175 protein-coding genes, 1 tRNA gene and 2 pseudogenes (1 of these 178 running past the window's edge) are annotated in these 230,686 nt (G+C 63.4%); 66 read left to right on the top strand and 112 right to left on the bottom strand.

All coding sequences use genetic code 11. The features are described 5' to 3' along the window. Positions 1-10 precede the first annotated feature (10 nt). From art_RS19605 to art_RS21355, 6 genes are all read right to left on the bottom strand, one after another. Entirely contained in the window at positions 11-1,654 is a 1,644-nt protein-coding gene (locus art_RS19605) for an ABC transporter ATP-binding protein (protein WP_162182079.1), read from the bottom strand. A 398-nt stretch (positions 1,655-2,052) separates the two neighbouring features. After that, the gene (locus art_RS19600) at positions 2,053-2,889 is read right to left on the bottom strand and encodes an esterase family protein (protein ID WP_038467606.1); all 837 of its coding nucleotides are present in this window, start codon (positions 2,887-2,889) and stop codon (positions 2,053-2,055) included. Between the two features lie 63 nt (positions 2,890-2,952). Further along, positions 2,953-3,513, bottom strand: coding sequence for a GNAT family N-acetyltransferase (locus art_RS19595; protein WP_157875380.1), 561 nt, complete (start codon positions 3,511-3,513; stop codon positions 2,953-2,955). 68 nt (positions 3,514-3,581) lie between these two features. After that, a complete protein-coding gene (locus art_RS19590; RefSeq protein WP_038467603.1) occupies positions 3,582-4,073 on the bottom strand; it encodes an NUDIX domain-containing protein in 492 nt (163 codons plus the stop codon). A gap of 74 nt (positions 4,074-4,147) precedes the next feature. Then, positions 4,148-4,609 carry an NUDIX domain-containing protein gene (locus art_RS19585; protein ID WP_038467600.1) on the bottom strand — a complete coding sequence of 154 codons (462 nt, stop codon included), beginning with the start codon at positions 4,607-4,609 and terminating at the stop codon, positions 4,148-4,150. A 117-nt stretch (positions 4,610-4,726) separates the two neighbouring features. Further along, complete coding sequence (locus art_RS21355) at positions 4,727-5,833, bottom strand: bifunctional GrpB family protein/GNAT family N-acetyltransferase (protein WP_082000461.1); 1,107 nt, start codon at positions 5,831-5,833, stop codon at positions 4,727-4,729. Positions 5,834-6,053: 220 nt separating this feature from the next. Here art_RS21355 and art_RS19575 point away from each other — a divergent pair, with 220 nt between their 5' ends. Further along, a complete protein-coding gene (locus art_RS19575) occupies positions 6,054-7,421 on the top strand; it encodes an aminopeptidase C (RefSeq protein ID WP_052136816.1) in 1,368 nt (455 codons plus the stop codon). An 82-nt stretch (positions 7,422-7,503) separates the two neighbouring features. Here art_RS19575 and art_RS19570 read toward each other — a convergent pair whose 3' ends face one another. The 9 genes from art_RS19570 to art_RS19530 all read right to left on the bottom strand — a co-directional run bounded on the left by art_RS19570 (position 7,504) and on the right by art_RS19530 (position 20,639). Continuing rightward, the gene (locus art_RS19570; protein ID WP_038467597.1) at positions 7,504-8,991 is read right to left on the bottom strand and encodes an arylsulfatase; all 1,488 of its coding nucleotides are present in this window, start codon (positions 8,989-8,991) and stop codon (positions 7,504-7,506) included. A 65-nt stretch (positions 8,992-9,056) separates the two neighbouring features. After that, positions 9,057-11,057, bottom strand: coding sequence for a DUF2264 domain-containing protein (locus tag art_RS19565; protein ID WP_082000460.1), 2,001 nt, complete (start codon positions 11,055-11,057; stop codon positions 9,057-9,059). A gap of 57 nt (positions 11,058-11,114) precedes the next feature. Beyond that, on the bottom strand, positions 11,115-12,122 hold the full coding sequence (locus art_RS19560; RefSeq protein ID WP_038467594.1) for a hydroxyacid dehydrogenase: 1,008 nt from the start codon (positions 12,120-12,122) through the stop codon (positions 11,115-11,117). Between the two features lie 4 nt (positions 12,123-12,126). Continuing rightward, a complete protein-coding gene (locus tag art_RS19555; protein ID WP_157875379.1) occupies positions 12,127-14,442 on the bottom strand; it encodes a hypothetical protein in 2,316 nt (771 codons plus the stop codon). Between the two features lie 122 nt (positions 14,443-14,564). After that, positions 14,565-15,734 carry a Gfo/Idh/MocA family protein gene (locus tag art_RS19550; RefSeq protein ID WP_082000605.1) on the bottom strand — a complete coding sequence of 390 codons (1,170 nt, stop codon included), beginning with the start codon at positions 15,732-15,734 and terminating at the stop codon, positions 14,565-14,567. Between the two features lie 100 nt (positions 15,735-15,834). Further along, positions 15,835-16,851: a LacI family DNA-binding transcriptional regulator gene (locus art_RS19545; RefSeq protein WP_038467591.1), complete on the bottom strand. Its 1,017-nt coding sequence runs from the start codon at positions 16,849-16,851 to the stop codon at positions 15,835-15,837. A gap of 179 nt (positions 16,852-17,030) precedes the next feature. Next, positions 17,031-18,722 (bottom strand): sugar ABC transporter substrate-binding protein, encoded by a 1,692-nt coding sequence (locus tag art_RS19540; RefSeq protein ID WP_038467588.1) that lies wholly within the window; start codon positions 18,720-18,722, stop codon positions 17,031-17,033. 60 nt (positions 18,723-18,782) lie between these two features. Beyond that, a complete protein-coding gene (locus art_RS19535) occupies positions 18,783-19,721 on the bottom strand; it encodes a carbohydrate ABC transporter permease (RefSeq protein WP_038467585.1) in 939 nt (312 codons plus the stop codon). A gap of 39 nt (positions 19,722-19,760) precedes the next feature. Then, positions 19,761-20,639: an ABC transporter permease subunit gene (locus art_RS19530; RefSeq protein ID WP_325169868.1), complete on the bottom strand. Its 879-nt coding sequence runs from the start codon at positions 20,637-20,639 to the stop codon at positions 19,761-19,763. 344 nt (positions 20,640-20,983) lie between these two features. On the opposite strand from art_RS19530, the gene art_RS19525 reads away from it, so the two are divergent. Then, positions 20,984-23,443: a glycosyl hydrolase family 28-related protein gene (locus art_RS19525; RefSeq protein WP_052136814.1), complete on the top strand. Its 2,460-nt coding sequence runs from the start codon at positions 20,984-20,986 to the stop codon at positions 23,441-23,443. Positions 23,444-23,526: 83 nt separating this feature from the next. Here the strand turns inward: art_RS19525 and art_RS19520 are convergent, their stop codons facing one another. From art_RS19520 to art_RS19485, 8 genes are all read right to left on the bottom strand, one after another. After that, complete coding sequence (locus art_RS19520; RefSeq protein ID WP_253901415.1) at positions 23,527-26,526, bottom strand: glycoside hydrolase domain-containing protein; 3,000 nt, start codon at positions 26,524-26,526, stop codon at positions 23,527-23,529. 378 nt (positions 26,527-26,904) lie between these two features. Next, on the bottom strand, positions 26,905-28,413 hold the full coding sequence (gene gatB / locus art_RS19515) for an Asp-tRNA(Asn)/Glu-tRNA(Gln) amidotransferase subunit GatB (RefSeq protein ID WP_038467576.1): 1,509 nt from the start codon (positions 28,411-28,413) through the stop codon (positions 26,905-26,907). After that, positions 28,413-29,963 (bottom strand): Asp-tRNA(Asn)/Glu-tRNA(Gln) amidotransferase subunit GatA, encoded by a 1,551-nt coding sequence (gatA, locus tag art_RS19510; protein ID WP_038467573.1) that lies wholly within the window; start codon positions 29,961-29,963, stop codon positions 28,413-28,415. Before gatA ends, gatB begins: the two co-directional genes overlap by 1 nt. A gap of 3 nt (positions 29,964-29,966) precedes the next feature. Then, positions 29,967-30,263, bottom strand: coding sequence for an Asp-tRNA(Asn)/Glu-tRNA(Gln) amidotransferase subunit GatC (gene gatC / locus art_RS19505; RefSeq protein WP_038467570.1), 297 nt, complete (start codon positions 30,261-30,263; stop codon positions 29,967-29,969). Positions 30,264-30,356: 93 nt separating this feature from the next. Next, entirely contained in the window at positions 30,357-31,679 is a 1,323-nt protein-coding gene (locus tag art_RS19500) for an LssY C-terminal domain-containing protein (RefSeq protein ID WP_038467567.1), read from the bottom strand. A 163-nt stretch (positions 31,680-31,842) separates the two neighbouring features. After that, positions 31,843-32,340, bottom strand: a complete 498-nt coding sequence (locus art_RS19495; protein WP_038467564.1) for a GNAT family N-acetyltransferase — start codon at positions 32,338-32,340, stop codon at positions 31,843-31,845. Positions 32,341-33,383: 1,043 nt separating this feature from the next. Next, positions 33,384-34,733 carry a CoA transferase gene (locus art_RS19490; protein WP_052136813.1) on the bottom strand — a complete coding sequence of 450 codons (1,350 nt, stop codon included), beginning with the start codon at positions 34,731-34,733 and terminating at the stop codon, positions 33,384-33,386. A gap of 38 nt (positions 34,734-34,771) precedes the next feature. After that, on the bottom strand, positions 34,772-35,977 hold the full coding sequence (locus art_RS19485; RefSeq protein ID WP_038467561.1) for an ROK family transcriptional regulator: 1,206 nt from the start codon (positions 35,975-35,977) through the stop codon (positions 34,772-34,774). Positions 35,978-36,162: 185 nt separating this feature from the next. Between art_RS19485 and art_RS19480 the strand changes: the two genes are divergently transcribed. The 5 genes and pseudogenes from art_RS19480 to ppgK all read left to right on the top strand — a co-directional run bounded on the left by art_RS19480 (position 36,163) and on the right by ppgK (position 41,975). Beyond that, a complete protein-coding gene (locus tag art_RS19480; protein WP_038467559.1) occupies positions 36,163-37,434 on the top strand; it encodes an ABC transporter substrate-binding protein in 1,272 nt (423 codons plus the stop codon). Positions 37,435-37,453: 19 nt separating this feature from the next. Further along, positions 37,454-38,416, top strand: coding sequence for a carbohydrate ABC transporter permease (locus tag art_RS19475; protein ID WP_082000459.1), 963 nt, complete (start codon positions 37,454-37,456; stop codon positions 38,414-38,416). Further along, complete coding sequence (locus art_RS19470) at positions 38,416-39,330, top strand: carbohydrate ABC transporter permease (protein WP_082000458.1); 915 nt, start codon at positions 38,416-38,418, stop codon at positions 39,328-39,330. The genes art_RS19475 and art_RS19470 overlap by 1 nt, the downstream gene beginning before the upstream one ends. Positions 39,331-39,436: 106 nt before the next feature. Next, complete coding sequence (locus tag art_RS19465; RefSeq protein WP_038467556.1) at positions 39,437-41,110, top strand: glycoside hydrolase family 13 protein; 1,674 nt, start codon at positions 39,437-39,439, stop codon at positions 41,108-41,110. Between the two features lie 98 nt (positions 41,111-41,208). After that, positions 41,209-41,975, top strand: a pseudogene (gene ppgK, locus art_RS19460) (polyphosphate--glucose phosphotransferase). A gap of 55 nt (positions 41,976-42,030) precedes the next feature. Here the strand turns inward: ppgK and art_RS19455 are convergent. The 17 genes from art_RS19455 to art_RS19375 form a co-directional block, all read right to left on the bottom strand. Beyond that, on the bottom strand, positions 42,031-42,624 hold the full coding sequence (locus art_RS19455; RefSeq protein WP_052136811.1) for a response regulator transcription factor: 594 nt from the start codon (positions 42,622-42,624) through the stop codon (positions 42,031-42,033). Positions 42,625-42,647: 23 nt separating this feature from the next. Then, entirely contained in the window at positions 42,648-43,886 is a 1,239-nt protein-coding gene (locus art_RS19450) for a sensor histidine kinase (protein WP_052136810.1), read from the bottom strand. Beyond that, on the bottom strand, positions 43,883-44,497 hold the full coding sequence (locus art_RS22735) for a DUF6069 family protein (protein WP_052136809.1): 615 nt from the start codon (positions 44,495-44,497) through the stop codon (positions 43,883-43,885). Before art_RS22735 ends, art_RS19450 begins: the two co-directional genes overlap by 4 nt. A 314-nt stretch (positions 44,498-44,811) precedes the next feature. Further along, on the bottom strand, positions 44,812-45,300 hold the full coding sequence (locus art_RS21345; protein WP_052136808.1) for a VOC family protein: 489 nt from the start codon (positions 45,298-45,300) through the stop codon (positions 44,812-44,814). Positions 45,301-45,341: 41 nt separating this feature from the next. After that, on the bottom strand, positions 45,342-46,184 hold the full coding sequence (locus tag art_RS19435) for an inositol monophosphatase family protein (protein WP_038467551.1): 843 nt from the start codon (positions 46,182-46,184) through the stop codon (positions 45,342-45,344). 19 nt (positions 46,185-46,203) lie between these two features. Continuing rightward, the gene (gene ligA, locus art_RS19430) at positions 46,204-48,573 is read right to left on the bottom strand and encodes an NAD-dependent DNA ligase LigA (protein WP_225437387.1); all 2,370 of its coding nucleotides are present in this window, start codon (positions 48,571-48,573) and stop codon (positions 46,204-46,206) included. Positions 48,574-48,720: 147 nt separating this feature from the next. Next, positions 48,721-48,993: a hypothetical protein gene (locus art_RS19425; RefSeq protein WP_157875377.1), complete on the bottom strand. Its 273-nt coding sequence runs from the start codon at positions 48,991-48,993 to the stop codon at positions 48,721-48,723. Positions 48,994-49,177: 184 nt separating this feature from the next. Further along, entirely contained in the window at positions 49,178-53,614 is a 4,437-nt protein-coding gene (locus art_RS19420) for an FtsK/SpoIIIE domain-containing protein (protein ID WP_038467546.1), read from the bottom strand. Then, a complete protein-coding gene (locus art_RS19415) occupies positions 53,611-54,315 on the bottom strand; it encodes a hypothetical protein (RefSeq protein WP_038467543.1) in 705 nt (234 codons plus the stop codon). The genes art_RS19420 and art_RS19415 overlap by 4 nt, the downstream gene beginning before the upstream one ends. Positions 54,316-54,351: 36 nt before the next feature. After that, positions 54,352-56,118, bottom strand: a complete 1,767-nt coding sequence (locus art_RS19410; protein WP_038467540.1) for a serine/threonine-protein kinase — start codon at positions 56,116-56,118, stop codon at positions 54,352-54,354. Further along, positions 56,115-58,085: an FHA domain-containing protein gene (locus art_RS19405; RefSeq protein WP_038467536.1), complete on the bottom strand. Its 1,971-nt coding sequence runs from the start codon at positions 58,083-58,085 to the stop codon at positions 56,115-56,117. The genes art_RS19410 and art_RS19405 overlap by 4 nt, the downstream gene beginning before the upstream one ends. Then, positions 58,078-59,079, bottom strand: coding sequence for a PP2C family serine/threonine-protein phosphatase (locus art_RS19400; protein WP_082000454.1), 1,002 nt, complete (start codon positions 59,077-59,079; stop codon positions 58,078-58,080). Before art_RS19400 ends, art_RS19405 begins: the two co-directional genes overlap by 8 nt. Further along, complete coding sequence (locus tag art_RS19395; RefSeq protein ID WP_038467534.1) at positions 59,076-60,827, bottom strand: RDD family protein; 1,752 nt, start codon at positions 60,825-60,827, stop codon at positions 59,076-59,078. Before art_RS19395 ends, art_RS19400 begins: the two co-directional genes overlap by 4 nt. 105 nt (positions 60,828-60,932) lie before the next feature. Further along, a complete protein-coding gene (locus tag art_RS19390) occupies positions 60,933-63,386 on the bottom strand; it encodes a transglutaminase domain-containing protein (protein ID WP_052136807.1) in 2,454 nt (817 codons plus the stop codon). Beyond that, a complete protein-coding gene (locus art_RS19385) occupies positions 63,383-64,714 on the bottom strand; it encodes a DUF58 domain-containing protein (RefSeq protein WP_038467531.1) in 1,332 nt (443 codons plus the stop codon). Before art_RS19385 ends, art_RS19390 begins: the two co-directional genes overlap by 4 nt. A 109-nt stretch (positions 64,715-64,823) precedes the next feature. After that, on the bottom strand, positions 64,824-65,795 hold the full coding sequence (locus art_RS19380; RefSeq protein ID WP_038467528.1) for a MoxR family ATPase: 972 nt from the start codon (positions 65,793-65,795) through the stop codon (positions 64,824-64,826). Positions 65,796-65,938: 143 nt separating this feature from the next. After that, positions 65,939-72,160 (bottom strand): Ig-like domain-containing protein, encoded by a 6,222-nt coding sequence (locus art_RS19375; protein ID WP_052136806.1) that lies wholly within the window; start codon positions 72,158-72,160, stop codon positions 65,939-65,941. Between the two features lie 703 nt (positions 72,161-72,863). Here art_RS19375 and art_RS23200 point away from each other — a divergent pair. Continuing rightward, positions 72,864-75,824, top strand: coding sequence for an AAA family ATPase (locus tag art_RS23200; protein WP_038467522.1), 2,961 nt, complete (start codon positions 72,864-72,866; stop codon positions 75,822-75,824). 75 nt (positions 75,825-75,899) lie between these two features. On the opposite strand, the gene art_RS19360 is transcribed toward art_RS23200, so the two are convergent. Continuing rightward, a complete protein-coding gene (locus art_RS19360; RefSeq protein ID WP_052136805.1) occupies positions 75,900-77,330 on the bottom strand; it encodes an aminotransferase class V-fold PLP-dependent enzyme in 1,431 nt (476 codons plus the stop codon). Between the two features lie 366 nt (positions 77,331-77,696). Here art_RS19360 and art_RS23195 point away from each other — a divergent pair, with 366 nt between their 5' ends. Further along, on the top strand, positions 77,697-77,822 hold the full coding sequence (locus tag art_RS23195; RefSeq protein WP_301537944.1) for a hypothetical protein: 126 nt from the start codon (positions 77,697-77,699) through the stop codon (positions 77,820-77,822). A gap of 124 nt (positions 77,823-77,946) precedes the next feature. Here the strand turns inward: art_RS23195 and art_RS19355 are convergent, their stop codons facing one another. The 3 genes from art_RS19355 to art_RS19345 are packed head-to-tail and all read right to left on the bottom strand — an operon-like array spanning position 77,947 to position 80,714. Continuing rightward, entirely contained in the window at positions 77,947-78,996 is a 1,050-nt protein-coding gene (locus tag art_RS19355; RefSeq protein WP_253901618.1) for an adenylate/guanylate cyclase domain-containing protein, read from the bottom strand. 13 nt (positions 78,997-79,009) lie between these two features. Then, positions 79,010-79,618 carry a PH domain-containing protein gene (locus tag art_RS19350; protein WP_038467519.1) on the bottom strand — a complete coding sequence of 203 codons (609 nt, stop codon included), beginning with the start codon at positions 79,616-79,618 and terminating at the stop codon, positions 79,010-79,012. Further along, a complete protein-coding gene (locus art_RS19345) occupies positions 79,611-80,714 on the bottom strand; it encodes a biotin--[acetyl-CoA-carboxylase] ligase (protein WP_157875376.1) in 1,104 nt (367 codons plus the stop codon). The genes art_RS19350 and art_RS19345 overlap by 8 nt, the downstream gene beginning before the upstream one ends. Before the next feature lie 157 nt (positions 80,715-80,871). On the opposite strand from art_RS19345, the gene art_RS19340 reads away from it, so the two are divergent. From art_RS19340 to art_RS19305, 8 genes are all read left to right on the top strand, one after another. Beyond that, positions 80,872-83,505 (top strand): HNH endonuclease signature motif containing protein, encoded by a 2,634-nt coding sequence (locus art_RS19340; protein WP_038467515.1) that lies wholly within the window; start codon positions 80,872-80,874, stop codon positions 83,503-83,505. 168 nt (positions 83,506-83,673) lie between these two features. Next, complete coding sequence (locus tag art_RS19335) at positions 83,674-85,257, top strand: acyl-CoA carboxylase subunit beta (RefSeq protein ID WP_038467512.1); 1,584 nt, start codon at positions 83,674-83,676, stop codon at positions 85,255-85,257. After that, a complete protein-coding gene (locus tag art_RS19330) occupies positions 85,254-85,514 on the top strand; it encodes an acyl-CoA carboxylase subunit epsilon (protein WP_367643749.1) in 261 nt (86 codons plus the stop codon). Before art_RS19335 ends, art_RS19330 begins: the two co-directional genes overlap by 4 nt. 18 nt (positions 85,515-85,532) lie before the next feature. After that, entirely contained in the window at positions 85,533-87,242 is a 1,710-nt protein-coding gene (locus tag art_RS19325; RefSeq protein ID WP_038467510.1) for a DUF885 domain-containing protein, read from the top strand. Between the two features lie 236 nt (positions 87,243-87,478). Next, positions 87,479-88,906, top strand: coding sequence for a dicarboxylate/amino acid:cation symporter (locus tag art_RS19320; RefSeq protein WP_038467507.1), 1,428 nt, complete (start codon positions 87,479-87,481; stop codon positions 88,904-88,906). Positions 88,907-89,229: 323 nt separating this feature from the next. Then, the gene (locus art_RS19315) at positions 89,230-89,952 is read left to right on the top strand and encodes a TetR/AcrR family transcriptional regulator (protein WP_253901414.1); all 723 of its coding nucleotides are present in this window, start codon (positions 89,230-89,232) and stop codon (positions 89,950-89,952) included. Between the two features lie 83 nt (positions 89,953-90,035). Beyond that, the gene (locus art_RS19310; RefSeq protein WP_038467502.1) at positions 90,036-92,702 is read left to right on the top strand and encodes an MMPL family transporter; all 2,667 of its coding nucleotides are present in this window, start codon (positions 90,036-90,038) and stop codon (positions 92,700-92,702) included. Between the two features lie 231 nt (positions 92,703-92,933). After that, positions 92,934-94,199: a GAF domain-containing protein gene (locus art_RS19305; RefSeq protein WP_052136802.1), complete on the top strand. Its 1,266-nt coding sequence runs from the start codon at positions 92,934-92,936 to the stop codon at positions 94,197-94,199. Positions 94,200-94,223: 24 nt separating this feature from the next. Here art_RS19305 and art_RS22445 read toward each other — a convergent pair whose 3' ends face one another. Both art_RS22445 and art_RS19300 read right to left on the bottom strand, forming a co-directional pair. Beyond that, complete coding sequence (locus art_RS22445) at positions 94,224-94,385, bottom strand: hypothetical protein (protein ID WP_157875375.1); 162 nt, start codon at positions 94,383-94,385, stop codon at positions 94,224-94,226. 83 nt (positions 94,386-94,468) lie between these two features. Continuing rightward, on the bottom strand, positions 94,469-94,831 hold the full coding sequence (locus tag art_RS19300) for a hypothetical protein (RefSeq protein WP_038467498.1): 363 nt from the start codon (positions 94,829-94,831) through the stop codon (positions 94,469-94,471). A 130-nt stretch (positions 94,832-94,961) separates the two neighbouring features. Between art_RS19300 and art_RS19295 the strand changes: the two genes are divergently transcribed. From art_RS19295 to art_RS19285, 3 genes are all read left to right on the top strand, one after another. Beyond that, a complete protein-coding gene (locus art_RS19295) occupies positions 94,962-96,485 on the top strand; it encodes an aldehyde dehydrogenase family protein (RefSeq protein WP_038467495.1) in 1,524 nt (507 codons plus the stop codon). A 148-nt stretch (positions 96,486-96,633) separates the two neighbouring features. Beyond that, positions 96,634-97,644, top strand: a complete 1,011-nt coding sequence (adhP, locus tag art_RS19290) for an alcohol dehydrogenase AdhP (protein ID WP_038471090.1) — start codon at positions 96,634-96,636, stop codon at positions 97,642-97,644. A gap of 73 nt (positions 97,645-97,717) precedes the next feature. Continuing rightward, a complete protein-coding gene (locus art_RS19285; RefSeq protein ID WP_038467492.1) occupies positions 97,718-98,134 on the top strand; it encodes a DUF779 domain-containing protein in 417 nt (138 codons plus the stop codon). A 46-nt stretch (positions 98,135-98,180) separates the two neighbouring features. Here the strand turns inward: art_RS19285 and art_RS22440 are convergent, their stop codons facing one another. Further along, positions 98,181-98,444 (bottom strand): type II toxin-antitoxin system RelE/ParE family toxin, encoded by a 264-nt coding sequence (locus tag art_RS22440; RefSeq protein WP_038467489.1) that lies wholly within the window; start codon positions 98,442-98,444, stop codon positions 98,181-98,183. Beyond that, on the bottom strand, positions 98,437-98,703 hold the full coding sequence (locus art_RS19275) for a type II toxin-antitoxin system prevent-host-death family antitoxin (RefSeq protein WP_038467486.1): 267 nt from the start codon (positions 98,701-98,703) through the stop codon (positions 98,437-98,439). The genes art_RS22440 and art_RS19275 overlap by 8 nt, the downstream gene beginning before the upstream one ends. A 261-nt stretch (positions 98,704-98,964) precedes the next feature. Between art_RS19275 and art_RS19270 the strand changes: the two genes are divergently transcribed. The 4 genes from art_RS19270 (at position 98,965) to art_RS19255 (ending at position 102,558) form a co-directional block, all read left to right on the top strand. After that, positions 98,965-99,588: a nucleoside triphosphate pyrophosphatase gene (locus tag art_RS19270; protein ID WP_038467483.1), complete on the top strand. Its 624-nt coding sequence runs from the start codon at positions 98,965-98,967 to the stop codon at positions 99,586-99,588. A gap of 213 nt (positions 99,589-99,801) precedes the next feature. Next, on the top strand, positions 99,802-100,245 hold the full coding sequence (locus art_RS19265) for a hypothetical protein (RefSeq protein WP_038467480.1): 444 nt from the start codon (positions 99,802-99,804) through the stop codon (positions 100,243-100,245). Then, positions 100,242-100,622, top strand: coding sequence for a transcriptional regulator (locus tag art_RS19260; protein WP_082000451.1), 381 nt, complete (start codon positions 100,242-100,244; stop codon positions 100,620-100,622). The genes art_RS19265 and art_RS19260 overlap by 4 nt, the downstream gene beginning before the upstream one ends. Before the next feature lie 133 nt (positions 100,623-100,755). Next, positions 100,756-102,558 (top strand): biotin carboxylase N-terminal domain-containing protein, encoded by a 1,803-nt coding sequence (locus tag art_RS19255; protein ID WP_038467477.1) that lies wholly within the window; start codon positions 100,756-100,758, stop codon positions 102,556-102,558. Positions 102,559-102,733: 175 nt separating this feature from the next. Here art_RS19255 and art_RS19250 read toward each other — a convergent pair whose 3' ends face one another. The 4 genes from art_RS19250 to art_RS19240 all read right to left on the bottom strand — a co-directional run bounded on the left by art_RS19250 (position 102,734) and on the right by art_RS19240 (position 108,299). Continuing rightward, positions 102,734-104,143 carry an MFS transporter gene (locus art_RS19250; protein ID WP_038471086.1) on the bottom strand — a complete coding sequence of 470 codons (1,410 nt, stop codon included), beginning with the start codon at positions 104,141-104,143 and terminating at the stop codon, positions 102,734-102,736. A 396-nt stretch (positions 104,144-104,539) separates the two neighbouring features. Then, a complete protein-coding gene (locus tag art_RS21915; RefSeq protein ID WP_082000450.1) occupies positions 104,540-104,683 on the bottom strand; it encodes a methionine/alanine import family NSS transporter small subunit in 144 nt (47 codons plus the stop codon). Continuing rightward, positions 104,680-106,284: a sodium-dependent transporter gene (locus art_RS19245; RefSeq protein WP_052136801.1), complete on the bottom strand. Its 1,605-nt coding sequence runs from the start codon at positions 106,282-106,284 to the stop codon at positions 104,680-104,682. Before art_RS19245 ends, art_RS21915 begins: the two co-directional genes overlap by 4 nt. 587 nt (positions 106,285-106,871) lie before the next feature. Next, the gene (locus tag art_RS19240; RefSeq protein ID WP_038467474.1) at positions 106,872-108,299 is read right to left on the bottom strand and encodes an NAD(P)H-quinone dehydrogenase; all 1,428 of its coding nucleotides are present in this window, start codon (positions 108,297-108,299) and stop codon (positions 106,872-106,874) included. Between the two features lie 210 nt (positions 108,300-108,509). On the opposite strand from art_RS19240, the gene art_RS19235 reads away from it, so the two are divergent. From art_RS19235 to art_RS19225, 3 genes are all read left to right on the top strand, one after another. Further along, complete coding sequence (locus art_RS19235; RefSeq protein ID WP_052136800.1) at positions 108,510-109,331, top strand: purine-nucleoside phosphorylase; 822 nt, start codon at positions 108,510-108,512, stop codon at positions 109,329-109,331. Positions 109,332-109,363: 32 nt separating this feature from the next. Beyond that, positions 109,364-111,238 (top strand): phospho-sugar mutase, encoded by a 1,875-nt coding sequence (locus art_RS19230; protein ID WP_082000449.1) that lies wholly within the window; start codon positions 109,364-109,366, stop codon positions 111,236-111,238. A 113-nt stretch (positions 111,239-111,351) separates the two neighbouring features. Then, positions 111,352-112,026, top strand: a complete 675-nt coding sequence (locus art_RS19225) for a DUF1992 domain-containing protein (protein ID WP_038471078.1) — start codon at positions 111,352-111,354, stop codon at positions 112,024-112,026. Positions 112,027-112,076: 50 nt separating this feature from the next. On the opposite strand, the gene art_RS19220 is transcribed toward art_RS19225, so the two are convergent. Beyond that, positions 112,077-112,283, bottom strand: coding sequence for a hypothetical protein (locus tag art_RS19220; protein WP_038467470.1), 207 nt, complete (start codon positions 112,281-112,283; stop codon positions 112,077-112,079). A gap of 254 nt (positions 112,284-112,537) precedes the next feature. Between art_RS19220 and art_RS21340 the strand changes: the two are divergent. The 5 genes and pseudogenes from art_RS21340 to art_RS19195 all read left to right on the top strand — a co-directional run bounded on the left by art_RS21340 (position 112,538) and on the right by art_RS19195 (position 117,357). Further along, positions 112,538-113,549: pseudogene (locus art_RS21340) on the top strand (SAM-dependent methyltransferase). 8 nt (positions 113,550-113,557) lie between these two features. Continuing rightward, complete coding sequence (locus tag art_RS19210) at positions 113,558-114,697, top strand: uroporphyrinogen-III synthase (RefSeq protein ID WP_038467467.1); 1,140 nt, start codon at positions 113,558-113,560, stop codon at positions 114,695-114,697. Between the two features lie 42 nt (positions 114,698-114,739). Next, entirely contained in the window at positions 114,740-115,444 is a 705-nt protein-coding gene (deoC, locus tag art_RS19205) for a deoxyribose-phosphate aldolase (protein WP_038467464.1), read from the top strand. Positions 115,445-115,528: 84 nt separating this feature from the next. Further along, the gene (locus art_RS19200) at positions 115,529-115,753 is read left to right on the top strand and encodes a hypothetical protein (protein ID WP_038467461.1); all 225 of its coding nucleotides are present in this window, start codon (positions 115,529-115,531) and stop codon (positions 115,751-115,753) included. A 296-nt stretch (positions 115,754-116,049) separates the two neighbouring features. Then, on the top strand, positions 116,050-117,357 hold the full coding sequence (locus art_RS19195) for a hypothetical protein (RefSeq protein WP_157875373.1): 1,308 nt from the start codon (positions 116,050-116,052) through the stop codon (positions 117,355-117,357). A 98-nt stretch (positions 117,358-117,455) separates the two neighbouring features. On the opposite strand, the gene mfd is transcribed toward art_RS19195, so the two are convergent. After that, positions 117,456-121,109, bottom strand: coding sequence for a transcription-repair coupling factor (gene mfd, locus art_RS19190; protein ID WP_038467454.1), 3,654 nt, complete (start codon positions 121,107-121,109; stop codon positions 117,456-117,458). 173 nt (positions 121,110-121,282) lie between these two features. On the opposite strand from mfd, the gene art_RS19185 reads away from it, so the two are divergent. Continuing rightward, positions 121,283-121,783 carry a DUF2505 domain-containing protein gene (locus art_RS19185; protein ID WP_038467451.1) on the top strand — a complete coding sequence of 167 codons (501 nt, stop codon included), beginning with the start codon at positions 121,283-121,285 and terminating at the stop codon, positions 121,781-121,783. 91 nt (positions 121,784-121,874) lie between these two features. Here art_RS19185 and art_RS19180 read toward each other — a convergent pair whose 3' ends face one another. After that, the gene (locus art_RS19180; protein ID WP_038467448.1) at positions 121,875-122,813 is read right to left on the bottom strand and encodes a hypothetical protein; all 939 of its coding nucleotides are present in this window, start codon (positions 122,811-122,813) and stop codon (positions 121,875-121,877) included. Positions 122,814-123,138: 325 nt separating this feature from the next. On the opposite strand from art_RS19180, the gene art_RS19175 reads away from it, so the two are divergent. Continuing rightward, positions 123,139-123,543: a DUF2505 domain-containing protein gene (locus art_RS19175; protein ID WP_082000448.1), complete on the top strand. Its 405-nt coding sequence runs from the start codon at positions 123,139-123,141 to the stop codon at positions 123,541-123,543. Positions 123,544-123,757: 214 nt separating this feature from the next. Further along, positions 123,758-124,306, top strand: a complete 549-nt coding sequence (locus art_RS19170; RefSeq protein WP_038467445.1) for a hypothetical protein — start codon at positions 123,758-123,760, stop codon at positions 124,304-124,306. 64 nt (positions 124,307-124,370) lie between these two features. Here art_RS19170 and art_RS22730 read toward each other — a convergent pair whose 3' ends face one another. The 6 genes from art_RS22730 to art_RS21320 all read right to left on the bottom strand — a co-directional run bounded on the left by art_RS22730 (position 124,371) and on the right by art_RS21320 (position 128,429). After that, positions 124,371-125,396 (bottom strand): hypothetical protein, encoded by a 1,026-nt coding sequence (locus art_RS22730; RefSeq protein WP_216699566.1) that lies wholly within the window; start codon positions 125,394-125,396, stop codon positions 124,371-124,373. Between the two features lie 112 nt (positions 125,397-125,508). Beyond that, entirely contained in the window at positions 125,509-126,111 is a 603-nt protein-coding gene (locus art_RS19160; RefSeq protein WP_157875372.1) for a hypothetical protein, read from the bottom strand. Continuing rightward, positions 126,111-126,728: a hypothetical protein gene (locus tag art_RS19155; RefSeq protein ID WP_157875371.1), complete on the bottom strand. Its 618-nt coding sequence runs from the start codon at positions 126,726-126,728 to the stop codon at positions 126,111-126,113. The genes art_RS19160 and art_RS19155 overlap by 1 nt, the downstream gene beginning before the upstream one ends. After that, positions 126,725-127,321, bottom strand: coding sequence for a signal peptidase I (locus art_RS19150; protein ID WP_038467436.1), 597 nt, complete (start codon positions 127,319-127,321; stop codon positions 126,725-126,727). Before art_RS19150 ends, art_RS19155 begins: the two co-directional genes overlap by 4 nt. Further along, positions 127,318-127,893 carry a hypothetical protein gene (locus art_RS21325; RefSeq protein ID WP_052136796.1) on the bottom strand — a complete coding sequence of 192 codons (576 nt, stop codon included), beginning with the start codon at positions 127,891-127,893 and terminating at the stop codon, positions 127,318-127,320. The genes art_RS19150 and art_RS21325 overlap by 4 nt, the downstream gene beginning before the upstream one ends. A 20-nt stretch (positions 127,894-127,913) precedes the next feature. Then, the gene (locus tag art_RS21320) at positions 127,914-128,429 is read right to left on the bottom strand and encodes an alternate-type signal peptide domain-containing protein (protein ID WP_052136795.1); all 516 of its coding nucleotides are present in this window, start codon (positions 128,427-128,429) and stop codon (positions 127,914-127,916) included. A 304-nt stretch (positions 128,430-128,733) separates the two neighbouring features. Between art_RS21320 and nhaA the strand changes: the two genes are divergently transcribed. From nhaA to art_RS21905, 5 genes are all read left to right on the top strand, one after another. Next, positions 128,734-130,035, top strand: coding sequence for a Na+/H+ antiporter NhaA (nhaA, locus tag art_RS19135; protein ID WP_038467433.1), 1,302 nt, complete (start codon positions 128,734-128,736; stop codon positions 130,033-130,035). 6 nt (positions 130,036-130,041) lie between these two features. Next, a complete protein-coding gene (locus tag art_RS19130) occupies positions 130,042-130,536 on the top strand; it encodes a VanZ family protein (protein WP_052136794.1) in 495 nt (164 codons plus the stop codon). 303 nt (positions 130,537-130,839) lie between these two features. After that, positions 130,840-132,243, top strand: coding sequence for a sugar transferase (locus art_RS19125; RefSeq protein WP_038467431.1), 1,404 nt, complete (start codon positions 130,840-130,842; stop codon positions 132,241-132,243). Between the two features lie 122 nt (positions 132,244-132,365). Beyond that, complete coding sequence (locus art_RS19120) at positions 132,366-133,421, top strand: glycosyltransferase family 4 protein (protein WP_162182078.1); 1,056 nt, start codon at positions 132,366-132,368, stop codon at positions 133,419-133,421. 110 nt (positions 133,422-133,531) lie between these two features. Continuing rightward, complete coding sequence (locus art_RS21905; RefSeq protein WP_038467428.1) at positions 133,532-134,566, top strand: glycosyltransferase family 1 protein; 1,035 nt, start codon at positions 133,532-133,534, stop codon at positions 134,564-134,566. Between the two features lie 116 nt (positions 134,567-134,682). Here art_RS21905 and art_RS22430 read toward each other — a convergent pair whose 3' ends face one another. Next, the gene (locus tag art_RS22430; protein WP_157875369.1) at positions 134,683-135,801 is read right to left on the bottom strand and encodes a hypothetical protein; all 1,119 of its coding nucleotides are present in this window, start codon (positions 135,799-135,801) and stop codon (positions 134,683-134,685) included. Positions 135,802-135,895: 94 nt separating this feature from the next. Further along, the gene (locus art_RS19110; protein ID WP_157875368.1) at positions 135,896-136,792 is read right to left on the bottom strand and encodes a glycosyltransferase family 2 protein; all 897 of its coding nucleotides are present in this window, start codon (positions 136,790-136,792) and stop codon (positions 135,896-135,898) included. 75 nt (positions 136,793-136,867) lie between these two features. Here art_RS19110 and art_RS19105 point away from each other — a divergent pair, with 75 nt between their 5' ends. The 3 genes from art_RS19105 (at position 136,868) to art_RS19095 (ending at position 140,638) form a co-directional block, all read left to right on the top strand. After that, complete coding sequence (locus art_RS19105; RefSeq protein WP_038467425.1) at positions 136,868-137,833, top strand: polysaccharide pyruvyl transferase family protein; 966 nt, start codon at positions 136,868-136,870, stop codon at positions 137,831-137,833. A 430-nt stretch (positions 137,834-138,263) separates the two neighbouring features. After that, the gene (locus tag art_RS19100) at positions 138,264-139,154 is read left to right on the top strand and encodes an O-antigen ligase (protein ID WP_038467422.1); all 891 of its coding nucleotides are present in this window, start codon (positions 138,264-138,266) and stop codon (positions 139,152-139,154) included. After that, a complete protein-coding gene (locus art_RS19095) occupies positions 139,151-140,638 on the top strand; it encodes a lipopolysaccharide biosynthesis protein (RefSeq protein WP_038467419.1) in 1,488 nt (495 codons plus the stop codon). Before art_RS19100 ends, art_RS19095 begins: the two co-directional genes overlap by 4 nt. 293 nt (positions 140,639-140,931) lie before the next feature. Here the strand turns inward: art_RS19095 and art_RS19090 are convergent, their stop codons facing one another. From art_RS19090 to art_RS19080, 3 genes are all read right to left on the bottom strand, one after another. Then, positions 140,932-141,924 (bottom strand): MauE/DoxX family redox-associated membrane protein, encoded by a 993-nt coding sequence (locus art_RS19090; RefSeq protein ID WP_038467416.1) that lies wholly within the window; start codon positions 141,922-141,924, stop codon positions 140,932-140,934. Positions 141,925-142,195: 271 nt separating this feature from the next. Then, on the bottom strand, positions 142,196-142,708 hold the full coding sequence (locus tag art_RS21310) for a hypothetical protein (protein WP_052136790.1): 513 nt from the start codon (positions 142,706-142,708) through the stop codon (positions 142,196-142,198). Between the two features lie 138 nt (positions 142,709-142,846). Continuing rightward, positions 142,847-143,743, bottom strand: coding sequence for a helix-turn-helix domain-containing protein (locus art_RS19080; protein ID WP_162182077.1), 897 nt, complete (start codon positions 143,741-143,743; stop codon positions 142,847-142,849). Between the two features lie 234 nt (positions 143,744-143,977). On the opposite strand from art_RS19080, the gene art_RS19075 reads away from it, so the two are divergent. From art_RS19075 to art_RS19050, 5 genes are all read left to right on the top strand, one after another. Next, positions 143,978-144,439: a VanZ family protein gene (locus tag art_RS19075; protein ID WP_038467410.1), complete on the top strand. Its 462-nt coding sequence runs from the start codon at positions 143,978-143,980 to the stop codon at positions 144,437-144,439. Positions 144,440-144,764: 325 nt separating this feature from the next. Next, positions 144,765-145,217 carry a VanZ family protein gene (locus tag art_RS19070; protein ID WP_157875367.1) on the top strand — a complete coding sequence of 151 codons (453 nt, stop codon included), beginning with the start codon at positions 144,765-144,767 and terminating at the stop codon, positions 145,215-145,217. A gap of 192 nt (positions 145,218-145,409) precedes the next feature. Then, the gene (locus art_RS22425) at positions 145,410-146,186 is read left to right on the top strand and encodes a hypothetical protein (protein ID WP_157875366.1); all 777 of its coding nucleotides are present in this window, start codon (positions 145,410-145,412) and stop codon (positions 146,184-146,186) included. A gap of 13 nt (positions 146,187-146,199) precedes the next feature. Next, positions 146,200-147,495: an MFS transporter gene (locus tag art_RS19055; protein WP_082000443.1), complete on the top strand. Its 1,296-nt coding sequence runs from the start codon at positions 146,200-146,202 to the stop codon at positions 147,493-147,495. Further along, positions 147,492-148,505 (top strand): hypothetical protein, encoded by a 1,014-nt coding sequence (locus art_RS19050; RefSeq protein ID WP_038467401.1) that lies wholly within the window; start codon positions 147,492-147,494, stop codon positions 148,503-148,505. Before art_RS19055 ends, art_RS19050 begins: the two co-directional genes overlap by 4 nt. Here the strand turns inward: art_RS19050 and art_RS19045 are convergent. The 3 genes from art_RS19045 to art_RS19035 all read right to left on the bottom strand — a co-directional run bounded on the left by art_RS19045 (position 148,502) and on the right by art_RS19035 (position 154,464). Beyond that, the gene (locus art_RS19045) at positions 148,502-152,503 is read right to left on the bottom strand and encodes a DUF4082 domain-containing protein (protein ID WP_038471058.1); all 4,002 of its coding nucleotides are present in this window, start codon (positions 152,501-152,503) and stop codon (positions 148,502-148,504) included. The genes art_RS19050 and art_RS19045 overlap by 4 nt on opposite strands. A gap of 186 nt (positions 152,504-152,689) precedes the next feature. After that, on the bottom strand, positions 152,690-153,151 hold the full coding sequence (gene sufU / locus art_RS19040; protein ID WP_038467399.1) for a Fe-S cluster assembly sulfur transfer protein SufU: 462 nt from the start codon (positions 153,149-153,151) through the stop codon (positions 152,690-152,692). Next, positions 153,148-154,464 (bottom strand): cysteine desulfurase, encoded by a 1,317-nt coding sequence (locus art_RS19035; protein WP_253901412.1) that lies wholly within the window; start codon positions 154,462-154,464, stop codon positions 153,148-153,150. Before art_RS19035 ends, sufU begins: the two co-directional genes overlap by 4 nt. Before the next feature lie 253 nt (positions 154,465-154,717). Between art_RS19035 and lhgO the strand changes: the two genes are divergently transcribed. The 3 genes from lhgO (at position 154,718) to art_RS22420 (ending at position 160,991) form a co-directional block, all read left to right on the top strand. Then, complete coding sequence (gene lhgO, locus art_RS19030; protein ID WP_038467396.1) at positions 154,718-155,914, top strand: L-2-hydroxyglutarate oxidase; 1,197 nt, start codon at positions 154,718-154,720, stop codon at positions 155,912-155,914. 250 nt (positions 155,915-156,164) lie between these two features. Beyond that, positions 156,165-158,885 carry a WecB/TagA/CpsF family glycosyltransferase gene (locus art_RS21900; RefSeq protein ID WP_082000441.1) on the top strand — a complete coding sequence of 907 codons (2,721 nt, stop codon included), beginning with the start codon at positions 156,165-156,167 and terminating at the stop codon, positions 158,883-158,885. A 111-nt stretch (positions 158,886-158,996) separates the two neighbouring features. Then, positions 158,997-160,991 carry a DUF4082 domain-containing protein gene (locus art_RS22420; RefSeq protein WP_157875365.1) on the top strand — a complete coding sequence of 665 codons (1,995 nt, stop codon included), beginning with the start codon at positions 158,997-158,999 and terminating at the stop codon, positions 160,989-160,991. Positions 160,992-161,072: 81 nt separating this feature from the next. On the opposite strand, the gene art_RS19010 is transcribed toward art_RS22420, so the two are convergent. The 14 genes from art_RS19010 to art_RS18945 form a co-directional block, all read right to left on the bottom strand. Further along, positions 161,073-161,909, bottom strand: a complete 837-nt coding sequence (locus art_RS19010; protein ID WP_052136787.1) for a hypothetical protein — start codon at positions 161,907-161,909, stop codon at positions 161,073-161,075. 1 nt (position 161,910) lies between these two features. Continuing rightward, a complete protein-coding gene (locus tag art_RS19005; protein ID WP_157875364.1) occupies positions 161,911-163,311 on the bottom strand; it encodes an O-antigen ligase in 1,401 nt (466 codons plus the stop codon). A gap of 223 nt (positions 163,312-163,534) precedes the next feature. Further along, entirely contained in the window at positions 163,535-164,428 is an 894-nt protein-coding gene (locus tag art_RS19000; protein WP_157875363.1) for a DUF6492 family protein, read from the bottom strand. A gap of 14 nt (positions 164,429-164,442) precedes the next feature. Further along, positions 164,443-165,246 (bottom strand): glycosyltransferase, encoded by an 804-nt coding sequence (locus art_RS18995; RefSeq protein WP_162182076.1) that lies wholly within the window; start codon positions 165,244-165,246, stop codon positions 164,443-164,445. A gap of 338 nt (positions 165,247-165,584) precedes the next feature. Continuing rightward, a complete protein-coding gene (locus tag art_RS18990; RefSeq protein WP_052136785.1) occupies positions 165,585-166,856 on the bottom strand; it encodes a glycosyltransferase in 1,272 nt (423 codons plus the stop codon). Next, a complete protein-coding gene (locus tag art_RS18985; RefSeq protein WP_052136784.1) occupies positions 166,853-168,316 on the bottom strand; it encodes an oligosaccharide flippase family protein in 1,464 nt (487 codons plus the stop codon). The genes art_RS18990 and art_RS18985 overlap by 4 nt, the downstream gene beginning before the upstream one ends. Before the next feature lie 6 nt (positions 168,317-168,322). Further along, complete coding sequence (locus art_RS18980) at positions 168,323-169,435, bottom strand: DegT/DnrJ/EryC1/StrS aminotransferase family protein (protein WP_038467393.1); 1,113 nt, start codon at positions 169,433-169,435, stop codon at positions 168,323-168,325. 1 nt (position 169,436) lies between these two features. After that, complete coding sequence (locus tag art_RS18975) at positions 169,437-170,111, bottom strand: acetyltransferase (protein ID WP_052136783.1); 675 nt, start codon at positions 170,109-170,111, stop codon at positions 169,437-169,439. Further along, the gene (locus tag art_RS18970) at positions 170,108-171,235 is read right to left on the bottom strand and encodes a DegT/DnrJ/EryC1/StrS aminotransferase family protein (RefSeq protein WP_052137023.1); all 1,128 of its coding nucleotides are present in this window, start codon (positions 171,233-171,235) and stop codon (positions 170,108-170,110) included. Before art_RS18970 ends, art_RS18975 begins: the two co-directional genes overlap by 4 nt. A gap of 68 nt (positions 171,236-171,303) precedes the next feature. After that, a complete protein-coding gene (locus tag art_RS18965) occupies positions 171,304-172,314 on the bottom strand; it encodes an NAD-dependent epimerase/dehydratase family protein (RefSeq protein WP_038467390.1) in 1,011 nt (336 codons plus the stop codon). After that, positions 172,311-173,420 (bottom strand): Gfo/Idh/MocA family protein, encoded by a 1,110-nt coding sequence (locus tag art_RS18960; protein ID WP_052136782.1) that lies wholly within the window; start codon positions 173,418-173,420, stop codon positions 172,311-172,313. Before art_RS18960 ends, art_RS18965 begins: the two co-directional genes overlap by 4 nt. A 51-nt stretch (positions 173,421-173,471) precedes the next feature. After that, on the bottom strand, positions 173,472-175,034 hold the full coding sequence (locus tag art_RS18955) for a sugar transferase (RefSeq protein WP_082000438.1): 1,563 nt from the start codon (positions 175,032-175,034) through the stop codon (positions 173,472-173,474). 519 nt (positions 175,035-175,553) lie between these two features. Then, positions 175,554-178,241: a LuxR family transcriptional regulator gene (locus art_RS18950; RefSeq protein WP_157875361.1), complete on the bottom strand. Its 2,688-nt coding sequence runs from the start codon at positions 178,239-178,241 to the stop codon at positions 175,554-175,556. Positions 178,242-178,249: 8 nt separating this feature from the next. Beyond that, positions 178,250-180,781 carry a LuxR family transcriptional regulator gene (locus art_RS18945; protein ID WP_162182075.1) on the bottom strand — a complete coding sequence of 844 codons (2,532 nt, stop codon included), beginning with the start codon at positions 180,779-180,781 and terminating at the stop codon, positions 178,250-178,252. On the opposite strand from art_RS18945, the gene art_RS22570 reads away from it, so the two are divergent. Beyond that, complete coding sequence (locus tag art_RS22570; protein ID WP_162182012.1) at positions 180,725-180,871, top strand: hypothetical protein; 147 nt, start codon at positions 180,725-180,727, stop codon at positions 180,869-180,871. The genes art_RS18945 and art_RS22570 overlap by 57 nt on opposite strands. Before the next feature lie 226 nt (positions 180,872-181,097). On the opposite strand, the gene pth is transcribed toward art_RS22570, so the two are convergent. The 6 genes from pth to art_RS22415 all read right to left on the bottom strand — a co-directional run bounded on the left by pth (position 181,098) and on the right by art_RS22415 (position 185,726). Then, complete coding sequence (pth, locus tag art_RS18940; RefSeq protein WP_038467381.1) at positions 181,098-181,670, bottom strand: aminoacyl-tRNA hydrolase; 573 nt, start codon at positions 181,668-181,670, stop codon at positions 181,098-181,100. A gap of 8 nt (positions 181,671-181,678) precedes the next feature. After that, a complete protein-coding gene (locus art_RS18935) occupies positions 181,679-182,251 on the bottom strand; it encodes a 50S ribosomal protein L25/general stress protein Ctc (protein ID WP_052136781.1) in 573 nt (190 codons plus the stop codon). Between the two features lie 397 nt (positions 182,252-182,648). Beyond that, positions 182,649-183,629: a ribose-phosphate diphosphokinase gene (locus tag art_RS18930; RefSeq protein ID WP_038467378.1), complete on the bottom strand. Its 981-nt coding sequence runs from the start codon at positions 183,627-183,629 to the stop codon at positions 182,649-182,651. 39 nt (positions 183,630-183,668) lie between these two features. Then, complete coding sequence (gene glmU, locus art_RS18925; protein WP_082000436.1) at positions 183,669-185,129, bottom strand: bifunctional UDP-N-acetylglucosamine diphosphorylase/glucosamine-1-phosphate N-acetyltransferase GlmU; 1,461 nt, start codon at positions 185,127-185,129, stop codon at positions 183,669-183,671. Positions 185,130-185,231: 102 nt separating this feature from the next. After that, positions 185,232-185,306 (bottom strand) — tRNA-Gln (locus art_RS18920). A gap of 261 nt (positions 185,307-185,567) precedes the next feature. Further along, positions 185,568-185,726, bottom strand: a complete 159-nt coding sequence (locus tag art_RS22415) for a hypothetical protein (protein ID WP_157875360.1) — start codon at positions 185,724-185,726, stop codon at positions 185,568-185,570. A gap of 20 nt (positions 185,727-185,746) precedes the next feature. Here art_RS22415 and art_RS22565 point away from each other — a divergent pair, with 20 nt between their 5' ends. Beyond that, a complete protein-coding gene (locus art_RS22565) occupies positions 185,747-185,953 on the top strand; it encodes a hypothetical protein (protein WP_162182074.1) in 207 nt (68 codons plus the stop codon). Positions 185,954-186,865: 912 nt separating this feature from the next. Then, the gene (locus art_RS18910) at positions 186,866-187,228 is read left to right on the top strand and encodes a hypothetical protein (protein WP_038467373.1); all 363 of its coding nucleotides are present in this window, start codon (positions 186,866-186,868) and stop codon (positions 187,226-187,228) included. A gap of 128 nt (positions 187,229-187,356) precedes the next feature. Here art_RS18910 and art_RS18905 read toward each other — a convergent pair whose 3' ends face one another. From art_RS18905 to art_RS18885, 5 genes are all read right to left on the bottom strand, one after another. After that, positions 187,357-189,147 carry an ABC-F family ATP-binding cassette domain-containing protein gene (locus art_RS18905; protein WP_038467371.1) on the bottom strand — a complete coding sequence of 597 codons (1,791 nt, stop codon included), beginning with the start codon at positions 189,145-189,147 and terminating at the stop codon, positions 187,357-187,359. Positions 189,148-189,181: 34 nt separating this feature from the next. Further along, positions 189,182-190,159, bottom strand: a complete 978-nt coding sequence (locus art_RS18900) for a 4-(cytidine 5'-diphospho)-2-C-methyl-D-erythritol kinase (protein WP_052137021.1) — start codon at positions 190,157-190,159, stop codon at positions 189,182-189,184. Between the two features lie 31 nt (positions 190,160-190,190). Next, positions 190,191-191,069 (bottom strand): 16S rRNA (adenine(1518)-N(6)/adenine(1519)-N(6))-dimethyltransferase RsmA, encoded by an 879-nt coding sequence (gene rsmA / locus art_RS18895; protein ID WP_038467369.1) that lies wholly within the window; start codon positions 191,067-191,069, stop codon positions 190,191-190,193. Positions 191,070-191,557: 488 nt separating this feature from the next. Next, a complete protein-coding gene (locus tag art_RS18890; protein ID WP_367643748.1) occupies positions 191,558-192,676 on the bottom strand; it encodes a transglycosylase family protein in 1,119 nt (372 codons plus the stop codon). Positions 192,677-192,975: 299 nt separating this feature from the next. Then, positions 192,976-193,869 carry a TatD family hydrolase gene (locus art_RS18885; RefSeq protein WP_038467365.1) on the bottom strand — a complete coding sequence of 298 codons (894 nt, stop codon included), beginning with the start codon at positions 193,867-193,869 and terminating at the stop codon, positions 192,976-192,978. 125 nt (positions 193,870-193,994) lie between these two features. On the opposite strand from art_RS18885, the gene art_RS18880 reads away from it, so the two are divergent. The 3 genes from art_RS18880 to art_RS18870 are packed head-to-tail and all read left to right on the top strand — an operon-like array spanning position 193,995 to position 198,965. Further along, on the top strand, positions 193,995-195,080 hold the full coding sequence (locus art_RS18880; protein ID WP_082000435.1) for a MoxR family ATPase: 1,086 nt from the start codon (positions 193,995-193,997) through the stop codon (positions 195,078-195,080). A 7-nt stretch (positions 195,081-195,087) separates the two neighbouring features. Continuing rightward, a complete protein-coding gene (locus tag art_RS18875) occupies positions 195,088-196,428 on the top strand; it encodes a DUF58 domain-containing protein (protein ID WP_038467363.1) in 1,341 nt (446 codons plus the stop codon). Then, complete coding sequence (locus tag art_RS18870) at positions 196,425-198,965, top strand: DUF3488 and transglutaminase-like domain-containing protein (protein ID WP_157875359.1); 2,541 nt, start codon at positions 196,425-196,427, stop codon at positions 198,963-198,965. Before art_RS18875 ends, art_RS18870 begins: the two co-directional genes overlap by 4 nt. A 231-nt stretch (positions 198,966-199,196) precedes the next feature. Here the strand turns inward: art_RS18870 and art_RS18865 are convergent, their stop codons facing one another. Both art_RS18865 and rsmI read right to left on the bottom strand, forming a co-directional pair. Next, on the bottom strand, positions 199,197-200,684 hold the full coding sequence (locus art_RS18865; RefSeq protein ID WP_038467361.1) for an NAD-dependent succinate-semialdehyde dehydrogenase: 1,488 nt from the start codon (positions 200,682-200,684) through the stop codon (positions 199,197-199,199). Positions 200,685-201,037: 353 nt separating this feature from the next. After that, positions 201,038-201,973: a 16S rRNA (cytidine(1402)-2'-O)-methyltransferase gene (rsmI, locus tag art_RS18860; RefSeq protein ID WP_082000598.1), complete on the bottom strand. Its 936-nt coding sequence runs from the start codon at positions 201,971-201,973 to the stop codon at positions 201,038-201,040. Positions 201,974-202,027: 54 nt separating this feature from the next. Between rsmI and art_RS18855 the strand changes: the two genes are divergently transcribed. Beyond that, positions 202,028-203,779: a dolichyl-phosphate-mannose--protein mannosyltransferase gene (locus art_RS18855; RefSeq protein ID WP_253901411.1), complete on the top strand. Its 1,752-nt coding sequence runs from the start codon at positions 202,028-202,030 to the stop codon at positions 203,777-203,779. Between the two features lie 72 nt (positions 203,780-203,851). After that, on the top strand, positions 203,852-204,949 hold the full coding sequence (locus art_RS18850; protein ID WP_052136779.1) for an ATP-binding protein: 1,098 nt from the start codon (positions 203,852-203,854) through the stop codon (positions 204,947-204,949). Positions 204,950-205,001: 52 nt separating this feature from the next. On the opposite strand, the gene lepB is transcribed toward art_RS18850, so the two are convergent. Further along, entirely contained in the window at positions 205,002-205,745 is a 744-nt protein-coding gene (gene lepB / locus art_RS18845; RefSeq protein ID WP_038467359.1) for a signal peptidase I, read from the bottom strand. 143 nt (positions 205,746-205,888) lie between these two features. Here lepB and art_RS18840 point away from each other — a divergent pair, with 143 nt between their 5' ends. Continuing rightward, positions 205,889-206,485: a hypothetical protein gene (locus art_RS18840; protein ID WP_038467357.1), complete on the top strand. Its 597-nt coding sequence runs from the start codon at positions 205,889-205,891 to the stop codon at positions 206,483-206,485. 100 nt (positions 206,486-206,585) lie between these two features. On the opposite strand, the gene art_RS18835 is transcribed toward art_RS18840, so the two are convergent. The 5 genes from art_RS18835 to art_RS18815 all read right to left on the bottom strand — a co-directional run bounded on the left by art_RS18835 (position 206,586) and on the right by art_RS18815 (position 213,103). Next, on the bottom strand, positions 206,586-208,211 hold the full coding sequence (locus art_RS18835; RefSeq protein ID WP_052136777.1) for a polysaccharide biosynthesis tyrosine autokinase: 1,626 nt from the start codon (positions 208,209-208,211) through the stop codon (positions 206,586-206,588). Positions 208,212-208,329: 118 nt separating this feature from the next. After that, the gene (locus tag art_RS18830; RefSeq protein WP_253901410.1) at positions 208,330-209,583 is read right to left on the bottom strand and encodes a TIGR01906 family membrane protein; all 1,254 of its coding nucleotides are present in this window, start codon (positions 209,581-209,583) and stop codon (positions 208,330-208,332) included. An 87-nt stretch (positions 209,584-209,670) separates the two neighbouring features. After that, complete coding sequence (locus tag art_RS18825; protein ID WP_082000433.1) at positions 209,671-210,576, bottom strand: SGNH/GDSL hydrolase family protein; 906 nt, start codon at positions 210,574-210,576, stop codon at positions 209,671-209,673. Positions 210,577-210,719: 143 nt separating this feature from the next. Continuing rightward, the gene (locus tag art_RS18820; RefSeq protein ID WP_052136776.1) at positions 210,720-211,406 is read right to left on the bottom strand and encodes a hypothetical protein; all 687 of its coding nucleotides are present in this window, start codon (positions 211,404-211,406) and stop codon (positions 210,720-210,722) included. Between the two features lie 704 nt (positions 211,407-212,110). Next, a complete protein-coding gene (locus tag art_RS18815) occupies positions 212,111-213,103 on the bottom strand; it encodes a stage II sporulation protein M (protein ID WP_173425248.1) in 993 nt (330 codons plus the stop codon). A 50-nt stretch (positions 213,104-213,153) separates the two neighbouring features. Here art_RS18815 and art_RS18810 point away from each other — a divergent pair, with 50 nt between their 5' ends. After that, positions 213,154-213,957: an RDD family protein gene (locus art_RS18810; RefSeq protein ID WP_038467355.1), complete on the top strand. Its 804-nt coding sequence runs from the start codon at positions 213,154-213,156 to the stop codon at positions 213,955-213,957. Between the two features lie 206 nt (positions 213,958-214,163). Here art_RS18810 and art_RS18805 read toward each other — a convergent pair whose 3' ends face one another. The 6 genes from art_RS18805 to art_RS18780 all read right to left on the bottom strand — a co-directional run bounded on the left by art_RS18805 (position 214,164) and on the right by art_RS18780 (position 220,062). Then, complete coding sequence (locus art_RS18805) at positions 214,164-215,399, bottom strand: Ig-like domain-containing protein (RefSeq protein WP_038467353.1); 1,236 nt, start codon at positions 215,397-215,399, stop codon at positions 214,164-214,166. A 154-nt stretch (positions 215,400-215,553) separates the two neighbouring features. Continuing rightward, positions 215,554-216,765, bottom strand: a complete 1,212-nt coding sequence (locus art_RS18800; RefSeq protein WP_253901409.1) for an Ig-like domain-containing protein — start codon at positions 216,763-216,765, stop codon at positions 215,554-215,556. Between the two features lie 277 nt (positions 216,766-217,042). Continuing rightward, the gene (locus tag art_RS18795) at positions 217,043-217,855 is read right to left on the bottom strand and encodes an MBL fold metallo-hydrolase (RefSeq protein ID WP_253901408.1); all 813 of its coding nucleotides are present in this window, start codon (positions 217,853-217,855) and stop codon (positions 217,043-217,045) included. A gap of 21 nt (positions 217,856-217,876) precedes the next feature. Further along, positions 217,877-219,370, bottom strand: a complete 1,494-nt coding sequence (gene ahcY, locus art_RS18790; RefSeq protein WP_052136774.1) for an adenosylhomocysteinase — start codon at positions 219,368-219,370, stop codon at positions 217,877-217,879. A 36-nt stretch (positions 219,371-219,406) separates the two neighbouring features. Next, positions 219,407-219,586: a hypothetical protein gene (locus art_RS18785; RefSeq protein ID WP_038467349.1), complete on the bottom strand. Its 180-nt coding sequence runs from the start codon at positions 219,584-219,586 to the stop codon at positions 219,407-219,409. Positions 219,587-219,660: 74 nt separating this feature from the next. Next, positions 219,661-220,062, bottom strand: coding sequence for a DUF3499 domain-containing protein (locus tag art_RS18780; RefSeq protein WP_038470995.1), 402 nt, complete (start codon positions 220,060-220,062; stop codon positions 219,661-219,663). Positions 220,063-220,169: 107 nt separating this feature from the next. Between art_RS18780 and art_RS18775 the strand changes: the two genes are divergently transcribed. Further along, positions 220,170-220,754 (top strand): metallopeptidase family protein, encoded by a 585-nt coding sequence (locus art_RS18775; RefSeq protein ID WP_052136773.1) that lies wholly within the window; start codon positions 220,170-220,172, stop codon positions 220,752-220,754. A gap of 11 nt (positions 220,755-220,765) precedes the next feature. On the opposite strand, the gene art_RS23190 is transcribed toward art_RS18775, so the two are convergent. The 3 genes from art_RS23190 to art_RS22725 are packed head-to-tail and all read right to left on the bottom strand — an operon-like array spanning position 220,766 to position 226,666. Then, positions 220,766-222,748 (bottom strand): DUF5719 family protein, encoded by a 1,983-nt coding sequence (locus art_RS23190; protein WP_052136772.1) that lies wholly within the window; start codon positions 222,746-222,748, stop codon positions 220,766-220,768. A gap of 1 nt (position 222,749) precedes the next feature. Beyond that, positions 222,750-226,103, bottom strand: coding sequence for a glycosyltransferase family 2 protein (locus art_RS18765; RefSeq protein ID WP_038467348.1), 3,354 nt, complete (start codon positions 226,101-226,103; stop codon positions 222,750-222,752). A 29-nt stretch (positions 226,104-226,132) separates the two neighbouring features. Continuing rightward, entirely contained in the window at positions 226,133-226,666 is a 534-nt protein-coding gene (locus tag art_RS22725; RefSeq protein WP_082000432.1) for a WhiB family transcriptional regulator, read from the bottom strand. 387 nt (positions 226,667-227,053) lie between these two features. Between art_RS22725 and art_RS18755 the strand changes: the two genes are divergently transcribed. Next, positions 227,054-227,797, top strand: a complete 744-nt coding sequence (locus tag art_RS18755) for a TIGR03089 family protein (RefSeq protein WP_038470987.1) — start codon at positions 227,054-227,056, stop codon at positions 227,795-227,797. Between the two features lie 61 nt (positions 227,798-227,858). Here art_RS18755 and art_RS18750 read toward each other — a convergent pair whose 3' ends face one another. Then, complete coding sequence (locus tag art_RS18750) at positions 227,859-228,383, bottom strand: GtrA family protein (protein WP_052136769.1); 525 nt, start codon at positions 228,381-228,383, stop codon at positions 227,859-227,861. A gap of 214 nt (positions 228,384-228,597) precedes the next feature. Here art_RS18750 and art_RS18745 point away from each other — a divergent pair, with 214 nt between their 5' ends. The 3 genes in view from art_RS18745 to art_RS18735 are tightly spaced (at most 10 nt apart) and all read left to right on the top strand, a layout consistent with a single transcriptional unit that may run on beyond the window. Further along, a complete protein-coding gene (locus tag art_RS18745) occupies positions 228,598-229,752 on the top strand; it encodes a 5-(carboxyamino)imidazole ribonucleotide synthase (RefSeq protein WP_038467346.1) in 1,155 nt (384 codons plus the stop codon). 4 nt (positions 229,753-229,756) lie between these two features. Then, positions 229,757-230,329, top strand: coding sequence for a 5-(carboxyamino)imidazole ribonucleotide mutase (purE, locus tag art_RS18740; RefSeq protein ID WP_082000431.1), 573 nt, complete (start codon positions 229,757-229,759; stop codon positions 230,327-230,329). A 10-nt stretch (positions 230,330-230,339) separates the two neighbouring features. Next, positions 230,340-230,686, top strand: the beginning of a protein-coding gene (locus art_RS18735) for an LCP family protein (RefSeq protein WP_038467344.1). 1,240 nt of this gene lie beyond the right edge of the window; the window shows 347 of its 1,587 coding nt (coding positions 1-347); its start codon is at positions 230,340-230,342; its stop codon lies beyond the right edge, outside the window.

Genomic DNA, 230,686 nt, shown 5'->3' with positions numbered 1-230,686 from the left:
AACTCATGGATTATTGGACCGCCACCTCCGTGTGAGGCACGGCACAACCGACAATATCAAGACTCGAATCAGATTCACGCATCGGGGCTTCCGGATCATGCGTCGACACAATCACGATCCTTTTCTGTGATTCCTGTTCCAGCAACTGCCAGACAATGGCGCGGGACTCGCGGTCGAGGCAGGTGGTTGGCTCGTCACAAATCAAAATATCTGGATCATTCAGCAGCACCCTTGCCAATAGCATTCGCCTTTCCTGCCCACCGGACAGCCGTGATCCGTCGCCACGGGGGAATATTTGGTGCGCCGTGGACTTCGTGTCACATGCAGCCAATAATTCGAGATTCTTCAATGACTCCAACGCCGCGTTACCTCGGTCGCGGCCCAGTTCCACATTTTCCATTAGGTCAGCGGCCAGAACTGGAGCTGATTGCCTTAAATATCCGACTGAAGCTTTACACCTGCTCCGGCCCGACCACTCGATCGTGCCATTTCTGACGGGCGCCAGACCGGCAAGACCGTCGAGAAAAACGGTCTTTCCCGAACCACTGGGGCCGAGGACCCAAGTGATTTGGCCAATTGGAGCTTTAAAAGAAGTGACTCTCAGAGCATGTCCTCCACCGAATGACTCACAATGAAAGTTTTGCACAGAAAGGATGGCGGGCTCGGCTGAGAATACGCTTGAAATGGTTGCAGGCAGGTACCCGTCCGATCCCGCCTGCTTGAGTACAGATTCCGACTGTCTAATCTGGGCGACGCCGCTGCTCAAGGAAGAAACGCCAAAACCCAGAGATTGAAGTGGGACCAAGGTAGCTACTGATATACCAATGATCGCCACGATGTCGGCCGCCTTGAGGACACCAACGTGCTGGATGGCATACGCATAAACCATCCCAAAGATTCCAGCCGCGATGACCGAGATCTGGAAAATTTGGAGCAGGCCAGTCGTCATATAGCTGGCATGGGCTCTCTGCTCAAATTTCCTGCGATCAGCCCGGTAACGTTCGCGAAGGTAATCGCCAACACCGAGGATTCTCGATTCCCGCCAAAATTCCAACGTATTTTGGAGGACGCCAAATGAGCTCATGGCTTCTTCCATGGACGAATGTTGCCTCGCCTGATGCCGCCGAATAATTGGCCTGCTTCCAAAAATCAGGACACAGACGGCAACAACAAATACCGCCGCTGGAGCGTATCCGTAGAGCGTCATGAACATGACCAGACCGACAACCGCGTTCAAAACTGCCGGCACGATACTCGAGACAACAGCCCACGTGGAGTTCCTAATGCCTTCCGCCCCGCTGTCGATCGCGAAGCTGAGTTCAGCATCACCTATCGCAGCGCGGTCAAGAGGGCTGGCGGACTCCTGCCGCTGAATCGCATCAACAATGAACCTAGTCTGAAGCCGCTGTTCCACGCGTCCGTACAATTGGGTCAGTCCCGGTGAAATCATCCGGGATGCAGCCCATACGGCACTGTAAATGAATGCTGCAAACACTGTTTGACTCATGGCGTCGCCCCCAGCCTCGAAGGCGCCCACCAGCCATGCCAGTACCAGTGAAGGCAGAACAGCAAAGAGACTCTCCACACCTTTTAGTGTCCAAATGCCTGTGGACAGCAACCGGCCTTGACTCCAGATGTCGCGCAAAATACGCATGATTGTAGGAAATATTCCGTGCTGCATATCTAAACCTGACTTCCATCAAAGGCAGCCGGGTCATTCGCAACCGGTGATTCAGCACGCGACAATCAAATGCGAAATCAAAAATGGTGCGACGACCACTTGCGCCAATAAATTGCGGGGACAAAAACGTCCAGGGGAACATGGCGACGGGAGCATTTGCCGGCGGCCGACATGAGGGCTCGCGGGCATTGAGGCACGCCATTGACCGGTTCATGAACCGGTTTGGCTGAGCAATTCACTGCTCCAACCGATCAAGTACTTGAGGGTGTCATTTGTTCGCTTCGTGTCAGGCGGCGTGCGGTTTCACGCGTGATACTGCCAACATATCGCAGGTGTTCGCAGCTTTCGTGAATATGACGTTGGCGTGGACATTATCTCCACAGCCAGCGGAGGGCGTCCGGGAGCAGGACACCGCCGTGGTTGGGGCTGTGTCCGCCATCGCCGAGAACAAGACGGAAGTCGTACCCGGCCTCGGCAAGGGCCGCCGCAACCCTGAGGTTGCTGGAGAGCCAGTTTCGTTCCGGCTGGTTCCAGCGCAGGTCCCGGTGGCCGGCCTGCAGGAAGGTCCGCAACGGTTTGGCCGGGGTGGCCGGGATGAGTTCGGGGTAGGGATTTCCGCCAGGCATCTGAACGAAGCTGGACAGGTACCCGATGACCTTGCGGAACTTGTCCGGGCGCAGCCACGCCGCAGTGAATGCACAATTGCCGCCGCTGCTGCCGCCACAGAGCCCCCACTTTTCGGGATCGTCGGAGATCGTGAACCGGGAAGTGACTTCCGGGATGATCTCCGTGAGCAGGAACTCTGCGTACCTGTCATCAAACGCGTCGTATTCTGCGTTGCGGTTCTTTGGGATCTCAGCGCCCGGGAAGATCCCCGGGTCGACGAACACCCCGATGGCGACCGGGATGTCCCCGTTGTGGACGAGGTTGTCCAGAACAATCCCGCCACGCACCTCACCCTCGGGATCGAGGTACCACCAACCGTCTTGGAACACCATTAATGAAGCGGGTTCACCCGGACGGTACTGCTGAGGCACATGGACCCAGAATTTGCGGGACGTGCCAGGGTAGACCGTGCTGCGGTTCCACTCAAATTCGATGGTGCGCCCGGCCGGAACTCCCTGCTGCGGAGTTGAGTCGGGCCCATGGGTGTAGCGCACGGCGGACTGGTCAAGGGGAAGCGGCTGGTACGGCAGTTCAGTAGGCACAGTCGAAAAGTCTAGCGTGTGGCCCAGGCCACCTTTGCACGGTGGAAGTTGGCCCCTGAATTCTCAGGCTATTGTGTGCACAAGAACCAGACCCGGCCGCCCGTCCGGGGCCTCTGGGCCGTGGCCCAGTTTTCGGTATCCCTGGCGCCGGTACAGCCGCTGGGCAGGGGAATCAGCATCCGTGGTTTGCAGCCAATGGGTTCGGGCGCCTGAGTGTGCCATGAGCATTTCGAGCAGTTCGGTGCCAACTCCACGCTGCCCGGAGCTGGGATGGACGGCAAGCAGCAACACTGAAAATGACCCCTCGATGAGCGCGGCAGCCTCCTCACCCAGGCAAGCCTGAAGTTGCTGTGACCATGGATCCGTTTCTTTGTCCCATTCCCAGGGATGGCCATAGGCGAAACCAACAAGTTCGCCATCGAGATGGGCAGTCACGGCCGCCACATCGGCTCGTGCACTGTTGTAGCCATACAGTCTTGCAAAGAGTGCCGCGACCTCTGCCTTTTCAGACAGTGGCGGCGGCTGGGAAGCAGCCGCATACAACCGTTCGATGGCATGAAGGGATGGCAATTCCACGGAGATGCAGGGCCGAATCAAGGGTATTGCAGTGGCGTTTCGATGCATGAAGCCATCCAACCACATGCGAGGGCGGGCCCACCCGTCAATCAACCGGCCCGGAACAAGGTGGTGCGCTAATGCCCGATGCGCACAGGTCCGCTGGCGTGGTTGCCCTGCGCAATGGACGAAAAGAGGGCGGCAAGATTGCGGGGGCCAAACACCTCGGTGGGGCCTGCGGCCTGAATTTCTTCGAGCGACCACCAGGCGAGGCCGTCCAGACCTTCATCGAGGAGCACCTCGTGAGGCCAGAGCCCGGCGGGGGCAAACCTCTTGGTCTTGATCAGGAAATAGTCATTGATGGCGCCGTCAAAGCCCTCGGTGATTGAACTGTCGTGGATTTCCTGGTGCCAGAGGTGCTCCGGCCGCGCCGATACGTCGAGGAGCAGTCCGGTTTCCTCCCGGAGCTCTCGCCGCAATGCCTCGTGCGGGGATTCTCCAGCTTCAATTCCTCCGCCGGGAGCCGCCCAAACAAAGCCCTTGCCGACCCGGTGGCGGCCAAGAAGCAGTTGTCGTTCGGGAGTAAGCAGGAGGGCACGCACCGAGTGACGCCAACGGAAACCAGTCATCTGCCCAGCCTAAGGGCACCTTGCTGGTGATGCTGGCAGGATCGTGCCAACGGACCATTCCATGAATGACGGGGCTATGGCTGAGCGAGCCGCCACAGCTGGGAGCCCAGCCCGGCCGCCAGCACGTGGGCTTGTTCCAGCGGCAGCCACCAGCACTCCCATTCCTCCGCGGCACCACCGTGCGACGGGTCCGATTCCCGCGCGATCCAGCGGCGGGACACATCCTGCGGTGGGACTGTCAGGTCCAGAAAATGCCGGTTGGCGATCTCATCGCGCATGGGCCGTACATCGTAGGACGCCGTGCCCAGCTCGCGGCTGACGATCCCTGTCATCCCGGTTTCCTCGAGAAGTTCGCGCTCGGCCGCCTCAATGGGAGACTCGCCCTCGGCGATAGTGCCGGCCGGCACCTGGACACCGGTGATGTGCATGGGGTGCCGCAGGCCGGTGATGTGCATGGGGTGCCGCAGGTGGGTGAAGACCAGCAGATGGCCGTCCTGGACCACGTAGCACACTGCTTTCTCTGTCACCTTTGGCATCGTTCGAGGATAGCAGCCGCCCTGTCCCCTGATGGACGACGCCGGATGGCCGGATCCCGCGACCGCGGCGGTTTGGGTGCGGCCCACCTCGCCGGACGAGAGCCCCGGCACCCAGGGTCAACGGCCGCTCACCTGTGCCGGGACCTGCCTGGGGCCGTCACGTTCCACCTCCCTTTGGTGCCAGGCGTGCCCGTCCGGAGAATCGCCCGCAGCACAGACAAGGGTAAATCCTGCACGCAGGGCGACCGTGGCGGAACGCGGGTTGCCGGGCAGGGCCCGGATCAGGGCGGAGGTGGCGTCCGTGTGGCGCCTCAAGAATTCCATGGCAAGGTCCACAGCGCGCGTGGCCAGACCATGCCCGCGGGCAGCCGGGTAAAGTCCGTAAGCCAGGTTGGCCTGGCCGGGTGCGAAGCCGGGTTGTTCGAGCTGGACGTCTAGGGTGCCGAGCGGTGTATTGCTTCCTTCATGGCAGATGGCAAAGGCAAAAATTGGCCCGCCGTCCCGCCACAGGACCTGCGAGCGCTCCATGTGCCTGCGGACGGTTTCCTCGGTGCTGACGCCGCCGCTTAGCCAGGTGGAAAACTCGCTGTCCTCGCCAGCCAGGTGGGCTGCGGCGTCGTCCATGGTGAGCGGGCGCAGGACCACGGTGCCGTCGCCGAGGGAGAACGTCTCGTGGTTGGCAAAGGTGCCGCGGTTGGGAACCCGCAGGGCCGGGATGGATGCACCCCGGGCAAGCGCCAGCAGTTCCTCCACGATCGCGTTCTTGCCTTCCGTGTATGACTGGCGGTCCGTGTCCAGGAGCGGGGACAGCTCCCGTTTGACGGCCGCATACCGTTGGGCTTCGGCGGGATGGGAGCGCAGGAAGTCGCGAAAGTCCACATGGTTGCGGTGAGGCTGCGAACCCTCCACGACAAGGTAGAGGTGGTGCAGCGGCAGCCCCGGGAGCATTTCAAAGGCCTCCCTGCCTGCAATCCCCAGGTTGCCTTCGTGTACCCATCCTGCGTCGGCCAATGCGGCAATCGCCGGAGCCACGTGACTGGCGGCCGGAACCACCACATCCAGGTCGATGACCGGCTTGGCATCGAGACCCGGCACGCTGGTGCTTCCCACGTGCTCGATGTGGTGCGGAACTCTCGGCAGACATGGCCGAAGGTGGCCGCAAATTTGCTCGAAGTCCTCATGCCAGGTCGGCTGGTGCGGGACAACGCTGTCGGGAGAACTCATGGTGCAATCCTAGGCGGGCAGCCGCCCAACGGGCCCCAAACTTGTTGTTACTGACTTTTTGGAACGAATTTCAATCATGATCTCGCAGCGACAGCATTTCTGCGATAGTGTCGGAATGTGCGCTGGGGCATACCTGTTGAGCGGTTCTGAGACGGCATGCCGGCGCGAACAAGGCGGCAGTTCGCTGCCCAACCATAAATCCCACACAGGAGCCTTTTCCATGAGCACCGTCACAGCTGTGACCACTTCTCCCCTGACAAACAAATCCCTGCTGACAGCCGAATCCCTGGCAACCATGCGTGATTCATTCGCCGCCGATCCAGTCCTGAAGCGCACCCAAAACGCCATCGCGAGGGTCAGTGTCGACGACCTCGCCATTGACCACCAGCTTGCCACCGCCCTGACCACCACCGTCTCCCACCGCATTGACGACTGGAAGGTCACCAACCAAAAGAAGTCCGGGCGCTGCTGGCTCTTTGCCGCACTAAACCTGCTGCGCGTCGGCGCCAAAGAAACGCTGGGCGTCAAGGAGTTTGAGTTCTCCCAAAACCACGCCATGTACTTCGACAAGCTGGAGCGCGCGAACTATTTTCTAGCCTCCGTCCTGGAAACCGCGGACCGTCCAGAAGATGACCGGCTCGTGGCCCACCTGCTCCGCGACGTCATGGGCGATGGCGGCCAATGGGACATGGCCGTGAACATCTTCAGCAAGTACGGCGCCGTGCCCAAATCCGTCATGCCGGAAACCGAGTCCTCCTCCAACACCGGGCGTATGAACGCCGTCCTGTGCACCTTGCTGCGCCGCGGCGCCGGCGAGCTGCGCGCGCTCACCAACAGCGGCGACACGGCCGGTGTGCAGGCCGCCTCGGAACGCATCCTTTCCGACGCGCACCGCATCCTGACCCTGCACCTGGGCACCCCGCCAACATCGTTCGAGTGGGAGTACACCGACGATGACAAGGTCTTCCACCACGAGGGCACCCTGACACCGCAGGAATTCCTGGCCAAGTACACCACCATCAACCTCGAGGACTATGTGTGCTTGGTGGACGACCCCCGGGCCGAGCATCCCAAGGGCGGCACCCTGACGGTGGAGCACCTGGGCAATGTAGTGGGCGCGGCCCCCGTGCTCTACCTGAACGTGGACATCGACCTGGCCAAGCGCCTGGCCAAGGAGGCCATCCTGGATGGCGAACCCGTATGGTTCGGCTGCGACGTTGGCCCGCAGATGGTCCGCCAGGAAGGCATCTGGGACGCCGAGCTCTACGACTACGCCGGGCTGTACGGCGCAGAGCTGGCCATGGACAAGGAAACCCGGGTCCGCTTTGGCGCCTCCGCCATGACCCACGCCATGCTGCTGACCGGTGTAGACGTGTTCGAGGGTCGCACCCGGCGCTGGCGTGTGGAGAACAGCTGGGGTGATGAGAGCGGCGACAAGGGCTACTACACCATGGCCGACAACTGGTTCGACGAGTACGTCTTCGAGGTGGTGGTGGACAAGAAGCGTCTCTCCCCCGAACTGCAGCAGGCTCTGGGCGCCGAGGCCACCGTCCTGCCGGCCTGGGATCCCATGGGGGCCCTGGCCTAATCAATCCAGTCGAAAAGTCCGACGGCGGGGGGGAACCTTTCCTCCGAAAGGTTCCCCCCCGCCGTCGTCCTTGGGTGGGGAGTCAGTGGCTGGCAGCGGCAGCGATCCGCTCTCGCGTGTGCGCCAGGATGGTGACAACGGGCCGGCCCGCGACCAGCTTCCCGTCCTGCACGAAGCCCTCTTCACGGCCGTCAAGGGCCTCCACCATTCTTGCCCGCCAGAGATCCAGCAGCGGCGTCGAGGCCGCATCATGGGCCAGGTTGCGGCACTCATCGGGATCCGTGGCCAGGTCAAAGAGCTGCTCCACACCCTTGGCGGAACCCCACACGTACTTGATCTTGCCGTCCGTCAGCCACTGGATGTTCTGGTTGAAATAGACGTGCTCGCCGTGCAGGTAGTCCCGGACCGGTCCGGCATCCGCTTCGCCGCGAACGTGCGGTGCCAGTGACTTGCCGTCCACCGAATCGGGAATCTCCACGCCCGCCAAGTCCAGCAGGGTGGGCATGAGGTCCCGCAGCTCGACGACGTCGTCCATGACTGCGCCCCGGGCAGAGTTCTTGGCGGAGGGCGCATCGGCGACGATGAAGGGTACGCGCGCCGAGCCCTCATAAGGCAGACCCTTGCGGAACATGTGGTGGTCTCCCATCATCTCCCCATGGTCCGAGGTGAAGGCAATGATGGTGTCCTCGGCCAGGCCAAAGTCCACGAGGGACTCCTTGATCCGGTTGATCTGCAGGTCAATCTGCGCCATCAGGCCGTAGTATCCGGCCCGGGCGCGGTGCACGGTCCGGTCGGCCAGGCCGCCAAAGGCAGCCTGGTAGTCGCCGTCCTTGCGGAACTCGTCCCAATCCTGTTCCCAGTCGCCTTCCACCGGCTTGTAGGGGTCGATGTCCAGGTATTGGTCATAGGCCCACTGTGGCGGATCATATGGCGGGTGCGGCCGGTGCCACGACAGGTACAGGAAGAACGGCTTGGACGGGTCGCGCCGATACATCCAGTCGATGGCCTGGGTGCCGATCCAGTGGCTGGGGTGCAGGTGTTCGGCCTTGTCCCAGGGACGGGCCACCACGGAGTTGCAGTTCACCCCGTTGTCGAAGTATTCCGCCTCGGGGGTGCTGCCGGGCTGGCGGCGCAGCCACGGCACATAGTCGTCGAAGAAGGCAAAGTTCTGCTTGAAGTTCTTCCGGGAGAAATGCATAAAGCCGTCGTGCAGGATGACATCGTCAAAACCTATGCGGGCCCGTTCCGGATACACATGCATTTTTCCAATGGCCTGGGTATGGTAGCCAGCCTTCTTGAATTCTCCCTGGATGGTCACCGGGTGTGCCACGTCAAAGGGGACGCCGTCGTTGTAGCCAACTCGGCCATGCTTTTCCTGCGACTGGCCGGTAAAGAGGGCAACGCGTGCGGGCACACAGGTGGGCGTGGCCGAATAGCCCTTGGAAAAACGGACACCCCTGCGGGCCAGCTCGTCCAGGTGGGGTGTTTCCACGAAGGGGTGCCCCTCCGATGACAGTGCGTCACCGCGCCATTCATCAACACAGATTAAAATTACGTTTGGCTTGGTCATCGTTGGACAGCTTCTCCTTCATTGAGTTCTGGGGATCGAGACTTGCAGTACCGGTGGTGCACCGTTCAAAACGCACACCCACTGGATGAGGCGTTGAGGCGGACATTCAGGGCGGTTCCGCCCGGGGCGGTGACGGAAACCGTGATGGTGCCGCCCTGGTCGTTGATGATCACATCCGTGGGACCGATCTCCACGGCACTGCCGCCCAGGCGCACGAGCGAGGCGAAGATGCTGCGAGGTCCCTTGAAGCCGCCTTCCAGATAGGGCACGGACGTGTGTTCACCCAGCGGGGACAGTCCGGTGGCAGAGGTCTTACCCGCCGAGGAATAACCCAGCAACGGCCAGATCATGCTATGCAGCCCGGACGTGAACACGGTGGAGCCGTCCACCGCAGCCGCACCCCCTTCACCGTCCACGCCGCCCGTCAATGCTGAGGACGCCACCGGAGCATCCGCGGCAATCCCATATCCGCCCTCACGAATGGTTCGGGGCACGCCGTCGATGGTGCCAGCGTCCTGGCTTTCAGCGGCGAGTGAGACCGCGTGGACCCGGAGCTCATATCCCCCGGCTGTGGTCGCCGCCGTCGCAATTTTCCAAGGCGAGTCTGCTTCGTCCTCGCGTCCCCACACCGGCTGGTAGTAGCTGGCCACGCTGTTCTCATCCGCATCGAGCCGGTGGATGCGCATCCGCACCGAGCTTTGGCCGTCGGCGTTCAGGACACCGATGTGGTTGTCCACAGGGTTTTGCGGGTCATACACCGGGGCCGTGTGACTTGAGTAGGCCAATCTGCTGTACTCCACATTTTCAAGTCCGGGCCCGTAGTACTTGTCGCTGCCGTGGTTGAGCAACCGGGCAATCCCATCGGCTGCCGTGGAGGCCAGAATGAAGTTCGGGCCGGGTGCCACGCGGGTCCGGTCGCGTTCTTCAACCGGTGACGCTTCTTCCACTGCCGTCCACACCGGGTGGTCGGCGGGCAGGAGCAGGCCCACGAATGCCTTGCTCGTCCAGAAGGGCGACGCCGGACCCGAGTAGGACTGCACCATGGGCAGGAATTCGCGCTGCCAGCCAAGCGACGGCAAGCCCAGTTCGCCGTCGCCCGCAGACGTCTCGCCAGCAGGTGCGGCACCTTCCGGCGCGTAGGATCCTCCGTCGGCAAAGAACTTCGCGGCACCGCTGGCAACCCGGCGCAGCGCTCCCGGCGACAGCGGTGATGTAGCCCCCGCAATCTCGGCCATGAACAGCGGAGCCACCGCGGCGTAGCGGTAAATCAGCGAGCGACCCTGGTACACCGGGGAACCGGAACCGCCAAAGAAGCCTACGTGGTCCGGCAAGAACTCCTCGAGCCGCCGGACAAATCGCGGCCGCAGCTCGGCCGCACGCTCCGGATCGCGGCGTTCCAGCAGGCCCAGCCACAGCAGCGGGTACAGGTGCATGGCCCAGCCGCAGTAGTAGTCAAAGAAGTCACCGTCACCGTCGCGGTACCAGCCATCGCCTACGTACCAGCCTTCCATAAGGTTCAGGCCATGCTCAATGTGGTTTTGGTTATGGGGGTAGCCCGCGCTGGCCAGGAATTCGGCGATCATCAAGGAAAACAGCACCCAGTTGTTGGCGTTTGCGGCGCTGGTCGATGAGCCTGCCAGCCACGCGGCGACCTGGTCCTGTTCGCTGATGGTGAGGGCATCCCACAGCCATTCGCGGGTCAGCTGCAGGCCCAAAGCAATGGAGGCTGCCTCCACCAGGGGCTGGGAGCGGGTCTTGATGGGCGGCCATTGGCCCGCCGTTCCGGCCAACAGTCCGCGGCGGTACAGCTCAAGGTGCCCGTGCGGATCGTCGCCCTTTTCCCCGGCCACCCGAAACGCCACCAGCAGGAAGGTGCGGGCGTATCCTTCGAGTCCGTCCGAGAGTTCCCCGGAAGATGCTGGCCTGCCGGGCAGCTGGATACGGGAGAAGTCCTCTGTTGCCCAGGGCCGGACAGCACACAGCTGCGCGTCGGCAAAATGCAGCCAGTGGTCTCGTGTCCATCCGGTGAGGGGGCTGAGCTCAGGGTCGAGCGGGGGAAACGTCATTGTTTTGCAGTCTCTTTCTTGGCGGATGGTTTCGTTGCGGGCAGGGTTTGGGGTTCCTCAGGCGATGCGGTCCCAGTCTGCCCGGGTCACGGGGAAGGCGAGAGGTTCATCTCTCGCCGCACGGCCTGCCTCGGCCAGTGCCGAGGTACCCAGCCGGGCAAGTTCGACGCCGAGTGCGCCGGCTATATGCGGGGTCAAGGTCACGTTGGGTTCGCTGTAGAAGGGGTGCCCGGCTTCCAGCACCTCGGGTGTGGTGACGTCCAGGACCGCATAAAGCGTTCCGGTCTGGACACGTTGGAGCAGCGCCACTTGGTCAATCAGGGCTCCGCGCGAGGTGTTGATGAAGGTGGCACCTGGCCGGATCAGGGCCAGGCGTTCCTTATTAATAAGGTGGCGGGTTTCGGGCAGGCTTGGCGCATGCATCGAAACCACGTCACTGGCCGCCAACAGCCCGTCGAGTTCCATCAGGGTGACACCCAGCTGTGCCGCTTCCTCTTGGGTCAGAAAGGGATCGGACACAAGGACGTTGAACTTGAAGGGGCGCAGCAGCTTGATGAGTGCCCGGCCCACCTGTGAGGCACCCACCAGACCAATGTTTTTGCTGTAGTTGCCCAGGCCCGGAAACAGCGAGGTGGGGCTGACGCGGGTGCCCTCGCTCCGGTACAGGGCTGCGGATGATTCCAGCACCTTTTTGTTGGCCAGCAGGATCATGGCCAGGGTGTACTCGGCCACGGGTATTGCATTTGCCGAGGCGGCCGTGCTGACCTGGATGCCGCGATCCCATACCGCCTCAGTGATGTGGTGCTTGACAGACCCGGCCGCATGCAGCGCAAAGCGGAGCTTCGGAGCCCGTTCCAGCACATCTGCGCTCAGCAAGGGGCACCCCCAACCTGTAATCAAGGCATCGAGCTGTGGCAGGATCTCCTGCGCTTCCGGACAGTCGAAACGTGTCAGCGGCACCTTCGTGACAAGCTCGAGACTCTCGTCCAGAAGCGACAGGCTCGCCGTGGGGAAGATTTGTTCAGCAACGCCTGCCGACATGGCCAACGCAATTTTGAAAGTCATGCCATTACAGCCTCTCCCTCGCCGCCTTGTGCGCTGCTTGCCCACTAGTGCGGTCGAAAGTTGCCGTAAGCACATCACCCCGACGAACTTCCAAGACAAAGTCTGCCCCATCCCGGACAACTCCGGGGACGGACCACTGCGGGTCCCGGCCGGAAAAGTTGTCCCGGATGCTCACGGGTCCGGTGGCCCCTGCCACAAGTTCAAACCAGGTGGTTTCCCCGCCTTCGCGCCGTGCAGAAACCCGGTGGCCGCCCTCAGCACGGAGATCGTGGAAAGATGCGGTGTCCCAGCTTTCCGGCACTGCCGGGAATATCCGCACCACCTCGGTGCCTGATACACCGGGGGTGGGGCTCCAGCTTTGCAGCAGCATTTCGTGAGTGCCCTGCATGGCGGAGAAGTTCCCTTCCAAGGTGAAGGGCCGGTAGGTGAATTTTGAGTGCCCCTCCCCCGTCTGGTCTCCGTTGATGTGGAAGCCGTTCCGGGAGGTGAAGGCGCGGGCAAAGATTTCCAGGTGCCGGGCGGCTGTTTCTCCGTCACCGGTCCGGGCCCGCAGGCAACCCATCCAGGACCAGGAATAGCCCGTCCACCAATCCGTGCCCAACTCGTCCCAGGCCTCCAGCGATGCCTTGATGCGCCGCCGGTCCTCTTCCCCGCCTTCGATGGAGATGAGGTTGAAGGGGTGGATGCCGATCAGGTTGGACAGATGACGGTGGCTTTCCTCAAGCCGGGTGCTGGCATCGAGCAACAATTCACCGTCCGGAGCCGTGTGGTAATCACCGAGCTTGGCGGCAAGCCCGGCCCATCGTGCAGCTTCTTCACTCAGGCCCAGGGCATCAGCCATTTCCGTCAGGGAATGGAAGAGCATTTTCAAGCACATGAGGTCATAATTGCTGTTGGGCACCAACCAGGCGTCACCTGAGTTGTCAAAAACTTCCGGTGACGAGGAGCGCGGAAGGACCAGTACGCCGTCGTTGGTGGTTGTGAGAAGTTCCGCCAGGCACGTGCCGACGCCACCCGCCCACGGGTAGGCCCGTTCGGCCAGGAATGTTTCATCGGCCGTGTAGCGCCAGTGCAGGTAGAACAGGTGTGCGTTCCATGCGCTCATGGTGGGAGACATGGAGTATTGGCTCCAGCCGCCCAACGGTTGTCCGCTCAGGGACATGATGCCTGGGGAGGCCAGCCCGCCCGTGCCGTAAAAATCGCGGGCGAACTGTGAGAATTCCGGCACGAGCTGCCAGAGGAAGTCCAGATATGATTCGCCGGATTCAAAGTCTCCGGACTGTTGGTAGGCGCCGTACGTCAGCTGGGTGTTGAGGTCATTGTGGTAGTCGCCCTTCCATGGCGGCAGCCCTCCATTGTCCGCGGTCCAGACACCTTGCAGGGGCATGGGCGGGGCACCCTTGCGCGAGCCGGCACCGTAGAGGTAGCGGGTGAATTGGTAGTTGCGCTGCAGCAGGGGGCTGGGCAGGGAAACACTGGATTGTGCCCAGAATTCGCGCCACCAGGCCCTGTGGGCGAGCTCGAGTTCCTGCGGGTCGGCGGCGAGGGCTTCCCGGCACCGCTCCCGTGCCAGGGCCAGCAGGTCCTGGTCGGGTGCACAGTCCCCGGACGTTGCCACCACTACGGCCAAGCGGGTTTGCGTACCGGAACTTTCAACGCCCACGCAGGCACAATAGGAGAAACCATCGGCCGCTTCCTGGATGTACCAATGGAATTCTTCGGCAGCGCCGCGCACGGGTGCCGGGTAGCCGAGTGCGGCAACGGCACCGCCGCTGTGGGTGTTGGCAAACTGTTCATCACCACCCGGAGCGGTACCGGCCGGCACGAGATCCACGCGTTCCACTGCCGCGCCCTGGACGGTCATGATGAGCACCGGGGAGGTGGCGCTGGCAAAGGCACGCGCGCTGGCACCACCGCTAATGGTGGCAACACCTTCGGCTTCAGCCAGGCGCAGTTCGAAGGATTCCACGGTGGCACCTGCGGCGAGAGTCAGCTCCACCCGGCCGGATGGCAGCTTGGTGGGTGTGGCACCCTGGTAGTAGCCGCCCCAGGGGTCAGGGTTGTCTTCCGTGATGGCAGACCACGGGTTTTTGCGCCACCAGTCGGGGTCGCCGTGGGTGCGTTCGTCCCACAGGTCGCCCCGGTCCAGGGACAGCCGGAGCGTGTTTGCCTCGCCCCAGAACAATCCGCCCAGCAGCCCGTTGCCCAGCGGCACGGCGTCGTCCCATGATGTGACAGGCGCTTCGATCACCATGTTGTCGGCCGCTGCCGGCCCACCGTGCTCCGGTGCCGCCCCTGCGGACGCCTGTGACAAATTCAATGGTTTCTCCCCACATGTACTTTCCCCCAAAAGATTCCGGCACCTGCTGCTGCGGTGGACGCGAAAAAGCCGGGCAGGCAAGTTTCTTCCCTGCCCGGCGCCCGCCACACACCAGCTGCTTGCTAGCCGCGGTGTGGCTGTCCTGCGTTGAAGTACTCCACGAGTTCTGCCGGGAGAGCCGGAACTTCTATTGCCCCGCCGCCGGAACGCAGCGACTGCGCAGCCAAAACACCAGCAGCAACGGCTTCGCGCGCGGCGATCGGCGAGGTCTCCGTGGCACCGCCGTCACGGGCAAAGCGCAGGAACTCGGCGATCAACAGGGGATCTGCTCCGCCATGACCGCCCTCTCCGTCGCGGATTTCCACTTTGAGGTCCGGCTCCACAAAGCCGCCCTGGGACCGGGTGTTCCAGACATGGATGAAATCACCAGGACCGTCACCAAAGTTTTCAATCCGGCCCTTGGTACCGATGACAGTGTAGTTACGCCAGTAATCTGGCGTGAAATGGCACTGCTGGTAGGAAGCCAAGGCCCCGTTGTCCAGCACCATCTGCATCATGGAGATGTCCTCAACATCGATGACAGGGTTCAAATCGGTCTGCTCGGTGGGTGGCCAGTTCTCCAGTGAAAACCAGTCCCACATGCGCCGGTCCGAGTTGTCACGGCGGCTGGCAACATCACCATAGACAGCCAAGTCACCAATGGCTGAGACCTTCCGTGAATAGCCATCGGCCAGCCAGTGGATGACATCAATGTCGTGCGCACCCTTTTGCAGCAGCAGGCTCGTGGTGTTGGCACGTTCGGCATGCCAGTCCTTGAAGTAGTAGTCTCCGCCATTGCCCACGAAGTGTCGGCACCAGACGGCCTTGACCTCGCCGATCGCACCGGACTGGATGAGCTCACGCATCTGCACCACCACCGGCATGTGGCGCATGTTGTGGCCAACGTATAGGCGCGTGCCCGTCACAAACGCAGTGGTGAGGATGGCATCGGCCGCCTCAAGGGTGACATCGAGAGGCTTCTCGCAGAAGGTCGGGATGCCGGCCTTCAACGTCTCCACAGCAATTTCCGCGTGGCGGTTGTCCGGGGTCAGCACCAATACGGCATCCAACCCGGCACCCAGCAGCTCTTCCAGGCTCGAGGTGACCTGCACCGTCGGAATTTTCTCGCCAGCATCAGCACGGCCACGCTCAGAGGTGTCGCACACCATGACTACTTCGGAACCCTGTCCCGGCTTGTGCACGTGGCGCCACAATGACGCACGGAGGCCAAAACCAACCAGGCCAACCCGCATATCCCGCACGGGTGCCGCCGGACCGGCCGCGGACTCAAGCAATTCAGTCACTTCTTCACTTCTCTCTTTGGATGTTACAAAATTTAGGGGTGTTGCAGATTTAGGGGGTGTTGCGCACACCGGAATGCGCCGGCGCCGAGTCACGCAGCAGCAGCTGCCACGGGAACTCAAGCACACGGGGTGGGGCACCGGGGTCGTGTGCCCGCTCCACCAGGAAGTCGGCGAGTCCGGAAAAGAATCCCAAGGGACCGGCGCTGGACAGTGAAGGCACCATGGTCTCCCCCTGGACCGTGTTGCCCACGCCGATCACAGTCAGGTCATCCGGCACCCCCAGGCGCAGTCGCTGGGCTGCGTGGATGGCGGCAATGGCCGCATAGTCGGAGATCGCGAAGATGGCCGTGGGCGGTTCCGGGCTGCTGAGCAGTTCGACGGCGGCCGCGTACGCGTTCTGTTCATCGCCGTCAAAAGTGGCAATGAGTTCCGGGCGCAGGGGCTGGCCGGCCCGGGCAAGTCCGTCCAAATACGCTTTGTAACGGGCCGGGGCAGGTGTCCGCACGCTGCTGGCAGCCGCCAAGAATGCAACTCTGGCGTGGCGGGCCGTCAGGTGGTCCATGGCTGCGGCCAGGGATGAGCCCGACATGGAGCGGATCACGTCAAATCCGTTGGGATCCAGGGTTTCGCTGAACACCACCAGGGAATTGGTGCGGGCCAGTTCGGCCAGCAGTTCAGCATCACCTGGCCGGCCGGCGTCGTCAATGAAGATGACGTCGGCGCCCTGGCGGGGAATGGCAACACGCCAGTCGGTGTCTGCCAGGATCATGGGAGTGATTCCGGCGTCGGCCACGGCAGCACCCACGGCCCGGGAAACGGACAGCGACCATGGATCCGAAAGCATGGTCAGCGACAACAGCATGAGATTGGATTTGCCGGTCCGGATGGCCCTGGCAGCCTGGTTGGCCCGGTAGCCGAGCCGGTGCGCGGCTTCATGGACGCGGCGGCTGGTCTCGCTGGAAATGCCTGAGCCCTGGCCGTTGGTTCGCCCTGCGAGGACATAGGACACGGTGGCAGTCGATACGCCGGCTGCGGCTGCCACGGTTTTTATGGTCGGTCGGGTCATCTCCGGCAACGTCCTCTCTTATGCCTGGTGTTGCTTGGCTGGTGCTGAATGTCGGGTCCCGCTTCGGTGATGCCTGCTGCTGGCGCCCTTCAGGTGGATCGGGGCCGCCCTGCCGTTGCCAGCAGGACAGCCCTAATGTGGGCGGGCTGGCACTGGAACGTGCCAGCCCGCCCCAACGACTACGCCTTGGGCGCAGGCTGCAGCTTGAACACGGGTGCTTCCGGGTTCAAGTCTGCCTCGTATTCGGCGCGGATCTTGTCGCCACCCTCGGACTTCCAGCGTTTGAGCACCTCGGCGTGATCGGAGACCTTGGCGCGGCCCGTGATGATGTCGATGGTCTTGTCGCGGACGATCTTGGTGATCTTCGGGCCGACCTTGGCGTTGGTGTCGGAGTAGCTGCCATTGGTGGGGTTGCGCCAGGCGAACTCGAGCAGCTTCTTCTCTGTTTCGTGGATGTACTTGACGTCATCCGGGAAGCCGGGGCTGTAGAGCACGGATTCGGGGCTGGACATGATGTTCAGTGCACTGGCAACACCTGGAATGTTCTTCTGGCCGGCTTCGGTCATGATGGGGTTGCCTTGAGAATCAAAGGTGAAGTCTTCGCCCTCGGAACCGAAGTTCTTCTGCAGGTACTCCGTCGTGCCAAACGGTGCCGACAGCCAGTTGATGAGGGCCAGCTGTTCCTTGATCCGCTTCTCGTCAGTCTTCTTGAACGCTGTGTAGCCAACCGTGCCGTAGCCCATGTCGTAGGTGGGGGTGATCGTGCTGTCGAAGCCGAACGGGACCAGGATCTCCGTATTGATGTCCTTGTCCATGGTGCGGTAGCCGCGGATGTCGCGGGGCCCAGCCGTAACAACGGCGCCCAAGGTGCCGTTGATGATCAAGGCCTTGGTGTTGGTGACATTGACATCCGGGTAGAACGCGCCGGCTGCGAAGAGCTTTGCTGCGTATTCCAGGCCTGCGACGTAGGCGTCGGTTTCGTAGAGGTGGGTCAGGGAACGGTCGTCGTTGACTGCCCAGGAGTTGGGCGCACCGAGCCATTCGGTGATCATGTGCAGGACGTTGATGTAAGCCGGCTCCAACGCGTACTGCTTCGCCCCTGGATTGCTCAGCTCCTTGGCCTTCTCGAAGAACTCGTCGGCGTCCTTCGCGTTCAGGCCACCCACCTTGTCCCAGGTCTTTGACGTTCCGACCATGACCTGGCCAAACGGGGTGCTGGGGATGGGTGCACCCCAGATTTTCCCGTTGACGACGGCGGTGCGCCAGGAGTCAGGCTTGAGTGCAGCCAGGTTCGGGTAGTCAAGAACTGCGTCACCGGAGAGGTACGGGCTCAGGTCCTGGAATTTCGCTTCCAGCATGGGACCGACGTTGGGGATGCCCTGGTTCGGCGGGATCCACATGAGGTCAGGAAGATCACCACCGGCGAGGATCGTGGCGAACTTGGCCGGGTAACCATCTCCAATGTCTTCGACGATCTGCATCTTAAACTCCCCACCGAGGGCGGTGTTCAAGCGCTGCCAGAAGGGGTTGTCCGGCATGGCTGGCGCCATGACCTCGAAGGTTTCCGACAGCACGCTGATCGGGCCTGTGAGCGGCTTTGCCGTAGTGGAGGGCACTGACTTGGGCATGGTCAGGAAGCCTGCTTCGAGGCCTTCGGCATTGCCTGGCAGGTCAGGAGTCACACCCGTGAACTCCTTGTAGGTGGGCAGGACAACCTTCTTGGATGCCTCAGCACCGCCTTCGCTCTTGGCATTGTCACCGCCACCACAGGCTGACAGTGTTCCTGTTAGGGCGATGGCGGCGACGGAGACGCCCGCCAGGCCCAGGAAGTTCCGGCGTGAAACTCCGGCTTCGTTGACAGCTCGTTTCATTTTTTGCAACTTTCTTATGGGTAGTGCTGATGGCTTGATAAATACGTCCTGCAGGCTGGGTCAGCCCTTGACGGCACCGGTGATGACGCCCTTGTTGAAATGCTTTTGCAGGAAGGGGTAGACAATAAGAATGGGGACCAGTGCAACCACCACGATGGCCATCTGCATGGACTGCGGCGGCGGCGTGGTGGTGACGCCAATGGCTTCCGCCATCGAGCCTCCCTGCACCACATAGTTACGCAGAACCAGCTGGACGGGGTACAGCGTCTGGTCATTGATGTAGAGCATGGCGTTGAAGAAGGCGTTCCAGAAGCCCACGGCATAGAACAGGCCCACGACGGCGATGACGGCCTTGGACAGCGGCAGGACGACCTTGCGCAGAATCATGAAGTCGCTGGCACCGTCAATGCGTGCGGCCTCGATCAGTTCGGTGGGGATGTTCATGAAGAAGGAACGCATCACCACAAAGTTGAAGGCAGCAAAGACGCTGGGCAGAATCAATGACCAAAGCGTGTTCAGCAGCCCCAGCTGCTTGACCATCAAGAACATGGGGATGAGTCCCGGGGCAAAGAGCAAGGTGAACAGGACCAGCAGGAGTACGGGCCGGCCAAACAGGACCGGACGCGACGTGGCGTAGGCCATGGTGATGGTGACAAACAGCGCCAGGAAAGTTCCCACCGCGGTGATCACGGTACTGACCCCCAGTGCCCGGTACATGAACTCGCCGCTGAATATTGCTTCGTAGGCGGCGAAGGTCGGGTTGCTCGGCCACAGGACGTAGCCTCCGGCAGCGATCAACTGCTTGTCATCGGCAAGGGAGGTTGAGACGACCAGAAGGATGGGGATGATGATGCTCAGCGTGATGCCGCCGATGATGATGCCCTTGATGGAGTTGTACAGCGGTGAAGCCGGTTCCTTCCATGCCGGACGACCCGAGTCGAAGCTGAGCCCTGCGGCGCGGCGTGTAGCCTTGCGCGTTTTGGTAAGTGTTGTAGCCATGATTCTCTCCTTGATTCAGCCAGGGTCCGGCGGGCCGGGCTAGCTGACCTTCTTCTGGAAGATGCCGGGTTCGCCGAAGCGGTGAGCCAGTGTGTTTGCGCCCCAGATAAGCAGTGCAGCAACCACGCCCTTGGCCAGGCCTGCGGCAGCACCAACGCTCCAGCCACCACCAACAACACCGGTGAAGTAGGTGAAGGTGTCAAGGACTTCCGCGGCGCCTGCACCCACTGCGTCGTGCTGCAGCAGGAACTGCTCGAAACCGACGGAGAGGATGTCGCCAATGCGCAAGATCAGCAGCAACACGATGATGGAGCGCAGCCCCGGCATCGTGATGTGCCACATGCGGCGCCAGCGGCCGGCACCGTCGGCTGCAGCGGCCTCATAGAGTGAGCCGTCGATGGCGGCGAGCGACGCCAGGAAGATGATCATGGCCCAGCCACATTCCTTCCAGATGAGCTGGATCGTTGCCAGCAGCGGGAAGGTGTCAGGGTTGGTCATGAACGGGATGGTGTCCAGTCCAAAGTCGCGCAGCATGTTGTTCACCAGGCCTGCCCCGCCCAAAACCTGCTGGAACAAGGCGATGACCAGCACCCAGGACAGGAAGTGCGGCAGGTAGACGAGGGACTGGAACCAGCGGCGGATCTTGGTGCTGACGAGCGAGTCGACCACAAGGGCCAGCGCCAACGGCACCGGGAAGAAGAACAGCAGCTGCCAGACTGCCAGCACCATGGTGTTCTTGAAGGCTACCCAGAAATCCGGGTTGAAATACAGGTCAATGAAGTTCGACATCCCCACCCAGTCGCTGGCGGAGATCCCCAGGTACGGCTGGTAGTCCTGAAAGGCAATGACGTTGCCCAAAATCGGGATGTAAAAGAACAGTGCCAGAAACAATACGCCAGGAATCATCATGAGGAGCATTTGCTTGTCGCGGACCACGCGGGCCTTGAAGGTCAGCTCCCGGACTGGAATCCCGTCATGGAATTTCTGCCGTTCTCCGCGTTTGGTTTTGCTGCGGCTCTTGCGGCCTTTGGGGGCCGGTGGCATCTCAACCACGGGAGCTAGCCGCTCCGCCGACTCCTGCTGCGTTTGACTCATGGACTCTCCTTGTTTCTGACGGGACGTGTTGTCACTGGTGCGGCACTTCGGCGCTGCTGTGACCCTCGCCATGTTAACCGTTTAACAAATCGTAAGTGATGTGGGCCATATGTGCAAGAAGGTGATCATTGATTACGCACAAAGGTCTGTATCTATCATTTTCAGTTGTGCTGACGCTGCCTTTTCATGGCACGCTTGAAGCGTGGGAGATCGTATTTGACCGTTCCGCAGTCACCAGCACCATGAACTATCGAGCCGTGGAGGCAAGCATGGGGACCAACACGTCCACCCAGTCCAGCATCATCCCGTGGTCACGCCACAAACCCCTGCCAGCCTCACAGCTGGGCACGGACACGGTGGGCTTCCACGCCGCTGCGGCAACAAGCCAGGATCCAGCGACGCTCCCCGTTCACGCTGCTGATCGGCTCCTCGTCAATGTCACGGATTTCGGCGCCGACCCGTCCGGCGTGCAGGATTCTGCCGCAGCCGTTTGGGACGCCATCTGCCACGCCAAGGCGCTGGGTTCGCCAGTCACGGTTGTTTTTCCCACGGGCCGCTACACGATCTACTCACATGACGCACCCAAGCGTGAGCTGTACGTCTCCAACACTGTGGGCAGGTTCGGAGAATTCAAGGTCAAGAATATTGCGATCCTGATCGAGGACATGCATGACGTCATCGTCGACGGCATGGGCTCGGAGGTGTCCTTCCATGGGCGCCAAACACAATTTGCGGTCATTCGTTCCACGGATGTGAGCATCAAGAACTTCAGCACTGATTGGCATGCCCCGCTGGTTGTTGACTTGACGGTGATGGCCAGTGGTGTGGAGGGTGGATTTGGTTTCCGCGACATCAGGGTTCCTGCCGGTGTCACGGTGGACATCCACGGGGCCACCGCCACTTTTTCCGGGGAAACCAGTCCGTCCACAGGTCTGCCGTACTGGTCCCACAGCCCCGAAGTGGCCACCGAATGGCAGAACCAGATTCGAGACCTGGCCAGCGGACTGACCCTGCGTTCACCGCTTCCCCTCTGGGAAGATTCCCGCTCCGTGACGGCAATGGGCACCGACATGCTGCGCATCAGCTACAACTCCGCTGAAGACCCGGGCGATTCCGGCAAGGTCTACGAGCTGCGCCAGCGCCCGCGCGACACACCCGGCGGATTTGTCTGGGAGTCCACCCGCGTAGAGCTGAAAAACCTGGCACTGCACTACCTTCACGGCTTCGGCATTGTGGGCCAGTTCAGCCGTGACGTGTCCCTTGACGGATTGGTCTTGCGCACCAAACCTGGCACGTGGCGCCAGACTGCCGGATTGGCGGACTTCATCCAGCTCTCAGGCATCGCCGGCAAGGCACAGATCACGAACTGCCTCTTCGACAACCCGCACGATGACCCCATCAACATCCACGGCACCTACGTCCAGGTGGAGAGCATAGACCGCGGCAGCCGCACCGTGACCTTGCAGTATATGGAACGTGATTCCGCCGGATTCCCGCAGTTCTACCCGGGTGACGAGCTCCGGTTCGTCAAGCGTGCCACCATGCTCTCCGACGGGGCCGATGACTACAAGGTTGTGGCCGTGACCGGGCCTACGGGCACGGACACCTCCCATGATTTGGAACGGATGACCATCACGGTGGATAAGGACCTGCCGGCGAATCTGGCAGTTGGCAGCCATGTGGCAGAGAACATGACATACACGCCCGAGGTCTACATTGCCGGCAACACTTTCAAGTCGGCACCCACCCGGGGCATCCTCGTCACAACCCCCAAGGCGGTGCTTATTGAGCGCAACCATTTTGACCAGATGGGTATGGCCAGCATCTACATCTCCGCCGATGCGGATTATTGGTACGAATCCAGCGGCGTCACCAACGCAACCATCCGCAACAACGTCTTTGACCGGCCTGCTGCCGGTTGGGCCGCCATTTGGTTCGACCCCACCAACGTTGCGTCCGAGCCTGTGCGAACAGTTCACAGCAACGTCAGTATTGACGCCAACCGTTTTATGATCCTGCCCGGCGGGTCCTTGGTGAAGGGCAAGTCGGTGGCGGGGCTGTCGTTCACCAACAACGTGGTGGGCCACTACGCACCCAGGACGGATGCGCCCGGGGCCTGCGCGGAGGCACTCTTCGACTTCGCAGCCAGCAGCGGTCTGGCCTTCGCCGGCAACGACTACGCACCAGGCTTTAACGTCATCGCCACGATCAGGGCGATGCCTGCCGAGGAAGTGGACGGTGACGCAGACGGCGTCGCAATCAATACCTCCAACACGCCGCAGCGTCGCGACTGCGCAGATATAGCCGGCGTTGTCCCCGGGGCTGGCGAGCTGCTGGCCCCGCTCGCCGAGCCAGTCTGGTCGGGCGTTACCTTCGGTGCTCCTGCATCGGAACTGGCATGGCTTACGCACGCCCCCGCCGGAACAACGCATGCAGACGTCGTCCTGGTGGCGGCAGCGACCGGCACCTCGGTGCACGCCAACTACAACGACAGCAAGCTCACCGTTCCGCACGGCGGAAGCTGCCGACTCGAACTGGTGCCGGGCCCCAATATCCTTGAGGTGCGGACCTTGTCTGCCGACGGGCGTTCGGGCCAGACGTACCGTTGGGTCATCATCGCCGAATAGTCGCAGGCCTGGTGGAAGCCCACCGACATGGCGGCAACGTTAAGGGCGGGCAGGGATTTCCATGCCCGCCCTTGGTCCTCGTGTCAGCTGTCCTTGATCACCAGGATCGTGCCCTGACGCGGCCCCACGGTGATGGCGCCGCCGGCGCCAAACGCCGCCGCGTCCTGGAAGCCGGCCACAGCCGGGGCCTCAATGGCGGATCCGGCCAGGTGCGTAAAATCCGGGGCAAAGTCCAGTGTCACGGACACGGCTTCCGGCGCCCAGCTGGCCAGGGCCGTGACCAGTCCGGTGGGCGTGATCCATGAGGTGGCGAGCACCTCGGGGTGGCTGGTGCGCACGGGAATTTCCCGGGCCCAGTGCCCCACCATGGGAGCATCGGCCAGACCATGGGCCGCCCACAATTCCCACAGGGCCCGGTTGTCCACGCGCGGTGCACGGCCGGTCATACCGTAGACCATTCCGCGCCAGGGGTTTCCGCCGCCTTCCAGCATCTCCCCCATGAGCCCGAACGGGATGCCGGAAACCTCCACCAACCAGTACGCGGGGTCGGTGTTGTCATAGTCAAAGTACTCGCCAAGCCACAGCCTGTCCGTGTACGGCAGCAGGTCCATGTACATGTTGGCGGAGGAGGCAAAGCCGTCACGTTCGTTGTACTGGTTAGCGGAGTGGATGTCGATTTCCGGCTCGTCGCAGCGGGCAGCCAGCACCTTGCGGACCCGCTTCATGGCGTGCCGGTCAAAGGCGATGTCATCAAGGTAAATGCCGTCCAGCCCGGTCCGGCGCACCAGCTCATCCAACCCCTGGATGTACCAGTTCTGCAGGCGAGATTCCCCCGCCGTCACCACGGCAATGTCATCTACATTGGGCGCATACCAGGCTGAGACATAGTTTGCGCCAGCGTGTTCCTGCGGCCAAATATGCCCTTCACCCGGGCCGTCATTGAAGATCTCGTGACCGAGGGACATCATGGGCAGCAGGTCCGGGCTGTGCCCCGTCAGCTCCCGCACCGTGTCGTAAACCTTGACCTTCAGCCCGGCCGCGTGTGCCTCTGCCGTGTAGGCGGCCAGCGCATCTGCATGCAGCAGCGGGTCGTTGATGAAGGGTGCCAGTTCGGTGGCGTGGTGGATGTTGATGACGCTCGCGCCGGTTGCCGCAATGTCGGCCACGGAGCCCTGGTCGTGGAAGTACCGGTTGCGCAGCTGGCGGGCCGGGTCTATCGGCTTGAACGGCGTCAGCAGCAGGCGGAAACCGTAATTCAGGCTGTCCCCCGGCGCCATGGTACGTGCCCCGCTGAAGGCGTTAAGCACGACGGCGTCACGTCCCGTTGCGCCGCCAACCTCCTTGAGTGTGACCCCGGCACCCTGGCCCTCCAGTTCCGGCTTTGCCCATGATTTTGGCGCGATGAGCGGCTTCTCGCGGTAGAAGTTGGTGTTCAGCGGGCGTTCATAGTTGTCGTCCCGCAGGGCCACCTGGACACCGATGTTGCTGTCACCGAGCCACAGAGAGTCCTGGTTCTTGCTGGCGACGTCCCAGCTCCAGTCGATGGCGGCTGGCCGGGTCCCGCCGGGAACGCCCAGCCCCATCGAGAACGGAACGGACTCAGCATCAAGCACCATGGTCAGGGAAACATCCTCCAGCTCCACGGGGCCAGCCCCTTGCGGGACGGCCAGTCGGACGGCGAAGGAGGCAGCGCCGTCGGACTCCAGCTGCCCTTCCACCGTGACCCGCAGGGGCGTGTCGGGGCTGGTCCAGGTACAGCCCCAACCCACCCTGGCCGGACCGAACGCGGTGAAGGACAGCGGGGAGAACTCCCATGCCGCACCGGCACCGGCCAGTTCAGGCAGCACCGACAGCGGTTCCAGCAGCAGCGAGCGGGCCGGTCCATCCACGGCGGTCACTGCGGACGTGAAGGTCGACTGCAGTTGCGCCGGCAGTCCGTTGGGGGCGAGTTCCATGCTCCTGCCGAGGATGTGCAGCGTGCGCTTGCGTTCATCGAGCCGAACGGCGGTAAACGGTGCCACGAGTTCGTCGTCCTGCGCCAACGTGGAGTCCAGCCAAGCCAGGCGCCGCAGTTCGCGGGGGTCGCCGTATCCGCCGGCGGCGATGTCTGCTTCGGCTTCCAGGGCGACGTCGAGCATGACAAGCAACTCGGCGCTGCCTGCGCTCGTGGTTACCGTAATGACGGCCTCCAGGGAGGACCCGGCAGCTGATTCAGGAACCGGAACCACAATGAACAGTGCCTGGACGGCCCCCTCCTCCACCTCCAGTTGCTGAACGAAGGGCTGGCCCAGCCTGTCCACCCCGGAGGTGTTCAGACAGCGGGCAGCCACCGGCTCGCCGTCGGAATTGGCGGCAACCTCCACCGTCACCCGTGACAGTCCGGCGCGCGCGTAGAGCCCCAACTGAATAATGTGGTCCTCCCCCGGCTGGGCCGGCAGGCTGAGTGTCTCAGCGGCCCGGCCGTCCCCGGCCACGGCAGTGGGGCCCTGTATTGCCCAGTGGGCGGGGACAGCCGACTTCATGGAAATGGGGTGGCGGCGGTCCTGTGCGAACAGCATGAAGGCGGCACCAGGATGCCCATCGTGCAGGGCTGCAAGTTCCTCGTCCGTGGCAGTGAAGTTCATGGGGGCAAAATTGTCCCATTCGCTGGCGGACTCGTAACGCAATGCCGTGGCAGCAGGGGCCAGGCTGCCGCGCAAGCCCTGCTCGGCCGACCACACGCTTGTGGACACGCCATTCACCCAGGCGGGGTCCGCCGTCGGACGGGCGGGCAGGTAGTGTGCCTGCGGATAATGCGACCTGCCAGCCATGGCGTAAGGCAGATAGTAGAAGTAATAGATCCCTGCGCCGTCGACGGGTTCAAAGATGAACGTCCCGCTGGCCTGGCTCCGCTCGACGGCAACGACGTTGCGCACCCGTGCCCCTGATGCACCGGACATCACGATGACATCAATGTCTGCGGGGTCAGCGTCCTGGCGGCGCCACGGCAGATCAACGGTGACTGCGCGGCGTCCTGCCGGCACGTCTTCCACCGCCACAACTATCCGATGGTTGCCATAAAGGAGTTTGTCCCAGTCCCCCAATCCACATTCCAATTCGGGATGCAAGCGGTGCGGGCTGGTTGGCGCAGAAGGTGTTGACGTGGCAGATGCTGGCGTGCGCATGTGAAGCAGCTCCAAGAGTATCGACAGTGATACTCCATCCTTGCTTGAACTTTTGTGAATGCAAAGTCCTATTACGATTCATAATCACTCATATTGCGGCCGAGCGCCGGTTCCCGGTCCAAGCGTCGAAAAGCGATCCTTAAACACCAGTCCCGGGTCTCAACAGGCTCAACCAGCACCCATTTTCGCCGAGATATGAGTTCGCGCCCCCTCCGAGGGGGCGCGAACTCATATCTCGGCGATAGAGGGTGGTTGAGCCCGTGGAAACCCGGGACTGGTTTGCGTGTCTGGTGGGGATTAGCCTTCCACGCCCAGGGTCTTCAGGATCAGCTCACGCACGCGGGCCGCGTCGGCCTGTCCGCGGGTGACCTTCATGACGCCGCCAACAATGGCGCCAACAGCCTGGACCTTGCCGCCGCGGATCTTCTCCGCAACATCGGGCTGGGCCGCCAGGGCTTCGTCGATCGCGGTCTGCAGCGCACCGTCGTCGGAGACCACGGCCAGGCCACGCTTGGCCACAACCTCGGTGGGCGTACCCTCTCCCTCAAGGACGCCGTCGAGCACCTTGCGGGCCAGCTTGTCATTGATGGCGCCCGAGGCGATGAGCTTCTCAATCTCCACCACGACGGCGGGTGTGACACCCAATGCTGCGGGGTCGACGTCGGCCAGCTTGGCACGGCGTGCGATCTCGCCCATCCACCACTTGCGGGCAGCTGCGGCGGTGGCACCGGCTGCAACGGTCTCCTCGATTTCGTCCATGAGCCCGGCGTTGACCACGTCGCGGAACTCGAGATCCGTGTAGCCCCAGTCAGCCTGCAGGCGCTTGCGGCGCTCGGCGGGCGGCTCAGGCAAGGTGGCGCGGAGTTCCTCAACCCAGGCGGCGCTGGTGACGATGGGCACCAGATCCGGTTCCGGGAAGTAGCGGTAATCGTCAGCATCAGACTTGGGACGGCCCGAGGTGGTGGACTTGGTGTCCTCGTGCCAGTGGCGTGTTTCCTGCGTGATCGGCACACCGGAGTCCAGGACGGCAGCGTGACGCTGAATCTCGAACTTCACGGCGTTTTCGACGGCGCGCAGCGAGTTCACGTTCTTCGTCTCGGTACGCGTGCCGAGCTTCTCCTGGCCGTGCGGGCGCAGGGAAACGTTGGCGTCGCAACGGACGTTGCCGTGCTCCATCTTGGCCTCGGAAACGCCCAGGTTCTTCACGATTTCACGGATGGCCGCAACATACGCCTTGGCCAGCTCGGGGGCCCGTGAACCGGCGCCCTCAATGGTCTTCGTGACGATTTCCACCAGCGGCACACCTGAACGGTTGTAGTCCACCAATGAGTAGTCGGCACCTTGGATGCGGCCCGTGGAGCCACCCATGTGGGTCAGCTTTCCGGCGTCCTCCTCCATGTGGGCGCGTTCGATCTCGACATGGAAAACGGTGCCGTCCTCAAGCTCAATGTCGATCCAGCCGTCGTAGCAGATGGGGGCATCGTACTGGGAGGTCTGGAAGTTCTTCGGAGTGTCCGGGTAGAAGTACTGCTTGCGCGCAAAGGTGCTGTGCGGGGCGATCTTGCAGTTCAGTGCCAAACCGATCAAGATCGAGGACTCAACAGCCTTTTTGTTCACCACCGGCAGTACTCCGGGCAGGCCCAGGCACACTTCGTTGACGTTCGTGTTGGGCTCGTCGCCAAACACGTTCGGGGCGGAGGAGAACATCTTGGTCTTGGTGTTCAGCTCAACGTGAACCTCGAACCCGAGAACGGGTTCGTACTTTTCCATGGCTTCTTCGAAGCTCAAAGTGGTGTCAACGCTCATTAGTTAGCCTCCTCGGCTGCAACGGTTTCGGCGGTGGCGGCCAGCGCCGGGGCCTGGTTCAGCAGTGGCCCGCCCCACTTGGCCTCAAGCAAGGCTTCCAGCACGGCGCCGACACGGTAGACGCGGGCGTCCTCACGGGCCGGGGCCAGCAGCTGGATGCCAACGGGCAGGCCGTCTTCCTCGGCCAGGCCGCCCGGCAGGGTCAGACCCGGAATGCCGGCAAGGTTGGCCGGGATGGTGGCAACGTCCTGCAGGTACATGGACAGCGGGTCATCCAACTTCTCACCCAGCTTGAACGCCGTGGTGGGCGTGGTCGGGGAGATCAGCACATCAACCTGCGCAAACGCGGCCTCAAAGTCGCGCTGCACCAGGGTGCGGACCTTTTGGGCCGAGCCGTAGTAGGCGTCGTAGTAGCCGGCGCTCAGGGCATAGGTGCCCAGGATGATGCGGCGCTTGACCTCGGGGCCGAACCCGGCGGCGCGGGTGGCACCCATGACGCGCTCAATGGTGAGCGGGCCCTCGGTGGGCAGGGTGCGCATGCCGAACCGGACGCCGTCGAACTTGGCAAGGTTCGAGGAAGCCTCACTCGGCATGATCAGGTAGTAGGCGCCGAGGGCGGAGCCGAAGTTGGGGCAGGAGACCTCAACGATTTCCGCACCGGCGTTGCGCAGTAATTCCACGGACTCGTTGAAGCGCTGCTCCACACCGGCCTGGAAGCCTTCGCCGTGCAGTTCCTTGATGATGCCGATCTTCATGCCCGCAACGTTGCCCATGCGGGCGGCGTCGGCCAGCCCGGTGGAGGGGTCCGTCAGGGAGGTGGAGTCCTTGGCGTCGTAGCCGCCGATGACTTCCTGCAGCAGGGCCGAGTCAAGCACGGTGCGTGAGACCGGGCCGATCTGATCCAGCGAGGAGGCCATGGCGATGGCGCCGTAGCGCGAAACAGCACCATAGGTGGGCTTGACGCCGACGGTTCCGGTGACGGAGCCGGGCTGGCGGATGGAGCCGCCGGTGTCGGTGCCCAATGCGAGGGGGGCTTCAAAGGCCGCAACAGCTGCAGCCGAGCCGCCGCCGGAACCGCCGGGGATCCGGTCAAGATCCCACGGGTTGCGGGTGGGGCCGTAGGCAGAGTGCTCCGTGGAGGAGCCCATGGCGAATTCGTCAAGGTTCGTCTTGCCCAGCATCGGCATGCGGGCGGCGCGGATCTTCTCGATGACGGTGGCGTCGTAGGGGCTCATCCAGCCCTCGAGGATCTTGGAGGCCGCCGTGGTGGGCTGGCCCTTCGTGACGATCAGGTCCTTGATGGCGATCGGCACGCCGGCGAGCTCGTGCAGCTCCTCGCCGGCGGCGCGGCGGGCGTCAACGTCGGCAGCGACTGCGAGCGCCTCGTCGCCGTTGACGTGCAGGAACGCGTGGATGCCGCGCTCTCCGCCGTCGACCTCGGCAATGCGGTCCAGGTGGGCCTGGACCAGCTCAACGGAGGTGATCTCGCCTGAGGCAAGCTTTGCGGCCATTTGGGCAGCGCTGGATCGGATCAATGCAGAAACACTCATGGATTAGCTTTCCTCCAGAATCGCGGGAACCTTAAAACGGCCGTCGGCGGAATCCGGGGCGCCGGACAGTGCCTGGTCCACGGTGAGCACGTGGCCCACGACGTCTTCGCGCATGACATTCGTCAGCGGAATCGGGTGCGAGGTGGCGGGCACATCGGCCCCTGCAGCCTCGCTGACGCTCTTGACTGCATCCACAATCACTGCCAGCTCTGTGGCCATGCGGTCCAGTTCCGTATCGTTCATCTCGATGTGAGCGAGTTGCGCCAGATGCGCCACGTCGTCACGGTTGATCGCAGCCATGGATCTCCCCTGCAAAAAAAGAAAAAGTTGTCGGTACTAGCTTAGTCGCCTTAAACGGGAGCCTTCTCCCGCCGTGGGATGAGCTCTGTCATGTCATGACATGCCGCTGGCAGGATGGCGGCGCGCCCACAGCCGTGAGTTGCGGGCCGACAGGGCCAACACCACCAGGATGTCCAGTGGCAGCCCGAAGAGGTTGCCGGCCAAGGTGGTGGATTCACCGCTGACAAAGGCAATGCCGGACACGACAACCAGCACGCCGCTGAACCCCATGGTGGCGATTCTGGCCCAATTGCTTCCCCTGAAGACGAGAATGGCCAGCAGCAGGTAGCAGGCCATGCCAATGGCGGACGCGGCAACAACCACCCCGAGAAATGTGTTTAGGACAGCTTGGTCTGCGTCCTGCAGGACCGGGTCGATTTCAGCCGCGATGCGCCCCCAGTCCGACATGATCAAGGCCACCGAGACGCCTCCCACCACAACACGGATGAGCATCAGAACCACGCCCAAGGACGTGGAAACCGGGCGGCTACTCGCCCTGGCGGCACGCCTGGCAGCAAGGTCGGGACCAAGCGGGTTTCCGTTGGCAGGAATGGTGACGCCCCTGACATCGACCACCGGCAGGTCGCCGTCGGTCTCTATCGAGTCCCCGCCACCGTTGCGGGAGTGGTAGCCGCTGGAGAAGTCCTCGATCACCCGAACCTTGATATCGGACTGGCCGCCCTTCAAGGTAGACACAATGTGGTCACGTTCGGTATCTGTGTCGGGGGCGATCTTGTGCGTGATTTGGAGCGTGAAGAGTGAGAATCCCACGGCCCGGTCGAAGGTTCCGGCCGCCAACCAATCGGTCTTGTGCCCTCCCGGCAGCAGCCAACCGTCCGGGCAGCGCCAGAACCGGACGTGGTGCCGTTTGGCCGGGTTGCCTGCGACTTCCTGTTGGTAGGCCAGGTCCTGCTGGTGGCCGAACAGCATCAGCGGGCTCACCGGCGCCTCGTCGTAGCTTCGCCTAAAGATCGTGGAGGTGATGATTCTTCGACTGGATGCCAGGGTGATGGGGTCTGCCCGAATCCAGCCGGAGCGCGTCATCGCCTCATGCAGCTGGGCTTCGGTACCCACGATGGCAAGGTTGATGGGATCTCCCAGCAGCCCGTCGCTGGTCCGGGCCCGGCCAATGAAATAGTCGGGGACGTAGATGGAGGTCAGGATCCGGTGGAGTCGTGGCAGCACCAAATACGCCAGAACCAGCCAGAACAAGACGAAGAACGGAATGAGGTACCAGCCCCGGAAGAAGCCCTCCGACAGCACCAGCCACGCCAGCCAAACAGCCGCCGCCCCGCTGAAGGCAAAAGCCAGATTGTCCACCAAGGCGTTGACGGACCGGCGCCGCGCCCGCCAGCGACTCCCCGGCGCCGGCGTCATTGCCGGGTTCCTTGCTGTGGCGCTCTCCATGATTCGCAACCCATGGGGCCATCATAGTGCCGGTTGCACTGGAACGGTCCGGCGCGGCTGGCCGCTTTGGCCGCCACCCACGGCAGGCCGGGCCAACTCCGCCGCCGCGGCTGCCTGGCCGCCCCGGCTTCGCCTACAGCACCATGCGGTACACGCGCAGCATCTTGCCGTTTTCCGGGATGGGCCAGTCCCTCTCCGGCGCGCGGGTGAACCCAAGCTTGCGGTAGAGCGCGTGGGCGCCGTGCCAATCGTCGCCCGTGGTGAGGCTGACGGCGTTGATGCCCTCGAGCGACCGGGCATGCGCCAGGATCCACTCCACCATTTTTCGCCCCGCACCGCTGCGCTGCACCGCCGGGTCAACCACCAGAAGCCGAAATTCCAGCTCGTCGGGCAGGGCAATGTCAGCCCACTCGTCGCCGAACACCGCCAGAGTCGCCGAACCAATGACCACCCCGTCCCGTTCGGCCACAATCACCGGTGCCACCGCAGCCCGCTCCCCCACGCGCATGATCTTCTGCATGTACGGGTATTCGGCGCTATCAAAGTACCCCGCGCCGAGGTAGGCGTCGGCGGTAATCCGGGACACGGCATCATAATCTGCTGCGGTGATGGTGCGAACGGCAATGCTCATGCGGTGGCGGCTTCCTTGCGTGGTGTGTGGCTCTTGCTTGGTCTGCAGAACTGGTGTGGTTTTGTAGCAAAAGCACGACGGCGGCCCTTGCCTCCCCAGTCTTCCGCACCGAGGTGCCACGAAGGAAATTCCCTGGCGGGTTTTGGCAGCTGGCGGTCTTCTGGCCAACCGCACCGGGTGCAAATGGAACTTCTGACGTTGAAACAGCAGCTGATGCGTTTTCTTCTTACGGGTTCCGGCGTCCGGCACATTGAGACAGCAGATCTGGCGGTTTCTTGGCCTCGCAGAGTTCGAAACTGCAGATCTGGCGACGATTCCACCGAATTTATCGCCTGATCTGCAGTTTGGATCCCGGGAATCATCGGCGCATCGCCTGATCTGCAGTTTCGAATCACCGATGCACCTGGTGGCAGCTTCGGGCCTGTGGATAACTCCGAACGCTTCGCGCAAGATTGAGTCAGACTTGATTCATGGTCACCCGCCCACGCACGTTCAAGGTTCTGGCCCGGCGGTCCTTTACTTTGGTGGAAGGACGCGCAGCCGGTGCCACGCGCAGTCATCTGCGTGGTTCGAGCTTAACCACGCCCAGCAGGGAGGTTCGGGTGCCACGCGGACAACAGCAAAGTTTGCTCGATCGGGTCCGTCCCTACACCGTGTTATGCAGTGAAAGTTGTGCCTCGCACGTTACCGCGGCCCAACTCCATGGGATGCCGCTGCCGTGGTTTGACGATGACATCAAGACCATCCATCTGACCCGGCCAGCAGGCGCTGCACAACCGCGGCGCAAAAACGTGGTCGGCCACGCCACGACCCTGCGAGGACTACAAGACCAGCGGCCAGTACGAAGGCGAAATCCACAAGACCACACAGAAACAGTTGTATGACCGGAACCGGGACAACCGAAGCGCGGCCCGCGGCTGGCTGCAGATCAAGGTGTACAGCGCCGACATGCGCCGAGGCGACACCCACGTGGCTGAAATGTTCAAGCAGGCACTACGCCAACACAGCTGGCCGGGATAGCGGCCCAGCTGTGGCAATCCGGTTCAAGCCCACACCGGAGGAGCCGAACCGATTCCCAGTGCTGGAACATCGGTGGCAGCATCAAGGCCGGAAATCTGCACCGCCGGCGGCAGTCGCAGCCCCGGACCCCAGAGGGTCGACTCGGGAACCAACAAGGCCGGGGAAAGCGAAGGGGCCGGTGCTCCAGGGTCGGACGGCCCCGTCCGTAGCAACTCCACCGCGGTCCGGGCCAGCGACAGCCGGGCATTTCGAACCGATCCATGCAGGCGCTCGCACCACGCCTCGATCGCGGCGGCAGCACACAGGTACCCCGTGGCGTGATCCAGGGCCTGCACCGGCAACGGATGCGGGCGGTCCGAGCCAAAGTGGACCATCCCGGCGTGCGCTATGCCGCAGCTCATCTGCACGAGCGAATCAAAGCCGCGCCGGTTGGCCCACGGCCCGCTCCAGCCGTAGGCGTCCAGCGCCACATTGACCAGCTGCGGATGATGCTCCGCCAGCCATGCCTCGGACAGCCCCAGCCAGTCAAGTGCATCCGGACGATAGCCGTGAATGAAGATGTCGGCCCCAGCCAGCAGTTCGTGCAGCGCGGCCAGGCCCTCCGACGTTTTCAGATCCAGTCGGGCGCAGCGCTTACCGACAGTCATTTCAGCCTCCAGTGCCGGCTCCTCCCAATCGGGAGGGTCGATCCGCAGCACCTCCGCACCGTACATCGCCAGAAAGCGTGTGGCCACGGGTCCGGCAATCACCCTGGTCAAATCCAGCACCCGCACCCCTTCCAACGGACGCTGCGCACTGGCGGGCCGGGAATTTCGGTGAGTGCCGCCGTCGTCCATCAGGCGCCGGGCACCCCACGCAACCAGCGGTTCCGCGGCCACGGCCCGGCCCTGCGGATGCGCCCACCACTCCTCCTGCGAGCGCATCAGTGCAGCACATCCGTTGGCCGCAACCACCGCGGCTTCCAGTTCTTCCCCGGCCCAAAGTTCGACGGCGGAGGCAACAGTTTCGCGGTTGGCGCCGGCTCCCAGCCCGAGCACGTTGAGGGCCGCCGCGCGGTGGTGCGGGGCATTGGTGTGGAGGCGGATCCAGCCGTCGGCGCTGCGGTAGTCGCCGGCGATGGCGTCCCAGGCCGGAGGCAGGTCCCACCCCACCGGCGTGAACGACATTCCGAACCACAGGGAGGCCAGGTTCCGCTCCAGCGAAATGGTGGGCGGAGTGGCGCCGTGGTGCACTGCCAGTCGGGCCACGGCAGCGGCTGCCCGGGCCATGGCGGACACTGCCAGCCCGGTTACGTCAAAGGCCGAGGGCAGGGTTTCGCCGCCGCTGATTGTCACTCCAGGGGGCGGCTTGAACTTTCCGTTGTTCACGTCCATGGCACCAGAATACGCCCGCGCGCTGACAGCCTGATTGGTTAGTCCGAGCGGCCTTGCAGCAAGTCCAGGGCGTGCTTTTCGACGTAGTCCAGCGCCAGCCGCACTGCCCCGAGCGTGACGATGGCGTCCCCGAGGGTGGAGACGGCAACCCTCGGCGGGTTGGGCATGAGCTGTGTCAGCTCCTCTTGCAGGGGGTCCAGTAACACCGTCGACGACGCAGCGACAGCGCCGCCGATGACCACCAGTTCCGGATCCACGAGGGTTGCGGTCCAGGCGATGACACGGGCCATCCGCCTGGCAATGTCGTCAAGTATTTTGTGGGCCACCTTGTCTCCCCCGGCAGCAGCTGCAAAGACCGCTTCCGCCGTCATCCCCTCCCCATTTTTTCCAGCCACGGCGGTCAATGTTGTCTTGGGTGCCCCCTTCTGGCAGGCGGCCGCCGCCATGTCGCGGGCCAAGACGGCGATTCCATCAGGTGTGCCCACTCCGTCCACCAGTTGCAGGCTTCCGACCTCACCGGTGCGCCCGGCGGCACCGTGCAGCAGGCGTCCGGAATCCATCAGGCCAAAGCCGATGCGTTCCCCGGCCAGCATGACGGCCAAGTCGTCGGATCCTGCGCCGACGCCCATCCAGCGTTCGGCCATGGCTGCCAGGTTGGCGTCATTGCCGAGGAGCACGGGCCAACCGTAGCGGGTGTGCAAATCCTCCGGGACGCCAATGTCGAGGTGTTCCCAGAATTCCTGCCCGTGGGAAATGTTGCCCTTACGGTCCACGGGCGCCGCAATGCCCACCCCCGCAACAAGGACCGAATCCGGCGTCACGCCGGCAGCTTCCAGCGCCGTGCGGATGGCGGTATCGATGCTGGCCAAACGCTCGTCATCCGGAGCCGTGAATTCGGACAGGCCCTCCGTGGCCTTCGCCAGGATGGTTCCTCGGAGGTCGGCCACGAGGGCAGTGGTCTTGGCAACGCCAAAGTCCAGCCCGACAACCACGCCTGCCCGGGCATCAAATTCAAAAACCCGCGCAGGGCGCCCCTTTTGGACCGTCATCTTTTGGGCAGGAAGTTCGCGGACCCACCCCGCCTTGATCAAATCGTCGCAGACGGCTATCACCGTGGCCCGGGCCAGGCCCGTGGCCTCGATAAGGTCCGTGCCGGTCACTGCTCCGGAGCGGCGCATGACGCCCAAAATGGCGTTCATGTTGGTGTGCCGCAACTGCTGGGGCGTGTTTGCCGTAAGTTCCAAAGAATGCCCCTTGACGTGTGGCCGTGTGATGTACATAATACTAACAGTGCATAAATTTAGAACCTAAATATATGGTGCAAATAATTGTCTGCCAGTAAACCGGCGCGACTGTTCCACCCGCCCAAAAGAACAAGGGAGTTTTTTTTCATGTTGGCTGTTCCCCGCAATTTTCAGGGCCCCGCACAGTGAACCCGGTCGGCCCGACCCGCCGGCGCCTGTTGTCACTGGCAGCTGTTGCTGCGGCAGGCCTGGCACTGCCGGCCTGTTCAAACGCCAAGGCAGGGGCCGTGACCACCATCCGCCTGCAGCAAAACAAGCCCGAGGTGGTTGACTACTTCAACACCCTCATCAAGGACTTCGAGACAAAGAACCCTGACATCCGCGTCGTCCAGGACTTCAACGGCGGCAATTGGGTGCCCGGACTGATCCGCGACAACCCGGCCGACGTGGTCACGAATGCGTATTCAGTCACCACCGCAGACTTCGCCCACAAGGGCATCTTTGCCGACCTCTCCGACCTCCCGGCAGCGGCCCTGGCAGATCCCAAAGCCCTTGAGCTGATCAATTCCTTTGGCCGCTACAACGATTCCGAACTCAGTGCGCTGCCGTTCTCCCTGGCCGCGGCCGGCGTCATCTACAACATCGAGCTGTTTGCCAAGTACAACGTGGACGTGCCCACCACGTGGAGCAGCTTCCTGGCCGCCTGCCAAACGTTTCAGGACGCCGGGCTGACACCCATCTATGGCACGTTCAAGGACTCCTGGACGCTGGGCCAGCCCTACGGCTATGTGTCAGGGGGCAATGTGGACCTGGCAGACTTCTTCTCCCGCATGCCCCTCACCGCCCAGGACTTGAAAAACAATCCCGAAGTTTCCTTCAGCCGCGACTTCAAAACCGCCACCGAGAACTTCCTGACGGTGCTGGGCTTCATGCAAAAAGACGCCGGCGGCCGTTCCTACACAGACGGCAATGCCGCCTTCGCCAAGGGTTCCGCCGCCATGTACATGCAGGGGCCGTGGGCCCTCTCGGAGCTGACCACCATCAACGCAGGTCTCAAGCTCGGCACTTTTGCCCTGCCGATGAGCGAGGATCCCGGCGAAACCCAGGCACAGGTCACCCTTGACATGACATTTTCCATCACCCGCTCCTCCCCGAGAATCGAAGCCGCCAAGCGCTTTGTCAATTACCTCATGGATCCTGCCGTGGTCACCGCGTACAACGACAAGTTCTCTGCCTTCTCCCCGCTCAAGGGTGCTGCGGAGACCGCAAACCCGCAGGTGGCTGGCCTGCAGCCACTCATCTCGGCGGGCAAGTACTACCTCAACATGACCAACTACTTCCCGCCGGCCATCACACTCAACAACTACTTCCAAACGCTGGCACTGAACCGCAACGCCGACGCATTCCTGACCACCCTCGACGACGCCTGGCACCGCGTTGCCGCCCGCAACGCCTAGATCTTCGAAGGAGAAAATCATGACCGCTCCAGCCAACGTCCTTACACCGACACCCACCGACACTGGAACTGCCACTGCCACTGCCACTGCCGCCGGCAGCGCCGCACCCCTCAAGATCAAGGCGCGCAAGGTCGCTCCAACTTATTACTGGATGATCATTCCGGTCCTGGTGCTTTTCGCCATGTTCAGCACCATCCCAGCCCTTATTGGCGGATTCTTCAGCTTAACCAACTACGCCGGCTATGGCGACTGGAAGATGGTGGGGCTGCGGAACTTCCAAAACATCTTCACCGACCCGGAAATCCTGGCGTCCTACGCGTTCACCTTCTTCTTTGCCATCGTGGCAACCCTTGCGGTGAACGTGCTGGCCCTGTTGCTGGCTCTGGGCCTGAATTCAAGGATCAAGTGGAAGACCGGCATCCGCGGCATCTACTTCATCCCCATGGTGCTCTCCGGACTCATCGTCGCCTACGTGTTCAACTTCCTGTTCTCCAGCACCCTGCCGAACATTGCCGAGAGTTTGGGGATCGCACCCCTGGCCACCAGCATCCTGGCCAACGAGCAGTGGGCGTGGGCGGCCATCGTATTTGTCACCGTTTGGCAGGCAGCCCCCGGCGCCACCATCATCTACCTGGCCGGGTTGCAGAGCATATCCACCGACGTGTTTGAGGCCGCCTCCCTCGACGGGGCAGGACCCTGGCGCCAGTTGCGCAGCATCTCCCTGCCGCTGATCGCCGGCTATGTTGCCATCAACATCATCCTGGGCTTCAAGGGCTACCTGGGCACCTACGAGGTGATCGTGGCCTTGACCGGCGGCGGACCGGGCACCGCCACACAGTCCGTGGCCATGCGCATCTTCTCCGGATTTGCCGGCGGCGACTACTCCTACCAGATGGCCAACGCCATCATCTTCTTCATCATCACGCTCATCATTTCGCTGCTGCAGTTGCAAATTCTGCGCCGCCGGGAGGTTTCACTGTAATGACAACAGCATTGACGGACCTGCGGCCTGAACTTCACGGCCCCGCGCAACTGGACGTTCCCCGGCCCACCAAGATGCGGAAGTTGCACCGCGAAGGCTTCAAGATCAACTGGTGGATGACGACACTGATGCTGGTGGCATCCCTGACCATCCTGGTTCCGCTGTACTTCACCATCAGCATGGCCCTGAAGTCCCCCGAACAGGCCGCCTCCGGCACCGGCTTCGCCTGGCCATCAGACCCGCAATGGGGAAACTTCGCCCAGGCCTTTGAAATGACAAACTACCCGGCAGCTTTCATGTCAACGGCATTCATCACCGTCCTTTCGGTGCTCGGTGCCCTGGCCGCCAGTTCGATGGTGGCGTACGCCATTGTGCGCAACTGGGACAGGAAATTCTTCCGGCTCTCCTACATCTACCTGCTCTCGGCCATGTTTGTGCCGTTCCCCGTGGTGATCCTGCCGCTGATCAAGCAGACAGCCATATTTGGCCTGGACAACCCGCTGGGCGTTGCCTTCATCCACATCGTGGGAGGCATCTCCTTCAACTCGCTGCTGTTCATCGCCTTCCTGAAGTCCATCCCGATCGAGCTGGAGGAAGCCGCAAGACTCGATGGCGCCAGCACCTGGCAGACGTTCCGCAAGATTATCTTCCCCCTGCTCGCGCCCATGAGCGCCACGGTGGGCATCTTCGCCTTCCTCGGCTCCTGGAACGACTTCCTGCTCCCCCAAATGCTGATCGCCGACCCTGCGCTGCAAACCCTGCCCGTGGTCCAGCAACTGTTCCAGGGCCAGTTCAACACCAACTACTCCCTCGCCTTCGCCTCCTACCTCATGGCCCTGGCACCGACCCTGCTGGTCTACCTCTTCGCACAACGCTGGATCATGTCCGGCGTCATGCGCGGCGCCGTGAAATGACGCTGAGAAATGACGCTGAGAAATGACGCTGAGAAACACCACCGCGAACCAGAGCTCCCACTCTTCGTATACATCAACAAACCGCACCAAGATTAAGGAACAATCCATGTCTGCTTCCACCCTTTCGGTCCTGGGCACGAACACCCTCTCCACCGACCCCAACTGGTGGCGCCAGGCCGCCGTCTACCAGATCTATCCCCGCAGCTTTTATGACGCCAATGCTGACGGCCTCGGGGATATCAAGGGCATCACGGCCAAGGTGGCCTACCTGAAGGAACTGGGTCTGGACGCCGTCTGGCTGAGCCCGTTCTACCCCTCCGAGCTTGCCGACGGCGGTTACGACGTCGCCGATTACCGCAACGTCGACCCCCGCCTGGGCACCCTGGCCGACTTTGATGAGATGACCACCACCCTCCACGACGCCGGCATGAAACTGATCGTGGACATCGTCCCGAACCACTCTTCCGACCAGCACGAATGGTTCCAGGAGGCACTCGCCGCCGAGAAGGGTTCCGCCGCCCGGGCCCGCTACATCTTCCGCGACGGCCAGGGCACCAATGGTGAGTTCCCGCCGTCGGACTGGGGTTCCGTCTTTGGCGGACCGGCCTGGACCCAGGTGCCGGACGGCCAGTGGTACCTGCACCTGTTCGCCTCGGAGCAGCCCGACTTCAACTGGGACAACCGCGAAATCCACGACGACTTCCTGAAGACGCTGCGCTTCTGGTCCGACCGCGGCGTCGACGGCTTCCGCATCGACGTGGCCCACGCACTTTCCAAGGACCTCTCCGAACCGCTGCCGAACCAGGAAGAACTGCGCCGCCTCGAGAAGCTGCACAACGGCTCCAACCCGCTGTGGGACCGCGACGCCGTCCACGAAATCTACGCCGAATGGCGCGCCCTGTTCAACGAGTACAACCCGCCGCGCACCGCCGTCGCAGAGGCCTGGGTGGACCAGTCCCGCCGCGCCCGCTACGCATCCCTGGACAGCCTGGGCCAGGCCTTCAACTTCGACCTGCTCATGGCCGACTTTGAGGCCAAGCCCTTCGCCGAGATCGTGACGAAGAACCTCGCCGAGTCCGCCGCCACCGGAGCCTCCTCCACCTGGGTTTTCTCCAACCACGACGTCGTCCGCCACGCCACGCGCTACGGCCTCCCCTCGCTGGGCGAGGCCGGCAAGAGCCAGGACGGCAAGGGCTGGCTGCTGGCCGGCGGCGATGAGGCGGTGCTGGACCGCGAGCTGGGCCTGCGCCGCGCCCGCGCCGCAACCCTTTTCATGCTGGCCCTGCCCGGCTCCGCCTACCTGTACCAGGGTGAGGAACTGGGCCTGCACGAGGTGGCCGACATTACCGACGCCGACCGGCAGGACCCTGCCTTCTTCCGCAACACGGGCATTGAGGTGGGCCGCGACGGCTGCCGCGTGCCGCTGCCGTGGACCTCGGCAGCAACGTCCTTCGGCTTTGGCGACGCGCAGGCACACCTGCCGCAGCCGGCCTGGTTCGCCGGGCACGCCGTGGACGCCCAGGACTGCGCCGAGGGCTCCACGCTGACCCTCTACCGCGAGGCCCTGGCCCTGCGCCGGACGCTGCAGACCGCCGAGGAGCTGGAGTGGATCGCCAACACCAACCCGAAGGTACTGCATTTTGCCCGTCCCAACGGCTGGCACGTCCTCACCAACTTCGGTGACACGGCCGTCGAGATCCCCGCAGGAAACGTCGCCGTTAGCAGCGTTCCGCTGGTGGATGGCAGGCTGCCCGCCAACGCCACCGCCTGGCTGGTCTGATCCACGCCCAATCCTGTTGTGAACGTGCGCTGCCGTCCGACCCATCCCGGGTCGGGCGGCAGCGCGCCTTTGCCATCGTCAACAGAACGGAATCCCACTTGCCCGCAACCACCCGCACCGCCCTCCGCGTGGGCATCGACATCGGCGGCACCGCCATCAAGTACGGCGTGGTCGACACCACCACCGGCCTGCTTGCCGGGCCCATGGCCCAGCTGCCCACCCCGGACAGCCCGGCCGCCGTCGCGCATGCCCTGCAGGAAGTAGCCGTCCAGATTCAGCAACGCGACGCGGCCCCGCTGCCGCAATCACCTGTGGGTGTGGCATTTCCCGCCATCATCCGCCGCGGCATCGCCTGCTCGGCTGCCAACATCAGTGACGAGTGGCTGGGGCAGGACGTCAACAGCTTCCTGGGCCGGGCGATGGGCCTTCCCGTCCATGCCATGAACGACGCCGATGCGGCAGGTTGGCGGAGGCGGCACTGGGTGCCGGGCAGGGCTGTGACGGGGCGGTGTTGGTGCTGACCCTGGGCACCGGGATCGGCTCTGCCCTGGTGGTGGACGGCAAGCTGGTGCCCAACTTCGAGCTGGGCCACCTGGAGATCGGCGGGACGAAAGCGGAAGCCGGCACGTCCGCCGTCGCACGTGTTCGGGACGGGCTGGACTGGGAAGGCTACGCGGCCCGGCTGCAGGGCTACCTCACCCACGTGGAGTTCCTGTTCTCCCCCGAGCTGATCATCCTGGGCGGCGGCATCTCGGTGCGGCACCACGATTACCTGGCCCACATCCGGCTGGACACTCCCGTGGTTCCCGCACAATTGCACAACACGGCAGGTGTGGTGGGGGCCGCCCTCGCTGCCGCAGCCTGAGCCGCCACGAGGTGCGCCGCCGCCGGTTGAGCCGCACGCCGTCATGCAGCCGGGTTCACAGCCAGCCCTTGTCCCTCGCGAGCGTGAGTGCCTCGGTCCGGTTGCGGGTGCCGGTCTTGCCGATGGCGCTGGAGAGGTAGTTGCGCACGGTGCTCGTTGACAGCTGCAGGGAATCGGCGATGTCGGCAATCGTGGCGCCGCCCCCGCCGGCGGACAGGGCGTCGCGTTCCCGCTCGGTCAAGGGGTTGGGGCCGGTCCGCAATGACTGGGCGGCAAGGACCGGGTTGACCACCGTTTCCCCGGCCAGCACACGCCTGATGGCGGCGGCCAGTTCCTCCACGGGATCATCCTTGACAAGGAATCCGCGGGCCCCGGCGTCGAGGGCACGGCGCAGATAGCCCGGCCGGCCAAACGTCGTCACCATCAAAATGGCGATCCCGGGCACGGCGTTCAGCAGCTCAGGGATGACGTCGAGGCCGCTGCCACCGGGCATCTCAATGTCCAGCACGGCAACCTCCGCCCGCGAGACAAGGGCCGCCGCGACGACTTCATCGCCGCGCCCCACCTCGGCCACAACGTCCAGATCCGGTTCGAGCCCCAGCAGCGCCGCGAGGGCCGAGCGCATCATGAGCTGGTCCTCGGCAATCATGACCCTCGTAGCCGCCACCGCATTCACTTCCCCATCGACCGTGCGGGCGCGGACCGTGCGGCCGCGGACGGCTCGGCCGCGGACGGCTCGGCCGCGGGGTGCGCTGCCGCGGGAATCGTTGCGCTGAGCCTGAGGCCCGACGCCGTTGCTCCCGCCACCAATTCCCCGCCCACACCTGCCACCCGCTCCCGCAAGCCGCGCAAGCCGCTGCCGTCCGTGGTCACTTCGGAACGGCTGGAGAGGCTGAGGCTGGGAAAGCTGGGGCTGCCGGAAGAGCCTGGACTGTGGGGAAGGCTGCCGGAAGTGCTGGCGCCTTTCCCGGCGAGCCCGTCGTCGACCACGTCCACCCGCACACTGTCCCCCGTGCGGAACAAGCTGATCCGGCAGCGTCCGGCCCTGGCGTGCCGGATCACATTGGTTGTGCCTTCCCGCACCACCCACGCAAGGACGCCCTCACCGGCGGCGTCCATGTCCTGCGGCACCGTACCATCCGAGACGCTCACGCTGACATCGGCGGCATCCAGCGCTGCCTGCGCATTTTCCAGCTCGGCGGCGAGGCCGTGGCTGCGGTAACCCGCCACCGCCTCGCGCACCTCGGCGAGCGCCTGGCGCCCAATGGACTGCACATCACCTGCATGCCGGGCGGCGGCCTCCGGATCAACCGGAGCCAGGCGCCTGATCAGCTCGCCCTTGACCACAATAACCGACAGGGTGTGCCCGAGGAGATCGTGCATGTCCCGGGAGAAACGACGGCGCTCGTCCGCCACCGCCGCCTCGGCCAGCCACTCGCGCGTGGCCATCAGTTCACGGACCAGCGCCAGCAGGTATTGAGCCATCCAGGTGATCAGTCCGGCCAAAAGACACGCGGCCGCAACGGAAAGCCCCGCAGTCCAGGACCCGGCACCGGCTCCTGCACCGACCAGGACTGCCCCGTTCACCGCGACCGTGATGACGACTGCGGGGCCCCAACGGCGGCCAAGCGCCGCCACGGCCGCCACGCACAGCAACGCAAAGACCAGGCCCATGATGACCGCGCGGGCGGGGCCCTCATCGGCCCCGCCCGGGTTGGCGCGGTCGGCTCCCACCCACAGGAGGGCCACCGTGAGCGCGGATGCCACCGCGAGACACACCGGGCCCAGCCACCGCGGGGTGCGACGCGAGGCCAGCCACACCAGCAGTGGCGTGAATTCATTGCAGTCGGTGCCGGAGAGTTTGCTGCTGCCGGCCGGGCGTCTGCCGGTGTTCATGATGTGTGTGTTCATGACGGGTCCTCATCGGAGTTTCCCCCAGAATACGCTGGAGCACCCGTGCGCCGTAAGGGCAGGCCGAGCATGAGGATGGTTCCCACGGACCCGTGCATCAGCAGCAAAACCGTGAGTGTTCCGGCCGCGGCACCCATTCCCAGTGGTCCGAGCAGGGACACCGCAAGGAAGGTCCAGCCGGTGATCCGCCAAATCTTCACGGCCTTCACGGTGCGCCGTTCCAGCACCGCCAGCAGGCCCCATGCCACGGCTCCCGCCAGCAGTGGCGCGGCAATGACCGACACCAGTGTCACCTGTTGTGCCTGGGCTCCCGCGCCCACCACCAAGTCGAGGCCGAGGCCCGGAACGGCAACAAGCCAAAGCACGACGGCGGCCAGCACCGCCGCTGCCACCGTGAGGCTTCGGCGCCTGGCCGGCTTGGCATGCTGCCCTGCCGCGGTGGGGAGTTTGGCTTTTATGGGACGGGAGGCCTGGCCGGTCCGGGAGGAGCCTGACGTGTCGGTCCGGGGAGGGCCCGAGGTGTCGGTCCGGGCAGGGCATGAGGTGTCGGTCCGGGCAGGGCATGAGGTGTCGGTCCGGGCAGTTGAGGAACTTGCATTTGGCTTTGACATGGCCGTTTCCTTTGGCTCAAGGGCGATAGTGTTTCCATCTCCTTTGAGCCTAGGAATCCGGGCTTCCCGGCGGCAGGACCGTGGGTATGGCCTTTACCGGGACAAATGTCCTGCCGGCGGTTCCATGTCCTCAATGGGGGCGTGCCGCCCACGTGGTGCCGTCGACTTGCACGGGGTAGTTGTTCCCTTTTGCCTCCGTTGTTCCTTGCCCGGGGGTAGATAAGACGATCCGCCCTTGGTAGACCGGGGGCGGATCGTCTTATCTACCCCCGGCGGCGGACTGACGGTCAGATTTCTTCTGACGTCCCCATCCGTCAGAACCCGATGGCTCCTGCCGGCGGCTCTGAGCCCTTGATGCGGGGCGTTCCGCCGACGTTGCACACCAGCTGCCAGAGGTAGCCGTCAGGGTCGGTCACAGAGCCGATGTACTGCCGGTGTCCGCTGGAATGTTCAATCGTCCGGGTTCCGGTGTCAGCACTGCCCGCGGCACGGGCCGACGCCACCAACTGGTCAACCCGGGCCGTGGTCTTGATGGCGGCGCTGATGACGCCGTCGCTGCGGCCGCGCCCGGGGCTGTGAACAGGTCCGGGTCCAGGACCATGGCCGGACACCACATGGTGCTGCCCGGTGTTGCGGGCAAAGGTGTCAGCCTCGGCCAGGAACAAGGTCAGGCCGGGAAGCTGGATGTGCACGATCCCGTCCGTGAGCGAGGCGTCGGACATGCCGAGCCCGTCGCGGTAAAACGCGAGGGACCGCGCGGCATCCAATACCACGCGGGAGAGAACAACACCTTCGGTATCCATGTGGCTCAGCTTACCCGGGGACTGACCAGCGGGGCCGGACGCTACGCCTTCGGCGCGAAGCCGCCTTCCAGCCCCGGCACGCACGCGCCGGTCCACACCGCAAGGACTTCTTCGCGGGTGGGCAGGCCGTTGACGGCCGGGCTCAAAACAGGGCGGTGCACCCACGCCCCGGCTTCCTCGGCGATCAGCCCGCCGGCGGCAAAGTCGTGCTCAAACAGGCCGTACTCCAGGTAGGCATCCACGGATCCGTCGGCCACGCCGCACAGTTCCAGCGCAGCAGAGCCCAAACGGCGGAAATCGCCAAAGTGGTCCATCCGCCCGTCCAGTTCGGACACCAGGCGGCGCCGCACATCGCCGTCGTACGTCAGCGCTGTGGAGAGCAGCGTGCCGCCACGGGGCTCAACAGGGCCCCGCAACTGCCGCACACCCTGGGCACCGTCGGCCCGGGTCTCATCCAGCCAGGCTCCACCGCCGAGGGAGGCAAAATACACGCGCCGCAGGGCGGGCGCGTTGACCACCCCGGCCAGCCATTCGCCGTCGGGCCCCATGACGGCAACCGAGGTGCCATAGTAGGCGATGTTGCGGATGAAGTTCATGGTGCCGTCGAGCGGGTCGATGCTCCAGCGGTACCCGGAAGGTTCGGCCGGGAGCGCGGGCGCCAGCTCCTCCCCCGTGATGACATCGTGGGGGCGGGCATCCTGGATGACGGCCCGGACGGCGTTCTCCGCGGCCACGTCGAAGGCGGTGACCCAGTCGGCGTCGGACGACTTCTCCGTGGCTCCGAAACCGGCCGGATCCCGCACGGCAAGCACGGCGGCCCCGGCGGCAGCAGCCCTCAGGGCAACTTCAAGGAGTTCGTCAACGCTCACGGCGATCGGTGTCATGGGGTTCCTTTGCTTGGTGTTACTCGTCGAATGCGGCGGGCCCGGAGGCGAGCAGCAGTTGGAAGGCGTCCTCATCCAGGACCGGGATGCCGAGCGATTCGGCCTTGTCCAGCTTGGTTCCGGCCGCCTCACCCGCCACCACGTAGGAGGTGTTTTTGGAGACCGACCCGGCAGCCTTGCCGCCACGGATGATGATGGCTTCCTTGGCAGCGTCGCGGCTGAGCGTGGGCAGCGTTCCGGTCACCACAATCGTCAGCCCCTCGAGGGTGCGCGGCATGGATTCGTCGACGGCGTCGGCCATGAGTACACCCGAGGCGGCCCACGCGGTGATGATTTCCTGGTGCCAGTCCACCTCAAACCACTCGATCAGCGCCTCGGCGATGATGGCGCCCACACCGTCGACATTGGCCAGCTGCTCGCGGGCATCGTCGGCGAGCAGCGCCGCCCGGATCGCCTCCATCGAACCGTACCGGGTGGCCAGCGCACGCGATGCCGTGGGCCCCACATGCCTGATGGACAACGCCACGAGCACCCGCCACAACGGCGCCGCCTTGGCCTTTTCCAGCTCCTCGTACAGCTTTTCAGTGGTCTTGGTGGGTACCGACGGCTTCTTCGCCGTGGCCTTCGTGTAGAAGTACGGCACCTGGTGGAAACGTCCGGTCCCCTCGCCCTTGGACCGGATTTCCCGCCAAACCACGACGCCGGACAGGTCAAGTTTTGCGATGTCGAAGACTTGCGCTTCACTCACCAGGGGGCCGGGGCCCGCCGGGGCGATGGTGCCGCCGTTGTCGCCCGGATCGGGGCCGGGACCCGTGGTCAGCGCGGCGGCTGCCTCGTAGCCCAGCGCCTCAATGTCGAAGCCGCCGCGGCCGGCCAGGTGCGCCACGCGCTCGGTGAGCTGGATGGGGCACGACTGCGTGTTGGGGCAGCGGATGTCAATGTCGCCATCCTTGGCGGGTGCCAGTTCCGTCCCACAGGAGGGGCAGTGCGTGGGCATGATGAATTCGCGCAGTTCGTCCTCGTGCCCCTCGCGCAGTGCCATGACTGGGCCAACGATCTCGGGGATCACGTCGCCTGCCTTGCGCAGCACCACAATGTCGCCGATCAACACACCCTTGGCCTTGACCACGTCCTGGTTGTGCAGGGTTGCCCGTTCCACGACCGAACCGGCCACCTTGACCGGTTCCATGATGCCGAACGGTGTCACACGGCCGGTGCGTCCCACCTGCACCTGGATGTCCAAAAGCTTCGTGTGGACTTCTTCGGGCGGGTACTTGTACGCCACCGACCAGCGCGGCACGCGCGAGGTGTGGCCGAGTTCCCGCTGGGTTTCCAGGTCATCCACCTTGACCACGATGCCGTCTATTTCGTGGATGAGGTCGTGGCGATGCTCGCCGTAGTGGGCGATGAAGTCCATGACCTCGCCCAAAGTGTCCACCACTTTGTAATACGGGCTGATCGGCATGCCCCACGACTTCAACAGCTCATACGTCTCCGACTGGGTCGCGGTGGAAAGCCCCTCGCGCGCGCCGATGCCATGCACATACATGCTCAGCGGGCGTTTGGCCGTCTCCGCCGGGTTCTTCTGCCGCAGCGAGCCGGCGGCCGTATTGCGCGGGTTTGCATAGGGGGCTTTGCCGGCCGCCACCATCGCCTCGTTCAGCACGGCAAAGTCCTTTGAACCGATGAACACCTCGCCGCGGATCTCCACTTCGGACGGGAAGTTCTCTCCGTGCAACTTCTGCGGAATGTCCTTGATGGTGGCCACGTTGTGGGTGACGTCCTCGCCCGTGGTGCCGTCTCCGCGCGTCGCAGCGCGCACCAGCACGCCGTCGCGGTACAGCAGGTTCACGGCCAGCCCGTCGATCTTCAGCTCGGTCAGCCACTTCGGAGCCTGCCCGCCCTGCTTGTCCACCGACGCGGCAGCCTTGACCAGCCACGCTTCCAGCTCCTCAAGGGAGAACACATCCTCCAGTGAGTACATTCTGGCCAGATGGTCGACGGCGGCAAACGCCACCGAGACATCCCCGCCTACCAGCTGGGTTGGCGAATCGTTGGTCACCAGTTCCGGATGCAGGGCTTCGAGCTGTTCCAGCTCGCTGTAGAGCACGTCAAATTCGGCGTCTGAGACTAAGGGTGAGTCTTCGTTGTAGTAGGCAGCGCGGTACTTCTGGATCAGGTCAACCAGGACGCCGTGGCGGTCCCGGTCCGCGTTGGGAGGCACGGCGTTGCCGGGCACTGCTTTGGCAGGCACGCCATTGCCGGGCGTTTCTTTGCCAGGCTCTGCACCGTCGGGTGCTGCGTTGCTGCTTGTTGCCTCGCCCGGCACTGCCTCGGCGGGGGTCTCATCGGTGGGTACTGGCTGGTTGTCCATTGGCTCGCTGCTCACCCCTCTATCTTGCCCCACGAAGGCCCGGGTGTGCACCACCCCGACGGCTTGGCCAATTAAAAAAACCGACCCGCAGCAGCGGTCATGAATCCGGCGAAATCCTGCCGGTTCACGACCGCTGCTGCGGGTCCGTTTGAAAAATGGGCCTTAGGAGTTGGAGGCCGTGACCTGCTCGTCCTTCTGGCGCTGAACAGTTGACCGGACGGTGTTCAGGTCGCTGATGACCTTGTTGAGCTGTGTCTTCGAGTTGGGCCATTCGGTGCCCCGGAAGCGGTCGGCGTCAGGGCCGTTCCAGAGGACGGACTGGACCTTGCCGTCCACGGTTCCCATGGCCGACTGAATCTGGTCGATTGCAGTGGTCAGCTTGTTCATGAGGTCCTGCATGTCCTCGGTGTTGTTACCAATCATGTTTGCTGCCATGGTGATCATCCCTAATGTTTTAGTTGACTGCCCGTTGGTGTTTTCCACCGAGCGACTGAAAATAATCTAACAAGACCTGGGCCGTGCCGTCGATGGGGAGGACTACCCACCCTCCCCTACTCGCAAGCTCGCTGCGGGACCCTCGCAGTCGTGGGCCCACCCAACCCGCTCCCCCAGGCACTACTTACCGTTCGTGGTCCATGGTGCTTGCCACCTGCAGTTTGAACGCCTTTCCTCGCCCCACCACATAGCCTCGACCGGGGATGAACTTATTGTTGCGCAGCCGCCCCAGCGGGGTGTTCATGAGCGTGTCGCCCTCCAGGTCGCCGGGGTTCATCAAGAGGCCGCGACGGCCGGCCTTGAACAGGCCGGCAAGGTTCCAGGCCGCGGACCAGGTGGAGGTTTCGGCCTCGCCCACCACAAAGCAATTGGCCTTGGCTGCGGCCTTGATCAAGGCGACCAGGTCCATTTCCGCTGCGGAGTCGCTGAACTCGGTGACGCCTTCAATAAAGAACGCCACCGGTTCACCCTCTGCCTCCACCAGGTCGATGTAGCGCCGCAATTCCGGGCCCACATCGGAGGCCGTGACCAATGCCTCATCCCACACGGGCAGCTTGGCGATGGCGGAGCGGCGCGAGCCGAAGTACACGCGGCGGGTGCCCGGCGTCGAACGTTTCAGTGCCTCGGCGAGTGTGACCAGGGCTGTGGTGCGTCCGGAACCCGGCGGCCCGGTGAGCATGAGCGCGCCACTCGCCGCGAGCCCGGTGGGTTCCAAGTTGAAGTCGTCCACGCCGATCATGACCTGTCCCGGCGCGGCTGCGGGAAGCACGTCCAGGTCAAGCATTTCCGGCAGCGACTCGATCCGCGGGGCGGTCTTGACGCCCTGGCGGCGCATGGTTTCGGCCAGGCTGGCTACTTGGCGCGCCTGCAGCGCAAGGTTGGCGGTGCCACCAAAAATGGCGGTCTGGATCTCACCGCCGTCGATCATGCCGCGGCCGGGAGGGGAGGCCGCGGTGAGCACGTCACGCGGCAGGCCCAGGTTGGCGTAGTCGTCGGCGGTGGCCAGGCGCAGCACCAGCTGCCGTTGGATGGAAGACGCCAACGACGGCGGCAGCGACCTCGGACTGTCACCGGCAACGACAATGTGGACGCCCATGGGACGGCCGTCCGTGGCAATCTGCTGCAGCGTCTCAAACTGGTTCTGGCCGACACGGAACTCATAGAGTTCCCGGAAGGCGCCAAGCCCGTCCACCATGATGATGATGCGCGGTTCGTTCGGCTTGTTGGCCAGGTGGCGGTATTCGGCAATGCTGCCGGCCTTGACCTGGGCAAAGCTCTCGGCTCGCTCGTCGATGACCTTGCGGACGTGGCGGAGCAGGCGCCCCACCCGTTCTCCATCCTCGGCGTTGATGATGCCGCCAACGTGCGGGAGCACCTCCAGCATTTGCAGCCCGTTGGAGGCCGCGTCGATGCCGTACACCTGGACGGGGCCGCCACGCGGGGTGATGGCGGCGGCGATGGCAATGGTGCGCAGCGTGGCGGATTTGCCGGAACCGCTGGCACCCAGGATGGCCATGTTGCCGTCCTTGTCGGGTTCATAGAACACGGTGGGCTGGGCCTGGTGGGCGGGGTCGTCCATGACCCCCAGCAGCAGTCGGGAGTCGGTGCGCGGCGTGGGCAGCTTGGAGAAGTCGTAGATCTCGGGCAGCTCGCCCAGCCACGGCTTGCGCGGCGGCTTCACTCCCAGTTCAACGGCTGCCAGGGAGATGTTGGAGACTACCCGGGCAATGTCGTTCGGGCCGTCCGATTCGGCCTCCGGGGCGGCCTCGAGTTCCTGCTCCCACGGCGCACCGGCACCAAAGTCCATCTCCACAATGTCGATGCGAGGCCGTTCCGGTGTCCGGCTCGTCCAACCGCCGGCGTAGCCGGTCTGGAAGCCCTGGATGCGCCCGGGCCCGGTTTTGGCCGCACCCCGCCCCGGGATGGAGGGGCTGAAGTACGCGGCCGTATTCTCGCCCAGGATGTCCTGGGAATCGTCGACGTCGGCCATGCGCAGCGCAATGCGCATGTTCGTGTTGGCGCGCAGACTGTCCTTGATGACGCCGGAGGGCCGCTGCGTGGCCAGGATCAGGTGCAGGCCCAGGGAGCGGCCGCGGGCAGCAATGTCCACCACCCCGTCCACAAATTCGGGCACCTCCTTGGCCAAGGCGGCGAATTCGTCCACCACAATGACCAACGACGGCGGGGCCTCTGGATCCGCTTCCCGCTCCAGGGCGAGCAGGTCCTTGGCTTTCTTGCGGTTGAGCAGGTGCTCCCGGTAGTGCAGCTCGGCCCGCAGCGACGTCAGGGCCCGGCGCACCAGGTGCGGGGATAAATCCGTGACAAGTCCCACGGTGTGCGGCAGCTGGACACAGTCGGCAAAGGCGGCGCCGCCCTTGTAGTCGACGAAAAGGAAGGACAGCCTGTCGGGACTGTAAGCGGCGGCCATGCCCAGCACCCAGGACTGCAGGAACTCGGATTTTCCGGCGCCGGTGGTGCCGCCCACGAGTGCGTGCGGCCCCTCAGTCTTCAGGTCGAGGTACATGGGTTCCACGCCCTTGGACCCCACAAGTGCCCGCAACGAGCCCTGGTGCTTGCGGTTCTTCACGGCCCGGGAGGCCACGGAGTTGTTCTCCAGCCAGCGGTCGGCGATCCCGGCGGTGGTCTCCACCAAATCGTGCCCGGCAAGTGCCACGTAGGAGACGCTGCGGGGCAGGTCGGATTCGTCGTCGACCGGTTTTCCGGCATCAACCACAGGTGCCAGCATCCGTGCGAGTTGGCCGGCCAGTTCGGCGTTGACACTTTCACAGCTGACAGGGTAGCTGAGCTGGCCCAGCCGGACCTGGCCCGTGGTGGCGGTTTCCGCCACGTGCACAAAGTCCCGGCAGGCGGCCGGCAGCGACTCGATGGCGCTGGCCACCCAGAGGATGTGTATACCCACGTCGGCACCGTATTCGGCGAGGCGGGTGAGCCGTGCCCGGTCAACCTTGACGTCGTCCTCGATGATGACGAGCAGGGCGGGGGTGGTGGGCGGCGGAACCTCAAGCTTCGCCGGGTCAACGGCCCCCCGGTGGGTGGCGCCGCTGGCTGTCATGGTGATGCCGCGGGCCACGAGCAGGTCCTCAAGGGCGGCCAGCAGCCCGCTGGCCGCACCATGGCCCGAGGCGAGATGCTCACCCACCAGCGGCGAATGCACCGATCCGGCATGGGGCAGCCATTGCAGCCACTCCCAGCGTTCCTTTGATTCGGCGGAGGTCATCCCCGCCACCACCAGTTCGGACGGGGAATGCAGGCCCACCGCCTGCAGCACCAGGGCACGGGCCACGTCGTCCACCACGCCGCGCGGCCCGGCCACACCGAGCGCACCGCTGCTGCGGATGTGCGCCACAACGGGGACTGCGTCAATGTCAGCGAATTCGGTCTTGAGGTCGGCGATCTCCGCCATGTAGTCGGGCAGCGTGTTGTTTGTGTCCGGCATCTTTACGGGCGTGCGCGACGGCTGGCGCCCCACGCCCAGGCGCAGGGTCAGGAAGGCGGCGTGTTCGGGCCGGTGCGTCCACAGCAGCGGGCCCAGCTTGTAGATCGCCTCAACAGCTTCGGCGGTGGAAGGGCTTTCGGCCAGCCGCACGGCCCGCTCCACCTGCTGGCGTGCCGTCATCTGCCGCCGGAATTCCGTCACGGCTCCGCGGAACTGTTCGATGGATTCCCTGAGTTCGCGCTTGGCCGTGGCTTTTTGGTCAGCCCAGCCACCGATGAGCATCAGCGGCATCATGGCGATGAAAATGAGACTGTAGAGACTTTCGGTCACCCCATACATGACGGCGCCCATCAGGATGGGCGCCATCAGCATGATCAGCGGGAAACGGTTGTGGCGCGGCCGCTGCGGCCCGGCGGGAACGCTTTGTTCCTCAATTTTGAAGTGCGGCACCACGCGCGGGGAGCGGTTGAATTCCACCAGCGGGCTGCTGGGTCCGGCCTGGGATGCGTGGCCCAGGCTGACAACGGAGATGGTGGTCTCCCCCAACGTCACCTCGTCAAAGGGGCCCAACACGGCGCGTGAAACCTGAATGCCGTCCATCAGCAGGCCGTTGGCTGAGCCGGTGTCGACAATCTCAATGCTCTCGCCCACCGTGATGCGGGCGTGGCGCTTGGACGTCATGGGATCGCTGAGTCGCACGTCCACGTCAAAGTCGCGGCCCAGGTAGCTGGTGCCGGAGGGCAGTGAAAACTCCCGGCCTTGGTCAGGGCCCGCGATGATCCGCAGCGTGGCGGCCGCCGGGCCGCGGTCCTGCCCCGGCACGGCAAAGTTGTCGCTGACCTGGGTCAGGGACACGGTGGCCCCGGGGCGCAGCCCGGATTCCAGCAGGTTGCCGTCCGGAGGCAGGATGCGTCCACGCAGGCCGCCCACCAGGGATTCCTCTACCAGCAGGGACAGATTTTCGGGGGCTGTTGCACCCTTGCGGGCCGGATCGGCCAAGTACAGTTCGGTGGCGATATCCCCCACCGAGGCCAGGCCGTCAACCGTGACGGCCAGGTCCTTGTCTTCCTGCGGTTCGCGCCGGAGCGTCAGCCTGATCCTCATTCATTTTCCGTTCCGCGTTGGGCGTCCAGCAGGGGCAGGTCGTCGGGGATGACAAGGTGGGAGGTCACGGCGTGTTCAACGAGCCGGGCACGGCGGTTGGTGGCCAGTTTTCCGCCTCCGCCGCGCAGGCCGACGACGCCGACCCGGTCCAGTTTGTCGCACACATTGTCCAGCTTGCGGTTGAAACGTGTCAGCGGCCAGCCCAGCCGCTTGGCGGCCTGGGCCGAGGACGGGATGGAGCTGAAGCCCGTCCCGCCGCGGCGCAGCATGGGCTCGGCCAGGGCGACAATCAAGGCCTTTTGGGAGGGTGTGAACACCACCGGGCCAATCGTCGTGGACCCGGCGGAGTCCTCCTCGCGGCTCAGGGACTGGAACGAGGGTGCCGCCAGGTGGACGGAGAGTTCGTAGGTGGTGGGCCCGGCCGTGAAGATCACGTTTGTCTGGCTGAACACGAGCGGGATGCGGGCACCGGGCGCCATCCACGCCTGCATGCCGCCGGCCGCATCGGCAATCGTGGCGGAGAGCATGGTGCCGGCGTTGCTCAGCCACCAGATGCCGTCGTACTTGCTGACCTCCAGGAATTTCCGGTGCAGGTACGGATTGTCGTCCACTTCAATGTCGCCTTCGCGGCCAATGCGAAAGACTGTGTCCAGGGACGGTTCGTACCACTCGCCGCAAAATTCGATGGTTAGTTCAGCCATGACGGCAGCCCCCTTGGTTGTTGCTCGTGCCCCACGCTAGGAGCACTTTTTGGTCTCAGGCGAGGTTTCGCCGGTCTTGCGCAGCAGTTTCACGGAAATGCAGGATTGGTTGTTCGGTCCATTGGCAGCAAACACCTTCGCGTCGCCAACAACCTTGAACTGGCCCGTCTCAACCGCACTGACGGGGGCCCACAAATACTGGTCGCCGTCCTGCGGATCAGGGTTGGTCCAGCTCCACTCCGACCCTCCGTTGCCGGGTGCTGCGGACAGTTCGGTGACCTCGGGAACGTCCGCCCCCAGGACCAGGCCCGTGGGCGGCGGCGCAGTGCTGACGGCCGACTGCTCCGGCGGCGGTGGTGCACCTAAGTTGTTGAAGACCACCAATCCAATAACGACGGCGGCCACCAGCACCAGCGTCGAGGCCAGTCCCAGCCACAAGCGTTTCTTGGCTGCTGCCGGGTTGGGTGTCCCGGGCTGTGGTCCCTGGCCTTGGGTTGGGAGTGCGCCGCGGTGGACCGTGGATTCCAAGGCAAAGTCGGCCGCCTGGGCACTTCCGGGTGCTCCCACGTTCCAGGCTGCGACGACACTCCGGGCTGCGTCAACATTCTGGGCGGGCGGCTCGGCCACGCGGCCGGGCGCCGTTGCGGCGTCGTCGGCCTGGGGCGTGGGCAGTGGCACGGCTTGCGGTGAAGCCTCGACGGTTTGGCCGTTGCGGATGAGCCCGGTGGTGTTTGAAGGCGCCGTGTTTGACGGTCCTGCAGGTGAAAGTTCCGTGTTTGCCGGTGTTGGGTTTGCCCGGCCCGGGCCTGCGGCGGCCTGCCTCGTGGGAAACGTGGGGTTGGCGGTCGGCGCATCCGGGTCGATCGAGACGATGCTGCGCACCCGTGTGGCTTCCGCATGGTCTTCGGGGCGGACAACATGGGACACCACATCGTCCTGGACTTCAAAGGGTGTCACCGAAAGGTTCAGTTCCGTCTGCACCCGCATCAGGGCGCGCGCAAAATCCTTCGCGGAACCGTAACGGGAGGAGGGCGACTTCGCCATGGCCGTGGCAAGGACCAGCTCCAGGCCCTCCGGCACATCGGCCCGGCCAAGGCTGGGCAGCGGTGCCGTGGCGATGCGGTCCATGAGCATGCGCTGGGAATTGTCGGCACCCGGAATGACAAAGGGCGAGTGCCCGGCCAGCAGTGTGTAGATGGTGGCGCCGAGCGCCCAGATGTCCACTTTCACGCCGTCGGTGGCGCCGGCCCCGAAGGATTCGGGCGGGGACCACGGAATGGACATGCCGCCGCCGTCGGACTGCACTGAGTCCATGGTTCCGGAGATGCCAAAGTCTGTCAGGGCGGGCCGGCTGTAGTCGGTGACCAGGACGTTGGCCGGCTTGATGTCGCGGTGCGCGATGCCGGCGCGGTGGGATGTTTCAACGGCTGAGGCCACCTGGATGCCGATCTCCAGGGCCTTATCCACACTGCTGCGCCCCTGCCGGTACTGCACGTCAAGGCTGGGCCGTGAACAGTACTCCATGGCCAGGTAGGAGTGCCCGGAGTCAGTGATTTCCGCTTCAAAAATGGTGACGATGTACGGGTGGGCCGACAGTTGCGCCATCAGGTTGGCCTCGGACTCAAAGCTGGCCCGGGCACCTGCCGTCTTCAGGTCGGCTGTGAGCACCTTGATGGCGACCTTGCGCCGGGGCCGGTCCTGCTCGTACAGGTACACATCGGAGAATCCGCCCGACCCCAGGACGGAAATGAAGCGGTAGCCCGGCAGGGTTGGCGGTGGTGCCGGTGCCCGCCGGGAACTCACAACAACCCGTCGAAGAGCAGCGTCACGCCGTCGCCGAGTTCTGCGATGTCCCCGTTGAGCAGGATGGCTTCCTCCCCTTGGCCCAGTCGGCGCGGCGCCTGGCCCTCCCGCACCAGGACTGTGCCATTCGTGGCCTTCAGGTCCACGAGCAGCACGTCCCAGCCGTCGAGGCGGACCTCCACGTGGGAGCGTGAAATGTCGTCGTTTCCGCTCTTGACCTGCACCAGTCGGGGCATGGCCTGGCCCATCACGCGGGACACGAACGGCTGGCGTCCAATAATCAGGGAATGGTCCAGCTCAACCACTTCACCATTGGAGATGTGCATGGTGCCCAGGCGCGGCCGGCCCACCGTCCGCGGCTCGGAGGTGTTGGCTGCCCCGCAGCTGAAACAGTTCCGCAGGCTGGGCGGATTGGCGTGACCGTTGGGGCACACCCGTGCCAAAACCATGGGGCCGGTGGGCGGGCGCGATTCCAGGATGGCTTCCGTCTCCGGGTCCGAATCTGACTCGAGCCCGAGTTCCCCGCGGAGGACGGTGTGCCCGTCGTGGTCTGGATCGTATGGTGAAGCAGCCGCATCCGCAGCAGCCTGTGCGGCAGGTTGTTGCGCGGCCAGGTCGTTGATGAAGTCTTGTTGCGCGACGGCTTGTTGCCCGGCAGCGGGTTGGTGGGCAGAGTGGGCCCACGGCACCGAATCAATGAGCACGCCGTTGCCCTGGTCTGTGCTGGCAGCAGACTCCACGCCAGCCACCACACCGGGTGCCATCGCGAATGCCGGGTTGCCGGCAAGCGGCGGCTGGGTGGGCAGCGGCGGCAGGATGGGTTCGGCCGCCTCCGGCACCAGCGGCTGGCCGTCGTCATCAAGCCGCACCGCTGCATCTTCAACGGTTTGGGCCACTGTGGCACCAAACAGGAAGTCGTAATTGGTGGTGAAGCCGTCTTCGGCCAGGTCCTGAGCCGCATCGGCAGGCTCCCCGCCGGCCGGACCGTCATGGGGCTCGCTGGCATTTCCGTCAGATGGGCCGTCAGTCTGGCCCGCGGCGCCTGCGTCGGCAGGTTCCCCGTTGGCGGGCCCGCCGTCAGCCAGTCCGCCGTCAGTGGGTTCACCGTCGACCCGCTCACCATCAGTGGGTTCCCCGTCTGGGCGCCCAGCGTCGGCGTGCCCCGCCTCTACCGGCTCCCCCATTTCGTCCAGCGCGCCGTGCTCACCCATGCCGTCCAGCTCATCCTCTGAGTTGTCGGGCCGGATGGTCAGGCCAAGATCGGTGTCCACCGGCGCGCCGGGCACGTCCATGGGTGCCAGCTGGGCGTTCCATTCAGCGTCGGCCGCCCTGGCAAAGCTTTCGTCGAAGGCCTGGTTTTCCTCGTTGAAGGCTGGGTCCGCTTCGTCGAGTTCCTCGCCGGCGTTGCCGTCGGAGAGGGCATTATCTGACATCTCGACGGAAGCAGGTGCGTGAGGCGCTGGGGTGGGCAAGGCACCAGCAATCAGCCCGCCTTCAAGCAGGCCTTCCTGGTCCGACGCCTCCGGGAAGAACCCGCCCAGGCGCAGCGACTGCAACCGCACCACGGCCTCGCCGACCGGCAGCACCATGGCCGGTTCCGGCGCATCGACGAGCATCAATTCCAGGGACTCCGGCAGCAGCAGTGAGCGCTCGCTCCAGGTGGTGACGTCGCGCCCGGACACGAGCTCGGTGCCCTCGGCGGTGTGGGCGGTCAGGGTGATGTCGCCGCGCAGGATGGCATGGAGCCGGTCGCCGTGCAGGAGGATCGCGAAGCTGGGAAGGTCCACCAGGCCGGTGCCAAACTGCTCCGTGACCTCATGGAGGATGCCGTGGATGGTGGGTTCCTGGCCCAGGTGATGCCACAAGTGGTCCAGGATGGCGGGGTCGGTGTCTGCCTCGAGGACAACAACCGCCCCGTGGCGCACAATGCCCAGCCAGGATCCTGTTGTGTAGTTGTTGTTATCCATGGTTCTCCTCGTGCAAGGGTGTTCCTGCATGATCTTGCACGGCGGTGTCGCCGGCGGGTGGTTTGGTGGTGGCGGTTTCGACCGCGGCTGGCTGTGCGGCTGGCTGTGCGGCTGGCTGTGTAGTTGGCTGTGTGGCTGCCGCGGCGGCGGGGTGGGGAGCCCTGGGCAGGGTGTCACCGTCGTCGTGGTGCCTGGGCTCGGTTTTGTCGAGTGTGTCGGTGCCGGCCGGGCCGCCTATGTTGCTGGCGTCGAGCACAATGGCCGTGATGTTGTCGCGACCGCCGGCGCGCAGGGCGGCCTGGATCAGCGCATCGACGGCGTCCTGCGGTTTGTGGAGGGTACTCAGGATGCCATGGAGTTGGCTGTCGCTGAGCTCGCCGGTCAGGCCGTCGGAGCACACCAGGATGCGGTCGCCCTCCTTGACTGGCACGAGCCAAAAGTCGGCATCAATCTCGGATCCGGCGCCAAGTGCGCGGGTGACCACGTGCCTGCGGGGATGGACCAGAGCCTGCTCGGCCGTGATGAAGCCGCCGTCAACGAGCTCCTGCACCTCTGAATGGTCAACGCTGATCTGTCGCAGGGTCCCCTGGCTCAGGCAATAGGTGCGCGAATCCCCCACATTGAACACGAGCCAGTACGGGACGGCGCGCTCCTCCACGAGCACCACGCCGGAGACAGTGGTGCCGGCCCGGGCATTGGTGAGCTCACGGATCCGGGCGTCGGCCCGGCGCAATGCCATTTGGAGGTCCGACGCCGTTGCCTCCCGGGAGCCCCCCGTCAGGAATGGCTGTTGGCCCAGTGTGCGGATGCACTCTTGGCTGGCGACTTCCCCGGCCTCGTGCCCGCCCATGCCGTCGGCCACGGCAAACAGCGGGTCGGTGGCAAGAAAGTCGTCCTCATTGAGTTCACGGCGCAAGCCGCGGTCCGTTCCGGCTCCGACGGCCAGCTGCACACCGGAGGGACGGCCGTCCGCCGGGCCTGCGTCCCCGCTCATGCCCGTCCCACCACGAAGGAGCGTTCACCGAAGTGCACGCGGGCGCCCATGGAGGCCAAGGCGGGGGTGCTGCCGGACAGTTTCACCTTGGCCCCGTTGCTGTCTGAAATGGCGCTGCCGTTGGTGGAGTTGCGGTCGGTGACCCACAGTCCTTCGGTGCTGGCACGGACGTGCAGATGTGTTTTGGACACGGACATGCTGGTGTCGCGGACCGTGATGAGGCGGGAAATCATCTCTCCATCGTAACCGGCGGGGTTGCGCCCAATGAGCGCCACGGAGTCAATGTCCTGCTGGCGGCCGTCATCAAAGGTCAGCCGCAAGCGGTCTTTGTTGGCCGCCGGGCGGATCCGGGTCTCCCCTGCCTCCGCGTCGGCGTCACCGTAAGCCCGGGTGTCTGCCTGGCTCCCCGCCTGTCTGCTGTCCTGCGGGCTGCCCTGCTCGGGTGGCAACGGCGCCGTGACCCGCATTCCCGGCAGCGGGTCCGTCACCTGGCTGTCCGAAGGGGCCGGCGGCGGCGGCGCGAAGCTCACGGGTTCGCTGTACTGCATGCCCTGCGCTGTTGGAGGTTGTGCTCCACGAGGTTGGACTGGAGGTTGTGCTCCATGAGGTTGGACTGGAGGTTGCGCCGCGGGACGGTTCAGTGCAGGATCCTGCACTGCAGGAGAGGGCACTGCGGGGGCCTGAATGCCCGGCGCCACCGGCCCGACTGTTGCCCTGGCGAAACTCGGCACCGAGGTGATCGGCCCGTCATCCTGGGCCTGGGCTGGGACCTGTCCCTGCGCAGCATGTCCCGGAGCAACATGTCCCGGAGCGCCCTGACCGGGAGCGAAGCCCGGTCCCGGACCGTGGGCGGGCTGTGCCGGCAGCGGCGACTGCACGGGTGACAGGGTGGCCACGGGCGCCGGGGTGTAGGCCGTCCGTCCGGCAACACCGCCGGTTTCCAGCGGGTTGCGACCGGCCTTGACGTTGAACACGAGGGTCTTGGCAACCTTGTCGTGCCAGCCCTGCCATTTGCCGTTGGAGTCCCACGTGTTGGAAACAATGACAAGCACCGGCCCGACCACGGGAACGATGGAGGCCACCCCGATGATCAGGTACCGCAAAAATATCGCCAGCAGCCCCGGCCGGCTGCCGTCGATGCTGGTGGTGCGCAGCCCCAGCATCACATTGCCGGGCGTCTTGCCGGCCCGCGCTTCCCAGATCCACACCCACACGCCATAGGCCATGGACAGCAGGGAGGCAGCGGTCAGAGCCAGCAGCACCTTGCCCAGATCGTCCTGCACAATCTCGCCCGCCGGGGTCACCTTAAGCAGCACGGCACCAACCAGCACCGCCACTGCCAGCAAAATGCCGGGCACAACGCCGTCAATCACCTTCGCGGCCAAGCGCCGGCCGGCCCCGCCTGGCACCAGGGCGGCCGCGGCGGCAAGGCGTGCATCACCGCCCACCTGTTGCGGCGCCACGAGCGGCCCGGGAGTTGACAGGCCCACGGGGATGATGCCGGGGACGGCTCCGCCATGTGCTTGGCCGGGCACAGTTCCGGCAGGCAGGTGACGAGGCATTGTTCCGCCAGGCACCTGATTCTCGCGCACCTGCCCCTGGAAGGGCTGCCCCACAAGGGGGACGGACGTCGGCGCCGGGGCTGCGGCCCTATTGGGGACAGCCGTGCCGCACAATGTGCAGAAGGAGGTGCCGGGGGCAAGGTCCGCCCCGCAGTTGCGGCAGGGATCCGCGACTTTGTGCGCCATGTTCTTCGTACCCTTCAATAGGACTTCTTCTTCATTGGGACCTGCTGCCATCCGGACGACTTCTTCGGCTGGACCGTGACCAGCCGGCCGTGTCCGGCCGGACCGTCATGACGGCTTGCTGCCAGCCCGTCGCCTGGCTTGAACCCTTTTGGCCTCAACGAGCAGTGACTTCGGTGAGAACCGTGCCCGCTGCCGCTTCCAGAATCCTACAGACCCTGTCATGCCCTTGAGCGATTCCTCAACACTTTCCCAATAACTGGCCACCTCACCCTCGCTGGGCTGTCCCGGCCCGAAGATGGCTGCATCGGCCCGTTCCGCCAGCAGCGCGGTGCCGCCCTGCGCCGCCGGGAAGCTGCCTTCCAGGGACACCGCGGTTTCGCGCCGCGTGCCGAACCCGTCCACACTGGCTCCAAGGTCGGTGGCTTGGCTGAGCACTTCGGACCAGCCGCCGCCCACCCTGTCGGTGGGCAGTCCCTGGGTGTGGCGCTTTTTCCGCCGCCGGGACTTGAGCCCCACGATCAACACCAGCGGCAGGGCAATGGCCAGGACCGGAATGGCGACGATGCCAATGATCAGCAGGATCTGGGTGACCACGTCGGCCACCGAGTCCTTCTTCCCGTCGGTGTCGAGGGCGTCGGGGTTGCTGTCCGGCGGCAGTTCGGCCGGCTCCTGCGGCGGGGGCGGGGGCTGGAGCACCTGCGGCTTGGGCTTGGAGGCGTTTTGCGGCTCGGGCGGGTTGGGTACATGGTCCTTGTCCGGCGTCGGATTGAACGGCACCCAGCCCACGCCGGCAAAGTTCACCTCAACCCAGGCGTGCACATCCGAGCCGGTCAGCTTCAGACTCCGGGCACCGTCGCCGGAGGCCTCCCCGTCAGCATAAAAGCCCATGACAACGCGCGCCGGAATGCCCAGGTGGCGGGCCATCAGCACCATGGCGGTGGCGTATTGCTCGTCGTCGCCAATCATTTCCTTGGCCGAGAGCAGCTTTGTCATGCGGGCGGCACTGTGCCCCGAGCTCGACTGCGCCTGGCCCTCCAGCCCGTTGCTGAATTTGCCCTCCTGCGACAGCGCCCCCTCAAGGGCCTGCACCTTTTCCAGCGGGTTGGTGATCTCGCCAACGATGTCATTGGCCTTGACCCCCACCACCTGCGGCACATTTTCCAGTTTGGGCAGCCGCAGCTGGCCAAAGCCGGCACCGGCCAGTTTGCCGGTGTCCACCACGGGGAAATCCACGTTCATGGAGTACACGTCCCCCTTGGCGACGCCGGCCAGGTTCAGGGCCGTGCCGGACTCCCGGTTCAGGTACAGCGTGGGAGTGCTGCCCTGCGCGCTTTGGTAGTTCAGGCTTTGGGCCACGGCAGCATTGGGGATCCACACGCCGTCGTATCCGTCAATGGCAATTCCGACGTCGGACCCGTCACCGCTGGCGTTTTGGTTCAGTGACTTGGGGTCCCCGATCGGGGCAAAGGAGGCCGAACTGTTGGGGTCGACGTTGAAGACAACACCGTCGTAGCTATCCATGGCGGCGATCCGGATCCGCCCGTCCCTGGGCAGGCCCTTGACCTCAAAGAGGACGCTCTCCTTCTCATTTTTCAGGTAGTCGCGGAACTTGGTCAGCGGCGACGGCAGCTCGTGCAGTTCCGGCGGCGGCACAACCTTTTCCCGCAGCACGTCACGACCGCCGCCCGCAGTCAGTGCGGGAGCTGCCGCCAGGGTGAGTCCGCCGGCCAGCACGATGACACCGGCGGCCAGGCCCATGCGGCGCAGGAACGCGGTGCGCACCCCGGCCGGATCGGCGATGCGCTGGTTCGCCGAAATTGCGGCGGACGATTCCCGGCGGCCCAGTTCATGCCGGTAGGCCAGCCAGCCGATGGAGCCAACCGCCAGGAGCACTCCGCGGACGCCGGGCAGGAAGACCTCCGCCGTGCCGAAGAGGATGGCCGTGATGAACAGGGCCACGACGGGGATGACCGCCCAGTACGCGTTGCGCAGCCGCCAGGCCAGTGTGCCGGCGGCAATCGCTGCCACGAAGGTGGCCAGATATGGCACCACCATGACCTCAACGCTCGTCCCCACGGGGGCGGCCAGGGTCAAAATGTGTTTCCAGGACAGCATGATCCCCAGCAGCAGCCCGCGCAGGGAGGCGCCGCTGGGGATGAACCCAGCAATGGCCTCCTGCGAGGCGGCCAGTGCGCTGCCAAAGAGCATGTAGACAAGGAACGACAGGCCCGTCATGGTGACCAGGCCCAGCCGCCAGTGCGCGCCCGCGGCCGCCACACCCAGTCCAAGGGCTACGGCGCCGAAACCGGCAAGCAGGTATGTGGGGTCGTGGCCGAAGGCGGGCCCGAAGCCCAGCACACCCACACCGAGCAGCAGCGCCAGGACGCCCGCGTCAATCAGGAAATGCCACCAGGGCCGGCCGGCCGTAAACGGCGACTGCGCCCTGGTGCGTGCCCGCTGTGGCACGGCGTTTGCCGTGCGGCGCAGCGCCGCGTTTGTGGTGCGGCGCGGCGCTGGGTTTGCTGTCCGGCTCGGCGCCGCGCCCCTGCGGGCGCTCATGCGACGGCCTTTCGCATGATTGCGGCAAGGTCGTTTAAGTCGCCGAGCGTGAGCACGGTCAGGTCGCCGATGGTGGCCCGGCCGGCCTGTGCCCCGCCAAGGCAGCGGATGGCGAAGGCGCGGACACCTGGCGGAATGGAGGCTGCCGCCGTGCGCAATTGGGCTGCCGTGACCTTTGAACCCACCACAAGGAAAACCACCGATGCGCCGGGGACGGCGTCGGACAGGGTGCGGGCCAGTTCAACTGTGGTGCCGCGGCGGGTGTGTCCCTGCAGCCGGGTCATGTCATCAAGCATGTTCCGGCCCGTCTCGCAATGGAGGGGCCCCCGTTGGGTGAGCATGTTCAACTCGCGGTTTTCTTTGATGGCCTGGCGGCCCAGTGAGGCCGCAGCCGAAATCGCCAACTCAAGGTCGTCGTCGTGCTCGTATTCATTCAGGTTCAGCGAGAGGGCAACGGCCATGTGGGAGCGGCGGGTCTCCTCAAATTGGCGGACCATGAGCTTGCCGGTGCGGGCAGTGGTCTTCCAGTGGATGTGGCGGCGATCATCGCCTGGGACGTAATCGCGCAGTGCGTGGAAGGCGATGTCCGAGTTGGACAGATCCTTCGTGGTCAGCCCCTCCAGGTCCTTCAGGAAGCCGGCGGCCGGGCCATCCAGGGCGGTGGTGCGCGGATGCACATACAAATCGGTGGGCCCGGTCCACTGCACCGTACGTCGCAGGAGCTGGAGCGGATCGGCCCGCACGGAGCTGACGGGCCCCACCGTGATAACGGCGCGGCGCGAGGTGGGGATCGTGAACAGGTCCTCGTGAACCTGCTCCGGCTTCATGCGCGGCAGGTGGAAGAGGGCCGCGGCGGCGCCCACCGGCAGTTCCAGGGCGGCCGGCAGCACCGTGTGGGTCGCGGTGTTGGTGACGGCGATGCTGCCCACGGCCGGCTCGCCCACGGCAACGCGGGTGCGGGCCAGGTCCAACTCCACCGCATACCGCGAGCTGCCCAGGACAAAGGCGATCGCAATCAGCATCAGGAACAGGCCCAACAGGGCGGCAACTTTTGCCTCCTGCCAGCCAAAGCTCACACCCAGGATCCACAGGACAATGGCCGCACCCAGCACCACGAAGCCAAGGGTGCTGATGGTGGCGAGGACAGGCACAACGTACTTCCTGGACCACGCTCCGACTTTGTCCCACACGGGTGCCACGTATGTGCCGGCCACCTTGGCTGCCTCGCGCCACAGCGAGCCGGGGTGCAACTGGGTGGGGATTCCGTCGCGGTGGAAGGGCCTGCCCAGGAACTCACCGACCTTGGCGGCGTTGGATTTCATGCTCATGACTAACCTTTTGATGTACGTGTCCGTTTGGATGACCGTTGCTGCTGAGCGAAGCGCGGTTGCCGTTGACGCTGGCAGGCTGCGCTCGCGAATGCCTGCGGGCGAACGCCTACACCGTTGCGCGTTGCTGCGGTGCTGCGACCGCGGCGAGCACCCGGGCCAGGATGACCTCGGCGGTGGAGCCGGCAAATTCGGCTTCCGGGTCGATGACCAGGCGGTGGGTCCAGACGTAGGGAGCCAGCTCCTTGATGTCGTCGGGAAGGACGTAGTTGCGGCCCTTGGCTGCGGCCCAGACCTTGGCGATGCGTACCATGGCAATGGTGCCGCGAACGGAAACGCCCAGGCGGGTTTCGGGGGCGTTGCGGGTCTCCTCGCACAGGCGGGAAATGTACTCCAGCACGGCGGCATCGGTGTGTGTTGTGGCGGCCAGGTCGGCCATTTCGGACACGGCCTGCGGGGTGATGATCGCCTGCAGGGTGGAGGTGCGGTCGCGCTGGCTGGCGCCCTGGAGCAACTGCACCGTGGAGGTGTGGTCCGGGTAGCCGATCGAGGTCTTGACCAGGAAGCGGTCCAGCTGGGCTTCCGGAAGCCGGTAGGTGCCCGCCTGCTCGATGGGGTTCTGTGTGGCCAGCACCATGAACGGCCGCCCCGCCTCGTAGGTGGTGCCATCCATGGTCACCCGCGACTCCTCCATGACCTCCAGCAGCGCCGACTGCGTCTTCGGCGAGGCCCGGTTGATCTCATCCGCCAGCACGATCGTGGCGAAGATGGGGCCCTTGTGGAACTCAAACTCCTGGGTCTTCTGGTCGTAAATCATGACGCCGGTGACGTCGGACGGCAACAGGTCGGGCGTGAACTGGATGCGCGAGTTGGTGCCCTTGACCGTGGCTGAAAGAGCCCTGGCCAGCATGGTCTTGCCGGTGCCCGGGGCATCCTCAAAGAGGACGTGGCCCTCAGCCAGCATGGCCGAGATGGTCAGGGAGACCACATGTGACTTGCCGAGAATTGCCTGGCCAACATTCGCCACCAATTTCTCAAAGGTGCCCGCAAACCAGGTGGCCTGCTCCGGTGTCATCGACATGGTTCGTCCTCTTTCACTGTTGCTGTTTTTCGTTGCTGTTTCATGCTGCTGTCGTGGTAATTCGTTATCTGCAAACCCGCGGATGGCGGGTGTTGGCCGGATCCTGCCGTGCTGCTGGCGGGATCCGGCCATGGTGCGCCAAGTCAGCCGCAGCGGATGTTTCCGCCGTTCTCCTGACGAACGTCTACGGTTTCACCGCTGACCCAACGTCCCGCGTGATGCTGGCCGGGGGCAATGACATACCAGGCGGCGGCCCAGCCGGGGGCGCAGCCGGTCACCTGGACCTCGCCATCGATAGTGTCCAGCCATTTTCCGCCAAGGTCGTTGTTGCCGCCCTTGGACACCACGCCGTCGCACCTGGTGGGGTTCTCTGCGAAGTTGTAGCTCTCACCGGGGCCTTCCGTGCAGGAGTGCCAGATACCGTTTTGAACCTTGACAAAGGTCTTGGGCGGCGGTGGCGTCTTCGCACCGCTCGCCAGCGCCTTCGAAGCCACTGGACCGTAGGTACCCACCGAGTTCATGGTGCGGGCTTCAACGGTGACGCTCTTGCTGTAGCCGCCCGTGTTATAGCTGTCGCTGCCATTGCCAGTCTTACTTGTCCATGCGCCACCACCGATGCGCACCTCAAATTTGGCGACGTCGACCGCCCCGGCGGGGAAGGTCCAGCTGTAACTCACGGTTTGGGAGTCCTGGGCACCGTTGCTGCCGCCCACACCGGCCGCGCCGGGGTTCCCGAACGGCGTGACAGTGTTCGACGGCGGTGAGGCATCACCCTTGGAATCGATGCCTGCCGCGGAGGCAACCGCCCAGACATTTCCGGTGACGTCGCCACCATTGGGTGAAGCCAGGACGACCCCTGACGGGGCACCGCACTGATTGGCACCAGTTGAGAGGCTGACGCAGTAGCTGACCTCGTCAGCCGCGTAGCCGCTGAGTTGGCCGGCGTCCAGCGGCGTGTAGCTGAGCTGCACCTGCCCGCCGGCGCCGCCCTCATTGACGAGCGCCAGGCTGGGCGGGGCCATCATGGCCACCTTGCCCACTGCGCGTTGCGGTGTCGAGGCAGGGCTGGGGTCGCTGTTGCCGGCCTTGTTGGTCGACACAACACTGAAGCTGTACGGCTCGGTGGAGTTGCTGACAGCAACAGTCTGGCTGTTCGTCGTCGGCTGGTAAGTCCTGGCAGGCACGCCGCCACCGGACTGGGTCAGGATGTAGGAGGCAATCTGGGCGCCATTGGCAAAGGGAATGTCCCAGTTGACGCCGATCTGATTCTGGCTGCCAACGCGCTCCAGCACCTGCACGGTAGGTGCCGCCGGCGCGGCCGGCTTGCCTGCCGGGACTTCCGACCCTGAATAAGGGCTCCACTCGGACGGCTGGGGCGCGCTGTTCACGGCCTGGACGCGGAACTGGTATTCGGTGCCGTTGCTCAGGCCTGACCAGGTCAGCGTGTTCCCGCTCATTCCCGTCCGCTGGGCGTTCTGGCCTGCGGGTGCAGGAGAAATCTCCACGTTGAACTTTGTGACCGGCGAGAACTCCCCCACAGGGGTGTTCCACGTCAACGTCACTGCCTGGTCCCCAAACGCCGTGGCCGGGGCGCCCGGCGCATCCGGCCTGCGGTCGGGCACTGCCACGACCGAGAGCGGTGAGGCATCCGATTCGCCGACGGCGTTGGTTGCCGTGGCCTTGAACTTGTACTCCACGGCGTTTTCCAGGCCCGTGATGGTGCAGGTGTTGGTGGCACACTTCTGCGAGCCGCCGGCCCAACTCACGGTGTAACCGGTCAGTGGCGAGCCGTTGTCGGCCGGGGGATCCCAGGTCAGCAGGACCGCCTTGTCCTTTTCCTCCAGGACCTGCGGCTTGCTTGGGGAGTCCGGCTTTCCCTTGACGGTGATACGGATCTTCCCGTTCGCCCGGCGGTCCTTGTCCTTCGTCTTGTCCTCGACCACGTAGCTCACCACCACGGTGCCCTTGTAGTTCTCGTCGGTGTTGACCGTCACGGCGTCGTTGACAAAAGTGACGACGATGCCCTTGGGATCTGTCTCGATGGTGGTGTCAACAACCTTCAGCGGGGTGTCCGGGAACGGGTTGACATCGTTGAGCAGCACCTTAATGACTTCCTCTCGGCCCGCGTGCCCGTCCTTGACGATGTCTTGGTTGGCCACGGGCAGCGGCAGGGACGATGAGGTGGCGGTCAAGGCCACGTCGGCAATGACGGGATCGTTGCTGCCGTCGCTGACGCTCACCTGCACGGTGGCCTTGGTGCCAACCTTGGTGCCGGTGCTCTGCGTGGCGGTGAGCATTGTGCCGTCAAAAGTGACCTTGAAGTTTGCCGGCTGGTTGCCCACCATCGCGAACGTGAACTTGTCCTTGTCGCCGGGATCGACGTCGAACGCCATCGGCCCAACATCCAGCTTGACGGTTTCCTGCTGCGGAACTTCCAGCATCGATCCGGTGAAGGTGGGAGGAGTGTTCTTCTTCTCCTCTTTCTTTGGTTCTTCCTTCTTTTCCTCCGCCGGAACCGTCTCTTCAGGGGCCGCAGGCTCTTCCTTGGCGGGGGCCGGATCCACGAGGGTCATGACTGTCAGCGTTGACTTCAGGCCCTCGGGATCGTCCGGGCCTGTGCCGTCGGTGACTTCAAAGGTGATGGAGCCGGGACCGTAGTACGTGATGTCGGCAGCATAGTTGATGCCCTCCCCGTCGCCTTCAATGACATTGGCGCTGGGTGCCCCAACGAGTGAGATCTTTGAGGCCTCGGTCAACCGCGGCGTCCTACCCTCCCTGACCTGCACATAGTCGGCGAGCATCATGACGGCGGACTCCCCGGCGGTGAGCCGGATGACGTCATGGTTTTTCAACACCGGATACTGCTTGTCCAGACCCGGCACCCAAATAATGGCTGTTGAGGTGAGCCCGTCCTGGTCGGTCACGGTGTAGGGAATCAACTGCTCGCCGGGTTCAAGCACCACGCGAACGGCACCCGTGGAGGTCACGATGGCTGTGGTGTCTGCTCCCCCCGGCAGCGCCTGCACGGCAACGTTGAGTTCCTCGGTGACACCGTCGGGGTCTGCATCATTTTCCAGTACGGGAACATCCACCGTGTTTTTGCCCAGCATCTGCTGCACCGTGACCCTGTCGTCACGGGCGACCGGTGCCTTCAGCGGGGCGTCCGGGGACACGGTCATGCGGATGTTGCCGGTGGCTGTGGCACCAAATTTGTCGGCCGCGGTGTACATCATGGTGGCGATGCCCGGTTCCATGGGTGAGGTGAGCAGCACCTTGCCCTTGTCGGTCACCGAGGGCTGCATTTCCTCCGGTCCCTGGAAGCCGGACTTCACGAGGCCTAGCTGGCCGCCGTCGGGATCTGAGTCATTGAGCAGCACGTCCAGGGCAACCTTTCGCCCAGGACGCATGGTGATGTAGTCGTCCTCGGTCACGGGAGGGTGGTTCATGTTCAGCGGCTGCGCAACACCCACATCAACTCGCGCGATGGATTCCGCGCCAAGCCTGTCCCGGACCCTATAGGTGAAAGAGTCCGTGCCGGCCGAGCTCCCACCGGCGGTGTAAAAAATGAAGCCGTTGCCGGTTTCGGCAGTTCCCAACGAGGGGCCCTTGTCAATGCCCACCAGCTCCACCGAGTCGCCTTCGGGGTCAATCCCGTTCAGGGGCACCAGGATGCGGACCTGCTCACCCGCGATGACACGGCCGGTCAGGTTTTTGGCGGCCGGCGGCTGGTTGTGCTCGGGGTCGTTGGGCACGATGGTGATGGTGACTGGGGCGGAGTTGTATTGGCCGGTGCTGTTGGTCACCCGGTACACGCCTTGCACGGTTTTTGGTGTGGGCCCGGCGATGAAGCGCAGCTCGTTTTGGTCGGTGAAGAGCTTGCCGAGGGCCGGATCGGGGCTTTCCATGACCTCCGGAGCCTTCAGCACTTCGCCGTTGGGGTCGCTGTCGTTGAGCAGCACCGGGATGTTCACAACATCGCCCACCCTGACCCGGGCCGTGTCGGGTTCCACCCTGGGCGACTCCAGCTTGTCGGGGGCAGGAATGCGGACCACGGAAATCTCGCCCACGGCGCTGCCCGCCCCGTTGGAGATGGTGTATTTGATGCTCAGGGTGTCCTTGAGGCCGCGCAGGTCCGTCAACTTCACGATATTGCGTTCAATGATCGTCGCCGAAACAGGTGATCCTCCAGGCAGTTCCACCGACTGGACCACCAGCACCCCGCCTGCCGGGTCGCTGTCATTGCCTAACACGTCCACCAGCACCGAGCCGCCGGAGGGCAGCATGGCCAGGTCCTTGACGGCCACGGGAAGCCCCTGCTTGTTGGCTTCCTGCACGTCAACACGGATCAGGCCCGTGGCGCTCATGGGCCCGTTGGTCACCTGGTATTCCAGGTAGACCGGACCCGCGGTGCTGGAGGTGAAGGTGACGGTTCCGTCGTCCGTGATCTTTGACATCTGGGCGTTGGGCACGGCGGAGACGCTGGCCAGCCGCAGCGTTCCACCGGCGGGGTCCTGGTCATTTTTCAGCGGTGCAAGAACCACCGGTTCACCAACAATGGCACGGAAGAAATCAGCGTTGGCCACCGGCGGTACGGCACCTGCCGGTTTGACGTTGACCTTGATTTTTTCCTCGGTGATGGCCAGCCCGTCGGAGACGGTGACGGTCATGGTTTTTAGTCCGATTTCCTCGCCGTCGTCCGTGTAGCTCAGCTGACCGTCGGGGGTGGTCTTGATGACGGCGGAATTATCGTCGGAGACGGCGTCACGCAGAAAGATGTCATCGCCGTCGGGGTCGATCCAGTCGAGCAGGATGTTCTGGCTCATGGTGCGGCCCTGTTCCACCACCAGGATCTGATCGCGCATGGTGCGCGGTGCCGTGTTTTCAGCGGGCGGGACCACCCTGACACTGACATCGGCGCGGGCGGTGCCGCCGCGTCCGTCGTTGGCGACATAGTTGAATTGTGCGAACCCGGCCTGCTCGGACGGCACCGTGATCTGTAGTCCGGTGCCGTCATAAATTGAGGAGACAGCACCCACGGACGGATCCACGGCGGGTTGTTCAACGCTCAGCACATCCCCGTCGGGGTCTGAATCGTTGAACAGCACAGGCAGGATCGTGGTTTTTCCTGCCCGCACGCCAAACTCGTCGGCGGTGGCCAGCGGCGGCCGGTTGGGCTTGGTCCTGTCGGGCAGCGTGCTGACCACGTTAGGGTCTGCCGAATCGTGTTCGGCGTCGTCCGCCTTTTTCATGTCCGTTTTAAGGTCGTCCCAGTTGTTGACGAGGAGCATGTTCTGGTTGACCAGCCACACATTGCCGGTGTTGATATCGTTCAGCACCACCACGTCACGGTTCTTGCGGAACACGAACTTGGAATTGGCGGCGGCCTGGGGGATGTCGATGAACTCCCCTGCCCCGTTGCAGGACAGCACATATTTGTTGGCACCAGACCAGGCCGCATGAACACAACCGTTTTGCACCACGGGTGCTGCAGCACTGCCGCTGCCGTCCTCCGGCAACGAAAGCACCTTCGCAGCCGAGCCATCAAGCGGCTGGGTGATCAGCGCCGTCGCCGTCCCCAAGGCCACAAAGTCCCCTTCGCTGCTCGCCTGGGCGAGCAGTCCGCCGTCGGACTTCTCCAGCTCAACCATTTTGTCCCCCGGGAGGAACATTTTCCCGGCCTCGGCGGAGAAGGTGACCGGCTTGCCGCCGGCAACCGTGATCTGCAGGTCCTCCAGGCCGGCCATGCCAGCCACCGTGGTCCGCTCCTGCGAACTGACGGCACCATTGCCGGTCACCACCGTGGTGATGAGCTCACCCTTCACTGGGTCGGCGGTGTAGATCGTGTCATTGGGGGCCGTGACGGAAACCGCACTGCCCAGCCCGGTGAGAATGGGGACGGTGCCCTGGTCGGTGAATCCCTGGACGGCGGCGTTCTCCAGCGCCCAGACCTTGCCCTGGTTGGGATCCGTCAACGAGACCATGTTGGTGCCCTGTGAGGCGTATTTGCCGCCGCCAAGGTTGGTCTCGGATTCCATGGCCATGAGGGGTGCGCTGACAGTGTTAAGAAGGGAGCCCGAATCGGAGCTCATGAAGACATTGTTGGCGTTCTGGATGACATCGAAATTGGTGGTTGTCGCCGTGAACCCGCCGTCGAGTACTTTTGACTGGCCGTTGAGGTGGCCCACCAGGCCGTCGGCGCGGTTCGTGACCCACACGCTGCCGTCATTGAGGTCCACATCCGCGGTGGCAAAGCCCGGATACACGATGGCGCCTGTCACCACTGCCGCCGACAGCATGATGGCAGCCGACGCCGTCAAAACCTGCTTTTTGCTTGTGGACTTGGTGAACAGATCGTTCAATGCCATGTGAAACCTTATTTATCGTCTGAACCACGGTAAAGCCTGAAACCCACCCCAGAAACGGCCCACAACCGCAGGCCACCCTAAGCATCATAACGGGTTGCTCCATATGATGGCCTAATTGTCGGGCGGTAATGCGACATTGACTCACCTTGGGCCGGGGTGTTGGTGCGGCACCAACTTCCCCGGAATCCCAAGGGATTGCGCGGGTTCCAGGGGTGGTGGAGGAGGCCGTTGCAGGAACGGGCTTCGACGTGGTCCAGACCGAGCCCACGGTGCTGCCGGGACCGCGCACGCGGCCCGTGCCGGGCGGCGTGCGCGGTCCCTTTCAGCTCTCGGGCACCCAGGACGGGGCAGGGACCCCGGCCCCCGTGAGGGCGTCACAGCGGAGCAATTGAGTGCCGATCCGCGTCAACGGGCACTGCTGGCCCGTCAACACCGGCACGATTGCCCCGGTCGTTCCCGGATCCTGTCGAGCAACAGCAGGCCCAGGTGCCACGAAGGCCAGGAGCAGCGCGGCGGCGGCAAGTCCCGCCCACCGCGGTGCAGGATGTGTAACATGCATGTTCTTGCCTTTCATTGGATGTGGATCTGATGTCTCAACCCTCCTCCCGGATCGGCTGCACAGCATCCGGAACTGCCCCTCAGGAAATTAGGAAAAACCCTGATATTCCACGCCCGCCGGGCGTAGCGGTGCGAAACTTATAGGGTGGGCGAATACGCGGGCGCTGACGGCGCGGACATTGTTGGGCGGGCAACGGAGCTGGGCCTCCTTGGCGGCTTTTTGGCTGGCGCTGCGGCAGGCACGGCCGGCACGCTCGTGGTCTCCGGTGATGCCGGCGTCGGAAAAACCGCCCTGGTGCAGCACGCGTGCAATGCCCCTGGCCTCGCGGCATGGGTCTTCGCCGGGGCCTGCCTGCCGTTGGCGTCAATGACGGTCCCGTTCCTTGCGCTGCGATCGGCCTTCCGCGCCGCTCCCCGGTTCGACGGCGATGCGCGACCGACGCTGCCAAAAGCCGGCGAAGTGCCACACGATGTACCCGTCGCGATTGATGTCTGGCTTGATGAGCTCTGCCTGCGCCGGCCGGTGGTGATGGTCATTGACGACCTGCAGTGGGCAGACCAAAGCACCCTGGATGTGCTGATGTACCTGATCGCCGGCCCGACCAACCGGCGCCTGGCCATCATCGCCACCCTGCGCACCGGCGAGGTTGACGAAGCCCACCCGCTGCACCGCTGGCTCGCCGACATCCGGCGCCTGCCCCGCATCGACTGGCTGGGATTGCACCCCTTCGACCGCTTGGACACCGAGGCCCAGTTGGCGCATTTGCTGGGCGCGCCCCCGCACCAGTCGCTGCTGCAGGAAATCTTCACGCACACTGCCGGAAACGCCTACCTCAACCGCTTGGTGGTCGCGGGCTTGAAACCCGATGCACGCCATTTGCCGGCCGAGTTGCCCTCCGACCTCAAGGCAGCGGTCCTGCGCTCCTGGCGTGGCCTGTCTGCCGGGTCGCGGCGGCTCACACAGCTCATGGCTGTCGGCGGCCGGCCGGTGCGAGCGGAGGACCTCGGCGCCGTCGCACGGCCGAAGGGCTTGCCCGACGGCGTCCTGGCGCTGCTGCACGAAGCGGCCGACGCGGGCATCGTCGAATGCAGCCTGGACGGAACGCACTGGTGGTTTCACCATCCCCTGATCGCCGAGGTGCTTGAGCAGCGCCTGGACGCGGACGAGCGGATCCGTTGGCATGGCGCATTCGCCGCCCATGAGGAGAACCGGCTGGCAGACCATGAAGCGCCGGATTTTGCCTCGCTCGCGGCACTGGCAGACCACCATTACACATCGGGCCACACCGGCGACGCCTACCGGTGGGCCCTGCGTGCATCCGCAGCCGCGGGGCACGCAGGCGGGACGGCCGAGATGCTGCGCCTGCTGCGACGCGCAGTGGGGCTGCGCAGCGGCCTGCCGGACGCAGTGGAGAGCCAGCAGGAATTGTGGTCCAGGCTGCGGGCTGCCGCAGCGGAGACAGGCTCCATGGACGAAGAGCTGGAGGCGGTGGAGGCACTGTTGTCCGGTCCCGACATCGGCACCAGGCCCCTGGAAGCGGGCGAACTGCTGGTGCGGCGCGCGCACCTGCGCTTTTCCATGGGACGTTCCTTCATGACCCTCGGCGAGATGCGCGAGGCGGTGCGGCTCACCGCCGTCGAGCCGGAAAGCTGGCAGCATGCGCTTGCACTGGCCGAGCTGGCCCATGTTGGAGTGTGGAAGGACGAGGCCGAGGCGGAAAGCCACGCCGTGCGGGCCCTCACCATTGCCCGGGCCGCCGGCAATCCCCGCGCACTGTCCTACGCACTGACGGCGAACTCCATGACGGCGTTGACCAAAGGGTCTGCACGGCGGGCTCGGGCCTTTGCCACCGAGGGCATGGCTGCCGCCGTGCAGGCCCGCGAGTTCTGGGCCTTTGTCCACGCTACGATGTGGCTTGCCAATGCCACTGAGACGTGGACCAGCCAGGTATTTGCCGATCTCATGCGTGCAGGGAGGCAGGAACTGGCCAGGCTCGGTGCACCGCACGTGTACATCGCCAAAATGGCCGCCGACGAGGCGGGCAGCTACCTGGCCATCGGGCAGTGGCGGGAATGCGAGCAGGCCCTGCGCATAGCGCTTGGCTCGGATCCCGGCACGATGGGCGACGTAGCCGCCCGCCTGACGGCTGCCAGGCTCGCGGCCTGGCAGGGCCGGACGGATGAGGCCCAGTCACACCTTGCCCGCGCCGAGGAACTGTACTCACAGAAATCCGCGTTCACCAACCTTGACTTCGATGCCATCCGCGCCGAAATTTGCCTGGCTGCCGGACAGCCTGAGGCGGCGTACGCCGCGGCGATGATCGGGGCGACCGCGGACGGGCTGGCCCCCACCATGTGCGAATGGCTGATCCCCCTTGCCGCCCGTTCCCTCGCGGATAGCATCCGGCTGGCCAAGGATGAAGGGGCCCCCACCGCCGCCCTGGCTGCGCTGACCGACGAGCTGGTGCAGCGGTTCCCCATCACGCTGCGGGATGTTGGTGAAACAACCGTGTTGTACACCCTGCAGCTGGCGGCACTCGACCTGCTGTACGTCGCCGAAGTTGGCCGGGCCCGCGAGTGTGCGGACAACGCTACGGACTGGATCCGGACAGCCGACGCCTGCCACGCGGCAACCCTGCGCTGGGAGGAGGCCTACTCCTGTTGGCGGGCCGTGGAATCGCTGCTGTTGCACGGACACGCACAGCGTGGGCTGGCTGCCGCCGTCCTCCGCCGTGGGCTCGATCTGGCCGAAGAACTCCGGGCAGGGCCGATCCAGGAACAGCTGCGTGAACTTGCCACGCGCGCCCGGATCACAGTCGACCGCCCAATCGTCCGCGATTCGGCGGCGGCCCATGCCACACTGCCCGGGCTCACCCCTCGAGAGCGTGAGATTCTCGAATACGTCGTCGCCGGACGCACCTATGCGGAGATTGCCGCATCCCTGGTGATCAGCGAGAAAACCGTGAGCTCGCACATTTCCAACCTGCTGCGCAAGACGGGTGCCGCCAACCGTCTTGACCTGTCCCGGCTCGCGACCCGGCCGGCCGCTGCTGGGCCCGTTGCACCTGCCCAAAGTACGACCGCTAGAACTCGCCCTCCCCCGTGAAGGGGGCCTCCCGCCGTCGTGCTTCAGACGAACGGTGAGGCTGGAGACAACCATCTCTCCCCGCCGCCCGCAAACTCATTGCGGGGACAATCGGACGGGTTTCATGCCTGCGCCCGCGTCCTCGGCGGCGACCGCCCGCGCGACGGCGGCCAGGGACGCCGCCACATCGTCGTCGTCCGTAGCCCAGTTGCTCACCGAGATACGCAGGATGTCCCGCCCGGCCCAGCGCGAGCCGGACATCCAGGTGGTGCCGTCGGCGATGATCCTGGCGATGATGCGGCGGGTGCGCGCATCGGATCCAAAACTCACGCATACCTGGGTGAAGACTACGTCGTTAAGCACTTCAACACCGTCCAGGCGGGACAGGGCAGCCCCAAAGGCCTGGGCATGGGCCACCAATCTGTCAACCAGCGCCACGACGCCGGACGTGCCCAGGGAACGCAGGGCCGCCCAAACCGGCACGCCGCGGGCCCGGCGCGAAAACTCCGGCACCTTTTCGAAGGGGTCGCCGGGACCGTGGTCGTCTGAGACGAGATAACTGGTGTGCACGCCGAAAACTGACCGAAGAGGTTCAGGCGCCGAGACGATGACCACGCCGCAGTCGTAAGGAACGTTGAGGGTCTTGTGTGCATCGGTGGCCCACGAGTCACAGTCCGCAAGGCCGGCCAGCTGGTGGCGGTGCGTCGGGCTAGCCGCAGCCCACAGCCCAAACGCGCCGTCAACGTGCACCCATGCCCCGTGCCTGTGGGCAATCGCAGCGGTCTCGGCCATGGGATCCGACGCGCCGGAATGCAGGTTTCCCGCCTGCAGGCAGACAATTGCCGGGCCGGTTCCGGCGTCCATCGCTTCGGCGAGGGCGGCGGGCAGCATGCGGCCCTGCGTGTCGACAGCGACCTCGGCCGGTTTGCCCAGACCCAGATATTTCAGCGCCATGTCAATGGAGGCATGTCGCTCGGCGCCCACCAGGACCCGCACCCTGGGGGCACCTGACAACCCATCCGTGGCAAGGTCCCAGCCGACCAGGTCAAGGACATGCGCCCGTGCAGCGGCCAGGCCGGCGAAGTTGGCCCCGGTTGCCCCGGTGGTGAAGCCGACGTCGGCTCCGGCGGGCAGCCCCAGCAGTTCCAGCAGCCAGACACCGGCAGCCTCTTCCGCTGCTGCGGTGGCCGGGGTGGCATAGCGCATGGCCGCATTCTGGTCCCAGGCGCTAACCAGCCAGTCGGCGGCCATGGCAGCCGGGAGCGTGCCGCCAATGACCCAGCCGAAGAACCGGCCCGAGGGCATCGCCATCAGCCCGGGTTCGGCCAGGCGTGCCAGCTCATCGACGACGGCGGCCGGGTCCATGGGTTGCTCCTGCAGGGGTTCGGAGAACTGGGCCAGGAGCGCGTCGGCGTCGATCCGGGGCCCGGCGGGACGTGTTGGCAAGGACTCGAGCCAGCCGCTTGCGTGCGCATGTGCACGGTCCAGCGCTGCCTGGTAATCCCCTGCCTGACTGTGGGTCCTCATGGCGTGATGGCCTCCAATATGCCGAACGGCTCAAAGATGCTGCCCTGCTACTTCGCCGCTGGATTCTTACGGTACTCCGGCCGCAGTGCCGCGGCCAGGGCCACGGGCCAGGACCAGGACCAGGACCAGGGCGATCATGGCACCCAGCCCTTTCCATGCGGCGGCGGCAAGGCCGGTGCCGCCAGAAACAGGCCGCGGATTTGCTGGCGAATCTGGTGCGGGACTGGGCGTCTCCGGTGTGGCGACACTGGCTGGAATTTCTCAGCTCCGAACACACCACGGCGACATACGACGAACGCGGCTTCGGACTCTCGGACTCTCGGACTCTCGGACCGAAACTATCCGAGCCTGGGGTTTCGGGAATGGGTGGGCGACCTGGAAGCGGTGGTTGAGGCGTCCGGCGTCGAATGCTTCTCCCTGTTGGGGATCAGCCAGGGTGACCCTGTCATCATCGCTTATCTGGCCCGCCTTGTCGCCGGCAGGACGCGCTGACGCGCTGATTCATGCCCAACAGCGGCCCCGGCTCACTACCCAACCCTGCGGCAGCCGGGAAGCAGCCAGCGGCAGCCGGGACGCGCCGTCGTACTTAAGGAACATGCCGCCGGCGATGCGAAGGTCAGTCGACGACAATCCCCTGGCCCTTGCCGCGTCCCAGCAGCACGGGGGCAATTTCGCCGAAACCGCGGACGTTTTCCACGGGGAGCTGGGTCAGGATGAACCTGTCGTCGTTGGTCAGGGCGGAAGCCGTCACGGAGTCAATCAGCACGGTTCCCGGTTGCGCCAACGATGTCAGGCGTGCTGCAAGGTTGACGGTGGGTCCGTAAATGTCGCCCAGGCGGGAGAGCACCCGGCCCCACACCATGGCGACGCGGGCCTCGGGCAGGAAGTCATCGGCAGCCATGGCCTCGGCCAGTGCCAGGGAGATTTGGGCGCCCGCAACCGGGGTTTCACAGTTGAAGAGGACTTCATCGCCAATGGTTTTGACCAGCCGGCCGCCACCGACGCTGATGATTTCGGCGCAAATGTTTTCAAAGCGCTGCACGAGGCGAGCCAGCGTTTTTTCGTTCATCCGCCGGGACAGGGAGGTGTAGCTGACAAGGTCGGCGAAGCCCACGGCACGGGCCAGAGGCAGCGGCGCGTCGTCTTCGTCACCGGCACGTCCCAGCTCACTGGAGGCCAGGCCTTCTTCGGCACGCACTGCCAGGCGTTGGATGCCTGCATTGAGTTGGCGCCGATACGAGTACACCAGCAGTTCTTCCAGCGGGGCGATCAAGTTGGGCAGCTCAGAGACGACTGCGCGGCGGGCTTCGGCGTCACTGACACCGTGTTCCACCACCAGGTCTTCAACGAGCGCCTCGATCTGCCATACCGCCATGCGGTCAGTCATCTGCCCGATCGAGCGGGTGACGGAAATGGCGGTCTCCTCCGTCAGGAGGCCTTCGCGGACCATGGTGACCACCGTTTTTAGGGCGTCCTTGTCACGCTCGGTGAATGCGACGTCGTCGTCCCCCAAGTTGGGGAATCCCATGGCACGCCAAATTTTGCGTGCCGACAGCAATGAAACGCCGGCACCGGCGGCGACTTCGCGGCGCCTGAGCGTCCGTTCGCCGCCGAGTAGCTGTGTTTCCAGATCACGCGTCTGGTGTCGTGACGCGGGAGGCAACAGAGGCTCGGTTGGATCAGTGGTCTCTTCCAAGCTTGCGCAGCCCCTTCTCTCTCATACCAACTTCACTAGCGTAGTCCCCCGGCTGGGGCGTTTGCTGAATCGACGCCACGGAAGTCCGGAAAACCTTTATCCAGGCTTGTTGGGTCTCCTTATTAAAGCGTGTCAGAGCCGGAACTTCAGCCAAGGTCCGTATGGGCCCCCTGTACATGTGCAGCTGCAGGTCACCGGATCCAGCCATCTTTTGCCGCCACTTCTGCACGGGCCGGACCTCCTGGATCTGTTCCATGGAATGAATGGCGATGAAACGGCCAAAGGGTCCGCGCCGCACCAGCAGGCGTTGGCTGGTCAAAAAGTAGCGTGTCCAGGCCCACCGCCAGACCCTCCGCACCGGATAAAGCAGCAGTGTGAGGCCGCCGGCAACCACCAGCAGCACCAACGCCGGTTCACGCCATGGTTCCATGCCGGGCGCCCAGTGTGAAAATGGTCCCGGCTGCAATTTTGCCAGAGCAGCCGATCCCAACAGGATGACCAGCAGCCCTACCGTAATGGGCCAAACCAGGATGCGCGAATGGGGCCGGCAGCAAATTTCCACCTGCTCGCCCTCCAACAACCATTTATGCATATTTCACCGTGCCATCGGCTGTGGTGCGACGCAGGTGGATCACATCCCCGGCACTGACGTGGTGCATTTGCCCGGCAGCGTCGCGGATGTCCAGCCCCCCGTCGGTGCCGAGTCCCACGGCGGTCCCGCGCAGCATGGTTCCGCCCGGCAGCTCCGCACGCACTTCCTGGCCCAAAGTGCTGAGGTGCGCCTCCGCGAGTTCCACCATGCTTTGCCCGCCGGCCATGGCTTTTTGGGCATCTCCGCCGACGCTGACAAAGTCGCGATAGCGGGCGGCGAATTTGTTCAGATACGCGGCAAGAAGTTCGTTGCGGTCCAGTGTGGTTGCACCCTCCAGCAGCAACGAGGTGGCCCGTTCCGTGGGTAGCTCTTCCGCTGACAGGCTGACATTCACGCCTGCCCCGATTACGACGCCGAACCCCGCCTGAGTGCCCGGCGTTGCCACTGCTGTGGGTGAAGTTGGTGTTGATCTTGCTGTAGTTCTCGCTGTTGCTTGGAGTTCCGCTGCTGTTTGCGCTTTTACTGGCACGACTTGGGCGAGGATTCCCGCGAGTTTTCGCCCGCCGGACACCACGTCGTTGGGCCACTTCAGTTCCGTGGGCACGCCTGTGAGGGAAAGCAAGGCTTCACACAGGGCCACGCCGGCGAGGATGGACAGCCAACCGTAGCCTGAGGATGCAAAGTCTGGTGTTGCCGCGGTGCCTGTTGCCTGCTGCTCGCCCGGCCAAACGAGCACGCTTGAAATCATGGCGGCTCCGGCCGGAACTTCCCAGGCCCTCCCAAGCCGGCCTTTGCCTGCTGGCTGTGCATCCGCGATCAAGACGCTCAGGTCCGGCCAGAATTGCTCAGGGTCTGCGGCACCGGCAGCCAAGTCCGTATTTGTGGAGCCTGCCGAGGCAACCACCTCGACACGGCCAAAGTCACCTTGTGGATGCATCAACGCAGCCTTGAGGCGGGCAGGATCGAGGGGCGCTGTTGGCAGACGCTCTGTTGGCAGGGCCATAGTTGGCTGGGGCGCGACTTTCAGGGGTTGAGCCTGGATATTTTGGGGTTCGGTCTGACCGTGCTGGTCGGATGAAGTTGTAGAGCCGGTCATGCCTCCAATCCTATCCGGCGCAGGGGACACTGGATCCGCCTCAGGGCTGAGATCTGTTGCCGCTTGGTTCCTCCCCAGGGGTGGTTGGGGGTGTGGTTGTTCCCAACTGGTCAGGGGTGTCTGGAGGAATGTCAGACCCTTGCTTTAGAATGTATGTATGAGAGAAACGGTGCAGGAGCCGGATATTTCTGGCTCCGATTCAGGGGATGTGCGGGTTGGTGATCTTGTTCACCAGCTCCTGAATCTTGCCGCGGCCCTGAACCCCGACACCCCTGAAACTTCTCTGCCCTCTGATTCCATCAACCATTCTGAAGCACGGTCTGGCCCGGCGTCTGGTGTGGGGTTGCCGTTGCCTGTGGCTGACTACTCTGATGCCCGGTGTGTAGTTGTGGCGCAGGATGTGGAGGCCCTGTTACGGGTTGCCCAAGGAATCTCGGTGCAAGTCGCTGGTGATTTGGCCCAGCGGGTGGCTGCGGGGCGTTTCGCTGAGACGGGTGCCAAGGGTGCGGTGTCGTTGCTGGTGCAGTCCCTGCGACTAAGTGCCCGGGAGGCGAGCAAGCGGATCCATGTTGCCGCCCAGGTGCTGCCGGTGGTCGATGGGATGACCGGCCAGGCCGCCCCTGCCGCGCACCCGGGGGTGGGGCAGACGTTCTTTGAGGGTGCGATCTCCCAGGAACAAGCCGGCATGGTGTTGGGTTTCGTCGCGGACGCGGACCGGTTGGCCCATGACGGGCGGATCACCCAGGAGGTGTGCGCCGCGGTCGAGCAGGACCTCCTCGACGCGGCCAGGGACCACGACCCGGACTTCGTGCGGCAGCTCGGGAACCGGATCATGAGCGTGATTGATCCGGACGGGAACAAGCCCTCCGCCTCGGATCTGCGGGCCAAGCAGGGCTTGTTCTTCCGTCGGGCCCGGCGCGGGCTGGTCACCATCTATGGTGCGTGCACGATCGAGCAATACGAGCAGATCATGGCCGCGATCGCCAGTGACACCAACCCCAACAAACACAAAGACATCAACAGCATTAATAACGACGGCTGCGAGGGTGGCGACAGCTCCGCTGGTGCCGATGATCGCGCAGGTGATGATGCCGGTGAGGACGGGCAGGAATCGTTGCTGGATCACCTCGAAGACCTGGCCACCTTCTTCAACACCACCGCCCCGGAGAACAACACTGATGGTGACGACAACGGCAACGGGCGTGACGACAGCGGCAATGAGGACAGTGGCGACGAGCGTGGTGACGAGCGTGGCAACGGGCGTGGCGACGGTGCCGATGATGGCCGCTACCAACAGTCAGGCAACGGCATTGGCAATGGCAATGGTGATGGTGATGGTGATGTGATCCCTGAGGGTGATGACGATGACCACATTCCGGGCAGTGATGAGGGTGGGCGTTTCGCGGATCCGGTGGCAAGCCCCCACGGTTCCCGCAGTCCCGGGGCCTGGGGCGCGGCGCAGCCAGGTCCGCAACCACTCGGTCAGCCACAACTACCTGACCGGCTGCAGCCACCGCAACCCGCTGCGTGGCCGGAACCACCGGAACCACCGCATCCACCGGATCCACCGGTGCGGCCTGAGTCGGGGCCGGATGATGCGCTGGAATCCTCGCGAGGGATCCCGGGGTGGAGTGAGACCTGGTACGCCGGGGCCGACGCTGGGTGGGGTCGCCGGTTAGAGGATTGGGAGATCCCGCCACGCCCACCGGAAGCACCCGAGAACGCTGTGCCGCCGGTCTATGAGGGTGATGACTGGTTCTGGTTCGGACCTCAACCCACCACCACAGGCCTGTGGACACCCTCCACCACCGGCGACTTCAACATTTGGGAAGAAACCCCGCCACCACCACCACCGCCGCCATCACCCTGGATGCGGGGACCATCCAGAACCGCCACTACCAATGCACCAGCAGCAGTGCCAACAGCAGCTGGCGGGGCAAACGGCACAGCGCCTCCGAACAACGGGGCATCAGCGGATCACGGGCCGGCACCGGATGATGGGCCGGCACGGGATGAGGGGTTTGGGCCGGGATGGGACGGTGGCCGGCTCGGCGAGCCCCGGCACGACGACGCTGCGGAAGAGGCATCAATGCCGTGGCCGCGGCTGATCGACGGGGCCTGGGTGCCGGCCCCGGGCAGTGAGCAGGACATGCCCGGGCTGGATTCCACCGACCCCGACAGCACCGACCCGGCCACCAGGGACACGCGCACGCACGGGCAGAAGGTTCTTGACGGGTTGATTGCCTGCGTGAAACTCGCCGCTCGCACCGGGACCCTGCCGATGAACGGTGGCCTACGCACCCAGCTGATCATCAGCTGCAGCGAGGAAGACCTGCATCGCACCGACGGGTGCGGGACCGCGTACACCACCCACAGCGGGCCTATGCCGCTGGGCCTGTTCGCCGACTCCTTGTGTGATGCCGAAACCACCCGCTTCGTCTACGGCGACGGGCAGAACATCATCAATGCAGGCCGCACCCAACGCCTCTTCACCCTGGCCCAACGCAAACTCCTCTACGCCCGCGACCTGGGTTGTTCCTTCCCCGACTGCCGGGACCCGGCCACCCGGTGCGAGGGCCACCACATACAGCCCTGGCAACTCGGTGGGAAAACAGATCTGAACAACGCAGTGTTGCTCTGCAGCCGCCACCACACCCTGCTCCACCAAAGCGACTGGAGCGTCAAACTCATCGACGGCACTCCCTGGTACACCCCGCCCTATGTCATGGACCGCAGCCAAAAACCACGCCGCAACAATTACCACCACGGCCTCAGTAAAAACAACCGCTGACACAAAACCCGGCCACTGGGCTAAAACGCGAGATTCTTTTCAGGCGACTTTGTAGGGTTCCTACACATGCAGGGGCAGATATCGTCATTAGACTGTCAGTAGTGATTGCCCTTTTGTGCGTTTCCTATGAAGGGTTGAAAATTTCCACACTATCGAGCCGGAGTATCAATGAGCCACGATCTATCGACAACAGCAGGCAAAATTGCCGATTTCCGTGACCGGATGGCTCAGGCTGAAAAGCCGTCCGGCGAGGCCGCCATTGAAAAGCAGCACGCCAAGGGCCGCAACACGGCCCGCGAGCGCATCGACCTCCTCGTCGATCCGGACTCCTTTGTAGAGTTTGACGCCCTTGCCGTGCACCGCTCACACGCCTTCGGCATGGAAAAGAAGAAGCCTCTGGGAGACGGTGTCGTTTCCGGCTATGGCACAGTGGATGGCCGTCTTGTCGCCATCTACAGCCAGGACTTCAGCGTCTATGGCGGTTCATTGAGCCAGGTCAACGGCGAGAAGATCGTCAAGGTCCAGGAATTCGCCCTGCGCAACGGCTGCCCCGTGGTCGGCATCAACGACGGCGGCGGCGCCCGCATCCAAGAAGGCGTGGCCTCACTGGCCATGTTCGCGGACATCTTCCGCAACAACGTGCACGCATCCGGCGTCATCCCGCAGATCTCCCTCATCATGGGGCCCTGCGCCGGCGGCGCCGCGTACTCCCCCGCACTGACTGACTACGTCGTCATGGTGGACAAGTCCAGCCACATGTTCATCACCGGACCCGACGTCATCAAGACAGTCACCGGCGAAGACGTGGACATGGAGACCCTGGGCGGTGCCCGCCAACACAACACCACCACGGGAACCTCCACCTACCTGGCCACAGACGAAACCGACGCCATCGAGTTTGTCCGCGAGCTCCTGGATTTCCTCCCCTCGAACAACCTGGCCGAGCCACCGGTCAACGAGCACGAGCAGGAGCTGGAACTCGAGCCCGGCGACCTGGACCTCGACACCTTGATCCCCGATTCGGCCAACCACCCCTACAACATGCGCGCCGTCATCGAGCAGATTCTTGATGATGAGCACTTCCTGGAAATGCAGGCGCTGTACGCACCCAACGTCATGATCGGCTATGGCCGCATCGAGGGACACACGGTCGGCATCGTCGCCAACCAGCCCATGCAGTTCGCCGGCACCCTCGACATCAACGCCTCCGAAAAAGCTGCCCGCTTCGTCCGCAACTGCGACGCCTTCAACATCCCCATCATCACCTTGGTGGACGTCCCAGGCTTCCTGCCCGGCAAGGACCAGGAATTCCAGGGCATCATCCGCCGCGGCGCCAAGCTGCTCTACGCCTACGCCGAAGCCACAGTGCCCAAGCTGACGGTCATCACCCGCAAGGCCTACGGTGGCGCGTACATCGTCATGGGCTCCAAGAAGCTCGGTGCCGACCTGAACCTGGCCTGGCCCACTGCCCAGATCGGCGTCATGGGCGCCCAGGGTGCCGTGAACATCCTGTACCGCCGCGACTTGGCAGCCGTGGAGGCGGAAGGCGGCGACGTTGAGGCCCGCCGTTCAGAAATCGTCCGCGACTACGAAGACGAGCTCCTGAACCCTTACCAGGCTGCCGAACTCGGCTACGTCGACGCTGTCATCGCGCCGTCCGACACCCGCATCCAGCTCATCAAGGGCCTGCGTGCACTGCGCGACAAGCGCGCCAGCCTGCCCGCCAAGAAGCATGGGAACATCCCACTGTGATCCCCCATGACCCCCTAATCTCGCAGGCCCCTGGCGCGACCCCTGCCGCTGAGACTGCCGCGGAGCCGTTGCTCAACGTGACCCGCGGAAATCCCAGCGCCGAGGAACTTGCCGCCGTGACCGCCGTCGTACTTGCCCTGCAGTCGGGAGATGATGGCGGCACCACCAGGGCCCCCACCCAGCACTGGGCCCGGCGTGCCCGGTTGAATTTGCCGCCGAAGCCCGGGGCAGGTTCCTGGCGGCGTTCGGCGCGGTAGGCGAGTAGGCTCGTTGGCATGACTTCGCCAGCGCCGGCCCGTGCCGCCACCGCCATCGACCGGATTGCCAACGACTACGCCCAGACGCTGCTTGCGCTGGATCCCGGATTTGCCACGCAGTTGGGGCGGCCCGGGCACGAAAGTGAGTACCGGGACCACTCCCCCGCCGGCCTGGCCGCATTGGCGGACGCCGCGCGGGAAACCCTCGCCGCCTTGGCCCAGGCCCAGCCAATTGACGACGTCGATGCCGTCACCGCGCATGCCATGACGGAGCGGCTGGGCCTTGACGTCGAGCTCCACGACAGTGGCTGGCCGCTCGCCGAACTGAACAACATTGCCTCACCGGCCCAGGAAATTCGGGCCATTTTCGATCTCATGCCCACCGCAACCGTCACGGACTGGCAGCACATCGCGGACCGGCTGGCCAATGTCCCTGCTGCGGTGGACGGTTACATCGCCTCCCTGCGGGCCGGGGCCGAGCGCGGTTTGGTGGCTGCGGCGCGGCAGGTGAAAATCGTCGTCGAGCAGTGCGAACGGCATGCCGGAGCCAACGGTTTCTTCGTCACGCTGGCACAGTCCGCGGCGCTGGCTCCCTCCCCTGAAACGGACGACGGCGGCACGGGCCTCCCTGCCGACCTCACCGCCGCGCTGCTCGCCAATGCGGAATTGGCTCGGGGCGGCTATGGCGCCTTGGTCACCTTCCTGCGCGAGGAACTCCTGCTGGTGGCGCCGCAGGAGGATGCAGTGGGCCGGGAACGCTACCAGCTCGCCTCCCGCTCGTTCCTAGGCGCAACCATCGATCTGGAGGAAAGCTACGCCTGGGGCGTGGCCGAGCTCGACCGAATCATCGCCGAGCAGGAAATTGTGGCTGAGGCCATCAAGCCGGGCGCCTCGATTGACGAGGCGAAGGTCCTGCTCAATGCGGATCCGGAACGACAATTGCACGGCACGAAGGCGTTGACGGAGTGGATGCAACAGCTCTCGGACACGGCCCTGGCCGAACTGGCCGGCACCCAGTTCGACATCCCTGAGATCATGCGCACCCTGGAATGCCGTATCGCACCCACTCAGGACGGCGGCATCTACTACACGGGCCCGTCGGAAGACTTTTCCCGGCCGGGGCGCATGTGGTGGTCGGTTCCTGAGGGCGAGGACTCCTTCACCACGTGGGCGGAAACCACCACGGTGTACCACGAGGGCGTTCCCGGCCACCATTTGCAGGTGGCCACGGCGACGTACCAATCGGCCTTGTTGAACGAGTGGCGGCGCAACGTCTGCTGGGTTTCCGGCCATGGCGAAGGCTGGGCGCTGTACGCAGAACGACTCATGGACGACCTTGGCTACCTCGCCGACCCTGGCGACAAGATGGGCATGCTCGACGGCCAGCGGATGCGCGCGGCCCGGGTGGTTTTTGACATCGGTGTGCACCTGAAACTGGCCATCCCCGCCCGCTGGGGTACCGGGACATGGACCGCTAAAACGGGATTTGACTTCCTCAAGGCCAATATAGACATCTCCGCGGGCCAGCTGGACTTTGAATTCAACCGGTATCTGGGCTGGCCGGGCCAGGCCCCGTCCTACAAGCTGGGGCAACGGCTGTGGGAGGACACCCGGGACGCCCGTGCTGCCCGTGACGGCGATGCTTTTTCGCTGCGGGACTTCCACACCCAGGCACTGAACCTTGGCTCGGTGGGTCTGGACACCCTCAAGATGGCGTTGCTGGACTGAGCTTTTGGCACGTCATGGCTTTTGACACGTCATTGCTTTTGGCACGTCAGGCAAAAAGAGACGGTGTTTGCGCAATTAGTGGGTTTTCACACGACCCGCTTTGACGCAGGCACCGTCCTTTTTCACTGTGGAGTCACTGCAGTCGCCAAATAGTCGCGTAACAATTGCATTTGCGATCCGTAACAAGGGGAAACACTAATTTCAGCGTGCTATGTTCCGCCGCTTACCGTTGATTCATGACTTCCACAGCAAGCGCTCCCAAAGTGTCGAAGCTGCCCAAATGGGCAAGCTCCTTCGGCGTACAAATCATTGCCGGCCTGGTTCTCGGCCTCGTCCTGGGTCTGGTCGCCCGCCAGATCGCCGTCGATCCCGAGACCGAAAGCAATGGCCTCATCACCACGCTGGGCCTCATCGGTTCCAGCTACGTCTCAATCTTGAAGGCGGCCGTTGTGCCGCTGATCTTCACGGCAGTAGTTTCCTCCATCGCCAACCTGCGCCAAGTCACCAACGCGGCCCGCTTGGCGTGGAACACCCTGCTCTGGTTCGCCATCACCGCCCTCATCGCCGTGATCATTGGCATTGCACTGGGCACTATCTTCCAGCCCGGCGCCGGTACTGGCACCGCAACACCCAAGGACTATTCGGGCAAGACGGGCGACTGGTGGGCCTTCCTTATCGGCCTGTTCCCGTCCAACTTCTTGGGCTTGGGCGCTTCCACCAAGGCCACCGACTCCGGCGACCTGGTCACTAGTGTTAATTTCAATGTCCTGCAGATCCTGGTCATTGCCATTGTCATCGGCATTGCCGCACTGAAGGTCGGCAAGGCTGCCGATCCGTTCCTGAAGCTCAACGGCTCCGCACTTGCCGTCATCCAGAAGGTGTTGTGGTGGATCATCCGTCTGGCCCCGATCGGCACCGTCGGCCTCATCGGCAACGCCGTGGCCAGCTACGGCTGGACCACCATCGGCTCACTGGGCAAGTTCACTGTGGCCATCTATGTTGGTCTGGCACTGGTCCTGTTCGTGGTTTACCCGGTCCTGATCAAGACCCATGGCCTGTCCGTCAAGCAGTACTTCTCAGGTGTTTGGCCTGCCGTTCAGCTGGGCTTCGTGTCCCGTTCCTCGATCGGTACCCTGCCGCTGACCCAGCGTGTGACCGAACGCAACCTGGGCGTGCCCCGCGCCTACGCATCCTTCGCCGTGCCGTTGGGTGCCACCACCAAGATGGACGGTTGCGCCGCGATCTACCCGGCGATTGCAGCCATTTTCGTGGCACAGTTCTTCGGCATCCAGCTTGATCTGGGCCAGTACCTGCTCATCGTGCTCGTCTCCGTCTTGGGTTCTGCCGCCACGGCAGGGACAACCGGCGCCGTCGTGATGCTCACGCTGACGCTGTCAACGCTGGGACTTCCGCTGGCCGGCGTCGGACTTCTGCTGGCAGTTGACCCGATCCTGGACATGGGCCGGACCGCGGTCAACGTGGCAGGCCAGGCGCTGGTTCCCACCATCGTCTCCAAGCGCCAAGGCATCCTGGATGAGGAACTGTACAACGCTCCCCGCAACGGCAACCCCTTCGCGGACGACGCCGATGATCTGTTGGCAGACCTGAACAGCGCAAGCGGCGTTGAGGACAACGCCCCGAAGCGCGAAACCGCCAACGCCTAAGCGCGGACGCTAACGCATCACCGCCAAGCACAGGGCAGTCGCCCGACTGTGAAAGCTCATGACAAGTCCCGTCCCGGGACGGCCGCACAGGCCGGCCCTGGGGCGGGATTTTGTGCATGTGGGCGGGTCAGTGAACCCGGGGAAACCGGCAGCCACCGGCAACGGCCGGCTCTCACACCAGATGGCGCACTGGAAGCCACCCGCCATGCGCCCAACAGGCACATGGCGACCACCCGGCAGGCACCACAACCGCACTCGCATCGCCCTTAGCATACCCGTCTTGCAATTTGCACGGAGTGCAAACTTGCACTTAGTGTAGAAGGGTGAGTACTCCTCCCCTTCCCCCGGCAGCGACCGGCGCAGCAACCAACGCAGTGACCGCTACCCCTTCCAGTGCAGCGTCCAGCGTCGATGACGGTGTCGATGACCGTGCGGGTGCCGGTGCCCCTCAGCCCTCCCGCCGTGAGTTGAACAAGGCCGCCACCCGCGAGGCCATCGCCGCTGCAGCCCTGAATTTCCTGCGCAACCGCGACTTGACGGCCTTCACGGTCGACGACGTTGCTGCCGCCGCCGGGGTGTCCCGCCGCACCTTTTTCAACTACTTTTCCTCGGTGGAGGCGGCCGTGGCCAGCTATACCGAGGACTTCCTGGATCAGGTCATTGCTGAGCTCGAGGCGCGGCCATTGGATGAACCGCTGCTCCAGTCAGCCCGGGCCGCCCTGTCCAACGGCGACCATGCCGACGCCCTGGCCATCCTGGCCGAAACGGTGGGATTGACCCAGGACCCCCAACTGGGACGCTTCCAGCTGCAGGCGTGGGAGGACTGCAGCCAAAAAATTACCGAAGTGGCCAGGCACCGCCTCCCCGCAGGGACGGATGAGCTGTACGTCTGCATCCTTGTCGGCGCCATCGTTGGCAGTTGCCGGGCCGCCTTCATGGTCTGGTTCCAGCGCCACGGAACCAACATCACCGCCGATACGTTGGCCGATTTGCGCGGCCTTTTGGATGAAACCATCGCGCAGCTTCGCCACGGCTTCAAAAACTAGTCTTTCCCCGGCGGCGCCCGCCCGCGCCGCCATCGACATAAACGTTCGACACCTACGCTGCACAACACAGAATGGACACGATCATGGCCCTTTGGCTCTATCGACTGGGGCGGTTCTCCGCCCACCGCGCATGGCTGGTTATTGCCGCCTGGGCCGTCATCATGGGCATGGTTGGCGGTGCCGCCGCACTGTTCATGGGCCCCATGTCCAACAACTTCGAGATTCCCGGCACCGAGACCCAGCAGATGGCCGACAAGCTGGCGGCTGAGCTGCCGGAGGCATCGGGCGGTTCCGGCACCGTGGTGTTCACGAGCACCGACGGCAAGGCGTTTACCCCGGGCCAGGAAAAGGCCATCACGGCCGCCCTGGAAACCGTCACCACCGTCCCCACCGTCAAGGGCGTCATTGATCCTTTCCTGACCACGGCGCAGAAGACTGCGGGCCAGGCCCAGCTGGCGGAGGGCGCCAAGGCGCTGGCTGCCGGTGAGGCGCAGGTGCAGGCGGAACAGCCGAAGCTGGATGCTGCCGCCCAGGAGCTAGCTGCCACGAAGGCCCAGCTAGACGCCGGACAGGCGCAGCTTGACGCCCAAAAGGCCCAGCTGGCAGCACTGCCGGCAGGCTCTCCGGAGGCCGAAGCAGGCGCCGCGCAGCTCGCAGCCGCACAGACCCAACTGGATGCCGGGCGGGCGCAGTGGCAGGCAGGGCAGGATCAGTACACTGCCGGCAAGGCCCAGTTCGACGCCGCCCAGGCCACCCTGGCGGAGAAGAAGGCCGAGCTCACTGCGGGTCAGCGCACCGCTGATGCCGCAGCCGGTGTGCTGTTTGTGTCCGAAAACAACAAGGCCGCCATTGGGCAAATCCAGTTCACCGAGTCAATGAACGGCGTGACCCCGGCAAACCGGCAGCTGGTCCAGGACAAACTGAACACCCTGAACGTGGACGGCGTCACGGTTTCCTACAGCAAGGAAATTGTTGAGGACGTCTCCGCCCTGTTCGGCGCGTCCGAGATCGTTGGCGTGGCAGTGGCCGTCGTGGTTCTGCTGATCATGCTGGGCACCTTTTGGGCCGCCGGACTGCCGCTGGTCATGGCGCTCGTGGGAGTCGGCGTCGGCGTGGGCGGCACCATGGCGTTGACCACCGTGATTGAAATGTCCTCCATCTCCCCGATGCTGGCGCTCATGCTGGGCCTGGCCGTGGGCATCGACTACTCGCTGTTCATCGTCAACCGGCACCGCCAGCAGATCCGCACCGGCATGGATATGCGCGAATCCATTGCAAAGGCCACAGGGACGTCCGGCAATGCCGTGACCTTCGCCGGCCTGACTGTGGTCATTGCACTGGCCGCCCTGTCCGTGACCGGCTTGCCGTTCCTGGCCATCCTGGGCCTGGCCGCAGCAGCCACGGTTGCCGTCTCGGTCATCATTGCACTGACCTTGACCCCGGCGATCCTGTCACTGCTGGGCCGCCGCGTCATTTCCAAGCGGGGCTGGGCAAAGAATGCGGTCGCGACGGAGAAGCACGACGCCGAGACAACAGGCTTGTCCACTGCGGAACGTGCCGCTGCGGATGAGTCAAAGGAAGTGGCTGCCAGCGCCAAGGGCTGGGGCGGACTGGTCACCAAGCACCCGGTCATCTCCCTGATCACTGCCGTGCTGGCGCTATGCGTCATCGCCATCCCGGCCACCGGGCTGCGCCTTGCCCTGCCCGACGGCGGGTCCGAACCTGTCGATTCGAGCGCTTACCAGGCTTACTCCATCACCGGGCAGAACTTCGGCGAAGGCATGAACGGGCCCATCATTGTGGTTGGCTCACTGCCCGCTGGCCTGGACGAGGCAGCCGCAACGACCCTGAACCTCGACGTTGCCGACCAGCTCCGCCACGTCAAGAACGTCAAGGCGGCCGTTCCGGTCACGCTGAGCGGGGACCTGCGCACGGCCATTTACCAGGTCATCCCGACCGAGGGCCCTGCCAGCGAAAGCACCGTCCAGGTGGTCCACGACCTGCGCGCGGAGGGTGCCACCATCAAGTCGACCCTGGACGTCTCCATCGGCCTGACCGGACAAACGGCCGCCAACGTCGATGTCTCGGAAAAGCTGGGAGCGGCGCTGCCCCCATACCTGGCCATCGTCGTCGGACTTTCATTGCTGCTGCTGATCCTCGTTTTCCGCTCCATCCTGGTGCCGCTGCTGGCGACCGCGGGCTTCCTGCTGTCGCTCGTTGCGGCGTTTGGCGGCGTGGTGGCCGTGTACCAGTGGGGCTGGCTGGGTGGCATTTTCGATGTGGCCAATCCGGCCGCCGTGCTCAGCTTCCTGCCCATCATCCTGATCGGCGTACTGTTTGGGCTGGCCATGGACTACCAGGTGTTCATTGCTTCTGGCATGCGCGAGGCCTACGCTCACGGGCAGGACGCCAAGCAGGCCGTGCGCACCGGTTTCAAGCATGCCGCACCCGTTGTCACGGCCGCGGCGATCATCATGATCAGCGTGTTCTCCGGCTTCATCTTCAGCCACCTCACCATGGTGCGCCCGCTTGGTTTCGCGCTGGCATTCGGCGTGCTGATCGACGCATTCGTGGTGCGCATGACCATCGTCCCGGCGGCCATGCACCTGATGGGCTCCTCGGCCTGGTGGATCCCGAAGTGGCTGGATAAGATCCTGCCGGATGTGGATGTTGAGGGTGCCAAGTTGGTTGCGGCCGATGTGCCGGCCGACGCCTCGTCGCTGGCCGACACAGCGGATTCCCCGCGCTAAGGCACCAACACCGCTAAGGCACCAACGCTCCTAAGGTACCAACGCTCCTGCACATAAGGGGGTGTTTTCACCACCGCTCCTGCACACTGGGCGCCGCGGCCGTCGTTTCATGGTCCACCATCCCCATGGTGGGCCATGACGCACCGGCCGCGGCGCCTTTTGCGTGGACTAAGATGGTGAGCCACGGCACAAGCCGACAATGCCTTCCACCCACACAGTCCTGGAGAGTTCATGTCCCCGACGCATCCCCTCCTGGCCGGGTTCCCCGCCCTGCGGCCACTGGTGCGCGAATCCTGGCAGCGCTCCCTGCAGGCACTGGCCACGCCGGACGGACTGGCCACCGCGGAGCGACTGGCTCCGCCGGTGGTGTGGGAGAGCCGGGAGCTTGCAGAATTCCGCCGCGACCATCCGCTGGCCGCGATCATGCCCGTCATCACCAAACTTCTAGTGGAGCCCAGCCACGACACCGGACTGCTCGTTGCCGTGGGCGATGAACACGGGAGGCTGCTGTGGGTTGAGGGCGATTCCGCCGCCCGGCGCAATGGGGAACAAATCAACTTTGCCACAGGGGCCGACTGGTCGGAGACCGTTGTCGGAACCAGCGCCCCGGGCACCGCACTGGTCCTGGGCAAGAGCGTGCAAATCATGGGCGAGGAACACTTCAACCCGGCCGTCCATTCATGGAGTTGCACCGCGGTGCCGCTGCATGACCCCGACTCCGGCTCCATCCTGGGCATTGTGGACATCACGGGCGGCCCCGAAGCCGTGGGCGCCAACACGCTCTCCTTGGTGCAGGCGTCGGTGGCCGCGGCCGAGGCCCAGCTGCGCATCCAGCGCCTGGAACTCCGGGCGGAGGAGAGCCGCCGGCGCACCTCGCACTCCGCCCGCACCGCTGCACCGAACAAGCCGCTGTACCGGGACAGCCTGCAGATTCTGGGCCGGGACCAGGGGCTGCTGCACGTGGCCGGCGAAGCCGTGACACTGAGCGAACGGCACACCGAAATAATGGCCATGCTCGCCTTGCACCCCGACGGCCTCACCGCCGAGGAGCTGACGGACAAGGTTTACCCCGAGGGCACGTCGCTGACCAGCATCAGGGCGGAGATGGTGCGCCTGCGCAAGCTTTTGCAAGCCGCCGCACCCACGCTCCTGCCGGAGTCGAGGCCCTACCGGCTCCCTCGTGCCCTGGTGGTTGACGCCGAGCAGGTCCGGAACTATTTGGACCGCGGCGCCCACCGGCTGGCCCTGAACATTTACCGCGGCGAGGTCATGCCCCGCTCGCTCGCCTCCGCCATCGTAACCATCCGCAACCGTGTGGCCATTCAGCTGCGCGAGGCCATCCTCAACGACGCCAGCCCGGACGTGCTACTTGCCTACCTACGGCTTCCCGAGGCCGCGGACGACGTCGAAGCCTGGCGCACGGCCCTGCACCTCCTGCCGCCGCGCTCACCCAGGCGATCCGCAGTCGTGGCCCATGTGGAGGCGCTGGAAAGCTGATCCGGGGCATTCACCCCGGCGAGATCAGGATTTCTCGTCCCTGAAGCCGCGTTGGCCGGCAGCGCGTTCCTCGGCTGCCCGGCTCCGCGCCCTCAACTCACGGACGCGGCGCACTTGGCGGACACGGACCACAATGAGCACGATCACGATTGCCAGCGGAACCAGGAGGAGCCATAAGAAGTACATGCCCCTAGTCTATGGGCGCGTGCTTCACGTGGCGGATTCGCGCACAGCCGTCCCCGGTCGCGTCGGACCCGGGCACAGCTGCCTCAGGTCCCGTCGGCGCGGCGCTGCGGGTGCTCGTGTGTGCCAGCTGCGGTTTCATGCGTGGCATTGCCTGCGTCCTTGACCTTCAAGAGTTCGACAAGACCGCGGGCCATCCGCGCCGCAGCCTCACTGCCTTCCGCTTCGGGTGAGCCAGGCACCGGGGCGGCATCCGGCATAGGGCCCGGGAATGTCGCGCCCCGGCCTGGGAGTGCAGCCGATTTCCCAGAGGTCGATTGAAAGGTGGTGGCATGGCCGTACAACTGCGCGGTGCGTGCGGCCTGCCGCGCCCGCCCCCGTTTCGCCATTATGAGGGCCACCAAGGCAACCGCGAGCAGCAAAACAGCAACGTCAATGAGTACATCCATGTGGAAAGCCTAACGGACGTGCCGCCGCCCCCACAGTGTGATCCGGCTCATGCAACGTGGTTGCAACGTTGTTCCCCGTACGCTTCTGGGCAAGGACGCTGATGTCCCCCACTGCGAAGGAGTTTGAACAATGGCTGTTTATGCACAACCCGGCACCGAGGGCTCCAAGGTCACCTTCAAGGACCGCTATGAGAACTGGATCGGCGGGGAATGGGTGGCCCCCGTCAAGGGCGAATACTTTGAGAACATCACGCCCGTCACCGGCAAGGTTTTCTGCGAGGTTGCCCGCGGTACGGCCGAAGACATTGAGCTCGCCCTGGATGCAGCGCACAAGGTGGCACCAAGCTGGGGACAAACTTCCGCCACCGAACGCGCAGCCATCCTGAACAAGGTCGCCGACAGGATCGACGAGAACGTGGAACTGCTCGCCGTCGCAGAGACCTGGGACAACGGCAAGGCCGTCCGCGAAACCCTCAACGCCGACATTCCGCTCGCCGCAGACCACTTCCGCTACTTCGCCTCCGTGGTCCGCGCCCAGGAGGGCAGCCTGACCCAGATCGACGAGAACACCACCGCCTACCACTATCACGAGCCGCTCGGCGTGGTCGGACAGATCATCCCCTGGAACTTCCCCATCCTGATGGCCGTGTGGAAGCTGGCGCCGGCACTCGCTGCGGGAAACGCCGTCGTACTTAAACCAGCCGAACAGACGCCGGCCTCCATCCTGGTCCTCATGGAACTCCTCGCGGACATCCTGCCGGCCGGGGTCATCAACGTGGTGAACGGCTTCGGCGTCGAGGCCGGCAAGCCGCTCGCCTCCTCCAAGCGGATCCGCAAGATCGCGTTCACCGGCGAGACCACCACGGGCCGTTTGATCAGCCAGTACGCGTCCCAGAACCTTATCCCGGTCACGCTGGAGCTCGGCGGCAAGAGCCCCAACATCTTCTTCGACGACGTCATGGACAAGAACGACTCCTTCTACGACAAGGCGCTCGAGGGCTTCACGCTCTACGCCTTCAACCAGGGCGAGGTCTGCACCTGCCCGTCGCGTGCGCTCGTCCAGGAATCGATGTACGAAAAGTTCATGGCCGACGCCGTCGCCCGCACCGAGGCGATCATCCAGGGCAACCCGCTCGACACCGACACCCAGATCGGCGCCCAAGCCTCCAACGACCAGATGGAGAAAATCCTGTCCTACATGGACATCGGCAAGCAGGAAGGCGCCACGCTGCTCACGGGCGGCGAGCGCAACATCCTCCCCGGGGATCTGGCCGGCGGTTACTACGTCAAGCCCACCATCTTCGAGGGCACCAATGACATGCGCATCTTCCAGGAGGAGATCTTCGGCCCCGTCCTCGCGGTGACGAAGTTTGACGACTACGCTGACGCGCTCCACATCGCCAACGACACCCTTTACGGCCTCGGCGCAGGCGTCTGGTCCCGCAACGGCAACGTCGCCTACCGGGCGGGCCGCGAGATCCAGGCCGGCCGCGTCTGGGTCAACAACTACCACGCCTACCCCGCGGGAGCGGCGTTCGGCGGCTACAAGTCCTCGGGCATCGGCCGTGAGAACCACGCCATGATGCTGGACCACTACCAGCAAACCAAGAACCTGCTGGTCAGCTACAGCGAAGACAAGCTCGGCTTCTTCTAATCCCCACGCCCTCCCAAATAAAGCCGCTGGCGCGGATTCATTTGGGGCCCTCGGGCGAGTGGGTCCAAGTTCGACGCCGGGCACTCACCTTGGGTGCCCGGCGCACCATACACAGTCAATCCGTTCAAAGGAGATCTTCATGTCAACGATGCAAGCAGCAGTAGTAAAGGAATTCGGCACCGCCCTCACTGTCGAGGAATACCCCCTCCCCACCCCCGGACCGGGCCAGGCCCTGGTCAAGCTGATCTCCAGCGGCGTCTGCCACACCGACCTCCACGCAGCCGAGGGTGACTGGCCCGTCCAGCCTTCCCCGCCGTTCGTGCCAGGCCACGAGGGCGTCGGCGACGTTGTTGCCCTCGGCGAAGGCGTCACCTCCCTCGCCGTGGGCGACCGGGTGGGCAACGCCTGGCTGTGGACGGCATGCGGAGATTGCGAATATTGCCGCACGGGCTGGGAGACGTTGTGCGAGTCCCAGGAAAACGGCGGCTACAGTGTGGACGGCTCCTTTGGCGAGTACATGCTCGTGGATGCCGAGTTTGCACCACGCATCCCCGACGGCCTGGATCCGGTGGAGATCGCACCCGTCCTTTGCGCCGGCGTCACCGTCTACAAGGGCTTGAAGATGACCGAGGCGCGCCCCGGCCAGTGGGTCGTCATTTCCGGCATCGGCGGGCTGGGCCACATCGCGGTCCAGTACGCCGTGGCCATGGGACTGCGCGTGGCCGCCGTCGACATCGCGGACGACAAGCTGGCCTTGGCCCGCAAGCATGGCGCGGAAATCACCGTCAACGCCATGAACGAGGATCCAGTGGAGGCCATTCAGCGCGAAACCGGCGGCGTTCACGGCGTACTCGTCACCGCCGTGCACCCGACAGCATTCGGCCAGGCCATCGGCATGACCCGCCGCGGCGGCACCATCGTGTTCAACGGCCTGCCCCCGGGCGACTTCCCGGCCCCGATCTTCGAGGTGGTACTCAAGGGCCTGACCATCCGCGGATCCATTGTGGGCACCCGCCAGGACATGGAGGAGGCAATCGACTTTTATGCCCGTGGCCTGATCCACCCCACGGTCGCCACCCGCGGCCTGGGCGAAATCAACGAAGTGCTCGACGAGATGCGCGCAGGCAAGATCGACGGCCGCGTCGTCATCAAGTACTAAACACTCCCCGGATCCGGGCCGTCCTCCCTTTCGGCCCGGATCCGGGATCCACCCCTATATAAGGAGCAGTTCCATGGACGCCATTGCCGAAACCCTGGATGCCGCCATCACCATTCCGGGCGAGACCGCGTCACGCGTGGCGCTATCCGGCACGGCCGTGGAACTGCTGCAGAAATTGTGGAAAGTGCACGGGGCGTTGATGTTCCACCAGTCAGGCGGCTGCTGCGACGGCTCCTCGCCCATGTGTTACCCGGCCGGCGAGTTCATTACGGCGGAGGCCGACATCTTGTTGGGGCTCTTTGAATTACCCGGCTGCGGCCCACTGGAGTTTTGGATGTCCAGGGAACAGTTCAACTATTGGTCGCACACCCACCTCACAGTCGACGTGGTGGAGGGGCGGGGCAGTGGATTTTCGGTCGAGGCGCCCGAGGGCAAACGCTTCCTGATCCGCTCCCGGCTGGTCGAAGGCTTTGCCCGCGGCTCTGCGTGAGGTTGGGTACAGCCAGCATCGAAAAAGTGTATGGCCGTGAGCCGGACTATTTATGGACGTCCCGTCGTTGCCCGATCTTGATGACGAGCATCAGGAGTCTGCCGTCATCAACAGAATAAATGATATGAAAGTCCCTGACCCGGATCCTGAACTGTCCCGGTCTGCCTGAGAGGTTGCTTGCTGCCGGAGGTCGTGGCATTTCCGCCAGCATTCCAAGGGAACCGAGAATGAGCTCCCGTGTTCGCCCGTCCAACTTCTGCAGTTGCTTTCGCGCAGCAGACGTCAACTCGACCTCATACTTCTCAGACATGTAGTGCAATGCCGAGCTCTGCAGCGACTTCAGCCAGCGTATATGTTGGGCCGCCATTGGCCACATCTGCCAGGGCTGCAGCTGCGTCGGCCAGGTCCTCCAGCTCCTCGAGGGCATCGAGGGCACGTTGGGCAAGGTCCGGATCCATAACCACCGCGATAGTGCGACCATGGCTCGTAATGCTCACCGGCTCGCGGCGTGCGGCGTCGAGCGTTTCGGCCCAGCGCTGACGGGCAATGGTTGCAGAGACCTTGTTCACAAATTCGTCGCACCGCTAAAACGTACATTTTAGCGGTTTACAGGATTTGGCCCGTCATCAACGCAGCCCCGACTCTACTTTCGTCGGTTCCGCGCCTGCTGCCGCTTCTGCACAATGACCGCAACTACTGCGACAACGATCGCTCCTGCCATGGCAATCTCCATGTCTCCCACTTTCTTTGAATCCAACTTTGGGCCAGCCCCCAGCATAGGCGAGACGGTCCGGCGTCGCGCTTGGCGCCAGGGCGTCTAGGCTTGATTCATGACCCAGCACCTCATCCTCGCCTCCGCCTCCCCCTCCCGCGCCAAGCTGCTCACGGACGCCGGCATCACCCATACCGTCAAGGTGTCTGACGCCGACGAGGACGCGCTCACCGCCGCCGCCGGCCCCATCTCCCCCGCCGAGACGGCCCTGCTGCTGGCCCGCGCCAAGGCCGAATCCGTCGCCGCCGGTGAATCCGGCACCCTGGTAATCGGCTGTGATTCGGTCTTCGAGCTCGACGGCGTCCCCTACGGCAAACCCTGGGAACCTGCGGTTGCGCGGGAGCGCTGGCAGCTGATGCGCGGCCGATCCGGTGTGCTGCATACCGGCCATTGGCTCATTTCCACAGCCATTTCCACGCTCGACGGCGGATCCCCCCTTGGGCACGGAGAGGTCACCAGTGCGCGGGTCACCTTTGAGGACGTCTCGGATGCGGAAATTGACGCCTACGTTGCCACGGGCGAGCCCCTGCAGGTGGCCGGAGCGTTCACGATCGACGGGCTCGCAGGAGCCTTCATCACCGGCGTCGAGGGCGACCCGCACACGGTGGTGGGACTGTCCATCTCCACACTGCGCCGGCTCTTGGCCGAGCATGGGGTCGCAATCACCGACTTGTGGGCCTGACGCCCGGCCCATGCTCCCGCACCTCCACCTGCAGCTGCACACGGTTCCGCCCAAATGCTGGGCAACTCCAACAGTTGCGCACCGCCTGACGTGAACCACGCGCAGGAGCAGTGCCGGCGTGAGACTGAGAATAAATGAAAGTACTTGACGGAACGGAAAGTACTTTCGTATAGTTGAGTCATTAGGAAGCATGACACAACCGAAAGGCCCTCCATGAGCCAGCACAACAGCTCCCCATCTGCAGAAGAAGCCCGCGAGCTCCTCGCCCGGGCCGAAGGCATCGGCACCTCAGCCACCAGCGCCGCCGGATGGCCAACCGCCATGGTGTTCAACTCGCTGGCCATCATCGGCTCGATGATGATGATCGGCTTCCACATTGTGGCGCACACTGGTTACGGTGCACCGCTGATGGCCATGTCGATTGGTGCCTGGGCCATGATCACGGCCTTTACCTGGACGTTCATGCACCACACCACCAAGGCCGGCTTCTCCAAGAGATTCACCACGTCCCTCATCGCCTACTTCGTGCTTTACGGTGCGGCCATCGCCACGGGAGTACTGGGGTTCCCCAACGGAAGCCTCCCCTACTACATCAGTGCCGCAGTCGTCATCGCCGCAGCCGGCCTCATCGCCGCATTCAGGGAGCTGCGCGCATGAGCAAGCAGCCAGCCCAAGAAGAGCACCCAGCCCCGAAGCACCAAGCAGACAGTGAAATCCAGCAGGAACCAGAAGCAAAAGTGCACCAGCACCCGCGCCACGAACTCAGCGAGGTGCTGCACCAGCCCGTCAGGTTCTCCATTGCCGCAGCCCTGGCCAAGACCGAGACCATGGACTTCAAGGACCTGCGCAACACCATCCAGGTCAGCGACTCGGTACTCAGCAAGCAGCTCTCAACGCTCGAAAAGGCCGGATTCATAGAGGTGAAAAAGGCCTTCGTGGGCAAGTTTCCGCGCACCTCGGTGAGGTTGACCGCCGTCGGACATCAGGCCTGGGAACACCACATGGCAACCTTGCGCCTCATCGCTGGACAGTAGCGGGCCAGTAAGACACGGGAATGTTGTAGGAACCCCACAAAAGAATCGTCGCGTACACGCATAAACAGCATCATGTGTGAGGAAAATCCACATATTCACGCTAGGCTCTCTTGAGAATAGAAGGAGTCCGTCAGTGAGCATTTCACCATCTGCCCCGGCACAAAAGCTGAGCAAAGTACTGATCGCCAACCGCGGCGAAATTGCCGTCCGCATCATCCGGGCCGCACGCGACGAAGGCATCCGATCTGTCGCCGTCTACGCCGAGCCGGACCGCGAGGCCCTCCATGTGCGCATGGCCGACGAGGCCTTTGCCCTGGGCGGCACCACGGCAGCGGACTCCTACCTGGTCATGGAGAAAATCATCGACGCCGCCCGCCAGTCGGGCGCCGACGCCGTGCACCCCGGCTACGGCTTCCTGGCCGAAAACGCGGAGTTTGCCCAGCAGGTCATCGACGCCGGCCTGATCTGGATCGGCCCCTCCCCCGCAGCCATCGCCGCATTGGGCGACAAGGTCCAGGCCCGCCACATCGCCGAAAAGGTGGGCGCACCCCTGGTCCCCGGCACCAAGAACCCGGTGGAATCCACCCAGGAGGTCATCGACTTCGCCGACGAGTTCGGCCTGCCCCTGGCCATCAAGGCAGCTTACGGCGGCGGCGGCCGCGGCATCAAGGTGGTCCGCACCCGCGAGGAAATCCCCGAACTGTACGAGTCCGCAGTGCGCGAAGCCGTCGCAGCCTTCGGCCGCGGCGAATGCTTCGTGGAACGCTTCCTCGACGCACCCCGCCACGTGGAAACCCAATGCCTGGCAGATGCGGCGGGCAACGTCGTCGTCGTCTCCACGCGCGACTGCTCCCTCCAACGCCGCAACCAAAAGCTGGTCGAGGAAGCCCCCGCCCCGTTCCTGACCGATGACCAGAACAAGCGCCTTTACGAGGCCTCCAAGGCCATCATGAAGGAAGCCAACTACGTCGGCGCCGGCACCTGCGAATTCCTCGTGGGCACCGACGGCACCATCTCCTTCCTCGAGGTCAACACCCGCCTGCAGGTGGAGCACACCATCTCCGAAGAAGTCACCGGGATCGACCTGGTCCGCGAGCAGTTCCGCATCGCCCGCGGCGAGGAACTCGGCTACGGCGACCCCGAGGTCCGCGGCCACTCCTTCGAATTCCGCATCAACGGCGAGGACCCGGGCCGCGGCTTCATGCCCGCCCCGGGCACCGTCACCACCATGACCCTGCCCTCCGGCCCCGGCGTCCGCGTCGATTCCGGCATCACCGCGGGCGAGGTCATCGGCGGCAACTTCGACTCCATGCTGGCCAAGCTCATCGTCACCGGCGCCACCCGCGAGCAGGCGCTCCAGCGCTCCAGCCGTGCACTGGAGGAAATGCAGATCGACGGTCTACCCACCGTGCTGCCGTTCCACCGCGCAGTGGTCGTGGATCCCGCCTTCGCACCGGCCAACGGTGCCGCGTTCACCACGCACACCCGCTGGATCGAAACCGAGTTCAACAACACCATCCCCGCCTTCGACCTCGCCTCCGCAGGGAGCGCCGCGGACGACGCCGGATCCCGCCAAAGCGTCACCGTCGAGGTGGGCGGCAAACGGCTTGAGGTGACGCTGCCGTCGTCGTTCTCGGTTGGCAACGGCGCCGGCAACGGCACGGCGAAGAAGGCCAAGAAGGCCGGCCGCAACCGCAATGCAGGCCCCGCCGCCGCCAACGGCAACGCACTGACCTCCCCCATGCAGGGCACCATCGTGAAGGTTGCCGTGGCCGACGGCGATGTCGTGGCCGAGGGCGACCTCATCGTGGTCCTGGAGGCCATGAAGATGGAACAGCCGCTGACCGCGCACCGGGCAGGAACCGTCACGGGCCTGAGCGCCGCAGCCGGCGACACCGTCTCCGCAGGCGCAGTGCTGGCCACGATCGAGGACTAACCCACCCCGAACGCTGAGCCGCGGTCGTTGACTAAACGCTCGCTCACATACGGGGCATTTTTCCCCAACGCTCGCTCACATACGGGGCACAAACGCCAAACGCTCGCTCACCAACATCCGTTGGTGAGCGAGCGTTTGGCGTTAACCCCCGAAAGGAGCGTTGGCAGGGCTGGAACTAGCTGACGTTGGAGGTGTACTCCAGGTCGCGGGTTTCCTTCATGATGACCAGGGCGATCAGCGTCAGGACCGCCATGGCGGAAAGATACACACCGACCAGCACAGGGCTGCCGTCGGCCGTCTGCCACAGTGCAACGGCGATGAACGGGGCAACGGCTGCGCCAAGGATGCTGGACATGTTGTAACTGATGGCCGAGCCCGTGTAACGCACGTTGGTGGGGAACAGCTCCGGCAGTAGCGCGCCCATGGGCCCGAACGTCAAGCCCATCAGCGTGAAGCCGAGGATCAGCAGGGTCATGACCCCGGCTAGCCCGGCACCGAATAGCGGCACGAAGGTCAGGCCGAAGACCAGGATTCCGCTGGTGACCCAGAGGAGAGTCTTGCGGCGGCCGAACTTCTCGGCCAGAGGTCCGGAGACAAGTGTGAAGATGCCGAAGAACACCACGCCGATGATGAGCATGATCAGGAATTCGTTGCGCGTGTAGCCCAGGCCGGGGACCCAGGAGGCAATGGCGTCGGCGGTCATCGGCTTGCCGCCGGCTTCCGCCTTGGCCTTGGCTGCCTCGATCGTGGCCGGAGTTGTGCCGTAGGACAGCGTGAACGTCGTCATGAGGTAGAACAGCACGTAGGTGGCGAGCATGACGAAGGTGCCCAGGATCAGCGGGCGCCAGCTCGTCTTGAAGACACGGCCCACAGGCAGCTTGGACACCTCGCCCTGGTCGATGACCTTCTGGAAGGCGGGGGTTTCCACCAGCTTCAGGCGGACGTACAGGCCGACGATGACCATGACGGCGCTGAGCAGGAACGGGATGCGCCAGCCCCAGGCCTGGAACTGCTCGGTGGAGAGCCCAAAGCTGAGCCACAGGAAGATGCCGTTGGCGAGGATAAAGCCAATGGGTGCACCCAACTGCGGGAAGGTTCCCCAGATGGCGCGCTTGCCGGCAGGTGCGTTCTCGGTGGCCAGAAGGGCTGCACCGCTCCACTCCCCGCCCAGGGCCAGGCCCTGCAGGAAGCGCATGACGACCAGGAGGGCCGGGGCCCAGAACACCCAACCGGGCACGAGCGCCGTCGGCAGGCAGCCGATCAGGAACGTGGCAACACCCATGGTGAGCAGCGAGGCCACCAGGGTTCCCTTGCGGCCCACCTTGTCACCGAAGTGGCCGAAGACGATGGATCCGAGCGGGCGGGCCACGAAGGCAACACCGAAGATGGCGAAGGAGCTCAGCAACGCCGTTGCCGCGTCGGCATTCGGGAAGAACAGGGCCGGAAACACCAGCACAGCTGCGGTGGCGTAAACGTAAAAATCATAGAACTCGATGGTGGTGCCAATGAGGCTTGCGACGATGACGCGGCCCCTGCTGTTCACCTGTGGGCTTTCCACCTGGTTCGTTTTTTGAGATGAGCTCATGGTTCGGCTTTCACTTGGAAGCCGCGTCCCCCACACGGCGGAGAACGCGGCGAAATCTGGCAATTCAGTGGTCTTCACGATAACGCCTTGTCCACCTAGTGGACAACCGGAACCGTCATGTGGACATTGAAGTTCGCGAAGCAGCGCCTGGACGGTGCGGACCATCCGACAGGGGCAGTCGTGGCCGGGGCTGCTCAACGGTGGCCAACATTTCCGCCGCAACACGCGCGGGAACCGACTGCGACAGCTGCGCCGAGGAGTTGCAGGAACTGATCGAGGCGCATTTCGCCGTGGCCCCCGGTTAAGAACTGCGTTATGGAGCATGAACTCGCAGTTGATGTCCTCCCAAAGCACTGGGACGACATCAACTGCGAGTTCGTGAAGGCTGCCCGGGGACTACAGCTCGTGCGGCATTTCTTCAGGTGTGGGAAGCTCGTCCTCATCTTCCGGGTGGCGGGCCAGGTTCCACATGGCCAGGCCCAGCCCGCCCCAAATGGTTACCATGGCAATGATCATCATGGTGATGGCTACCGGTGTCATGCCTTCACATCCTCACGGTTGTTGTCTACGTCGCCGTCGAGTTCCTCGGCGGCGTTGTACTCGTCGTATTCGGCGTCCTTGAGCCTGGATTTGTCACTCCAGGGAATCAGGGAGAGCAGCACGGCACCGACAATCAGCGCACCGGCCATCCCCCAGCCAAAGACCCCGTTGAACCAGGCTGGATAGCCCGAATATTGTTCGGTGCTCTTCGTCTGGATTTCGTTGATGAGCATGTAGCCCAAGGCCACCGGCACGATACCGCCGACCAGGATGCGCCAACCTGCACCCATCTTGACCGTGGAGGTCCGGTTCAGGTGCTTCTGCAGGCGCGGCAGGCTGCCGAGCCCGGCCGAGACCACAATGACCGTGACGAGTGCACAGGCCAGGATGCCGAACTGGTTCACGAACGCGTCCGAGGTGTCCAGCAGGTGGATGCCCGTGGTGGTCGGGAACAGGATCAGCGAGATGAGGGCAATCGGGATGGTGACGACCAGGGTGGCGGCCTTGCGGCTCCATCCCAGCTTGTCTTGGAAGGCCGCCACGATGACTTCCAAGATGGAGATCAACGAGGTCAGGCCGGCAAAGACCAGCGAACCAAAGAACAGGACGCCGAGCACCGCACCAAACGGCGCCTCGGAGACGATGGTCGGGAAGGCCACGAAGGCCAGCCCGATCCCGCCGGAGGCGACCTCGTCCACGGCTTGTCCGGACGCCACGGACATGAAGCCGAGGGCTGCGAAGACGCCGATGCCAGCGAGGATTTCGAAGCCTGAGTTGGCGAAGGCGACGACCATGCCGGAACCGGTCAGGTCGGTCTTGCGCTTGAGGTAGGAGGAGTAGGTGACCATGATGCCGAAGGCCACGGAGAGTGAGAAGAAGATGTGGCCGAAGGCTGCGGCCCACACTCCGGGGTTCTGCAGGGAGTCCCAGTTCGGGGTGAAGAAGGCGTTCAGGCCCTCCATGGCACCTTCCAGGAACAGCGACTGCACCACGAGGATCACAAACATGACCACTAGCAGCGGCAGGATCACGGCGTTGGCACGCGAGATGCCCTTGTTCACGCCGGCCACCATGATCACAATGGTAACGATCCACACCGCGAGCATCGGGAAGAAGACACTGGAGACGAAGTCGAACGACAGTCCGGCTTGGTCGGCGCTGTGTAGGTAGTTGTTGAAGAAGAAGCCTTCGGCGTCATCGCCCCAGGCCTTCGTAATCGAGAACCACGCATACATGGCCGCCCAGGCGATGATCGCGGCGTAGTAGACGGCGATGATGAAACAGATCAGCACCTGCCACCAGCCAATCGGCTCGGCCGCGCGGTGCAGGCGGCGGTAGGACAACGGGGCCGAGCCGCGGAAGCGGTGGCCGATCGAGTAGTCAAGGAACAATAACGGGATACCGGCGCACAGCAGTGCCACGAGATATGGAATCAGGAAGGCGCCGCCGCCGTTTTCGTAGGCGACATACGGGAATCGCCAAATATTGCCCAATCCAACGGCGGAACCAATGGCTGAGAGGATGAAGAGTCTTCGCGAGGAGAATGTCTCTCGACGGGCCGGGGCAGCTGTTCCGCCAGGGCCTGCGGGTGATGTGGTCATACAGCCAACGCTAACCTACTTGTGATACGCATCTCTTCATTTGATGTCCAAGTACGACGGCGGGACCCCACCGTGCGCTGAACGGCACCGCTGGTTGATCCTGCCGAGATTTGAGATCACGCCCTGTCCCACCCCACACCGCACCATTCTCCCGCCCCTGCGTCGGACCGTGCCACCGTCGAGAGTTGCGGGGCCAGCGCCGGAGCGTTTCCTTGGCCGTGCAAGGCGTGACCGGCCCCCGACAGCATGGTTCTGATATGCGGCGCACCCCCGGGTGAGTTGTGCACAGGTTGACCAACGCCGGAACGAACAATCTGTGAACCGCACCAAGGATCCTTGATTCCCGGGTTCAGGATCACAAAATCTCGAGCGGCAGTGCCCAGGGGGCATGTTGGTGCGCACGCCCCACCCTGTAGCCTGGCATCCGAAAAGAACTGACGCCGTCAATGTTTGTATCCGCCCACATATGGGCGATCACAAAGATCAGCACTGCAGGAGCGTCGGCAAAAACACCCCCGGAGGTGAGCGAGCGTCGGTGGAAATTGCCCCGGAACTGCAGGAGCGTCTGAGGCAGGAGCGGCTGGGGGTCACATATGGACGTGCAGGCGGCGCGCGGCCTCGGAGATGGAGCCGGAGAGCGAGGGGTACACGGTGAACGTGTTGGCGACGTCGTCCACGTGCAGCTTCTGCGTCACGGCCAGCGCGATCGGGAAGATCAGCTCGCAGGCACCGGCACCCACAACCACTCCGCCAATGACGGTTCCGGAGCCCTTGCGCGCGATGATCTTGATGAAGCCGTCGTTGACGTTTCGCATCTTGGCGCGGGCGTTGGTCTGCAGCGAGAGCTTGATGACGTCGCCCTGGTACTTGCCGGACGCCAGGTCCGCCTCGGAAACGCCCACGGAGGCAATTTCCGGGGAGGTGAAGATGTTGGAAGAGACATGGTTCAGCTTCAGCGGGCGCACGCCGTCGCCGCCCAGGTGAGCCACGGCGATGCGACCCTGCATCGCGGACACCGAGGCCAGGGCAAACACGCCGGTGCAGTCACCCGCGGCGTAAACGTTGGGCGCACTGGTGCGGGAGACGCCGTCGACCTTGATATGGCCACTGGGGGTGACCTCAACGCCGGCCGCTTCCAGACCAATGTCGGTGGTGTTCGGGATGGACCCCACACAGACCAGGCAATGCGTGCCGGTGACCTTGGACCCGTCGCCCAGGGTGACGATGACGCCGTCGGCCGTACGCTCCACGGCCTCGGCGCGCGACTGGGACAGCACGCGCAGGCCGCGGCGGGCGAAGACGTCCTCGAGCACGGCGGCGGCGTCGGAGTCCTCGCCGGGCAGCACCTGGTCGCGGCTGGAAATCAGGGTGACCTTGGAGCCGAGGCCGTTGAAAGCCGAGGCAAATTCTGCACCGGTGACGCCGGAGCCCACCACGATGAGCTCCTCTGGGAGCTCCTCGAGGTCGTAGATCTGGGTCCAATTCAGGATGCGTTCACCATCGGGCTGCGCCGTGGCCAGCTCCCGGGGGTGTGCACCGACGGCGACCAGGATGGCGTCTGCCTTCACGATTTCCTTGGACTCGCCGCGGTCAACTTCGATGGTGCGGTTGTCCAGCAGGCGGCCGGTGCCGATGATGATCTTCACGCCCAAGGCTTCAAGCCCGCGCCGGATGTCGGTGGACTGCTCGCGGGCCAGTCGCAGCACGCGCTCGTTGATGAGCTTCAGGTCGGCCTGCATGACCGTCTTGGGGTTGCCTTCGGCGGCGTTGAAGCTGACGCCCAGCTCAGTGGAGTCGACGCTGCGGTTCATGGCCTCGGCCACAGCAATGAGCGACTTGGAGGGGACCACATCGGTCAGGACGGCGGCACCACCCATGCCGGCCCGTTCCACGATGGTCACCTTGGACCCCATCGACGCTGCCACCATGGCGGCTTCATAACCACCGGGGCCGCCACCGAGGATGGCAAGGCTGGGAAGGGCAAAGGGCTTGAAGACATCCTGATCGCTGCTCACAGTTGTTCATTCTCGCGCATCCATGCCAAGGCACCAACTTTGCCCCGCCAGCGTGGTGCAGGGCACAGTGCCCGGCACCGGGTTCCGGTCCGGCTGGGCTCCGCCGGAACCCGTCCGTCACCACCCGGAACCCGGCAGAACCCGGCCTGCCAAGCTAACACCCGGCGGTTTTGCACGCCGCACACCCCGCCGTGCCGCTATGTTTGATCCATGAACCCATCACAGACGTCCGACGGCGGCACTCCCGCACTCCTGGCTGCCGAGGCGGCCGCACACATCGCCCAGGCGACGGGCGTCCCCCGCCACGACGTAGCCGTGGTCCTCGGCTCCGGCTGGGGCGGCGCGGCAGGCCTCATCGGTGAGGTGACCGCCGTCGTGCCTGCAGCGGAGGTTCCCGGCTTCAGCGCGCCGTCAGTCCCGGGGCATGTGGCGACGCTGAGCTCCATCCGCACCCCCGACGGCAAAAACGTGCTGGTGCTCGGCGCCCGCACACACTTTTATGAGGGCAAGGGTGTGCGAGCAGTGGTCCACGGCATCCGCACGGCCGCAGCCGCCGGCGCCAAGACCGTGGTGCTGACCAACGGCTGCGGGGGCCTCCGGGAAGAGTGGACACCGGGCACGCCTGTGCTCATCAGCGACCACATCAACCTCACGGCCGCCTCCCCGCTGGAGGGCGCCACGTTCGTTGACCTGACGGATCTCTATTCGGGGAGGCTGCGAGCGCTGGCCCGCGAGGTGGACCCGTCCCTGGCGGAGGGCGTGTACGCGCAATTCACCGGCCCCCACTACGAGACGCCGGCCGAGGTGCAGTACGCCAAGCGCATCGGTGCCGACCTGGTGGGCATGTCCACGGCCCTTGAGGCGATCGCGGCAAGGGCCGCCGGCATGGAGGTGTTCGGCATATCGCTGGTGACCAACCTGGCCGCCGGCATCAGCCCCGAACCGCTCTCACACGAGGAAGTCCTCGCCGCAGGGACCGCCGCCGGACCCCGAATTTCGGCGCTGCTGGCAGAGATCATCGCCAAACTCTAGGGCAATCGCGCGGGTACGGTTACATTGGGGTTGTGAGACACGCACACGAGAACCGCACCGAATCATCTGCAGCCCTCGAACTGGCAGCGCTGCAGTCCGCCGCCCGGCAATGGGCCGCGCACGATCCCGACACCGCCACGGCCGCGCGCCTGCGGGCCCTGGTCGCCGATCCCGACCGCGCCGCCGAGCTCTCCGACAGCTTTGACGGCAACCTCCAGTTCGGCACGGCCGGGCTGCGTGCGGCCATGGGCCCGGGCCCCAACCGGATGAACAAGGTGGTGGTGCGCCGCGCCGCCGCCGGTGTTGCCGCGCACCTGCTCGCCCTCGCCGATTCTCCCGGGACGGACGACGCCGGCCCCTCCTCCGCGGGCACCCCGGCCTCCCAGCAGCGAGAGACATACCGGCCCCGGGCGGTGGTGGGATTCGACGCCCGCCACAATTCAGCGGACTTCGCCCGGGACACTGCGGCGATCTTTGCCGCGGCAGGCATCGAGACGTTCCTGCTGCCGGCCCCGCTACCGACCCCCGTCCTGGCCTATGCCGTGCGCGCCCTCTCCTGCGAGGCTGGCATCATGGTGACGGCCAGCCACAACCCTGCACAGGACAACGGCTACAAGGTTTATCTTGGCGGGCGTGCCGTTGCCCCGGAAGCCCGGGGCGTGCAGATCGTGGCACCGCACGATTCCCTTATTGCGGCCCAGATCGACACGGTCGCCAACACCGCCGAGTTCGGTGACACCTCCGGCATTGCCATGGCGGAGGACGGCTGGAGCGTGCTCGGCGACGATCTTGTGGGCGACTACCGGCAGGCAGTGGCGTCGCTTGCCGACTCAACAGCGTTTCCGGCCCGCGGGCTGCGCATTGTGCACACCTCCATGCACGGCGTGGGGCACGAAACGGCGCTGGCTGTCTTCCACTCCGCAGGCTTCACCGACATCCATGGTGTCCCCGAGCAAGCCACCCCCGATCCGGAATTCCCCACCGTGCCGTTCCCCAACCCCGAGGAGCTGGGGGCCATGGACATGGCCTTCGCCCTGGCCCAGGAGGTGGGTGCCGACATTGTCCTGGCCAACGACCCCGACGCCGACAGGGCAGCCGTCGGCATCTTTGACCCATCGGCCGGGCAATGGCACCAGCTCCATGGCGACCAGGTGGGGGCACTTTTGGGTGCACACCTGGTGGCCCGCGGCGGACGCGCAGGCTCCATGGCAGGCGCGACCACTAGCGCAGGCATCGGCGGCGATGCACCGCATGCCACGCCCGTCTTCGCCAATTCCATTGTTTCCTCCCGGCTGCTGGCAAAGATCGCCGCCGCCGCAGGCTACGGGCATGTGCGGACGTTGACGGGTTTCAAGTGGATTTCACGTGTGCCGGGACTGAGCTACGGCTATGAAGAGGCACTGGGCTACTGTGTTGCCCCGGAGCTTGTCAGGGACAAGGACGGCATCTCGGCGGCGCTGCTGATGGCCGAAATGGCTGCCGGGCTCAAGGCCGCGGGCCTGACGCTGCTGGATGTACTGGACGACCTCGCCCTAGCCCATGGGCTGCACGCCAGCACCCAGATCAGCATCCGGGTGGAGGACCCGGCAGGCATCAAGGACATGATGGCCAGGCTGCGGGAACAGCCGCCGGCCGCCCTCAACGGATCCAAGGTCACCGAACTGACGGACCTCTCGGAAGGATCGGACGAGCTGCCTGCCACGGACGGCCTGGCCTACCTGACGGAGGACGGCACGCGCGTCATCGTGCGACCCAGCGGCACGGAGCCCAAACTGAAGTGCTATCTCGAGGTGATCGTCCCCGTCGCCGGACCCGACCACCTCCAGCCGGCCCGGGATGAAGCGCAAGGTACGCTGGCCGCCGTCGTACAAGATGTCAAGAAGGCACTGGGGCTGGACGACCACTGACGGGCAGGTCTGAGGGTTGTTCTGCCCACAGGGGCAGGCAGGCGTTGACCCGGCGGGTATCGGAGCATAAGTTTTAAGTGCCAGGTAGGCCGATCGTTTGGAGGGTGGGCGCCGTGAATCACGGGAAGCAGCAGCAGTTCCATGACCATGCCCTGGAGGCTGCCCGGTACCGTGATGCCAAGGATGCGGCGGAAACGCCCGTCCCGACCGATGACTATGCTCTGGCCGCTGGCCGGTCATTTAGCTCCGAGGGCTCCGGGCAGGAGACGGAACCGCGGCGGCTCCATGAATCCGATGAGGTCTGGGAGGTGGCCAACAGCGCCATCGATGCCGCCGTGGCCCGCGGGGATTTCGACAACCTGGCGTACGCCGGCAAGCCCATTCCGGGCTTGGGCGGCACCGATGATCCCGACTGGTGGATCAAGGGCCTGCTTGAGCGCGAACAGGTCAGCGGGCTCGGCCCTCCGGCGCTGATGCTGCGCAAGGAAGACGCGGAGCTTGAGGCCACCATGGATGCGACAGCATCCCAAGCAAGGGTGCGGGAACTCCTCACCGACTTCAACGCCCGCATCATCGAGGCCCGTCGGCAGCTATTGGGCGGCCCGCCGGTCATCACGCAGTTGCGGGACATCGACGCCGAAGTGGCGAAGTGGCGCGGCCGGGCCGCGGCCCGCCAGGTCGCGGCCCGACAGGAAGCTGTTCCACAGGCGGCCGTCCCGCGGTCGGCAATCTCCGGCGGCGCCACCCGGCGCCGCGGTTTCCTGGCCAGGCTGCTCCGACGCCACTGATGCATCAGGGCCGGCAAAGCGTATTTTTTCCGCAGTTCCGGCCCCAACCATCACTCATGCACTGGCATAGCGCTGGCGTGCGCCGCCTCGCCCCAGGAATCCTCCAAGTCCGAGAGCCGGCAGACCGGGAACCACCGGGCCGCTGACCGGACAGGACCCAAGGTCGAAGCGGCCGCAACAGCGGGTGCGCCGGCAAAGCGGGCAACGGCTGGTCCGGCGACAAGGGTGGCAACGGGCATTTCCATAACGGTTTCCATGACGAGTTCCTTTGTTTGCAGTGGACCGGCAACGTGGTTCAGACACTACGCAACCCACGTTTCCCGCAGCCGCCCGGCATATGACAGGCATATGACAGGCAGGTAAATGCCGTATCACCGCCACCGTGCCGTTCCCGGATAGGCGGACCTTAACTGTCCGTTACGCGGGCGACACGCCTGCGCAATGCCGCTTTCCTAGGAAGAGAGGACGCGCTGGTGCGGGCACCCGGCCAACCCAGGGAAAAGCCACAGCCATGAAACAGCAGGGCGCCATCAGGGAAAACAGCACAGGGATCCGCAGGGTCGTGGTGCTGGGCGGCCCCGCCGCCCACCGCTTCACGGAAGCCATGCACGCCCGCGGGCTGGCAGGCTGGCACATCACCGTCCTCACCGACGAGGCCCACGCACCCTACGACAGGGTGGCGTTGAGCCGGGCACTTACCGAGGTGGACGCCGACCTCACCTTGGGCGATCCGGTCCTGTGGGCGCACGCCGCCGTCGAGCTGGTCCGCGACGCGGAGGTGGCCGTCATCGACCCGGCCAGCCGCACCGTCCAGACCATGGCCGACGGCGAATCGGCCCACTACCCCTTTGACGAACTGGTGCTGGCCACCGGGTCCAACGCCGTCCGGCTGGGTCTTCCGGGCGCCGAGCACCTCCACGTCTACCGCACCCTCGAGGACGTGCGCGCCCTGAACGCCCAGGTGGCGCTGCTGGGCAACAGGCTGGGCCGCACCGTCACCACGGCCGTCATCGGCGGCGGCCTGCACGTGGTGCGGCTCAAGGGCGGGGACCCGTTTGTGTTTGGCCGCGGCGGGGAGGAAATGGCGGCCGCTGTGGCCGCCGGCATCCCCGTCACAGTTGTTCCCGGGGTTTCCAGTGCGACGGCGGTGCTCGGGGCCGCGGGCATCTCGGTCACGCACCCCGGCACCTGGTGGGTCTGGGCGGCACCATCGTGGTACTCATGGGTGTGGGCACCCTGCCGTCGCTGGTGGCGGGGCTGCTCCGGGCCGGGCTGTCGAATGTTACGCCGTGGCCGTCGTCGAACGCGGTTTTAGTCATGCACAGCGCACTGTTTCCGCTTCCCTCGGTACCATTGTGAACGCATCCGCCACGTGCCGGAACCCCGCCGTCATCGTGATCGGGGGCGTAGTGGATCTGGCCCCCAACCTCGCCGCCAGCCTCGACACGGTGGGCATGGGCACAGCAGTCCCGGCCACGGCAGGTCCGGATTTCCTCCCGGATACCAGTTTGCAATCAGCTTGAAGGAGCCCATGAGCGACACAGCAGAAACCCTCCCCGCCCAGCCCCTGCGCGGATTCCGGATCGGAGTAACAGCCCACCGCCGCGCCGGCGACCTCATTGAGGCGTTGGAACGCCGCGGCGCCAAGGTGCTGCACGCGCCGGCGCTGAAAATCGCGCCCATGGAGGACGAGCACGCCCTGCATGCCGAAACGGCGGCCGTCATTGCCGCCGCCCCAGACATTGTCATGGTCACCACCGCCTACGGGATGCGCCGCTGGTGCGAGGGCGCCGATGCGGCCGGGCAGGGCGAGTCACTGCACGCAGCACTGGCGAACGCCTCCATCTACGTGCGCGGCCCCAAGGCCCGCGGCGCCGTCCGGGCCGCCGGCCTGAACGATGTGGGCATCAGCGCCGACGAGACCACCGCAACGCTGACTGATCTGGTGATTGCCGACGGCGTCCGCGGCAAGACCGTGGCAGTCCAGGTCCACGGGTATACGGATGGTGCCGCGTTGCAGCGGCTGCGCGATGCCGGCGCCAAGGTGCTGACGGTGACCCCCTACCGCTGGGTCAATGCTGAGGAAGGCGACAGGCTGCCGCAACTGATCGACGACGTCATCAACTGCAAACTCGACGTCCTCACGTTCACCAGCGCCCCCGCCGTGGACGCCGTGCTCAGCACGGCCGCGCAACTGGGCCGGGGGGATGAGTTTCTGGCGGCCCTGCGCGGGGAGGGCCCGGGCACCGTGGTGAGTGCCGCCGTCGGACCTGTCACGGCGGCACCGCTCATCCAGGCCGGCATTCTCCCGCTGGTGCCGGAAAGGTTCCGCATGGGCGCCCTGATCAGGCTTGTCTGCGAGCATCTGGAGGACACGGGCGTGCTGCGGTTTGAGAGCGGAGGTGCGGTGCTGGAGGTGCGCGGGCAGTCGCTGAGCGTCGACGGGCTCCCCGTCCAGCTGGCGCCGGCACCGCTGCAGTTACTGAAGCTGCTGATGGGCGCGGGCGGCGGCGTGCTTTCGCCCAGCGAATTGGCGGCCGGCACGGGTGCGCCGGACGCAGACCACGCCCTGCACATGGCCATCAGCCGGCTGCGGGCTGCCCTGCCGGATCCGGCGGTGGTGGAAACTGTTGTCAAGCGCGGCTACCGGCTGCGGGGACGATTCCTGTGACACGATAGGAGGAACATATCCAGACGTGGGAAGGTACGCATCATGACGACTAACAACCCCTTCACGGCACCCCAGGGCGATGACCTGGCACGCTACATTGACCACACCCTACTAGCCCCCGAAGCGAGCCGCGCGGACATCCTGCGCCTGTGCAAGGAAGCCGCCGAACACCACTTCAAGTCCGTCTGCGTCAATCCCGTCTGGGTGGAAACCGCCAAGAAGGCGCTGCTCGGCACGGGCGTGCTGACCTGCACCGTCGTCGGCTTCCCGCTGGGCACACACAACACGGATGTGAAGGTTTTTGAGGCACGCGGCGCCACCATGGACGGCGCCGACGAGGTCGACATGGTCATCAATATCGCGTCGGCCCGGGCATTGGACCGTGAGGCGCTCGTGTCAGACATTTCTGCCGTGGCCGAGGTCGTCCACGAGGCGGATTCGCTGTTGAAGGTCATCATCGAGACCGCACTGCTCAGTGATGATGAGAAGATCCTGGCCTGCCAGGGCGCCGTTGAGGCCGGGGCCGATTTCGTGAAGACCTCCACCGGGTTCAACGGGGGCGGGGCCACCACCTCGGACGTGTCCTTGATGCGGGAAACCGTGGGCCCGGACATCGGAGTCAAGGCCTCGGGCGGGGTGCGGACCCGGGAAAAGGCGCTGGAAATGATTGCCGCCGGCGCCACCCGGATCGGGACCAGCTCAGGTATTGCCATCGTCACCGGCGGCGCGGGCACGACTTCCTACTAATCCGTACTAAGATCGTGGGTAGATCAACGCGCCGGCCCTTCCGGTGTATCCACTCAGCTCCCCACTAAGGGGAAAGGAGAACCCGTGTCCAACAACGCTTACCGCGGCGAAAACAGCCTGGTGCAGTCCGTCGTCCTGTTCGTCATTTTCTTCGCCTTGTTCCTTGGCGGAATCTTTGCCTTCTCATACTGGAGCCTCGAGAGCTTCGCGCACGCCTTCGTGCCGGCCAGCCTCGGCATCGGCCTGTGCTCACTGGCCATCTTCGTCCCCGTGACGATCATGGGCCGCTCGGACTCCGCAGGCGAGTAGTCTTTTCCAGCTGACCCGCAGAAAACGGCGAAAATATACGTTTTGGACGTGATTTTCGCCGTTGTCTGCGGGTCAGTTTTTTAATGCGCGGATGAACGACGGCGGGACGCCGGCCTTCGTTGTCGGCCCGGATATTACACCAATCAAGCCGCATGCGCCGCCACAATTTGCGTCAACTTTCGACACTATTTGCGACCGGAAGAAGCCACTGCGACGCATAAGTTGCATGGGCCATGCTAGATTCCCTTCGGCTTCCCATCGGAAACCGAAAATCTCAATCCCACTGGGGGGACTACATGACTGAATTTATGCACCATGATCAAGTGGCAACACCGCGCAGCCGCCGCGCAATAGTAAAAGGCGCGGCATGGTCAATACCGGTTATCGCAGCGGCTGTAGCAGCCCCGGCCGCCTCGGCATCTACCACCGCATTTACGCTGACGCTCTCCGAAGACGCAGTGACAGGTGCCTCCTGCGATGTTTTGAGTGGCTTGACCGCCACCTTGCAGAACAACGGCCAGCCAGCCGCCGGCGAATCGGTGGCCATTACCTTGCCGCCGAATTTCGCGTGGAGCGACGGGTCCAAGGATGTCCGCTCTTTCATCACCGACAGTGCCGGGCAGATCACGCTCGATGCCATCAAGGTTGGCGGCGCAGCAGGAAATGCCAACATTGTGGCCACCCACAGCAGCAGCGCCACCGACATCACTGCGGTCACGGTCATGACATTGTCGGATGCCCTTACCAAGAACGGCACACTCTACGAGGAATACCCGATGATTCCGGCCGGCTCCACCACGGTGGGTCCCGGATCATTTATCACTCCTGCAGGTGAACTGTACATCCGCGGAACCCTCATGGCATCCGGCGTCACGAGCGCAGTGGGCGACCACAAGAGTTTCGATCATTTCTCCGTCTCATGGGTGGACGCTGCGGGGGCCCACACCTATGAATCCGGCGCAACCCAGAACCTGACAGCTCCCCCGGCTACCGCCACGGCGGTAGGCGTGCATTTGTTCCTGGGCCCGGGCAATGCGCTCTTCGAGGGAGACAACGTGCTGGACACGAACGTGACCAGCGCTCATGCCGCCCGCAATGAAACAGACCACAACGTCAAGACGTGGATGACCTCCGATGACGGTGCGTGGATGAAGATCGGCCAGAACGCGGCGGTCAAACTGGCCAACCACCCGCCCCGCATCCAGGTCGTTGGCCCCCGCACCTTCTTCGATCCGGCCAATGGCACCATTTCGCTTGTTGCTGCCAACGGGACGATCACACAGATTGAGTCCGGAGCGCGCGACGTTCGCTCGGAATTCAACATCAACGGCCAGGTAGTCATTACTTGGATTGATGCCGCCGGCAATCTCGCATTCCGCACGGGAGCCGCAAACGATGGCGGAACCATCATCAGGACCAGCGGCTTCCCGCGCACGGCAACAAGCAAGGTTGTCGGCCCCGGCGTCTGCTTGGAGGCCAATGGGGACTTGTACAACATGGACGGACTGATCGCCACCAACGTGACCAGCTCCTACGCCGTGCGTGACAGCCAAGACAAGCTGAGCACCACGTACATCCGCAACGGAAACGTCTGCACCTTCTAGAAACCCGTCGGTCCCGGCCGATACTTCATGTATTTTCTGCTGGGCGGAGCACTGCAGTGCAGGTGCCCGCCCAGCAGCATTTGGTCCGACGGTCCCTACTACGGTGCCGCCATCGTCTCCGGGGTCACCTCGAAGATCGCCTCAAGCACGCCCTGCGCCCACTTGAGCACCTCGGCGTCGGCCAGGTCCCGGCCGCCAATACGCGCAGTCTTCGGCTTGGGAATCAGCACCGCATTCAGCGCCGGCTTCACCATAGCTCCCGGGTACATGCGCGTCAGGCGCATGACCTTTGATTCGGGCAGCTCAGCCGGAGCGAACTTGATGAAGTTCCCCTGCAGTGCAACATCATGGAGCCCGGCAGCACGGGCCAGCACCTTGAAGTGCGCCACAGCCAGCAGGTTCACGGCGGCCGGCGGCAGCTCACCGTACCGGTCGATGAGCTCGTCCTCAACTTCGGCGATGGCCTCAACCGTGACAGCGGCGGCCAGCTTGCGGTAGGCCTCCAGGCGCAGCCGCTCCCCCGGCACATAATCGTGCGGCAGGTGGGCGTTGACGGGCAGCTCGATCTTCATCTCCGCCACCCGTTCCTCGCCCTCACCACGGAACTCGGCCACAGCCTCGCCCACCAAACGGATATACAGGTCAAAGCCAACACCCTGGATGTGGCCCGATTGTTCCCCGCCCAGCAGGTTGCCGGCACCACGGATCTCAAGGTCCTTCATGGCCAGGGCCATGCCCGCACCCAGCTCGTTGTGCGCGGCAACGGCCTTCAGCCGCTCCAGGGCAACTTCGCCCAGCGGCTTGTCGGCCGGGTACAGGAAGTACGCGTAGGCGCGTTCACGCCCACGGCCCACACGCCCGCGCAACTGGTGGAGCTGCGACAGCCCGTAGTTGTTGGCCTGCTCCACAATCAGCGTGTTGGCGTTGGAGATGTCCAGTCCGGTCTCAATGATGGTGGTGCACACCAGCACGTCAAAGCGCTTTTCCCAGAAGTCAACAATGATCTGCTCCAGCCGGGACTCGGACATCTGCCCGTGCGCCACCGCCACCCGCGCGTCCGGCACCAGCTGCTGGATGTGCGCCGCCGTCCGTTCAATCGATTTAACCCGGTTGTGCACATAAAACACCTGCCCCTCGCGCATCAGCTCGCGGCGGATCGCGGCCCCCACCTGCTTGTCGCTGTGCGCACCAACATAGGTCAGCACCGGGTGGCGTTCCTCCGGCGGGGTGGCCAGGGTTGAGGTTTCGCGGATGCCCGTCATGGACATCTCCAGGGTGCGCGGAATGGGTGTGGCACTCATGGCCAGCACGTCCACGTTGGTGCGCATCTTCTTCAGCGCCTCCTTGTGCTCCACACCGAAGCGCTGCTCCTCGTCAACAATCACCAAGCCCAGGTCCTTGAACGCAAAGTCCTTGGACAGCAGCCGGTGCGTGCCGATGACAACGTCGACGGACCCCGTTCGGACACCCTCGATGATCTCCTTGGACTCCTTCGTCGTCTGGAACCTGGACAGCGGCGCCACCCGCACAGGGAAGCCGGAAAAGCGCTCGTTGAACGTCTCGTAATGCTGCTGTGCCAGCAACGTAGTGGGCACCAGAATGGCCACCTGTTTGCCGTCCTGGACCGCCTTGAACGCGGCCCGGACAGCAATTTCGGTCTTGCCGTAGCCCACGTCGCCGGAGATCAGCCGGTCCATGGGGACTTCCTTCTCCATGTCGGCCTTGACCTCGTTGATGGCCACCAGCTGGTCGGGCGTCTCCACATACGGGAACGCCTCCTCCAGCTCGGCCTGCCAGGGCGTATCCGGCCCAAACGCGTGCCCGCGGCTGGCCATGCGCGCCGAGTACAGCCGGATCAGCTCCCCGGCAATCTCCTTGACCGCCTTGCGCGCCTTGCCCTTCGTGGCAGCCCAATCCGAGCCGCCCATCTTCGACAGCGCCGGCGCATCCCCGCCCACATACGCCGTCACCTGGTCCAGCTGGTCGGTGGGCACAAACAGCCTGTCCCCCGGCGCCCCGCGCTTGGACGGCGCATATTCCAGCACCAGGTATTCGCGCAGCCCGGCCGCACCGCCCACACCCGCCCCGGGCACCTTGCGCTGAATCAGCTCCACAAACTTGCCCACACCGTGCTGCTCGTGGACCACATAGTCCCCTGCCTCCAGCTGGAGGGGGTCGACGGCGTTCCTGCGCTTGGAGGGCATCTTGCGCATGTCCCGGGTTGAGACGGCGGACGCGCGGCCCAGCAGATCTGCTTCGGTCAGCAGCCCCAGCTTCAGCGAATCGAGCACAAAGCCGCGCCCGGTGTCGGCCGTGGTCACCTCGATGATGCCCGGCTGTGGGGGGGCATCCAGGGATTCCACGCGCGACGCCGGGATGTTGGCTTCGTGGAACAGCTCGGCCAGGCGCTGGGCCGGGCCGGGCCCCTGGGTGGCAACCACCACGCGCCACTGGTCCTTGACGCGGGCGCCGATGAATTCCATCATCTCCGCCACATCGCCGCGGTAGCCGCGCGGTTCGCGGGCGTGCAGGTTCACCACGTCGGTGGCCGGTTCAAGTTCCTCGTCCTGGGCCAGCGCGCTCATGGTCCACCAGCTCAGCCCGTGCTCCAGCGCACCCTCACGGGTTTCGGCCAGGGATTTGAATCCTGCCGAGGCAAGGTCGACTCCGGCCCCTCCCCCGCTGGCCTGCGACAGGTCCAGCGGGGCACTGCCGCCGTCGGACGCCGTGGACCAGGCCGCCTCAAGAAATTCTTCGTTGGTGGATTCCAGGTCGTGGGCGCGGGCGCTGACCTTTTCCGGATCCAGCACCACGGCGATGGAACCGGCGGGCAGCAGCGAGGACAGCGGTACCATGCCGTCCACCAGTGCCGGCGCGAGGGATTCCATGCCCTCAACGGCGATGCCGCCGGCGATCTTTTCAAGCATTCCTGCGGCGCCGGGCATCAGGTCCTTGAGCTTCGCGGCCCGGCTCATGACGGTGGGGGTGATCAGGATTTCCCGGCACGGGGGCGCATACAACTCAACCGGGTGGGAGATGTTGCCCTTGACGCTGGTGAGTGTGCGTTGGTCGGCGATGCTGAACCAGCGCATCGATTCCACCTCGTCGCCAAAGAACTCGACGCGGACGGGGTGGTTGTCAGTGGGCGGGAAGACGTCGAGGATGCCTCCGCGGACGGCAAACTCGCCTCGGTGCGTGACCATGTCAACACGGGCGTAGGCGGCATCGGAGAGGCGCTTGATCAATTCACCGAACGGAATGTCCTCGCCGACGCGCACCCGCACCGGAACCAGCTCACCCAAGCCGGCCACCAGCGGCTGGACGACCGCACGAATAGGTGCCACAACAACACGAAGCCGGGCTCCGGCGTCGTGCTCGGGATGGGCCAGGCGGCGCAGCACGGAGAGACGGCGGCCCACGGTGTCGGAGCGGGGGGAAAGCCGTTCGTGCGGGAGGGTTTCCCAGCTGGGAAACTCGGCGATTGCGGCGTCGGGAAGGTAGGAGCGCAAGGCGGCCACAGTGTCCTCGGCCTCGCGGCCGGTGGCAGTGACGGCGAGGACCACGCCGGGGGCGGCGGCAGATCTGTCGCTCAGGCCGTCGGCCACTTCCGCCAGCAGCACGGCGCGCATGCCGGCGGGGGCACTGAAGGCGACGTCGGTGCTGCGGGTGGCGGGGTCGGCGGCCGCGAAGCCGCGGACCCGGGCGAACAGTGGATCTTCGGCAAGTGCGCTCCGCAACCCTGCAAGACTCATGGGTGGTTTTCTCCTTGGTGCAGGACGAGGACCGCCACTGACATACGCGTTTTTTCGTGCCGGGACAGCACGAAGGCCCGGAATTTCTGGTGGGCTCCGGGACGTCTCCAGCTTACTCGCCGCGGGCCTTGCTATCCTAGGAGCTGCCCAAAAACCCACATCCTGGAGGAACCATGGCGCTTGCCGCCTCAACCACGCTGGCCGCAACGGCTCAGAACGTGACAGACGTCTTTACCAACGAAGCCTTCATCAAGCATGTCAGCGAAACTGTGGGGGGCGAGCTGAAATCCTTTACGATCAGCGGGCCCACCACGGCGGCGTTCACCACCCAAACGGTGCGCACCCTGCCCACCACGCGCATGCCCGACATCGCCAAGAAGGTGCTCGGCGCAACCCTGACGGTGACGCAGGATGAGTCCTGGAGCGCTCCTGCCGCCGACGGTTCACGCACCAACACCATCAAGCTCACGGTGGCCAAGGCGCCCGTGGATGTCGCGGCCGTGCAGAAGCTGGTTGTCTCCGGTGATTCCACCGTGGTGGAGCTGAGTGGCGAGGTCAAGTCGAGTGTGCCGTTCCTGGGCGCCAAGATCGCCTCGGCGGCAGAGCCGGTCATTGGCCGCGCCCTGAACCTGCAGGCCACGCTGGCGCAGGAATGGCTGACCACGCACAGCTAACGAGTGATTCCCATATGGATAAGGTGGCGGCGGGTTGTTAGACCCTCCGCCACCTTATTCGTTGGCCGGAACCGTCAGGACGGAGGGCAGCTCAGACGGAAATCGGCGCGCGCACGTTCACATCACCGGATCCGGTCAGGATGGTGTGTGCCGTGGCATCCAGTCGAACCCGCAACGGCCGGGCAAGGTCGCCGTTGGCGCTTGAAGATAATTGTGCCCACACAACCTCGAGGGGAAACGTCCCACCGGCAGGGATCGCCACGGGAATGATTGTGCGGCTGAGGAACCTTTTCTCGGCAACCGACAACACCTTTGCTCCTTGATACGTCACACTGTCATAAACAACTTCGAAGCCATACGAGGACATCGGGAACTTGTAAAGGTCCACCTCCAGGAGGACATTGCCTACGTAGTCCTGGTTGTTTCCGTTATAGAGCACCACCTGCTCGGTGCCCGTGCTGGTGTCGGCGACCGGGGTGACCGTGAAGGTCAGCAACGGCGGACGAACCGCCGTCCCTCCAGTGGCCGGTACGGCGTTGGCTGAGATTCGCGGATCCGTGGTGAAGACCTCCAGATTCCTCGCGTCATTGCTGGTACCCACGCTGAGGAAGGGGTAACCATGCCAGTCAAGCACAACCTCCACGGCCGCCCCGGTTGGCGGTACGGTTGCGGCCACAGGACCATACAGAACGCGCTGCACACCATCAACGGTTACCAGTTCACCGACAGTCCCGTTGAGGGAGAATCCGGCCGCTGTGAGCGGTGCGTCCCAGATTTCACCGAGAAACCACAAAGTGCCGCTGAATGCACCGGTCCCCATATTGGTGATTGTGACGGCGTTGGTCCCCTCCCACGCCGTGTTGACCTCAGAAATCGAGTAGGAGAGGGCGGACTGAAGGTCAGGTTCTCCGGAGGCTGCAGCGCTCGGTGCGGCAATGGCGGCGGCGATGACGGGGACCGTCCAAGCACCGGCAAGAAGAACCTTTCGTCGGCCTGTATTGACAGGCGCATTGGTCACGGAAAGGGGCATTGGTGAGTTCCTTAGGTTGGATTAATTCCCCAACCTAACACTTAGCGACTCAGCAATCACCACCTTGGTGCATTGTGTCCACAGCCCTCCGCTCTATGGCTTACCCCTTGCTCTAACGCCAAATAGCGGCTACCCGAACCGAGGCCCAGCCAGGCAATTATTTGACCACTATCTGCAAGGTGGGGACATTACTTGAACGCACCAAGAAGCTTGGCACTGATCCGCCCAGAAGATTCTGGGGTTGCCCTACGTTCGTGTCTGTTTCCCTTGATAAGGAAGCAAACATCTGGGTGTCCGCGGCGGAAGCAAGCATGTCAGCGAAACTGTGGGGGGCGAGCTGAAATCCTTTACGATCAGCGGGCCCACCACGGCGGCGTTCACCACCCAAACGGTGCGCACCCTGCCCACCACGCGCATGCCCGACATCGCCAAGAAGGTGCTCGGCGCAACCCTGACGGTGACGCAGGATGAGTCCTGGAGCGCTCCTGCCGCCGACGGTTCACGCACCAACACCATCAAGCTCACGGTGGCCAAGGCGCCCGTGGATGTCGCGGCCGTGCAGAAGCTGGTTGTCTCCGGTGATTCCACCGTGGTGGAGCTGAGTGGCGAGGTCAAGTCGAGTGTGCCGTTCCTGGGCGCCAAGATCGCCTCGGCGGCAGAGCCGGTCATTGGCCGCGCCCTGAACCTGCAGGCCACGCTGGCGCAGGAATGGCTGACCACGCACAGCTAGTTTTTCCAGGCACGACGGCGCCCGGCCAACCTTAGGTGCCCTGCCGCCAATGGCCGCATGACCGGAATTCGCCTCTGGTTGCGCGGCCATTGGCATATCCGGGCCGTAACATTCCCTCGACGATTCCCCGCACATATTACCGGTCGGTATGATTAATAAGCCGATCGGCTAACCGGTTGGGTAGCCTCCCAAGATGCAACGGAGAGTGAGAGACATGACTGTCGCGCCTGCACCAAAACGTCGAGCAATCCTCAAGGGAGCTGCCTGGAGCACACCGGTTATTGCCGCAGCCATCGGCGCCCCGGCAGCATCCGCCAGCGGAAGCGTCGACGTAGCAATACCGAATGACCAGGCGAACTTCTACTGGGTTCCCTCAGCAGGGGCCGACTTCAGCACCCTCGCAGCCCACTCCGGGGATAAGCAAGTGGAGTACAGCACCCAGATTTCTTATACCGACTTCGGCGCTTGGCCCGCCCCACCGCTGAGGGGACATTTTCAGCTCAGGATCACGTTCGACGCGCCGGTCACCCTGCAGTCGATTCCCAGATCCTGGACTCTCATGGCACCCTCATCCGGAATGGGTCCAGCCAACACATTCATGTTTCATGCCTCGCCATCTTCAGGCGGCCACAACTTGAGTGCCAAGTTCGTCCCCTTGACTGCCGGCCAAGTCACGGCCCTTTCCTCAATGTCACTTATCGATGGCGGCGCCACAACGTGGGCACAAGAGTCCGCTGTGGCAACCGCAGATTTTTCCCCCTAATCTGCCCATAACATGTGCATTCAATGTGTGGCGGCGGGTCGCATAGACCCCCGGCCCTCATAAGTCACTGCAGTTGGCAGCTGAGTTTCTTAGTGGGCAGCAAAATTCCTAGAATGCCCTTGCTCGTTGCGTTGATAGTGGTGAAAGCAATCGGTTCTGAAACCCACCCATGCTCATACAGCGCCGATACCTCGAAGGTGATCTTGAGGTTGTAATTAATGCCCAGCAATGCACCCAAAAGTCCCGCCAAGAGGTTGCCCAACAAGCCGTTGTCAGCCATCTGATCGAGTGTCAGCTGCCGTACAGAGGACGGGACGATGTCGGAACTGATTTCCGATGCCGTCGGGGGGCCCCCATCAGGAGCCTGCACATATGCGCGCACGACATAGCCAGTCAGTTGGAGCGGGCCTCTTGCGGGCTCAGCCCATGTAACATCAACTTTAGTGGCCCTGCCCATCCCAGATGTCGGGCTGGCGCACTTCAGCCCACTGGGCTTTTTCGTCTGCATTGCAGCCATGTTGGACCCCGCCGCGGCATTCGCGGCCCACGCAGCCTGCGTGGGCTCAACCTTCGCCGCTGCCCCAAGCGGAACGGCAACGGCAATAACCGCAGCCATCGCACCGATTCCCAGCCAGGTCCTACGCCGGGGCCCCGACTTCCCAGCCCCGTCACCGGACCCAGCACGGGGCTTCCGGGTAGCACCCGGCCCTGGTCGAAAGAACGCTGCATATATAAGGTACGCGCAGAGCAAAGCGCCCAGCACGACAATCCACGGTGCGGCCAGCCAGCTGACCACGTAACCCAAGCCCGGGAGACTGAACAAAACCCTGTCGACGGTGACACCGGTGTAGGGCAGCAGATCGGCGACGGCATTCGCGTCGCCCTTGAGCACCAACCCCGCCGCTGGATCGGTGGACACCACCCTATGCGTGATCCGGGTTCCGTCCGATGCAACAACGGACACCACTTCCCCCGGCGAAACTTCAGCAGCGGCGACGGGAACAGCAAGTGCCAGAGAGCCAGTGGGGAGTGCAGGCGCCATGGATCCGGAAGCAAAGATCAAGGGCTTCAGCCCGAATACAAGTGCCATAGCAGCAAGCAGCAGACACAGCGATCCCAGTACGGCGCCAAAGTTGAAAAGCCATCGCTCCACGGCAGCCCTGCCTGCAGCAGACCGCGAACGGCGATCCATCAGAGCCATGTCAGGACACCCCCACCGTTGCCGTGAACGTCAACGTAATGGTGGTCGAGCTGCCCTGCAGCGAGCTGGGCGCGGTGGTCGGCAACGAATACTGCACGCACAATGGCTGCGCTGCACCGGCTTTCAGCTGATGTGGCAACGACGGGGCAGGGAAACCACTGCCGGCAGCCTTCGTCAACACGACCTCGCCATTACACGTGCCGTCGGCTGCAGTGGGACCGCCCGTCACCTTAACATTCAGGCCCGCACCCAGCTTTCCAACACCCGCCTCAGTGACAGAACCGGACACTGAGTAAGCAGCGTCCAGCGTTCCCGTGTTCTTGATGGTCACCGCGACCGCCCGGTTCAGGCCTGGGTACCAGTTCGCTCCGTCGATGGGCATGGGGTAGCTGGCTTGCACCGAACCATCCGAATCAACAACACCAATCGCAACAGTACCGGCACCAATCTCCGACGTTGCCCTCGCTCCCCCGGTCCAGGCCGCCAGCGTGGACACGGCACCAATTCCGGCCAGGAGGCCAAGCGAGAGCAGCGCCTTGAGCTGCATTCCACGGCGCGCACCAGACACGGGGCGACGGGCAAAAGCGCGTTTTCGAGTATCCATCACAGCTTCCTGCTCCGCTTCCGCGATCCAAGGTACGCTCCGGCCCCGCCCAGCAGCGCTGCCACAGATAACGGCCAGATACCGCCGGTCGCCCCAGTATCGCCCAGCTCACCAGAGACAGCAGGCGCTGCCTCTCTGGCGTTTACTTGCAATCGAATAGGCAAAGAACTGGCCTGACTCGAGTTGTCGGCCGACTCCGGCAACCACATCCGCACCTTCAGCGGGGCTGCAGCCCCCGGTTCAAGGGTGACAACGGGCGACGGCGTCAACCCCGCATGTGCTGCCTCCCCCGCACCAGGCGGTGCCATGGCAGCGACGGAGACATTGACCGCCATGGCGTTGTCATTGCGCACCCACAGCTTTTCCTCAACATCTTCGCCCGGCACCAGCTTCGCAGACGTGGCAAACAGCTCGGGAACGGAGTCAGAGTACGCAACCCCGTCGGCACTGTACGCAAACGACGCATCGGGGTAGCCCTCGGCGACCACTACGGAAGGCGCGGATTGTGCCATGACCGGGGCCGCCGTCGTACTTAAGGCAGCGGCAACAACGGCCACAGCAGCAAATCCGGTCCGGCGTCCCGGAAGCCCAAGGGCGGGCGAAGGAGAACGCGTCACGGTTTCTTGGTCCTTTCAAGTCTGTCGCGCAGGGCACTTATGGCCATGAACGCGGAGTAGCCGAGCAGTCCGGTCACGGCGGCGAAGGTGAGCCACTGCCGTTGCGGCCCTGTGAGGACGGAGTTGACATGGCCGAGCCAGGGCAGCTGATACCAGAGGCTGCCGCGGATTTGTTCGGACCGCACGGGCAGATCGTTGGCGGTGTTGGCGTCTCCACGGGCGGTGAAGCGCAGTTCGCCGTCGAGGGTCGAACCCACGCCCACCACTCTGTGCGTGACAACAGCCGGCGCACCGGATTTCAGTTGGTAGGTGATGACGTCGCCCGTGCGCAGGGTTGCGGGGTCTACAGGGCGCACCACGGCAAGGCTGCCGGGTGGCATGCCGGGCGCCATGGAACCGGTCAGGACCGTGTACGCGGTGGCTCCGCCGACTCTCGGAATCACGATCATGACGGCCGCGATCGCCAGGACGGTTAGCAGCAGCAACCATGAGAAGATTTGACCGGCCCACCACAGCATGCCGGTTTTCTCTTCATTTTTGGAAGTTCGACGGCGGCCCCGGGCAGGTGCCGCCGCGGCCGTTGCGCCGTTCACAGCTGATCACCGCTCCAGGAAAGCACCAGTTGCAGCTTTCCTCCGGCGGCCTCCTGCGGCGCCTCGGTCGGCAGAGCCACCTGGATGCACAGCGTTTCGCTGGCGGCAGGTTCGAGACTCCTGCCGGCGCTTGCGACGGTGCCGTTCAGTGGTCCCACGTACAAAATCTCACCGGTACTGGGCAGGTTTTCCCCGCACGCGGCCGAATCATGGGTGACGTGCACTGAAAGTTCGACGGCGTCAATAAGCTCCGTATCGGCGACACCTGGCGCCGTGGTTGCGGAGGTGGCCCCGGCCAAGGAGTAGCCCAGGGCGGTGGTGCCGGTGTTGCTGATGGTCAGAGGCGCCTGGACGAATCCTCCCGGCGCTAAAGTCGAGGTGTTCAGATCCTCGAAGGCAAAATCCTCGGACGTGGATGTCCCGTCACCCACTGCCAGCGAAAGCGATCCGGTGGTGATACTGCCCGGTTTCAGCGTCCCCTCGGCGCGCCAAAGTGCGGCTGTGCCTTGGGCGCTTGCAAAAAGCACCGCGAGCACGGCCGCAGCCATGGCCGCCAAGAGGATTTTGCGCATCTGAGCTTTGAGGACCGGTGTTAGCGGACCTGTTCGAGGGTCAGGGCCAAGGAACCGACGTTGATGGCGTGATTCATTGTTGCTTCCGCAGCCTCCGGGAAGACGATCGTGATGCTGACAGGAACCGCATATGTGCCCGGGCCGTCAAAAGAATAAGCACCCTCAGTCAACGTCACGCCCGCCGGAGGCACTACGGTCAAGTTGACCGTCGTGTCTTCTGGCAGGTTGGCGAGATCCTCACTCAGCTCCGGCACAGTGAGTTTGCCTTTAAGGTTCTTACCGTCGGCTTCGATGGTCACTGTCTGGTTGAATGTCAAGGTGTCGCCCGGAACGATGTGGTCAGTAATCGGGTCGAATACGGCGTTTGCCGCATCGGTCCACTTGCCAGTGTCCGATGTCATCTTCAGATGACCGGTGGTGATGGTTCCTGCATCAACCGTTTTGGAATCGTTCCACAGCGCCAACGAGCCAGCGCCTCCGAGCATCAAAGCGGCTGCTGCACCGGCTGCTACGGCAGCCTTCGTTACCTTCTTCATGAAATTGTCCTTAGCTCTACGTTTCATGCCCCCAAATAGGCAGCCCTTCAAGTTAAGCCCACCTATAGCAAACCATTCGGCTGCCAACCGGCTAATTCTGCGCTCACTCGGCCATACATTTCGCCCTAAGGTCTATAGTTATGCACCCAGGCGACTAAAATTTTCGTGGGCCTTCGTCACCGCCGTGCCGTGTAAACTGGAGTGCAGGTGCGCCGGGAAGTCTGGTCGGCAATGTCATTGCTGAACCCAAAAGCCCGTACGCAACATGTCGGGGCTTCACACCACCGAAAGGGCGTACCTGCCCATGAGTTCCACTTCAAGGCCCCGCATTTTTAGCCGCGGCAGCTACGCCGAACATCTTCGCATCAGCAACATCCTGCGCTCCGAAACCGTAGGGGGTGCACTGTTGCTGGCGGCCACGGTGATTGCCTTGGTCTGGGCCAACTCCCCCATCGCCGACAGCTACTTCAACCTCCGCGATTTCCGGATCGGCCCCGAGTCACTCCATCTGAACCTGAGCCTGGGCGGCTGGGCGTCCGACGGCCTGCTGGCCATCTTCTTCTTCGTTGCCGGGCTGGAGCTCAAACGCGAATTCGTTGCCGGCGATCTCCGCAACCCGGCACGTGCCATCGTCCCGATTGCGGCAGCCGTGGGCGGAGTAATCGTCCCCGCGCTGTTCTTCGTGGCCGTGAACTGGACCGCAGGCCCGGAAGTACTGAAGGGCTGGGCCATCCCCACCGCCACGGACATCGCCTTTGCCTTGGCCGTGCTGGCAGTCATCAGCACGCACCTGCCCAGCGCACTGCGTACGTTCCTGCTGACGCTCGCCGTAGTGGACGATCTCATTGCCATCGCCATCATTGCCGTCTTCTACCCGGGTGAGATGAACTTCGGATTCCTGGCGCTGGCCATCCTGCCGTTGCTCGTATTCACCTGGTTGGTGCAAAAGCGGATCAGCTCCTGGTACCTCCTGATCCCGCTCGCGGCCGCCACGTGGGCACTCGTCCACGCGTCCGGCGTTCACGCCACAGTTGCCGGCGTGCTGCTTGGTTTCGCGGTCCCAGTGATCCGATCCGCCAAGAACGGTGGCCCCGAGGCCGGTCCGGGAATGGCCGAGCACCTTGAACATCTCATGCGCCCCATTTCTGCTGGCCTGGCAGTGCCTCTCTTTGCCTTCTTCTCTGCGGGCGTGGCGCTGGGCGGGGTGGCCGGGCTGAAGTCTGCGTTTACCGACTCCGTCGCCATCGGTATTATCGGGGCACTGATTGTGGGCAAGTTCTTGGGCGTCTTTGGCGCCACCTGGCTCGTCACCAAGACCACCAAGGCCACACTCGACGACGGCCTGGCCTGGATCGATGTTGTCGGCCTTGCGCTTCTGGCAGGGGTCGGCTTCACCGTCTCCCTGCTGATCAGTGAGCTCAGCTTCGGCGACGACAGCCCCCATTACAGCCACGCAAAGGTCGCCATCCTTGCAGGGTCACTGGCCGCTGCACTGCTGGCCACGGTAGTGCTGAGGATTCGAAACAAGCACTACCGAAATCTGGCCGAACTCGAAAGCCGCGACGACGACGGCGATGGCATCCCCGACGTGTACCAACAGGGCTAACCTCATATGGCCAAGCCACTGCGCAGATTACTCCTTTCCGTAGCTGTGGCGTACCTTTTTGCAGTAGCTGTGATCGTTTTCTGGCCTTCCCCAGTCGACCGCCCGGCTGCTGGGACACTCAACGGGTTGCTTTCGTGGCTATATCTGCACGGCATGCCCAAGTTCATCAACTACAACTTCGTCGAGTTCTCAGCCAACGTCGTCATGTTCGTTCCCATGGGTCTGTTCGCGTCTGCCTACTTCAAGAAGGCCAGGGTGGGAATCTTTGTTGGCACATTGGGTTCCTGCCTGATTGAACTGGCCCAGGCACTGCTGCTGCCGGAACGGTTCGCCTCAGGCCTGGACGTTCTTGCCAACACCATGGGTGCCGCCCTCGGGGCCTTGATCTACGTCCTGATGGTGCGACGCTCGGCCCGAATGCTGCCAGTGTTTTTGAGCGCCGCCCCTGACTCCCCACTGCCAAGTCGCGCAGTCCACTCGACCTCAAAAGTAGCCAAATAGCCGTCAGGCTTATCGGTTAGCCGTTCAGCTTTCCTGTTTTTCCTCCCCCAGATGCAGGGTCATATCTCCGCTACTCTTCTGATGAGCCGTATGGCACCGCTCAAACAAGATATGGCTCACCCAGCACTTGTCATCGCCCAAGTTCTTTAGTTTCTGCGCGCGTGACCAGTGTTGAGATAGACCGTCTAAACATGGGGGAAAGACATAGAGGTCCAGGTTGAGCTTGCCGGCTCACATACAGTCAAGACTCAGCGCCGCGCTGCGGAGTCCTCTCAGGCACCTTCAGACTGGCGTGGTCGTTACATTAGAAATCTGAGATGGGTTGATGCGGGCATCATTGCCGCAGCCCTCATCGCCGCCCAGGTTGTGCGTTTTGGCTTCGATAAGACGGACCTGATGATCGGGCCAATTACCGTCTCCTATTGGGTGTGCGGACTGATTCTCGGTGCCATCTGGTACGTGATGCTCGGTGCTTGGGACAGCCGAAAGATCAGGGTTGTAGGCGCCGGCACTGACGAGTACAAACTCATACTCACAGCCACCTCCTGGCTTTTTGGCACGCTGGCAATCGTGTCCTACGCATTCAGTTTGGACACCGCACGTGGCTACGTGCTGCTGGCCCTGCCCCTCGGGATTTGCGGTATCGTGCTCTCCCGCTGGGTGCAGCGTAAGGTGCTCCACCGTCAGCGCGCGCGGGGCGAATCCACCGCCAAAGTTCTGGTTGTCGCGGGCTCCGCTGCCGCCGCCCACTTGGTGAGATCTCTTTCCCGCCAGCCCTCTGCCGGATTCGAACCGGTTGCAGTTCATGTTCCCGGTGGCACCATGGAAGACCCCCTGATGCACGCAGTTGGCGTGCCAATTGCCGGAACAGAACTTACAGTTGCGTCAGTCATGGCTTCCATCACGAGGCATGGCGCGGACACCGTCGCCATGTCATCTGGAAACACGCTCTCCCCAAATGAAATCCGCGACCTCGGCTGGGCGCTGGCAGATCGTCGAATCAGACTCATCATGGCACCTGCACTGACCGACATCGCAGGTCCTCGTTTGCATGTGCAACCCGTGTCAGGTCTGCCGCTGGTCCATGTCTCGACGCCTCAATTCAGTTCCGGCGCACACTTCGCCAAGCGGGTGTTCGACATCGTCACCTCGGGGCTGTTGATCGCAGTTCTTTCCCCGTTGTTTCTCCTCCTCGCCGCCATCGTCAGAGGTGATGGCGGTCCGGTCATTTTCAAACAACAAAGAGTTGGACTCACGGGCGAGAAGTTCCACATGTTCAAATTCCGTTCCATGGTCGTCAATGCAGAAGATCTGATCCCGGAATTGGCAGAACAGACCGATGGTAATGGCGTCATGTTCAAGATGAAGAACGATCCGCGCGTCACACCTGCCGGACGATGGATGCGTCGTTACAGCCTCGATGAGCTTCCCCAATTATTCAACGTTCTCCTCGGCGATATGAGCCTTGTGGGCCCCCGGCCCCCGTTGGAGAGCGAGGCTGCCGAATATGAACGCCATGTCCACCGCCGGTTCCTGGTCAAGCCCGGCATCACTGGACTGTGGCAGGTCAGCGGACGCTCCAATCTCTCTTGGAAGGACACCGTCCGGCTAGACCTCTACTACGTGGAAAACTGGTCCTTCGCCGGCGACATCGTCATCCTCCTCAAAACGCTCAAGGCAGTCATTAAAGTCGACGGGGCCTACTAGGTTGCTCAATCTAACCTACCGAGACATCTGACATATCTGACACATCTCGATTATTAAGCCCCAAGTTTTAGATACGCAAGTGCAGGACGACCTGCTGCACTTTACTCATTGAGAATGGATATTTGTTGAAAATACTTCACGTCACGCAATGCTATGACGGCGGCGTAAGCAGGGCAATGGACAACATCTCCAAGCTACTGCCGGACATCAATCATTATGTGATCTACTCCGGGTCAGAAGATCCCACCGAATCCGGAGGCTACTCCGGAATCAAGAAATTCAGCAGTAATCCCTTCAAGCGTATACGGGAAGTTCGAGTCTTTGCGAAGGAGCTGGGTGCGGAAGTCATCCACGCCCATTCCAGCTGGGCCGGGCTCTATACTCGTCTGTTGCGGCTGCCGGTACCCGTGGTCTACGAACCGCATTGCTTCGTATTTGACGACCCCGAACGGCATCCCCTCCTGAGAACGGCCTACAGGAGAATCGAGAGCTTTCTGAGCAAGCGGACATCGATTACTGTTGCACTCACCGAGCATGAGCGGGAGTTGGCGAACAGCATCGATGAGAACGCGAAGGTTCGCATTCTCCCCAACATTCCCACCATCCCCACTGTTCTGGACCGCCAGCCAATCGTGCAGGAATTCCCCGAGATCACGATGATCGGGCGAATTGCACCGCAAAAGGACCCCGCATTCTTCCGCGACGTGGCCCGGCTCAGCCGCGATCAAGGGCTGCCCTTCAAATTTGTATGGATTGGGGCAGGCTCAGAAGAAGCAACCAACTCTTTGCTGGATGCCGGTGTTGAAGTCACTGGTTGGCTCTCGCCTTCAGAAATATCAGCACGTCTAGCCACGACCTGGATGTACTTCCATTCGGCACTGTATGAGGGCTTCCCACTCAGCGTGCTCGATGCGGCAGCGGCCGGGGTCCCGATTATCGTCCGGGATCTGCCATGTTTCAATGAGACTCGGCTGGCCAAGATCGATGGTCCGTCAGAAGCAATTTCCGCTCTCGCCATGGCATACTTCGATGCCGACTTCCTTGAATCAACGAAGTCAGGCGGTCAACAATTGCTGCTAACCATGAACGAAGAGACACACACCGACGTGCTCAGATCGGTTTACCACGAAGCGCGATTCGAGACCATTGCCCCGGAGCCTGCGGAGTTGAGAGTGTAGCCTCGGCATGACTCCACTTGCATGGCACCCGCAAAATAATTCGGTAGAAATCTTCGCTGAAAAAGTATAGTTCAGGTGTTATTTTCATCTAAACGAGAAAAAGAGTAACAATGATTCTGGTTAACGGAAGATTCCTAACACAAGAAACTACCGGAGTGCAGAGGTTTGCTCGGCAGGTATGTATTGCAATGGTTGAGGGCGGCGAACAACTTCATTTCTTGGTCCCATGTGGAAGGCTCGATCTCTCTGGACTTGAGAATCAAAAAATTTCTGTTGTAGGGCATCAGCAAGGACATCTTTGGGAACAGATTGAACTACCACTCCGAGTGACCAGAATGCGTGGTCAAGTCCTATTGAACCTTTGCAGCACTGCACCTATTTGGCTGAGAAATCAGATTACAAGCCATCATGACATCACATACATTCGCCACAAGGAAAGCTTTTCCTGGAAGTTTCGATGGACCTATCGAACACTGGCCCCTTTATTTCTGCGTCGCAGCAAAGGGATAATCACGGTAAGTGAGTTTTCGAAACACGAAATATCTTCGATCTATAATATTCCGCTGGAAAAATTTACGATTGTCCCAAATGCCGTTGATTCACGTTTCGTTGAAACACCCGAACAGAATGAAGATTCATACTTTCTCGCGGTTGCATCGCCCAATGTGCACAAGAATTTTGGGCGGCTGGTCAAGGCTTATGAGGAATACTGCGCAAACGGCGGTACTACCCGTCTGGTGATCGCCGGATCGCAACCGAGCCACTTCACCCAAGACAACTCACTTAGCAGCCAGGTTGAGTACCTGGGCCGTGTTACAGATGATGAACTGATTGACCTGTATGCCAGGGCCCGCGCGTTCCTGTTTCCCTCCCTCTATGAGGGATTTGGGATTCCGCCCCTCGAAGCCCAAGCGGCCGGGACACCCGTGGCAGCCGCGAGCGTAGCGGCCATGCCGGAAGTCCTCCAAGATTCTGTTATGTGGTTTGATCCACACAACACTTCGGAAATGACCAGAACCATGATGCAGATCGACGAAGATCCTGCCCTACGCGAGAACTTCCGCAGCCTAGGGTTGACCAATGTTGCTCGTTTTAGCTGGAAGAAATCGGCGTCTATAATAGTGGAATTACTAAGAACGAATTAATCAGCATTCCGCCGCCAATGTAACTTGCGGAATGGGTACCTGGGAAGATATCTCGGAAGCCCCTTGCCGCTCCCCATGGATCAGGGCAAGGAGAAGTCGAGGGCGAATCCGAGGTGTTATTCGCGCCAAGCGGGGAACCCTCTCGAAAGTCGTCGCATACGAGCGACCACGGCGTTCTGCGTCGTTCCACCAGCTCGATGGTCGGAGTCTAAGGCTGCATCGGGTTGTGGCCAGACCAAACGCCATAGCGCTCCGGCTCGTCGGTTTAGCGGCACGGAGCGAAGCGCCACAAAATAGGCGCGCATTGCATCGGGCTGCTGGCGCCATAGCCAGTTGAGTGGAATCCGGTCCGCAACTTTGAATTCAACGCCTGGAAACGTCGATTGGATGACAGACGCCAGTACCGTGGTGCCATCAATTTTCTCGAGAAAAGCAACCGATGCGATGCCGGCGGTCTGAAGAACGGCCTTGGCTTCGGTGCCTTTCGACACTGACAGTGGGTGCCCAATCTCTGGTCTGCAAAAATGCAATGCGGCGATCCCAGCCTGAGCGGCGATATTCGGTATCGGCACCGAAACACCAGCAAAATCTAGTTGCGAGCAGTAGTCCAGAAGCACAGTGAAGGCCAGGTCGTCGTCGACTCCGACACCAGGAAACTGGCGATGCAGATCTATTTCACAACCCCATACATCGGGACGAAGAGTAACAGAGTGGTTTATCAAACCAGGTGACCAAGGTTCCGGCGCAGCGCTCCATCCCCATGGGTCAAGTGCGTCCGCTAATCTTTGGATTTGACGGGCTCCAACCCATACGTCGACATCTCCAGAATGTTGTCTCGTACGCAGACCTTGCCGATGCATAGCCGGGCCCTTAATGAAAACCGTGTCTATTGACTCCTGTTCTGCAACTCGGGCAACCAAAGCATAGACGAGCTCGTGCATCGGTGACTCCAGCCATGCCGGCGCAAGCTCATGGGTACGAGCAGGATGATCAGAGTTTCTGGATGCGATACCGAAATCAGAGAACTCACTAACAAGCGCCAGCTCTTCAGGTGTCAGATCTTCCTCAGGAATGGGGCCTGAAACGAGCTGTCTCCAGAGCTGGGCCGGCCCACCGGCGAGACCTATTGGGTCAGCTGGAAGCGTAGACAAGACCAGCAGCTCAGCATTCGCCCAATCGGAGCTGGCATCCTTTACATCGAGAGCTCCGAAGCTCACCGCCACCCAGCTAGCCACGAACAGTTCCTTTCATTGGAGGACAGATCATTAACCGTCCGATATGTCGCGGGATTGTGACGGCAGAGAATACCGGCTGGGGAGCGATGAATTTTCAAAGGTAAAGATGGCCCATTTGTCGGGATCCCTGGACGCGCCCGACCCGACGGGCGATCCTCTCAAGCCCAATACGGCGGCTGACAGGTGACGGTGATAGAAGTTTGAAAGCGCTCAAGACTACAGTCGCCAGAGGATGCCACCAGGGGTCGCGCGGCATCCCCTCGTGTGCAAGTTTGCGGTGGAGCGCAACTGATCCGCGCCCATAAGAGACATGTTGTTTCCAGATATTGACTATCCCGTCGCGCTGCACATAACGAACCCTGGCTTGTGGGACGCTGCGCGGGCGGAAACCGAGAAGAGAGGCGCGGTAGAAGAAGTCAATCTCGTCACTTCCGCCGAGAAATGACTCGTCGAATCCTCCGACGGCCAAAAACAGCGTCGAGGTGAAGCCACAGTTTGCTCCAGTCGCTGTGGATATATATTGCCCTCTGCCTGGCCAGAAGTATGAGTAGACACCCCGAGACATTTCAATTCTGTTGCCTGCCTCGTCGACACGCTCCATTTGACCGCCCACCGCCGGCGCCCCGGCGTCGAGTGCATCTGCCAGCGCCGCGAGCCATCCACTTTCGACGACGTCGTCCACATCGCACAGAATAATATGCTCGTTCCGGGCTGCACGGACGCCGATGTTTCGCGCATGATTAATGCCCTGGACGGCAGAGGCATCGACAACGCGAATTTCTGCAGGGTTCAATTCTTGCGCAAGTTTTCTGACCACGTCAGCGCTGCCATCGACGGATCGATTGTCTGCCACAACAATTTCGTCGCCCGGGAATAGTTGCCCGGCCAATGCGTGTATCTGATTGCCGATTACCATTGCCCCGTTGTAACAGGGGATGACTATGGAGACATTCGCTCGCGGCTGGCCGCCTAGAGTATTCTGGATATCCATAGTCATTATGATAGCGCGAAACGCTAATCGAAATTCAAACGTCACTGTACATGGGCGATAAGGGAGCAGAATTACATGGATCGGTCCACGGTCGAGCGGTACGTCGGCGCCATGCGCGAAAAAGTATATGCAAAGCTGGACATAATTCACACTGGTGTGTCAAATATCACCGTTGTCGATTTCCCTGACCACAACAATGTCGGTGACAACGCAATATATTTGGGAGAACTCGCGTACTGGAGAGACCGTGGGCATGAAATAGATGCCGTCTACTCCCAGCATGGATACAACCCCGCCCTCGACACCGGTATGAGCACGCTGGCAATTCATGGCGGCGGGAATTTTGGTGGTCTTTACCCAACACACTCGGACTTTCGGTATGCTCTTTCGCAGTCCGCACGCAGCAAACGCACCATTATTCAAATGCCTCAGTCCGTAGAGTTCGTCGATGACACAGACCGCATGCGATTTTGTGAAACCCTAGGTGCCCGTCCAGCAACGCGAATCGGCGTCCGAGACGAGACCTCCCTGAAAGACCTTGGAGGGCAGACGGCAGAGGTCACTCTGGTCCCTGATGCCTTCCATGCGGCAGGTTTCATAGACTCCGAGGAGCCTACTACTGACGTGGTGTACTTGCTGCGTGAGGACAAGGAGAGCGCACTGGATGAGGGATACGGCCAAGGAGTGGACTGGACTCGCCTTGGTCTTCTTGAACGAGCGGGGCAGCGGCTGAGGCGCCAAGGGATAGGCCCTCTGCCTGCTAGTCGTTTCAATCGGATGCCTGAGGCGTGGGCCGCGCAGGCGGACCGCCGTTTTCGTGGTGGGGTCAACCTCCTGGCTCCAGGTGAGGTAGTGGTCACGGATCGACTCCACGCGATGCTCATAGCCTTGCAGATGGGACGGCGCGTTATCGCCGTCGATAATAATGTCCACAAATTGAGCCGCTACATCGACACCTGGTTCGCAGATTTAACCGTGCCACTCGAACTGGTGGACTCTATGGCCGAGGCTACGCGACTTGCGCGGCGGAATCGTGTCTGATGTAAAGGTCAGTAAACTTCGGGCTCTAACGTTTAGTCAGCGTTGCGTCTTGTCTGCCGTTGCGCTGAGCCCTTTCCAGTGGGCACTCACCGTCAATGTCGGTTTCCCACTAAAGCTGAGTGAGATCCTGCTTATGATCGGGATTGCCTCATACTTCCTTTTCCCTCGAGTGGTCCAACCCCGTTCACTCCCCGGAAAAATTGTCACGTGGATGGGCGTCCTACTCGTGGTATCCACAATTGCAGCGTCGTTTTTTCCGAGTCCACCTGGACCGTTGCGCGGGTTCACCAGGTCTCTGGGAGTGGATCTGTGGATGTATTGCGGTTACGGACTGCTCATTCTGCTCGCATGGTTCCCTCTGCGGTCACTACCGCGAGACGTCTTCGGGAAAGCGCTAGTCGTGACGGCGTGGATCACAGGAATCGCAAGTTTGTTCCAATTGGTGATGGTGGAGTTGGGTCAGAATGCTTTACTTCACGCCGTCAATTTCGCCACCGAGGGGACAGGAAACAGTCTCTTCAGTGGTGATGCCGGCACACGATCGGGCCCATTCCTGGAAGGCCAACATCTGGGCTTCTTTGCCGGCGCACTTGCCATCGTGTGTCTTGGACGTAAGGCATGGTTCGGCATGGTCTGGTGCCTATGGGCCAGTTTGTACTCCCAGTCAACAACAGCACTAATCGGCCTCGTTGTGGCGGCTGGCATTGCTATCGTCTTCCGGCTCAGTTTCCGGGCAATCATGGCCACGGGTGTCGGTACCATCGCGGCTGCCTTTGCAGTGCAGGTTTTTCCTGCCGCCCGTGAGTTCACTACATTCCAGCTCGCCAAGTTGGGACTCTTTGGCTTTGACAACAACTACGACTTCGCGACGCTGTCCATGGACCTACGTGACGTCAAGACCACCATTGCATTTCAAATGATGGGGGACTATCCGGCAACTGGAGTGGGTCCAGGACGCTTTGGAGCATACTTTTTTGATTACCCATTGAGCAATGAACTGCCTAATTACTACTACACTTCAGACCACCGTGCCATCGCCGAGAACGCTTACGCCCAGGTGGCTGCGGAAAGTGGCGTCATCATGCTGGGACTTCTTGTCATCCTGCTTGCGGTCTTGTTCTGGCGAAACCAAACAGCCCATGTATCAGTCTTCGCGCTTGTTGGCTATATCGGAGTCGGAATTCTGACACAGTCATCTTGGACATTCATTCCGATCTGGGTATTGATTGCCTACGCGTCAACAGCCTCCACTCCCCGAGCCAGGCTCAAGACAGCAGCAAGGTCAGATGTTGCGGCTGGTACGGGGCACCCCCTCCTATGATCAAAAATATATTGACCACCTATGGTGCCCGTTTTGCGGCCCTGGTCGCGACAGTAGTGCTTCTACCCGTGGTTGTTGGCGCAGTCGGTACCGAAGCTTACGGCGTATATGCGATAGCTGTCTCCCTGGGGCTCCTCTTCCAGCAGGACCTTGGAATGGGGGCCGCCACTACGCGCTTCATTGCCGAAGCACGGACAAAGTCGGACTGGACACGACTGAGACAGGTGACGGCAGCCAGCGCTACCTTCTACCTGGTTGTATCACTCGTCGCCGCGCTTGCCGCCGCGGCAGGCTTGCATGCAGGACTGCAAACGCATTTGCAGAATCCTGCCTTGGCGCCTCTGATAGTCCCGCTGGTCATTCTTGGCGCAGGTGGTGTTGGAGGGGCGCTCCTAATGACCTCACAACGACAGATGTTGGCCGGTCTCGGACTTCTCGATCAAGCCAATACCGTCATGTTTACCCAGGCACTATTCAGAATTTTTGCCACTGTCATTGCCGTTATGGTGTTTCACCAAGATGTGCGCACAGTGGCCGCCATTGATACCGCAGCCGTGCTCCTGGCGGGTTTGGCCATGTACATAATTCGTCGGTTGCGATCCCCGGAGTCACGTGCCTCTCTCAAGATGGCAAGCTGGCCTGTATTCCGCTCGATCTTTGCTCTCAGCCTGGACCTCTTAGTGCTTGGCGTCGCCTCGGCCATCATCATGCAAGCAGGAACCATTTTGACTGGTCTCCGGTTGCCGATCGCAGAGGCGGCCGTTTTCGCAGCAGCCCAACGGGCAATGACCATTGTTAAGGAACTCACCAATTCGCTCTCCGGGGCGGTTCTGCCAGCAGCTACAAGTCGATACGTACAGCATGGCACTAGCGGCGTGCGGCCGTTGTACCTAAGAGGGACACGCTATGCCAACATGCTGCTTGTTTTGGTACTGGGCCCCTTGGTCGGCTGTGCACCATTCTTGCTCCAGTGGTGGGTAGGTGACGAGTTTTCGGCGGCTGCCCTGCCCGCCCAGATCCTTATGCTGTCAGTATTGATCAACAACAACCACCTGCTGGCGTTGCCCATACTCACGGCAAAAGGGCGTGTCCGACACTACGCTGTGCTCCATGTGAGCTGGGCGCTCGGTGGCGCTGGACTAGCTTGGTTCCTTGCTCCGGTATGGGGTGTTGCTGGAGTTGCTGCGGGCATTGTTGCTCCACTCATAGTTCTTGAGCCTTTGTACATACACCTTGCCCTTAAGGCAATTGACGCACGTTGGAAAGACTTCTGGCTCCAGTGCCTTGTCGGTCCTTTTGCAATTCCAATACCCACCGGCGCAGCCCTGTGGTGGCTACTTTCAGCAGCCAACGCAGGGACAGTCACTTCGATGTTGGCATGGGCTGCGTGGATGTTACTGGTGGGGATTTGGTATTGGACAGTGATCTTGACATGCGATGAACGAGCACCGGTGGCTGGAAGGCTGGCTAGGTCCCGCCGATAAATAGGCATGTGTCTTCTTACTGGCAATCGATTTCATTAGAATATGACAGGGATAGTAACCCTGCCATCCACATTGTGGTGGGGACCGTTGCCGGAGTCATTCTTCCGCTGGTCTTCTTTGGCCTGACAACGCGGCTCCGTTTGCCGTGGTCGTCCAACGCGCCACGGTCAATCACCAAGGGCGCTGGCCTCAGCGGCAGCAGCACTCAGAAGACATCTTCATACTGACGGTGGATCACTGATTGGCAATATCTCTTGGCACGACGGACCAGAGTTGGCCGCAGCCTAACGAACTCAACTTTTCACAGCTTCGATGACGGACTCCATCAATCCAGTAACGGCATCAGGTCCCACCGCGGGCCCGGCACCGATCTGCCCATTGGTGCCCAACAGGAGTGCGCTGGGGACACCCGGGATGCCCAGAATGGTTGCTCCCATGGAAGAGCCGTCATGCAGTGCGGATTTGCCCTCGGAAGGATATGCTGCGGCCAAATCCGAGTGGCTGTGTGTGGTCACCACCCTGACTTCAACTGTTGGGCCCAACTCTTTCCGCCAGATGGGCAGGGAGGCCATGATGGGCCCGCAAGTTTCGCAGCCTGGGCGTGCGAAAAGCAGCAGTTGCGCCCTTTCTCTTGGAAGATCCGGCAATTTAACTACTTGTTGCTCCGAGTCCCGGAACTCGAGCTCTGGAATCCCCTGCCCGGACAAATCAATAACGAGGGAATCCGGGAGCATGGCTTCTTGGGAACCCCCTGCCTCCTCGTTGTGAGACAACCATCGGGCCGCGGTCCGCCAACTCACTAGTGTGGCAACGCCCAGCAGCCAAACGTAGTCGCCGGTTGAAAAAGTCAAGAGTGCGTCCAGAGCGCCCAATGAACCGTCAAGCCCCAGTGTTAGCATCAGCGCCGCCGTGCTCAGGAGCAGGTTACGAACCAACATGGGCCACCGGATGGGCTCTGCGCTCATTGAACCGAAGCAGCTACAGCTGACGATCTCCTCGCGCCAAAGGACGCTCGCGACAAACACTGTGAAGAGCACAAACAATGCTGCAGCAAGCGCTCCTATGACCTTCAGCAGCCAGCCTGATGCGATAAGTAGACCCACCCCCAGAATAATTTCGATGGCGGGCAGCGCGTAGGTCATCCAACGCGCTTGGAACAGTACGGGCAAGCGGAAAGCACGAATGGCATCGAGCGTCGCACCGGGTGACTTCACTTTGAGCACACCGCTGACAACCAGCACCAGCCCCAGAATAACAGGGAGAAGGAACTGTAGAGGTAACACCATGATCAACTTTCAACTGAGTGCGGCAGTACGTGCACCATTCGGATGGGGCTGTGAATTTTGGGGAAGGTTTCCAGGTTTGGTCACGGGACGTCAGTCCTGCCCTCATGTCCAGCAAGAATCATCGTTCCAGCCAGTTCGGGGGAGAGTTCAATCAACGCGATGGGCCGCATTGCAGATATCGCAATGCGGCCCATGGCGGACAGTTTGCCAATCCGTTAGGCTTTGACGTGATTCTTCGTCAAAACTAAAGACCGCTGCCAACCCGAATTGATTAGCTGGTTGTGCAAATGGTGACGAGTCCGAGCAGCCCCAAGACCAAGCTCATGGTCTTCGAGCTTCCGCCGGCCACGACAGTGCCTGTGTATGAGCCGAGCAGTGACAGGAGCTGGGCATTGGATTTCAGAGTGACTGACTGTCCGTCGATCATTGCTGGAACTGTGAATGTCCAGGTGCTTCCACTCAATACGTCAATGGTGATTCCGCCGACGGCGGTCCAAGCATTCTGCAATCCAGCGTTTACAACTTTGGAGCTGGTGATAGTGAAGGAGGTGGCCGCTGTGTCCCCTCCGGTAGCAGTCAGTACAAATTCGGGATTGCTAGCAATTTCGACGCCATTGCAGTTGCCGGTCGATACGATGAGGCTTCCCGTAGGAGCGTCAGAGGCGCTGGCTGCCGGAGCAGCAATGGCCGCAGCGATGACCGGCACGGACCAGGCAGCACCCTTGACTACTGCGCGACGGTTGCGCGGCTTGGTTGCAAAGTTCTGCTGTTCGATTTCAGACACAAATTCCCCCTAGGAAATTGACGTATTGAGGCAATCCCCCAGTGGGCGCCTGATATCAAGTCAATCCTGTCGACGTCAACATTTCGCCCGAAAGTCAAGACACTGTCGCAAAAGATGACATATGACGTCGCGAAAGAACTATTGTGTCGTCGGGTCCGTTCGAGCCAAACGACTTGGCTGCTTGATTCTGCGCTGCTGTCCGGCCGATGCCCGGATCTCCGTAGGGTTGCCGGCTTGGGCTTCACGGAGGGCCCGACGTAGATGAACCGTTGACGTAAACCCAGAATGCTCAGCAATGTTCTCCAGCGGCAGCACCTCCAGCTTGGGATCTTTGAGCAGTCGCACCGCAAGGTCTATCCGGCGCTGCAGGATGACTGCGGCAATGCTGGTGTCGTTGCGCTTGAACTCGCGCTGCAGCTGACGCAGAGACAACGAGAGTTCGTCAGCCAGGGTGGCCGGCGTCAATGAGCTGTCGCCCGCCGTGGCCGCGATGTAGTCCATGGCCTGGTCAAAAAACCCCTTCCGGGATGAGGATGTGAATCTCGCTCCACGGTTCTCCAGCATGATGCCGCCAACCATTTCATGCACCAACTTCTCCATGAAATACGCCGCCACTGACGGCACTTCGACGTCCTGCACCGCAATTTCCCGCAGGAACCCCAACGCGGGTGACAACAGCGTGGAGTTCGGATCCAGAGCCGTCAAGTTATGAACCTCGTCGATGCCAAATTCCTGCAGTACCTGCACCGGCAAAGTCACGGCAACCAGTTGCGCCTCCGCAGTGACAGCCAGGTCAAAACAAGACGCCCTGCTAAAGGTCCATATGTCGCCACGCTCGGCACGCACCGGCCTATCCGAGGATCCGCTCACAAGGTCCAGTTCACCGTCGACAATAAACACCAGCGAAAAACTGTCTGCCAGTTCGTTCAGACCGGCAATGCGGGTCTCCCCCTTCGACAAGTGCATGGCAAAAACAGCTGTCTCGCCGAAGTCGATTCCTGCAACATTGCAGCGCTGGTCCCGCCCTAAGCGCAAGTTGAGGCCATAGCTGGGCGTAAGTTTCGGCAGTTGCCCGGACCCTGCTTTTGCACCCTGACCGTAATGTGAGGCTGCCCTGAAACGAGTTGCAACCACTACTGTCCCCCAAGGATCTTCACAAGGGCGCACACGCTGCGCCCACCATAGTTCAATCTACGACACCGAATGGACTATTTGCGACATTTCGCCACAACCCGGCAATGAACTGACATGCCTCTAGATTTGGCTCCGGTGAGCACCATCAGACATAAGATCGCCGTCTTTCTTGCAGCAGTCGATTTTGCCGCCTTGGCCGGCATCCTGTTTTGGCCGTCCCCGGTGGACAAGCCCGTCGGCGGCGAGCTGACGCAATTCATCAAGTGGCTTCACAACCTTGGGGTCCCCCGATGGACCGTTGGCTATATGCAAATCGAGTTCACTGCGAACATCCTCTTATTCGTCCCATTCGGGATCATCGTGACGCTGCGACTGCACCGGAAAAGATGGTGGCTTGCGGTTCCTGTTGCAGCGGCAATCTCTGGTGCCGTTGAGCTGGCCCAGACACTTTTCCTGCCACAGCGTTTTCCAGCATGGAGCGATATCGTCGCCAACACCTCGGGCGCGTTCATTGGCGCGCTGCTCGTGCTGTTCGTGTGGTCGCGGCGCCGGCGCCGGGAACTTCGAAGCGCCCGACAGCGCAGCCGCGTCACATAGCACGTCCTCGTCCGCCACCAGTTTCCCGCGCGAACGCATCACGTCGCGGAAACTGTCCACCAACGACTGCACCTCCGCCCGGCCCAGCCCCACCACCATGTCGCTGAGGATGGAGGCCAACGCCATCGAAATGGAGCACCCGTCCCCGCCCAGTGAATGCCGGATACCTTCCCGCCCGCTGTCCCAACGCGCAGCGGGATCTCATCGCCGCACACAGGATTGAGCTGATGGCACTGCCCCACATTGGCAGGGAGGCGCGCCCCATCCAGCTGATCGTCGCGCAGGTCCCTCCAAGAATTAGCAACTGGTCCTAGACTTGGCCTTTGTGAGCACAACTAGCCATAAGTTAGCGGTCATTCTTGCAGCAGTCTATTTTGCCGCTCTGGCCGTCATCCTGTTTTGGCCGTTCCCAGTGGACAGGCCCATCGACAGTGCCCTGATGCAGGTCATCACGTGGCTGCACAACCACGGACTCCCCCAATGGTTCATTGGGTACCGCAAGGTTGAGTTTGCCGCCAACATCTTGTTATTCATTCCGTTCGGAATCATCGTGGCCCTCCGCCTGCACCGCAGGTTGTGGTGGCTTTCCATAGTCATCGCCGCGGCAGTTTCGGGCGCGGTTGAACTCGCGCAGGCCATCTTCCTGCCGCAGCGAGTCCCCGCGTGGAGCGACATCGTCGCCAACACATCGGGCGCATTCCTTGGGGCGCTGCTCGTGCTGTTCGTGTGGTCGCTGCGGCGTCATCGTGCCCTGCGCGCCTCGCGCAACATGGTTTAGCACCACTGTTTGATTTTGCCCCGGCAGGGGTGGCTACGGCAGATACTTGGATGTTACAAACCCATTAACGAGTACATCCGGCTCTAGAGCAGGCGCGGCCGCTGGTCTAGGCTGAGAGCATGTGGCGGCACGGCTGTCTTTGATGGTCGCCAGTATGACTGTGGGCATGGACTAATCAGACTCGAGGCAGCGATGAAACCGCGTATTTTGGTGATTGCCGGGCTATCCCTGGCAGTAGTCATCATTGCTGTGGCAGTGGTACTGAACCTCATGACAGGTCAACCTGCCACCAGTCCCCTCGCCGACTCCACACCCACCGTCAGTTCTTCTCCCACGTCACCGGCGGCCTCGTCTGCCACACCGTCAGGTGAAAAGCCGGCACCGACCACTGCCACACCGTCTGCCGGACAGCCAGAACCATCCGTGACAACGTCCGCCGCGGAACCAGACGAATCTGCCTCGCCCGCCAGCAATCCGCCAGAGGCTGCCCCCGCCAATCCGAAGGCTCCGGCTGCAACGCCGGACCCGAGCCGGCCCCTGGAAGTCATGGCACCTGCCCAACAGGCCACTGCCCCGGTTCTGCCCAAGTCACGGACGGACGGGCCGTTGATCAAGGCTCCGCTGCCAGACGAAGCAAGCGCCAATGGTGAGGTAGTTGCCGGCTTCCCGTCCACCGTCATTCCGACCGAACCATCGTCAGCGGTGAAGATCAGTTCGGTCAGCCCACAAGACAGCATTCTTCAAGTCAGTCTCGTCGCCCACAGCAACCTTGAATCCTTGGCAGTCATGCAGTTTTACCAAAAACAGTTCGCCTCATTGGGACTTGGTGCGGCCGAAGCCCCAGCCAGCGCGGGGTCGTCCGCCATGTGGTTCACTCGCGGCACGGACAAGATCACCGTCACGGCCACTCCCCACCCGGGTGGCGGAACCGAATACAGCATCTTTGGCGTATTGCATGCGGCAAGCTAAGGAAACCAACTAAATGTATCTGTCATTTTCCGATCGTCGTGGAGGCAAAGACGACGAGAAAGTGCGCACAGTCACGCCGTTCAAAGTCTCCCCCATCATTATTTCCTTGGGCTTGGTCAGCCTTTTCACCGATATCTCATCAGAGTCCGTAAGTGCCATTCTTCCGCTGTATATTACCGGCGTCCTTGGCCTGTCCATGGTGGCGTACGGGTTTCTGGACGGCATATACCAAGGAATCAGTGCAGTGGTCCGCATCGGGGCAGGATGGACAGCCGACCGCTCCGACCACCACAAGCTGGTGGCATTTCTGGGTTATGGCTTGTCAGCCATCTCCCGTGCCGCACTGCTGGTGGCGACGGGATTTGGGGCCATCACCTCCATCATTGCAATCGACAGGATTGGCAAAGGGATCAGGACCGGTCCGCGGGACGCGATGATCACCGATGCAGCACAGCCCGAGCACTTGGCGAGATCCTTTGGCGTGCACAGGATGCTGGACACCGTCGGCGCGACGATAGGGCCATTGCTGGCGTTCGTGGTGCTATTTGTGATCCCCAACGGTTACCACGCGGTGTTCGTGGCGTCGCTGGCCTGCGGCATCATTGGACTGGCGATCCTGGGGATCATTGTTCCAGCACGCAGGCAGCGTGCCGCGATGACCCAGGGAATGGCAGCCGCCGAGTCCGACTCGACGACAAGAGAACACCGCAGCCGCCTGCCGTTCCGCTGGGCAGACTTGAACAATCCGGGAATGCGGCGGTTGCTGTTGGTGGCAGCCGTCTTCGGCGTCGTGACCATTGGGGACGGGTTCATTTATCTGGTCCTGCAAAGCCGCGCCGCATTTGCCACCCAGTGGTTCCCGCTGCTCTATGTAGGTACCAACGTGGCATATCTGGCCCTGGCGATTCCCTTGGGCCGGCTTGCTGACAAGTGGGGCCGAATGAGGCTGTTCATTGTTGGCCATGGGGCCCTACTGGCCGCCTACCTATGTGCGGCGCTGCCATCCACGGGCGCCGCAGCAACATTGACCTGCCTGCTGCTCCTCGGCATCTTCTACGCAGCAACCGATGGCGTCCTGGCCGCACTTGCTGGACAATTTTCGACGCCGGCCAGCCGGGCAAGTGGCATCGCCGCCGCCCAGACAGTTGTAGCCCTGTCAAGGCTGGTGGCGTCCGTCGGGTTCGGGGTGTTGTGGTTTGCGGTAGGTCGCCAGAACGCCATTGTTATGGCCGCCGTTGCTCTTGCCATTGCCATTCCGTGCGCCATTTTGATGGTGCGCAAAATCTCCTCGAACCAGGTTTCCGAGTGACCTCCCGGGCACGATGGGCGTGGCTCCTGGCCATCACTGCGGTGTGCCTGACCCTGGCCGTCGGCTACGGCGTGTGGTCGTTTATCCAATATCAGCAGCGGCAGGCGGCACCAGCCGCCATCGCCGTGGTGGCCGGGTCGATCGATCCAACAGTGCCCCATGTAATTTTCAGAAACACCGCCTCCGGAGCAGGTTACGGCCACGTGGCTGCTGTCCCCCTGACGAGCCCTGACGGGCCCAGACAGGTGACAGGGGCGGTGTGCGACCGTGTCTACTCTGCTGGGGGAACAAACGCCTGTCTGCGGACAAATGCCGGCATCGTGACCACATTCGAGGCGGCGGTTTACACGGCAGATTGGCAGCAGGAACGGTCCTGGCCGTTGCCCGGCATTCCAAGCCGGACGAGAGTTTCTCCCGACGGAACACTGGTGGCGTCCACAGCCTTTGTGACCGGCCATTCCTATGCACCGGCCAGCTTTTCCACCACAACCGTCATAGCGAAAGCTACAGGCGGTGATTTTGGAAATCTCGAAGACTTCACCCTCATCGTGGACGGAGCTCCCATCGCCCCGGTGGACAGGAACCTGTGGGGCGTCACCTTCGCAGCCGACGACAATACCTTTTATGCCACCGCCGCCACCGGCGGAAATACGTGGCTGGTTCGCGGGGACATCACCAAACGAACCTTGACATCCATCCGCCAAACAGTCGAGTGCCCCTCACTCTCACCGGATGGCAGCAGGATTGCGTACAAGAAGAACACTGTCCCGGGACCCAGCCCGCACTGGAACGTCGCCGTCCTGGACGTGGCTACAAACACGGAAACTGTGCTGGCTGAAACCCGCAGCGTGGACGATCAGGTCGAGTGGCTCGACGACGGGACGTTGCTCTATGGCATGCCCCGGATGGGAACGGTTGGCGACAGCGATGTTTGGTCCATCAGCGCCACTGCCGGTTCGGTACCAGCGTTGTTCATAGAACACGCCTGGTCTCCGTCCGTTGTTCGTTAAGGTGCTGCCGGTACCGTGAACACGAGATCGACAAAGTAGTTGGTCGCGTTCCAGCTGTTAACCGGCATGCCACCGCCTGTCCCGTAGACGTACCGGCCGTTGCTGCCCGCTGCCGCGGACAACGGGCCGTGGTTGAACGGCGTCGCAAAGAATGCTGCGGTGGATGGGTAGTGGCCGTTGGGTGCGTAATAGGACACGGTGTAGGCGGTGTTCGCGGTCAGCTGCAACGGGGTTGCCAAGGTTGCGGTCTGCCACCCGGTCACAGTTTCGTTGCTGAACTGCACCGTAGCCAGCCTGACACCGGCGGCATTCCAAATGGATCCTGTATGAGTGCCTGTGTTGCCCGTGCCCTTGAAGAAGCGGATGGCGGTCACCGCACCGGCTACGGACGGTGTGAAATTCACGCCCAGTTCAATGGGCGCGGTTTCACCGGCGTTGGCGGGCGTGTCAGGCACGAACGTGCCAAACATGGAGTAGGTGTTTGTCGTTGCGCTCGCGTCGGCTGTGCCGAACTGCCAGCTCACGTCCGCCAGTGCCGCACCGTCGGTGGACACAAGGTTCCCGAGCACCACCGAGATCGTGGCGCCGGAGGGAAGCGCCGTTGCCGGCGTGAACGTCAGGGTCTTCCCGTCAGTTGATAGCGCCGTGCTTCCGGTGAGAACCGTGGCGTCGTTTTTGACGGTGGCCGTGTAACCCGCCGCCAATGGTTGTGAGAAAGTGGCCTTGACCGCCGCATTCGCTGGCTGGTCGGTCGCACCGGGCACCGGCGCCTGGCTGGTGAGGGCCAGCGCGGCCGCCGCCGGCTGCATAATCACGTCGACAAAGTAGCTGGCTGATGAGCCGTGCACGGGGTAGTTGGAGCCGTAGGAATACACTGCCGACCGTGCGGGGACATGCAGCGGACCAACATTGACGTCGGCACCATAAGCACCCGGCGTCGCCGAATACGTCCCCACCGGGTTGCTGTACGCCGCCGTATACTCCGTCCCGGCAGTGATCGCCACGGGCGTCGCAAACATCACCGTCTGCCACCCCGTGGTGCTCTCCCCCGCAAACACCGCCGACGCCAACACCGTCCCGTCAGCCTTGTACAAGTACCCGGTATGCGTCCCCGTATTTCCCGGACCCTTGTAGAACTTCACCCCGGTCACCGTGCCATTGGAGGTGGCACTGAACTTCACACCCAGGGACAACGGCGTCCCGTCAGCAATCGAGAGCACACTCGGAGCAGCGCTGTCCTGGTACAGGCTGCACGGGCACCCGGTCGAATCCGGCTTCACCGTCATAAACGACCACACCGCACCCGAGGTAATCCCACCACCACCCACACCCGTGGCACTCAGCGTCGCCGTATACGACGTCGACTTCGCCAACGCCGCCCCCGGCGTAAATACCGCCGTCCGCGTGGACGCGTTGTACGCCGTGGCCCCCGCAACAGCAACACCAGCCGCCGTCTTCACCACAATCCCCACACTCCCCGCCGTCACATCCTTCGACAACACCGCACTCACCGGCGTCGCCACAGCAACACTGCCAGCACCAGCAACAGGCACCTGACCCGTCACCACCAACGGCGAGGTGTCTGTGGTTTCAAAGATGGCATCAACGTAGTAGTTGCTGTTTTCATAGCTGTCCGTGGGGAAGCTTGCATCGGTGTTGTAAACGCCTGCCGGTGCCGCGCCGAAACCACCGGCCGCGGTCAGGGGTGCGGCGGTGAGGCCCTTGTAGTCCCAGTATCCGGTGGCGTAGGAATAGTGGCCGTTGGGGGCGTCGTAGGACACCACGTAGGTTTGGCCCGCTGTTACTTTCACCGGTGTGACGAACTTGGCGCTTTGCCACCCGCTGGCGGTTTCGTTGGCGAAAGTGAGTGTTGCCAGCTGTGTTCCGGAGGAGCTCCACACAGTCCCTGTGTGGGTCCCGGTGTTGGCAGCACTTTTGTAGAATCGCACCCCTGAGATGTATCCGTCCTGGGTTGGGGTGAAGCGCAAGCCAAGGACCGTGGCCCCGGCGTCCCCCGAATCAACGGTCTGGGCAACCTCGTTGCCAAAGACGCTGTAGGGGCCGCCAACCAGCAGTTGTCTGGTGGTTGGTGTGGCCGGGTAGTTGGCGCTGTCGTCAATGCCGCGCACCAGGATGTTTTGGGCCCCCACGCCATGTTGGATGTAGCTGTAAGTCCAGTTGTTGGTTCCGGCGGCGGGATGCCAGGTGGTGCCGCCGTTGGTGGAAACCTCGACGCCGGCCACCACGCCGCCGCTGTCCGTGGCCGTCCCGCTCAGGGTCACCTTCGCACCGTTGGCGACTGCCGTGCCGTTTGCCGGGCTGGTCACCACGACAGCCGGCGCCGTGGTGTCCGTGCTGGCGGTGGCTGCGACCAACGCGGGGTCAAGAGTGGCCGGCTGGGCTCCCATGTCTGCCAGAAGGTTCACTTGCGCCTGGCGCATGCGCGGGTCTGCAGGGGCGCCATCGCCGTCGTGGGTCTGGTCCAGCCCCCACGACCATTGCACACTTCCTGCCGAGAAGATCAGGGCCCCGGCGGCATTTTTGTACAGCGTTATGTTGTGCGTGGTGGTGCCCGGGAGAACGGCGTTTCCATAGTCCTGCAGGTACTGCGGCGTACTGCCGACGGTGGTGGAGAGCCGGATCAGGCCCGCCGGCCGAAACCCGTTGTCGAGGTCTTCGTTGGATTCATAGCCCACAGTGTGCGCTGCCAACGCCTGTTTGGTGCCGGCCGCCAGGGACGTCAACGTGGTGTTCCGCCACAGCCGGGTCTTTCCCTCAGCCGCTGACACCGTCACGGGCAGGTCGGTGTAGTTGGACATGTAGATTGTGCCGCTGAGCGCATTCTCCGGCATTCCCGCGCCGTTAGCGGGCGAGGCGAACCTCGGGTCGCGCCACGTTCCCGTCCATTCCGCCGATGGGTCGATCTTGGCGTTCGACCACGTCTCCTTGTAGGAGGTGATGGTGCGGTAGCTGGTGTTGTCGGTGGTGGACGCTTCGTAGCGGGTGTGCCAGTAGTCGTCATTGCCGGACAGGAACTGCAGGTTGACGCCGGCGTTGGCGGCAGCGGTGATGTTGGCCCGCTGCGCGGCAGACCAGTATTCATCGTGTCCCACGGACAGGAACACCTTGTGGTTTGTCAGCAGGCTGCCATGGCGGTCCGTGTCGACGCCGGCGATGTAGGTGGTGTCGTAGCCGTTTTGCTCCAGAAACCGCACCATGGCGTATTCGCTGGCGAAGTAGGCGTCCCGTCCATCGACGTCGCCGCGGGTGACGACGGGGCGGTTGTAGCTGATCTTGAACGCGCGCCCAATGGATGCACCCTGGTAGAAGTCCGCCCCACCGTAGGTGTTGTAGGCCTGCCACGTTGGATCAGAGGTCTGGAACACCACCTTTGCATGGCTGGAATCGTCCCGGACAATGAAGGTGATTTGGCTCTTGTTACCGTTGTCCGGGCGCGTCAACAAGGCAACGTAAACCCCCGACACAGCATTTGCCGGCACCGCCCATGACGCTGACAATCCCCACGTGCCACAGTCATATAGCTGGGTTGAGACATCGGAAAGGCACTGCGGTTGGATCTGCGGCAGTGTGGCCGACGGGGTGACGGACACTATTTTCCGGGCGCCGAGCCCTTGATACCAGCCAGTGCGGTAAATGTCGATGGTGTAGGCGGAGGCATCGGTTTTCACCTTGAAGCCGATGGTTTGCCCCACGTTGACGCTGATGTCGGTGGAGAAACCCTGAATGTCCGAATCACCGGCGCCCGAGATGTCCCAAATGGACGGGTCTGTGCCCGGCTTGCTGTTTTCACAGGAAATCGGGTTGCTGCCCGCACCACATGGGTCAGCGGCGGAGGCACTTGTTACTGGGCCGAGCACAAGCGACACGCTGGCCATTGCCGACACCGCCAGCATGGCCAGCGCCGCGGTGAGTCGCTTGGAACGACGTGAGGCGGCGGTCAGGCGGCCACTGCTGAGACCTGCATTTAGCTGATTCATGGCTTCCTTGAATGCTTCTGCCCAGTGTTCTCCCAGTCCGCCACCGCATCACAACGGCGCCCGCCCACAACGCGTTTGGACTCTCCTAGAGGCTATGCGGGGCATCACAGCACCACAAGGGTTTTCGCTTGAAACAAGTAGTCAGGCAGCAAAAACAAGTACTCGCCCGGCGTCCTTCAAAAGTCCCTACTGTGTCTGGTTCAACGCATCCTCGGCAGCAACCCAGGCCAGCATGGCGCACTTGACCCGGGCAGGAAACTTCGAAACGCCCGACAGCGCAGCCGCATCGCCAAGCACGTCCTCGTCCGCCACCAGTGTCCCGCGAGAACGCATGACCTCACGGAAATTGTCCACCAACGACTGCACCTCCGCGCGGCCCAGCCCCACCACCATGTCACTGAGGATGGAAGCCGACGCCATCGAAATGGAGCACCCATCCCCCGCCCAGTGAATGCCGGAAACCTTCCCGACGTCCGTCTCAATCCGCAGCGTGATCTCATCCCCGCACACCGGGTTGAGCTGGTGACATTGCCCCACATTGGCCGGCAGATGCATCCCGTCCAGCTGATCGTCGGGCAGATCTCCGCCGCGCCGCGTTTTCGACTCTTGCAAAATAATCTGCTGGTACAGCGAATCCAAAGCGCTCATGGCTGCTCCCCTGCCACGCCGAAGTAGCCGCGCACCCCGGCCACGGCGGCCAGGAATGCGTCGACGTCGGCGGTTGTGTTGTAGAGATAGGTGCTCGCGCGGGTGGAGGCGCTCAGGCCAAGGCGCCGATGGAGGGGCTGCGCGCAGTGGTGGCCCACGCGGACGGCGATGCCGGCAGCGTCAAGGAACTGCCCGACGTCGTGCGCGTGCACACCCTTCACTTCAAAGGAGGCCAGGCCTGCCCTGGGGATGCCCGACGCCGGACCCAGGACCCGGATGCCCTCGATGGCTTCCAGCCCGCTCACCAGGCGCTGGCCCAGTTCGGCTTCCCACGCATGGATGCGGTCCATGCCCGTCTCCTGCAGGTAGTTGCAGGCAGCGGCCAGGGCGACCGCCTGGGAGATGGGCTGGGTGCCGGCCTCAAAGCGTTGTGGGGCCGGCAGGTAGGCAGCCTCTGCCATGGTGACGGTGGTGATCATGGAGCCGCCGGTGAGGAACGGGGGCATGGCGTCCAGGAGTTCGGCGCGGCCGTAAACCCCGCCAATTCCTGTGGGGGCCAGCATCTTGTGGCCGGAGAACACGGCAAAGTCCACGTCCAGCGCCTTGACGTCAAGGGGGAGGTGTGGGGCGGACTGGCAGGCGTCGAGCACCACGAGGGCGCCGATGTCATGGGCCATGGCGGTCAGTGCGGCGACGGGGTTGATGACGCCGGTGACGTTGGATACGTGGGTGAACGCCAGGACCTTGGTGCGCTCGTTGATGAGCGTTGCGGCGGCGTCCAGGTCTAGCGTGCCGTCATCGTGGACGGGGATGAAGCGCAGCGTGGCGCCGGTGCGGCGGCACAGCTCCTGCCACGGGATCAGGTTGGCGTGGTGTTCCATCTCGGTGACGAGCACCTCGTCGCCGGGTCCCACAGCGAACTTCTTGGCGTATTCGGAGACGGTGCCGACGCTGGCGTTGCCGAACGAGTAGGCGATCAGGTTCAGCCCGGCGGTGGCGTTTTGGGTCCAGAGTAGCTCGTTGTCGTCGGCACCGATGAACGCTGCGACCGTCGCCCGGGCCTCCTCGAAGACGTCGGTGGCGTGCACGGCCAAGGTGTGTGCGCCGCGGTGCACGGCGGAGTTGCGCTGCTCGTAGAACTCCTGCTCGGCCTCCATGACGCTGAGCGGATTTTGCGAGGTGGCACCCGAATCAAGGTAAACCAGCGGTTGCCCGTTGACGTCCTGCTCAAGAATCGGGAAGTCATTGCGGATGCGCAAAACCTCCGTGTCCGTTAACGGACCGTTGTGGTCGTGGGCGGCGGATCCTGTCACCAAATTAGCGCTCCTGGGTCGATCGTGATGCAGACCGTCACCCGGCCGGCAAGCGACGCTGCAATACGTCACATCAAGCTCACCTAATTGTCGCATTTATTGGCGGCAAGGGCAGCTCAGGCGGGGCTTACCCACCCCGAACAGGTGCCCCCGACGAATCCGTGCCATCAGCTAGGATCGGAAAATCCAGCTCCTTGCGGAACGGCAGCCCAAGGATTCGTCCGTAAAAGTAGTTCCCCGAAAGGAACGCAACATGACAAAAGTACGGGCCGCCGTCGTTGGTGGGGGCATTGTGGGCGTGGCCGTGGCCCGGGAACTGTTGGTGTCCGGCACTGCCGCCGAGGTCACGCTTTATGAGAAGGAACCCCAGCTTGCCAGCCACCAGACAGGGCGCAACAGCGGTGTGGTTCATGCCGGGCTCTACTACGAGCCCGGCGGGCTGAAGGCTGCCCTGTGCCGGCGCGGGGTGGGACTGCTCCAGGAACTCACAGCCCGTCGGCACGTCCCCTACGATGAATGCGGCAAGGTGGTGGTGGCCCGGGACGAGACGGAGCTGGCCCGCCTGCGGGTGATCTTTGACCGGGCGCTGACCAATGGCGTGCCCGGGGTGCGCATGATCGACGCGGCCGAGCTGGCGCGCATCGAACCGCACGCCCGCGGCATCGCAGCCTTGTACTCCCCCACCACGGCCATCACCGACTATGCGGCAGTGACCCGGGCCCTTGCCGAGGATGTCACAGAGGCAGGCGGTCGGGTGCTTCTGGGGCAAGAGGTCACCGGGATGCACGACGACGGCACCCGGGTCTCCGTGGTGAGCGGCTCAGGCGCGGCCACCTTTGACCTCGTAGTCAATTGTGCCGGGTTGCAATCGGACAGGCTGGCCAAGGCCTCCGGCGACTCCGCCAATCCACGCATCGTGCCATTCTTTGGCGCCTACTTTCTGCTGCGCCCGGAACGCCGGAGCCTGGTCAATGGACTCATCTACCCCGTGCCGGATCCGCGCTACCCGTTTCTGGGCGTGCACCTGACCAAACGGATCGACGGCGAAATCATGGTGGGTCCCAACGCGTTTCTGGCCGGCGGGCGCGAGGCGTACAACGCCCTGGCGCTTGTCCCGCGGGACCTGGCGGCCGTGGCCGGTTTTGGCGGCTTTTGGCGCTTCGCCGCAGGAAACATTCCAGCGGCAATCCGTGAAGGGCGGACGGTGCTCAGCCGCAAGGCCTTCATCGAGGCGGCGCGAGCCTACGTGCCGGAACTGGGGGTGGCCGACGTCGTCCCTGGCCGCCGCGGCATCCGCGCCCAGGCCATGAACCCGGACGGCAGTCTGGTTGATGACTTTGTCATCACCGGCTCCAAACGCATCCTGCAGGTTCGCAACGCACCATCGCCCGGGGCGACGTCCTCGATGGCCATCGCCGAGCACATTGTGGGACTCGCCGGACGCAACTAGGCAGTACCCACTACCTGTACCCGGCAGCACCAGTGGAACCCCAGTAGTACCCCGGCGCAGGTCCTGTACCTACGGCAATTTCGGGCTGTTTTGCACTCTAGAGTGCGCCCCTTGCGATCCCTAACGTCTGTTGTAACCGCTCCTCCCGGTCGATCACTTGTGACCACCCGGGCGAAACGACGGTTCGGTCTACAGCAGCTGTGGGGGTTTCAATGTTTAGTCAGGTTCTTGAGTCACGGGTTGGTCGGCCATGAGCGGCTGGCCGGGTTTTTCGCAGTCAGTGCCCACCACTCTAAGTGGTGTTTCCTTTGCCAGTCCGCCGGCCAGTGCGGTGCTTGGCGGGACCAACGTTGACCTGAGGTGGTTCGATGAAGCGGTCCTTGAAATCACGGCCGCTGCCACCCATCCGAAAAGGAATCCACTGGCTGTGGTCTCGGCCAATTTGGACCATGTGATGCACTTCGGCGCCGGCGGCCGGTGGGGCGGCACCTTGGACAGGACTGATTCCATTGAATGGCTGACCCTATTGGATGGTGCGCCCCTGCGTGCCAAAGCCAACCAGCTGACTGGCCAGGAATGGCCGCGCCTGGCCGGCAGCGATCTCATCGACCCGTTGCTGGACGAGGCCCAGAAGAAGGGTTTGCGCGTCGGTTTCTTCGGCGGTGCGGCGGCCACGCACGAGCTGCTCAAGGAACAATTCGTCTTGCACCGTCCGACCTTGAAAGTGTCTGGCTGGTGGGCGCCGGAACGCTCCGAGCTGGCTGACCGCGAGTCGTCGCTGCTGCTGGCCCGCGACGTGGCCCAATCGCGTACGGACATCCTGGTGGTCGGGCTCGGAAAACCACGTCAGGAACTGTGGATTGCCGAGTACGGAACCTTCACAGGTGCGTCGGTCCTGTTGGCCTTCGGTGCGGTGGTTGACTTCCTGGCAGGCCGGATTCAGCGTGCGCCGGAAGCAGTTGCCAATGCTGGCATGGAGTGGGCGTGGCGGCTCGCCTTGGAACCCAAGCGCCTCGCCAAGCGCTACCTGGTGCAGGGCCCGGAGGCCTACTTGCGCATGAACCGGCACAGCAGGGTGGGCAGTTCCCTGCACGCCACAGTGGGCCGGGCTGGTCTACAGTCCTCAGCTGCCGAGCCGGCCGACGAGCCGGATGAGCTGCCCGGTCCTGTCACGGCCCCCCACGGGGTATTTGCCCCCGTCGACAGGCTGGCCGACGTGACAGTGATCTTGGTGACCTACAACAACGCCGATGACATTGAACCGCTGATGGCCGGTCTGCGGACCGAGACGCAGACCCAGTCCCTCAAGGTGGTAGTGGCGGACAACGGGTCAGTTGATGGCACGCTGGAACTCCTCGCCGCCCATCCTGATGTGATCCTGGTAAAAACCGGGGGAAATCTGGGCTACGCCGGGGGTATCAACTCGGCGTTGAGAAATGCGGGCATGCACCACGACGTTCTGATACTCAATCCGGACCTGCGCATTCTTCCCGGAGCCATCAGGACCCTGCGGCGGCGGATGAAGGTCGCTGAAGCAGGGATCGTTGTCCCCAGGCTCCTTGATGACGACGGCACCATCTACACGTCGTTGCGGCGGGAACCCAGCATCGTCAAGGCCCTAGGCGACGCAGTCTTTGGGCAGAGGTTCTCCGGACGGCCTGAGTGGCTCTCCGAGATTGACTACAACGCCGAGAGCTACCAGTTTTCGCACCCCATCGACTGGGCCACCGGTGCTGCCGTATTTATTGCCGGGCACGTTGTGGCTGATGTTGGCGAGTGGGACGAAAGGTACTTCCTGTACTCGGAAGAAACCGACTACTTCCACAGGGTCCGCGAGCACGGACACAGTATCTGGTTCGAACCATCGGCAAGCATGACGCACAGCCGGGGCGGCTCGGGCGCTTCAGCAGACTTGGTGGCGCTCATGGCCGTCAACCGTGTCCGGTATGCCGAGGCCCACCACTCACGGGGCTACACGGCAGTTGTCCGTGCGGTGACCGCCACGGGTGAGCTGGTACGGGCCTACAAGCCAGAAAACCGCAGGGCGTTTCTTTCACTGGCGGGGGTACGTCCCTGGCGGCGCCTCCCCCAGGCTAGGCAGGCCGTTTCACCGGCCACCGCCATCCACTCCATCCCGGAAGGATTCCCTTCCGGCGCAGTGATCATCCCGGCACACAACGAATCCGCCGTTATTGCGCGCACGCTTGAGCCGCTGGCCAAGTTGGCCGCATCGGGGGCCATCGAGGTCATCGTGGCCTGCAATGGCTGCACGGACAACACTGCCGCCATCGCGACCCGGTTTCCGGGGGTGAGGGTCTTGGACCTCAAGGAGCCCTCCAAAACAGTTGCCCTGAACGCAGCCGATGCCGCCAGCACCCGCTGGCCCCGGCTGTATCTGGATGCCGACATTGAGATCACTCCTGCGGCAGTGGCCGATGTGTTCCGGTACCTGTCCACCCCCGGTACATTGGCGGCCCGGCCGGCTTTCCGCTACGAAACCGGAGGTGCAGACAAGCTGGTCCAGGCGTATTACCGGGCCCGCCTGCGCATCCCGTCCATGAGCGAGCATCTGTGGGGCGCCGGGGCCTACGCCGTGAATCACGCGGGCCACGCACGCTTCCCGCAGTTTCCCGACGCCACAGCCGACGATGCCTTTGTTGATTCCTTGTTTGACCCGGCAGAAAGGGCGATACTTCCAACGGCGCCCGTAGTGGTCCGGGTGCCGCTGCACACCAACGAGTTGCGCAAGACACTGCGGCGCATTTATCGCGGCGTCCAGCAAGCAGAAGGCGCAGTGAAGTCGGGCTCCGGCCTGGGAAAATTGGTGCGCAGTGTTACCGGACCAGTCGCTTTTGTCGACGCCGGCGTGTACGGCTCATTGGCTGTGCTGGGCAAGCTTCAAAAGGGAAAATCGCTGGCAAGGAACGGAGGGTGGGACCGGGACGAAAGCAGCCGGCGAGCCCAATTATGACGAGTCCAGGGCGATCGCCAGTGACGTTTATCACATGTTCCCGTGTTACGATTTGACTACATGGGGGAGAATGCCTAGGTCAAATTAACGACGATACGGGACTATCCTATTATGCAAAAAGCATCTGCGTCAGCGCAGCCCCAACGGATTTCACACCGCCTCGGCCGCAGCGGCCGATCCAAGAACATGTTTGCCGCCATTGCGGCCTTGGCTCTTCTAGTGCCCATCCTCGTGACAACCACCACCGTAAATACACCCAGCCAGGCAGCCAGCCTGTCCGTGCTGGAGAACGAGGTTCCCGGCACCCTGATTGATCGAGACACGATGTCCGTGGAACTTGGCGCAAAGTTCACTTCCGCCGAAGACGGATTAATCACGGCCATCCGCTTCTACAAGAGTGCCGCAAATACAGGCCCGCACGTGGCGAACCTGTGGTCGCCCAGCGGAAGGATCTTGGCGACGGCAACGCTGCCCGCGACGGCAGGGACTGCTGCGGGCTGGCAGACCGTTGAACTGCCACAGCCAGTGGCCATCACCCGAAATCACCAATATGTGGCCTCCTATGTGGCCCCCAACGGCCGCTACTCGGCCGACGAACATGGGCTGGACAAGGCCATATCCGGCGGCCCGCTGACCATCCTGGCCGGCGGCGGCGTCTACGCCTACGGCAACGGCGGCACCTATCCCACCAGCAACTGGAAAAACTCAAACTACTACGTAGACGTGGCGTTCACTCCCTCAACAACCACGGGCCCCACCGCACCGCCAACAGCGACGGCGAGCCCCAGCCCAACCGTCACTGCTGAGCCAACACCAACGCAGACAGTGACTCCCAGCCCAACTGTGACTCCTGAGCCCACTCCGACTCCAACCACGACGCCGCCAACGCCTCCCACCGGCACGCTGCCCGCTGGCGTCACAGTTCGAGGGGTTGATGGTGGAGTTGGCTACTACGAAAAGTTCAACAATCCACTACCCAGCTCCGCGGACAACTTTCCGGTTGGAGTCTGGTACGAAAGTCTCCTCAGTGCCAAGGACACGGAACTGGACAAGGCTGCAGGCCTTAACACATACGTTGAACTCACTTCGAATTCGAACGCGACACTGGCCACGCAGGCTGGCATGAATACCATCACCTCTTGGAACGCCCCCGGCCAGTCGGGTACGTTGCTGCCAGATGAGGTGGACATGTGGGCCGGCCCCGGCTCTGGCGCCTGGACAGGCAACTGGCCAGGCCAAGGCGATATTTGCATGCCTGCAAACGCCCAGTGTGGCTACACCATTCAAACCGCTCAAAAGGCTGCCGCAGTAACGGGGAGCATGCTCTATGCCAACTACGGCAAAGGAGTAACTTTTTGGGAATCAGACGCACAAGCGGCAAAGTTCGTCAACGACTACCCTGACCTAGTCTCTGCTGACAACTACTGGTTCACCGATCCAAACATCTGTGGCGTCAGCGAAGGCGGGACCCTTGTTTCTCCCCAGCGTGAGTTAACCCAAGACGAGTGCCGCAAGGCATCCAACTACGGATGGACAATCGACAGGGTCCGCTCGTTGGTCAGTCCCAAGGCCTCAAAACCAGTTTGGGCCTTTGTTGAGGTGGGGCATCCTTTCAGCGAGGACTTTGCGCCAACTATTACGGGGCCGCAAATCAAGGCAGCTGTTTGGAGCAGTCTCATCCACGGTGCCCGTGGCGTCGTTTACTTCAACCACAATTTCGGTGGAACATGCCAGTCACAGCATGTCCTGCGTGACAATTGTGGAGCGCAAGTACGACCCGACGTCGTCGCACTGAATGCACAAATCAAGTCGTTGGCGCCCGTATTGAATTCGCCCTTCCTTGACGGTGCTGCCGCCTCGACCGGTTCACTCGACGTGAGCGTAAAAATCTACGGCGGAAGCTTGTATGCTTTTGCCGGTTCCACCAGAAATGGGAGCCAGCAAGTGGACATCACGCTGCAATGCAGCAACGCCACTTCAGCCACGGTTCTCGGAGAGAATCGAACCGTGCCCGTCAAGAACGGTGTCATTAACGACACCTTTGCTGATGGAAATGCCGTACACCTCTACCAGCTCAACGGCTCCAATGCCTGCGGACTGCGGTAAAAACACTTGAGCCACGCTCGCGATTTTCACACGCACAAACGTGGCTCAAGTAGTTTTCAGCCACCAGTTCAAACACAGACGTCAAAGCCTGGATCTTACTTTTGCCTGGCGTTTTCGATACTCTTCCTTGCGTTGGTTCATTAGTTTTTTAGCATCAGGCTTTTGCAGATCAGGCGAGGATTCCTTCGGATCAGCGGTTGGGGGCAGCTGCTCCGGCAACGCTGTTTGATGCTTTCTCTCGCGGCGGGAGGGCTTCTTGATTTTGGCTGGCTTCTCGCTCAGCTCCCGCTGCCGATCAAGCGCCTGAGCCGCAGAAACCGATGCAAACAAAAGCACCACGCCACCAGCACCAACCATGATCACGGAGCGAAGTCTGCTGGAGAATTGTTCGGTGGCTTCATCCCCGCTGGTGACGGCAAGCGCGGTGAACAAGAACCGTTGGTCAGCCCCATTAATCTCCTGCATGGACTTGAGCTCCAGAACCAAGAACTCACCGAGCGTCTGGACAGTGCCCGTCGCTTGCTCGGGCGTCGAACCGATGGCTGTGAGCTGCACCAAAAGACCGGTGCCAAAACTGCCTGCTCTTTCGACAGTGTATTCGGTGCTAAACCCTTTGATCTCGAGGGCCTTTGCCACCTCTGGCGCATTGAGCCTGGTGGTCAAAACCTGTGCAATAAGGGTGTTGTCACTGGAGCGAAGATATGGATTATTCGAATTAAGCAATCCAAGGGAAGGGTCCTTAAGGATCTGCTGTTCTGTTGGCACCAACGGATTCACCAACGCAAACGTCGAAGTGGCTTGGTAACTTCTGGGGCCAAACGCAAAGAGGTACGCTGCCGCAACCACAGTCAGCAGGACAACTGGGATGAAGATGAACTTGTGGCGCCACAGAGTTTTGACGACTGACAGTGGATTCACGCTATTCCTTTGCTCTTGTGCGGTATCTGGGCAGGTCAGGTGCCTTTAGCTTACCCACATCAGAAAACTGCGAAATTTCAGCGTTGACCATCATCCACACAGCACCCCCAAGCCCCACGATCAGTGGATACAACAAGGCAAACACAGGAAAAGACAAGGAATCAAAAGTTGCCGACGCAGGAGCCGCAACGAGTGCCGCACCCGCCACCGCACCCGCCAGACATCTCAGCGACGGGTCTACTGCGTGACGCGCCGCGTGCAGCGTTGTCAGGCCCGGCAACGAAAAATAGATAAAGACGGCCAGTGCCCCGATAACACCCATCTCCACGGCTGAATGCAGATACTGGTTGTCAAGCAGCTCCAAAGCATTCACAGGCATATACGTCCCCGGCCCCGTGCCACCAATCGGCCGCGACAGGAACATGGCCTCAACGCGTGGATAGTTGTTCAAGCGAGTCGAAATGGACGGATCATCTGCACCAACAGTGGTTGTTCCCAGCAACGTGCCTATTAGGCCGGGAACAGCAACAAACAAGCCGGTCACAGAAACAGGAATAATGACCAGCGCCCACTGCCGCCCAAGTTTCGGGAGAAAAGGAACGGAAACGAGCACGGCCACAGCGGCAGAAATCATCCCTGAGCGCGAAATAGTGGCTGCAATGGCAAACACCAGCGAACCGGTGATGCACCAGTGCATCCACTTCCTTCCGACCTGGTCAAACATGCACCGCCAAACAGACAGCGGCAACACCATCGATGCCACCACGCCCAGCTCTATGGGAGTAAATGTCGTTCCAGCAACTCGCATTAGTCCGCCACGCAATTGAAATGTGGTATTGCCCCCGTTGTCCACAAATCCGATCATGAATGGCTGCCAGGACTCCATGGGATTCGATCGAGTAATGAATTGAACGGCTGCGAGAGCGCAACAGAAAAATGCCCCCCGCAACAGGGAACGGACCAATATCAAGGCGTGTTCAGTGGTCTTGACAGCCTCGGCAGTCATTAAGATTAGTCCCGCTGACGCCGCCATCAGCATTACCCAACGATCAGCGCTGGCACGCCCAGCCACGCTGCTTGGCCCGCTCAACCCTGAATACAACATCACATAAGTGACACATGTTGCCAGGAGCATCACGCCCAGGGCAACCCTGCCCGGATGCCGTGAACTTGCCGAGGTGTGCAGCCCAAATAGAACTGAAACTCCCCAAATCAAGAAGACGCCCAAGGACAAGAGCATGGCAACATGCCCACTCGCCCCGATTGGTTTAATCACCATATTTGCTGGAAAAACGAAGATGGCAAAAGCCGTCAGCCTCAGAAGCCACGACGGTCCAGTCTGACTGGAACTGCTTGGCACAGTCATGTCGCCGGAGCCGAACCGAGGAGAACCGAACCCCAAGGAACCGATGCTCCTACCACCCAAAATCACAGCCGTTCCCAATGAAGTGTTCGGCAGGCGACTCTTCTACTCGCACGTCCAGGCATATTTTCATGATAGGCGACAATTCACCTGATTTGACGTGGGCCTGTCCCTTTTAGCTTTGTTCTTGTCACGTGGACAGCTGCGAATCACGGGGCTGACGCCTGATAGTTTTCCGTTTTCCTCACACTTTGTCACTTCGTCACCCTTCAGCCATGGCTTCCAATCGGGACACGACTTCACGTCTGACAGACAAGTCAGTAGCTGATTTCGCGGAAATCATCGCGGCAATTTTTCCCGAGTCGCATTCGTTAACAAATTGATGGACTTTTTCACCGAACAATGGTATTTCGTCAAAATAATTAACGCACCGCATGTCCTCGGTAACCGGAACCTGTTCCAGTTGCAGGACTTGCTCCGCGTAAACTCCGTAGAGGATCATTTCGGAAAAATGGAGTTGCCTTCCGATTGCAGTCTCCCAGCGGCAGCCATTGACTTTTTCAATGCGAGCCAACATCTCGCGGACGAAAACCGGGCTCCAGGCGCAGGGGCAGCAGATGTAGTCCGGCAACGGGTATTCGGCCAGGGCTGGCAACCCTAAAAGTTGTTGGGCATTCTGCACCCACAAACGATGGCGAGGCAAGGTTTCATCGATGCCATCGGGCCTTCGAAAGAGCGTCACAACATTGTCTGTCAGAAAAATGTCTGCGCTCGTTTTCCGGAGCAAGACCAAATCCGAATCAACAAGAAGGACAACCTTTGCCGATGATCGCCGGGTCGCTTCCAACTTGATGATTTGTTGGGCGATCCAGCCCCTAATCGGAGGCCATGGCCTGCCAGCATTGATCCACATGTTCGCGGAAGGGACCTTGAGCATACTGGCCGGGAGGAATTCCGCCGCATCCCGGATCACTGTGCGTTCCCCTTCCAACACACTAAAGCGTTTCGTATCCTGACTGGGAACTATGATGGTGTGCACAACATCGGAAGCGGTCCATCGCAGTATTGAGGAATTCAGCTCGGCGCAGACGACAAAGTCAGGTGCATAACTCGGGGTGACGATCTCCATCACCAGGCCAGATGAAGGATTGCTCATGTTGGGATCTCCGTTCAAAAGTGGGTGTTCATCGGTCTTGACAGCTGGTCGCACGTCAGTAATTTCCTGACAAGCTGGGCCCGATTCTCCCAGCTGTGGCCAATCGCCTGTCTGGCTTGCGCAGCCCGCTCGGCATCTGTGGGCCAACGGGTGCTCACTTCTGCAACCGCGCGCGCAAAGTCAGCTGCATTTCCGGCAACGTGGACTCTGGCAGCAGCGTCGAACTGCGAAGCTGGCAAGTCGGTGGCAACTACGGGAACTCCCGCAGCCACATATTCAAGCGTTTTCAGAGGGAAGCTCGATCTGTTGAACTGCGTGTCCTTGTAGGGGGTCAGCCCCACGTTGGAGGATGCCAGCAAGTCGGCGACACCGCCGGTGTCGAGGACACCGTGCCAATGCACATTTGGGCGGGCAAGAAAGGATTCCAGTCGAGAAATTGTCTCTGGCGACTTGGCAGTCTTTGGCCCGGCAACCGCTATGTGGATGCCTGTATGCGCGACGGCCTCAAGGACCTCGAAATCCAGCCGCTCATTGAGTTGTCCGATGAGTGCCGCCTTCGCAAATCCCGGATCAATGGCGTAGTCAGCAGCCGGAACACGGCATCCGTTGGGCACCACTTCGACTTCTCTGCCGATCTGGGCTGCCAGGCCGTGCGCCAGGTATTCGGTGACCGCAGCAACGACCGCCGCCCTGCCTGCATTGTTCATGAGCACCCGCCGTATGTGAGCCTCGGAAAACCCCATGAGCCCTGCGCCCGAAATCCAGTCATCAGTGACAAAGTGCAGGCTGGGCTTTGGAACCATTTTCGGGAAGGTCATGATCGGTGACGAACAAATTGTGGCGTCAACGCATAGTCCCAGCGTCTTGACAGCCCCTCGAATGAACTCGTGATACGCGGCTTCTGTGGCCCTTCGCATGACTGGCTTGGTCACCCCGGGAGGGCCATAGGTGCGTAGTCGCAGAACACCATCGTTAACTTCTTCCAGAAGTGTCGACATTTTCGTCAACTTTTGTGGTCTCCGCGCCCGATGAATGGAAACCGGAGGATCTATCCACAGCACTTGGTCCGTCTTCGCCAAGGCAGTGGCCAAGCTTTTGTCCGTCCCCGTAACTGCATCCCATGAGTTGCCAGCCATATACACAATCGATCCCACAGTCAGCACCCTTCTGACTGCGACGCCGTCGCCAGCGTCCGCGCAGCGACTGGCGTGGCATTGAAGTCATCGCTGGCGTACCTGCGTGCCAGCTTTGCCCAAAATTGTTCTCCGGAATAGCGCAGGAAGCGCCCCGCCGCCCTCGCTGCGTGGCGGAGTTCCGGACGGCGCCCCGTGGAAGCTGAATCAAAAGCACTTTGGTAGAACGCCAGCTGCCGGACGGCTGCGCCCTCCAAGGAAAACCTTTTCAGCACGAGAGACCTGGCAAAACGTCCCAGGTGGGCACGCAGCTGCGGTTCTGCCATGAGCCGTTCAAGGATGGCCATGAGCTTTTCCTGTGCGCCATCCGTTCCTGCGCCCACTCCGTACCAGCCCTGCCAGAGGAACGTTTGAACGGTGTCCTCGTCCAGTAGTTCCCAGAAGCCATCTTCGCCTTGGACCACCAACGGCAAGCCAAACGCCATTGCCCGCAGCGCCGACCCGCCCATACCGATGCTGGCATCGGCGCAGGCGTAAGCCGGACGGGGATCGTCCAGTTCGCCCGCGAGGAAGATTCGCTGCACACCCATGGCCTTGTTGCTGGCCGCCACGTGCGTGGCAACCTCCGCGCGGGCCGGCCCGTCTCCGGCGATGACAAGTTGCACGGCGGCCTTCTTGTTCATCCCTTCGACGGCTGCGATGGCGCAGAGAATGCCTTCAAGCTTCATCTCATGTGCTAGACGGGACACTATTGAGATGGTAAACAGCCCTTCTTCTGCCCCCATTCTGGCCAGAAAAGCGGCCGTTTCGAAGTCAAGCGCAGGGTCGTTTAGTTCAGTATCCACAGGAGGCTCCAACAACCCAACACTTTCGCGCCCAAATTCCCTTTCGGCCGCCGCAATTTGCGCAGTACCCACAAGCAGCGGCATATTCGCTGGAATGAACGGGGCAACCGACATGGACATGACAGTCGCTGACACGACAGCGCGGCTGCGACCGGCGCAGGCAAGCGCAGCTTCCAGGGCAGGCGGCCACTCATACGCGTGGACCACGTCTATCCCGTGTTTTTTCACCGTCCTGCGCAGGTCGGCCACAATGCCCGGCGTGGGCCGCCTGTGCACTGCTGGGGACTGTAGGAATTCCAGGCCGAGCGCCCTGATCTTCTCCACCAAGGGACCGTGCTGTCCGTAGACCACCACTTCGTGGCCGAGATTCTGCACCGCTGCGGCAAGTTCAATGGCATTGAGCTGGCTGCCGCCAATGGCCATGTCATGGGGATAGACAAGAATCTTCATGCCGGCTCCTCCGGTGTTCTGCCCCAGCTGCGGATCGCAGCAAGGTCCCTGCGTCGAGTGAATATCAGGCCAGCCATGATTGCAGTGCCCCAACAGGTGGCGGCCAGCACGGCCAGCACGGCGGAGTCCATCGTCAGCGCAGCCAGGTAGCTGCCTGCGGCAATCGGAATTGCCGCAGCAACGGGCAGCCAGACCTTGGCCAACAAATCGATCAACCGGAATCCCCGGTTCGTCAGCATCTTCAGATATATAGGCAGGACGACCAGGGCGGCCACCGCCACGGGTGCTGCTGCCAGTCCGGCAAGGCCGCCCCAAGTTGCGCCGGCCAGCAGCGCAGGGACAAGGACAATCAACCAGACAATCTGTACCTTGAAAATTGTGCCGGAAATGCCCAAAACCACCAGGTAGTCATAGACGAGTTCAAACATGATTCGGAAGGCGGCCAGAATGGCAAGCCACGTCAGCGCTGCTGCCGCCGGAGCCCACACATTTCCATACACGAAGGTGACCAGCGGAACAGCTGCGCCGGCCATGACAGCAATGACGGGCACCACTGCAGCAGCAACAACGCCCACCAAGGAGAGCATGGCGGCGCGCATGGCAGGCGGGTCATGTTGCAGCTTGGCAAAGACCGGAGGGGCCACGCTGCGCAGCGGTTGCGAAAATATGCTGGTGGGCCAGCTGGAAAGGTTGAAGGCCAGTACATACAGGCCCAGCGCGACCGCTCCCAGCAGTTTTCCGGCGATGATCTGATCCACGTACCCTACGGCGAAAACCAGAATGCTGGATCCGGCCAAAGGCAGCCCGAAGACCAGCAAGGGATGGATCTTCTCCTTGTTCCAGCCAAACCTGACGGGGAGCGGCGAGTATTTGACGAACAGAATTGCGGCCACGAGGCTCGCCAGGACCCGTCCGATTGCCAAACTCATGGCGCCCATGCCCATAAACACCAATGCCACGGATACGATGGCCCCCAGCCAGACATTCACTTGGTCAATCGCCATCCGCCGGCCTTGCAGGAAGTCCCTCTGCATCAACGCCGCAGGTGTGGCGGCAGCGCCGTTGATGACAACGCAGGTGGCAATCACCCGAACCACGATTGTTGCTTCGGGATCGCCCATGGCCGCAGCAAAATAGGGTGCCAGCACGTAGGCACCAATGAAAATGACGGTGCTGCTGAGCACCGAGATGGTGGTGACAGTCCCGGCGATTTCCTTCGGGTCGGTCGGCCAGCGAACTATGGCAAGGCTGACCCCCAATTCGTTAAAGCTGAGGATTGCGATCAGGGCAACGAACGCTATTGCGTAGGTGCCAAATTGGGCCGGGCCCAGCATACGGGCCAAAACGATGCCAATGCCGATGGTGCCAAACCGGGAAATGACCGTGTTGAGCAGGCTCAGCATAATCGCCCGTGAGGGTGTTGGCACCACGGGTGGTTTGGTTCGGGCCGGAATTGCCATGTTTCGTCACCGCATCCGGAGGGAATCGGTGAGCGCCTGCACGACCCTCTGTTGCTGGGCTGCGGTGATGTGCGGAAAGATCGGCAGCGACAGGATCCGCGACGCTGCAGCCTCGGCCACAGGGAAGTCACCGGCGCCCTTGCCAAGGTAGGAGAACGCCTTGGTCAGGTGAATGGGTGTCGGGTAGTGGATGCCGGCACCGATCCCTGCGGCGTTCAGCTGCGCCAGCACGCCGTCGCGGTTCTCCAGCTGCACCACGTACAGGTGCCACGCATCCTCGTAGCCGTCCCGGCCAACAGGCGTCACGACGCCGGGAACGGCTGCCAACAAGTCGGTGTATCTGGCTGCGGCATCCTGGCGCATCTGGTTCCAGCGGGGCAGGCGCGCAAGCTTGGCATTCAGCACCACCGCCTGAAGGGTGTCCAGGCGGGAGTTCATCCCCACCACGTCGTGGACATACTTTGCGGAGCTGCCGTGGGCGCCCAGCACCCGCACCATGGAAGCAACGTCGGGGTCGTCGGTGGTGACCGCCCCCGCATCCCCGGCAGCTCCAAGGTTCTTGCCGGGATAAAAGCTGGTGGCCGCGGCTGCGCCGAACGAACCTGACACCCGCCCGTGCAGCTGCGCACCCTGGGACTGGGCCGCGTCTTCAATGACGGTCACCCCGGCTGCGAGCGCCAACTGCATAATCTCCGGCATGGGTGCCAGCTGGCCAAATAAGTGGACGGGCACGATTGCCTGGGTGTTGCCGGTGACTGCCTCGGCGACGTCTGCAGGGTTGATGAGCAGGTGAACGGGGTCAACATCGACAAACACGGGCGCGGCACCTATCCGGGCGACTGCCTCTGCCGTTGCCACGAACGAGTTTGCGGGGAGAATAACCTCCCCTCCCGCACGGACGCCGCATGCCCGCAGCGCCAGTTCAAGCGCGTCGGTGCCGTTGGCGACACCCACACAGTGGCCGGTACCGGTGAATTGTGCGTAAGCGTTTTCAAAGCGGGCCACGGCCGGGCCGCCGATGAAGGCAGCCGACCACAGCACGTATTCAATTTCCTCGCGAATTTCATCCGCAATTTCCGCCTGCTGCAACTGCAGGTCGACCAAAGGAACGGCTTCCATGTCAAGGCTTCCCCTCCATAGAGTCGGGGGCTGGGGGCAGCGTCCGCCCACCCAGCGCTCGGGCGGGCACGCCTGCCCAGGTTTCGTCGTCGGGCACGTCCTGTAGGACTGCGGCAGCCATGCCCACAGTTGCTCCCGAACCCACCGACACGTTTTGTCTCACGCTGGCATTCATTCCCAGATAGGCGCCCCGGCCAATGTGGACTCTCCCGCCAAGGGAGACGCCCGCGGCGAGTGTGGCAAAGTCGTCGACTTCGTCGTCATGCGTAAATGTCACGTTCGGCATGGCCACCACATGGCTGCCAAGCCTCACTCCTGCCGTCAGCACCACGTTGGCCAGCAGGATGCAGCCTGCGCCAATGACGGAGTCCTCGGACACCACCGCTGACTGATCCACGACCGTGGCGTACCTGACACTGCCAATTCCCAGGTCCGCCAATGCGAGCGCGATCTTTTCCCGCGCAGCCCCCTTGCCGGCACACAGCACAAAGGACATAGTGGGATAGGCTGTGGCGTCGCTGATCCTACCCAGCACCGGAATGCCGTCGATTTGTCCGTCTGCCAGTGCGGGGTCGTCATCCAGATAGCCCAGCACATCGGTTGCGCCGGACAAGCGGGTTGAGGCCAGAACTTCACGGGCCAGTCCGCTTGCCGCCACGAGGATCAAAGCTGTCATGCCGGCAGTCCTCCCCCGGACCGCACCGCAGCAATGACCCTGTCCTGCTCTGCAGCTTCCAGCTGGTGGTACAGGGGCAGGATCAGTGTGTTGTCGGTGAGCCGCTCCGTGGTGGCCAGGTCTGCAGTCCCGGTGTCCCTGCCCGCGTACGCCGGCTGCCGGTGGGCGGCCATGATGCCACGGCGGGCGGAAATCCCCAGAGTGGCCAAGTGCTCAAGCAGCCCCTCCCGGGTGGTGCCGTAGTCCGGCAGCACCTCTATCCAGAATGACTGGAAATTGCTGGTGCCGTGGGCCGGGTCACCTGAGATTCGCAGCCCCGCCACCCCTGCCAGTGCCTCGGTGTAGCTGGCGGCGATGTCCCGCCGGCGCGCCACCGCCTCGGCAAGCCGCCCCAGCTGGACAATCCCCACGGCGGCTTGCATGTCAGTCATGCGGAAGTTGAAGCCAATCTCCGTGTATTCCTCAGGAGGTGCCAGAACCGAGGAGTGCCGGCTGGCGGCCGATGCACTCATGGCGTGTTCGCGCAGCTTGGCCGCTTTTTGCGCCCATTCGGCACGGGAGCTGGTGAGCATGCCGCCCTCCCCCGTGGTGAGGATCTTGCGGGGGTGGAACGACCATGCAGTCAGTTCCGCACCCACACCCACCGGCTTCCCCCGGTATGTGGAACCGGCACCGCAGGCAGCATCTTCGATGACGACGATGCCGCGCGGGTCGCACAGGGCCCTGATCGGGTCAAGGTCAACGGGCATGCCGCCCTGGTCAACCACAATGACTGCACGCGTGTTGGGGGTCAGTGCCACGGCGATGGTTTCAGCCGTGACATTCCCGGTTGCAAGTTCGACGTCGGCGAAAACGGGCCGTGCCCCGACGTACGTTGGCGCGTTGGCTGTGGCAATGAAGGAAAAGGATGGAATGACGACGTCGTCCCCGGCCTGGATGCCCGCCACCACCAAGGCGAGGTGGAGCGCCGTCGTGCAATTTGAGGTGGCAACGGCATGCCGGGCACCCTGGGCAGCGGCAAACTCCGTCTCAAACTGGGCGACCTTTGGGCCCTGCGCCACCCAGCCGGAGGCGATGACAGCAGCCACGGCGTCGGCCTCCTCGGTGCCGAGCCACGGCTTCATGACGTTGATGCGGGGCAGCGGGTCCGCATTCGCTGCTGGTGCAGTAGCAGCAGTGGCGGCGTCAACAGTCACTGGGCACCTGCACTTGTGGAACCCACCAGGCGGCCGGCCGCAATCTCATCACGCAGCGGCTCCCACCAAGACACCAGCTGGCCCAGTCCGTCTTCCAGTCCTGTGGTTGCGGTGAAGCCAAGGTCGCGTTGGGCTGCGGAGGCATCCGCCAGGCGCCGTGCCACGCCATTGACGGCACGCTCCGGGCCATGCTCAACCGAAAGATCCGAGCCCATGGCCGACAGCAACGACTCGGCCAGGCCAAGGAGGCTGGTTTCGGTGCCGCTGGCGATGTTGTACACGCCTTCGGTGATGTTGCTGGCCGCGGCCAGGATATTGGAACGGGCAATGTCTTCGGTAAAAACGAAGTCCATGGTCTGCTGCCCGTCGCCAAAGATCAGCGGTGGGCGACCATCAGCAATGCGCTCCATCCACCGGACCAGTACCTCGGTGTAGAGGCCGTGCACATCCATGCGGGGGCCGTACACGTTGAAATAGCGCAGCAGGACATAGTCAAGATTGTGCATCGCCTTGAAGCTGCGAGCCATGCCTTCGTTGAACGACTTGGCCGCACCGTAGAAGGTGTCGTTGTTGTGGTGGTGGTGGCGTTCGGTGGTGGGAAATTCTTCCGCCATGCCGTATACGGAAGCGCTGGAAGCAGCGATGACCTTGTCAACGTTGTGGGCGGCTGCGGCTTCGAGAACGGTGAACGTTCCGTCAACCAGGACCTCAAGGGCCAGCCGCGGCTCTTCGGCACACTGGGTGATGCGAATGGCTGCCTGGTGGAACACCAGGTCCTTGCCGCGCGTCACGTCATGAACCAGGTCCCGATCGCGCAGGTCCCCCTCGACAAGGGTGACCTTCCCGGTGGCCAGTGCATCCTCCAGATTGGACCGCCGCCCCCGGACCAGGTTGTCGAGGACGTCGATGTGCGCCGCACCTGCATCCAGCAACTGGTCGACTATGGTCGATCCGATAGTGCCTGCCCCGCCAGTGACAAGAACTGTTGCACCGTCTAAATTACTCATCGTGTTCCCTCCAATTGAGACTCATAATCTGCTACCCGGCAGTGTTCGCCGTCTGCTGCCAAACTCTTGCTTGCCGCCTCCAACACGGCCAGGACGCGAAGCCCCGACAAGCCGCCGGTGCGGGATGGGCGCACCCCCCTGATGCTGTCGGCAAATTCCTGCACCATGGAGCCCAGCGCCTCCTTTTCGGGAAGAGCCGGAGACCAGGTGTCGCCCAGCCGGTAGGACACTGCCTGCGCCTTGCGCTGGGCTGCCGTCGTGGAGGCTTTCTCGATGTTGACGCCCCGGTCATAGACACTCAGGCGCTGTTGCGGATTCAGGTCGTCCCAGACCAGGGTCCGCTTGGACCCGCCAATGACCATGCGGCGTATTTTTGTGGGGCTCAGCCAGTTCACGTTGATGTGGGCCATGGCGTTGTTGGGCAATTCAAATGTCAGGTGACCAACACAAGCTTTTCCGCTACCCAGCGGGTCTGCGCCCTGGGCTGCAACTGTCGTTGGTGCCAGTCCGCCCGGCAGGATGAAGTCGATGACTGAAAGGTCGTGCGGTGCCAGGTCCCAGAAGACGTCAACGTCCGGCTGGATGAGCCCTAAGTTGATCCGCACCGAGTCGATGAAGAGCACCTCACCCAGGGCGTCCTCGGCGATCAATTCCCGGATTTTCAGTGCTGCGGGCGTGTAGCAGTAGGTGTGGTCGGCCATGAGGATGAGGCCGGCTGTTGCAGCGAATTCCACCATTTCCACGCCTTGCTCCCAATGGTCAGCCAAGGGTTTCTCCACCACCACATGCTTCCCCGCCCGCATGGCAGCCATGGCCACGGCATGGTGTGTGCGGGCCGGGGTGGCGATGGCCACGGCATCAACGTCGGTACCTGCAAACAACTCGTCGAGTGATGCGAAGACCGGGACATCCCCCAATGGGCGGGCGATTTTCAAGGCACGTTCAATGTCCATGTCGACAATTGCGCACAGCTCCCAGTCGGAGCTGGCCTTGAAGTTTCTTGCGAGGTTGGGCCCCCAGTATCCGGCACCAATCACGGCAACTTTCAAAACTGCATCTTCGGGCAGCAGGGGTGTCTGCTGCAGCGAGTGGGGAATCGAGACCATAACAGGAATTCCGTTTCTTTTCAGTTGTGGCTTTCGCTGGAGCGCGTCGGCCTAATATGCACCTACGGGTGCCACCACTGCTTTGAACGTGCGCCACAGAATGACAATGTCCCCTGTGAGTGACCAGTTCTCCACGTAATACAAATCAAGACGCACCGCCTCATCCCAAACGAGATCGGAACGGCCATTGATCTGCCACAGTCCGGTGATCCCGGGCTTGATCAGCAGTCTGCGGTGGACTGGCTGTTGGTATTCGGCAACCTCCCGCGCAAGCGGTGGGCGGGGGCCCACAAGGCTCATGTGTCCCAACAGAACGTTCCAAAACTGGGGCAGTTCATCGAGTGAGAACCTGCGCATCCAATGCCCGCACCGAGTGACCCGGGGATCGTTTGCCATCTTGAACAGGAAGCCGGCGCCTTCATTGCTGTTGTGCAGCGAAGCCAACTTCTCTTCGGCGTCAACCACCATTGAACGGAATTTGACCATCTTGAACATTTTCCCGTTTCGGCCGACACGTTCCTGAAAGAACAGGGCCGGTCCGGGGCTGTCGAGCTTGACAGTGAGGGCCAGAACGAGGAATACGGGCAGGAGGACGGCCATGGCGGCCGCAGCCAGTGCCACGTCCATGACACGCTTGAAAACGTGCTTGCCACCCGAGTATTGCGGCAGTTCCACGTGCATGAGGGGAAGGCCCTCCATAGGCCTGAAGTGCACGCGGGGTCCGGCAACATTTGTCAGGCTGGAGGACAGCACCAATTCAGTGGCCATGTCTTCCAGGCGCCAGCCAAGTTCCTGGATGGCTTTGGGCCCGCCGGGCAGCGCCCCGGCCACCAAGACCGCCTCGGCTCCGGTTTTGGCAACCACGTCGGCAATGTCCGCCGCGGTGGACAGCACAGGAACCCCATACCACGGAGGCAGCAATTCCATGTTTGGCTGCAAGGTTGTCAGGGCGACCCCAGCCACTTTGTACCCGGTTGACAGGTTGTCGCGCAGCTGGCCAATGACGTATTCAACATCCTGCGGGTTTCCCAGCACAACAACTTTGGACAGTGACTTTCCGGCACTTCGCTGGCGGCTCAACCACCTGCGCCACAGCCACCGCTCGCCAACGATTAATACGATTCCGAGTGGGAGTGCCGCCGCAAAGAAGCCGCGGGATACGTCGACCTGAAAGACGAGCAGGATGATCGCCATGATGCCAAAGGTGCGCAGCGTTGCCTGGACCACCCTGCGGTACTCGGTGACGCCGGCACCAAACACACCTTTTTCCCGTGACCGGCAGTAGGCCAGGTCCAGGTTCCACAACACCACAATGGCAAGGCCAACCCACACATAGCCGATCTCCGTCAACCCCGAAGAGTCCTGAAGTGCGGGAATGCCAAATCGCAACAAGTAGGCCGCAGCCACAACGGCTATGGAGACCAGGGCATCACTGAGCCGCAGCGTGGTGGCGTACCGTGCGCTCCAGGTTGTGTTGCTGCTGCGCGCTGAGGTTAGGACGGTGTGGGCATCCCACACACTGTGTTTGGCCCGTGGGGCGCTACCTTTGTCCTTGACATTGGCAGGGCGGACAACCGGCCGGCGCAGGTGCGGGAGAATTCTCAGCTCGGTCATTTGTTTGCTCCACGAAGTGATGCTGGGAAAAGCATGATGAAAGAGGAAGGAGCCGACGACGGCTGGGGGAAAGCCTTGGTCTCAGAAGGCTTATCCGTCGCCGGCTCCGAATGTGGAGTCCAGCCATCATGGCTGGACAGGGTACCTGCTGATTGAGAGCGGGCTTGCGGGAAGAAGCCTTCTGTAGAACTGTTGCCCAATGGCATGGCCAGCGCTCCGTCATAACCGATTACGGCGGGTGAAAACTTGACCATCGTGAGACCTTCCCCTGGTGAGACCGTTGAGACCTTTGCAACACCTCTAGTCAACGGCAACACCAACAGCAAAACACGAGTGATCAGTACTGGACCTGAGAAGAAAATGAGTACTCATTTTCGTCACCGAGTACTTAGTTTGGGGTGGAAGCTACTGCCTTGCGGGGCAAGTACCCTAACCTGCGTGCCATTGCACTTTGTTCAGGGCATGGCAGTTCAGGGCATGGCAACGGAAGCGAGCGATGCTCTGGCACACTTGTGGCGCTTAGAGCGCTTCAGGCAGTTCCTCGCGGGTGGATATCCCCAGTTTGGCGTAAGCCCGGTAGAGGTGGCCCTCAACGGTGCGCAGGGACAGCGTCAACTTCTGGGCTATTTCCCTGTCCGTCAAGCCTTGTGCTGCAAGCCCCGCGATTTCCCGCTCACGCCTGGTCAGCGCACCGCCGTCGCCGGCACCGGCCATCCCGCTCACGGAGACGCCAGTGGCTGCCAGTTTCCCCAGCCCCTGGCGCGACTTCCGGGCCTGATCCTTTAGTCCAGTCCCGTTGAGCAGGGCTGCCGATTTGGCCAATGCCAGTTTGGCAAACCCCATGACTCCCGCGTGATGGAGAAATTTGCCGGCTTCATTCAAACCCTGACCATCACCGTTGTGCAGCGCAGCCGCATACAAACACATCCCACGAGCCCAGGGACCCTCCACTCCGGCAGCCACTTCTGCCGCCCGGCCGGCGAAACTCTCATCCCCCAGCTCCAGGGCCAGCACCAGGGCATTGAGTTCAACCATGGCCGATTCCGAGTCACGCGCAGCGTCAGCCTGCGCCAAGAGCTCAGCCAGCCCTCCGCCGTCGGGCAGCAATAGCTGGCGCGCGGCCGAAAGATAGGCACGCTCATGGGCCAGCACCACAAACATGCCGGTGCTGTCCACATGTTCGCGCAACAGCGAGGCAGCCAGCTCACGCTGCCCAAGGCGCGCGGCACAATAGGCAGCCATGGCCATGCAATAGCCCAGGAGCTGCTGCGGGTCGCTGCGCTGCAGGGAATCAAGACCGCCGCGCAGAACCTTGAGCGCGTCGGTGAACGCCCCGGTGCGCACCATGGCCATGCCGCGCACCACGCTGGCACCTCCCCCGAAGGTGAATACGATGGGCCCGTCCTCCATGGAAAACTGGTCCATGGCCCCCGTCGCGGCAGACCAGTAGCCGGCACACAGCATCGCGGTCAGGTGGCGCAGCATGATGCTTTCCGGCAGGAAGAAGACATCGGTTTCCTCCGAGTGTTCCAGGGCGAACGCCTCGGCCGCACGCTGCGCCCCCTGCTCCGGGAATCCCTGTGCGGTGAGCCGCTCCGAATCCATGGTCAGCGCAATGGTTCGGTTGAGCCTGTCTGCGGCGGTGGGCAGCCCCTGTTGGGCTGCGAGCAGCGCCGTCAGCTTCGTCATTTCCGCATACCGCCCGGCACGCGAGAGCCCTATCAGCTCCACCATCAAGGCGCTGCTTTGCGAGTACGCGTGGATGGTTTCCGCCTCACCGGGGTCGGCAAGGGCCATCGTCGCCCCGGCTTTCCGCAGGTCCTGCGCATCAGCCATGAGCATCGCGACGGGCATGCCCAGGGCCGACCGGGTGGAGGCCCGCAGCAACGCCCCGAAGATTAGATCGTGCACGTTGGCGGGGTTCTGCGGCAGCTCCAAGAGTGTGAAGGCACCGCGGTAGTCCCCCAGATTGTATTTGGCCCGAGCCTTGACCATCGTGGCACGGAGCTGGAAGTTTGCGCCGTGGATCTCCTGCGCCAGGTGCAGGGAGGTGGTGGATTGGAACAGCTTGCTGGCCAGGATTGCCGCACGCAACAGGGTCGCATCGCTGACCTCGATGCCCACCTCAACCGCCCACAGGACCCGGCGCAACAGCGATTCCTTGTTGCCGCCGTCGTCCGTCAGATCACCGATCAGCTGCTCATGCAGCACCCGGCTCTGGGCCACCGGGACGATCTCCCGAATGACCTGGCCGTAGATGGGGTTCGCCAACACCAGGAGATCGGACGACGGTGACTGGCGGTTGATCAAGGGCCAGTCAAGCAGTTCCTTGATGGCCTTTCCAGAAACGAGGCGCTTGAGGTCAGACTCCGCCAGCGGCTCGGCCAGAGCAACGAGGTTCAGGGCTTCTTGGCCTTCGCGCGTCAGCCCCCGCAGCACACGCGTGACCGCATCCTCCAAACCACGGCCGTGCACGTGGGGTTCAGGCTCGCCCACCCACGTTCCCGCGTCCTTGTTGAGATGGCCCTGTTCCACAGCCTCGTTGATCAGCAGGGACAGGAACAAGGGGTTGCCGGCAGCCGTGGACCAATAGTGCCAGCTGGTGGCGGGGAAGACGGGACCGGCGAGCATTAGTTCACAAAAGGTGTGGCCCTGCTCCTGGCTCAACGGATGCAGGACAAGGTTCTCCGCCATGCCCGTGGACCACAATTTCGGCAACGGATCCGGCATCCTGTGCCGTTTGGAGTGCGACGCCACGATGTTGATGGTTCCGGACATGACCAGGCTGACCAGTAGTTCCGCCGTGCCTTCATCAATGGCGTGCGCATCATCGATCACCACCAGTGGCAGGTCTCCGCTGCCGGTTTCGGCGCCGCCCAGTTCACCCTGGCGGGCATCGATGGCCGCCAGCACCTGGCGCAACACCCCCAACCTGAAGGCTTCCGTGGGCGTGTCCTGCAGATTGAGGTACGGCGTCAGCACGCCAAAAGGGATGCGTGCCAGCGATTGCGAACCGTGCACCGTCAGAACCGGCACATATTCCTTGGCGGCTTCGGCCAGTTTCGCCAAGATTGTGGACGCTCCCAGGCCGCTCTCGGACGTCAGGAAGACTGCCCTGCAATCCTCGGCACGGATGGCAGAAACAATGTCGGCCAGTTCTTCCTCCCGGCAAAACGGCAGTTCCAGCGCATTGGGTCTGCCCCTCACGAATCCCGTCACAGATTAACCCATTTTTCCAGTTCGGTGCGCGAGGTGATGCCCAGCTTTGCGAACACTTGATAGAGATGACCCTCCACGGTTCGCACGGAAACACCGATCTTGCTGGCAATGTCCCGGTTACCCATGCCCCGGATCGCCTGGCGGGCAACTTGCAGCTCCCGCGGCGTCAGCGGCACAGCCCCTGACTCTTGTTCCTTCACATCGGTCCTGTCCATGACGCGCAAGCGGTTCCTGGCTTCGCGTTGCAGCTTCTTGTCTCCGGCGGCCGTGGCAAGTTCCAGCGCAAACTCGTTGGCGTAGCGTTCCAGGTCGTTCAGTTCGAGGGCCTGGGCCTGCGCGGCTGCATCAAGTGCCAGTTGGCTGCCGTCCTTCCCGCCGGCCCGGGCGGCCTGCGCCAGTTGGACGCTGATGCCAGCCAAGGCACCTTGGCAGTTTTGGGCCACTTGTTCCAGACGGTCGTGCAGTTCGGTGGCCCCGCACATGAGCGCAGCACGCAACCCGCTGGCTGCCGGTGCCGCCCGGCCCGCGGCAACGTCCTGTTCCGCCACTGCCACAAGTGTGCCAGCCGCCGCCGGGTCGCCCAGCGAGTGGGCAGCCAAGGCCTGAAAATAGTCCGAGAGTGTCCGGCTGACCCATAGGCCGTGGGGTCCGGATGCCGTCGCCATGTCCAGGTACCGCTGCCCCTGCACCTTGTCGTCCAGGCGCGCAAAGACGCATGCCAGTGCCGAATACACCAGTTCCGAGCTGGTGTAAGTGTTCCTGACTTCGAGCTGGGCCGCGGCAATCAGCAGAATCTCGGCCGCCTGCATGTCCCGCCCGGCAAATGAATACACCACGCCCAGTGCTAGTTCCATGGCTCCGCCGCGATAGTGCAGGGAGTTGTTGGAGTAGTCGATGGCCTGTTGCAGGGCGTTTTCACAGCTGCGCCATTGCCCGCTCCAGACGAAGGCCAGGACGCTCCCGTAAAGGTGCCAGTCCTTCATCCTCAAGACCACGTCGTAGCGTGCGGCCTCTTCCTCAATCGCCTGTGAAAGTGCAATGGCGTCCAGCTCCTGACCCGTGGCGGCCAGGGCCATCGTCAGCAGGCTGGCACTGTTCAAGCGGTAGGACCTGTCGTGGGGATCTTTGCTGGCGATTTTGAGGTCGTGGAGGACCTCCAAGAACTCGCCACGGTTAACATGGACCTCAAACCGGGCCAGGTTATAGAACTTTTCGGCGCTCAGGCGCTCCTCCGCGGACGCCTGCTGGATGCGTGCCTCTGTCCGGGCGAGGATCTGGTGTATGCGGGATTTTGTACCGGGCATCCACACGAGCGCAACGGTCAGGTCCATGGCCCAGGAGGCATAGTCTTCTGCGGAGAGTGCATCCAAAACCGGGACGGCAATAATGTCAAGGACCTCGGCGGCCTTGGCATAGTTGGCCATAAGGTAGTGGGCCCGGCTGCGTTTTTGTGCCGCCTGGACAGCCAGCGGGTGGTCCACCGGAATGTGGCTGGTGCAGGCCAGGGCCAGCTGCGGGTCAAACAACTGCAGCGCCGATTGGGCTGCGGCCAAGGCCACTTCCGGCTCCATGGCCAGACCCGCCTCATTGATCCAGCTGGCAAAAATCAGCAGTTCCTGCGGGCTCAACGCCGCCGCGTCCAACGTTAGAAGATCTGAGAGTTCCTGAAAATAGCCGGCCTTCTGCGAAGACGAAAGCTGGTTGCGGACCGTCTCCCCCACATAAGGTTCGGCAAAGCTGACCGTCTTGCGGCGGTTGGCAGCGATGGCCAGGAAACCGCGCTCTTCCAGGGCAGTGACCGCATCGGCGCCCAAAACCTGGATGGCCAGGGCCAGCGAAACATTCTTCAGCAGTGAGAACTTCTCCAGATTGGTGCGCATTTGTGGTGTTTCACGGGCCAGGCGCGATTCAACAATTTCCAGCAGTGCATCATCGGTCAACTGGTCAAGACGGCCAACTTGAACCCACACGCCGTCGTTGGCGCGCAGAACCCCGCGGTTAAGGTACTCATGGGCAAGTGCCTGCAGGACCAACGGGTTTCCTGCGCTGGCGGCATAGAGTGTCGCCACCACTGATTCGGCAACCGGCCCGTCCAGTGCCTTGGCCAGAAGCTCGCGCACCTCAGCCCTGGAGAACGGTGCCAGCCGCTGCTGTGCCAGCAGGCCGTCCTTGATCATCCAGACGAGGTCTTCGGGAAAGTCCGCTGATGAACGCGCCGCAACCAGCAGTTTGGCTTTGCCGCCCAAAACAAGGTGCATCAGGACGCCCATGCTCAGGGTGTCAATGCCCGGCAGTTCATCCAGCATCAGCACAATGGGCAAGCCATGCGCATCCTGCAAGATTTGGTCAACCAACGCACCCAGAATGGCCGATGGGCTTTCACTTTGGCGGGCATTCAACCTGGCCAGTTGGACCGAAAAAATAGCATAGGGAACCTCAGTTGACTCGCCTGTACCAAAAAGTCTGACGACGTGGGAGGTTTCTTCAAGGCGACGGGCGACATTGCGCGCAAGGGTGGTCTTGCCCACGCCACGCGGGCCCAGAATGACAGCACCGTGGAGCTGCGGGTCAGCAACATACGCCTGGACTATTTCAATGTCCTCTTGACGTACAAGTGAAGACCATTGGCGCCTTTCGCCCGCACCCAGTGCCCTCCGCTGAGACCGCGACTCTTTTTGTGAAGGTCGCTGTGACGCGGCTACTCCCCACACGCTCGCCATACTCGTTCACCCTCTGGGTCACGAATTCATCCGCGTGATCTGAGCATCAATTCATACGGCCGTGACTTAGGCCGATTCTAACAGCCCCTGTGAGGCAAACCACAGACAAAGTTAAATGGGTGTCCTACCGGAATTTTGCCTGGGCCGCCAGCAGCCCATCGGTGACAAGGAGTTCCACAGCATCGGCCGCATTGTCGATGAGGAATGGCAGGGCCTTGTTCTCTGTGCTGGAGAAATCGCGCAGCACATGGCTGGCCGCGTCGGCCCGTCCCGGAGGCCGCCCGACTCCTGCCCGCACCCTGTAATAATCTTTGGTGCCCAGGGTTTTGGAGATGTCACGCAATCCATTGTGGCCGCCTTCGCCGCCACCAAGCTTGAGCTTGACGGTGTCAAAAGGGATCTCAATCTCGTCATGCACGGCGATGACATTCGCGGCGGGGAGGTTGTAGAACTTGGCGAGTGCCGCCGTCGGGCCGCCATTGAGGTTCATGAAAACTGTGGGTTTGGCCAGGATCAGCTTGTGCCCGCCCACCGCCAAACGGCCCGTAGCCACGAGCGCCTTTGCTTTGTGGGTCTTGAAAGTGGCGCCGAGGCGGGAGGCAAGTTCCTCAACCACCATGTAGCCAATATTGTGCCTGTTACGGCTGTAGCCGGGCCCGGGATTCCCGAGCCCGACTACAAGCCAAGTATCACTCATGCGTGTGATTACTCAGCAGCTGCTTCAGTTTCAGCTTCGGCGACAACAACAGGCTCGGCGAAGTGAACGATCAGCAGGTCAGCTTCGTTGACCAGCTCGACGCCGGCAGGCAGAACGAGATCTCCGGCGAGGACGTGCTGGCCAGCGGCCAGGCCCTCGATGTTGACCTCGATGCGTGCAGGCAGGTGGGTTGCGTCGGCGGAGAGGCTGACAACAACTTCTTCCTGGTTGACAACGGTGGCCGGTGCAGGCTCGCCCACGAGAACAACGGGAACGTCAACAATGACCTTCTCGCCCTTCTTCACGGTCAAGAGGTCGATGTGCTCGACGATCTGCAGAACGGGGTCGCGCTGGATGTCCTTCACCAGGGCGAGGTGCTCTTCGCCGTCGATGGTGATGGTCAGCAGTGCGTTGGCTGCGCGGATGGCGCGAACCGTTGCGCGCTCAGGCAGAACCAAGTGCAGGGGGGCTGCGCCGTGGCCGTAGATGACGGCGGGGATCTGGGCTGCACGGCGGATGCGGCGTGCCGCGCCCTTGCCGAATTCGTTGCGTGTTTCGCCGATGAGGTTCAAATCAGACATGAAAAAGCTCCTTCATACTTTGTGGTGGGCGTGGACTAAACAGGTCAACACAATCCATCAAAGATTCAGGAGCTGTGGGACCCAGTCGATCACGGACACTTTTGCAAGCGTCCCTCGCCAAGGTTTACTGGACAAGCTTAGCAGAGAGACGGGCACCGAACGGACGCCTGGCTTCCGGGCTTCGGGGTGCAGGGCAGGGTCCGAGCAGGGTCGGGTCCGAGCAGGGGCGCCGTGGCCCGCGCGCAGATGCCCCACTCGTCCTGACTTCAGCGCATGAGCACCTATACGCGGAAGCGGGCTCAAGTGATGCGTATGCGTGCGCAACCGGACGCGCCTAAAACACCAACGGCCGTGTCCCGATGAGGGGACGCGGCCGTCTGGCAGAAAAAGTTAGGGGCTACGCGTCGCCGTCGAACAAGCTCGTAACGGAGCCGTCCTCGAAGACTTCCTTGATGGCGCGGGCCAACAACGGAGCGATGGAAAGCACCGTGAGGGTCTCGAAGCGCTTCTCTTCCGGGATGGGCAGCGTGTTGGTGACAACCACTTCGCGGGCACCGCAGTTGGCGAGGCGCTCGGCAGCCGGATCCGAGAAGATGGCGTGGGTGGCGGCGATGATGACATCCTTGGCACCGGCATCCTTGAGGACCTTGACGGCGCCGGCGATGGTTCCGCCGGTGTCGATCATGTCATCGATCAGGACACAGGTGCGGCCCTTTACCTGGCCGACAACAGTCTTGGAGACGGCCTGGTTGGGCACGGTCAAATCGCGTGACTTGTGGACGAACGCGAGAGGCGCCCCACCCAAACGCTCGGCCCACTGCTCGGCCACGCGCACGCGGCCGGTGTCGGGGGAAACGACAGTGACGTCGTCGTCCCCCACGCTCTTGCGGATATGGTCAGCCAGCAGCGGGATGGCAAAAAGGTGGTCGACGGGGCCGTCGAAGAAGCCCTGGATCTGCGCCGTGTGCAGGTCAACGCTCATGATGCGGTCGGCGCCGGCCGTCTTGTACAGGTCGGCAACCAGGCGGGCTGAGATCGGCTCGCGGCCGCGTCCCTTCTTGTCCTGGCGTGAGTACGGGTAGAACGGGGCAACGACGGTGATGACGCTGGCGGAGGCGCGCTTCATGGAATCGACCATGATGAGCTGTTCCATGAGCCAGTTGTTCAACGGTGCCGGGTGGGCCTGGATGATGAAGACTTCCTTGCCACGCACGCTCTCCCCGGAACGGACGTAGATCTCACCGTTGGCAAAGTCGTAAGCCGACATTGGCAGCAGTTCCGTGCCCAAACATTGCGCCACTTCCTCGGCCAGCTCGGGGTGGGCGCGGCCGGTTGCCAGCACCAGTTTCCTGTCGACGTTACGGCTTAGTTCGCTCATGGGTTCGCTTTCTCGCAATGGTGGGGTCGGTGAGAAGTTTTAGTTGGCGCCGTTGCCGGCGGCGGTGGCCGCTTCGGCGGAGATGCTGCCGGGGCGGTGCTCGGCAGTCCAGCCCTCGGAGTTGCGCTGCGGGGCGACGCTCATGGTGAGCGCGCCGGCCGGCACATCCTTGCGGACAATGGCGCCGGCGGCGGTGAAGGCACCGTCCCCCACGGAAACCGGGGCCACGAACACGGTATTGGAGCCTGTGCGCACGCCCGATCCAATGACGGTGCGGTGCTTGTTCACGCCATCGAAGTTGGCCGTGATGTTGCCGCAGCCGATGTTGGTGTCCTCACCAATCTCAGCATCGCCGGCATAGCCAAGGTGGCTCAGTTTGGAGCCGCGCCCGATGGTGACGTTCTTTGTTTCGTAGAACGCGCCGATCTTGCCGTCCGCACCCAGCACCGTGCCGGGGCGCAGGTAGGTGAAGGGGCCAACGTGGGCGCCCGCGCCGATGATGGCACCGGAACCGTGGGTGCGGCTCACTTCGGCACCTTCGCCGATCTGCACATCGGTCAGCGTTGAATCGGGACCAACGACGGCGTCACGCGCCACAGTTGTTGTTCCGTGCAGCTGGGTGCCGGGCAGGATGGTGACGTCCTCGGCGAGTTCCACTGTGGAGTCGATCCAGGTGGTGGCGGGGTCGATGATGGACACGCCGGCGCGCATCCAGCCTTCAACGATGCGGCGGTTGTGTTCGGTGCCGAGCGCGGCAAGCTGCACGCGGTCGTTGGCGCCTTCCACCTGCCAGCGGTCGGTGGTGGAGACCGCGGCGACCCGGCCGCCGTCGTTCCTGGCCAGGGAAAGAACATCGGTGAGGTACATCTCACCCTGGTTGTTGTCTGTGGTGACACTTTGCAGCGCGGTGCGCAGGACGGCGGCGTCGAAGGCGTAGATGCCGGAGTTGATCTCACGGATTTTACGCTCGGCGTCGGTGGCGTCCTTGTGCTCACGAATGCCCAGGACGGTGCCGTCGGTGGCATCGCGGAGGATGCGCCCGTACCCGGCGGCGTCGTCCAGAACGGCTGTCAGCACGGTGACGGCGTTGGCGTCCCTGTCATGCGTGGCGACGAGCTCGGCGAGCAGTTCGGTGGTGAGCAGCGGGACATCGCCGTAGGTGACAACCACTGTGCCATCGAGCGGGGCCTGTGCGTCGAGTGTCTGCAGGGCCTGCTGGACTGCGCGGCCGGTGCCGGGGACCTCATCCTGGTCGACAATGTGCGCGGTTTCATCGAGTGCGGTGATGTGTGCAGCGACGAGATCACGCTCATGCCTGACAACAACAGCCAGCGTGGCCGGGGCGAGACCCTTGGCCGCTGCCATCGCATGGCCAACCATGGATATGCCACCAATGGTGTGCAAGATCTTGGGTGTGCGTGATTTCATCCGGGTTCCCGCGCCGGCGGCGAGAACAATCACTGCTGCCGGGTTGGTGGTGGGGATGTCTTGGGGGCTCACTAAGTGGCACTCCTACCCGGACACAAGTCCGTTTTCAAACGTACGCAATGGGAAACTATTCCATGGTACCTGCTCGGCGCAGGTGCCCGAACTTTTGCCAAATGGTTCCGCCCACAGGATTCGAACCTGTACTCCACAGCTCCAAAGGCTGGGGTGCTGCCGTTACACCAGGGCGGACCATGCGCCACTTGCTCTCGCGAGAAGCTCACGAGAATATAGTGTGCCACGGCCATGGCATATTTCGCGAGTTGAGAGCCATCGTGGCTGTGATATTTATGCCTGGCAGTGGCAAAGCTCACAGCGCAACGTGTGGCCCCACTGCGGCGTCACCGCATTTCAAACCTCATGCTTTGAGCGTATCCGTGCCAGAGCCTGGTCCACCCACCCCACCATGATCTCCGGTTGGTACATGGCGACGGCCGCAGGAATCCTCAGCCGTCACATCCCCGCCAACACATACATGGTGTCCTTGTGCAGGTCTTTCCTCCATTGTTTGGCGTCGTTGTGGTACTTATTGCTGTCGATTTCCAGGCCCAGAATCCCGTCGACCACGACATCCATGTGCCCGGCATGGATGATGAAGGCCTGGCCCTGCACGTTGTGGCCCGTCTGCGCAGGTGGTAGCGGCTGCAGGTTTCAGCAATGGACATGGACTGTGGGTCAATCCGTTCCACAATGGCGCGCCCGCCGGTGTCTTCCCGTCCAATGAAGGTCTTGCGGAGATGGTTGATGGAGCATTTTTCGTTGACGACGGCCGATTCCAAGATGGCCAGCGCTTCAACCTCGGTGCCGCAACGGACGCATTGCCGGAGAATATCCGTTAGTGTTTGACCACCCTTGACCCGGTGAACCACGCACCCGGGCACCGGCCGCCCATGGGCCACGGCAACATGCAGCTGTTTCGGCTCCTCCAATACCCACAGCCCAAGTTCAGCCGCCTTACTCAGGCAGGTACGCCTGGCTTGCTGGGCGGCCAGGAAGGCGGCCTCGGCAGAAATTTGTGGCACGGCGTATACACCTCGAGCACAGCGCTGAATCAACCCGCCCGCAACGGCCTCTCGGATCTGTCGGCTGGAAAATCCGCAGATCAGGAGGGCTTTTGACGGGCCGTCCCACCCAGGGATGCGATGACCGCTTCAATGGACTGCTTAACGGGGCTTCTGCGGGGGCTCATGGCACCATGGTTGGCCAAAAACACGGCCAGCGGCAGCCCCGGCGTCGTAATTGTGGGTGGCGGGGAGCGGGGCCCGGGCTGTGGAGGAATGATCCAGCAACTTCTGACCCAATCTGCGCTGAACTGGACTCGGGTGTGCCGCACAACAGTGCCAGGCGGCACACCCAGTGTGAGTGCTACGCAGATTGGGACGGGCAGCTCAGAACATAGCTTTGGCAGGGGACGCCACAGCCTGTGCTCATTGATATTGTCTTGCAATATTCACCTGGTCGTCATTAAATATATCCATGGCGATCCGTGGGTCTGAAAGCGCGGACAAACACGGCATCACGCACTCGGACGCTTTGTAGGCGATTCAAAACTACGTCTACCGCGTGCAGCACTTCGATGAACCGCGGGCGGGCTCCAGCACTCGCCCCGATCCCTTCATCGGCACAAGCGCAGACCGGTCAACGATGCTGGAAGTCATGGTCGTGATCACGCCACCTGCCGACATTCTGGTCTTCCATGTTATGAAAGCACGCCAGAAGCACCTAGATTTCGCCCGAGAAAGGTCAGAGGAATGACACCGAATAACAGCCTCCCGAACGATGAGCTGACGGAATCTGCCCAAGCAGATGCCATCCGACTCGCCGAGTGGGCCGAATCTGATTTCTCCATGGCCCCCGAGTCAGTGATCACCCATTCCCCCTCCCCTGGCGCCGGACAATCCCTGTTGGAAGCCGCGCTCGGATCGTCAGCGGCAGTCAAACGCGCGGTGGGAAAACCATCACTGAGCAAATCCGGCACCTCTCCGTCCAGGTCCATCAGGCTTCCCAAAGAACTTGATGCACAACTAGTAGCCCTCAGTGCCAGGGAAAACCGCAAACCCAGTGATGTTGTTCGAGCCGCCTTGGTGGAATATCTCGCCAAAGTCAGCCACTAACGCTCACACCATGGCACCACGTACACTCATGCGCATTATTCCGACACCCGGAATAATGTGCATGAGTTCGCAACATGCCGTCGCCACACGGCATATCAGGGCAAACCAGGATCAGCAAAGGCCAGGGGCTACTCGAGCACCTCGGAGGCTCCGAGCCATTCAAGTTCCAGGCCCTCGCGCTCGGTGGCGAGCTTGGCCAGCTTGGCTTGAAGCTCACCCAGCACGTCGTAGTTGCCCACGTTCTCAGTCATCTGGGCGTGGATCTTGGCGTCGGCGGCAGAGTTCTTGCCGAGCTGGCGCTCGAGGCGGTTCAGCACCTTGCGGGCGTCGCGCTTCTGCGCCTCCGTGGGTCCGGACGGCGCAGCAGCAGCGGACGGGGACGAAGCGGACGGGCCAACCCCAGCCCCGGCACGCAGCTCCAGGTACTGGTCCACGCCGCCGGGCAGACCGCGCAGCTGGCCGTCGCCGAGCAACGCCATCTGGTGGTCAGTGACGCGCTCCAGCAGGTACCTATCGTGCGAGACCACAACGAGCGTGCCAGGCCAGCCGTCCAGTACATCCTCCACGGCGGCCAGCGTGTCGGTGTCGAGATCGTTGGTGGGCTCATCGAGCATGAGCACGTTCGGCTCGCCCACCAGCAGGCGCAGCAGCTGCAGACGCCGGCGCTCACCACCGGAAAGGTCCTTCACCATGGTCCACTGCTTGTCCTTCGTGAAGCCCAGCTGCTCCACGAGCTGCCCGGCCGTCATGTCCTTGCCGCCCACGTCAAAGGAGCGCTTCTCCCGCTCAATCACCTCGATCACGCGCATGTCCAGGACGTCGTCCAGCTCCCGGACCTCCTGCGTCAGGACCGCAGTGCGCACGGTCTTGCCGGTCTTGACCTTGCCGGAGGACGGCTGGACCTCACCGTTGAGCAGGCGCAACAGCGTGGTCTTGCCCGCACCATTGACGCCGACCAGGCCGAGCCGCTCCCCCGGGGCCAGGCGCAGCGTGATGTTGTTGAAAAGTTCCTTGGCGTTCTCGCCCTCGCCATACGTCAGGGAAACGTTTTCCAAATCCAGCACATCCTTGCCCAGGCGGGCCGTGGCCATCTTGGACAGGGCCACGGTGTCGCGGGGCTCGGGGACGTCGGCGATGATCGCGTTGGCGGCCTCGATGCGGAACTTCGGCTTCGCCGTACGAGCCGGGGCGCCGCGGCGCAGCCACGCCAGCTCCTTCTTGACCAACTGAACGCGCTTGGACTCCATCACGTTCGCCGTCCGGTCACGCTCTGCGCGGGCCAAAACATAGGCGGCGTAACCGCCGTCGAACGGGTCAATGATGCCGTCATGAACTTCCCAGGTCCGGTTGCAGACCTCGTCAAGGAACCAGCGGTCGTGGGTGACCACGAGGAAGGCGCCCTCGTTGGCACGCCAGCGTTCCTGCAGGTGCTTGGCCAGCCAGGCGACACCCTCCACGTCAAGGTGGTTGGTGGGCTCATCGAGCATGATGACATCGTCATCGCCGATCAGCAGCTTGGCCAGGGCCACACGGCGCTTCTGCCCGCCGGAGAGCGCGTGGATGTTGGCGTGCCAGTCGACCTCGCCGACCAGGGCGCCCATGATTTCGCGGATCTTGGGGTTGGAGGCCCACTCGTGGTCGGCGGACTCCCCCACAATCGCGAAACCCACGGTGTGGTCGCCGTCGAGCACGTCCGACTGGTCCAGGTAGCCCACATGGACGCCGCCGCGCACGGTGACGCGGCCGGAGTCGGCGGTTTGGCGCCCTGACAGCAGGCGCATCAGCGTGGACTTGCCGTCGCCGTTGCGCCCCACAATGCCAATGCGGTCCCCCTCGTCAAGGCCGACACTGACGCCGTCAAGCACGGTTCGGGTGGCGAAGGCAATGCTTAGATTTTCCCCGCCCAGCAGATGAGCCACGTGGTACCACTTTCTAAAAGATGTTGCGAATGAATTATTGAATGATTGCTGCCCCGTGCACGGGGCCTTCCACTGCCCAGGCCTCATGCCCGGCGTCGGTCAGGGCCGCGGCAAGCTGCCGCGCATGGTCCTCGTCGGCAGCCAGAAATGCCAGCGTTGGGCCCGAGCCGGACACCAGCGATGCTAGCGCCCCCAGCTCCGTTCCCTTGGCGAGCACGGGCGTCAGCGACGGGGCCAGCGACAGCGCCGCAGCCTGCAAATCGTTATGCAGCCAGGGCGCCAGCGCCTGCGGATCCGAGGCGCGCAACGCTGTCAGCACACCGGCCTCAACCTGTACCGGCTCCTCGGCGACAATCCCGGCGTCGGCGCGCAGCGTGTCCAGCGCGCCGTATACGAGCGGCGTCGACAGGCCGAAGTCCGCCGGCACCAGGACCCAGTGCAGTGGTGTGGGGGCCAGCGCCGCTGTGAGCTCATCACCAATGCCAAGTCCGACGGCGGCACCCCCCAACAGTGCGAAGGGCACGTCTGCACCAAGTTCAGCACCCAGCTGGGAGAGCTCCTCCCGGGACAGTCCGGTGTGCCACAGCGCATCGCAGGCCACAAGCGTTGCCGCAGCGTCTGCCGAGCCACCGCCCATGCCGCCGGCGATCGGCACATGTTTGGTGATCTCAATGTGGACGCCGCTGGGGTTCTCGGCAATCTCAGCCACGAGCAGGGCCGCCTTGACGGCGAGGTTGCTTGTGTCGAGCGGTATGCCGGCAAGCGCTTGGGGCGACAGGGAACTGCCTGGGCCGATGCTGACCGTGATAGCCGTTGCGGGAGTGCCGGGACGTGCCGTAACAGCGACTTCCTCGTAACGCGACACCGCCAAATACGTGCTGGCCACGGCGTGGTAGCCGTCCGCACGCAACGGCCCGGCCTGGAAGAAGGCGTTGATCTTGCCCGGTGCCCGCACTTTCACGCAGCGCGGGGCGGACGTCCAGAGCTGATCACTGAACAAACCCTCCGCCATGCCGCTGCCGTTCCCCGTCACATGATCCATGTCAGGCCGTCAATGGAATCTTGGCTTCGGCAATCCGGGCAAAGGCTGCCACATCAATGACTTCACCGCGGGCGCTGGGATCCACCCCTGCCAGGCGCAAGTACGTCTCGGCCTGGGCTGCCCCGCCTGCCCACCCGGCCAGTGCCGCGCGGAGCGTCTTGCGGCGCTGGGCAAAGGCTGCATCGATGACGGCAAAAACTTCTTGGCGCGAGGCCCTCGTTACCGGCGGTTCGTGCCGAGTGAAGCCGACAAGCCCCGAGTTGATTTTCGGTGCCGGCCAAAACACGTTCATGCCAATGACGCCGGCCTTGCGCATCTGTGAATACCAGGCGCCCTTGACCGACGGCACGCCGTACGTCTTGGAACCGGGCCCGGCAACCATCCGATCGGCCACCTCGTCCTGGACCATGACCAGGCCGTGCTGCAGCGACGGGAAGTGTTCCAATAGGTGCAGCACTACGGGCACGGCCACGTTGTACGGCAGGTTGGCCACGAGCGCTGTGGGAACGGCCGGCAATTCCGTGACACGCATGGCATCGGAAAGTACGACGTCGATGTTGTTCACCAAGGCGGGGCGGAACGCGGCAATCGTCTCGGGGAGCTTCGCAGCCAGGACGGGGTCAATTTCAACGGCGACCACGTGCTTGGCGGCGTCGAGCAGGCCAAGTGTCAGGGAGCCGAGCCCAGGGCCGACTTCCAGCACCGTTTCGCCAGGGTCAATGTTGGCCGCTGCCACGATGCGGCGGATGGTGTTGCCGTCAATGACAAAGTTTTGTCCCAGTGTTTTGGTGGGACGCACACCGATTTCCTCCGCAAGACGGCGGATTTCGGTGGCACCCAGCAGTGGCTGGGTGGCGGGGCTCTGTTCGGGGCTAGTCACGCAACAATGGTATCCGCTAACCACCGGTCCATGTCGCTGGGCTGTTCTCCACTGGTCATTCGGTGCGCGGTGTGCGAATCCTTTGGGCACGAAACGTGGGTGTTTGTTCCGCGGACCCACCGGAGTTGCCCAAACGATGAGGGACTTGCTGCCTGCCGAGACCTGGAGCGTAGAAAGCGGCCCACGGCGGCGCATCGGGAGAGACTCGGGAGCGAGCGAACATCGGGAGGGACTCGGAACCTGCATCGACTTCTGACCTTAGTGTTGAGATGTGTGTCTACAAACGCGCATCTCAACGCCGTCAGAACTCGACGACAGCAGGTTGGAACGTGCTGCGGCGTTGGGAAAAAGACCCCAGAAGGTGCTGCGGCGTTGGTAGTCGAGGTTGGGAGTAGGGGTTGGTGGTAGGGGTTGGTGGTGGGAGCAGAAACGCCCCCGCAGCAACAATGCGGGGGCGTTTCTGGATCTCAATGCTCACTCAGTAGTGCTTAGCCGGCACAGCCCCACGGGCTCAGGCCGCGCTGGGCGTAGACACGGTTGGCGATGTCGATCTGCTGCGCCTTCGTGGCCAGGCTGGCGTTGGGGGCGTATTCGCCGCCGCCGGAACCGAGCCATGTCTGGATGTCGAACTGCAGGCCGCCGTAGTAGCCGTTGCCGGTGTTGATGGCCCAGTTGCCCGTTGATTCACACTGGGCGATGCCATCCCACATGGCCTCATTGGACATGGCGGGGGCAGCACCGGAGTTCGCAGCGGCCGCGGCGGGCTCGGGAGCCGGAGCGGGCTCGGGGGCCGGGCGGTCCTTGCCACCCACAGCAATCTTGGCCGCAACCGGGGCCTTGATGACGGCGGAGCCGGTCTCGCTGCGGCTAACTTCCACACCGTCCTCAACAACGGTGCCGAAGGTGGTTTCAAGAGTTCCGGGAACGCCTTCGCTGACGACCTTCCGCTCGTCCTTGAAGAGGTTTCCATCAACGCTCTGCACGGTCTCGAACGGCACGTCCTGCGTCTCCGTGGCGGTGCCGTTGACGACGCGGACCACGGTGATCACCATGTTCTCGACCACATCGGCTGTGACGGGGGTGGAGATCCGGTCGGTGGCTGAGAGTTTCAGGCCCTCCTGGCTCAGCACGTCAGAGACGGTTACTGCCGTGGTGGTGGCCTGGTCCTTCTTGCCGTCGGCCACCAGTGTCACCTTTTTGGGGGTGATGATGGTGATGTCGCTGGAATTGGCCAGCAGCGTGCTGGCGGGTGCTGAAATTCTGGCGTTCGCGGCGATGCCCAATTGGCTGATCAAACCGCTGATGTTGTTGGAGGTGGTGGTGACCGTGCGTGCGGCACCATCCAGGCTCACTGTGATGTCTTTGGAGGTGTTGACGGTGATGATTTCGCCGTCTTTTACCTGGGTGTCCAGGGCTGGTGAGACGTGATCTGCACCCTTGACGGTGACATCTGCACGCTTGAGGACGCTGGCCACATTGCCACCGTAGGCGCTCACGCTGCTGCTGTGACCGTCGACCACAAGGGTCAATGACTTGCTTGACGTAACAAAACTCATCAGGCCTGCAACGAGTGCCAAGAGCACGGCAACCTGGCAGGCAAGCTTCAAATAACTGAATTTGCCATCAACTGTAAGGAATGAAAACACGGGTTCCCGTAACTACTAGAGCACCCGGGCACGGAGAAGTGAGGAACAACAATGGCGCATGTTTTTGGCCGCAGAAGTACCAGGGCAAAAATACTCACATTGTTCTTACGAACGGTTGTGCAGGACCCAATTTGAACGGTGGGACTTGCAGCATTAATTCCGTTGGCCTTCCCCGACCACGGCTAATAGTTTCCCAGCGTAACCTAAACGTGACCTTGGGGACAAGGCTTTATTTGTCAAAAGTGAGCAGTGCAACATTTTCAATCGCGCCAGGAGCCGTACACTGCCTGCGTGTTGTCGGACAAAAGCTGGCACATTTCGGCCAGGTCCTTTTCCCTCACATTCGCCATGGCCGCCACCGTATAAGGCAGCATGTAGCTGGCATTTGGCTTGCCCCTGAACGGGTGGGGAGTCAGGAACGGCGCATCGGTTTCAGCCAGAATCAGGGCAGGGTCCGCCACGGCCAGTGCCTCGCGCAAATTGTTGGCGTTCTTAAACGTCACGGTGCCGGCAAAGGACATGTACCAGCCGTTGTCGTTGCAGATTTGGGCCAATTCCACATCACCGGAGAAGCAGTGGAACACCAGTCGCTGCGGCGCACCCACCTCCGCCAGGATCTCCAGCACGTCCTGGTGGGCGTCGCGGCAGTGGATCTGCAGGGCCAGGCCCCGGCTTTTCGCTATCTCCAGGTGACTGCGGAAGGAGTGGTGCTGGGCTGCCAGCCCGTCCTCACCGGTGCGGAAGTAGTCCAGCCCGGTCTCGCCAATGGCACGAATCCGCGGGTGGGCGGCCATCGCGTCAATCTCCGCCAGGGCATCCTCCAATTCACCGGCGGCAGCCAGTTCGGGGGCGTCGTTCGGGTGGATGGCCACAGCCCCCAGCACGCGGGGATCGGCATCCACCGCAGCAACGGTGAAACGGGAGGAGGGCAGGTCGCAACCGACCTGGACGGCGCCCGCCACACCAACGGCTTCTGCCGCATCCAGCGCAGCTTTCAGCTCAACCGGCGAGTCGCCAAAATCAAAGTGCGTGTGGTTGTCATACACCGGGACCGGAAGGGAAACCGGCGCCGGCGCGAAGGCACCTGGGCGAGCTCCGCCGTCGGGCTGCAGGGAATCGGGACGGTACGGGAACGGAACTTCTTGGCTGTACATGGCTTTTTACCTTACCGGTTCCGTAATTTCCCTGCGTCAATGACCCCAAACATGCGCCAGGCAGGTAGCGTAGATCACAGTAATCCACGCCCGCGTGGGCCGGTAAATTTTGCGAAAGGTGGGGCATGCACCCCCGAGAGACATTGCTGGCCGACGGTGTGCTGAAACCGCAGGCGCCGGGTTTTCGGCCGCGCTCCGCACAACCCGTGCCCGAAACCACAGGTGAGGTCATGAGCCCGGAGAGTTTTGGCGCACTCACCCAACGCATCATGGCCGTCATGAACACTGTTATTGACGGCAAGGAAGAGGCCGTGAGGCTGGCGTTGACGGTGCTGCTGGCCGGCGGGCACCTGCTGTTGGAGGATGTTCCCGGGGTGGGCAAAACCCTGCTGGCCAAGACCCTGGCACGCACCCTGGACTGTTCGGTCAACAGGATCCAGTTCACCCCAGACCTGCTGCCCAGCGACATCACCGGCGTCTCCATTTTCAACCAGTCGTCGCAGTCCTTTGAGTTCCGGCCCGGCGCCATTTTTGCCAACATCGTCATTGGCGACGAGATCAACAGGGCGTCGGCCAAGACGCAGTCGGCCCTGCTGGAATCCATGGCGGAGCACCAGGTCAGCGTCGACGGAACCACGTACACCCTGCACGCACCGTTCATGGTGGTGGCCACCCAAAACCCGATTGAGATGGCCGGCACCTACCCGCTGCCGGAGGCCCAGCGCGACCGTTTCATGGCGCGCATTTCGCTCGGCTACCCCGATGCAGATGCTGAACTGGCCATGCTGGAATCACACCAGTCCATCAACCCGCTGGACGCGGTGCGCCCCGTCGCAACGGTGGAGCAGGTGAGGGCCATGATCGACACCGTCGCCGCCATCCATGTGGCCCCGGCCGTGCGCGCCTACATTGTGGCGTTGGGGCAGGCCACCAGAAACAGCCCGGATTTGCGCCTCGGCGCCAGCCCCCGGGCGCTCCTGCAGCTCTTGCGGGCGGCCAAGGCGGCCGCAGCACTGGCCGGGCGTGGCTTTGTGCTCCCGGATGACATCCGCGAGCTGGCCGAACCCGTGTTCGCCCACAGGCTGCTGGTGGAACGCAGCGCCGCCAGCCGGGGCGCCACGGCGCCGAGCATCGTTGCGGAGCTGCTGGCCGACGTCGCGGTTCCCGGCCAGCCGGACGGGCGCGCCGGAAAGGCCGCTCGGAGCCGGTAGCAACGCCATGTTCGCCTTCCGACCCTTCCGCCCCCGGGGCTGGCTCGTGCTGGCCTGCGGTGTTATTGCCTTCCTGTTGGCCTGGCTGCTGGGCCGCCGCGACCTGCTCACGGTAGCCATGTTCTGCTTCGCCCTGCTGGCCGCCGCGTATGGCGCCCTGCACCTGTTCAAGACCGGGTTCACGCTCAAGCGCACCATCTCCCCCGCCCTCGGCCACGTTGGCAAGCCGCTCGAGGTGACCCTTGAAGTGCACGGTCGCAATCCCGGCGGGACGCAGAGCCGGCTCGTGGAGGAGCTGCCGTTCAGCTTCCGCGCCGCCCCCGTCTTCAGCCACCCCAACCCCGTCGCACCGCGGAGCCTGCGCAGCGATTACCACTACACGCTGCACCCCGCCCATCGCGGCGTGTTCACGGTTGGCCCGCTGCGGGGCAGTTTTGGCGACCCCTTTGGTGTGGCGTTCCTGCAGCGGGGAATGGACGACGGCGACCACCTCACCATTGCCCCTGCCGCCGTGGACCTGCCCGCCATTTCGCTCACCGACGGCCGGGGCAGGGACGGCACGCACAGCACACGCGAACTGGCCCAGGCCCGCCAGGACGATGTCATGACCCGCGAATACCGTTATGGCGATCCGTTGCGCCGGGTGCACTGGCCCGTCACCGCCCGGCAGGGAAAGCTCATGGTGCGGGCGGAGGAATCGGTGGCCACACCGGAGGCCGCCTTGTTCCTTGACAGGCGCCATCTGGCGTTCGGCGACCCCGGCCGGAGCATGGAACGGTTTCAGATTGCCGGGCGCAGCACGGTCGGCCTGCCCGATCTGGTGACCACACCGGCCTTTGAAACAGCCATCGTTGCCGCCGTCTCCATCGCCACCCACCTGTTGGAGCTGGACTACACCCTGCACATCCTCGACCACCGCGGCGAGCCCGCCTTCCTCAGTTCCGCCTCCGCCGTTGACCCGGCTTGCGAGGAGTTCTCCGGTCCCCACGGCATGTTCGACGTTGCCGCCGGCCTGGCCGCGCTGGAACTGGCCGGACCCGCCGACGCGACTCTGCCCGCCGCACTGGCACAAAAGCTGCATGGCGGCGAGCGCCAGGGGCCGCTGCTCGCCGTCGTCGGTTTGCTGAGCGAGGCCGAGGCGTTCCTCCTCGCCGGCAGCTCCGAAACCACGCACGCCCACGGGGCCTACGCCCTCCTGCTCTGCCAGGACCCCGCCCAGGCCGCACCGGCGCTGCTGATCCTGCGCCGCGCCGGCTGGCGTGCCACGGCCATGACACCCAACACGGCCCTGCTCGACGCCTGGATCGCCCTGGACGAATTCGCCGCAACGGGAGGGACGCTGCCGTGAGCCGTGTGCTGCACACCCCCGCTCCCCCCGGCCCCACGCACGACGGCGCAGGGCCGGCACCGCGCCGCTCGCCGCGCAGGATTTTGGGCACCCCAGTGACGGGGCCTGCCCGGTGGGTCCTGGCCGTTGCCATCTTTGCCGCCGTCATGGTCACGTCCATGGGCCTGGGCGGGGTGATCCGGGACATGCGCTGGTTGGTGCAGGCCGCCGTCGTGGTTGGCGGGACGCTGCTGGTCCCTGCCCTCATGCGGCGCCATCCGGCGCTGGGCCCCTTCGCCCCGCTCGGAGCGCTGGCGGGCTGGTTCATGGCGCTGACGTTCGTATACTTCCCCGGCACGGCGATCCTGGGCGTCTTTCCCACACTCACCACCGTGTCCCAGGCGCTGGACCTTGCCTCCCACGCCTCAACGGTCATCACCTCGAACGTGGCACCGGTGCCGTCGCACGTGTCCATGCATTTTCTGCTCAGCGCGGGGCTGGGCTTTGCCGCGCTGCTGATCGACACCCTGGCCATCACGGTGGCCATGCCCGCCGCCAGTTCGCTGGGGCTCGTGCTGATCCTGCTCCCGGGCGCCCTGACCACCAGCACCGGGATCTCCGGCTCCTCCTTTGTGGCGGCCGCGGCAGGCTTCCTGCTGATCCTGGGCTGTGCCCGCTGGTACGCGCCCGACGGCAAACTGCGCACAGACACGCCCAAAGTAGCCAGCGGGGTGCTGGGCAAGGCAGCGGCACTGGGGGCCGCCGTCGTGCTTCTGATGACACTGGCCACCCAGGCCATGCCCGGCTTCACGCAGGGGCTGTATCCGCAGGGCGCCCATCTTTACGGCACCGGCAGTGGTGGTTCGCTGGATCCGATGCTGTCCCTGGGCGATGACCTGCGCGGACAATCCAGCCGGGTGTCCCTGCGGTACCGCACCACCGCGACCGAGGCGCCGTATATGCGCCTGACCACGCTGGAGAATTTCAGCGGCAAAATCTGGGAGCCCTCGCCGCTGCCGGACGGCCTGGACTCGTCCCTGAGCGGCCTGGCCCCGGCGGCGGGTCCGTCGCCGTCCCTGCCGCGCGCCACGATCGAGACCAGGATCAGCGTTCCCGGCGTCGGCGATGAGTGGCTGCCCGCGCCGCTGTCGGTCACCTCCGTGCAGCAGCTGCCCGGCACGTGGCTCTGGAACCCCTCCACCGAAACCATCAAGTCCCAAAACAGCACCACGGCCGGGCGAAGCTACCTGGTGAGCAGCGAGATGCCCGTGCTGACGCCGCAGATCCTGGCCAATGCCACCGCGCCGCCGCGGGCAGATTTGGATCCCGTGTTTTCGCAGCTGCCCAAGGATGTGCCGGACATCGTTGCCAGCACGGCGGACTCCGTCACCGCCGCTGCACCCTCACCGTACGGCAAGGCCATGGCGATCCAGGACTACCTGCGTTCCGACGAGTTCAGCTACAGCCTCAGCACCCCCGTGGTTGAGGGGTACGACGGCTCGGGCATGGGCGTGCTAGCCGACTTCCTGGAACAAAAGAGCGGCTATTGCGTGCACTTCTCGGCCGCCATGGCCGTCATGGCGCGGGAGGTTGGCATCCCTTCACGCATTGCCGTGGGCTATACCGCAGGCAGCAAGGATTCCTCGCTCGATGAGACCGGAGCCGACGGCGTTGTGTGGCGCGGCTATGAGGTCACCGGCCGCGACGCCCATGCCTGGCCCGAACTGTACTTTGAGGGCCTGGGCTGGGTGCCCTTCGAACCAACCCCGTCCCGCGGCTTCATCCCCGACTATGCGCAGGACGATGCCGCCCCCGCACCAGCACCGGAGGCCAATCCCACCGGCGCCAACCAGGGCGCATCCACGGCCGCGACGACCGCCCCGGCCACAACAGCTGGCGCAGCTTCGGGAGCCGATCCCGGTGAAATCAACGCGGCCCGCTGGCTGGCGGGGACAGGGTGGGTGCTCCTGGCACTGTTTGTGCTGGCGATCCCGGCCGTGGTCCGCTGGTCCCTCCGACAGCGCCGGCTGGCACAGGTGCGCACACCCGGCCCGGGCGTCTTCCCTGCCGTGGTTGCGTGGCGTGAGGTCTTGGCCACGGCCGTCGACCACGGCTACGTTGTGGACCCGGCGCTGACCCCGGCCCTGCAGGCAGCGGCCATTGCCGGATTCCTGGGCACCACGTCGCCCCCCGGGCTGGAGCTCGTGCTGCACTCCTATGAACGCAGTGTCTACGGGGGCGCGCCGGCCTGGGCCCCGGCTTCAGCTTCGACTTCGGCCAGACCCGGGCGCGGGGCCGGGGCCGGTCTCGAAGCCGGGGCCGGGAATGGTTCCGGTTCCGGTTCCGGTTCCGGTTCCGGTTCCGAAGGGCTGGATGCGTCGGAAGAACTGGAGAAGCTGGCCGAATTGGAGGAACTGGCGGAGTTGGAAGAGCTGGCCGAGGCCGTGGAACACCTGGTGGCCCGTTTCCAATCATCAGCCCCACCGTGGCGGCGGCTGCGTGCAACGGTTGCTCCGGCGTCGTTGTTGCCGACATCCTCCCACAAGTCGAGCCTGTGAGAGACCCGCTGGCCAGGCCCGAACACCCTCCGCCGGGCCTGGTGAAACCCTGGTGCCCGTTCTCGATTGCGCGTCGGCGGATTCGAGACTGCAGAAAAGGCGATACAGGATTCCAAACTGCAGCTATGGCGATGATTTCGGCTAAATCATCGCCATAGCTGCAGTCTCGATCGGCGGGGCGCGTCGAAACCTGGATCTCGACAAGATCGACCAGCGGCGAGGGTGAAGCAGTTACGGGGCGGGGAAGCCGATGTACTGGGTGTACTGGTATTCCTCGATGCCCTCAAGGCTGCCCTCGCGGCCCAGGCCGGACTGCTTGACGCCGCCAAACGGCGCGGCGGCGTTGGAGATGACGCCGGCGTTCAGGCCCATCATGCCGGTTTCGATGCGGTTGGCCATGCGCAGGCCGCGGTTGTGGTCTTTCGTGAAGACGTAGGCGACCAGGCCGTATTCGGTGTCGTTGGCCAGGGCTACTGCCTCGTCCTCATTCTTGAACGTGACGATCGGGGCCACCGGGCCGAAGATCTCCTCGGCCAGGATGCGGGCACCGGGCTCCACGCCCGCCAGGACGGTGGGCTGGTAGAAGTAGCCCGCGCCTTCGGCGTGGGCGCCGCCGGTGATGGCGGTGGCACCGTCGGCCACTGCGTCGGAGACGAGCGAGTGGACCTTGTCGCGGCTCTTGGCATCGATCAGTGGGCCAACCGTGGTGTCCGGGTCGGTGCCGCGGCCCAGCGTCATGGCGGCCATCTTGGCGGCGAACTTCGTGGCGAATTCACCGGCCACGGATTCGTGCACGAGGAAGCGGTTGGCTGCTGTGCAGGCCTCACCCATGTTGCGCAGCTTGGCGGCCATGGCACCGTCGACGGCGGCGTCAAGGTCGGCGTCTTCGAAGACCAGGAACGGGGCATTGCCGCCCAGTTCCATGGAGGTGCGCAGGACGTTGGTGGAGGCGTCGGCCAGGAGACGCTTGCCCACCGGGGTGGATCCGGTGAAGGAGAGCTTGCGCAGGCGGCTGTCCTGGATCAGCGGACCGGTGACGCCGCCGGCGTCGGAGGTGGAGACGACGTTCAGCACGCCGGCGGGCAGGCCGGCCTCGATGAGGACCTGGGCGAAGAGGTGGCTGGTCAGCGGGGTCAGGTTGGCGGGCTTCAAAACCATGGTGCAGCCTGCGGCGATGGCCGGGGCGATCTTCCGGGTGGCCATGGCAAGTGGGAAGTTCCACGGGGTGATCAGCAGGCACGGGCCCACCGGCTTCTTCTGGACCAGGATCTGCTGGGTGCCTTCGGGGTTGGACGAGTAGCGCCCGAAGGAGCGTGAGGTTTCCTCGGAGAACCAGCGCAGGAACTCGGCGCCGTATTTGACCTCGCCCATGGCTTCGGCCAGCGGCTTGCCCATTTCAAGGGTCATGAGCAGGGCAAAGTCGTCGGCGCGGGCCATGACCAGGTCAAAGGCACGGCGCAGAATCTCGGCACGTTCACGGGGAGCCGTTGCGGCCCACCCGTCTTGGGCGGCCACAGCGGCGTCCAGGGCGTCGGCACCATCTTGGGCTCCGGCGTCGGCCACTTCCAGCAGCACCTTTCCGGTGGCGGGATCCTCCACGGAGAAGGTCTGCCCGGAGGCGGCCGGCCGCCACTCACCGTTGATGAGCAGCCCGGTGGGGATGCTGGCCAGCAAGGCAATTTCGCGTTCGTTGACGTCCATGGCAGCGCTCACGGTCATGATGACTCCTCATATCGGGTGCCGCAGTGCAAGGCTGGCGGCGCAGGGTGTGTTCCTGTTCACGGTAGTTCTCAGCGAACAACAGTGTCTAGCCTTGCCCGCACTGTCGTCATGGGTTTCACTGTGCACTTGTACAGCTGATGGCGGCGTGGACAATCTCGGGGCGGCTCAGGGCCGGTGCAGGAACAGCACGGCGGCCCCCCATAGGCATGATGCGCTTCGTACCGTTCCTGTGTCGAGCATGATTGTGCTCGGGCAAACTTAAGCGCAAGCGTGAGGGCAGGCATGGCGCCACTGCGCCATGCCCGTCCCGGTGCGGAGCATAAACAATCCGAACCAGGACCCTGCAAAAACTAGCTGCGGGCGGCCAGAACCGCGCTGTACAGCTCACGCTTGCTGACGTGGACGTCGTGGGCGATCACCGCCACCGCTTCCTTCAGTCGCATGCCCTGGGCGATGAGTTCGTTCACGGCTGCCACCTGGTCTTCGGGTGTGCCGGGGTCAGCGTCCGGTGCGCCACCAACGACAATGGCAATCTCACCGCGAATCTGCGTGGCCTCGGCCCATTCCAGCAGACCTGACAGCGGCTTTCGAACCACTTCCTCATACGTCTTGGTCAATTCCCGGCACACGGCGGCCGGGCGGGCGGGCCCAAACGCCGTGTGCAGCGCACGCAGCATGGCTTCGAGTCGGTGCGGCGCCTCAAAGAACACCATGGTGCGCTTTTCCACCGCCAGTTCGTGCAGCCGGGCAGCCCGCTCCCCCGACTTGCGCGGCAGGAATCCCTCAAAACAAAATCTGTCGGTGGGCAGCCCCGACAGTGCCAGCGCCGTCAGCACGGCCGACGGCCCGGGTGCCGCCGTGACTCGAACCCCTGCTTCAACGGCGCCCGCCACGAGCCGGAAACCAGGATCGGAGACGGACGGCATGCCGGCGTCGGTCACCATCAGCAGGACCTTGCCGGTCTGGACCTGGGTCAGCAACTCTGCAGTCTTAGTGGCCTCATTGTGCTCGTGGTAGCTGATGATCTGCCCGCCCACCTTGACGCCCAGGCTGGTGACGAGGCGGTGCAGCCGGCGGGTGTCCTCGGCGGCAACGATGTCGGCAGCCCCCAGCCAGGCGATGAGGCGAGCGCTGGCATCTCCCATGTTGCCAATGGGCGTGGCAGCCAAAATAATGTAGCCCTCCCCCGGCGCGGTGGCTGGGGCCAGGCTCGCATCAAGGGGTTCTTCGGCCAGGCCGTCTTCGTCGTGTGCGCTGTCCGGATCCGGGCCAAAGTCATCTTCCATGTCTCCAGCGTAGTGGGCCGCGGCTTCCCGTCCCACTTGGGTAGCATTGACACCGTGCAACCCCCAGCCATCGACACCGTCCCGGCAGCGCCCGGCCCCTCCCCCGAACCCGCCTCCGGCGCTGCCGAGCCTGCTTTCAGCGCTGCCGAGCCTGCCCCCGGCCATCCGGCGGCAACGTCCCGGCATGCCCGCCGCACGGTGCGTCAAGGCTCCCGTTGGGTGCAGGACCCGGCTCAGGCATTCACCCGCACCGCCCTGACCGCCCGCCTGGGGATTTCCAAGGCGCCCGCCAGCCTGCGCCTGTGGTTCTGGCTCGCCCCGGCCCTGACCGCACTGATCGGCGGAGCGTTGCGCTTTGTGCGCCTGGGCCAGCCGCCATCACTGATCTTCGACGAGACGTACTACGTCAAGGACGCCTACAGCTACTTGCAGAGCGGCTACGAGCGCAACTGGGCTGAGAAGGCCAACGACCTCTTCAACCAGGGCATCTTCACCAGCCTTGAAAACACCGCCGAATACGTGGTTCACCCGCCCGTGGGCAAGTGGATGATCGCCTTCGGCATGTGGCTTTTCGGCCCCGACAGCACGTTTGGCTGGCGCTTTTCCGCGGCCCTCGTGGGAACCCTGTCCATCTTCATCCTTGCCCTGATCGCCCAAAAAATGTTCCGCTCCACGCTGCTGGGGGCCACTGCCGGGCTGCTCTTCGCCGTTGACGGGCACGCCATCGTCCAGTCCCGCACCTCGCTGCTGGACATCTTCGTGATGTTCTTTGCACTGTTGGGCTTTGGCGCCCTGCTCATGGACCGTGATGATGGACGACGGCGGCTGGCGGCCAGGCTGTCATCCCTCGCCGCGGCGGATGGAAAAGTTCGCGCCAAAGCGCTGCTGTACGGGCCCTGGCTGGGGATCCGCTGGTGGCGCCTGGCCGCGGGCGTGGCCCTGGGCCTGTGCATTGGCACCAAATGGTCCGGCCTGTTCTTCCTTGCCGTCTTTGGCCTGATGAGTGTCATCTGGGACATGAATGCCCGCCGCATTGCCGGCATCAAGTACTGGGTGTTGGGAACCGTCGGCAAGGACGGCATTGCCGCGTTTATCAGCATGGTGCCCGTCGCCGCGGCCACCTACCTTGCGTCATGGACCGGTTGGTTCCGCTCCAACGACGCCTACGACAGGAACTGGGCCACAGAGAACCCGTCCACCACGTGGGGCTGGGTTCCGGACTCCTTGCGGTCCCTGTGGCACTACCATTCCACCGCCTTCAACTTCCACACGGGGTTGGCCTCGGACCACCCGTACAAGGCCAACGCCTGGTCCTGGTTTGTCATGGGCAGGCCTACCTCCTTCTATGTGGAGAACTACGAAAACGGCGACGGCGGCTGCACCGTCGACAAGTGCACGGCAGCCATCACCAGCCTGGGCAACCCGCTGATCTGGTGGGGAGGCTCCCTCGCAATCCTGGTCCTGATTGGTGTGTGGGTCGCCAGGCGCGACTGGCGGGCCGGGGCCATTCTGGCCGGTTTTGCCGCGGGCTTTGTGCCGTGGCTGTTCTACCCGGAACGCACCATCTTCTTCTTCTACGCCATCGCGTACGAACCCTTCATGATCCTTGCTATCGTCATGGTGTTGGGCATGGTGCTGGGCAAGGTCGGCGATCCGCCGTGGCGGCGCCAGCAGGGGGCCGTCATCGTGGGACTGTTCCTGGCGTCGGCCGTGGCCCTCAGCGCCTTCTTCTACCCGATTTGGGCGGCAGAGGTCATCCCCACCGAGTACTGGCGCCTGCACATGTGGCTGCCCAGCTGGATTTAAGCCAGCCCGATTTTCCTTGCGCTCCGAGCAGCACACCCCACCCATTGATTTTGCAAGCGACAGGATCTTTTCATGTCTGAGACGACCACAATACCCACAGCCCTGGCGGCCACCCCCGGCACCGGGACGGTCAAGGTGTCGGCACTGGGTGTCATCATTGATGTCGAGGGCCTCTCCGCGCCGGAGGCTGCCGAATTCAGGACAGCCTGGAGCCGGTGCCTGGCGGGCCCTGAGCACCCGGCAGCGGCAACCGTCCAGCGGATGCCGGGCGACTTTGCCCGGGCCAACGAATCACTGACGTCGCACATTACGCTGGCCGCCATTGAGCAGCAGGCGGGGCGGCGCATGATGTTCCACGCCTGCGGCCTTGCCGATCCGTTGACCGGGGCCACCATCGCCTTCATTGCACCGTCCGGCACCGGGAAGACCACCCTTGCCCGCACCCTTGGCACCGCGCGTGGGTATGTCAGCGACGAAACCATTGCCGTGGCGGCGGACCTTTCCATCACCCCGTACCCGAAACCGCTGTCGGTCAAGCAGCCGGAACCCGGAGTGCCGAAGCGCCAGGAGGGTCCGGAGCAGCACCAGCTGGGCGACACCCCAGCGGCTCCCACACTGCAGTCGATAGTTCTCCTGAGCAGGGTCCCCGGCAACGACAGGATTTCCGTGGAGGACGTGGCGCTGGCCGACGCGCTCTTGGAGCTCACCCCGCAACTTTCCGCACTGGCACGCCTCGAGCGGGGCCTGGTCCAGTTATGCGCCATGATCGAGGCCTGCGGCGGCGTGAAGCGCATCCGCTATGCCGAGGCCCGCGACATTGCCGGCGTGCTTCCCCAATTTTCAACGCACGACGGCGGGACCCCGCCTGAGTGGGCCGCGCTGGAGTGCGCCCCCTCCCCAGGATCTGCGGTGACCGGCACGGGCATCCGCCGTGCCTCGGTGCAGGATGCGGTGGAGGCCGACGGCACAGTGTTCCTGTTGGCAGAATCGCAGGTCATGGAACTGAGCCCGCTGGGCGCACTGATCTGGGAGCTGTCCGGGGACTGGATCAGCAAGGACGCGCTGCTTGAGGGAGTTGTTGCCGTCCTCGGTGCACACCCCTCCGCCGGATCCCTGCTGGAGGCAGCACTGGAAGAGCTGCTCGCCCGCGGCGTCCTCGAACTCGCTTAGCGCACGACGTCCGCGTTTTTAGGCCTGGAGTACAGCGGCTGCGTTTTTGGTCTCAGCGCACAGCGCCGATGCGTTGCAGCGGCAGCACCGTGGCGAAGGTGTGGCCGATGACATTCTCCACCGGCACTAATTTCAGGCAGTCCCCTGTCTCTGCGGTGCCGCGGCACGCGTAGACGGAATCATTTGAATTGCCGCGGTGGTCCCCCAGCACCAGCAACTTCCCCTCGGGAACTGTGACGGGGCCAAAGCATCGGGCGCTGCGCGGCGTACTTTCGCAGTTGGGGCCGGCCTCATCGAAGGGCAGGTCGCCCTGAATGTACGGCTCCTCCTGAGCCACACCGTTGACCTGCAACGCCCCGGCCGCACTGCAGCAATCAACAACGTCACCCGGGACTCCGATGACACGCTTCACCAGGAATTTCTCATGGGAGGGTCCGATGCCTGTGACGTCACCAAAATAGCGTGCCATCTCCTTCACCGGATTGCCCTTTTTCTGTCCCGCCTCATCCCAGGTCTCATCAGCGGAAAACACCACCACGTCGCCCCTGGGCGGGACCGCGCCAGCATAGGCAGTCCTGTTGACCAGGATCCTGTCGCCAATGAGCAGCGTGCCCTGCATGGACCCCGACGGCACCACGTACATCTTTACAAAGAACGTCTGGACCAGGGCAATCACCACCACCGCGGCCACGAGGTTGATCAGCACGGATCCCAGCGTACTGCGGCGAAAAGCCCGCAACCGGCCCCCGTTTCCTGACGGTGTGCCGTGCGGGTTGGTGTGCACTTGATCAGTCATGCGGGGGACGTTTCCTTTATGGAGAATATTATTTATGGGCCTGCTCCGGCGCCTGCCGAGTTTATGGAATATCACAAAAGACAGCCGTTGCTGCAAGCATTTCGTGCCCCAACGAGTATAGCCAAGACGGCTATGATCAATTCATGATTCATTTGTTGACTGTTTGCACCGGAAATATCTGCCGCTCGCCTTTTGGTGAACGAATGCTGGCGACAGAGCTTGCGGCACTGCATCCCGGTCTCTTCCAGGTCCAAAGCGCCGGCACGGAAGCCCTGGTCGGCCACGGTATGGAGGCCGAGTCTGCCCAGCTCCTGGCTTCCTTTGGCGGCTCGGACGAAGGCTTCGTCTCCCGCCAGCTGACACCTGCCATGCTGGCTGAGTCGAACCTGGTCTTGGCCATGACGGTGGCCCACCGCGACGCGGTCATCCGGATGAGCCCGCGCATGTTGAAGCGGGCCTATACCCTGATCGAGTTTGCCCGGATCCTGCGCAGCATCCGGCTGGATAAAAACACGCAGCTCCCCAGGGGCACGGCAGCTGAGGCGGTGCAGCAGCGCTGGGAGGAACTACCCGCACTGGCCGCCAGCTACAGGTCCGCCAGCAAACCCTCAGAGGCAGGCGACGACGTCGTGGACCCGTACCGCCGCAGCCCTGAAACCCACCGCCGCATGACCGAGGAACTGTTGCCTGCCGTGGAGGAAATTCTTGCGTTCGAGGCTTGGTGCTCCCAACCGGCATAAGTCCCCGCCGCACGAAGGTCCCAAGATGTGAAAGGGCCCGGCCGCCAGTTGGCAGCCGGGCCCTTCGCTGTGCAGGCACGTGTCGCAGTGCAGGCACGGCCTAGCGGCTCCGAGTCATCCTGCGTGTTGCATTGTCGGTTGACGGGCTGAGTAGCTGCTCAAACTCCGCTTCGCGGCTCTGCACATCAGCCTCGTTGGCGGCTGCCGGTTCCGCAACGGGTGGGGCTGCAGGCGCACTGTTTCTCGTCCGCTTATAGCGCGCCTTGGCACCCTTGACTGACTGGTGGTAATGGTACGACTTGCCGTAGTAGCCATAGCCGGCAGCCTGGCCGCCGGTTGTAGGAACCCTGTTCAGCACGGCACCCAAAAGGGGCGCCTGGACCTTGGCCAGTGTTGCCACGGCCTTCTCCAACTCATCAATGGTGGTCTTCCCGGCCCCCGCAACCACAAGGGCGCCGTCGGTGGAGCGGGCCAGGATGGCTGCGTCGGTGACCGGCAGCAGCGGCGGGGCATCGATCAGCACCACTGCACTCTCAGACAGGCGCTCCAGAAGACGCTTCATGGCCTGGGAGCCCAGCAGCTCACTGGGATTGGGCGGGATGCGCCCAGCGCCCAGGACGGCAAGGGCCGGGACGGGGCGGTACACCTGCAGGACATCGTCAAGCGTGGCCTGGCCACTGAGGATGTCAGTCAGCCCGCCGCCACTTGCCATGCCGAAGAATTCTGCAACAACCGGGCGCCGGAGGTCGCCGTCAATCAAGACAACACGCTGGCCGGTGGCCGCAATGGTGACCGCCAGGTTCGCTGCAATGGTTGACTTTCCCTCACCCGGAATGGAACTGGTGATGACGATGACCCGGGGCGGGTTGTCCACGTTCATGTAGTGCAGGTTGGTGCGAAGTTCCCGCAGCGCCTCCGACATGGCATAGCCCTCGGTGTTGCCATGGTCAATGACACCGCTCTCCACCACATGACGGCCGTTGCGGAGCCTGTCATCCACAGGGATGGTACCCACCACGGCGGTGCCAATGGCCTTTTCAACCATCTCCACAGAACGGATTCGCCGGTCGAGGTGGTTGCGCACAAGCGCATAGCCAACACCGATGATCAGGCCTGCAAGGGCACCGACGATCAGCGTCATCTTCTTGTTCGGGGATACTGGCGACTGCGGCAGCGGCGCATCACCGAGTGGCACGATCTTGATGATCGAATCGACCGGCGGAGCAGCGGGATCAAGTGGGTTGGGAGCAGATTCCAAAATCCCGACCTGTTCGGCCAGGGCAACCACCCAGGCGTTGGCCAGTTGCTGCGCCTCCAGCGCACTTTCAGCCGATGCGGCAATCTTGATTTGGGCGGTGTCCTTGGCCGCCGTGACCGAGATCTGCTTCAGCAACACGTCCGGCGCGATATTCAGGCCCAAAGTGTTGATGACAGATTCCGCCACGGGACGTGAACCGGCAAAGCTGGCATAGCTGGTGGCCTTGGATTTCGCCAAGTTGTCACCGGCCAGCGCCGAGCCCATGTTGTCCCCGCCCGGGATGGAAACGTAGCCGATCGAATTTGCGGCATAGATCGGTTTCTGAAGAAACAGCCAGCCCGCGCTGCACAGAATGCCGATGAGCGCAAGGGCAATAACCCCCAGCCCATGCTGCCTAAAAACCCGTACATAGTCCCTTACATCGAGGGATTTTTCCGCGTTTCCTAATTGCTCGTCTTCCAAGACCATCCAAACTGTCAGTAATTGAATATAGAAATATTCTAACAGAGGGGATCATTGCTTATTTTTTTCGAACACATATATTAGCTGAATGTTTGCGAGGCGACAGTCTGTGCCATTGGCGGTGCTAAGCGGCGCGGCGTCCCGAACGTTTGGCTGACGCCGGCTCTGCCGCCGAAGCCGATGCGGAGGCTGCCACCTCGGCCGCCTTGGGCCGGCGACGGTCCTTGGTGGGCCAGGTAAAGGCCAGTGTCAGCGAGGAAACTATGAGCACAAACGCACCGATGAAGATGCCTGCATCCATCCAGAACTGGCTGGGGAAGAGGCGGATCAAGGTGTCGTCGGTGTAGAACGTCCAGGTGCCGTCGGCGAAGAAAATCTTGTGGAATTCGGTGAAGAATTTTTCCCAGCCAGTCACGGCAAAAACACCCAGGGCAATGATCAGCGCCAATGTGGCGATGGATCCGGCGAACAGTCCACGCCGGATGCCACCCCGTGTGCGGGGTGCCAGGTAGATCATGCCTATGAGCATGACGATGGCCAGCACAAGCCCCGCCAGGAAGGCCAAGACGATGACGGACTTGACGTCCGCCATGTGCCCCACCTCGCGGGCCAGGAACAACGGGTTGCCCAGCTTGTCGACCAGATCCCCCAAGTAGCGTGGCGGGGCAAAATTCAGCAGATAGTCAATCGTGTAGGAACCGTAGGTGATTCTGTCGTCAGTGCTAAAGCCGAAGGAGTCGGCGGGGAAGCCCGGACGGTGGTACTCAACCCACAGGAAAACGGAGGAGGTGACCAGCCGAATGGCCAAGACAAGCAAGACTATTGGATAAAATACTGCGATTAGCACCTGGAACACCCGGGTCAGCACCGGTTTGGTGTTGGCGGCTTTTGCCATGGCGGCCTGGCGCTTGGCAACGTCTTCGGCCGGCGGACGCATCGTAATCATGGAGGTGGGGTTCGCCTCAACATACACAGGCTCCGTCACAGGCGTCTTCCCGATCGCAGCCGTGGGTGCCGTGCCAGCGGCAGCCGGAGTGGGTGCGGTGGGAGCAGGATTGGCGGGCTCCGCTGTGGTGCGTGCGGTGGTTTTGGCGCGTGCGGTCGGGGCCGCAGGGGTGGCTGCCACAACGGGAGTTGTGACTGCCGCGGCCAACTCTTCGTCGCTGGGAAGCAGCGGCAGCCGGCCCGCGGGGCGCATGGGCTCGGTGGAGGAGGCGCCGTCGAGCTTGATCTTGCGCGCGGGAACGCTCGCTGTGCCGGCAGTGCCGGCAGTGGCGGACGCGGCATCGCTGCCGGGCACGACGACGGCACCCACCTCCGTGACAGGCTCACGTTCGGGGGTCTTGGCAGCGTCCTGGGGCATTGAATTCTCACTCACAATTCGCAACGATACCGCCAGCAGCCCCTGCAGGGAGGCTGCCACCCCGGGCCGATGCCAAACTGTCACCAGATCCACAGGATCCGTTTAGCTGTTGTCCCGGGGCTGTTCCTGGATGGGCCCCGGGATGGGACGTTTGGGACCAAAGCCGTTGCTGGGCGATTCACGCCGGATGCCCCGCAACACCCACGGCATCAGATATGCGCGGGCCCACTCAATGTCACCCGCGCGTGCCCGCCGCCAGCTCCGCTCCGGCAGCGGCTTGGGCGTCAGCGGCAGCAGCGAATGTGGAACGCTGAGCGTTTGCAGCACCATCGCCGCCACCGCATGGTGGCCCAGGGCTGAAGGGTGCAGCCGGTCAGGGCCCCACATGCGGGAATCGTGCAGCTCCGTCATGGCCCACAAATCGGCGATGATCGCGTCGTGGTGTTCGGCGATGCTGCGCATGTTTTCATTGAAGATGGCAATCTTGGTGCGAAATTGGCCCATGATCGTCGACCGCCCGGAGTCGGGTCCGGCGAAGATCACCACGGTGACGCCCTGCAGCCGCAGCCGCACCACCGCCTCCTCAAGCAGGGCTGCCAGCTTGTCAGGGTCGGCGCCCGGGCGCAGCAGATCGTTGCCACCGGCCTGCATCGAGACGAGGTCGGGCTTCAAGGCCAGGGCCGGCCCTAGCTGGGTTTCCACCACTTCGTGGATCGTCTGTCCCCGCACGGCCAGATTCGCGTACGAGAATTCAGGAACGCCGATGCTCATCTCCTCCGCCGCCCTGTCGGCCCAGCCGCGATACCCGCCCGGGTTGCGGGGTTCGGGATCATCCAGGCCTTCGGTGAAGGAGTCTCCCAACGCCACGAAACGCCGCCACGGATGCGGGGGCAGGATGAGGGCCGGCAGGGAAAGTCCCGACGAACCGCTGGCTGTCAGGGAAAGTCCCGACGAACCGCTGGCCGGCAACTCAAGCTTTGGGCTGGGGTCGGCGCCGTCATGTTCCATAAGCCCATCGTGCACCCATCACACGATTCTTGTAAGGGGCAGGAGCGACGTCCCATTTGGGACAGCAGCGGCCTCCCCATTTGGGACAGGGGCGTCCGCCCCATTTGGGAAAGGAGCAATTTGAGATCCCGCGGCTGGGCCGGTTATCCCTGCCAGCCGTGTTGGCGGAGTGCCTGCTTGAACATTTCAGCCACGTGGGTGTCGCCTCTGCGCATGTCGGCGCTGTAGACCTTGACCTGCAGCCAGCCGCGGGTGGCACTGCGTTCGTCCCGGTTCCTGTCATACAACTGTTTCTGTGTGGTCTTGTGGATTTCGCCTTCGTACTGGCCGCTGGTCTTGTACTCCTCGCACGCCACATCGGGCCAGACCGTCGGGTCGCCCGCGATGGCGTAGTTCGTGGTGAATTCGGGCAGCCCGGCGCGGTGGAGCAGGAGGCGAAGTTGTGTTTCCGGTGGGGAATCCACACCCACGCGCATCAGTCCCACGGCAGCCGTGGCCAGGGTGAGTCCCCGCACGTGGTGCTTGCTCTGGATATAGCGTCGCAGGGTCGCTGCCGGCACGATCGCGATCTTGGGCGGCTCGAACGGGCGATCGTGTTCACAAATGAGGTAATCCGCCACTGCCACCAACTGGTCAAGTGTCAGGAGCGAGGCCAGGTCAAGAAATGTGCGGGCGTGCGTGGTGACCGGAACACCGCCAACGAGCATGATTTCTGCATCTTCCAGGGTCGTGGCGTGGCCGACCACGTTTTTGCGCCGCGGTTGTGCAGCGCCTGCCGGCCGGGTCAGATGGATGGTCTTGATGTCATCGTCAAACCACGGCAGCGGCATCCCATGGAGTTGGGCCGCGGTAATGTGCGAGGCACAACTTTCACTGCATAACACGGTGTAGGGACGGACCCGATCGAGCAAACTTTGCTGTTGTCCGCGTGGCACCCGAACCTCCCTGCTGGGTGTGCTTAAGCTCGAACCACGCAGATGACTGCGCGTGGCACCGGCGGCGCGTCCTTCCACCAAAGTAAAGGACCGCCGGGCCAGAAACTTGAACGTGCGTGGGCGGGTGACCATGAATCAAGTCTGACTCAATCTTGCGCGAAGCGTTCAGGGTTATCCACAGGCCCGAAGCTGCCACCAGGTGCATCGGTGATTCGAAACTGCAGATCAGGCGATGCGCCGATGATTCCCGGGATCCAAACTGCAGATCAGGCGATAAATTCGGTGGAATCGTCGCCAGATCTGCAGTTTCAAATTCCGCGAGGCCAAGAAACCGCCAGATCTGCTGTCTCGATGTGCCGGGCGCCGGAACCCGTGCGAAGAGATCGCATCAGCGGCTGTTTCCACGTCAGAATCGCACCGGCCCGGCCGGAACCGGCGCCGGCACGGACGGAGGAGGGGCCAGGTTTCGTGGACGATCCGTCACCGGAGGGACCAGGTTTCGCGGACGATCCGTCAGCGGAAGGGCCAGGTTACACGGACGATCCGAAAGCAGAGGCACGCAGTCGTCAATGTCAGCCAAAGACACCCCGGCGGGCGCCTCAGGCCGAGCGGACGGAGGCTCCGGCGTCGTCCTCGTCAAGATCGCCGATCTCACCGGCCAGAACAGCCCGGCGACCAAGGATCAACGTGTACGCCCAGTAGGCCGCCAAGACGAGGGAGCCAATGGTGATCTTCGCCCAGACGGGCAGCGGGCTGGGCGTGACGAAGGCTTCGACGAGGCCCGACACAAAAAGTACGAGCACGAGCCCGGCGGCCACGGTGATCAGGGACCGGCCTTCGAGGGCGAGCGAGTCGAGCCGGCTGCGCGGGCCGGGGCTGACCCACGCCCAGAAGATGCGCAGCCCTGCCGCGGCGGCGATGAAGATGGCGGTCAGTTCCATGAGGCCATGCGGGAGGATGTAGCTGAAGAAGATGTCGCCGCGGTCGTAGGCGAACATGACCCCGGCCGTCATGCCCACGTTCTGGGCGTTGAGGAAGATTTGGTACGGGATGAACACGCCGGTGACACCGAAGGCCACGCACTGGGCGGCGATCCAGGCGTTGTTGGTCCACACGGCACCGGCAAAGGAGGCGGCCGGGTTTTCCGAGTAGTAGTCAACGAAGTCGTGGTCCACGAGCTGGCGCAGGCGGGCGTCGCTGCCCATCGTGGCGAGCACGTCGGGGTTTCCGGCGGCCCACACGGCGAACAGGGTGCCGATCAGCACAAACACGGCCCCCACGATGACCGTGAGCCAGCGCAGCCGGTAAAACGCTGCCGGCAGCGAGACGGCGAAGAAGCGGGCAATGTCAACGAAAATATTGGATTTGGCGCCGGTGAACCGGGTGCGGGCGTTGGCCAGGGTGGCCGACAGGGACGCCGAGAGCGGGCTTTCCCCGTCCACCGAGCGAATCAGCGACAGCTGGGCTGAGACACGCTGGTACAGCTCGAGCAGTTCATCGGCTTCATTTCCGGTGAGGCGCCGTTTCCGGGCCAGCACTGCCAGCCGTGCCCATTGTGGGGCGTGCACTGAGGTAAAGGCGTCCATGTCCATCACCACCAGCCTATAGCCCCGGAGCCGTGGTGCGTGGCTAGACTGAATGCATGTCCGCCATCATCACCGGTGAAGCCGTTGTCCTCGAGCTCCGGCCCGCCTCCTTTGCCGCCCGCTCCCTCGGCACGGCGATCGACGTGCTGGCCACGGTGCTCGTGGCCGTGGGGCTGCTGTTCCTCCTGGGCGCCACTCCACTGTCCCTTGACTCCGCCGCCGTGAAGGCCGTGCTGATCTCCGCGCTGGTGGTGCTGCTGGTGGTGGTGCCCATCACGGTCGAGACGCTGAGCCGGGGCAAGTCACTGGGCAAGCTCGTCATGGGCTTGCGCATTGTGAGGGACGACGGCGGGTCCATCCGTTTTCGCCACGCCCTGGTCCGCGCACTGCTGGCTGTGCTTGAAATTTACATGCTGCTAGGTTCGCTGGCCTGCCTGGTTTCGCTGTTCAACGGCAAATCGAAGCGGCTCGGGGACATGATGGCCGGCACCTATGCGATTCGCGACCGGGCCCCGAAGATCGCCCCGCTGCAGGTTTTCGTGGCGCCTGCGCTTGCCCCGTGGGCGGCCCTGGCCGACATTGGCCGGCTGCCCGACAGCCTGGCCCGGCGCATCTCCATGCTGTTGCGCCAGGGCCAGGCCATGGCACCGGCCTCACGACACGCCCTGGGTGTGGAACTGGCGAATGAGGCCAGTCACTATGTGGCGCCACTGCCGCCGGCCGGCACGGATCCGGCAGTGTTCTTATCCTCGCTGATCGCCGAGCGCCGCGAACGCGAACTGGCCCGCCTATCCCACGCGCAGGAACAGGCCGAAAAGCTGCGGGCCCGGCTTGAGCACCACGGCGTGCACGCCAAATAGGTGCTGCCGCATCGGGGTAACGCCCCGGCGGCGCCGGGACTCCAGTAACGCCGCTCCGGCAACGCAGAGCGGCCCGGAATCCATGTTGGAATTCCGGGCCGTTCTGTCAATGCCTGGTGGGTTCGACGCGGAGTGCGGTGGGCTCGACCCAGGGTGCGGAGCGGGCTCTACCTGGGGCGGGCTCTACCTGGGGCGGGCTGCCGGAACTACCGCGAGGCGTATTGCTCGAACGGAATGTTCCAGTCGCCAAATCCGTCGGTGGGGGCGATGGTTTCATTCGGGGTGCCCACGGTGTGGACGATGTCGCCCGGGCCCATGTTCGCAAACACCCAGCTGGCAGCGTCCGGCCCCAGGCCGATGCAACCGTGGGACAGGTTCCTAACGCCCAGGTAGGGCATGGCCGACGTTGTTGCCTGGTGGATGAAGATGCCGCTGTTGGAGAGCCGGACGGCGTACTCCACATCGACCGAGCCGTAATCGCCCGGATCGCCGGGCTTCAGGCCAATGCTGGCGGCCTTGAACGTGGCGAAGCGCTGCTTGTCGGCCGTGAGCACCATGTAGCCCGAGGCCGACGGGAAGTCGGCGTCGCCCAGCGTCGCCGGGTAGGTCTGCACCACCTGGTCGTTGACCAGGATGCTCACGCTGTGGGCTGCCGCGTCGGCTTCCATGACCACCTTGTTGCCGATGTTCACGTTGTAATTCTTGTTGAAGTTGCCGATCATGCCGTTGCCGAAGTCCAGGCCGAAAAGTTGCATGTCAACGTTGAGAACCGAGTTGGCGGGCCAGTAGTCGGCGGCACGGTAGCGCAGCAGGGTGTCCGAGTACCAGCGGAACGCGCCCACCTGGCCCGTGCTGGAGGTGACCTTGATGGCGTTCTCCACGGCCTCCTTGTTCAGCACCGGCTCGCTGAAGGACCACTGCAGCGGCTGGGCCACGCCAACCTGGGCGTCCGCGTTGGGGTACAGGACGGCGTTGGCCTCGTGTGAGGGCGGCACGGTGGTGAAGGTGCTGACCTGGTCGGTCTTCGTGCCGGCGGCGTCAACGGCCGTGACGTTGAAGGTGTAGGACATGGCAAACTTCAGTGGGGCATTGGCGACCCACTTTTTGTCGCTGACCGACAGCTCGCCGTCGGTCACAACGCCGCTTTCGGTTTCCGACAGGATGGCCGAGACCACGGTGCCGTTGCTGACCTCGGCCACGACCTCGTTCACGGGATTCACAAAGTCGGCGCCGCTCTCCGGGATCACCGCGATGGTGGCCAGAGGGGCTGGAGGCGTGGTGGGGGCGGGAGCAGCCGTGGTTTGTTCCGTGGCGGGCTTGGTGCCGGCTTGAGTGGTGGGCGAGCAGGCCACAACGCTGGCTGCAATTCCTAAAGCGACCAGGGAAACCATGACGTTCCGCCATCCCTTGCGGGTGCTACTGGTCTCTTTTACCTCAGCCATGCATACTCCCCATTCGGTGGATAAACTCCACAATGCTCAACAGTGACGCATATTACGCCAAATAGCCATTTTACGTCATGTTTGATGGCCATTGATCCTCCGCCAGCAACGGCAGCGTCACGTTTGCATAACCAATGGGTGTCCGGCGGAAGTGCTATCGCTGTGCGTACTGGGCGAAGGGGATGTTCCAGTCGCCAAAGCCGTCCGTGGGCGCGATGGTCTCGTTGGGGCTGCCCACCACGTGGACCAGATCGCCGGTGGTCATGTTGTTGAACACCCAGCCGGCACCCTCAGCAGACATGCCGATGCAACCATGCGACAGGTTGACCCGGCCCAGGTACGGGGCGGCACTGTCCGTCGCCTGGTGAATGAACTCACCGCTGGGTGTGAGGCGGGTGGCGAACTCGACATCAACCTCTCCGTAGTTGGCAGGGTCGCCCGGTTTGAGTCCGATGGTGGAGGCGACAAAGTGGGCGTAGCGCTGCTTGTCTGAGAGCACCACCAGATAGCCGGACGCTGAGGGGAAGCGCTCGTCCCCCATGGTGACGGGGTATTGCTTCACCAAGACGCCATTGACATAGATGCTGGCCTGCAGATTGGCGGCGTCCGCCACCATTTCCACGCGGTTGCCAATCTGGACAACGTTGGTCTTGTTGAAATTGCCGATCTGCCCGTTGCCCAGTTCAACACCAAAAAGCTTCATTTCGACGGTCAGTTTTGTGTTTGCCACCCAGAAATCCTCCGCACGGTATCTCAGCAACGTGTCCGAATACCAGCGGAAGGCGCCCTTCTGGCCGGAGGAGGCCGTGACGGAAATGGCCTGCTCCACGGCTTCCTTGTTGGTCACAGGTTCGCTGAAGGTGAATTGCAGCGGCTGCGCCACGCCAACCGTGGAGCCAGCGGCCGGGAACATGGCCAGATCTGCCTCGTTCGACGCCGGCACCGTGCTGAAAGTGCTGACGGTGGTGGAACGGTTCCCATCTTCATCCAGCGTGGTGACGTCGAAGGTGTAGTCGGTGTCAAACTTCAATGGCGCGCTGCTGACCCATTTGCGCCCGCTGACGAACAGCTCACCGTCAGTGTTTTCTCCTGTGGCAGTCTCCTTCAGCACCGCACTGTAGAGCGTGCCGTTGTCAGCTTGGGCCGTGACCTCGGCTGCGGGGTTGACGAAGGTGGCACCAGTCTTGGGTGCTACGGCCAGGGTGACGGGTTTCGCCGCGGGCGTGGTTGGCACCGCCGATGGCGATGTCGTGGGCGACTGGCCAGCTTCGGAATGCGTCAGTGGCAGCCAAGAGTTTGCCGTTGCCGCGCCGACACCGCCGGTGGCAATTGCCACAGTAATCGCTGCGAACAAGGCGATCTTCAAGCCCCGTCGAGGCTTCCTGGACTGATCCGGCTGAGGCATTAAGTTCTCCGATAGGTGCACGGCTCCACAAGGTCGGCACGTGCATTAATCTGCGCTAACGATCAAATACTACGCCTGCGCCACGGGCAATAAGGACTCAGCCAGCACAGGCGCAGGCCCCAAATGCCTGGTGCAAGGCAAGCTGAAGCCGGGAAGAATCGGGGCCTGTTTTGGCAAGCCCACGATGGTGCTCTTGATGTCCTGCCCAATTTCCGCCAACCTCCTGCCCCGGAAGTTCTCAGCCGCGCAGATACTCCAGCTGCGCCTGAACGGACAGCTCTGCAGCCCCCAGCACATTGGCCGGAACGTCGGCGTAAACCACCGCAACAACGTCTGCGGCGATTGGTTCAAAACCATTCTTCTTTCGCAGCTCATCGACGGCGGCACGTACTTGGGCCAGCCTCTCCCTCCGGTGCGCCTGGTACCCCAAAACCGCGGCTGAGAGGTCCGGCAGCACGGGACCGTGCCCGGGCAGGACGACCATCGACCCCGTCAGGGAGCCAAGCTGCCTCAGCCTCTCCAGCGATGCCAAGTAGTCCCCCAGCTTGCCATCGGGATGGTCCAGCATCGTTGTCCCCCGGCCCAAGACCGTGTCGCCGGTCAAGACCAAGCCGTGCCCGCCGTCGTTATTCAATACGAAGCACAGGGAGTCGCTGGTGTGTCCCGGGGTGGCGAGCACCTCGATGGTGAGGCCGCCCGCCTGGATGAGCTCGCCGTCGAACAGGGCCGTTCCGCCGTGGCAAAACTCCGGCAGGGCGGCGCGCACCGGGGCGCCCGTCAACTCGTGCAGCCGGGCGCTGCCGTCCGTGTGGTCGCCATGGTGGTGGGTGATCAGGATCAATTCAACGGCGCCCGCGCCGGCCAGCTCGGCGAGATGGCCCTCAAGGAGCGGGCCCGGGTCAACCACCACGACGCCGGCGGCATCGGGAGCAGCCAGGACATAGGAATTTGTCCCGTCTAAGGTCATGGGGCCGGGATTTTCCGACCGCCTGCGCCGCGCCAGTGCACCAATGCTTTCCCACGTCGTGTCAATCTCTGACTCCCTTGTCACGTTTTGTCCTTTGCCGTCGTCTCAGTAGCGGTAGTGGTTGGGCTTGTACGGCCCGGCCGGATCCAGGTCGAGGTACGCGGCCTGCTCTGCGGTGAGTTCGGTCAGTTCCACGCCAAGTGCGGCCAGGTGCAGCCGCGCCACCTTCTCGTCGAGAATCTTGGGCAGCACGTACACGTCCTTGCCATACTCCCCCGTGCCCACCTTGGTGAAGATCTCAATCTGCGCGATGACCTGGTTGGTAAACGAGTTGGACATGACGAACGAGGGGTGGCCAGTGGCGTTGCCCAGGTTCAGCAGGCGACCCTCGGAGAGCACGATGATGGAGCGCTCGGCTGCGGTGCCCTGCTCGAAGACCCACTCGTGAACCTGCGCCTTGATCTCCACCTTGGCAACGCCGTCGACCCTGGCCAGTCCGGCCATGTCGATCTCATTGTCAAAGTGGCCGACATTGCCCACGATCGCCTTATTTTTCATCTTCAGCATGTCGGCGGCCGTGATGATGGACCTGCCGCCGGTGGCGGTGATGAAGATGTCGCCCTGTCCCAGCACCGATTCGAGCCTGGCCACCTGGTAGCCGTCCATGGCCGCCTGGAGCGCGCAGATGGGGTCGATTTCGGTGACGATGACGCGGGCGCCCTGGCCGCGCAGCGCCTCGGCCGAGCCCTTGCCAACATCGCCGTAACCGCAGACGACGGCGACCTTCCCGCCAATGAGCACGTCCGTGGCACGCATCAGGCCGTCGGGCAGGGAGTGGCGGATGCCGTATTTGTTGTCGAACTTGGACTTCGTGACGGAGTCGTTGACGTTGATGGCGGGGAAGTGCAGCTTGCCCTCGGTTGCCAGCTGGTACAGGCGGTGCACGCCGGTGGTGGTTTCCTCCGTGACGCCGTGGATGTGGGCACCGATGCGGGTCCACCTGTTTTTGTCTTGTGTGAGGGATTCGCGCAGGACCGCCAGGAAGACGGCGCCTTCGGCGGAATCCTTGTCAGTGGTGTCCGGGACTTTTCCGGCGGCCTCAAACTCGCCACCCTTGTGGACCAGCATGGTGGCGTCTCCGCCGTCGTCCAGGATCATGTTGGCTCCCTTGGACGGGTCCTCAGCGGCGCCGGGCCAGGTGAAGATCTGCTGGGCCGTCCACCAATATTCCTCAAGCGTCTCGCCCTTCCAGGCAAAGACCGGGACACCAGCGGGGCGCTCCGGGGTTCCCGCGCCCACAACAACTGCCGCGGCGGCCTCGTCCTGGGTGGAGAAAATGTTGCAGGAGGCCCAGCGAACCTCGGCGCCCAGCACCGTCAGCGTCTCGATGAGCACCGCCGTCTGGACTGTCATATGCAGGGAACCGGCAATGCGGGCTCCCTTGAGCGGCTGGCTGTCCCGGTATTCCGCGCGCAGGCTCATGAGGCCGGGCATTTCAAACTCGGCCAGGCGGATTTGGTGCCGACCTGCCGCGGCCAGGCCGATGTCGGCCACCTTGTAATCGGCAGGGGTGGGGGTCGCTGCTGACAGGGGGCTCATGACACGTCCTTATTTAAGTGGGTGTTAAGAGGAAGGCTATGCCGTGATCTGCTCGGGGCGCAACAGGAGCGCGATGCCTTCGTCAATCGTGTAGCGCAGGGGCACGCCTTCTGGGCCGTTGCCGGTGCTGACCAGCTCCGGCCCTTCCTGGACCAGCGCGGATCCGGTGACGGGGCAGCGCAGGATTGCCATCAATTTTTCGTTAATGTTCGCCATGATCTTCCAATTCCCTATTCTTAGAATTCCCGCAGGGTGTCCAGCCAATGCACCAGCAGTGCAGGGGTTAAAGTCTAGTCGCGCAAAATGCGCAGGTGGCCGCGCCGCCCAGGTGTGGGGACACCCATGGGTGCGCTTGCCGGGGGTTCCAGGGTGCCGCGGAATTCGCGCCTGGCGGCGGGAGCTCCGGCGTCGGCCGGCTCACCATTGGCAGCCTCACGCACAGCGTCGGCCAACGCCAAAAGGTCGTCGGGGCCGGGTGCCGGCGGCTTGTTGGAGCGGGCCAGGTGGATGACCTCCCAGCCCAGCGGTGCCGTCAGCCGGGCCGAGTGCTTGGCGCACAAGTCGTAACAATGTGGTTCGGCGAAGGTGGCCAGCGGGCCCAAAACGGCCGTTGAATCGGCGTATACGTACGTCAAAGTTGCCACTGCCGCATCACGGCAGGCTGATCTTGTGCATTGACGAAGGGTTCCCACGGTTCCCAAGACTACCCTTACGGCGGCAATATTTCCCCTTGGCGCCTCCCCGGCCTACAGTGAATTGACGGACTTCAAGGAGTTTTGATCCAGTTCAAGGAGTTCTGATGCAGTTCAAGGCCAGCAGCGGCGAGCATTCGCTGTCGATCTCGCTCGACCCGGTCCAATTGGCGGGCGACCCGGATCCGCTAGTGGGCGATCCGAACCCGGCAGGGGCCGTTCCGGGTGCCAGTGGCGTGCCCCGCTCCTTTGAAACGAGGCGCCGGGACAGGCATGGCAGGGGGCTGCGCGGGCCGCTGGTGCCGTACGGCCTGCCAGCTTCACGCACGCGCAGCGAAAAGTTTGAGGACCTGGTGGTTGACTCCGCTGAGCGGCTGCGCGAGCTGTGGCCCTCGGCGCTGGCGGACGTGGGCTACCTGGTGGAGGAGATTCCGCAGGAGCTTGAGGCGCTGCTGGCCTCCGGCCGTGCGGCCCCACTGGGGAAGTACTCGCGCGGGACGCCCGCTACGGCAGACACCCCGGAACAGCCACCCCTCATCGCGATCTACCGCCACCCCGTGGAGTCGTTGTGCGACACCCCGGGCCAGGTCCGGGAGCTCGTCCACGAGGTCATGATCGAGCAGGTGGCGGGGTTGTTGAACATCGATCCCGACACGGTTGACCCGCTGTTTGGGCACTTTCGCGGCCACTGAGTTTCAGTGCGTCAGTACCCCGTGACGATGGTCATGGAGTGGCTTCCTGCCGTGGTGCCGGGGATGGGGAGCACGGCGACGTCGGCCGAGTCCTTGCTGCCCAGAAGTTGTGAACCGAATGTGGGCGCCCCGGCCACCGAAACCAGTACCGCCGCCGTCTTGTCGCCGAGAAGGGCCCTGGGATCGATGCTCGAGGTGGACCCTTGATTGAGTTCAATGTCCTTGGCCGCACCCAGTTCACCGTTGCCGGCAATCGGCACCAGCCGCACGGTGGCAGAACCCTCGGGGGCGGTGAACACCAGAGTTGAGCTCGCGTCCTGCGTGAGCGACAGCAGGTGGGAGCCGCCCAGTCGTGCGGTTGAGGGTGCAAACGCCACATCCACGGCGTCACCGGGCTTGGTGGAGTTGACCATGCGCACTGTGGCGGTCACCGATTCATCGGAGGAAACGCTGAAGGAGTAGTTGCCCTCGGGCAGCCCTGTCAGTGCCATGGAGCTGGCCGTGCCGGCAGCAGCCGTGAACACCCCGCCGTCGGGCAAGGCCACCTGGCCTTTGGGTCCGTAGGCCTTGACCTCCACGACGGCATCCCGGGCGCCCGGCACGGTGATGACCATGGCCGTGCTGGCATCGGCGTAGCCGTCCTGCGCAGAAATCTTGGCCGCAACGTCGGGTGCCTGTACGCGCACTCCGGGGATCGACAGTGTCGTGGCGGGTGCCTGCACCGGCGCCAGGTAGTCAATGCCGCCGGGGGTCAGTCCGCGCAAAATGGATTGCTGGATGACGGCACTGACCGCCCCGCCGACGCTCTTGACGTGTACGCTCAACAGTTCCTGGTCCGGGGCCAACCCTGCCAGGACTACCTGTTTGACGGCGCCCGGAGCCACAGCGAGTCCCTTGCCGCCGGCTGTCTGAACGGGTCCCTGGCCCGAGTACAAGTCAAGCGACACTGTGGCGGGACTGGCTGAGGAGTTGGCCAAGGACAGGACTGCTGTGCGCCCAATGGAGGTGCTGGCACCGGACAGCCACAGCTCATTGGACGGCGTCTGGCAGGTGGCGGCAGCCAAGCCGCTGAGGTCCCCGTCATCGGCGGCAACAACCACCGAGGCTGACCCTTGCGGAACTTCTTCGCCCTGGGGTGCGATGCGCAGCGCCGAGGGCGCCCCGGCATCTTGGCCGCGCAGCACCTTGGCACGCATCTTCGGCTCGCCTGTCACCGTCGCCGGGGTGGCCTCCGTTGCCGCACTGGCTTCTGAGACCGTGAACAGCGGTGAGAGACTGCCATCAAGGGATTGCACAGCCGCAGCCGGGAGGTCCCCCTTCGCACTGCTGAGGACCACGGCGTCGAGCCTGGCCTTGGTGCTGGAGGAGCTGGCCGAGAACTCCGGATCAGCACCTTCTGCCGATCCCGCCAGCAGCTGTGTGGGCCCCTGGCAATTGGCCATGGCATCCCCCACCGGCAGCAGGTGCGGGACGAGTTCGGTCTGTGCCGTGGCGTTCGCTCCCGGAAACAGGGTTCCGGCGCCCACGGCGGCAGCGGCCAGCGCCAACGTTGCGGTTCCGGCCACTACGGCAGGCCAACGACGGCGGACCCTGGCTTTTTCCCGTCGGGCACCCTTGGCCCGCCTCGCCTTGCCCTTGCCAGGCGTGGCTTCGGCTGCGGCAGGCTTGGCTGGGGCGGGCATGGCATCGCTCACGTCAGCCTTGGCTGCGGCGGGCATGGCCGACGCCTTGGCCGGTTTCGCTTCGACGTCAGCCTTGGCTGCGGCGGGCATGGCCGACGCCTTGGCCGGTTTCGCTTCGGCGTCAGCCTTGGCTGCGGCTGGCTTGGCATCGCTCATGTCAGCCTTGGCCGGCGCTCCGGCTGCGGCGGCGGGGCCAGCTGTTTGGGCTGCGTGTTTCTGCCCCGCGTGGTCCTGCGCAGTGTCGATGTCATTCGTGACTGCGTCGTTGCCAGTGAAGTCAGGCTTGTCGCTATTGTCCGGCTTGTCGTTCATGTCAGGCACCTCTACCAACCCTTTGCAATGATGCTTCATCCCGATACGCCCCGGTGCGGCCACGACGTGCCCGCACCGGCAGGGCCAGCAGGAGCGTCAGGCCAAACAGCACCAGTTGCACGAGCCCCAGGACGAGGTTCATCGGATGAACGTAACGAATTTCCAGCTTCCCCGCAGCGGCTGGCAGCTCGAAGGCCTGCGCCCAGCCAGCGTTGCTGGCCTTCAAAGGCTGCCCGTCAAACCATGCCTGCCAGCCGGCGTCGGAGCGCTCGGCAAGCACCACCTTCCGGGGTCCCTCCCCTGCCGCGATGTCCGCGGCGACGGACTGCCCGTCGGAGGGGACGGGTGCCACAACGGCACCGGCAGCATCGAGCAGCCGGACCCTGTTGACAACATCACTGCTGTTCTCGTCGGCATAGTCGGGCTTGACCCGCCATAGCCAGCCGGACTCTGTTGGCCCCACGGTGTCAAGGCCTGGAACGGCCTCAAGCTCGCTGGCCAGCAGCTCGGCTGCGGTGTCGCCGGGGCGCAGCACCACAAAGCCCACACCGAGTTCAACAAGTCCGGGCCGCGGGTCAATGCCTGATTTGGACAGGATGGTGGCCACACTGTCCGTCAGGACTTCGGTGGCGGTATCGGCGGGCACCAGCTGCTCTGCTCCGGGCAGTCCGGAGATGCGCGCCGCCGTCGCAATGGCTGACATGGCATCGAGCGTTGTGCCCGAGCCCTGCATCAGCGAGGCGTGCACACTGCCGTCGGACAGTACTGTCATGACGATGGTGCGGCTCGCTTCGGGGCCCGTGCCGCGGTCTGCCGCTGTGGCGGGAATGGCCCCCGCCACAGCAGCCTGCGGCAAGAAAGCGCCCGTCAACGTTTGCGTAGCGGTCTGGCCGGAGAATTGTTGGGCGCTCCACAGGCCTAGGCTCGCGATGGGTGCGGCAACCATGAGCACCGAGAGTACGGTGGCCGTGGTCCGGGCGGTCCTGTGCCCGCCGGTGTCGCGTGCTGGTTCCCAGGCACGGCCGAGGACGGCATCCAGGCCCAGCAGCGCAGCGCCCAGCAGGGCAAAAATGGTGAGTGAGACGGCAGGGCCATTGAACGGCGTGACCAGGGTGACGCCGTCGAACGCCACAGCAATGAACTTGCTGGCATAGGCGCCGGCCAGGCCGAGCAGCGCCACAAGCCACAGGGTGCGCGCCATGGCTGCACGGCGCAGGGGAAGCACCAATGCCAGCATCGCGGCCAAAACCACGGGTGCACCGATGAGGAACACGGCCAGCCAGCCCATCCAGGACATGGCGGCAAAACTGCCCAGGCCCAGCAGTCCCGCCGCAGGGTCAACATTTTCGGGGAAGCCCAAAAGCTGCTGCCACACTGGCCCAGGCGCGGACGGCAACGGCATGCCGGGATCGGCCAGCAGCGCCCGCGGGTTCTCCCAGGCGGACCAGATCAGCGGAGCAAAGAGGGCTGCGGGTGGCACGATCGCCCACCACACGGTTTTCCCGCGCCGTCCCATGAACAGGGCGGTCAGCAGGATGCCGACCACAGCGACGGGGAACAGGCTGGGTGCGGCTGCCGTGACAATGGCCAGCGCCAAACCTGCGGCTCCGGCAGCGGTCCATGACGGGTTGCCGCCAACGCCGGGACGGCCCATTTTAGTGATGGTCACGGTGTCGGAACCGGCCATGGCTCCCGGAATGAGAACGGACTGGGGCTGGGGTGCGGCCGCACCGCCCACGGCGCGGATCACTCCGAGCATGACGATGGGGATCAGGATGTGGGCCAGGATGGCACCAACCCGGCCTTGGCCCATGCCGACCAACAGCACGGGAGTGCCTGCCCAGAGCAGGCCGGCAACAATGCGGGGCCAGCGCTTCAGGGTCAGTGCTCCGGCGCCGAGCCATGCGGTGAAGGCTGAGAGTGGCAGTGCCAGCAGCACCATCCACAGCACCGCCACCGAGCCATTGCCGCCCAAGGAAGCCAGCAGCGCAAGCACAAAATTAAAGGGGTTGCCGCGGCCGGGCAGCCCGGAACCGAGCGAAATCCACCAGTTGGTGGCGTGCTGCCAGATCGTTTCCAACTGTTCGGATACGGGCAGCAGGGCACCGCCGGTCAGGGCGGGGGCGCCGAGGAAACGAGACAGGGCAAGGAGCGAGAGGATGGCCAGCAGCACTGTCAGGGCGAGGGCGCTGACAATGGGTGCTGTTTTGACGGCGGCCAGTGGCGTCACCGATTGCTGGTGGGTTTCACCCGTTGGTTCCAGGATGGAGGGCGTGTTGCTGATGTCTAGCGGGGCATCATCATCGGCACCCAACGTTTCACGCAGCATTTTCAGGTGCGCCTTGGCCGCCCGGTTGTCCACCAACAGGCCGCGGTGGCTTGATCTTGGCTTGCTGCGCTGGGCCGCAAGAGCCCTGCGGCTGCGGAACAAGGTGACGGGGCGCAGCAAGCCGGCACACGTGGCGGCAAACATGCGCACAGCGTGCCCCGGCGCCTTCAGCACAAATCCGGCCACAAGCCAGTACAGTGCGGCCAGGAACGTGCCGATGGCCACGAACGGCAGGGACCAGGCGGAGGCGTGCTTGAGTCGCATGAAGATACCGGCCTTGCGGGCGGCCACAGCGCTGCCCATGCCCTCGGGCCGGTGCACCACGTGGTACATGTGGGCGTCCGGAACAACAAGGACACGGTCCCCTGCCAACCGCACACGGGCGCAAAAGTCCAGGTCGTCTCCGGTGCCTGGAAGGGCAGGATCGAGGCCGCCAAGCTTTTCAAAGACGTCACGGCGCACCAACATGCCTGCCGTGTTGACGGCAAACATGTCGGCATGGTCGTCGTACTGGCCCTGGTCTTGTTCGTCAAGGCCCACCAGCGTGAAACGGTCAAACCACTTGTTGGCCCACAGCCCTACGTCGACGAGCCGGCGGTGGTTGTCCCAGTCCAGCTGCTTGCAGCCGACAACTGTTGCAGTGGTGGCCCGTTCGGTTGCTTCCAGCAGCAGCGCCAAGGCGTTGGGTGCCGGTTCTGCGTCGTCCTGGAGCAGCCAGATCCATTCGTTGCTGGCGGTCTTCGGCGCGTCAAGGACGGCTACGCCGCCGGTGCCGGCGCGGGATGACACACTTGCACCGGTCTGAACCCGTGCCTGGTGTTCCAGGGCTGCGTCAACAGCAGCACCGTAGCCTTTGCGCCCGCCGAGGGACAGCACGTTTCGTTCGCCCAGTTCCTTGCGCAGTAACTCCCCAGAGTTATCTGTAGATCCCGTGTCAACGGCCAACACGTGATCGGCCGGTCGAGTTTGTGCAGCCAGTGCGGATAAAACTGTAGGGAGGTAGGCACCGCCGTTGTGGGCAACCAGAACGGCCGTGACTTTTACTGCATCAAGAATTAGACCGCTCGTTTCCGCAGCCGCCGACGCTCACGCTCCGACAGGCCACCCCAGATTCCAAACCGCTCATCGTTGGCAAGAGCGTATTCAAGGCATTTCGCCTTGACGTTGCAGGCGCCACAAACTTTTTTGGCATCCCGGGTGGAGCCGCCCTTTTCAGGGAAGAACGCTTCCGGGTCAGTCTGCGCGCACAAAGCATCAGTCTGCCAGCCTAGTTCACCTTCGTCGCTGAAGTCCTCAAGACCGGGCCGAAATCCTATCCACACCGCATCATCACCGGTGTCGGGAAGAACCGCTGGGATGGTCGCGGGATGGGTCACTGCGGGATCGTCCACCTCGTGGGAGGTAAGGAATGCGGTGGCAGCATCTTCCAGTGCCGTCTGGTTGGACTGCTCGTGAAATGCGGCCGCGTCCGGGTCTGCCGGATCCACATACCAATCGGTGGGCACCCCACGCGAACGGTAGGTGTCGGCGGCCTGTGCTGCCAATGAATCATTGTAAAGATTTGTCACACTCAGCTGAGCTTGCCCCATAATCGTCCTCCTGAATGTTGCCGCCGACACTTCTGCCCGGTTCCCCGGTTCCCGCGATGTGCGGTTTTTAGTGCTAGTGAAAGCGGTTCGTGGGTCTAATTACATCCATGTAAGTCTCATACGTCAAGCGGCGGAGATCATAACCAGTACTCGCCATGTTGTTCCTGCACGCCACGCCCAGCAATTTCATATCAATACATCCGCATGTTCACGCCGGTCGATGGTGAATATCACGTGAACTCCCGGTGATCCGGGGCTTTCTGTGCACATTATTTCAAGTTGCCACCACCGCCATGTAACGCAGATCACGTAACATTTAGTCTTTTGTCCAAACGATGGACGTTGGCTCGCTGCTGTGGGCGGTCCCGCCATGGAAAGATGGCAGTCATGGACCTCCTTCCCAAGACCCCCACCGCACTGCTTGAAGCCTTCCGCACCCTGCACCCCACCTCACCCAGGCTGTCCTGGTACGGCCCCGAGGGTGAACGCGTGGAGTTCTCCGGCCGCGTATTGGAGAACTGGGTGGCCAAGAGCGCCAACTACCTCGTTGACGAGCTCGACGCCGAACCCGGCACCATCGTGGCCGTTGACCTTCCGCTGCACTGGCGTTCCCTGGTGTGGCTCCTGGCCAGCTGGGCGGTTGGGGCCACCGCCGTGACGGGAGGGGAAGCCGCCGCTGCTGACGTGGCTGTCGACATTGTTGCCACCACCGATCCGGTCGCCGCACACGAATTGCACGGCGGCACGAAGCCCGGCCCGCTCGTAGTGGCTGTTGCGCTGCCGGCGCTGGCGATGCGTTGGCTTGGCGAACTGCCCCCGCGCACACTGGACTACTGCGGCGATGTGCGCTCCCACGCCGACGTGTTCTTTGCCGATGACACCCCCGCTACGGCCGACACCGCCTGGCGCCATGAAGAGTCGGCGCTCAGCTATGGGCAGCTGCTGGCACCGGCTGCCGGCGTTTCCGCCCAAGCACCCCAGCGGTTGCTGCTGCAGGCGCGGGACGGGTGGGCCGCCGTCGTCCCTGCAGCCCTTGAGGCCTGGGCGGCAGGCGGCTCAGTGGTCCTGCTGGGTGCCGGAGTGGAAGCCACCGACGCGTTGCGCAGCAGTGAAAACGTGACCGCCGGGTAGGCGCCGTACCGACGGGCAGGCACAAGGCAGGGGCTGGCGAACCGCCGGCTGGCGTTGCGGCCTAGTGGCCGGTGTCGGTGGGCCGGACCGGTGCATCGGGTGCAAGAAGTTTTTGATCCCCCGCAAATTCTGGATCGGCATCCAGCTGGTCGGTAAACACCCAGAACCTGTAGGCAAAGAAGCGGAAGATGGTGCCCAACACCAGGCCCACCACGGAGCCGGCAATGATGTCCGCCCTGGCAGATTCAAAGCCCAGCACCCAGTGGGAGATGTACACACAGGCGGACGCAATGCCCAAGCCGATCCCGTTCATGATGATGAACAGTGTCACCTCGCACAGCACATTGGCCTGGCGCCGGTGGCGGAACGTCCAGTAGCGGTTGGCCACCCAGGAGAAAACGGTGGCAACGGCGGCGGCGATGATCTTGGCGCGAGTGGGATGGTCTCCCATGGTGCCGGACAGCAGCCACGCGAATATGCTGGTGTCGATGACAAACGCAATGCCACCCACCACGCCGAATTTGGCGACTTCACGCCAAAAAAGGCCCATCAGTCCCTTGATGCGGTGTACGAGCGTTTGAATCATGATCCTCCGTCAGGCTCAGGGCTAAACGGTCGAATCACGCTGGCGCCTCCCGTAAATTCTAATCCCAGAATCCGCCCAATCAATCACCCCTGGGCGCCATGGGGCTGGGAATTACCCCACCCCTGCCTGTGAATCTCCCCTAATAACATCTGTTTGGCGGCCCCGGGCGGGGCAAAAGACAAGAACCCGGAAGTCTTTCGGTACGCTGGGGACTGTGACTTTTCCTGTAATCGGTGTGGTGGGCGGCGGGCAACTGGCCCGCATGATGGCCCCCGCAGCCGTAGCCCTTGGTTTTGAATTGCGTGTCCTGGCTGAATCGCCCGAGGTATGTGCCGTGCCCGTTGTGGCCCACGCCCCTGTCGGCGACTACAAGGACCTGGACACTTTGCGTGCCTTTGCCCGCGACGTGGACGTGCTCACCTTTGACCACGAACACGTTCCCAACGAGCACCTGCAGACACTCATCGCCGAAGGCGTCAACGTCCAGCCGCGCCCCGACGCACTGGTCAACGCCCAGGACAAGCTCGTCATGCGCGCAGCCATTGAGCGTCTCGGCCTGCCCAACCCTGCCTGGGCCGCCGTCGGGTCCGCCGCCGAGATCACCGCGTTCGGCGACACCCACGGCTGGCCCGTGGTGCTGAAGATGCCGCGCGGCGGCTACGACGGCAAGGGTGTGAAGGTGCTGCGTTCCGCCACCGACGCCGCCGCTGCCGCCGACTGGTTTGCGGCCATGAACCCGCTGCTTGTGGAGGAGATGGTTGATTTCTCCCGCGAACTTTCGGCCCTAATCGCCCGCACCCCCTCCGGGGAATCCCGCGCCTGGCCGGTGGCCGAATCCATCCAGGTCGACGGCGTCTGCGATGAAGTCATCGCCCCAGCCCCGCTGATTCCCGCCGACGTTGCCGCCACCGCGCAGGCCGCTGCACTGCGCATCGCCAACGAACTCGGCGTCACCGGCGTCATGGCCGCCGAGCTCTTCGAGACGCCCGGCCGGGCCCCCGGCTTCCTCATCAACGAGCTGGCCATGCGCCCGCACAACACGGGCCACTGGACCATGGACGGCGCCGTCACCGGCCAGTTTGAGCAGCACCTGCGCGCTGTGCTTGACCTGCCGCTCGGCGCCACCGACGCCCTGGGCGAGATTGTGGTGATGAAGAATTTCCTGGGCGGGGCCAACCAGGACCTGTTCAGCGCCTACCCCGCAGCCCTCACCGCCGAGCCCACCGTGAAGGTGCACAGCTACGGCAAGTCGGTGCGCCCCGGCCGGAAGATCGGCCATGTCAACGTGATTGCTTCCAAGCACGACGACGTCACCGCCGCCCGCGCCCGCGCCACCACCGTGGCAAACATCATCCGAGACGGAGCATAAATCCATGAGCGATTTCCCCACCCCCCTTGTTGGCATCGTCATGGGCTCAGACTCAGACTGGCCCGTCATGGAAGCGGCCGCGGCGGCACTGTCCGAATTTGGTATTCCGTTCGAGACCGACGTCGTCTCCGCCCACCGCATGCCCACCGAAATGATCGCCTACGGGCAAACCGCGGCAGCCCGCGGGATTCGCGTCATCATCGCCGGTGCCGGCGGCGCCGCACACCTGCCGGGCATGCTGGCTTCCGTGACGACGCTGCCCGTGGTTGGCGTCCCCGTTCCGTTGAAGACGCTCGACGGCATGGACTCGCTGCTCTCCATTGTCCAGATGCCTGCCGGTGTCCCCGTGGCGACGGTTTCCATTGGCGGGGCCCGCAATGCCGGCCTGCTGGCTGTGCGCATGCTGGCCTCCGGAACTGATGCCCTGGCCGGCTCCCTGTCCGACAAGCTTGCTGTCTTCGCCCAGGAACTCAACGACCAGGCCTCCGCCAAGGGTGCTGCGCTGCGCGCCGCCGCGGGGGCAAAATACCCGCTGGCTGTTCCGCGGCCGGCATCCTCCCCGTCGTCTGGAGTGTGAGTACGAGAGCATGAGTTTCAGCAGCCCCAAGGCCACCAGCGTCTCAAACCGTCCGCCGGCGTTGACCAACCCGTTCCGGTACCCGGAATCGGCGTCGGCACCCGTGCGTTCTAAACGTGCCTGGTTCCTGTTGCTGCTGACGCTGGTGTTGCCTGGTTCGGCCCAAATCCTGGCCGGCAACAAGCGCGTTGGCCGACTCGCCCTGCGCATTACTTTCGCGGTCTGGGTATTGGTGATTGCCGCCGTCGTACTGGCAGTGGTGAACCGTGAAGCGCTGCTGAACCTGTTCACGAATCCGTGGACGTCGCTGCCCATCATTGTGGCCATGGCCGCGGCCGCGGTGGGCTGGGCCATCAT

Source organism: Arthrobacter sp. PAMC 25486 (assembly GCF_000785535.1).
Taxonomy (GTDB): Bacteria; Actinomycetota; Actinomycetes; order Actinomycetales; family Micrococcaceae; genus Specibacter.
This window is presented reverse-complemented; position numbering and strand designations above follow the sequence as displayed.

Excerpts from the sequence above, each read along its gene's own strand:
- art_RS19605 (WP_162182079.1), bottom strand. The coding sequence starts at position 1,654 with ATGCGTATTTTGCGCGACATCTGGAGTCAAGGCCGGTTGCTGTCCACA.
- art_RS19595 (WP_157875380.1), bottom strand. The coding sequence starts at position 3,513 with ATGCATCGAAACGCCACTGCAATACCCTTGATTCGGCCCTGCATCTCC.
- art_RS19590 (WP_038467603.1), bottom strand. The coding sequence starts at position 4,073 with ATGACTGGTTTCCGTTGGCGTCACTCGGTGCGTGCCCTCCTGCTTACT.
- art_RS19585 (WP_038467600.1), bottom strand. The coding sequence starts at position 4,609 with ATGCCAAAGGTGACAGAGAAAGCAGTGTGCTACGTGGTCCAGGACGGC.
- art_RS21355 (WP_082000461.1), bottom strand. The coding sequence starts at position 5,833 with ATGAGTTCTCCCGACAGCGTTGTCCCGCACCAGCCGACCTGGCATGAG.
- art_RS19575 (WP_052136816.1), top strand. The coding sequence starts at position 6,054 with ATGAGCACCGTCACAGCTGTGACCACTTCTCCCCTGACAAACAAATCC.
- art_RS19570 (WP_038467597.1), bottom strand. The coding sequence starts at position 8,991 with ATGACCAAGCCAAACGTAATTTTAATCTGTGTTGATGAATGGCGCGGT.
- art_RS19565 (WP_082000460.1), bottom strand. The coding sequence starts at position 11,057 with ATGACGTTTCCCCCGCTCGACCCTGAGCTCAGCCCCCTCACCGGATGG.
- art_RS19560 (WP_038467594.1), bottom strand. The coding sequence starts at position 12,122 with ATGACTTTCAAAATTGCGTTGGCCATGTCGGCAGGCGTTGCTGAACAA.
- art_RS19550 (WP_082000605.1), bottom strand. The coding sequence starts at position 15,734 with ATGCGGGTTGGCCTGGTTGGTTTTGGCCTCCGTGCGTCATTGTGGCGC.
- art_RS19545 (WP_038467591.1), bottom strand. The coding sequence starts at position 16,851 with ATGACCCGACCGACCATAAAAACCGTGGCAGCCGCAGCCGGCGTATCG.
- art_RS19540 (WP_038467588.1), bottom strand. The coding sequence starts at position 18,722 with ATGAAACGAGCTGTCAACGAAGCCGGAGTTTCACGCCGGAACTTCCTG.
- art_RS19535 (WP_038467585.1), bottom strand. The coding sequence starts at position 19,721 with ATGGCTACAACACTTACCAAAACGCGCAAGGCTACACGCCGCGCCGCA.
- art_RS19530 (WP_325169868.1), bottom strand. The coding sequence starts at position 20,639 with ATGCTCCTCATGATGATTCCTGGCGTATTGTTTCTGGCACTGTTCTTT.
- gatB (WP_038467576.1), bottom strand. The coding sequence starts at position 28,413 with ATGAGCGTTGACACCACTTTGAGCTTCGAAGAAGCCATGGAAAAGTAC.
- gatA (WP_038467573.1), bottom strand. The coding sequence starts at position 29,963 with ATGAGTGTTTCTGCATTGATCCGATCCAGCGCTGCCCAAATGGCCGCA.
- gatC (WP_038467570.1), bottom strand. The coding sequence starts at position 30,263 with ATGGCTGCGATCAACCGTGACGACGTGGCGCATCTGGCGCAACTCGCT.
- art_RS19500 (WP_038467567.1), bottom strand. The coding sequence starts at position 31,679 with ATGACGCCGGCGCCGGGGAGTCGCTGGCGGGCGCGGCGCCGGTCCGTC.
- art_RS19495 (WP_038467564.1), bottom strand. The coding sequence starts at position 32,340 with ATGAGCATTGCCGTTCGCACCATCACCGCAGCAGATTATGATGCCGTG.
- art_RS19490 (WP_052136813.1), bottom strand. The coding sequence starts at position 34,733 with ATGGACGTGAACAACGGAAAGTTCAAGCCGCCCCCTGGAGTGACAATC.
- art_RS19475 (WP_082000459.1), top strand. The coding sequence starts at position 37,454 with ATGACCGCTCCAGCCAACGTCCTTACACCGACACCCACCGACACTGGA.
- art_RS19470 (WP_082000458.1), top strand. The coding sequence starts at position 38,416 with ATGACAACAGCATTGACGGACCTGCGGCCTGAACTTCACGGCCCCGCG.
- art_RS19465 (WP_038467556.1), top strand. The coding sequence starts at position 39,437 with ATGTCTGCTTCCACCCTTTCGGTCCTGGGCACGAACACCCTCTCCACC.
- art_RS19455 (WP_052136811.1), bottom strand. The coding sequence starts at position 42,624 with ATGATTGCCGAGGACCAGCTCATGATGCGCTCGGCCCTCGCGGCGCTG.
- art_RS19450 (WP_052136810.1), bottom strand. The coding sequence starts at position 43,886 with ATGAACACACACATCATGAACACCGGCAGACGCCCGGCCGGCAGCAGC.
- art_RS22735 (WP_052136809.1), bottom strand. The coding sequence starts at position 44,497 with ATGTCAAAGCCAAATGCAAGTTCCTCAACTGCCCGGACCGACACCTCA.
- art_RS21345 (WP_052136808.1), bottom strand. The coding sequence starts at position 45,300 with ATGGATACCGAAGGTGTTGTTCTCTCCCGCGTGGTATTGGATGCCGCG.
- art_RS19435 (WP_038467551.1), bottom strand. The coding sequence starts at position 46,184 with ATGACACCGATCGCCGTGAGCGTTGACGAACTCCTTGAAGTTGCCCTG.
- art_RS19425 (WP_157875377.1), bottom strand. The coding sequence starts at position 48,993 with ATGGCAGCAAACATGATTGGTAACAACACCGAGGACATGCAGGACCTC.
- art_RS19420 (WP_038467546.1), bottom strand. The coding sequence starts at position 53,614 with ATGAGGATCAGGCTGACGCTCCGGCGCGAACCGCAGGAAGACAAGGAC.
- art_RS19415 (WP_038467543.1), bottom strand. The coding sequence starts at position 54,315 with ATGGCTGAACTAACCATCGAATTTTGCGGCGAGTGGTACGAACCGTCC.
- art_RS19405 (WP_038467536.1), bottom strand. The coding sequence starts at position 58,085 with ATGGATAACAACAACTACACAACAGGATCCTGGCTGGGCATTGTGCGC.
- art_RS19400 (WP_082000454.1), bottom strand. The coding sequence starts at position 59,079 with ATGAGCGGGGACGCAGGCCCGGCGGACGGCCGTCCCTCCGGTGTGCAG.
- art_RS19395 (WP_038467534.1), bottom strand. The coding sequence starts at position 60,827 with ATGGCGCACAAAGTCGCGGATCCCTGCCGCAACTGCGGGGCGGACCTT.
- art_RS19390 (WP_052136807.1), bottom strand. The coding sequence starts at position 63,386 with ATGAGCGCCCGCAGGGGCGCGGCGCCGAGCCGGACAGCAAACCCAGCG.
- art_RS19385 (WP_038467531.1), bottom strand. The coding sequence starts at position 64,714 with ATGAGCATGAAATCCAACGCCGCCAAGGTCGGTGAGTTCCTGGGCAGG.
- art_RS19380 (WP_038467528.1), bottom strand. The coding sequence starts at position 65,795 with ATGTCGATGACACCGGAGCAGGCCACCTGGTTTGCGGGCACCTTTGAG.
- art_RS19375 (WP_052136806.1), bottom strand. The coding sequence starts at position 72,160 with ATGGCATTGAACGATCTGTTCACCAAGTCCACAAGCAAAAAGCAGGTT.
- art_RS19360 (WP_052136805.1), bottom strand. The coding sequence starts at position 77,330 with ATGAGGACCCACAGTCAGGCAGGGGATTACCAGGCAGCGCTGGACCGT.
- art_RS19350 (WP_038467519.1), bottom strand. The coding sequence starts at position 79,618 with ATGCATAAATGGTTGTTGGAGGGCGAGCAGGTGGAAATTTGCTGCCGG.
- art_RS19345 (WP_157875376.1), bottom strand. The coding sequence starts at position 80,714 with ATGACCGGCTCTACAACTTCATCCGACCAGCACGGTCAGACCGAACCC.
- art_RS19340 (WP_038467515.1), top strand. The coding sequence starts at position 80,872 with ATGAGAGAAACGGTGCAGGAGCCGGATATTTCTGGCTCCGATTCAGGG.
- art_RS19335 (WP_038467512.1), top strand. The coding sequence starts at position 83,674 with ATGAGCCACGATCTATCGACAACAGCAGGCAAAATTGCCGATTTCCGT.
- art_RS19325 (WP_038467510.1), top strand. The coding sequence starts at position 85,533 with ATGACTTCGCCAGCGCCGGCCCGTGCCGCCACCGCCATCGACCGGATT.
- art_RS19320 (WP_038467507.1), top strand. The coding sequence starts at position 87,479 with ATGACTTCCACAGCAAGCGCTCCCAAAGTGTCGAAGCTGCCCAAATGG.
- art_RS19310 (WP_038467502.1), top strand. The coding sequence starts at position 90,036 with ATGGCCCTTTGGCTCTATCGACTGGGGCGGTTCTCCGCCCACCGCGCA.
- art_RS19305 (WP_052136802.1), top strand. The coding sequence starts at position 92,934 with ATGTCCCCGACGCATCCCCTCCTGGCCGGGTTCCCCGCCCTGCGGCCA.
- art_RS22445 (WP_157875375.1), bottom strand. The coding sequence starts at position 94,385 with ATGTACTTCTTATGGCTCCTCCTGGTTCCGCTGGCAATCGTGATCGTG.
- art_RS19300 (WP_038467498.1), bottom strand. The coding sequence starts at position 94,831 with ATGGATGTACTCATTGACGTTGCTGTTTTGCTGCTCGCGGTTGCCTTG.
- art_RS19295 (WP_038467495.1), top strand. The coding sequence starts at position 94,962 with ATGGCTGTTTATGCACAACCCGGCACCGAGGGCTCCAAGGTCACCTTC.
- adhP (WP_038471090.1), top strand. The coding sequence starts at position 96,634 with ATGCAAGCAGCAGTAGTAAAGGAATTCGGCACCGCCCTCACTGTCGAG.
- art_RS19285 (WP_038467492.1), top strand. The coding sequence starts at position 97,718 with ATGGACGCCATTGCCGAAACCCTGGATGCCGCCATCACCATTCCGGGC.
- art_RS22440 (WP_038467489.1), bottom strand. The coding sequence starts at position 98,444 with ATGTCTGAGAAGTATGAGGTCGAGTTGACGTCTGCTGCGCGAAAGCAA.
- art_RS19270 (WP_038467483.1), top strand. The coding sequence starts at position 98,965 with ATGACCCAGCACCTCATCCTCGCCTCCGCCTCCCCCTCCCGCGCCAAG.
- art_RS19265 (WP_038467480.1), top strand. The coding sequence starts at position 99,802 with ATGAGCCAGCACAACAGCTCCCCATCTGCAGAAGAAGCCCGCGAGCTC.
- art_RS19260 (WP_082000451.1), top strand. The coding sequence starts at position 100,242 with ATGAGCAAGCAGCCAGCCCAAGAAGAGCACCCAGCCCCGAAGCACCAA.
- art_RS19250 (WP_038471086.1), bottom strand. The coding sequence starts at position 104,143 with ATGAGCTCATCTCAAAAAACGAACCAGGTGGAAAGCCCACAGGTGAAC.
- art_RS21915 (WP_082000450.1), bottom strand. The coding sequence starts at position 104,683 with ATGACACCGGTAGCCATCACCATGATGATCATTGCCATGGTAACCATT.
- art_RS19245 (WP_052136801.1), bottom strand. The coding sequence starts at position 106,284 with ATGACCACATCACCCGCAGGCCCTGGCGGAACAGCTGCCCCGGCCCGT.
- art_RS19235 (WP_052136800.1), top strand. The coding sequence starts at position 108,510 with ATGAACCCATCACAGACGTCCGACGGCGGCACTCCCGCACTCCTGGCT.
- art_RS19220 (WP_038467470.1), bottom strand. The coding sequence starts at position 112,283 with ATGGAAACCGTTATGGAAATGCCCGTTGCCACCCTTGTCGCCGGACCA.
- art_RS19210 (WP_038467467.1), top strand. The coding sequence starts at position 113,558 with ATGAGCGACACAGCAGAAACCCTCCCCGCCCAGCCCCTGCGCGGATTC.
- deoC (WP_038467464.1), top strand. The coding sequence starts at position 114,740 with ATGACGACTAACAACCCCTTCACGGCACCCCAGGGCGATGACCTGGCA.
- art_RS19195 (WP_157875373.1), top strand. The coding sequence starts at position 116,050 with ATGACTGAATTTATGCACCATGATCAAGTGGCAACACCGCGCAGCCGC.
- mfd (WP_038467454.1), bottom strand. The coding sequence starts at position 121,109 with ATGAGTCTTGCAGGGTTGCGGAGCGCACTTGCCGAAGATCCACTGTTC.
- art_RS19185 (WP_038467451.1), top strand. The coding sequence starts at position 121,283 with ATGGCGCTTGCCGCCTCAACCACGCTGGCCGCAACGGCTCAGAACGTG.
- art_RS19180 (WP_038467448.1), bottom strand. The coding sequence starts at position 122,813 with ATGCCCCTTTCCGTGACCAATGCGCCTGTCAATACAGGCCGACGAAAG.
- art_RS19170 (WP_038467445.1), top strand. The coding sequence starts at position 123,758 with ATGACTGTCGCGCCTGCACCAAAACGTCGAGCAATCCTCAAGGGAGCT.
- art_RS22730 (WP_216699566.1), bottom strand. The coding sequence starts at position 125,396 with ATGGCACTTGTATTCGGGCTGAAGCCCTTGATCTTTGCTTCCGGATCC.
- art_RS19160 (WP_157875372.1), bottom strand. The coding sequence starts at position 126,111 with ATGGATACTCGAAAACGCGCTTTTGCCCGTCGCCCCGTGTCTGGTGCG.
- art_RS21325 (WP_052136796.1), bottom strand. The coding sequence starts at position 127,893 with ATGCGCAAAATCCTCTTGGCGGCCATGGCTGCGGCCGTGCTCGCGGTG.
- art_RS21320 (WP_052136795.1), bottom strand. The coding sequence starts at position 128,429 with ATGAAGAAGGTAACGAAGGCTGCCGTAGCAGCCGGTGCAGCAGCCGCT.
- nhaA (WP_038467433.1), top strand. The coding sequence starts at position 128,734 with ATGAGTTCCACTTCAAGGCCCCGCATTTTTAGCCGCGGCAGCTACGCC.
- art_RS19130 (WP_052136794.1), top strand. The coding sequence starts at position 130,042 with ATGGCCAAGCCACTGCGCAGATTACTCCTTTCCGTAGCTGTGGCGTAC.
- art_RS21905 (WP_038467428.1), top strand. The coding sequence starts at position 133,532 with ATGATTCTGGTTAACGGAAGATTCCTAACACAAGAAACTACCGGAGTG.
- art_RS19110 (WP_157875368.1), bottom strand. The coding sequence starts at position 136,792 with ATGGATATCCAGAATACTCTAGGCGGCCAGCCGCGAGCGAATGTCTCC.
- art_RS19105 (WP_038467425.1), top strand. The coding sequence starts at position 136,868 with ATGGATCGGTCCACGGTCGAGCGGTACGTCGGCGCCATGCGCGAAAAA.
- art_RS19095 (WP_038467419.1), top strand. The coding sequence starts at position 139,151 with ATGATCAAAAATATATTGACCACCTATGGTGCCCGTTTTGCGGCCCTG.
- art_RS19090 (WP_038467416.1), bottom strand. The coding sequence starts at position 141,924 with ATGGTGTTACCTCTACAGTTCCTTCTCCCTGTTATTCTGGGGCTGGTG.
- art_RS22425 (WP_157875366.1), top strand. The coding sequence starts at position 145,410 with ATGAAACCGCGTATTTTGGTGATTGCCGGGCTATCCCTGGCAGTAGTC.
- art_RS19055 (WP_082000443.1), top strand. The coding sequence starts at position 146,200 with ATGTATCTGTCATTTTCCGATCGTCGTGGAGGCAAAGACGACGAGAAA.
- art_RS19045 (WP_038471058.1), bottom strand. The coding sequence starts at position 152,503 with ATGAATCAGCTAAATGCAGGTCTCAGCAGTGGCCGCCTGACCGCCGCC.
- sufU (WP_038467399.1), bottom strand. The coding sequence starts at position 153,151 with ATGAGCGCTTTGGATTCGCTGTACCAGCAGATTATTTTGCAAGAGTCG.
- lhgO (WP_038467396.1), top strand. The coding sequence starts at position 154,718 with ATGACAAAAGTACGGGCCGCCGTCGTTGGTGGGGGCATTGTGGGCGTG.
- art_RS21900 (WP_082000441.1), top strand. The coding sequence starts at position 156,165 with ATGAGCGGCTGGCCGGGTTTTTCGCAGTCAGTGCCCACCACTCTAAGT.
- art_RS22420 (WP_157875365.1), top strand. The coding sequence starts at position 158,997 with ATGCAAAAAGCATCTGCGTCAGCGCAGCCCCAACGGATTTCACACCGC.
- art_RS19000 (WP_157875363.1), bottom strand. The coding sequence starts at position 164,428 with ATGAGCAATCCTTCATCTGGCCTGGTGATGGAGATCGTCACCCCGAGT.
- art_RS18995 (WP_162182076.1), bottom strand. The coding sequence starts at position 165,246 with ATGACCTTCCCGAAAATGGTTCCAAAGCCCAGCCTGCACTTTGTCACT.
- art_RS18990 (WP_052136785.1), bottom strand. The coding sequence starts at position 166,856 with ATGAAGATTCTTGTCTATCCCCATGACATGGCCATTGGCGGCAGCCAG.
- art_RS18985 (WP_052136784.1), bottom strand. The coding sequence starts at position 168,316 with ATGGCAATTCCGGCCCGAACCAAACCACCCGTGGTGCCAACACCCTCA.
- art_RS18980 (WP_038467393.1), bottom strand. The coding sequence starts at position 169,435 with ATGGAAGCCGTTCCTTTGGTCGACCTGCAGTTGCAGCAGGCGGAAATT.
- art_RS18975 (WP_052136783.1), bottom strand. The coding sequence starts at position 170,111 with ATGACAGCTTTGATCCTCGTGGCGGCAAGCGGACTGGCCCGTGAAGTT.
- art_RS18970 (WP_052137023.1), bottom strand. The coding sequence starts at position 171,235 with ATGAAGCCGTGGCTCGGCACCGAGGAGGCCGACGCCGTGGCTGCTGTC.
- art_RS18965 (WP_038467390.1), bottom strand. The coding sequence starts at position 172,314 with ATGAGTAATTTAGACGGTGCAACAGTTCTTGTCACTGGCGGGGCAGGC.
- art_RS18960 (WP_052136782.1), bottom strand. The coding sequence starts at position 173,420 with ATGGTCTCGATTCCCCACTCGCTGCAGCAGACACCCCTGCTGCCCGAA.
- art_RS18955 (WP_082000438.1), bottom strand. The coding sequence starts at position 175,034 with ATGACCGAGCTGAGAATTCTCCCGCACCTGCGCCGGCCGGTTGTCCGC.
- pth (WP_038467381.1), bottom strand. The coding sequence starts at position 181,670 with ATGAGTGATACTTGGCTTGTAGTCGGGCTCGGGAATCCCGGGCCCGGC.
- art_RS18935 (WP_052136781.1), bottom strand. The coding sequence starts at position 182,251 with ATGTCTGATTTGAACCTCATCGGCGAAACACGCAACGAATTCGGCAAG.
- art_RS18930 (WP_038467378.1), bottom strand. The coding sequence starts at position 183,629 with ATGAGCGAACTAAGCCGTAACGTCGACAGGAAACTGGTGCTGGCAACC.
- art_RS18910 (WP_038467373.1), top strand. The coding sequence starts at position 186,866 with ATGACACCGAATAACAGCCTCCCGAACGATGAGCTGACGGAATCTGCC.
- art_RS18900 (WP_052137021.1), bottom strand. The coding sequence starts at position 190,159 with ATGGCGGAGGGTTTGTTCAGTGATCAGCTCTGGACGTCCGCCCCGCGC.
- art_RS18885 (WP_038467365.1), bottom strand. The coding sequence starts at position 193,869 with ATGTACAGCCAAGAAGTTCCGTTCCCGTACCGTCCCGATTCCCTGCAG.
- art_RS18880 (WP_082000435.1), top strand. The coding sequence starts at position 193,995 with ATGCACCCCCGAGAGACATTGCTGGCCGACGGTGTGCTGAAACCGCAG.
- art_RS18875 (WP_038467363.1), top strand. The coding sequence starts at position 195,088 with ATGTTCGCCTTCCGACCCTTCCGCCCCCGGGGCTGGCTCGTGCTGGCC.
- art_RS18865 (WP_038467361.1), bottom strand. The coding sequence starts at position 200,684 with ATGACCGTGAGCGCTGCCATGGACGTCAACGAACGCGAAATTGCCTTG.
- rsmI (WP_082000598.1), bottom strand. The coding sequence starts at position 201,973 with ATGGAAGATGACTTTGGCCCGGATCCGGACAGCGCACACGACGAAGAC.
- art_RS18850 (WP_052136779.1), top strand. The coding sequence starts at position 203,852 with ATGTCTGAGACGACCACAATACCCACAGCCCTGGCGGCCACCCCCGGC.
- lepB (WP_038467359.1), bottom strand. The coding sequence starts at position 205,745 with ATGACTGATCAAGTGCACACCAACCCGCACGGCACACCGTCAGGAAAC.
- art_RS18840 (WP_038467357.1), top strand. The coding sequence starts at position 205,889 with ATGATTCATTTGTTGACTGTTTGCACCGGAAATATCTGCCGCTCGCCT.
- art_RS18835 (WP_052136777.1), bottom strand. The coding sequence starts at position 208,211 with ATGGTCTTGGAAGACGAGCAATTAGGAAACGCGGAAAAATCCCTCGAT.
- art_RS18825 (WP_082000433.1), bottom strand. The coding sequence starts at position 210,576 with ATGGAACATGACGGCGCCGACCCCAGCCCAAAGCTTGAGTTGCCGGCC.
- art_RS18820 (WP_052136776.1), bottom strand. The coding sequence starts at position 211,406 with ATGCCGCTGCCGTGGTTTGACGATGACATCAAGACCATCCATCTGACC.
- art_RS18815 (WP_173425248.1), bottom strand. The coding sequence starts at position 213,103 with ATGGACATGGACGCCTTTACCTCAGTGCACGCCCCACAATGGGCACGG.
- art_RS18810 (WP_038467355.1), top strand. The coding sequence starts at position 213,154 with ATGTCCGCCATCATCACCGGTGAAGCCGTTGTCCTCGAGCTCCGGCCC.
- art_RS18805 (WP_038467353.1), bottom strand. The coding sequence starts at position 215,399 with ATGGCTGAGGTAAAAGAGACCAGTAGCACCCGCAAGGGATGGCGGAAC.
- ahcY (WP_052136774.1), bottom strand. The coding sequence starts at position 219,370 with ATGAGCCCCCTGTCAGCAGCGACCCCCACCCCTGCCGATTACAAGGTG.
- art_RS18785 (WP_038467349.1), bottom strand. The coding sequence starts at position 219,586 with ATGGCGAACATTAACGAAAAATTGATGGCAATCCTGCGCTGCCCCGTC.
- art_RS18775 (WP_052136773.1), top strand. The coding sequence starts at position 220,170 with ATGCAGTTCAAGGCCAGCAGCGGCGAGCATTCGCTGTCGATCTCGCTC.
- art_RS23190 (WP_052136772.1), bottom strand. The coding sequence starts at position 222,748 with ATGAACGACAAGCCGGACAATAGCGACAAGCCTGACTTCACTGGCAAC.
- art_RS22725 (WP_082000432.1), bottom strand. The coding sequence starts at position 226,666 with ATGGGGCAAGCTCAGCTGAGTGTGACAAATCTTTACAATGATTCATTG.
- art_RS18755 (WP_038470987.1), top strand. The coding sequence starts at position 227,054 with ATGGACCTCCTTCCCAAGACCCCCACCGCACTGCTTGAAGCCTTCCGC.
- art_RS18750 (WP_052136769.1), bottom strand. The coding sequence starts at position 228,383 with ATGATTCAAACGCTCGTACACCGCATCAAGGGACTGATGGGCCTTTTT.
- purE (WP_082000431.1), top strand. The coding sequence starts at position 229,757 with ATGAGCGATTTCCCCACCCCCCTTGTTGGCATCGTCATGGGCTCAGAC.